Genomic DNA, 230,686 nt, shown 5'->3' on the forward strand with positions numbered 1-230,686 from the left:
TCCCCGGCATGAACGTCTACGGCGTCGACCTGTCGCTCCTGATGCAGAAGGTCCAGCAGGATCTGGCGAAGATCAACATCAAGCTCGACCTGCAGCCGATCCCCTTCGCCAACTGGCGCGAACGCGTCAATGGCGATGGCATTCCGATGACGGCGGTGTTCTACGCGCCGGACTATTACGGCACCTCGCAATACATCGACTATTTCGCCATGACCAAGGGCAGCCCGTGGGCGCGCCGCGCCGGCGCGGAGCGCGACCCGTCGGTGCTCAATCCGAAGGAAGCGGATATCTACAAGGCAGCCCTTGCGGCAAGCGGCGACGAGGCCGCCAAGCTGTGGCACCAGGCCGGCGAGGAAATGATCAAGGACAGGATCATCCTGCCGCTGATCAGTCCGAACCTGATCCTGGCCTACAAGTCGGACGTCAAGGGCGTGCGCTACAGCGCCTGCTGCAATCTGCCGCTGGCAGAACTCAGCCACTGAGCGAAACATGCGGGAGGCGTCTGCCGCCTCCCGCATCTCATCCTGGACGACCAGTAATCTTGTTCTTCCAGCACCAGATTCAATATATGATATATCAACGAGCGGAGACCTCGCTATGCTTTCCCTGATCAACTCCAAGGACCAGTTGCTGCGCGAGCGTGCGGCGTCGGTCATTCCGGGCGGCATGTGGGGACACATGGCGACGCGCTATCTCGGCTCCGCCTATCCGCAGTTCTTCGAGCGTGCCGACGGTTGCCGGGTCTGGGACGTCGATGGGCGCGAATACATCGACCTGATGTGCAGTTGGGGGCCCAACATCCTCGGCCACCATCACCAGGCGGTCGAGGCAGCAGCCGAGCGGCAGCGTCGCCTCGGCGATGCGATGAACGGCCCCGGCGAAGTGCTGGTCGAACTGGCGGAGTTGCTGGTCAAGACGGTCGCGCATGCCGACTGGGCGATGCTGCAGAAGAACGGCACCGACGCTACCACCGCTTGCGTGACGATCGCGCGCGCCGGCACTGGCCGGCGCAAGGTGCTGGTCGCGCGCGGCTCCTATCACGGCGCCGTGCCGTGGTGCACGCCTTCGCTGGCCGGTGTCACCGCCGAGGACCGCGCCCATCTGATCCATTTCGACTACAATGACATTGCCAGCCTGGAGACTGCGGTCGAGCAGGCCGGGGATGATCTTGCAGCGGTCGTCGTCACCGCCTTCCGGCACGACATCGCCCGCGACCAGGAGCTGCCGACCGCCGCGTTTGCCCGACGGGCGCGCGAACTCACCACCGCCGCCGACGCAGCACTGATCGTCGACGATGTCAGGGCCGGTTTCCGCATCGATCTCGCCGGCAGCTGGGAGCCGCTCGGCGTACGGCCGGATCTGTCCGCCTTCTCGAAGGCAATCGCCAATGGCTACCCGCTCGCCGCGATCACCGGCACAGACCGTTTTCGCGAAGCCGCGACCAAGGTCTATGTGACGGGATCGTTCTGGTACGGCGCTGTCGCCATGGCCGCCGCGATCGCCACCATCAACACGCTGCGCGATACCGATGCGATTGCCCGCATGACGCAGGCCGGCGACAGGTTGCGCTCAGGCCTCGACGCGGCGGCGAAGAAGCATGGCCTGTCGCTGCGCCAGACCGGCCCGGTGTCGATGCCGATGGTGCTGTTCGACGGTGATACCGAATTCAAAAAGGCCGATGCCTTCTGCTCGGCCGCCTTGCGCGAAGGCGCCTATTTCCATCCCCGGCACAACATGTTCCTGAGCGCGGCGCACACCGCAAAAGACATTGATCTCGCGCTGCAGGCTGCCGATGCCGGCATGGCCGCGGCGGCGCAGGTGGCGTGATCGGCGCCGATGCGGTGGCAAGGAACAAATTATTCAGCCAGCAGCCGACACCAGGCGGCCGTTCTGTGCGGCGCGGCGCAGTTCCTCGGGCGTGACCGAACCGTCGTTCAGCCGTTCGAGAACCTTGACCAACAGGCGGCCGCCTTCGATCATGTCCTGCTGAATGCCCTTGCGCACGCCGTTCTCGTCACGCGCCCGCAGCGCGTCGAGGATGTCGAGATGCCGATGGCGGCCGTCATAGGTCGGCCGGGCGTGCGGGTATTGATAGTTCACCAGCGGCCCGTTGCGCAGCCAGATGCCCTCGATGATGGCCAGCAGCTCCGGCATTTGCGCCGCCTGGTAGATCGAATGATGGAATTCCCAATTGTCGCGGACGGCTTCGAACCAGCGGCCATTGTCCTCGTCGGCGATCAGCCTGTCATGCACCGCCGCCAGGCGGTCGATCTCGCGCGGCTCGATGCGTGTCGTCGCCGCGGCACCCGCCATGCCTTCGAGATGCAGACGGATGCTGCGCAGTTCCAGATACTGGGCCAGCGACAGCTGGGCGACGGTGATCGAGCGGCCGGCCTCCATCTCCAGGCCTTTTTCGCGCACCAGTTGCATCAGCGCCTCGCGCACAGGCGTTTCGGAAACCTGAAGGCTGGCGGCGAGGTCGCGGATCTTGAAGCGATGGCCCGGCCAGAAACGGCCTTCCATCATGGCGCGGCGAAGCTCCTCGTAGACACGCGTCGTCAGATTGTCGCGCGCGATCGGCGCGATAGAAGCAGTCACATCCGCTCTCCATTCTTGCGGTCGCACAGGCGTCGCCTGCGTCGCGTGGGCTGTGTATATGATACCACGAATGGCCTGACCACCGACATGAGACAAGCAGTCAAGAGACGGGCCGCCCTGAAACAGGCAGACATGAGACGGGCCGCATGACCGCCATGCCTTCCCTGCTGTTCGGCGCCATTGCCGACGATCTGACCGGCGGCACCGAGCTGGCGTCGATGCTGGTCGCGCGCGGCATCCCAACGGGATGCACGGTCGGGTTGGACGCGCCGATCCCATCAGGCAATCTTGCTCATGTGGTCCTGCTGAAGACCCGCGTCATCGCGGCCGGCGATGCGGTACGCCAGGTGCTGGAGGCCGCAGACCGGCTGGTGGAAGCGGGCGCGCGGCAAATCTTCTTCAAATACTGCGCCACCTTCGATTCGACGCCCGCCGGCAATATCGGCCCTTGCGCCGAAGCCCTGCTCGAGCGGCTTGGCGGCGGTGTGACGCTGTTCACCCCGGCTCTATGTGAGACCGGCCGCACGGTCTATCAGGGGCATATGTTCGGCGGCGTTCAGTTGCTGGCCGAGTCGCCCAAGCGCTTCGATCCGCTGACGCCGATGATCGATTCCAACCTGGTTCGCGTGCTGCAGGCGCAGAGCAAGGGCAAGGTCGGACTGGTGCCCTATCTCGTCGTCGATGCCGGCGCCCAGGCTATTCGCAGCGCCATAAGAGAGCACAGCGCGCGCGGCGAGACGCTGCTGGTCACCGACACGATCCGCGAGCGCGACCTGGCGGCGATCGCGGAAGCCGCCTTCGACTTGCCGCTGATGACCGGCAATTCCTCGGTCGCGGCGCATCTGCCGCCGGCTTGGCTCACGCATGGGCTGATGAATTCAGGGGACCTCGTTGCCGCCAGCCTACCGGCCGTCGAAGGGCCGGCAGCGGTGCTGGCCGGCAGCGTCGCCGATCGCACCATCGAACAACTCGAACGTTTTGCGCAGAACAATCCACTGCTGACGATCGATCTGGCCCGCGCCTTTGCCGGCGCCGATGTCGTGGCCGAAGCGCGTGCCTTCGCCCGGCGGCATTTGCCCGGCGCGACGATCGCGATTGCCACGACCGCTCCACAGGTGACGGTCGAAACGCTGCAGCAGGCACACGGCCGCGATGTGGTGGCGGCGAAAGCAGAAGAGATCCTGGCCGGGATTGCAGAGATCCTGGTGCGCGAACTCGGCGTACGCCGGCTCGTCGTCGCCGGCGGCGAGACCGCCGGTTCGGTGGTCAAGGCGCTCGGCATCGACCGCATCGCCATGGGCGCCTATGAAGGCCCCGGACTGTCGCGCGCCATTGCCCAACTTCCCGGCCTGCCGTCCGATCCGCTGGCGCTGATGCTGAAATCGGGAAAGCTCGGCGGCTCGGACATCTTCACCGACGTTCTGCAAGACATGACACGGCCGAGCACTATTGCGCCGGCAATCGACACATGGCCCCCGGCAAAGGCCGCGACAGGGAGAGCATCGTGATGGACACCGAGACCGCTCGCGCCCGGCTGATCGCCGCGACTGAGACGCTGGACGCCAGTGGGATGAATGTCGGCACCACCGGCAACATCAGCGTGCGCACGACAAGCGGCATGCTGATCACGCCGACGGGAATAGCCACAAGCGCCCTGCGGCCGGAGCAGATGGTGGCGATGCAGCTCGATGGATCCTGGGACGGTGCATTCCGTCCGTCGAGCGAATGGGAGATGCATGCCGAGATCTACAAGGCGTTTCCCGAGGCGGGCGCCATCGTGCATGCCCATCCCGATCATTGCGTGGCGCTATCGTGCCTGCGCGAACCGCTGCCGCTGTTCCACTACATGGTCGCCGGTTTCGGCGGCGACGACGTGCGGTGTTCGGACTATGCGTTGTTCGCATCAAGCGAACTGGCCAAGGTTGCCGTCGTCGCGCTCAAGGACCGCACGGCCTGCCTGCTCGCCAATCACGGCATGATCGCCTTCGGCGCGGATCTCGACACGGCGCTCGTCCGCACCATCAAGCTCGAAACCCTGGCGCGGCAATATCTGCTGGCGCGCAGTGCCGGCGCGCCAGTGCTGATCGAGGGCAGCGAGCTTGCCGCCATTCGCGGGCGCTACAAGAATTACGGCCAGCAGAAATAACCGGCCGAGCAATTCCAGAAAAAGTGTGAAGCGGTTTTCCCGGGAAAAGCGCATAGCGCTTTCCCTTGGGAATTGCGCCAAAACAAGGAAGGTTCTTCGCCCCCTTGAAGCGAAGAACCACTCAATCAACCTGCAAATGCGAGATGAGGGGCTTCGTGGAAAATCAGGCAGGTACGGGCTCGGTGGCCTGCGTATAGACGCCGATGGCGCCGGTGCCGATCAGCTGGGCGATGGTCTCGGCGCTGTAGCCGAGCACGCCGGTCAGCACGGCAGCCGTGTCCTGGCCCAGCATCGGCGGCGCGGTGAAGTCGGCGGTCAATTGCGCGGCAAGTCCCTGCGCCGGGCGCACCATGGCGACGGACCCAAGATGCGGATGCGGCAAGGTCTGGACGAGGCAGCGCTCGCGCACATTGGGACTGTCGAAAACTTCCGGTATCGATTTTACCGTGCCGGCCGGCACGCTGGCGGCGGCGCAGGCCGTCATCCAGTGATCACGCGTCCTGGTCTTGAAGACGGCGGCAAGCTGCGGGATCAGCGCCTCGCGGTTGGTGGCACGCGCGCCTGCCTTGATGAAGCGCGCATCCCTAGCCAGATGTGGCAAGTCCACGACCTGCTCGCATAGCGCTGCGAACTGACGATCATTGCCGACCGCCAGCGCGAAGCCGCCATCGAAAGCTTCGAAGATCTGGTAGGGAACCACCGTCGGATGCGCATTGCCGTAGCGGGCGACCTCGCGGCCGGTGTTGAGATAACCGCTGCCGACATTGATCAGCAGGCTGAGTGCGCAGTCGATCAGCGACAGGTCGAGTAACTGGCCCTTGCCGGTCGTCGACCGCTCGAAAAGCGCCGCCAGGATCGACTGTGTCGCAACCATGCCGCAGACGATGTCGGTGATGGCGACGCCGACACGCATCGGCTCGCCATCGCTCTCGCCGGTGATGGCCATCAGGCCGCTCTCGGCCTGCATGACGAAGTCATAGCCAGGCCGCCCGGCATCGGGGCCGGTCTGGCCGTAGCCGGAGATCGAGCAGTAGATCAGGCGTGGATTCGAGGCGCTGAGCTCCTTGAAACCGACGCCAAGCCGATCGGCGGTGCCGGAGCGGAAATTCTCGACAACGATGTCGGCCTTGGCCGCCAGTTCGCGCACGATGGCCAGCCCCTCAGGGGTCTTCATGTCGAGTGCGATGCTCTGCTTGCCGCGATTGGCGCAGAGATAGTAGGTCGAGACGCCCTTGTAACTCGGCACCGACCACGCCCTGGTGTCGTCGCCACCATCGATGTTCTCGATCTTCCAGACCTCGGCGCCGAGATCGGCCAAGCTCATCGTCGCCCACGGTCCGGCCAGCACGCGCGAGAGATCGAGAACCTTGATGCCTTCGAGCGGCAAACGCGCGGGTCCTGCCGTACCGGCATTTTCGGAATGGTCCTCAGTCACGATCAAAATTCCTTCGGGTGAATTCGGCAGGCCAATCAGACAGCCTTGAAAGTGTTGACCGGTTCCGGAAAATGGCAGGCGACGCGATGCGAACCGCCAGCCGGATCGAGCGGCGGTTCGACGGCAGCGCAGATCGCCTGCGCCTTGAAGCAGCGCGTGCGGAAGCGGCAGCCGGATGGCGGGTTGAGCGGGCTCGGCACATCGCCGGCGAGCACGATGCGCTCGCGCTTGCGCTCCTTCTCGGGATTGGCGAGCGGCACCGCCGACAGCAGCGCCTGGGTATAGGGATGCAGCGCCCTCGAATAGAGCTCGGCCGCGGGCGCGATCTCGACGATCTTGCCGAGATACATCACCGCGACCTGGTGCGAGATGTGGCGCACGACCGAGAGGTCATGGGCGATGAAAAGATAGGAGGTGCCGAAGGACTGCTGGATGTCCTTGAGCAGGTTCAGCACGCCGGCCTGCACCGAAACATCGAGCGCCGAAACCGGCTCGTCGAGAATCACCACTTGCGGGTTCAACGCGAGCGCGCGCGCGATGACGACACGCTGGCGCTGGCCGCCGGACAGTTCGTGCGGATAACGCCTGCCATGCTCGGGATTGAGCCGCACCAGCTCGAGCAGTTCGGTAACCCGCGCGCGGCGGTCGGCCGCCGACATGTCGCTCATGCGCAGCGGCTCGGCGATGTTGTCGGCAATGCGCATGCGCGGATGGAGCGAGCCGTAGGGGTCCTGGAAGACCAGCTGGATGTAGCGCCGCATCAGGCGCATGTCTTCGTGGTTGAGCGCGAGCACGTTCTGGCCACGGAACCAGCTTTCGCCGCTGGTCGGCTCGATCAGCCGCATCAGGCAACGCCCGAGGGTCGACTTGCCGCAACCGGATTCACCGACCAGCCCCAGCGTTTCGCCTGACGCTACGTCGAACGAGACATCGGCGACCGCACGGACATGGGCAATGGCGCGGTCGAAGACGAGGCCGCCGCGAACCGGAAAGTCCTTGACGAGATGGCGAACCGACAATGCCGGCGCCGGTTCGGTTTCCGCCTGGAGTTGCTCTGCTGCGCTCATGGGGCCACGCTTCCATTGTTCAGGCTTACCGCAGCCAGCGCGGCGCTGTGGAAGGGCGGCAAGGTCGTCGCGAAATGGCAGGCCGAGAACCGGCCGCCGATATCGTGCAAAGGCGGATCCTCGGTCCGGCAGCGTGCCTCGGCATAGATGCAGCGCGGATGGAAGGCGCAGCCGCCCGGCAAGCGGCCAAGTGCGGGCGGCGAGCCGTCGATCGAGAACAGCCGCTCGCGGCTTTCCTCGAGGTTGGGGATCGAGGCGATGAGGCCGCGTGTGTAAGGATGGCGCGGGTCGGCGAACAGCTCGGACACACCAGCCTGTTCGACGACGCGCCCGGAATAGACGACCGCGACACGGTCGGCATGACCGGCAACGACGCCGAGATCATGGGTGATCAGCACCAGGCCGAGACCGAGCCTTTCCTGCAGCGAGCGCAGCACCGACAGGATCTGCGCCTGCACGGTGACATCGAGCGCCGTGGTCGGCTCGTCGGCGATCAACAGGTCTGGATCGTTGGCGACGGCCATGGCGATGACCGCGCGCTGGCGCATGCCGCCGGAGAATTCGTGCGGATACTGGTTGACCCGGCGCTCCGGCTGCGGGATCGCCACCAGATGGAGCAGCTCCACGGCACGCGCCACGGCCTGCTTGCGCGTCACGCGCTGATGCAGCCTGACCGCTTCGGCGATCTGGGCGCCGACGGTCATCACCGGGTTCAGCGAGGACAGCGGGTCCTGGAAAATCATGGCGATGCGCGCGCCCCTGATCTTGCGCATCTCGCGCGCCGGTTTGCCGACCAGTTCGTCGCCGTTGAAGCGCACCGAGCCGGTGACCACCGCGTTCTTGGAGGTCAGGCCGAGCGCCGCAAGCATGCCGACGGACTTGCCCGAGCCGGATTCGCCGACAATGCCGATCACCTCGCCCTTGGCGACGTCGAGATCGATGCCGCGCACCGCTTCGAACTGATCGCCCGCCCGCCGGAACCCGACCCGCAGGCCGCGTATGGACAGCAGCGGCTCGCGCTCGCCTGCCTTGTCGACTGCGCCCGGTGGCGCTGAAGATATCTGTGCGCTCATCGCCTAGTCCGACCTTGGATCGAGAATGTCGCGCAAGCCGTCGCCGATGAAGTTGAAGCCGAGCACGATGGTGAGGATGGCGACGCCGGGACCGAAGGCGATCCACCATTGATAGAAATGGACCGCACCGTCAGAGATCATCGACCCCCATTCGGGCGTCGGCGGCGTGGCGCCGAGACCGATGAAGCTGAGCGACGCGGCAAGCAGCACGACCTGGCCCAAATCCATGGTCGCGCTGATCAGCACCGGGGTCCAGCAAAGCGGCAATATGTGCGTGAACAGCACGCGCCGCGGCCTGGCGCCGGCAGCGATTGCCGCCTCGACATGTTCGCGCTCCTTCACCTCCAGCACCTGCGCCCGCATCAGGCGGGCGTAGACCGGCCACCAGACCAGCACCATGGCGATGGCAGCATTGCCGAGGCCCGGCCCGAGCGACGCCGCGACGGCCATGGCGAGCAGCATCGGCGGGAACGACAAGGTCACGTCGACAAGCCGCATGATCGCCGCACCGGTCAGGCCGCCGACGAAGCCGGAGATGGCGCCAAGCAGCGAACCTATGACGACGGCCGAGACGACGACCAGAACCGCGATCGGCAGCGAATGCGCCGCTCCGTGCAAGGTGCGGCTCAGAACATCGCGGCCGAGCGCATCGGTGCCCAGCCAGTGCGCCCAGCTCGGCGGCTGCAGCCGGCGCGCCACCATCTCGAGCGGATCGAACTGCACGACCAGATTGGCGAAGACCGTCATGAACAGCCAGAATAGGATGACGACCGTGCCGATGACCAATGGCGCGGTCAGCCATTCGGGAACAGCGGCGGAACGGGATTTGGTGGCGACCGCCGACATCAGCTCAATCTCACGCGCGGATTGGCCACGACATAGAGTATGTCGGTGATGAGGTTGGTGACCAGGAAGGCGAGGCCGCCGACGATGGTGACGCCGATGATCGCCGGGAAGTCGAGCGCGCGTGCCGCCTCGACGGCATAGGAGCCCATGCCGGGCCAGGAAAAGATGGTTTCGGTCAGCACCGCGCCGGTTATCAGATAGGCAAAGGAATAGCCGATGACGGTCAAGGTCGGCACCATGGTGTTGCGCAGCGCATGCACGATGACAACGCGGACTTCGCTCGCCCCCTTGGCGCGCGCGGTGAGCACGAACTCGCGGCTCATCACATCCAGCATGTTGGCGCGCACCAGCCGCGATATGGTGCCAGAAACCGTCCAGCCGAGGACGAAGGCCGGCAGAAGCAGGTGCCAGAGCGCATCCTTGAAGACGGTCCAGTCGCCAGCCAGCAGCGAATCGATGGTGAGGAAGCCGGTGATGCCGGGCGGCAATGCCAGGCGGGCATCAACCCTGCCCGGCCCCGGTAGCCAATTCAGCATGACCGAGAAGATGAAAAGAAGGCCGAGTCCCGACCAGAACACCGGCAGTGACGAGCCGAACAGGGCAAAGAGCCGAGCGCCATGGTCGATCAGGCTATTGCGGAAATAAGCGGCCAGCACGCCGAGCACGATGCCGAGCGTGGTGCCGAAGATCATCGCGGCGAAAACCAGTTCGAGCGTTGCCGGCAAGCGGTAGAGAATGTCGGTGCCGACATTGCGCTTGGTGATGAAGGAGGTGCCAAGATCGCCGCTCAGCAGATTACGAAGATATATCATATAGCGTTCCGGCAACGGACGATCGAGACCCCAGCGCGCCTTGGCAGCGGCCACCACCTCCGGGTTGCTCATCTGCTGTTCGGCGACAATGGCGGTCAGCGGATCGCCTTTGGTCACCGTGGTGATCAGGAAGGCGATGGTGACGATGCCGAGCACCAGAAACGGCATTGCGATAAGCCGGCGCAAAATATAGCGAGACACGTGGCTACCTTCACAAGGACGGGCTTCGTAAGATGGCACAAGGCGCGGGGACACGCCATCGATGGGAGCATATTGACAGCCCGCGAAAGCCCCTGTCAATATAAATGGAATTTAATTTCATTTTCGACCGACAACGCCGGCTCCCCGGCGCGACAGGCGGACGACGACGCCAGAAAGACCCGCAGCGTGCGCAAGCGAGCGACCAAGGACGAGACGGAGCTTGAAGGCGAAGGCGCGCAGCTTTCGTCGTCGCTGATGCGCGGGCTCGGCATCCTGCGCGCCTTCCGGCCGGGCGACGCCTCGCTCGGCAACCAGGACATCATTGTCCGCACCGGTCTGCCCAAGGCCACGGTTTCGCGCATCACCTATACGCTGAGCGCGCTCGGCTACCTCCTGTACGACAAGGATCTCGGCCGCTACAGCCTGGGACCGGCCACCGTGGCGCTCGGCTATTCGGCGCTCAGTTCCAGCGCCGTCGTCCACGTCGCCCGACCGCTGATGCAGCCGCTGGCCGACCTGACTGGAGCGGCGGTGGCGCTCGGCACGCGCGACAGCCTCAACATGGTCTATCTCGCCAACTGCCGGTCGGAGAGCCTTGTCACGCTGCGGCTCAATCCAGGCTCCTACCTGCCGATCTGGAAGACGTCGATGGGGCTGGCCTATGCGGCGGCCCTTTCATCCGAGGAGCGCACCAGCCTTGTGCGGGCTTTGCAGGAGGCGGAGCCGGACAGGGCTGCGATGATCGCGGCGGCGATCGACGATGCGATCGCCCAGTATGCACGCCAAGGCTACGTGACGTCGTTCGGCGCCTGGCACAGCTACATCCATGCGGTCGGCGTGCCGTTCCGCCCACGTGACGGCTCGCCGCTGGTTGCCATCACCTGCGGCGGCATCGGCGAGATCATCACCGAGGACCGCGCGCATGCCGAGATCGGACCGGCGCTGGTGGCAATGGTGAAAGCGCTGGGCAATCAACTCGAGGGAACTCCCGTGTGATCACGGCACGGGATTGGCCCAGACGATCGGCCTGCATGCCGGCTTGAACTTGCCTGATGGTGACCGCACAGTCACCCCTGATGGTATGGCGGTCGCGCGTCGTCAGTGTCCATAGCGTTCAGTGATGGGGGAAATCAGATGCCGACGAATTTTGCAGGACGATTCAGCGATCGGGCAGCGGTCATCACCGGCGGCGCATCGGGCATCGGCTTGGCAGTGGCGCAGAGAATCGTCGAAGAGGGCGGACGGGTTTGCGTCTGGGATCGCGATCCCGCCCAGATCGAACAGGCCAAGGCCGTCATCCCCAGTCTTCACGGCATTGCTATCGACGTCGCCGATGCCGCCGGCGTGGAACGCGCTGCACGGTCGACGCTCGAAGCGCTTGGCGGTGTCGACATCCTGGTCACCAGTGCGGCGATCACCGGGCCGAACATGACGACCTGGAACTATACGGTCGAGGATTGGCAGAAGGTCATCGACATCAACATCAACGGCGTCTTCTACTGCAACAAGGCCCTCGTGCCGCACATGCTCGAGCGCAACTATGGCCGCATCGTCAACATCGCCTCGATTGCCGGCAAGGAAGGCAATCCCAACGCCTCTGCCTACAGCACCTCGAAGGCCGCGGTGATCGGCCTGACCAAGTCGCTCGGCAAGGAACTGGCCAAGACCAGGGTGACGGTCAATTGCGTCACACCGGCAGCCGTGCGCACCGCGATCTTCAAGCAGATGAGCCAGGAGCACATCGACTTCATGCTGTCCAAGATACCGATGGCGCGCTTCGGTGAGGTCGACGAGGTGGCGGCGCTGATCTGCTGGATCGCCTCGGAAGAGTGTTCGTTCACGACGGCCGCCGTGTTCGATGTTTCCGGAGGCCGCGCCACCTATTGAGGCAGAGCGAAACTCAATTCCGCGTGACGGTGCAACGAACGGGGACGTATGGGCGTATAGTTGCAGGCTTCGAATCGACGAGTCGCGACAAGGTAGCGGGAAACCATGACACGGGATGCAGCCATCAGGCGGGAGCTTGCTTCCTTTGCTTAGAGCCGAGCCTGCCGCACTGTCCGATGACGAGCTTCTGGACCGCTATCAGCGCGCAGCCTTCGACTATTTCAGCGAGAACGTGAACCCCGAAAATGGGCTGGTCGCCGATACGTCGCGGCCGGATTCGCCGGCCAGCATCGCTGTCGTCGGCTTCGCGCTGTCCATCTATCCGATCGGCGTCGAGCGCGGCTGGATGACGCGCGATGCGGCCGTGAAGCTGACGCTTGCCGCGCTGCGTTTCTTCTCGGCCAGCCGGCAAGGCAATGGCGAGGAGGTCACCGGCCACAAGGGTTTCTACTACCATTTCCTCGATATGCGGACCGGCCTGCGCGTCTGGCGCTGCGAACTGTCGATGGTGGACACGGCATTGCTGATATCGGGCATGCTGGTGGCGGGCGCCTATTTCTCTGGCGAGGATGAGGAGGAAGCCGAAATCCGCCAACTGGCCGAGGCGCTCTACCGGCGCGTCGACTGGCGATGGGCGCAAGGCTCAAGCCCGACGCTCCGTCAGGGCTGGAAGCCGAAGAGCGGCTTTCTCCACTATGGCTGGGAAGGCTACAACGAAGCGACGATCCTCTACGTGCTGTCGATGGCCTCGCCCGACAGCCCGACCTCGGACAGCAGCTACGAGGGCTGGACGGCGACCTACCAGTGGGAAAACATCTACGGCTACGACGTGCTCTATGGCGGGCCGCTGTTCATGCACCAATTCTCGCATGCCTGGATTGACTTTGCCGGCATCCGCGACGCCTTCATGCGCGAGAAGAACTCCGACTATTTCGAAAACAGCCGCCGCGCGACCTACCTGCATCGCGACTATGCGCGCCACAACCCTTACGGCTACGGCGGCTACGACGAGAACCTTTGGGGTCTTTCGGCGGGCGACGGCCCAGGCGGCTTTCGCACCAGCGTGGAGCGACAGCGCCGCCGGTTTTCCGGCTATGCCGCGCGCGGCGCGCCTTTCGGACCCGACGACGGGACGATCGCGCCGTGGTCCTATCCCGCGTCACTGCCTTTCGCGCCGGACATCTGCCTGGCAGCGCTGCGCCATCTCGGTGATCGCTACCCCGAGGTGATCGATAATTTCCGGCTGCCGAGCGGCTTCAATCCGACATTGGCGAACCGGCGTAAATTCGGGAGGCACGGCTGGGTGTCGGATGGCCACTATGGGCTGGATCAAGGCATCGTGGCGATGATGATCGAGAACCATCGGTCCGGGTTGATCTGGAGACTGATGCGGTCAAATCAGCACATCCGCAACGGCCTGCGCAAGGCAGGATTCAATGGCGGCTGGCTGTCTCAGCCGGCAAGTCCGGCGTCAGGTGGCGGCGATGTCGCGTGACCGGACCAGGACCATTGCCTTTCCTGTCGATTACAACGACATCAGTCTGATCGCGAGCGCCCATCCGCCGCACTGGAAGAACCCGCAGCCGGACGGGCCCTACAACCTCGTTGTCATCGGTGCCGGGCCGGCTGGGCTGACTGCCGCCTATGAAGCGGCCGGCCTTGGCGCAAAGGTCGCGCTTATCGAGCGCAATCTGATCGGCGGGACCTGTATCAATGTCGGCTGCATCCCGTCGAAATCGATCATCCGCACGGCCAGACTCTATGCCGACATGCGCGATGCCGAGAATTTCGGCGGCGATCCGCCGGACCGTCTTCACGTCGACTTTCAGCGCGCCATGACACGGATGCGGCAGATCCGGCAGCGGATCAGCCGCGCCGATGCCGCCGATAGCCTGGTTTCCGAAGGCATCGACCTTTATTTCGGCGAAGCGCGGTTTTCCGGAAGGGACGCTGTCACGGTCGCCGGACAAACCTTGCGTTTCAGGAAGGTGCTGATCGCGACAGGCGCACGCCCGAGACTGCCGACCATCCCAGGGCTTGCCGAAGCCGGCTATCTCAGCAACGAGAGCATGTTCGATCTCACGGAGTGCCCGAAGCGGCTTCTGGTCATCGGCGGCGGCCCGCTCGGTTGCGAGGCGGCGCAGGCCTTCTGCCTGCTGGGCGCGAAGGTCATCCAGGCGCAGCGCGAACCGATGTTCCTGCCCGGCGAGGAACGCGATGCCGCCCAGATCCTTTCGGACGCGCTGGCGCGCGAAGGTGTCGAGGTTCGCCTCAACACCGAGGTGGTGGCGGTACGAATGGAAGGCGGCAAGAAGCTCGCCGACCTGGTGTGCGACGACATCACGACAACGATTTCCGTCGACGAGATCATCACCGGCATCGGCCGGTCGCCCAATGTCGACGGTCTCGACCTGGAGAACGCCGGGGTGGCATATGATGCCGACGGCATCAAGGTGGACGACTATCTCCGCACCAAAAATCCGCGCATCTATGCGGCGGGCGATGTCTGCCTCGCCTACAAATTCACCCACACCGCCGAGGCGACAGCCCGCATGGTCGTGCGCAATGCCCTGTTTCTCGGACGCAGGAAACTGAGCGAGCTGGTCATTCCGTGGTGCACCTATACCGATCCGGAGATCGCCCATGTCGGCCTCTATCCGGCGGAGGCGCGTCAGAACGGCATCCCGGTCAAGACCTATACGGTGCTGATGCACGATGTCGCCCGGGCGGTCATGGATGGCGAGGAAGAGGGTTTTGTCAAAATCCACGTCAGGGAGGGATCCGACCGCATCCTGGGTGCCACGGTCGTCGCCAGCCACGCCGGCGAGATGATCAATGCGGTGTCGCTGGCGATCAAATCGGGCATGGGATTGCGTGCGCTGGCCGACGTCATCCATCCCTTTCCAACGCAGGCGCAAGGCATCCAGATGGCCGGCGACGCCTATCGGCGGACAAGGCTCACCTCATCATGGAAGCATCTGGCAGGCCGCTGGTTGGCGTGGTCCAGGAGATGGTGACATTCCGGCAGCCTGCCGCAGCTGGTGCAACTGACATTCAGGGACGATGCGACGCTTGACGAAACCGGCGTTCGCTGAACAAATCGAAGCCGATTGTTATGGTTTTGGGGCCGTCGCGCATGCCGTTAGGAATGAAGCCTCCGGCGCAAAGCCCAGAGCGTCCGCTTTGAAGCCCTCGAGCGCACAACCGCTCGATGCCCTCTCCGCCGCGAAAGCCGGGCGACGTGTGCTGGTTGTGTCCCACGATCCAGCCCTTCCGCCGATCTCCGGCGCAGATCTGCGGAACTATCGCAATGCTGAGTCTGCTGCGCAATTCGGTCCGGTCTGCCTGGTATCTGTGCTGCCGCAGGCGACGGAAACGACCGATCCGTCGATCCGCACCGAAGCCTTGTCGATCAAGGGAGAGGCCCGCTCCGGCTCGATCGGGTGGTGGCGAATAAGCGCGGAGCGTCGCATCTCGCGCGTCGCCTTGACGCGGCTGGAGACATTGGTTCGGGACTTCCGCCCGGACACGGTGCTGATCGAGGGCATCAGCCTGTTCAAGCTGCTGCGGCCTTTGCGGGCGCGGACGAAGCAACTCATCCTCGACATGCACAATGTGGAGTCCGACCTAGCGGGACAGTTGCGGCACGTCGATGCGAAGTGGCCTGCGGTGGCGTCGATCAGCGCGGGCCTTGGCATCAGGCATATCGAGAGAAAGGCGCTTGCCCTTGTCGACAGGGTCTGGGTCTGCTCGGGCCAGGATCGAGAGCGGCTGATGGCGCTTTCCCGGCACAAGTTGCCGATCGATGTCGTTCCAAACGGAATTCCGCACGCCGGGCACAGCCCCGAAACGCTGCCCGCCGAACCCGGATCCGGTAAAAGCTTTCCGGTCATTCTGTTCATCGGCCATCTCGGCTATCCGCCAAACGTCGATGCCGTCCAGAGATTAGCCGGCTCCATACTTCCGCGGATCCGACGGGCCTTGCCGACCGCGACACTGATTCTCGCTGGGCGTAATCCGAAAACGGTCGTGCAAGCGCTGGCAGGATTGCCTGGCGTGGAGCTCGTCGAAGACCCCGAAGACACGGCGCCGCTTCTGTCGAGGGCGCATCTCACCATCATCCCGCTTGCGGCAGGCGGCGGCACCCGCATCAAGATTCTGGAGGCGATGGCGTGGGGCGTGCCGGTGATCGCCACGCCTTTGGCGGCCGAGGGTCTGGATCTGGTCGACGGGCAGGAGCTGCTGCTGTCGGAGAACGACGAAGGGCTTGCCGAGTTGGCCGCCGGACTTTGCCTGGACGCGGACCGCAGAGCCCGGCAGCGCATTCGCGCGCATCAAGCGGTTTGGGCAAGGTTCGGCCCACAAGCCATCCGCGATGCCGTCCGCGGCGGGCTGGGGCTGGACGAGGCTGGCGCATGATCCCTGCCTCCACCAGACATGGAGGAGCGGCATCGCTCGACATCGCTCGCAGGAGCCCCGCTTCGCACAGCGTCCAACCGGAATTTCGCGGCCTGCCCTGTCAGGATGCGTGCTGAAGTTCTTGCCGAATAGGCTCGAGATAGGTTTGCGGATGCAAGCGTCCCCAAACATGATCCCGCTCGGTCAGATGCGCGACCTGCTCTATCCAGCGCCTCGGCGCATCGGGGTCCCTGACCTCATGCCAGTCGTCGACGATAATGACCGGCAGGCCCTGATAGAGCGAATCGAGCGGCGAGGTCTTGGTGACGACGATGCAGCCGAGATAAAACAACTCCCATGTCCTATGGCAGTCCAGGCCATTGCCTTCGGTGGACAGCACAAGCGGGTATTGTGAGTACAGTTGCCAGATCGAGCGCTGCGAGACGCGTTTCGTCAGGAAATCGACATGCGGACATCCGCTCAGGGCATCAAGCAGTTCCCGGCGCTGCCTGGAACCATTGCTGATGCTGAAATCAGAGAACAGCCTCGGCGGGCGGCGATCCACATGATCCTGCCGGGCGCGTATGATTTCCAGTTGCTTCACAAGCCCCGCCGGCGTGGCGAGGGACCGAGGCGTGTGAAGATCGAGCCCGATCGGGAAAGGTTTGACCTTGGGGTGAGTGCCATCACAATTCTGGCTGTACCAGGCGACCAGGAAGGGGTTGGCGAGAAGCTGGTCGACGGTGTCCTTCGCCAGATCCGACGGCACCGAAGCATCGCCATCGGTCGTCAGCAGCGTGAACGGTGCCGTGATCGTCGGCAGCACGATCTTGACGAACGTGTCGAGGTCGCAGGTTTGCGCATCCCTGGACAAGGTGCTCAGACGCAGCCAGACGATGCCATTCGCGCCGCTGTAATGTTGGCGGAAAAATGCCTCGCTCTGCGTCGATGCAGTTGGCGCGTTGCGATACCAGCGCGGCCCGGCGAAATCGCAGAAATGCCCGATGCCCTGCGACCACAGCACGGGCGGAACGCCAAGAAATCTCAGCGCCCTGGAATAGACGGCTCTTTTGACTGCCCTTCGCAACCTGCCCATCGGCAACTCCTATCGCGGATGCCAATACCGTTGCAACGTCCTGCCTGGCATATTCGCCTTGAGCGGAACAAAGGCCAAAAGTTTCAAACCGTGTTTCCTCAACAGGTGCGGGGGTCCCGGCGATATCCTTCCGGCTCCGGAGAACCCAACTCACGACAGGCGCAGCCGCCGGCGAGGCACGCGGCGTCTACAGACTTGATTATGACAAAGGTCGAAGGGCTTGCGGTTCAGCGCAAGGCCGCACGTCTCAATCGTGCAATTTCCGCGATATCGGTGGACCGACGGAGAAATCGGAGAACGTGACCTGAAAGCCTTCGCGCTGCGGCGAACAGCACATCATGCCGATATCGACCGTCTTCGACGTCGGAAAATAGGCAAGCCTCACAGGCTTCCAGTGGCCGTCAGAAGCATCGAGATACTGGACGCGGATCGCCTCGGCGTGACGGGTCAACCGGATCCTGACGCCGTTCGGACCGGCATGGATGGCCACCAGCGACCAGTCTGACGTGTCGTTGGTGACGACGACGGAGAAATAGGCAAGGCCGTCGGTATATTCGATGCCGGCCTTGATCCAGTGGGTTTCGCTGAGCCGGACCATCAGCCCCGCCTGATCATAAAGCACCTTGTAGTCGCCTTTGACGGTGACCTCGGCGGTGAAATCGCCTTCGACCGGCCGGGACAGGAAATGGCCATTGTCGCGCCAGAAACCGTAAAAGGTCTCGCGCCAGAAATCGGTCTCCTTGCCAGTGCGCACACGAACACTGTCGCCATCGATGGAATGGTGCGGCGGCGGGTTAAGCCAGGTCAGGTTCTGCACTGTCATCCCTTTTCGCCGCTCCAGTCCAGATCTGCATGGCGGGGTTGCCCGGCATGATCGGCCGTGGCCGATCAGCCCGGCATGGTCGGCAGCGGCCGATCAGCCGGCGAATGTATAGGCCGTCTTCACCGTGGTGTAGAACTCCGCCGCATAGTGGCCCTGCTCGCGCGGCCCATAGCTCGAACCCTTGCGGCCGCCGAAGGGAACATGGAAATCGACGCCCGCCGTCGGCAGGTTGACCATCACCATGCCGGCCTCCGAATTGCGCTTGAAGTGCGTGGCATGCTTGAGGCTCGAGGTGCAAATGCCGGAGGTCAAGCCGAAGGGCGTGTCGTTGGCGACGGAAAGCGCCTCGTCATAGTCCTTGACGCGAATGACGCTGGCGACAGGTCCGAAAATCTCCTCGCGTGAACTGCGCATGGCGTTGGTAGCCTCGGTCAGCAGTGCCGGCTGCAGGTAGAAGCCCGGCGTCTTGCGGTCGAGCCGCTCGCCGCCGAAGGCAAGCGTGGCACCTTCCCTGACGCCGATGGCGATATAATCCTCGTCCTGCTTCAGCTGCGTCGCGTCGACGACAGGACCGATCTGGGTCTGCGCGTCCAGCGCATCGCCGATCACAAGCTTGCTCATGCGGTCCTTGAGGGCGTCGACGAAACGGTCATGAATGCCGTCAGCCACAATCAGCCTGGACGAGGCGGTGCAACGCTGGCCGGTCGAGAAGAAGGCACCGTTGAGCGCGCAATCGACGGCGATCGCGAGGTCGGCATCGTCGAGCACGACCAGCGGGTTCTTGCCGCCCATTTCAAGCTGGAACTTGCGCATGTGTTCGATGCTTGCCGCGGCGACGCGCTTGCCGGTGCCGACCGAGCCGGTGAAGCTGATGGCATTGACATCGGGACTGTCGAGCATCGCCTGACCGACGACCGAGCCCTTGCCCATGACGAGATTGAGCACGCCCTTCGGCAGGCCGGCGCGATGCAGGATGTCGACGATGGTCCAAGCGCTCTCGGGAACCAGCTCAGCCGGCTTGAAGACGACGGTGTTGCCGTGTGTCAGCGCCGGAGCGATCTTCCAGGCCGGAATGGCGATCGGAAAATTCCACGGCGTGATGATGCCGACGACGCCGACCGCCTCGCGCGTCATCTCGACGCCGACGCCCGGCCGCACGCTCGGCACGACCTCTCCGGTCAAACGCAACGTTTCGCCGGCAAAGAAGTCGAATATCTGGGCGGCGCGAATGGTCTCGCCGATGCCTTCCGCCAGCGTCTTGCCTTCCTCACGCGCCAGGTTGCGGCCGATCTCGTCCTTGCGCGCCAGAATCTCGTCGGAGGCCTTTTTCAACACCGCGTGACGCGCCAGCGGACCGGAGCGGGACCAAGCCGGGAACGCCGCCTTGGCCGCGGCGATCGCCTGCCCCGCCTGCTCGGCTCCCGCGGATGCATAGTCGCCGACGACGTCGCCGGTATCCGAGGGGTTGATGTTGCGCGAACCGGCGTCGCCGACCCATTCGCCATCGATGAGGTTTTGTCGAAACAGCGTCATATCGTGTGTTCCTGCTTGTTGGCCGCGCGGGCATCTGTCTGAACTGGTATTTGCCAGACAATTGCCTCGCGGGAAAGCAAACAGTGAACCAGCAGCCGCGACAAAAATTCCCCCGCTTGCGCCGCGCGGATGGCGACTGAGGACAATGCCTCATCGAGCCTCGATGCGGCCAACATCCAAGATGCATCGTTCGGCTTGGGTCGATTTAACGCTGTACACTTCTGTCTATAGCCTTGATTTGCCTGAGGCAGCATGTCATGCGTCGTGTCGATGGCAGCTCTCGAAACGACGATCCAGCGCGCCGGCGCCACCGGCAACATCAAGGCCACTCGCGAAGACTGGCTGAAGCTTGCGCTTGAAACGTTGATCTCTGACGGCGTCGAACGCGTCCGCGTGCTGACGCTGGGCCAGAAGCTCGATGTGTCGCGCTCCAGCTTCTACTGGTATTTCAAGAGCCGGCAGGACCTGCTCGACCAGTTGCTCGACTACTGGCGGCAGACCAACACCAAATTCATCGTCGAACGCGCCAGGCGGCCTTCCGCGACCGTCATCCGCGGGGTGATGAGCATTTTCGAATGCTGGGTGGACGAAAGGCTGTTCGATCCGCAGCTGGATTTCGCGATCAGGGCCTGGGCCCGCCGCTCGCCCGCCATCCGGCGCGCGCTCGACGAGGCCGACGAGGAGCGCGTCAACGCCATTCGCGACATGTTCATGCACCATGGCTATGACGAGGTGGATGCGTTCGTGCGGGCCCGTGTTCTCTATTTCATGCAGATCGGCTATTACTCGCTCGAACTCAACGAGCCGATGAGCAGCCGCATTACATACGTCGCGTCCTATCTGCGCAGCTTCACCGGCCAGGAGCCTTCGGCCGAGGATATCGAGGACTTCTCGCGCTATGTCGAGAAGACGCTCGCCGGCAACCGGTAGGCACAGCCAGCGCCCATAAATCGCCACGGCTCCCAAACAACCAGCACGCTTGTTTCGCTGACAGGCGAAGGGGGCTTCCTCTCGCTCTGGCGATTGGGTTAGGGCTCGCAACTACTAGACACATATGTACAATACCGATAGGGTACGCCACACTGACTGAGTGGAGTGCGACAGGATGAAACCCCAATATAGGGCGATCGTCATCGGCGGCGGCGTGGTTGGAGCCTCGGTGCTCTATCACCTGGCGAAGTTCGGCTGGAGCGACGTCGCGCTGATCGAACGCGAGGTACTGACAGCGGGATCGAGCTGGCATGCGGCCGGCGGCTTCCATGCACTCAACGCCGATCCCAACATCGCCGCCTTGCAGGCCTACACGATCGACCTGCTCTCCGAAGTCGAGAAGGAATCGGGCCAGAGCATCGGCATGCATATGACCGGCGGCATCTCGGTCGCCTCGGCGCCGGAGCGCTGGGAATGGTTGAAGGCCTCCTACCGTATCTTCCAGACCATGGGCATCGACGATGTCCACCTGGTCGGTGTCGATGAGATCAAGCAGCGCTGCCCGATCCTCAACACCGACGGCATGCTTGGTGGGCTTTATGCCGCGCGCGAAGGCCATATCGACCCCTCGGGCGTGGTGCACGCCTATGCCAAGGCAGCCAGGCTGCGTGGCGCCGACATCATCGAGCACAACCGGGTGCTGGCACTGAACCGCCGCGCGGACGGCTCCTGGGACGTGGTCACCGAGAAGGGCACGGTGATTGCCGAGCACGTCGTCAATGCCGGCGGGCTGTGGGCCAAGCAGGTCGGGCGGATGGCCGGTATCGACCTGCCGGTGTCGCCGATGGAGCACCATTATCTCGTCACCGAGGCGCTGCCCGAAATCCAGGCGCTTGACAAGGAATTGCCGCTGATCGTCGATCTCGAAGGCTTCACCTACATGCGCCAGGAGCAGAAGGGCCTGCTGCTCGGCATCTACGAGATCAACCACAAGCACTGGAACATGGACGGCGCGCCGTGGGACTACGGCATCGAGCTGATCCAGGAAGACACAGACCGCATCGCCGACGAGCTGGCGCTCGGCTTCAGCCGCTACCCCTGCCTGGAGAATGCCGGCATCAAGCGTTGGGTGAACGGCGCCTTCACCTTCTCGCCGGACGGCAATCCGCTGGTTGGCCCGGTGCGCGGCGTGCCCAATTACTGGGTGGCGTGCGGCGTCATGGCCGGCTTCCTGCAAGGCGGCGGCGTCGGCAAGTCGCTAGCCGAATGGATGATCCATGGCGAGCCGGAAGCCGACGTCTACGGTATGGACATCGCCCGCTATGGCGACTTCGCCTCCAACCGCGAATACATCAGGCAGACCACCGGGCAATTCTATTCGCGCCGTTTCGTCATGAGCTATCCCAACGAGCAGCTGCCGGCGGGACGGCCCTTGAAGACGGCCGGCGCGCATGACGCCATGGACGCCGCCGGCGCGCGCTGGGGCAGTTCCTGGGGCATGGAAGTGCCGCTCTATTTCGCGCCGCAAGACTTCGTCGAAACCCCGACGCTGAAGCGCTCCAACGCCTTCGACATCGTCGCGCAGGAATGCCGCAAGGTGCGCGAAGGTGTCGGCCTGCTCGATATATCAGCCTTCTCGCGCTACGAGATCACCGGGCCGCGGGCGGAAGCTTGGCTCGACCGGCTTCTGGCCTGTGCGCTGCCCAAGCCGGGTCGCGCAAAACTCGCGCCGATGCTGGGCGAAAACGGCAAGCTCAAGGGCGACCTCACTGTCTTCAACTGGGGCGATGGCTCCTGGTGGATCATGGGGTCCTACTACCTGCGCCAGTGGCACATGCGCTGGTTCGAACAGCATCTTAGCGACGGCGTCACCGTCCGCGACATTTCGGACGCGGTCGTCGGTTTCTCGCTCGCCGGTCCCAATGCGCGAATGCTGCTGGAGCGCCTCACACATCAGGACGTTTCGCACGAGGCCTTCGGCTTTCTTGCCTGCAAGACATTGGATGTCGGACTGGTGCGGGCCAAGGTGGGGCGGCTCTCGGTCATCGGCGAACTCGGCTACGAGATCCACTGCCAGGCCAATGAGCACGCCGGCCTGCGCCGCGCGCTGCTGACGGCAGGCAGCGACCTCGGCGTGACCGAATATGGCTTCGGCGCGGTCAATTCGCTGCGACTCGAAAAGAGTTTTGGCATCTGGTCGCGCGAGTTCACGCAGGACTACACACCGGCCGAGACCGGCATGGACCGCTGGGTCGCCTTCGACAAGGGCGATTTCATCGGGCGTGAGGCGGCCCTGCAAGAGCAGAAGGCCGGCGCCAGGCGCACGCTGGTGACGCTCGAAATCGAGGCAGCGGACGCCGATGCCAGCGGCTATGAGCCGATCTGGAACAAGGGTAGGCTTGCCGGCTTCGTCACCTCCGGCGGCTATGGCCACACGGTCGGTAGGAGCCTCGCCATGGCGCTGGTCGAGCGCGAAGCGGCCGATATCGATACGCAGTTGACAACCCACGTCGTCGGCGTCGAAAGAGAGGCGCGCGTCATCGCTTCCTCGCCATACGATCCACTGGGCAAGGCGATGCGGGCATGACCGATCGAACCGGCGCCATCCCTGCAAAAGACCATGCGATGATCCACGCTCCTTTCCGAAAATCAGGCCTGTCCGGCACGCCATGACCCGACGCTATTCCGCTCTGTCGCTGTTCAAGGAGGGTCTGGCCGGCCAGACCGGCTGGCAGCCGGCCTGGCGCTCGCCCGAGCCGAAACCGTCTTACGACGCCATCGTCATCGGCGGCGGCGGCCATGGGCTGGCGACAGCCTATTACCTGGCAAAGAACCATGGGATCGCCCGAGTTGCCGTGCTGGAGAAAGGCTGGATCGGCGGCGGCAACACGGGCCGCAACACCACCGTGGTGCGCTCCAACTACTATTATCCGGAAAGCGTCGAGCTCTACGGGCTGGCGCACCGGCTCTACGAGGGATTGTCGAAAGACCTCAACTACAACATCATGCTGTCGCAGCGCGGCATGGTCAATCTCTGCCACTCGACCGCCGAGATGGAGATCGGCGCGCGCACCGTCAACGCCATGCAGATCAACGGCATCGATGCCGAGCTGTTTTCCCCCGAGGACGTGCGCCGCGTGGCGCCGATCTATAATTTCTCGGCCAATGCGCGCTTCCCGGTGTTCGGCGGCATCTGGCAAGGCCGGGCCGGCACGGCGCGCCATGACGCCGTCGCCTGGGGTTACGCGCGGGCGGCGAGCCGGCTCGGCGTCGACATTATCCAGAACTGCGAGATCACTGATTTCATCATCGAGGGGGGCCGCTGCCGCGGCGTCCAGACTTCGCGTGGCGCGATCCGTGCCGAGCGCATCGGCATGGCGGTAGCCGGGCATTCTTCGGTGCTGGCGGCCAAGGCCGGGTTCCGGCTGCCGATCAATTCCTACGCGCTGCAGGCCTGCGTTTCCGAGCCGGTCAAGCCGATCCTCGACACGGTGGTGTTGTCGCCCGGCTGCGGCGTCTATGTCAGTCAGTCGGACAAGGGCGAGATCGTCATCGGCGGCGGGCTCGACCGCATCCCCTCCTATGCGCAACGTGGCAATCTGCCGACGCTGGAGGCGGTGATTGCCGGCCTTTTGGAAATGTTCCCGATCTTCGGCCAGCTCAAGCTGATGCGGCAATGGGCCGGCATCGTCGACGTCGTGCCGGACTCCTCGCCGATCATCGGCGAATCGCCCCTACCGGGACTGTTCCTCAATTGCGGCTGGGGCACGGGCGGCTTTAAGGCCATTCCAGCCGGCGGCACGCTGCTGGCGCACTTGCTGGCGACAGGCAAGCACCACGACATCAGCCGCCCCTTCGACCTCGATCGCTTCGCCAGCGGGCGGCTGATCGACGAAGCGGCCGGCTCCGGCATCGCGCATTAGAGGTTTGCCATGCAGCTCTTTCCTTGCCCATTCTGCGGCCCGCGTGACGAGACCGAATTCCACTATGGCGGCGATGCCGGAAACATCAGGCCGGATGGCGCCGAGATGCCGATCGATCGCTGGGCCGGTTACCTCTATCTGCGCACCAACCCGAAAGGCACGGCGCGCGAGATCTGGGTCCACATGACTTGCGGCGAGTTCTTCGTCATGGAGCGCGACACCGTCACCCACAATGTGCTGTCCTCGGCCGCTCTCGGCGGGGAGCACGCGGCGTGACCGCCTCGCGTCTTGCCATCGGCGGCAGCGCCATCGACCGCTCGCGCCCCATCCGTTTCAGCTTCGACGGCGCCACCGTGCACGGCTTTGCCGGTGACACCATCGCCTCGGCGCTGCTGGCCGGCGATGTCGCGGTCGTCGGCCGCAGCTTCAAGTATCACCGGCCGCGCGGCATATGGGGCGCCGGCGTCGAGGAGCCGAACGCGCTGATCGATCTCGGCGGCCCGCGGGTGACGCCCAACACCCGCGCCACGACCGAGCCGGCGCGCGACGGGCTGGTGGCAAAAAGCGTCAACGCCACGCCCAGCGCGCTGGCCGACCGCAACGCCTTCCTCGACCGTTTTGCGCGCTTCATTCCGGCGGCGTTCTACTACAAGACCTTCATGTGGCCGGACTGGCACAGGTTCGAGCTGCGCATCCGCGCCATGGCGGGGCTGGGCAAGGTCGATGCGGACTGGACCTCGCCGGGCACAGCAGACCAGATCAACCATCATTGCGACCTTCTGGTGGTGGGCGCGGGACCGGCAGGGCTGGCGGCGGCAAGGCTGGCGTCTGGTGCTGGCCTGACCGTCACACTGGTCGACGACCAGCAGAGCCCCGGCGGATCGCTCGGCCATCGTGCCGGTGAGATCGATGGCAAGCCGGCGACCGCCTGGATCGCGGAGACGGTTGCAGCACTTGCCTCGGCCGGTCAGCTGATCCTGCCTTCGACAACCGCCTTCGGTATCTACGATCACAATCTGGTCGGGCTGAACCAGCGTCATTTCGAGGGCCCGCCGGATACGCTGTGGCGCGTCAGGCCGCGCCAGATCGTACTGGCGACCGGCGCCATCGAGCGGCCGCTGCCTTTTGCCAACAATGACCTGCCGGGCATCATGTCGGCGGATGCGGCGCTCGTCTATCTCAGGCGCCACGCGGTGCTGGTCGGCCGCCGCATCGTCGTCGCCACCAATAATGACAGCGCCTATGAGGTGGCCGTGGCGCTCGCCGAGGCCGGGGCCGAAGTCACGCTTGTCGACATCAGGCGCGACGGCACGCCCGCCACGCCCGCCAATGTCCGGCTGGCCACAGGACGTGCCCTCGCCTCTGCCAGCGGCAGACTGCGCGTCGACGGCGTGACGCTCGACGACGACACGAGATTGGATGCCGATTGCGTGCTGGTCTCCGGCGGCTGGACGCCGACCATTCATCTTTTCGGCCAAGCCAAGGGCAAGCTCGCCTGGAGCGATGCGCGCGCGGCCTTCCTGCCGGGCGATCCGGTCGACGGTATCGCCGTGGCGGGTGCAGCAGCCGGCGCGGTTTCCTTGTCGGAGGTGTTTGCCGGCGCGGGAAAGGCATTCACCGGCAAAGATAACGCGGCAACACCACGCAGTACCGGGCCGGAGGCGACGGACGGCATAGTAGCAGCATGGCCAATGCCGGGCTCGAAAGGACGCATCTGGATCGACTACCAGAACGACGTGACGGTGAAGGACGTCGAACTGGCGGCGCGCGAAAACTTCGTCTCGGTCGAACATCTGAAGCGCTACACCACGCTCGGCATGGCGACCGATCAGGGCAAGACCTCCAACCTGCCCGGCCTGGCGCTGATGGCCGGGATTACCGGCCGCACGGTGCCGGAGGTTGGCACCACCACCTATCGGCCGCCGTTCACGCCAGTGCCGTTGGCAAGCTTTGCCGGCGCGCGCGTCGGCGAATTGATGGCGCCAGTGCGCCGGCTGCCGCTGGAGACTGTCCACCGCGCCAATGGCGCTGTCTTCCAGGAATATGGCGGCTGGCTGCGCCCGGCCCACTATGGCGGCGGCGCTGACGCGGAACGCTCAACCCAGGAAGAGGCGCTGCGCGCCCGTCAGTCGGTCGCGCTGTTCGATGGTTCGACGCTCGGCAAGATCGAGGTGATCGGGCCGCAGGCGGCCGCGTTCGTCGACTTCCTCTACTACAACACCATGTCGACGCTGAAACCGGGCCGCTGCCGCTACGGCTTCATGCTGTCGGAGAATGGCGTGGTCTTCGATGACGGCGTTCTGGTGCGACTGGACGAGCATCGTTTTGTCGTGTCGTGCTCGTCCTCGCATGTCACTGCCGTCCACGCACGACTGGAGGAATGGCGCCAGGACCGTTTTGGGCGCGACGCCGTCTACATCCACAATGCCACATCAGACATGGCGACGCTGACCGTTTCGGGGCCGAACGCCCGAAAACTGCTCGAAACGCTGGATCTCGGACTTTCGCTCGACGACGCCGACCTGCCGCATATGGCGGTCGGTCATGGCACCTATGCCGGCGACGAGATCCGCATCGCCCGCGTCAGCTTTACCGGCGACAGGAGCTACGAAATCTCCATCCGGGCGGATCACGCCGAGCCGCTATGGGCGCAACTGCGCCAGGCCGGACAGGCCTTCGACGCCGTTGTCATCGGTCTCGAGGCGCTCATGATCCTGCGCGCCGAGAAAGGCTTCATCGTCATCGGCAAGGACACTGACGGCACCACGCTGCCGCACGATCTCGGCGTCGACGGGCCGCGCGCCAAGCGCCAGAGCGAGTTCGTCGGCCGCCGCTCGCTGTTCACCGAAGAGGCCTCGCGTGACAACCGCATGCAACTTGTCGGCCTTACGGTGCCGCAAGGCGAAGCGCCGCTGCCAACCGGCGCGCATGGCATCAAACGGATCGACGGCAGATTGCGCAGCCAGGGCTTTGTCACCTCGAGCTACCAGAGCCCGACGCTTGGCCGCCCGGTTGCGCTTGGCCTGATCGAGCGCGGTGCGGCCCGCCACGGCGAGGCGATCGACATCCAGAATCTCGGCAAGATCAGCAAGGCGACGATTACAGCCCCTTGCGCCTTCGACCCGGCAGGAGACCGGCTGCATGCGTGATCTCGCAGAAAAATGGTCTGTTGGACCTAACTGGCAATCGGCGGTGATCACGGCGCCCGGCCTCGCGGTACGAGCAGTCCTCGACCTCAACCAGTTGATGGTCAGCGGCGATCTCGACGCGTGGGCACGGGCTTCCGGCGTCGACGGACCTGGCGTGCGTGCTTTTGGTGCGGCGCAGGGCGACCGCTATGCGGCGCGGCTGGCACGCGACCGGCTGCTTGTCGTGTCGAACAGCCCGCTAGCCATCGCGACGGGCTGGCACGCAGACGGGTTCGCAGTGACGGCGATCAGCGCCGGGTTGCAAATATTTGAGGCCGAGGGCACGGCGCTCGACGGTTTCATCGCGCGCGGGACAACGCTCGATCCCGGCCAAGCGAGTGCCAGTGCAGCACTTTCCTTCGCCGGCATCAGCGCCATCGTCTATCGCCATGAAGACAAATTGCGCATCCATGTCGACCGTGGTCTTGCGGCCTATCTCTGGACATGGATGGAAACGGCGGCCGGCAACATCGCCACCGGATCAGCCGCCTAGCCGGCGACACGTCAAAGCGTGAACGACCAGAACAGGCAGGCCAGCGTCGCAGCGGCAAACACCACGAAGAACAGGCTGCGCAGCAGCACGTTGCGGCGCAGCTCGTTCATGACGAAGTGACAACCGACGGTCGCCGCCGCAAACAGGAACCGCCAGTTCAGCAGCGCCCACACGGCGCTGCCCTGGCCGAACGCCCATCTGGCGACCAGACAGCCGACGATGGTCGCAAACAGCGCGATCACGGTCCAGAAGAGGGCATCGGCGGCGTGGGTCAGGACAATGCCGGCCGCCCTGATCGGCAGGATCATCATCAGCATCGCGCTGAAGAAATAAACAGCGGCAATCGGGATGAACACGCCGGCATCGGCAATGCCGTCAAGGCGCCTGACGCCGATCGCGCCATAGGGATAACCGTGCCTGGCCACAGCCAGGCTCAATGCCATGAGCAAGGCGGTCAGCACGGCAACGAGTGCGAAGGATGTAAGGGCTTTGCTCATGACGTTCCTGTACCAGACGAATCAGACAGGAACGTTTTTAGCGGGCGGTCGTAAACTGCGCGTAAGCGAAGGGCGCTGCCCTCGCTTATTTCGATCGCGGCGCAATCTGGCGACGGCGATTTATTCGGCGGCGATCCTGCCGGCCAAGCGGTTGGCCAGCACGAAGCCGACCTCGTCAACCGCCTGCGCCGCACGCTTCAGGATCGCCTCGGAGCGCAGCACGCCGTCGGTGAAATCCTTGTCGGTGGCGTAGACGGCGGTTGGCAGGGCGAAGGCCTCGAAGAAGCCGAACAGCGGCCGCAGCTGATGTTCGACGATCAGGGCATGGCGCTCGCCACCGCCAGTCGCCGTCAACACGATGGGCTTTCCTCGCAATGCTGCCGGATCGATCAGGTCGAAGAAATGCTTGAACAGCCCGGTATAGCTGCCCTTGTAGGTCGGTGAGCCCACGACGAGCACGTCGGTGGCGAGGATTTGTTCCAGGATCGCGCGTGCCTGGCCGTCGAGATCGCGGGCCCATTTCGCCGTTCCCAGCGATGGACCGAGATCTTCGATATCATAGGTGCTCGCCGACAGGCCGTGGCTGGCGGCGATGTCCCTGGTGACCAGATCGACGAAGGCGCGCGTCTTTGACGGCCTGGTGATGTTGCCGGAAAAGCCGACGACTGTTGGATTTGACATGGCAGTGGCCTCTTGGATGGTCGAAGGTTTGACGTGGCGGGCCGCCCGCCCGCCGGTGGGAAATCAGCTCCAGGCGTGCAGCGGCGGATTTTCGCCGTTGAGGAAATATTTGCCGAGGATGGAATATTTCCAGCGCACCGGATCGTGCAGCGTGTGCGTGCGCGCATTGCGCCAATGCCGGTCGAGATTGTGTTCGGCCAGCGTCGAGCGGGTACCCGCAAGTTCGAACAGCTTGTTGGTGGCGGCAATGGCGATCTCGGTGGACAGTATCTTCGCCTCGGCGGTGACGATCTGCGCATGCGCCACAGTCTCGGCGGTCGGGTCGATCACTGCCCGGTCGATCGCATGACCGGCTTTTTCGAGCAGCGCCTGCGCCGCGTGCAGGCGCAGCGTCAGGTCGCCGATGGCCTGGATGGTGTAGGGATCGTCCCAGGCGTTGTCGACGCCGCTGTCGATCCAGGCGCGGCTCTTCGTCCTGACGAAGTGCACCGTCTCGTCGATCGCCGCCTGGGCGATGCCGGTGTCGACCGCCACCTGGATGATCTGGAAGATGGCGCCGTCGGCGGTCGGTCTGTCGTAGCCCTTGTAGCCGGGCACCAGAAAAGTCTTCGGCACCTTGACGTTGTCGATGATGACGGTGCCGGACAATGTGGTGCGCTGGCCGAAGCTCGACCAGTCGTCGATGACCGTCAGGCCGGGCGCGCCGCGGTCGGCGATGGCGTACCAGGCGCGGCCCTCGTCATCGAGCGCCACGATCGGCACCAGATGGGCCAGCAGCGCGCCGGACGAATAGAATTTCCGGCCGTTGACGACGACATGATCGCCGGCATCGGTGAAGCGGGTCTCGAAATCAGCAGCGCGCTTGGAGCCGAACTCAGAAAAGGCGTTGCCGAACCGGGTGCCCTTCAACGCTTCGGCGAACAGCAGCTTCTGCTGGTCCGGATCGGACACGGTGCGGACGGCGGCGACGACGCCGAGATGGTTCTGCGCAACCTGGCCGATCGAGGAATCGGCGGCCGAGATGATCTCGATCACCTTTGCCAGCGTCGCATAGGACACCTCCGGCCCGCCGAATGCCTTGGGCACATTGATCGACCACAGGCCGCTTTGCGAGAACGCATCGAGTTCGGCGACCGGCCAGATCCGCTCACGGTCGCGCCGGGAGGAGTCCTTGACGAATTCGGCGGCGAGCGCATGGGCAACCGCAATCGCCTCGGCGTCGTCCTTGATGATGTGCGCAGGCACGGTTGGCCGCGCGACTGGCGGCACGGCGGCGGAAGCGTGGTCGGTCTTGACGATCGAAACGGTCATTTCACTGCTCCTTCGGATTCGGTTCATGCAACGGCATGGAGATGGGCGGGCTTGGTGGCGGGTGACGCCTGCTGCCCGGTGGTCGATTGACCGAGATAGAAGGCCCTGATGTCCTCGCGCTGGCGCAGCTCGGCAGCGGTGCCAGAGAGAGCGGAGACGCCGTTTTCGAGGACGGTGGCATGGTCGGCATATCGCAGCGCGACCGCCGAATTCTGCTCGGCGACCAGGATCGACAGGCCGGTCTCGCGGTTGAGTTTTCTCAGGCTCTGGAAGATGTCCTGGACGATGAGCGGGGCGAGCCCCATCGACGGTTCGTCGAGGACCAGCAGACGCGGCCGCGACATCAGCGCCCGGCCGATCGCGGTCATCTGCTGTTCGCCGCCCGAAGTCAGGCCGGACAATGTCCGGCGCTTTTCCCGAAGCCTCGGGAAATAGCCATAGATCCGCTCGAGGTCTTGATTGATCTCGGCGCGGCTGCCGCTGCGGCCGATGCCGCCGGCAACCAGATTTTCCTCGACAGTGAGGCTCTTGAAACAGTGGCGGCCTTCCAGCACCTGGACCAGCCCGGCGCGCACCAGATCGCCCGGCTTGCGGCGCGAGACATCGGAGCCTTCATAGCGGATGGTGCCGGCATTGACCTGGCCGCGTTCGGCGGGCAGCAGGTTGGAGACGGCCTTCAGCGTCGTGGTCTTGCCGGCGCCGTTGGCTCCGAGCAGGGCCAGGATCTGGCCGCGCCTGAGTTCGAAGCTGACGCCATGCAGCGCCGTGATGGCGTGGTTGTAGGTGGCATGGACCGCGTCCACGGCAAGAATGACATCATCGTCCGGCATAGGGCTCTCATTGCGTGGTTCGATGAACAGCCGGGCGCTGCGGAAAGTTGTCCGCAGCGCCCGGCGCTGACTGATCAGTTGGTGGTCACGGCGTTGGCATCGTCGGCGGTGCGCAGCTTGATGCCCTTTTCGGCGGCATAGGCCTCGGCGGACTTCTCGATGATCGGCCGCAGCAGCGCCCAGTCCGGCGCGATCCAGTCGGAGACGACGTTCCACTTCTTGCCGTCCCACTGCTGGAAGGTCACGTAGCCTTCGCCTTCGTGGTTATCCCAGCTGACATTGATCGAGTGGAACAGGTCCTTGGCGCCGAGCGCCTCGACCTTGGCCGGATCGAGCTTGAGATGCTCGAAGCCCCAGCGGACCTCGTCGCCGGTCAGCGTGCGGGGGCCGAACTTCTCCTGCGCGACGCGGATCGCCTCTACATTGAGGATGCCGTTGACGATGCCGAGATTGTGGTAGACCGAGCCGATGCGCGCCTTGTCTTCCAGATTGCCCTTGCCGGCGCCGTAGACCGTCTTCACGATCTCCTGAACCACCGGGTAGGAGTTGCCCGAAGCCTGCGTGGTTATGGCGGTGTAACCCTTGGCGGCGTCGCCGGCCGGGATGACGTCCTCTTCAGAATTCGACCAGACGTTGCCGACGATGTGATCGACGGGGTAGCCGACCTTGACCGCCGTCTTCAGCGCCACCGGGTTCATCACGCCCCAGCCGCGCAGGACGACGAAGTCCGGCTTGGCGCGGCGGATGGTCAGCCACTGCGACTGCTGCTCGTTGCCGGGATGCGGCACCTCGATCTGCTGCACGGTGAAGCCGTATTTCTGCGCCAGCAAATCATAGATCGGGATAGTCTCCTTGCCGTAGGGCGAGCCGTGATAGAGCACGACGATCTTCTTGCCCTTCAGCTTGTCGATGCCGCCTTCCGTGGAGGCGATGTAGTTCACGATGCCTGATGTCTCGCTGTAGGGATTGAGCAGCAGCGGGAAGACGTAGGGAAACACCCGCCCGTCGGTGGAGTCGGTGCGGCCGTGGTTGACGGTGATCAGCGGCACCTTGTCGGCGGTGATGCGATCGATCATGGCATAGGCGATGCCGACCGAAAGCGGGTTCCAGGCGGCGGCACCAGCATGGCTCTTCTGCCGCTCGTAGCATTCGACGCCACGCTCGACCTCGTACTGGGTCTCGCATTCGTCCCAGGTCAGTTTGACGCCATTGACGCCGCCGTCGCGGATGTTGATGAGGTTGAGATAGTCGATGAAACCGCCGAAGAAGCCGGTGCCGCCGGCCGCGTACGGTCCGACGCGATAGCTCTGCAGCGGGAAATATTGTTCGTCGGCGTGTGCGGCGGGCAAGGCCACCGACACGATCATCGCCGCGGACAGCGCCGCCGTCTTGATTGTGCTGAGGAAAGTCATGGTCGAGGTACTCCCGGTATGGGCCGTCTTGGGTTCGGCCTCTGGTTCATTTTCAAATGTCGGTTCGAAGTGGGTGCATCGGGCTCAGGTCGACTGCCAGGCGAACAGGAGCCGTCTTCGGATCCTGTCCCACAGCGCCACCAACCCGTCGGGTTCAAGGATCAGAAACAGGATGATGAGCGCGCCCAGCACGATGCGCTGGCTCATGTCGAGCACGCCCGAGTCGAAGAGATCGCCGAGCAGGAAGCCGCCGAGGCGCGATAAGCCAAGCGGAAAGACCACGATGAGGGCCGCGCCGAAAAACGCGCCGCGGATCGAAGCCAGGCCGCCGATGATGATGATGAACAGGATCTGGAACGAGCGGTCGAGATCGAAGCCATCCGGCTCGACGGTCCGCAGATAGGCAAAGGCCCAGATGACGCCGGCAACGCCGATGATGAAGGATGAGATGGCAAAGGCCAGGAGCTTGGTCTTCAGCACCGGGATGCCGATGATGCGGGCCGCGGTTTCATTGTCGCGGATGGCGATGAAATTGCGCCCGGTCTGCGACGAGACCAGCCGATAGGCAAGGAAGGTCAGCGCTGTGACGATGGTCAGTGCGAAGAGATAGCGGCCGATGGCGCCGTCCAGCGCAAAGCCTGAAATCGACAGTCTCGGCGCGTCGATGACGCCGGACGCCGAGTTGTTGGAGAACCAGCTGAACTTGGTCAGCGCCCATTGCACGAAGAACTGCGCGGCAAGCGTCGAGACCGCGAGATAAAAGCCCTTCAGACGCAGGCTCGGCAGGCCAAAGACGATGCCTATCCCGGCGGCGACGATGCCGGCCAGGAAGATGCTGCCGATCAGCGGCAGGCCCTCGATCCTCAGGTTGAAATTATAGGCGGCGAAGGCGCCAGCCGCCATGAAGGCAGCACTGCCTAGCGACACCTGGCCGGCATAGCCGGTGAGGATGTTCAAGCCCACGCCGGCGAGGCTGAGCGCCAGGAACGGCAGCAGGATGGCCTCGAACAGATAGCTCGAGCCGATCAGCGGGACGACGCCATAGGCGAAGGCGAGCAGCAGCACGGTCACGACCCATTTCGGCAGCACCGGCGCGGCGGCGAAATCGCTTGTTATCGCGGTCATCGTTCAGATCCTCTCGACGAGCTTCTGGCCGAACAGGCCGGAAGGGCGGATCAGCAGGAAGACGAGCGCGACGACATAGGCGAACCAGCTCTCGATGCCGCCACCGAAATAGTCGCCGATATAGACCTCGGCGAGCTTCTCGCTGGCGCCGATCAAGAGCCCGCCGACGATGGCGCCGAGGATGGAATCGAAGCCGCCGAGCACCAGCACCGGCAGTGCCTTCAGCACCACCAGCGACAGCGAGAACTGCACGCCGAGGCGCGCACCCCAGAGCAGTCCCGCCACCAGTGCGACAAGACCGGCAGCAGCCCAGACGGTGGCCCAGATCAGCGGCAGCCTGAGACCGACCGCGAGGGCCGCGAACTGGTCGTCGGCAACGGCGCGAAAGGAGAGACCGATGCGGGTGTAGCGGAAGAACAGCGACAGCAGGAGGACCATGCCGGCGGCAACCACCGCGGCAAAAATGTCGAACTGGCTGATCAGCACGCCGCCGATTTCCAGCGGCACGTCCTCGATGCCGAGGTCGAGGCCGTGGACCTGCGTGCCCCAGATCAGCTGCGCGGCGCCCTCGATGATGTAGGACAGGCCGAGCGTCGCCATGAACAGTGTGATCGGTGGCTTGTTGGTCAGCGGCCGCAGCACCGTGCGCTCGATGGCGACACCCATCGCCACCATGATGGCGAAGGTGACCGCCAGCGCCAGCGCGAACGGAATGCCGCGCTCGACAAGGCTGACGAAGGTGAGGGCCGCGAACAAGAGCATCGCGCCTTGCGCGAAATTGAGCACGCCCGAGGTCTTGTAGATCAGCACGAAGCCGATCGCGACCAGCGAATACATGACGCCGGAGAGCAGGCCGCCGACGAGCACTTCGATGAAGAACTGGTAGTCGAAATCGGCGATCATATGCCTGCCCCCTCTTCATTGCTGGAGGTGCCCTCATTGTCGGAGGCGACGCCGAGATAGGCATCAATGACGCGCTGGTCGTTCCTGACTTCATCGGGCGTGGCGTCGGCGATCTTGCGACCGTAATCGAGAACGGCGACGCGATCGGACAGGCCCATGACGACGCCGACATCGTGCTCGATCAGCACCACGGTGGTGGCGAAACGATCGCGCGCAGCACGGACGAAAGCCGCCATCTCGCTCTTTTCGCTTAATGTCATGCCGGCCATCGGCTCGTCGAGCAGAAGCAGGCGCGGCTCGGCGACCAGCGCGCGAGCCAGTTCGACCCGCTTCTGCAGCCCGTAAGGCAGCGTGCCGGCAAGACGGTCGCGGACAGCGGTGAGGTCAAGGAATTCGAGGATCTGTTCGGCACGGCTGAGAGAGACGCGCTGCTCGCCGCGCGAGCGGCCGATGCCGAGCACCTGGCCGGCGAAGTTGGAGCGGACCTTGTAAGCGAGACCGGAAGCGACATTGTCGAGGACGCTGAGGCCCTTGAACAGTGCGAGGTTCTGGAATGTCCTGGCGACGCCGAGATGCGCCAGCCGCTGCGTCGGCACCTGGGCATAGACGGCGCCGTCGAGCTGGACATGGCCGCGATCCGGCCGGTAGACGCCGCTGATGACGTTGATCAGCGAGCTTTTGCCGGCCCCGTTCGGACCGATGATGGCGCGGATCTCGCCGGGGCGAACCGACAGATCGATATCGGCCAGTGCGACGACACCGCCGAACGACAGGCCGATGCCCTGAAGCGACAGCAGCGGAGCGGCGGCGGCAACGGAGCCCGCCGGCTCGCCGCTGCCTTTGGGCTGCTGCTCCTGGCGCAAGGTTGACGGCAGGCCGCGCGCAAAAACCTCCGGCGCGTAGACCGAGGCGTCCATCACTCCTAGGGCATGGCTGGGCAACGGCATTCCAGTCGTCCTCGATTAGGCGCGCAAACCCTCGATGCCGCTCGATCGATCGAGCGCGCCGGGTACTTTCATTGGTGTGCCGGCCGGTGCTTGTCCGGCCAGCCTATGGGGTGACTATTCCGCCGCCAGCGAGGCTGCCGCCTCGGCATTTTCCAGTTCGCGGACGAGCGGGATGACGTGCTTGCCGAAATACTCGACTTCTTCCTGGAAATGCAGGAAGCCGAGCAGGATGAGATCAGCCCCGGCGCGCTTCAGGTCGGCGATGCGCTGGGCGACCTGCCTTGGCGTGCCGATCAGGTTCGAGCGGAAGCCGTCATTGTACTGGACCAGGTCGTCGAAGGAGGATTTCGCCCAATTGCCCTCGCCCTCCGGCGAGGCCTTGCCGGCATTCTTCACCTCGTGGCCAAAGGCGTTGACCGCCTCGGGATTGGCCTTGGCGATGATTTCGGCGAGCACCGCCCTGGCCTCGTCCTCGGTCTCGCGGACGACCGCGAAGGCGTTGACGCCGACCCTGACGGAATGGTTGTTGGCCTTCGCCTTGGCCCTGAGGTCGTCGACCTGCTTGGCGATTTCGGCCGGCGTGTTGCCGTTGGTGAAGTACCAGTCCGAAACCCGCGATGCCATGTCGCGTGCGGCCCGCGACGAACCGCCCTGGAAGATTTCGGGCAGCGGCGGCTTCGGCTTCAGCGAATACTCGTTGAAGCGGTAGAAATCGCCACGGAAGGTGAAGCTGTCTTCAGTCCATATTCCGCGCAGCGCACGGATGAATTCCTCCGAGCGGCGATAGCGCTCGTCATGATCGAGCCAATGCTCGCCGATGGCATGGAACTCACCACGGAACCAGCCGGAGACGAGGTTGATCGCGACACGGCCATTGGTGAGATAGCTGATGGTGGCGATCTGCTTGGCCGCCAGCGCCGGGTTCCATGGTCCGGGCAGGATCGCCGCGATGACCTTGAGCGTGGTGGTCGCCGCCAGCAGATCATGGCTGAACGCCACCGATTCATGCTGTTCGTCGGCGCCGTAGCCGGCGGTGAACCGGATTTGGCTGAGCGCGTAATCGAAGCCGGCCCTCTCGGCGATCTGCGCCAGCTTGCGATTGTACTCGGCCGAATGATTGGTGCGCTGCTCGATGTTGGAAATCACCAGGCCGCCCGAAACATTCGGCACCCAGTAGGCGAATTTGATCGGATCGGCTTCTGTGTGTGCCATGAACTGTCTCCCATTCAGGCCGTGTCGTTGATCGCTCCGGCCGCGCCGGCTCGCGATATTTATTATGTTTATAGAATATATATACAAAGAAGGATTTTCCGTTTTTAAGACCCTCTTGGGACGGAAATACCAATTTTCGCCGCCGACCCCCGGCCCGCAGGTGTCAGCTCGCGGGTGAGCGGTGCGCGGCATTGGCACCGATGGTCTGCGCTGACGGCAGCGTTGCCAGCAGCTTGGCAATTTCAACCGCGACCGCCTGGGCATGACGGGCGACTTCGGGCAGACCCATGAGCTCGCCGAAAGTCCCTCGCGCCAGCGGGCCGGCGACCAGGAGTGTCGCGACCGCCTCGCCGTCCCGGCCGATCGCGCGGCTGTCGAAACCTGTCTCGATGCCCAGTCCGTATTGGTCCGTCCTGATCAAGCCGGCTTCCGCCAGCGAGCTTAGCGCCGGGTTCAGCTGCAGTGCCTGCCCATGGGCCGGACCGGTGGTGTTGATGACGGCAGCGAAGCGTGCCGTCTCGATCCGGGTCTGCCCGCGCCGTTGAAAGCTGACAGCCAGGCTGCCGTTCTCGTCGTTCGACGCGACAAGCCTGGCGGCAATGGTGGCAAACGTGCCGGTCGCATGACGCCGGTCGAGCACGGCGGCGACCTGCGGCGCGATCCTGAAGCGATGCACGTCCCAGAACACGCGCAACTGGCGGACCAGCCTTGCCCGCTCCGGCGGGGCAAGTGCGGCCCACAGCACCGGCCCCTGCAGGCGCAGCTGATCGAAGACCGACTGCCAGTTGACATTGGCCGCCCTTGCCGCTGCCAGCATCGCGCGAATTGTCCTGAGCAGGCCGAGCGCCGTCGTGGCCGGCGCGGATGCAAAATCGCCAAAAGGCTCGCCCCTGACATCGGGGTGTCCGCGCGAGCGTAAGCCGTGGCGCGACAGCGTGAGGATGCGGCCACGATGGCCGCGACGGTCAAGTTCGGCGACCGTGTCGGCAGAGGTCAGCCCGGAGCCGACGATCAGCACCGAGGCGTCCGGCCCGATCCCTGAAAGCGCTGCGGATGCGTATGGGTCGGCGATAAAACCCGGCGCTTCCGTCAGCGAGGCCAGCGCGTTGGGAACTCCGGGCCGCGGATGCGTTGCTGCGAGGACGACGATATCGGCGGCGACCGGCCCACTGGACGTGTGCACCGTCCAACCCGCGCCATCCGTCTCGCGCGTCACGCGAATGGCGGGACCTTCGAGATGACGGACAAGGCCGGAACTGAGATACGGCGCCAGATGCTCGGCGACGTAGCGGCCGAACACGCGCCGGCGCGGAAAAGCGTCGCCGTTCTTCCAGATGGCATCCGGGTCGTGTTCGAGTTCTCCGCTGCCAGTCAACCAGCGTGCAAAATGTTGCGGGTCGTCGGGAGCCATGCTCATCCTGACCGCGGGGACATTGACCCGATGCGACGGTTCCTCGCTGGAATAGGCAAGGCCACCGCCAAGCAAGGGTCGCGGCTCAATCACGGAAATGGAAATGCGCTCCGGCCGATGCAGTTGCGCCAGGTGCCACGCCACCGCCGCACCGGAAAAGCCCCCGCCAATGATGGCGACGCGCAACCGCAAGGACGGAGGAAGCAAGTTCACGAGGCGCTGGCGAGTGACTTCGGCCGGTGGTCGCCGGCGATGGTCTCGCCGAACGGGCCGGTGTTGACGGACGAGCCGGCTGCCTTGACCGGATGGTCGGTCGGCAGTTTCGGCAGCACCAGCTCGCCGAAGCGATAGGCTTCTTCGAGATGCGGATAGCCGGAAAGGATGAAGGTATCGATGCCGAGGCGCCGGTATTCGTCGATGCGCTCGGCGATCGTGTCGGGGTCGCCCACAAGGGCGGTACCGGCACCGCCGCGCACCAGGCCGACACCGGCCCAGAGGTTGGGGGCGATCTCGAGCTTGGCGCGATTGCCGCCATGCAGTGCGCTCATCCGCGCCTGGCCGACCGAATCCATGCGGGCAAAGACCTTCTGCGCCGAGGCGATCGTCGCATCGTCGAGCCGGCTGATCAGCCTGTCGGCGGCGGCCCAGGCCTCCCCGGTGGTTTCGCGGGCGATGACATGCAGCCTAATGCCGAAGGAGAGCTTGCGGCCGGCCTTCTGCGCCAGTTCACGCATGCCGTCCAGCTTGCGCTCGACATCGGCTGGCGGCTCGCCCCAGGTCAGATATTTGTCGATCTCCTGCGCCGCCACCACGGAGCCGGCGTCGGACGAGCCGCCGAAATAGAGCGGCGGATAGGGCGTCTGCACCGGCGGAAACAGCAGCCTTCCATCCTCGACGCGGAAATGCTTGCCCTCGTGCTCGACCGTCTCGCCGCTCAGCACCCGCTTGTAGATCCGCAGGAACTCCTGCGTCACCTCATAGCGCTCGGCATGCGACAGGAAGATGCCGTCGCCCTTGTTCTCCAGCGGATCGCCGCCGGTGACCACGTTGATCAGCAGGCGGCCGTTGGAGATGCGATCCAGCGTCGCAGTCATTCGTGCGGCGAGCGTCGGCGACTGCAGGCCAGGCCGCACGGCGACGAGGAAGCGCAAGCGCTCGGTCAGCGGCACGAGCGCCGATGCGATCACCCAGGAATCCTCGCACGAGCGGCCGGTCGGCAACAGCACGCCATAGTAGCCGAGCGTGTCGGCCGCCTTTGCCACTTGCGTCAGATACGGCAGATCGACCGATCTGCCGCCCTCGGCCGTGCCGAGATAGCGGCTGTCGCCATGCGTCGGCAGAAACCAGAGCACCTTGATGCGGTCTGGCACGGCCCGGCTCATGGCCTTTCTCCCGCTGCCTGGCGAAGGCGGCCGGATTTGCCTCCGTTGGCGGGTGGCTGATGCGAAAAAGTGGGCATGGCGTGGTCCTGTCCGGGTGGAAACCAGATCGCCAGTGTAGATTGCTTATTCTACAAACTCTGTAGAGTTAGTTTATTCCAATTCTATTGCCGCTATTAGAATTTCTCTCTCTGGCATGGGAAGGGGGGCCGGCCCGAATACACCGGACCGGCCCCTTCGTATCAGAACGCTGGTTCGACCGCGTTGACGTTGTCCTTGGTGACGACGGTCAGCGGGATGGGCAGCCGGTCCTTGACCTCCTTGCCGTCGATGATCTCGGCCATCGTGTTGATCGCCAGGCGGCCATCCTCGACGGGAGACTGGACGATGGTCGAGTACATCTCATTGGTGCGGATCGATTCGAACGCATCCTTCTGGCCATTGATGCCGACGATCGGCGGTGCGGCCTTGGAGGGGTTCGCCTCCTTCCATGCGTCGATGAAGCCGCGGGCCATCGTGTCGTCATTGGCGTAGACACCGCTGATCTGGTCGCCGAAGCGTGTGATCAGATCGCGGCTCACCACCAGCGCCTTTTGCTGGTCGAAGTCGGCGTTGACCGTGTCGAGCACCTTGATGTCGGCATTGGTTTCCTTGAGACGGTCGGTGAACCCGCTGACGCGTCCGATCGTGGTGCCGTTGCCGGCCTGGCCGGCGATGATGACGACGGAGCCCTTGCCGCCCAGCGCCTTGCTCAGCGAGTCCGCCGCCAGCTTGCCTTCCTCGTAGACGTCAGGCCCGGTGAACGACTTGATGAACGGCTTGGCATCGTCGCTCATCGGCGAATTGATGAGGATCGCCGGAATGTTCGCCTGCTGCGCGCGCGCCAGCCCCGGTATGTAAGCCTGCGGGTCGAGCGGCCACAGGATGATGCCATCGACTTTGCGCGCAACGCAGGTGTTGAGCTGCTCGGTGCCTTTCTGGACGTCAAAATCCTGGCTGAGGCTCAGGATCTCGATGCCGAGTTCCGCGGCGCGCGCCTGAAGCGCCTTGTTGGCCGGCGTCGCGTAGGCATGTGAATCCGCTGCCGTCACGTAGCAGACCGTCTTGGCGCTGGCCCAGCCCGTCGATGCCAACACAGCCGCCATGGCGGCGACGTGAAGCATGCTTTTTTTGCCAATCATGTGTTTCCTCCCAATCATGTGGTTCCTCCTTGAGTGATTGGATTGTCGCGAACGAGCGCCGGGCGCGTGCCCGAAGCCCTCCCCTTGGTGGTAACGGCCCGATCGAGCACGACGAGCAGGATCAGGATAAGCCCGGACACGACCTGCTGGACGTATGCGGGAACGGATTGGAACTCCATCGCGATGGTCAGCGAGCCGATCGTCAGCACGCCGCCGAGCGTGCCCAGCGCGGATCCCTTGCCGCCTTCGAGACGAGTCCCGCCGACAACGACCGCGGCAATGACGGCGACCGTCAGTTCCGAGCCGAAGACAGGCGAGCCGGTGTTGGTGACGAGGCTCTGGAGAACCCCCGCCAGACCGGCAAGCGTGCCGGCAAAGACAAAGCCGAGAAAGACGATGCGGTCCGAGGCGATGCCGCTTTCCTTGGCTGCCGCCGGATTGGACCCCACCGCAAAGACGTTGCGGCCCGGTATGGTACGCGTCAGCCAAAAATGCAGCAGCACGATCAGAACGATGAACAGCGCGCTGCGGATGGTGAAGACATCGAGATAGATCTTGGCCATCGCCAGCGAGAGCATGATGTCGGCGCCGGTCACCGGCTGGCTGTTGGTGATCCAGTGCGCGAGCGAGCGGAAGATCAGCATCGTCGCAAGCGTCAGCACGAGGGAGTTCACCTTCAGGCCGACGACCAGCATGCCATTGATGGCGCCTGCCAGCGTGCCGACCAGGATGCCGACGATCGCGGCAGGCAGGATGCCGATCTCTCGCTGCAGGATGACCGATACGATGCCGGCCAGAGCAAACACCGCGCCACCGGAGAGGTCGATCTGGCCCGATATCAAAAGCACCGTCAGGCCGATGGCGATCAGGCCGATCGTTGCCGCCCGGTCGAGGCCGAGACCGAGGGTCGACGCCGAGAGGTAGCCGGGGACCACGAGCGCGGAAATGACGAGCGTCAGGCCGAGAATGATGACGACGCGATGCTGCGAGGCGAGCGAAAGAAACCGCATCATGCCACGCCTCGCTTGCGCAGTGCCGCATCCATGCCGACGGCGCCGACGATGAGGATGCCGAGCACGAAACCCTGGATCGGCGTGCGCACGCCATCGAGCACCATGACGTTGGTCAGCAGTTGCACGAAGATGAGGCCGGCGATGGCCCGCGGAACGGAGCCGAAGCCGCCGACGATCGACACGCCGCCGACCACCACCGCGGTGATGGCACTGAATTCGTAACCAGCGCCGATGAGCGGCCGCGCGCTTTGCAGTGTCAGTCCGAGCAGGCCGCCGCTGATGCCGGAAGCCAGCGCCGTGATCACGAAGGCTCCAGCCTTCACGGCCTGCACCGGAACCGCACTTGCCTCGGCGGCGCTGTAATTTCCGCCGGTAGCGAGCGTCCATCTGCCCCAGAAGGAGCGGGACAGGACCAAATGGCCGACAAGAGCAATTACCAGGAAGATCAGCACCACGACTGGAATGCCGAACAGCCGGCCCTTGGCGAATTCGGCGGAGGCGGGATTGCTGCCATAGACGATGACCCCGCCGACAGCCGCCTGGACGATGCCCAGTCCGATCGTGCCAACGCCGAGCGTGGCAATGATGGGATTGATGCCAACGTAGCCGACCAGGACCCCGTTGAGCAGGCCTATGAGGCCCGCGAGACCCACCGCCAGCAGGATCGCCGGCAGCGGCCCGATCATCGGCTGCAGCCCGAGCGACAGGATGGCGCCGCAGGCGATGGTGGCCGGCACCGACAGGTCGGCCAGGCCGCCGACCACGAGCACGAACGTCATGCCGACGACGACGATGCCAACGATGGACATCGAGGTCAGGACGTTGAGCAAATTGCCTGACGTGAAGAAGGCGGAGCTGACGAGGGAGCCGTAGAGCATCACGGCGAGGATGGCGAAGGCCAGCCCCGCCTTCGACAGGACATCGACAAGCCTGCTGCCACGCGTAAAGCGGTCGTTGCGGTTCACGCCACCGATCTCCATGGCCGCTCCGGTCAACCCATCTCCTCCCCGGTGGCCAGCGCCATGATGCGCTCCTCGCTTAATTCGCTGCGCAAGAGAGGCTCGGACGCATAGCCATCGCGCATCACCACCACCCGGTCGCAGACGCCGAGGATTTCGGGCAGCTCCGACGAGATCATCACGACCGCCATGCCGCCGGCGACGAGCTGGCCGATGATGTGGTGGATCTCGGCCTTGGCGCCGACGTCGACGCCCCGCGTCGGCTCGTCGAGGATCAAGGCCGAAGGTCTGGCGGCAAGCCATTTGGCAATGACCGCCTTCTGCTGGTTGCCGCCCGACAGAAGGCTGATGCGCCGTTCGCCGTCGGGCGGTGAAATCGAAAACTGCTTCACTGAATCCCCGGCAAGCGCGCGATCGGCGCTGCGGCTGATGCGCCCGAAACGGCTCAGGCGGCGCAGGATGGGCAGGCTGATGTTTTCCCGGATCGACATTCCAGGCACCACGCCATCGCCCTTGCGATCTTCCGGAACATAGGCAATGCCTGCCCTGACCGCCTGGGATGGCGAGTTGATCGAGACCTCGCGTCCGTTGACGCTGACCGTGCCCTCGACAAGCCGCGACAGGCCGAAGATTGCGCGGGCAACCTCGGTGCGGCCAGCGCCCACCAGCCCGGTCAAGCCCAGTATCTCGCCGGCGCGTACATCGAAGCTGACGTCGCGGAAGCGCTTTCCGTCGCTGATATGCTCCACGCGCAACACGGACTTGCCAATCGCGGCCGGACTTTTCGGGAAGACATTGCTGACCTCGCGACCGACCATCAGTCTGATCATATGGGCAGCATTTATGCCCTCGATCGGACGCGTCTCGATCATTGAGCCATCGCGCAGCACCGTCACCTCGTCGGCGATTTCGAGCACCTCCTTCAGCCGGTGGCTGATGTAGACGATGGCGATGCCGTCATCGCGCATCTTGCGCAGGATCCGGAACAGCGCCGCCGTCTCATGCTCGCTGAGGCTGGATGTCGGCTCGTCCAGCACGATGATCCTCGGCTGCGCCGCATAAGCCTTGGCGATCTCGACGAGCTGCTGCTGGCTGATAGAAAGGTTGCCGAGCCGTTCACGCGGGTTGATGGCCGCCCCCAACTCATCAAGTACGGCAGCCGCCTTCCGGACCATCTCGCCCTTGCGCAGAAAGGTCCACTTACCCGGCATGCGGCCGAGATAGACATTTTCGGCGACAGTCAGGTCGGGGACAAGATTGATTTCCTGATGCACCATGCGAATGCCGAGCGCCTGGGCGTCGGCAGGCCGGCGCATGCGCACCTCGGCACCGCCGACCTTGATCGTGCCGCTGGTGGGCGCGTAGGATCCGTTGAGGACCTTCATGAGCGTCGATTTGCCGGCGCCGTTCTCACCCACGACCGCATGAACGGTGCCGAATTTCACGGCAAAATTGACGTTGGACAGAGCCTTCACACCTGGAAAATTCTTGCTGATGCCTCGCATATCCAAGGCGCAATCGGCGGCGACGGTCATATCTGGCTAGGTTCCTCCTGGCAGCCGGCCAATGCGCTACATCGGCCTTCGATATGTTAGTATAATAGCGATGCAAACGCAGTTCAGGCTTCTTCGAACAAGCTCGAATGGCCTGTACTGTCGAAGACCCGGGCCTCGGTCCCGGATTGAATCTCCCATCGTCCATACTCACTATTGCACTAATATAACAGTTCTGGCAAGCTGGATTCCGGCGGTCGTTATGGACATCGTGGGTCACTGACCCCCGTCGCCTGCAGTGGATGCGCTCCAATTGACATTCTAGTATTATCAGGCCATTTCTGGTGAACGAAGACACGGATTTGCAATGGACCTGGACCCTTCGACGCTCAATCGGGCTCTTCCGCTCCGCGATCAGATCTACCACAAGATCCGCAACCTGATCGTCGTCGGGCAGCTGAAGCCGGGAGAGGTCATCAACGAGGTCGCCATCGCGGAGGCCCTGGGGGTCTCTCGCACCCCCGTTCGCGAAGCGGTCAAGCGCATCAGCGACGAGGGCCTGGTCAAGATCCTGGCACAGACCGGCACCTATGTTGCTCCGATCAGCCGGGCCGACCTGGAAGAAGCCTACGTCATCCGGCGGGCACTGGAGATGGAAAGCGCCCGACGCGCGGCCGCCAAGTTCACAGCGGCAGCCAGCGAGTTGCTGGAAGACAACATGGCGGCGCACCGGCTGGCCATATCCCGCGGCAGATATGCCACCGCGATACAGCTCGACGACGTCTTCCACCGCACCATAGCCGAGATCTGCGGCCTGCCGATGATCTGGAGAGCCGTCGACATCTCGAAGGCACAGATGGATCGGGGGCGCTATCTCGCTATCCCAAGACCGGGTTATGGCGAACAGACGATCGAGCAGCACGAGGCCATTTTCGACGCGCTGAAGCGCCACGACGCCGAGGGTGCGGCGCAAGCGATGGAACATCATCTCGAGACGTCGTTCCGCAACACGCTCGAAGTCGCCGCCGACCTTCTCGGCTGAAGCCTCGCGAACAACCGGACAGCACATGCAAAGAATGGGGCTTTGTATCGGCATCAAGGCCGAGGCGATCGCGGACTACAAGCGCGTCCACGCTGCGGTCTGGCCCGAAGTGCTCGACGTCATCAGCCGCGCCAACATCCGCAACTATTCGACCTTCCTGCGCGAACCGGAGAACCTTCTGTTCGCCTGCTGGGAGTATCACGGCAGCGACTTCGCCAGGGATGCGGCGCTGATGGGTGAATCCCCTGCCATGCGCAAATGGTGGGCGTTGTGCGATCCCATGCAGATGCCGCTGCCGACGCGCGCCGACGGGGAATGGTGGGCCGCCATGGAACAGGTCTTCCATCTCGACTGACCCGGAGCTGTTGTCCGGCAGTCGCTTTCTCTCCCGGATATGCCCCACACGAGGTGGACGACCCGCCTGTCCTTCACGACGACCTCATCCAGCCTCCGGCCTTGACCTCTGACATTCTATTATATTAGTATTCTTTACCTCTCGACTTCCTGTCGCGGAGAACTTTTTCAGAGTTTGGGGTCATGGCACGGTTCATCACACTTTCGGAGGCCGACAACATTCTTCTGGCGGTCGATCCGTTGAAGATCGGCGACAAGGCCGGGGACGTGGCGGCCAGGGCACGCATACCGCGCGGGCACAAGATGGCCTTGCGCGACATCGGCTCGGACGAGCCGATCGTGAAATACGGCCAGACCATCGGCTTTGCGCGGGAACCCATTGTCGCCGGCGACTGGGTTCACGAGCACAATGTGTATCTGCGAAATTTCGAACGCGACTACGTCTTCGGCACGAATACCAGGCAAACCGAGATCGTTGCCGAGGCCGACCGCGCTACTTTCATGGGTTACCGCCGGCCGAGCCGCAAGGTGGGCACGCGCAACTTCATTGCCGTCCTGACCTCGGTGAACTGCTCTGCCAGCGTCGCCCGGTTCATCGTCGACGAGGTCAACCGGTCTGGCATCCTGCGCGACTATCCCAATGTCGACGGCATCATCGCACTCGTCCACGGCACCGGCTGCGGCATCGACACCAAGGGTCCCGCTTACGACCTGTTGAAACGGACGCAATGGGGCTTTGCCACCAACCCCAATGTCGGCGGCGTGCTGATGGTCGGACTCGGCTGCGAGGCGTTCCAGATCCCGCGCTGGATGCAATCGTACAACATCGAGGAAAGCACGATTTTCCGCACGATGACCATCCAGGAAACCGGCGGCACGCGAAAGACGGTCGAGGCTGGCGTGAAGGCGATCGTCGACATGCTGCCTACGGTGAACGCCGCCGAAAGGACGCCGCAACCAGCCTCCGAACTGTTGCTTGCACTGCAATGCGGCGGATCGGACGGCTATTCCGGCATCAGCGCCAATCCGGCGCTTGGCGCGGCGGTGGACCTGCTTGTCGCGCAAGGCGGTACGGCGGTGCTCTCGGAGACGCCCGAGATCTATGGCGCCGAACACCTCCTCGCCTTGCGCGCCGAGAGCCGCACGGTGGGCGAAAAGCTGATCGAGCGCATCCGCTGGTGGGAAGATTATACCGCCAGGCACGATATGGAGATGAACAACAACCCTTCGCCCGGCAACAAGCTGGGTGGGCTGACGACCATCCTGGAGAAATCGCTCGGCGCCTCCGCCAAAGGCGGCACCACCAATCTGCGCGCGGTGCTGGAATATGCCGAGCCGATCACCGAGCGAGGCCTCGTTTTCATGGACACGCCCGGCTACGACCCGGTCTCGGCGACCGGACAGGTTGCCGGCGGCGCCAACATATTGTGCTTCACCACCGGTCGCGGTTCGGCCTTCGGCTGCAAGCCGACGCCCTCGATCAAGCTTGCCTCCAACAGCTTCATCTTCGAGCAGATGCGCGAGGACATGGACATCAATTGTGGAGACATCCTGGACGGCGTCTCGCTGGCCGAGAAGGGCGAGGAGATCTTCGCCGAGATCCTGCGCGTCGCTTCCGGCGGGCGCACCAGGTCGGAAGCGCTCGGCTATGGCGACAACGAGTTCGTGCCATGGGCCCTTGGCGCGACCATGTAGCGATATCGCCCGCCTACACAGGCTGGCCCTTATCCCGGAAATAGCTCAAACGGAAAGAACCGCTCGACATGAACAGGATTGATCTTGACGGCCAGCACGCTGTGGTCACCGGCGGCGCCCAAGGCCTCGGCTTTGCCATGGCCAGACGTTTCGTCGCCTCCGGCGCGACGGTGACCTTGTGGGATCTCGATGAGGCCCGCCTCGAAACCGCCCAGAAGGAACTGGGCAGCGCCGCCTCGACAGAGATCGTGGATGTCGCCGAGTGGGCGTCGGTGGACGCGGCGCGCGCCAGGACCGAAGAGCTGGCCGGCAAGATTTCCATTCTGGTCAATTCCGCCGGAATTGCCGGCCCGGCCGCCCCGCTCGACGTCTACGACATCGAGACGTGGAAGAAGGTCATCGACGTCAACGTAAACGGCACGTTCTACGTAAATCGCGCCGTGGTTCCCGGAATGAAGGAGCGCAATTACGGTCGGATCGTCAACATCGCTTCGGTCGCCGGCAAGGAGGGCAACCCCAACGCCTCCGCCTATTCAGCCTCGAAGGCGGCGGTCATCGGCTTGACCAAGTCGCTCGGCAAGGAACTGGCGCAGTACGACATCGCCGTGAACTGCATCTCGCCGGCCACGGCACAGACGCGCATCCTCGAACAGCTGACGCCGGAGCACATCGAATATATGCGCTCGCGCATTCCGCGGGGCCGCCTGCTGGAGGTCGACGAAGCCGCGGCAATGGTCGCCTGGCTCGTCTCCAAGGAGAACAGTTTTACAACCGCCTCCACGTTCGACCTGTCGGGTGGGCGGACGACCTATTGAAAGGCAGTTGCCGTTCAGCCAGGCAACCAACCGAGGCCAGCCGCAAAGCGCGCCACCATCGCAAGGCCAGGCTCGTTGGGCCGCATCGCCGGAGCCCGGTCGTGTATCGGGATGCCTGCGCGGGCGCCGAACAGCCGCTTGCCGTAGCAGATCATGGTTTTCGATGCCTTGCATGACGAAGACGGCTGCCGGCAACATTCTTGCATATTCAGCCTCGGCCGTGACTTCGCCTCCGGCGCGGAACGCATGATAGGCGCGCACGGCATAGTCGACGCAATCCGGCGCCAGGATCATGCCGCGGCAACCGATGCGCAAATTGTCGACCAGCTCCAGGCCGCCGCGTCCGTTGAAAACCGGAATGCGGCCTTCGGTGCGTTCGATCAATCCGGCAATATCGGTGACCGGACCCTCGCCCTTGATCAGCCTTATGTTGGGATGCAGCGTGATGAGTTCGCGGATTTCGTCCGATGACAGGCCGCGCCCGAAAAAGGCCGGCGCATTCTGGATCGCCACCGGCAGGTCGGTCGCCTCGGCGACGCGGCCGAAGAACCTGATGTATTCCGGCGCACCATAGACCCCGACCGGCGGCGGCTGCAGGATCACCCAATCCGCTCCCACGCTTCGGCGTGCCGAACGTGTGCGATCTGCTCGGCCACCGAAGCGCCGAATATGGTGAAGGCGAGCGGCACTTTTCCGGCGGTGTCCTCCGCCGTCCAGTCCATGATCGTCCGGCGCTCGGCCTCGGTCAGCTTGGCGACTTCCGTCGCCAGGCCGAGTGCGGCCATGCCGTGCACGCCGCCGCCAGGCAGATCTCGACCTGCCTGCGCATCGCCGCGCGGTCCAGCTGTTCGTTCACGTCAAAGAGCGCGTAGAGAATGGCGTGAATGCCGTGGAAATCGTCAGGCCGGAAATTGGGCATGCTGGTCGACCTCAATGGCTTTCGCGTGGAATGGCGTGACCACGGCATCCGACGAGAAAGTCGAGATCGGCGCCGCGGTCCGCCTGCAGAACACGGTCGACGTAGAGGCCCTGATAGCCGCCGCGCATCGCCGGGATGGGCGGTAGCCAGGATTCACGACGCCGCGCCAACTCCTGTTCCGACACGTCGAGATGCAGCTTTCTTGCTTCGACGTCGAGCTCGATGAAGTCGCCGCTCCGGACCAGCGCCAGCGGGCCGCCGATAGCGGCTTCGGGCGCGGCATGCAGAATGACGGTGCCAAAGGCGGTGCCCGACATGCGGGCATCGGAAATGCGGATCATATCGCGGACGCCTTGCTTCAGCAGCTTCCGAGGCAGCGCCATGTTGCCGACTTCGGCCATGCCGGGATAGCCCTTCGGCCCGCAATTCTTCAACACCATGATCGACGCTTCGTCGATGTCCAGCAAGGGATCGTCGACGCGCGCCTTGTAGTCGTCAATGTCCTCGAAGACGACAGCGCGGCCACGATGCTTCATCAGGGCTGGCGACGCGGCGGACGGCTTGATGATGGCACCATCGGGCGCCAGATTGCCGCGCAGCACCGCAATGCCGCCCTGCGGCGTGAGCGCTTTGTCGCGCGGGCGGATCACCTCCGGATTGTAGTTTTGGGCATCACTGATGTTGTCGCGCACGCTCTTGCCGGCGACGGTCAGCGCGTCGAGATCGAGCAGATCGGCGATCTCCTTCATGACAGCCGGAATGCCGCCGGCGTAGCAGAAATCCTCCATCAGGAAGCGGCCGGACGGCATCAGGTCGAGGATGGTCGGCACATCGCGGCCATATCGATCCCAATCGTCCAGCGTCAGCTCGGTGCCGACGCGGCCGGCAATCGCCAGCAGATGCACGACCGCATTGGTCGAGCCGCCGATGGCACCATTGACGCGGATGGCGTTGGCGAAGGCTGCCCTCGTGAGGATGGCCGACAGGCGCAAATCCTCATTGACCATCTCGACGATGCGCCGCCCGGTCATGCGGGCGATGCGGCTGCGGCGCGCGTCGACGGCGGGATAGGCGGCGTTGCCGGGCAGTGCCAGGCCGAGCGCCTCAACCATCGAGGCCATGGTCGAGGCCGTGCCCATGGTCATGCAGTGACCCGGCGAGCGTGACATCGCGCTCTCGGCATTGGCGAAATCCTGCTCGCTCATCACCCCGGCGCGAACGTCTTCCGAAAACTTCCACACATCGGTGCCGGAGCCGATCTCGTGGCCCTGGAAGCGGCCATTAAGCATCGGCCCGCCGGAGATGACGATCGACGGCAGGTCGCAGGAGGCCGCGCCCATGACCAGCGACGGCGTGGTCTTGTCACAGCCGGCCATCAGCACGACGCCATCCATTGGATTGCCGCGGATTGCTTCTTCGACATCCATCGAAGCGAGGTTGCGAAACAGCATCGCCGTCGGGCGCAGGTTGGACTCACCGCAGGAGAAGACCGGGAATTCCAGCGGCAGACCGCCGGCCTCCAGCACGCCCGCCTTGATGTGTTCGATCAGGCCACGGAAATGCACATGGCACGGCGTGAATTCGGAAAATGTGTTGCAGATGCCGATCACCGGGCGGCCGTCGAAGGCATCGTCGGGCAGGCCGTTGTTCTTCATCCAGCTGCGGTGGATGAAGGCATCCTTGCCTTGGCCCCCGAACCAGTGCTGCGATCGTCTCTTGGTCATGGTTTTCCCGGAATTCAGGCAGGATGCTGGAGCTGGCTCAGCCCGCCATCGACGACGAGTGTCGCCGCGTTCATGAACCGGCACTCGTCGGAAATCATGAACACCGCGGCCAGCGCGATCTCGTGCGCCGTGGCGATGCGGCCGCCGGGATGCAGCGCCATGGTGTTGGTGCGTGCTGCGGCCGGATCGGGAAAGCTGTTCCAGTAGTCGATGGCCTTCTGCGTCTCGACATAGCCCGGCGCCAGCGCGTTCACGCGCACGCCTTGCGCTGCATATTCGAGTGCCAGCGATTTGGTCAGGCCAAGCAGCGCGTGCTTGGCGACCGGATAGGGGAAGGTGTGCGGGATGATGGTGAAGCTGTGCGTCGAGGCGATGTTGAGGATGGCGCCGCCGCCGCTCGCGATCATGCCTGGCAGCACCGCCTTGCTGCAGTTCCAGGCTCCCTTGACGTTGACGTCGAAGTTGCGGTTCCACTCTTCCTCGGTCGCCTCGAGCGGAGTCGAGAACACATTGACCCCGGCATTGTTGATCAGCGCGTTGACCGGGCCGATCTCGGCGTTCGCTTGGCTGACGGCAGCAGCAATCGCGGCACTGTCGCTTATGTCGGCTACAACACGCCCGACACGGCCTTGCGGTGCGGCGAGACCGGCGACGGCCTTGTCCAGCAGTGCGCCGTCGCGGTCGACCAGGAACAGTTTTGCGCCTTCGGCTAGGCAGGCCTCGGCGATGGCGAGCCCGATGCCTTGCGCGGCACCGGTCAGGAAGATGCGTTTGCCGGAAAGGCGCTCAGCCATTTTTGTTCCTCCAGCCTAACGCCGGCCCAGTGCCGACGAGCGCAGATTGTCGAGCAGCACGGCCAGCAGCAGGATCACGCCCCGCACGATGTACTGGTAGAAGGCCGGGATGTTGAGCAGGTTCATGGCGTTCTCGGCGATGCCCATGATCAGCACGCCGACGATGACGCCCGACATGGTGGCGCGGCCGCCGGCAAGCGAGACGCCGCCGAGCACGCAGGCCGAGATGACCGAAAGCTCGAGCCCGACCGCAGCGTTGGGCTGCCCGGAAGTGATGCGCGACGCGAGCAGGATGCCGGCGATGCCGCAGACGACGCCCTGCAGCGCGAATATCCAGATGCGCGTCCGGTCGACATTGACGCCGGCAAGGCGCGAGGCCTCGGGATTGCCGCCGATGGCCAGCGTGTTCTTGCCGAAGACGGTGCGGTTGAGGACGAAGCCGAAGATGCAAAACAGGATGGCGAGCACCCAGACAGGCGTCGGTATGCCGAGCAGTTTCGACAGCGCGAGCTGATAGAAATCCGGGCTGTTGATACCGACGGCACGGCCGTCGGACGCAATCAGCGCAAACCCGCGCACGATCTGCATGGTGGCCAGTGTCGTGATCAGCGCGTTGATGCGGAATTTGGCGATGACGACACCGTTGATGAAGCCGACGAAGGCGCCGCACGCAATTGCCGCCAGCAGGCCGAGCAGGATCGAGCCGGTGTAATTCGACGCCATCACCGCGACCATGCCGGCAAAGGCGACGATGGAGCCGACTGACAGGTCGAAGTCACGCGCGGCAAGGCAGAACATCATGGTGCAGGCGACGATGCCGACGGTGACCACCGACTGCAGCAGGCCGAGCATGTTGCGGTCGGTGAGGAAGTTCGGCACCAAGAGCGACACCAGCGCGAAGGCGACGACGAAGATGACGACGAGGCCCTGTTCGCCGAGCAGGATTTTTTTCAACTGGTCGGTCATGCCAAAAGTCCTCAGGATGCGATCGCGTCGGGGGTTTTCTGATCGGGTAGAGCGGCGGCCAGGATCGCCCTTTCGGCGAACTGGTCGCGGGTGAGTTCGGCGCTGACGCGGCCGCCGCACATCACCAGAATGCGATCGCAGATGCCCATCACCTCCGGCAGTTCGGACGAGACGACGACGATCGCCATACCGTCCTGGGCAAGCTGGTAGAGCAGTTCGTAGATTTCCGATTTGGCACCGACATCGATGCCGCGCGTCGGCTCGTCGATGATGAGCACCCGCACGCCTTGCTCCGACAGCCAGCGGCCGAGGATGACCTTCTGCTGGTTGCCGCCGGAGAGGTTGATGATGTCCTGCTTGCGCGACGGCGTGCGCACCTTGAGCTTCTTGATGAAGGTCTCGGCCGTGGCGATCTCGCTGGCGCGGTTGAGCACGCCGAAGCGCGTGTGATGGCGCCGCGACGAGATGTTGATGTTCTCCTCGACCGAGCGGCCCTGGATGATGCCGTCATGCTTGCGATCCTCCGAGCACAGCACGATGCCGGCCCGGATCATGCCACGCGGATCGGTGGCACGGGCCAGCTTGCCGTCGACGGTGATGGTGCCGCCCGTACGCGGATCGGCGCCATAGACCAGCCGCATCAGTTCCGAGCGCCCTGCGCCGATCAGGCCGAAGAAGCCGACAATCTCGCCTGCCCTCGCCTCGAAACTGGCCGGCGTCTTCAGTTTGGGGCCGCTGAGAGCGTCGACTTTCAGGCGGACATCGCCCGTTTTTCGTGCGCGAAAACCCCAGATATCCGAAATCTCGCGGCCGACCATCTCGGCGACGACCTGATCGCGGGTGACGCCTTTCAGCGAAGCGTGGTGCGCCGCGAGCTTGCCGTCGCGCAGCACGGTCAGGCTGTCGCAGAGCCGGAACACTTCGTCGAGCCTGTGCGAGACGTAGATGATGACCTTACCCTCGCCGCGCAGGCGGTCGATCAGGGCAAACAGGATTTCGCTTTCGCGCGAGGACAGCGACGAGGTCGGCTCGTCCAGCGCGATGACGCGTGCGTCGAGCATGACCGCCTTGGCGATCTCGACCATCTGGCGTTCGCCGATGGACAGCGTCTTGACCTTGCGGCGCATGTCGATGTCGATGCCGGCCGATCTCAGCTTGGCACCGACGTCGTCCAGCATCCGGCGGCCGGCGATGATGCCGGCGTTGGCGGGGAAACGACCGAGGCTGAGATTTTCGGCAACGGTGAGTTCAGGAACCAGCTGCAGTTCCTGATGAATGACGATGACGCCATTGTCGAAGGCATCCCTGGTCGAGGCATAGGCCTGAACCTTGCCGTCGATGCTTATCTCGCCCTCGTCGGCATGCTGGTCGCCGGACAGGATCTTGATCAGGGTGGATTTGCCGGCGCCGTTCTCGCCCATCAGGCCGTGCACGGCGCCCTTGTCGACGCCGAACGACACGTCCGACAGCGCCTTGACGCCCGGATAGGTCTTGGTGATGTGCGAAAAGTTGAGAAAGGACACGGGCCGATCCTTCTTATGCCTGTACAACAGGCGGCGGGTTGAGCCGCCGCCTGTTGTACAGGGAGGATTATTCGATACCGAGGCCCTGGCGGACCTTCTGGTAGTCGTCGCGCTTTGCGAGCGCACCCGAGGTCAGGATCAGCTTCTCCGGTTCCTTGTTGTTGGCAACCCAGTCATACATGTTGAGCGCCGTCTCGTAGCCATGGCGCTTCGGCGAGATGATCACGGTGCCGACGAAGCCGGTGGCCGTCGGCTTCTTAAACTCGTTGATCGCCGAATCCGCGCCGCCAATGCCAACGCCGATCATGGCGTCCGCCGGAATGCCAACGCTTTCGGCTGCACGCACGGCGCCGAGCACCGCCTCGTCGTTGAGACCGAAGGAGACCCACTTCTTGATGTCGGCATGGGCGTTGAGCACGACCGTCGCTGCGTTGAGGGCAGCTTCCGTGTCGGTCTTGGCCTGCGGGGCGTCAAAAATGTTCTCGGCCTTGAAGCCGTTTGCCTTCAGCACCGAGATGGCACCTTCGACGCGATCGACCGCGGTCGGCAGTTGGTCGTAGGAGACGCGGATGGCGCCAACCTCGTCGGCCTTCCAGCCGCGCGCTTTCATTTCGTCGACGATCGCCTGGCCGACGGCCTCGCCGATCTTGGTTGCCGAGATTCCCATATGCGGCACGTCTTCCAGCGCCTTGCCGTCGGCGCCGACCAGGCGGTCGTCGACGGTCATCAGCTTGAGATTGTTGGCGGCGGCCTTGGCGACGATGCCGGGGCCGAGCTTCACGTCGGGCGTGCAGACGATAAAGCCCTGGGCGCCCTGGGCGCCGAGATTGTCGATCGCCGACATCAGCTTCTCGCCGTCCTCGGCGCCGATCTTGACCAGGGTAAAGCCTTTTTCCTTAGCGGCCTGGTCGGCGAACTTCCATTCGTCCTGGAACCACGGTTCCTCGGGCTGTTTGACGATGAAACCGATCTTGGTGTCCTGAGCATATGCAGCGATGGTCGTGACGGACAGCACGGCAAGCGCGCCCGCGACGAGCGCGGTCTTCAAAAGTCGCATGATTACCTCCCAGCGATAGGCCGGGCGCTCAGCCCGGGTGCCGGAGTCTCTAATCGCTTTTATCATACTCGTCAATTGATCTGGTATGATAATTAATGTACATGCTCTGACCAGCGATCGCTGGCGCAATTGATCCGCATCCGTTAAGGCCGGGCCGGTTGTGCGAAACCAGCGGTTCGCCGCCTTGGAGGAGGGCTGAGGTGACCGGGACTTTGAAGAAACCGCAAGGCGACACAGCAACTCGCCGCCCGCGCGTCATGCCCGACGTGACCAAGGCGATCGCCTCGGACATCTTTTCCGGGCGCTATCCGGCCGGTTCCTCACTGCCGACCGAAAACGAACTCGGCGTCGAATACGGCGTCAGCCGCACCGTCATCCGTGAGGCCCTGAAAGTGTTGGCGGCAAAGGGGCTGGTGCTGTCGCGGCCACGCGTCGGCACGATCGTCTGCAACGAGGACGACTGGAACATCATCGACCCACAGGTGCTGGCCTGGCACGCGCCGCATGCACTGGACGACAAGCTCTTCGATGCCATCCTCGAAACGCGCCGCGCCATCGAACCGCTGGTTGCCGAACTGGCTGCCACGCGCGCGACGCTGCAGGAGATCGCCGATCTCGAAGCCGCATGGCGCGGCATGGCCGGCGCGGGCGAGGATCTCGCCGCCTTCTCGCGCAGCGACATCGCCTTCCATCAGATCGTCTACGCCGCGAGCCACAACCCGATCTTTCGCCAGATCGGCAATCTGATCGACACAGGGCTGAAATTCTCGCTGGAGGCGACGGCTGTGATTTCGCTCGACCGGCGCATGGAGGCCGTTGCGGCACACCGCGAGGTGGTCGAAGCGCTGCGCATGCGCGACGCCGAGGCGGCGCGTGGGGCCGCAAACAAGATCCTCGACCTCGCGGCGCGCGACCTCGTCAGCGCCAAGAAACTCAAGAGCAACTGAGACTGCGCATGAAAATCATCTCGCTCACCACCTACATCGTTCCGCCCCGCTGGCTGTTCCTGAAGATCGAAACCGATGCCGGCGTCACCGGCTGGGGCGAGCCGGTCGTCGAAGGCCGGGCGTTGACCGTCGAGGCAGCGGTCAAGGAGCTTGGCGATTACCTGATCGGCAAGGATCCCCGCCTGATCGAGGATCACTGGACGGTGATGCACCGCGGCGGCTTCTATCGTGGCGGGCCGATCCTGATGAGCGCCATTGCCGGCATCGACCAGGCGCTGTGGGACATCAAGGGCAAGGCGCTCGGCGTGCCCGTGCACGAGTTGCTCGGTGGCAAGCTGCGCGACACGATCAAGGTCTATTCCTGGATCGGCGGCGACCGGCCGGCCGAAGTGGCCGCTGGTGCGAAGGAAATGGTTGCGCGCGGTTTCCTGGCGTTGAAGATGAACGGCACCGAGGAACTGCAGATCGTCGACAGCCACGACAAGATCGACGCCGCTGTCGAGCGCGTCGCCATGGTGCGCGAGGCCGTCGGGCCCAACATCGGCATCGCCGTCGATTTTCATGGCCGCGTGCACCGGCCGATGGCGCGTGCGCTGGTCAAGGAACTCGAACCCTATAGGCTGATGTTCATCGAGGAGCCGGTGCTCAGCGAAAACCGAGAAGCGCTGAAGGAGATCGCCGCTCTCGGCTCGACGCCGATCGCGCTTGGCGAGCGCCTCTACAGCCGCTGGGATTTCAAGTCGGTGTTCGAGGAGGGCGTCGTCGACATCATCCAGCCCGACCTCTCGCATGCCGGCGGCATCACCGAATGCCGTAAGATCGCGGCGATGGCGGAAGCCTATGACGTCGCCGTGGCGCCGCATTGCCCGCTCGGGCCGATCGCGCTTGCCGCCTGCCTGCAGCTCGACGCGGTCAGCTACAACTGCTTCATCCAGGAACAGAGCCTCGGCATCCACTACAATGCCGCCAACGATCTGCTCGACTATGCCGCCAACAAGGATGTCTTCCGCTACGAGGATGGCTATGTCGCCATTCCCGACGGCCCGGGCCTGGGTGTCGAGATCGACGAGGAGTATGTGCAGGAGCGGGCCAAGGAAGGTCACCGCTGGCGCAACCCGATCTGGCGCCACAAGGACGGTTCTTTCGCCGAGTGGTGATCGGGCTGGCTTTCAGTCTCTAAGCGCTCCATGAACAGAAGACTTTGTCCGGCGAGCAGTTGCTCTCGAGAAATGGCTGGTTCGTTCCGTTTGATGGAGGCGCTTTCAGCGGCGTTGCCTGGACTGACCATCAAACGCAGATGACCGCAGTGCGGCACGTTCATCGGCAGCGAATTGCAGAGGGACTGTTTTGGTGGAGCCAATCGGGATCGAACCGACGACCTCTTGAATGCCATTCAAGCGCTCTCCCAACTGAGCTATGGCCCCACTTCCGGCAGTCAACCGGCGCCGTTTCCGGCGAAGAGATCCGGCGCGGGTTGGAGACCGCGCCGTTAGTGCAGGCGGCTTCTAACCCCGCCCTTCTCAGATATCAAGCCTTCGAGAGCCGCTTTTTCTTTGCAGGCCGCGAAAGCCTGCAAATGCCCGCTTTCAAGGCCCGATCAAACCTCGTCGTCGTCGTCGCCGACGCCGATCATGTCGGCAACGTCGTCATCTTCTTCCTCTTCGTCGGCGAGGAAGGTGTCGTCCTCGTCGTCGCCGAGATCGACGTCGTCCTCATCATCGCCGAGATCCGGCAGGTCGTCGCCCTTGACGTCCTCATCGGCCTCTTCGAGCGACACGACCTCAACGCCCTCTTCTTCCTCGGCGTCCACTTCCTTCTCGGCCACTTCCTCTTCCTCCTCGAGGGCGGCAATCTTGCCTTCCTCGAAATAGGAACGCGGATAGGTCTTGCCGGTGTAGGGCGAGACGATCGGGTCCTTGTTCAGGTCGTAGAATTTTCGGCCCGTCTCCGGGTCGATACGTTTTGTGCCAAGTTCGGTTTTTGCCACGGCAAGCCTCGTCAATAAAAGAGTGGTCCCCTTAACCACAGTTTGCAGCGCTGTCAAAGCGAAAAGCCGGCGTCACAAAACCATGCATTGGAAGGCCTCGCGTCAAGTGACGACCATGGGGATGACCATTTCGGTCCGCCGTGATACGAGACCGCCGCAACAAATGAAAAGCGCCGGCCCGCCGGCATTCCGTCCAGGGAAATTACATGTCTCACGCCGCCGCCCCCAAGCCGGCCACCGCCCGCCGATCCCCAGCCCTTTCCGGCACCGCTCGCGTGCCGGGCGACAAGTCGATCTCGCACCGTTCCTTCATGTTCGGCGGTCTCGCCTCCGGCGAGACCCGCATCACCGGCCTGCTGGAAGGCGAGGACGTGATGCGCACGGGTGCGGCCATGAAGGCAATGGGCGCACATATCGAGAAGCATGGCGACGAGTGGGTGATCCGCGGCACCGGCAACGGCGCACTGCTGCAGCCGGAAGGCCCGCTCGATTTCGGCAATGCCGGCACCGGTTCGCGGCTGACCATGGGCCTTGTCGGCACCTATGACATGGAGACGACCTTCATCGGCGATGCCTCGCTGTCGGGCCGGCCGATGGGCCGCGTGCTGGAACCGTTGCGCCAGATGGGCGTGCAGGTGCTGAAGGCGACGCCGGGCGACCGCATGCCGATCACGCTGCATGGACCCAAGCATGCGGCGCCGATCACCTATCGCGTGCCGATGGCCTCGGCGCAGGTGAAGTCCGCAGTGCTGCTCGCCGGCCTCAACACGCCCGGCATCACCACCGTGATCGAGCCGGTGATGACACGCGACCACACCGAAAAGATGCTGAAGGGGTTTGGCGCCAATCTGTCGGTCGAAACCGACGAACGCGGCGTCCGCCACATCTTCATCGAGGGCCAGGGAAAGCTGATCGGCCAGACCATCGCGGTGCCGGGTGACCCGTCCTCGGCCGGCTTCCCGCTGGTGGCCGCACTGATCGTGCCGGGATCCGACATTGTCATCGAAAACGTGCTGATGAACCCGACCCGCACCGGGCTTCTGCTGACGCTGCAGGAAATGGGCGGCAAGATCGACATTTTGAACCCGCGCAACGCCGGCGGCGAGGATGTCGCCGATCTGCGCGTGCGTTACTCCGAACTCAAAGGCGTTGCCGTGCCGCCCGAGCGGGCGCCGACGATGATCGACGAATATCCGGTGCTTGCGGTCGCCGCCAGCTTCGCCGAGGGCGAAACGCTGATGCAGGGGCTGGAGGAACTGCGGGTGAAGGAATCCGATCGGCTGTCGGCCGTCGCCAACGGGCTGAAACTCAACGGCGTCGACTGCACCGAGGGCGAGGCCTCGCTTGCCGTGCGCGGCAAACCGGGCGGCAAGGGCCTTGGCGGCCATCCCAACGGCCAGGACACCACCGTGCAGACCCATCTCGATCACCGCATCGCCATGAGCTTTCTGGTCATGGGGCTGGCGACGGAAAAGCCTGTTACCATCGACGATCAGGCGATGATCGCGACGAGTTTTCCGGAATTCATGGGGCTGATGACGGGATTGGGCGCGGAGATCGGGTGATGGCGACCGCTAGCCTTGGAGAGTCGGTGGGACAGCACCCCCCTCTGTCCTGCCGGACATCTCCCCCGCAAGGGGGGAGATTGGCGGCTTTGGTGCATCGCTCAATCCTGCAACGTAGACAATTGGCGAAAGCCGCGATGACGGCCGATCTCCCCCCTTGCGGGGGAGATGTCCGGCAGGACAGAGGGGGGTGCAAAGGATCTCGGCGCTTGCCCGGGTCCCTTTTGGTGGCGTCCCCATGACCTTCACCATCGCCATCGACGGCCCGGCAGGCGCCGGCAAGGGCACACTCGCCCGCCGGCTGGCCGACCACTACCGGCTGAACCTGCTGGACACCGGCCTCACCTATCGCGCCGTGGCCTATGCGCTAATCCAGCACGCGCTGCCGCTCGACAATGTCTCGGCGGCGGAAACCGCCGCGCGACAGGTCGATCTGGCCAAGCTCGATCGGGCGGTGCTGTCGGCGCATGCGGTGGGCGAAGCGGCCTCGAAGGTCGCGGTATTCCCGACGGTGCGACGGATTCTCGTCGAAAAGCAGCGCGACTTCGCCAAGACGCCGCCGGGTGCGGTGCTCGACGGGCGCGACATCGGCACCGTCGTCTGCCCAGATGCCGACATAAAACTCTATGTAACGGCGAGCGCCGAGGTACGCGCACAACGCCGGCTGGCGGAGATCGAGAGCATCGGCGGCACCGCTGATTTCGCCGGGATCCTCGCCGATATCGTGCGCCGCGACGAGCGCGACATGGGCCGTGCGGACTCACCTTTGAAGCCCGCCCCTGACGCGCACTTGCTTGATACCAGCGAAATGGCTATAGAAGCCGCGTTTCTTGCAGCCATGGCGATCATCGACGACGTCTTGGCCAAGAGAGACAAGGCCTGATCCGGGTTTCCCTCGTGTTTCCGTTGTCGGAGGCGAAGAAAATACCCATATCGGGCACGAACCAGCCTGCCAGCATTCTTCATGCGCCGGAATTGCCGCTTAAAGAGCGGCCCAGGGCTTTTGTAGCCCGGAACGCCGGCAGGCCAACGCAACGCTAACCCACGGCGCCCGTCCCGCTTCTAGATGCGGGGCACTCCAGGAGAAACAATGTCAGCTGCAAATCCCACTCGCGATGATTTCGCGAGCCTGCTCGAAGAATCTTTTACCGCCGGCCATTCCGGCGAAGGCCAGGTCGTCAAGGGCACGATCACCGCGATCGAAAAGGACATGGCCATCATCGACGTCGGCCTCAAGGTCGAAGGCCGCGTGCCGCTGAAGGAATTCGGCGTCAAGGGCAAGGACACCACCCTCAAGGTTGGTGACACCGTCGAAGTCTATGTCGAGCGCATCGAAAACGCGCTTGGCGAAGCAATGCTTTCCCGTGAGAAGGCCCGCCGCGAAGAGAGCTGGGTTCGTCTCGAAGAGAAGTTCACCAAGGGTGAGCGCGTCGAAGGCGTCATCTTCAACCAGGTCAAGGGCGGCTTCACGGTCGACCTCGACGGCGCCGTGGCCTTCCTGCCGCGCAGCCAGGTCGATATCCGCCCGATCCGCGACGTCTCCCCGCTGATGCACAACCCGCAGCCCTTCGAGATTCTCAAGATGGATCGCCGCCGCGGCAACATCGTGGTGTCGCGCCGTACCGTGCTCGAAGAGAGCCGCGCCGAACAGCGTTCGGAAATCGTGCAGAACCTCGAAGAAGGCCAGGTTGTCGAAGGCGTCGTCAAGAACATCACCGATTACGGTGCGTTCGTCGACCTCGGCGGCATCGACGGCCTGCTGCATGTCACCGACATGGCATGGCGCCGCGTCAACCATCCGACCGAAATCCTCAACATCGGTCAGACGGTCAAGGTGCAGATCATCCGCATCAACCAGGAAACCCACCGCATCTCGCTCGGCATGAAGCAGCTCGAGAGCGATCCGTGGTCCGAGATCGGCACCAAGTTCCCGATCGGCAAGAAGATCAAAGGTACCGTCACCAACATCACCGACTACGGCGCGTTCGTCGAACTGGAGCCGGGCATCGAGGGTCTCATCCACGTTTCGGAAATGTCGTGGACCAAGAAGAATGTGCATCCCGGCAAGATCCTGTCGACGACCCAGGAAGTCGACGTGGTGGTACTCGAGGTCGATCCGGCCAAGCGCCGCATCTCGCTCGGCCTCAAGCAGACGCTTGAGAATCCGTGGCAGGCTTTCGCCTCGAGCCATCCGGTCGGCAGCCAGGTCGAGGGCGAGGTCAAGAACAAGACCGAGTTCGGCCTGTTCATCGGCCTCGAAGGCGACGTGGACGGCATGGTCCACCTTTCCGACCTCGACTGGACCCGTCCGGGCGAGCAGGTCATCGAAGAGTACAACCGCGGCGACATGGTCAAGGCGCAGGTTCTCGACGTCGACATCGACAAGGAGCGCATCTCGCTCGGCATCAAGCAGCTGGCCAAGGATACGGTCGGCGAAGCGGCGACTTCAGGCGAACTGCGCAAGAACGCGGTCGTCACCTGCGAAGTCACCGGCATCAAGGATGGCGGTCTGGAAGTGCGGCTGGTCGACAGCGGCATCGAGACCTTCATCAAGCGCAACGACCTCAGCCGTGACCGTGACGAGCAGCGCCCCGAGCGCTTCTCGGTCGGCCAGAAGCTCGATGCCCGCGTCATCGCCTTCGACAAGAAGACCCGCAAGCTGCAGGTCTCGATCAAGGCGCTGGAAATCGCCGAAGAGAAGGAAGCGGTCGCTCAGTACGGCTCGACCGACTCCGGCGCTTCGCTGGGCGATATCCTGGGTGCCGCGCTGAAGAAGCAGGGCAGCTAAGCCCTTCGCACCGCGAAGCCCTTCGCATAGGCTCGAAAACAAAACCCCGCCGGAGCGATCCGGCGGGGTTTTTCTTTGACCGAGCTAAAGGTTGGAAGGTTACGCCCTGCCGTAAAGCGGCACCAGCGTACCACTCATCGCCTGATTGGCCGGCGATGCCAAATAGGCGATGGCTTCGGCGGCGGCTTCGAGGCTGACCCATCTGGTGACATCGGCATCCGGCATATCGGCGCGGTTTGCCGGCGTATCGAGCGTCGACGGCGCCACGGCATTGACCAGAATGCCCTTGTGCTTCAGCTCTTCGGCCATCGCCACCGTCATGGCTGCCACCGCCGCCTTGCTGGCGGCGTAAGCGACCATGCCAGCGCCGCGCCGGGGATCGAGCCCGGCGCGCGCGGTGACGTTGACGATACGGCCTGCGGTATCCGACGACAGCATCGAGCGGATCGCGGCGCGGCAGCACAGGAAGGCGGTGCGCGCATTGGTGTCCATCATCTCGGCAAAGGACGCCGACTCGATCTTTTCAACAGGTGCCGAGGTGAAGCCGCCGGCCAGATGGATCGAGCCCCAAAGGCCCGGAACCTGGCTGTAGAACGCTTCGACCTTGGCGGGGTCGGAGAGATCGACGTTGTGCACCAGTTGGACACGGTCATGCGTGGTAAAGGGGAAATGCGTGGGGGCGGCAGCATGGGCGTTGGGCACATGGCAGATCGCGCCGTCACTCAGCAGTTTGCCGACAACCGCACCGCCGAGCGCACCGGTCCCACCGGTCACGACGATATGCTTGCCTTCAAGTGTTTCCGTCATCTTGGACGCTCCTGTCATTTTTTTATCGTTAGGTCGTTTCTGTGCCGCCGACGCAAAGCGTCGCGCCTTTTGCGCCGTCACTCAATTGACATCTCGACATGGCAGTTGTCGCGTCTTTGCATGCGTCCCCCACCGGCCAGCCATGGTTCAGGGCCGGCGAGACGGGAACCACGCGCTGATATTCAGTCAACCGTGATTTCGATGACGCGCGGCAGTCCGGTTGCCCGTGCGCGTTTCAGCGCGTCCGCCAGAGCGTCGATATCGGCAAGCCGTTCGGCGCCGATGCCATAGGCCTCGGCCAGCTTGCAGAAATCCGGCGGCGCCGGCGACACGCCAACCGGTTCGACACCGACATCGAGCATCGAGGTTTCGATCTCGCGATAGCCTCTGTTATTCCAGACGACGAAGATGACCGGTGCCCGCGCGTCGAGTGCGGCGCCCAGTTCCGGCAGAGTGAACTGGAAGCCGCCATCGCCGGTGAGGCAGACAACCGGCGCATCCGGCACCGCAAGGGCGGCACCGATCGCCGCCGGCGGGCCGTAGCCGAGGGCGCCGAAGCCGGTGGCGGCATTGAACCAGCCGCCCGGCCGGTCATGGTCGTAATAGAGGTTGGCGGCGTAGATCGGCTGCGTCGAATCGCCTACGATGAGCGCACCCGGCAAGGCGTCGCGGATCATCTCGACCGCACGCACCTGCGCCTGCAGGGTCGGATTGAGTTCGGCAAAGGCTGCTTTTCGTGCAGCGGCGGCGCGCGACGACCCGCCCTCGCTCGCCGGGACATGGCCCGTTTCCAGAAGCAGCGCTTCGAGCGCCTCGGGGCAATCGGCCTGGATCGAAACCGTCGCCGGGCGGCGGGCAAGCTGGTCGGCGCCGATATCGATCCGGATCAGGTTGACGGGGAGGACGAAGCCGCCATCGCTGTAGCCGTCATAGTCGGTCGGGCCGAATTCGGTGCCGGCGGCAATGACCAGATCGGCGTCGGCCATCAGCGCCCGCACCGCCTTCAGGCTGGGACTGGCCGGCACGCAAAGCGGATGACCATGCAGCAGGCCGCGCGCATTGGCGGTCTGGACAACCGGCGCTCCCAGCCGTTCGGCCAGACGCCGCAATGGCGCTTCGGCGCGTTTGGCGCCGCCGCCGACCAGGATCAACGGGCGGCGCGAGGCCGTAATGAGTTTGGCTGCGCTCGCAATTGCAGCACCTTCCGACGCGGGTGGCGTGACATTGCTCAGCATGGCAGTGATGCCATCCGCCGGCTTGACCATGACATCGGTCGGGATCTCGATATGCACCGGGCCGGGCCGGGCCGATGAAAACAGGGCGAAGGCCTGCGCCAGGGCACCGGGCAATTCGCTGGCCTCGGTGACGCGCTGCGAAAACAGCGCCACTTTCTCCATCATGCCGCGCTGGTCGGGCAGTTCATGCAGATGGCCCAGCCCCTTGCCCAGCGTCGGCGTGGCGTTGACGCCTGATATGACCAGCATCGGCACCGAATCGGCGCGTGCCTGCCCCATGGCGGTGATGGTGTTGGTCAGCCCCGGTCCGGTGATGACGAAAGCGACGCCCGGCCTGCCGCCGGCGCGCGCATAGCCGTCGGCCATGAAGCCGGCGCCCTGTTCGTGGCGCGGCGTAACGTGGCGGATCTTCGAACGCGCCAGCCCGCGGTAAAGTTCGACCGTGTGGACGCCCGGAATCCCGAACACCGTGTCGACGCCATGCGCTTCGAGCAGTGAAATCAGCGCCTCCCCGAGCGTCGTCATTGGTTTTCCTCCCCTTCCGGCGCGAGGCCTAGTTCGGCCTCGACAGTCTTGATGCCGATCGCCGCCAATTCGCCGGGCGAGAACATCTCGCCAGCCAGGCAGCCTTCGATCCAGAGTCCGTCGATGATCGCATTAATCGCGATGGCATGGTGGCGCAATTGGCTTGTGTCCGGATTGCGCCGTTCGGCGGCGAGCACCTCAGCCACAACCGCTTCCACCTCATTGCGAAAACCAAGGTAGCCTTCGCGGTGGGCGTGGGCCAAGGTCGGATCCGCTCTGGCGCGGCCGATGAAGGTTGCCCAGACCGAAAACACCCGCGCATCGATGATCGGCGCATTGAGGTTGGCGGTGACGAAAGCCGCAAGGCGCTGACGAGGCGAGGTATCCTCCCTGACCAACGCCGCTTTCGCCTGCTCGGTCATGCGGCCCATCAGCGCTGCATAGGCTTCCTGCAGCAATTCTTCCTTGCCGGGAAAATAGTGCCGGATCAGCCCAGCGGTGACGCCGGCACGCAATGCGATGGTGCGCAAGGTGGCGCCCTGCAGGCCATGTTCCGCCACGCTGTCCAGAGTGGCCTCGATTAGATCCTGCCGCCGCCGCTCCTCGCCCTCGCGACGGAACCTGCGGCGGGACGGCGTATTCATTGGCGCAGGATCGGTCGCGTCAGGCATGTCGGCCCGCCCTCGCAGGCGATGCAGAGCGCATCCGCCTCGAAGATTTCGACCGTGCAGCCGGCGGCTTCCATCGCGGCTTTGGTCTTTGGAAAGCCTGCAACGGCAATGACCTTGTGTGGGCTGGTCGGCAGCACGTTCAGGCTAAGGCCGTTGGAAGCCGCGAACTCTTCGGCGTCGCCTTCGACCAGCCGGATGTTGTGCGCCTTCAGCATTTGATAGAACGGGGCCGGCAAAAGCGGTGAATAGACCAGTGCGAGGTCGTCGGCCAGCGGGCTGATCACCGACATCAGATGCAGGCACGCCTCTTCGCCTTGCCACAGCGGCAGATCAAAGCCGTAGACGGTAACGCCCAGCGGCGTCAGCAGGTTGGAAACCTGCTGGATGCCTTCCTGGTTGGAGCGGACACCGCGCCCGATCACCAGCGTGCGGGCATCGAGCCATACACAATCACCGCCTTCGACCTGGCCAGGAACCTCGACCCGGCCCAGGATTGGAATGCCCAGCCTTCGGTAGGTTTCCTCATGCAGCGTGGGCTCTGTGGCGCGCAACGGCTTGCCCATGGACAGAATCAGCGCGCCGCGATCGGTCATCAGCGACGGGTCGTGCGTGAACACCGAATCCGAAAGTCCATCCGCCGTGTCCTCGATCCATTCGATTTCGGCACCGGAAGCCGCCACCAGTTCAGCAAGGAGCGCGTGCTGCGATGCTGCTTTCGCCGGATTGAATCCCGGGCCATAGTGCCAGGCAGCCCTGTCGGCATTGCGCATGGCGTTGGCCGCCGACCGCATCAGCACGCGGCGCAGCGGCGCCGCCATGGACTGTGATCCGAAAGCGCTCATCGAAGCCCTTTTCGCTGAAAAAAATCGAGGAAATTTCATGGACGGCTATTTATACACTTGCACAACAAGCTCGCAAGTGCCGTAATGAGCAGGATTGACGGGCTCGCGCCGTTGGGTCCATGCTGAAGTCTGGAGCGGGGCAGTACAGCGTATATGTTGATTAGCCGGATGGACGTTCGACGAACTGCCGCCTACCCTATAGAGGCCACACGGTGAGCGCGGCGGAAGCTGCCGCAGTCCAATCTGGCACGGCGCAGGACGGCGCCGCCGAAGCCATCCATGTCGAACACCTGCACAAGCGATTCGGTGAGTTGCATGTGCTGAAGGGCGTCTCGCTGTCGGCGCGCGACGGCGAGGTCATCGCCATCATCGGCGGCTCGGGCTCCGGCAAATCGACCCTGCTGCGCTGCATCAACTGTCTGGAAAACCCGACCAGCGGCATCATTCGCGTCAATGGCGAGGAGATCAAGCTCAAGGCCGACAGCCACGGTCACACCATACCGGCCGACCGCAAGCAGATCGAGCGCATCCGCTCCAAGCTCGGCATGGTGTTCCAGAACTTCAACCTGTGGAGCCACATGACGCTGCTCGAAAACGTCATCGAGGTTCCCGTGCATGTGCTCGGCATCAAGCGCGATGTGGCGATCGGCGAGGCCGAGAAGCTGCTCGCCCGTGTCGGTCTGGCTGAAAAGCGCGACGTCTATCCCGCCTATCTGTCGGGCGGCCAGCAGCAGCGCGCTGCGATCGCCCGGGCGCTGGCCATCAATCCGCGCGTCATGCTGTTCGACGAGCCCACCTCCGCACTCGATCCCGAGTTGGTCGGCGAGGTGCTGAAGGTGATCGGCGACCTGGCGCGCGAAGGCCGCACCATGGTGCTGGTCACCCACGAGATGAAGTTCGCCCGCGAGGTCGCGACGCATGTCGTCTATCTCTACAATGGATTGGTCGAGGAAGAAGGCCCGCCGGAGCAGATTTTCGGCGCGCCCAAATCCGAAAGGCTGAAGCAGTTCATCCGCAACATCGGCTAGGGACAGGCCGGGACGGAAGAAAACCGGGAACCAACAACAAACTGGGAGTCGTGACATGAAGACTGTTCTGAAGACATTCGCCGCAGCGCTGCTGCTGGGCGTCGCCGCGATGGGCGTGGCCAAGGCCGATCCGGTCAAGATCGGCGTGGCCGCCGAGCCCTATCCGCCCTTCACCTCGCCCGATGCTTCGGGCAAGTGGGTCGGCTGGGAGATCGACTTCATCGACGCCGTCTGCGCCGAGGAGAAGCTCGATTGCGTCATCACCCCGGTTGCCTGGGACGGTATCATTCCGGCACTGACGACCAAGAAGATCGACCTCATCGTCTCCTCGATGTCGATCACCGCCGAACGCGAGAAGACGATCGATTTTTCGGACAAATACTATAACACGCCGACCGCGATCATCGGGCCGAAGGACCAGAAATTCGGCTCCGCTCCGGACGACCTCAAGGGCAAGATCGTCGGCGTGCAAGTGTCGACGGTGCACGCTGTCTACGCCAAGAAGCACTTTGGCAGCACAGCCTCCGAGATCAAGGAATACCAAACCCAGGACGAGGCCAACAACGATCTGGCCGCCGGCCGTCTCGACGCGGTGCAGGCCGATTCCATCGCGCTTGGCGAATTCCTCAAATCCGACCAAGGCAAAGCCTGCTGCGACCTGAAGGGCATGGTCGCTCCGGACGACGAGGTGCTCGGACCGGGCGTCGGGGCCGGCGTGCGCAAGGAAGACACCGAACTGAAGGGCAAAATCAACGCCGGCATCAAGGCGATCCGCGCCAACGGCAAATATGACGAGATCTCGAAGAAATACTTCGATTTCGACATTTATGGCGGCGGCGGCGCGCAGTCGAACTGACGATCCTCGTATGAGCTGTGGGGCATGGCGTCAGCGCCATGCCCCACCTGCTCGATCTTTCCCAGGCATGTTTGCCGCCGACGCAGCCGTCGGCGGTTAGCCAGCACTTCGGGGGCGACGCTGATCGACGCACTTCTTTCGGCCTCCGCGGCCGGCATCACCGAGCTTCTCTCGCCCTACCCGCCAGGCTGGGGCGGGGCGCTTCTGGTTGGGCTGCTACATTCGATCGAGATCGCGCTGGGCGCCACGTGCCTCGGCCTTCTGATCGGCACCGGCGGGGCCTATGGCAAGCTCTATGGCGGGCCGGTGGTGCGCGATCTCCTGGCGGTCTACACCACCATCGTGCGCGCCGTGCCCGAACTGGTGCTGATCCTGCTGCTCTATTACGCCGGAACCGACCTGATCAATCAGGCGCTAACGGCCATGGGCTATCAGCGCGTCGACGTGAGCGGCCTTGCCGCCGGCATCGCCGTGCTCGGCTTCGTCCAGGGCGCCTATTCGACAGAGGTGATACGCGGCGCGATCCTGGCCATTCCGCAGGGCCAGATCGAAGCCGCCCGCGCCTATGGAATGTCTCCGGGCCTGCTGTTGCGGCGCATCACCTTGCCGTCAATGCTGCCCTTCGCCATTCCGGGCCTCGCCAATCTCTGGCTGATCGCCACCAAGGACACCGCGCTGCTGGCGGTCGTAGGCTTCTACGAGCTGGCGCTGGCAACGCGGCAGGCAGCGGGCGTCACCAAGGCCTATTTCACCTTCTTTTTCGCGGCGGGCGTGCTCTATCTGCTTTTGTCGTTGTTCTCCAACCTCATCATCGGCCGGGTCGAGACCTGGTCGCGGCGCGGCATGCCTTCGCTCAAGGAGACGCGCTGATGGCCAACGAGGCGGCCATCATCAACGTCGTCGCGCGAACGTCGCTGTGGCTGCAGCCGCACCGCATCGTGCTGATCCTGATCGCACTGGGCCTGGTTCTGTCGGCGGCCTTTTTCATGCGCTGGGACTGGCTGCCGCAATATTATGAAATGGGCTTGATCGGCATCTGGCGCTCGCTGTGGATCCTGGCGGTCACCTGCGTTCTGGGCTTCCTGCTGGCCGTGCCGCTTGGCCTGGCGCAGGCCGCCGGCTCGTTCTGGTTCGCCGCCCCCGCCAAGGTGTTTTGCACGGTGATCCGGGGCACGCCGCTGCTGATCCAGCTCTGGCTGCTCTATTACGGCCTGGGTTCGCTGTTCCCGCAAAATCCGTGGATCCGCGAATCCTGGATGTGGCCATATCTGCGGCAAGCCTGGCCCTATGGCGTGCTGGCGTTGACCTTGTCGTTCGCCGGCTATGAGGGCGAGGTGATGCGCGGCGCCTTTGCCGGCGTGCCCAAGGGACAACTGGAGGCCGCCCGCGCCTTCGGCATGAGCCGCTGGAAGGCGTTCCGGCGCATCTGGCTGCCGCAAGCCATCTACCGGGCGCTGCCGACGCTGACCGGCGAGACCGTGCTGCAGTTGAAATCGACGCCGCTGGTGGCGACGATCAGCGTCATCGACATCTTCGCCGTCTCGTCCAAGGTGCGGCAGGACACCTACCTCACCTATGAACCCTTGTTGCTGCTGGCGCTGATCTACATGACGATCACCGGTATTCTGGTCTTCGCCTTCAGCAGGATCGAGGCGCGGATTCCCAACAAGATCGGCTAGTGAGGAGTAGGGGAGTAGGGGAGTAGGGGAGTAGGGGAGTAGGGGAGTATCAGGCCACTATCCACATTCACATTTCCATCCCCATTCGCTATTCACTGCCCACTGTCCCTACTCCCGTACTCCCCTATTCCCTTACTCCCCTAGGACGGCCATCATGCAACTCAGTCTCGACCAGGCAAAAGGACTGTGCCGGATGGCGGCACTTGGCGCCGGCGCCAATGAGGAAGCGGCACAATCGCTCACTGCTTCGATCATATCAGCCGAGGCCGAAGGGCTCTCGTCCGTCGGACTGTCGCATTTCATCGATTACCTCGAGGCACTGGAAGCCGGACGCATCGACGGCAATGCCGACCCGGTGATCACCCGACCGGCGCTGGCGGTCTATCTCTCCGATGCACGCGGCGGGCTGGCGCATACCGGCTTCGACCGCACCATCGACGACCTCGCCAAGGCTGCAAAGCTGTTCGGTGTCGCCATCTTCTCGCAGAAGAACGCCTATACGTGCGGCGCGCTCGGCTATTTCACCGGAAGGCTGGCAGCACTTGGGCTGGTCTCGTTCGCCGCCACCAACGGCCCGGCCGTGCTTGCCGGCTCGGGGTCGGTCAAGCCGGTCTACTGCACCAATCCGATGTCGTTTGCCGCGCCTGCCGCCGACGGGGCGCCGCTGGTCATCGACCAGTCGTCGAGCGCCACCGCTTTCGTCAACATCCGCAAAGCGGCCGAGGACGGCAAGGCAATCCCGGAAGGCTGGGCGCTGGACGCCAGCGGCAACCCGACCACCGATCCGGCTGCCGCCATGAAAGGCGCCATGCTTGCCTTCGGCGGCCAGCGCGGCGCCAACATCGCGCTGATGGTCGAGGTGCTGGCGGCGGGCCTATCGGGCGCCAACTGGTCGCTCGACGCGCCATGGTTCAGCGGCGGACCGGACAGCCCCGGCACCGGGCTGTTCGTGCTTGCCGTCGAGCCTAAGCTGCTCGACCCGGATTTCGAGCAACGAATGAAGGACCAGCTCGACCGGTTGCGGCGGCGCTTCGGCGTGCATGTGCCGGGCCGTGCCCGCGCAGAGGCCGCCGAGAAGGCGCAAGCGCGCGGCATCACCGCATCCAAGGCGGTGGTGCAGCGCATTTCCGAATTCGCCGCACGCTACTCTTCCTGAATAAATCGTTACGTATCAGATAGTTACCTATATCTGCCTGCTTGCGGCGCGGCGCGGTGCGATTTTCTTTGCGCGCTGCTGAACCTTTCCGCGCATCGCAGCGACACAGCTTTGTCCAGGGCAAGGCGAGCTTGCCCGATCCACACCGAGGGAAGCAGCAAACCGAAATCGAAAAACTGCATCACGCGAAGGCCGGTCCTTCGCGCCTCGGAAAACTCAACCCAAATCAAAGGAAATTGTCATGACCAACACCAAGATCACCATGCTCACCGCCGTCCTTCTTCTCGGCTCGTTCATGGGCGCCACACAGGCAGCCAGTCTGAAGGCCGCGCCGGTCAAGCCGTCCAGCCCGGGCGTCATCACCGCCCCGAGCGGCGGCGCCACCGAGGATCATTACTGCAAGAACGGCCATGCAAAATTCGCCAACTGCAGCGCCGATTTCGTCGCGGCCTGCAAGAAGGTTGGTGGCACCATGTCGGATGTTCAGGGCTGGGGTGGGCGTACTTGCTTCACGCCCTCCTGATACCGTCTCAGGTCAGGCCGCTCCGTCGGCCCCTGACTTCGCACGGATGTCACCCGGAAACCCCGCTTCGGCGGGGTTTTCTGCGTTTCGATCGCACAATGGTAAAACATTCCAATTCAGGTCAACTTTTTTTATTTGACTTCGACCAACCCGATCGGCCGTTTGCGCTGATTGAGCAAAACAGAGGAGCTATAATGTCGGCAAGCACGGACAATCCCCGCAACGCCCTTGTCATCCCGGTCCTTGGCAGGTTTTACGCGGCTCTGCACGATGGTGCCGAAACCGCTCTTCGCATCGTCGCCGGTGGGTTTCTCGCCATCCATGGTTCGCAGAAGATCACCAATCCTTTCGGCGCAGCCGAGATGGTCGAGGGTCTCGGCTTCTATCCGGGCGCGTTGTGGTCGTTGCTTCTGGCCTGCACTGAATTCTTCGGCGGCATCTTCATCGCCATCGGGTTTTTGACGCGGCCGGCCGCCTTTGCCGGCCTGTTCGTGCTGCTGGTCACGGTCTGGTTCCACTGGGTCACGATGGACCAAGGTTATTCGGGCGCGGAAAAGTCGCTTCTATGGGCGGCGATCCTGCTCTTCTTCGTCATTCGCGGCGGCAACCGCCATTCGGTCGACGCCCGTATCGGCAAAGCGTTCTGACAGGCTGATAGCGACGACGCGTCGCCCTTTGCCTTTGGCACGAAACGGATTATGAAGCGGCTTCAGCCAAGCTTGCGAGCGCCGGAGCCAGCCATGACCGAAATCCTGCAGACCCCAAAGCTCGTCGTCGTCTTTGGCGGGTCAGGCTTTGTCGGCCGCCATGTCGTGCGCGCGTTGGCCAAGCGCGGCTATCGCATCCGGGTCGCCTGCCGGCGGCCCGATCTTGCCGGCCATTTGCAGCCGCTTGGCAACGTCGGCCAGATCCAGCCGGTGCAGGCCAATGTGCGCGTGCGCTGGTCGGTTGACCGCGCCGTGCAAGGGGCCGACCATGTCGTCAATCTGGTCGCCATCCTGCATGAGAGCGGGCGCCAAAAATTCTCCGCCGTGCACGAATTCGGCGCCCGCGCAGTGGCCGAAGCCGCGCGCGCCGTCGGCGCCGGCCTCACCCATTTCTCGGCGCTAGGCGCGGATGCGAACTCCGAATCGGACTACGCGCGCACCAAGGCGCTTGGCGAAAAGGCCGTCCTCGAGACGATCAAGGATGCCGTGATCTTCCGGCCGTCGATCAATTTCGGACCCGAGGACAGCTTCTTCAATCGCTTCGCCAACATGGCGCGCTATTCGCCGGTGCTGCCGCTGATCGGCGGCGGCCAGACCAAGTTCCAGCCGGTTTATGTCGGCGACGTTGCCGAAGCGGTGGCGCGCTCGGTCGACGGCAAGATCGATGGCGGCCATATCTATGAACTTGGTGGACCGAAGGTGCTCACCTTCAAGGAGTGCATGGAAGAGCTGCTTGAAGTGATCGAGCGCAAGCGCCTGCTGGTGCCGGTACCGTGGTGGGTGGCCAACATCCAGGCATCGATCCTCGGCCTGTTGCCCAATCCGCTGCTGACCAAGGACCAGGTGATGCAGTTGCGCGAGCACAACATCGTCTCGGATGAGGCTGCCCAGACCAACAGGACGCTTGCGGGGCTCGGCATCCAGCCGCAATCGATCGCGACGATCCTGCCCAGCTATCTCTGGCGCTACCGCGCCGCCGGCCAGTTCCAGCAACGCAAGCCTGCTGCTTAATTCAGCGCAACCGCCTGAAGGTGCGCACGCCTATCTCGGCGTGACCCGCATCGGCAAGCCGCCTTGCGGCTGCGTGGTGAGTTTCTGTACCGGCCAGGGTTTCGTTTCGGCTGTCGTGTCGAAGCGGAAGCGCGACAGCATGATCGCCAGCGCGATGATCGCCTCCTGCATGGCGAAGCTGGCGCCGATGCAGACGCGCGGGCCGGCGCCAAACGGCAGATACTGGAAGCGGTCGATCTTTTCGCGATTTCCCGGGTGGAAGCGCTCCGGCAGGAAGGCATCCGGCCGGTCCCAAAGCTTCCTGTGGCGATGCACGACCCATGGCATCACCAGCACCGCGGCGTGCTTGGGGATATGAAGATCCTGCCACATTTCCGGCTCGATCGGCTCGCGGTTGATCGACGGTGCCGGCGGATAGAGCCTGAGCGCTTCGTCGAAAGCCGCACGCGTGAATGGCATGGCATCGAGCCATTTCGTCGGATCGGGCTCGCGCGCCAGCACCTGGTCGATCTCCTGTTCGATCCTGTCGCGCTCCCACGGCGATTCCGCCAGGCAATAGAGCGTCCAGCCCAGAGCCCGCGCGGTCGTCTCATGGCCGGCGCCGATGAAGGTGATGATGTTGTCCTCGACCTCGGCCCGCGTCAGTCCGTCGGGTCCCTCGGCCTTGAGCAGCAGCGTCAGGAAATCCTGCGGCACGGCATCTGGATCGCGCTTGAATTTCGCTTCGCGCATCTTGACCGTGTCGGTGACGATCCTGCGGAAATAGGCCATGGTCTTGCGGCCACGGATGCGGGTCAGCCTCGGCAGCCAGTCGGGCGCGCGCAACAGATCGAGCGGATCGACGCGGCCCATGGTCTCGAACAGGCGGTCGATCTCGTTGGCGAAACTGCCGGGCTCGCCTGATATCTCGCCGGAAAACAGCGTCTCGGCGAGGATGTCGTAGGTGAGCAGCGTCATGTCATGGGCGATGTCAGACGTGCCGCCGTCTTCGTAACGGGTGACGAAGTCCTGCGTGCGCCTCAGCATCGGCTGGGCGAAGCCGAAGATGTGGCGCGGCGTGAACACCGGCGCCATCGCCTTGCGCGACCGCTTCCAGACCTCGCCCTCGGCTGTCAGCAGGCCGTCGCGCAGGATCGGCCGCAGGATCTTCTGGCGCACCGTCGCCATCTTGTAGTTCCTGGCGTTGTCGACAAGCACGTGGCGGATCAGGCCGGGATCGTTGGCGACGATCAGATGTCCGCCAACGCCATTCGCCGAAATCCAGGGCTCGTTGTAGGTGTGTTCACCCCACAGTTCGAGCGGGTTGCGGTAGACGATGCGGATCATCTCCAGCGTCGAGGGCGGCGTGGTGCGCGGCTTCGGCGCCGGGGGAATGAAGGGGGCGGGCTGGATGTCCATGCTGTGCTCCGCTGATACCCCAATGTAGTGGCTGCCGATGCGGGCGTCCATGTGACCGAACGGCAGGCGCATGTGTGCGGCCCGAGTGGTCACGGCAGACGATCCGTTCAGCCGATTGTGACCGCCTCCATGGCGGCACCGCCTTGCCCGCGGCCGTGCTCTGCCATAGGTCACGGTCACCAACAGATACCGCCAACGAAAGGGTCCGCCTTGAAGCACCAGTTGAACATCATCATCGGCAGCACGCGGCCAGGCCGCGCCGGGCCGGTTTTTGCCGAGTGGCTGGAGGGGTTCGCGCGTGAGCATGGAAAATTCGAGCCGGTACTGACCGACATCGACACGTTCAAGCTTCCGGTGCTGGACGAACCGCATCATCCAAGGCTCGGCAACTACCAGAACGACCATACCAAAGCCTGGTCGAAAGCGATCGATGCCGCCGATGCCTTCGTCTTCGTGGCGCCGGAATACAATTATTTCGTGGCGCCGGCGATCGTCAACGCGATCGACTATCTCTCGCGCGAATGGAAGTACAAGCCAGCCGCCATTTTCAGCTATGGCGGCGTCTCCGGCGGCCTGCGCGCGGCGCAAGCGCTGAAGCCGCTGCTGACCTCGGTGGGCGTCATGCCGATCTCGGAAGGCGTCGCCCTGCCTATGTATCAGAAACTGCTCGACGAGAACGGCGCTTTCAACGCCAGCGAACAGGTGCAGGGCGGCGCCAAAACCATGCTCGACGAGCTGCTGCGCTGGAGCGAGGCTTTGAAGCCGATGCGGGCTGGCTGAAAGCCTGGGCTTCCCCCAAAAGCCCGGCTTGCCCACGCCATAAAGAGGTGGAATGTTCGCGCAAAGGGACAAGCCGGGGGGCGGTTCGACTTGCGTTTGCTTCTTGCCTTGCTGCTGATGCTCATGACCGCCGCCGCCGCGGTGGCTGAGCGGCGCGTGGCACTGGTCCTCGCCGACGACGACTACCGCCTGATCCGCCCGCTTGCCAATCCGGTCCATGACGGCGAGGCGATGGCAGCGATGCTGAAGAAGCTCGGCTTCGAGGTCGCCCTCGAAACCAATCGCGACCTGCGGCGCATGCGCCGCGCGCTCGACGATTTTCGCCAGGATGCCAAAGGCGCCGACGTGGCGCTGGTCTATTTCTCCGGCCATGGTGTCGAAATCTCGGGCGACAACCGGCTGCTCCCAGTCGATGCCGACGCCTCCTCGCTCGATGCGCTGGAGAAGACCAGCCTGCCGCTGGAGGAGGTGCGCGACAGCGTGGCCGCCACGGCCAAGGTCGGCCTGATCATGCTCGATGCCTGCCGCAGCGATCCCTTCTCGGGAAGCAGTGGTGAAGGGCGCGGCGCGACGTCGCTGGCAAAGGATGTCGTGGAAAAAGTCCGGCCGGGTCTCGGCCGAACTGGCCGCGCCGAAAACATCCTGTTTGCCTTTTCCGCCGCACCGGGTGAGACGGCCGCCGACGGAACCGGCCAGAACTCGCCGTTCACGACAGCGCTGACCAAATATCTCGGCACCGACGGGCTCGAGATCCGCTCGGTGCTGACGCTGGTGCAGCAGGAAGTCTATGACCTGTCGCGGGGCAGGCAGTTGCCCTATGTCGAGAGCGGCCTGCCGAAGCTGTTCTTTGCCGCGGCGGCCAAGAAACAGCTGCCGGAGCGCGAGCGCCTGTTGCTTGCCATGGCCGACGTGACGCCGGAAATGCGCGGTGAGGTAGAGCAGGTTGCCAGCGATGCCGACATGCCGCTGGCGCCGCTCTATGGCGCGCTGATCAGTTCCGACGCCAGCCACCTTTCGGCGGACAGCCTGAGTGCCAGGCTGCGAGAGGCGGCCGACGCCTTCGTCAAGGTGCGTGGCGAAATGAGGACGCTGGCCTCCGATGACCCACAGGTGACGGAATTGCGCCGGCAGGCCGAGGAGCAGCTCGCACTCGGCGCATTCGATGGGGCTCGCGCCATCCTTGCAAAGGCGGCCGACATCGACAATGTTTCGCGCAACGCCTTGAAGGCCAACTTCGTCAACCGCACACTGTCCGAGGCGGCGACGCGTTTCTTGTCCGGCGGTGCGGCGCGCGCCGACCTCGACTACGCCACGGCCATCAAGGATTATGAATCGGTTCTGGCCCTTTACGGCGGACAGACCGATCTGACCCTGGACCAGGCCGACCGCCAGATCCGCACGCTGGACGAGCTCGGCAAGCTCTACACCCTTGTCGGCAACACCGATGCGGCAGGTCGCGCCTTTGCAGCGCTGGTATCCAATATCGAGCTGCGTTCGGCCCGGGAAACCGACCCGAGCGTCAAGCGCGATTTTGCCGTCAGCCACATCAAGCTCGGCAACATCAAGCTGGCGCAAGGAGACCTGCCGGAAGCGCTTGAAAACTATCAGACCGCCAGAACCATGCTCAGGGATTTGACCGTTGCCGAACCCGATCGGCTGCCATGGTTCGGTGACTTCGCCATGGCCGACGACAAGATCGGCAATGTGCTTGTGACGCAAGGCGATCTGGCTGGGGCCTCGCAAATCTACCAAGAAGGCCTGTCGGTCAAGAAGCAGCTTGCCGACAACGAGCCGGAGCGCGCCGAACTGCAGCGCGACCTGACCATCAGCTATGACGAGATCGGTGCACTGGCGCGTACCGCCGGGCAGTTGGACAACGCCCAGGTGGCCTACGAGGAGAGCCTGAAGATCCGATTGGCATTGGCCGAAAAGAAGCCGCAGGATGCCGAACGACAGCGCGATGTGTCGGTCAGCCATGATACGATCGGCGATCTCAAGCGCGAGCGCGGCGATGCGGCGGGCGCACTCGCTTCGTATAAAGCGGGCCATGCGATCGTCGAGCGGCTGGTGGGCCGCGACCCCGACGACAGCGAGCTGAAGCGCGACTTGTCGGTCGGCAACGCAAAAATCGGCAATGCGCTGAGCGACCAGGAGGACTGGCCGGCCGCCCTCGCCGCCTACAGGCAAGCCCTCTCGATAGCCCGCGTGCTGGCGGCCAGTGACCCCGCCAACACCGACTGGCAACGCGACCTTTCGGTCGGCCTGGAGAAGGTCGCCGGCATTCTGGCGATACAGGGCGACCGCGCCGGAGCGCTCAACGCCTATACAGACAGTTTCGCTATCGCCGACCGACTGGCCAAGCTCGATCCTGCCAATGCCGACTGGCAACGCGACCTGTCGATCACGCTGTCCGAGATCGGCATGCTCAAGGCCAAGCAGCGCGACGTCAAAGGCGCGCGGCAGGCTTTCCACGACAGCCTCGACATCCGCCAGCGGCTTGCCGAGGCAGATCCGAACAACGCTACCTGGCAGCGCGACCTGGTGGTGGCCATGATCGACTACGCTCAGGTCGCCAAAGAACCCAAGGACGGTGCTTTTGCAGGCGCTCGACATGACGCTGGAGCTCGACCGCAGCGGGCGGCTGGCGCCGCGATACAAGTTCATGATCAAGTTTCTCAAGGACCGGCTGGCCAAAGTGAAATAGGACTTGGCGAGAGCCTGCCATGGACAGCCGGCTCATTCCCCGTGAAATGCCTGCAAACCTTGGAAAAACCGCCTTTTGCGCCTATATCTAATCGATATCAGAGGCGCGATTCGGCGCGGATTTTTTGCGCTGTGCAAGCGGCATCCAGACAACAGGTTTTCATGAGCGATCAGATCGACAACAACAACGGCGCTGAAGCCGAATACGGCGCCGATTCCATCAAGGTTTTGAAGGGGTTGGATGCTGTCCGCAAACGCCCCGGAATGTATATCGGCGATACCGACGACGGCTCGGGCCTGCATCATATGGTCTATGAAGTGGTCGACAACGCCATCGACGAGGCGCTGGCCGGTCACGCCGACCTCGTCACCGTGACGCTCAACCCCGATGGTTCGGTCACTGTGATCGACAATGGCCGCGGAATTCCGACCGATATCCACACCGGAGAAGGCATTTCGGCGGCCGAAGTGATCATGACGCAGCTGCATGCCGGCGGCAAGTTCGACCAGAATTCCTACAAGGTCTCGGGCGGCCTGCATGGCGTCGGCGTCTCGGTGGTCAACGCGCTGTCGGCATGGCTAAAGCTGAAAATCCGCCGCAACGGCCAGATCTTCGAGATGAGTTTCACGCATGGCAATGCCGACGCACCGCTGAAGGCGACCGGCAGCTATGAGCAGGACAAGCAGCCGGGCACCTATGAGGGCCGCAGCGGCAGCCAGATCACCTTCTCCCCGTCGTCCGAGACCTTCACCATGGTCGAGTTCGACTTCGGTACGCTGGAACACCGGCTGCGCGAGCTTGCCTTCCTCAATTCCGGCGTGCGCATCATTTTGACCGATGCCCGCCATGCCGACGTCGTGCGCCATGAGCTGCACTATGATGGAGGCCTCGAAGAGTTCGTCAAATATCTCGACCGGGTCAAGAAACCGCTGATCGACAAGCCGATCGCCATCAAGGCCGAGCGCGACGGCATCACCGTCGAAGTGGCTATGTGGTGGAACGACAGCTACCACGAGAACGTGCTGGCTTTCACCAACAACATCCCGCAGCGCGATGGCGGCACGCATCTGGCCGGCTTTCGCGGCGCGCTGACGCGTCAGATCACCGGCTATGGCGAATCCTCTGGGCTGACCAAGAAGGAAAAGGTCTCGCTGATCGGCGACGATTGCCGCGAAGGTCTGACGGCGGTGCTTTCGGTCAAGGTTCCAGATCCGAAATTCTCCTCGCAGACCAAAGACAAGCTGGTCTCGTCGGAAGTCCGTCCTGTCGTCGAAGGCCTGGTCAACGAAGCGCTCGGCACCTGGCTGGAAGAACATCCTAGCGAAGGCAAGGTGGTCGTCGACAAGGTGATCCAGGCCGCGGCGGCGCGTGAAGCGGCGCGCAAGGCGCGCGATATCACCCGCAAGAGCTCGCTCGGCGTCACTTCCCTGCCCGGCAAACTGGCCGACTGCCAGGAACGCGACCCGGCGAAATCCGAAATCTTCATCGTCGAGGGTGATTCCGCCGGCGGCTCCGCCAAAGGTGGGCGTTCGCGCCAGAACCAGGCGATCCTGCCGTTGCGCGGCAAGATCCTCAATGTCGAGCGGGCGCGCTTCGACCGCATGCTCGGCTCCGACATGATCGGCACGTTGATCACGGCGCTCGGCACCTCGATCGGCAAGGACGAGTTCAACGCCGACAAGCTGCGCTACCACAAGATCATCCTGATGACCGACGCCGACGTGGACGGCGCCCATATCAGAACCTTGCTGCTGACCTTCTTCTTCCGGCAGATGCCGGAGCTGATCGAGCGCGGCCATCTCTACATCGCCCAGCCGCCGCTCTACAAGGTGACGCGCGGCAAGAGTTCGCAATACATCAAGGACGAGAGCGCGTTCGAGGAGTTCCTGATCGGCTCGGGACTGGAGGAAGCATCGCTGACGCTCGGCTCGGGCGAGGTTCGCATCGGACAGGACCTGCGCGGAGCCATCGACGACGCGCTGGCGGTGCGCCAGCTAATCAACGGCTTGCACACGCGCTACAACAGAGGCGTCGTCGAGCAGGCGGCGATCGCCGGCGGGCTCAACCCGGACGTGTTCACCGATCTCGGCCGCGCCAACGACATGGCGGAGCGGATTGCAAAACGCCTCGACATCATCGCCGAGGACACCGAGCGCGGCTGGACCGGCCGCATGTCGACTTCGAATGAAGGCGTTGGCGGCTATGTGTTCGAGCGCACGGTGCGCAGCGTCAAGGAATACGCTCATCTCGACCTGGCGCTGATCAATTCGGCCGACGCACGCCAGATCGACCGCTACGCACAGCGCCTCAGCGAGGTCTACGGGGCGCCGCCGGTGCTGCGCCGCAAGGATGTCTCCGAAACCATCTCGGGGCCGCTGGCGATGCTCAATGCGGTCTTTGCGACCGGCCGCAAGGGCCTGACAATGCAGCGCTACAAGGGTCTCGGCGAGATGAACGCCGAACAGCTGTGGGAAACTACGCTGGATCCGAATGTGCGCTCGCTGTTGCAGGTCAAGGTCAATGACGCGACCGACGCGGACAGCCTGTTCTCGCGGCTGATGGGCGACGAGGTCGAACCCAGGCGCGAGTTCATCCAGGACAACGCGCTGTCGGTCGCCAATCTGGATATCTGATCTGGACATTAAATGTGAATTGGCGCGCTGCGGCGCGCCAATTGTTCCACCGGGCGCAACAAAATCATTTTACAACGGGCCGGAACGGAAGTCCCTGCGGAACATTGTGACAACATCGATCACAATTCTCACAGGAGGCCTTCATGGGACGCGGCATTTTGCTCTGGTTGCTCGGCATACCGATCCCGATCATCATTCTGATCATGCTGTTCGTACGATAGGGGGCACTTATGCAGTCCACCCTGTCGGCTGTCGACGTTTCCACTTCAACAGAATCCTCCTCTACCGCCGTCAGTTGGGGCCCGATCATCGCCGGTGCCTTCGCGGCTTCGACGTTGACCTTCATCCTCATGCTGCTCGGTTCGGGGCTGGGGTTGACCATGGTGTCGCCATGGTCGGGATCCGGCGCATCTGTCACCACTTTCGCGGCGTCCACCGCGATCTGGCTTGTCATCGTGCAATGGCTGTCCTCGGGTGTCGGAGGCTATCTTGCCGGGCGCCTGCGTACCAAATGGGTCGGCATCCACACCGATGAAGTCTATTTCCGGGACACCGCACACGGCTTTCTTGCCTGGGCGCTGGCCACCTTGCTCGTCGTCGGCGTGCTTGGTTCTGCCCTTTCCGCAGCGATCGGTTCAGGCGTGCAGGCGGTGTCCACTGTCGCGTCTGGCGCTGCCATGGGCGCATCGGCAGGGGCTTCGGCCAATGCCGGCACCGCATCGGTCGACAATGCGACATCCTACCTGGTGGATTCACTGTTCCGCCCGGCTGACCCGGGCAAGCTTGCGGCCGCCAATCCGGACAGCGATGCGGCTGCGACCGGGCAGGCCTCTCGCATCCTGATCGCCGGTGCAGCGGCAGGCGAAGTTTCGGCCGACGACAAGACCTATCTGTCGCAACTCGTTGCCGCCCGCACCGGCCTTTCGGAAGCAGATGCCAAGGCGCGGGTGGATGCGATCATCGCCAGGGCCCAGGACGCGAAGGTCAAGGCGCAGGAGGCCGCCGACACCGCCAGAAAGGCTGGCGCGACGTTTGCCCTGCTTGGTGCCCTCTCGCTGGCCATCGGCGCCTTCATCGCCAGTGCGGCAGCCGCTCTCGGGGGCAGGCAGCGCGATGACGAAGAAGCGGTGTTCCTGACCAGCCGCTGATCTGGACCTGAAGCAGATCGATCCACTCCGGGCGAAAACCCGGGGTGGATTTTCTGTTTGAATTGCCAGGCGGCGCGTGGAGTCTCGCTCCCGTTCGCCGTTCTCATTTCTCGGGAGGTATCGCCCGTGCTTCCGCCTGGCTCGGCTCCAGCTTTCGGCCGAGGTCGACAGCGTAGCGCAGCACGGCAAGATGCGAGCGCGGCTGATCGCCGGCCTCGATACCGGTCGCCGTCAACGACCAGTACAGCGTGTGGGTGAAGATACGGCCAAGGGAACCGCGTAGCTCAACCTGGATGTTCTCCACGCCCGGGCCGAAATTCTCGGCCATCGGCCCGGAGATCGGATCGCCCGTCAGCCAACCGTTGCCGCGGTCGAAGATATTGGTCCAGCGCGTCGCAGCAAACACCGCGCCATGATGCACCGCGCGCTGCGGTTTGCCCGAAGAACGGTTGCGCCCTTCCTGATAAAGCACGGTGCCACCGGCCGCCGCTCCCTCGGCGACAGGCGGACATGCCGAGAACAGACGCTCGGCGATGCCGTGTCTGAATTCGGCGAGATTGTGTGTCACCAGAAATTCGCTGTGGGTCAGCGGGCTGCCAAGCGTGACGAAATCGCTGATCTTCCAAGGCCGATGGTTGTCGTCCTTGGTGCGCAGTTGGCGATAGAGCTCCCACTGATCGCGCCGGAACCCGGCAAGATCGTCCAGGCTACTGGGCCATGCCGAGCCGTCGGCAACAAGCGTCGCCTTGTCGATGGCGTGGATCGCCTTCAGTTTCGCCTTGTCGCGGATGGCCTCCAGTTTTCGGGGCCTGAAATCGGCCCACAAGATCTGCAACAGGTCATAGGCAATCATAGAGCCGAGGCTGTGCGACACCAGCACGATGCGATCGTAGGTATCGTCCATCATCAGACGTTTCAGCAGCCTCAGACCGCGGCTGCGGATCAGAGCCCGCTTCTCGACGGTTGCAGCTTCAGCGCGCACATAGGCCGCGACATCGCCGAAATAGGGAAGGCCAAAACGGTCCACCGACCAGATGACGAACGAGGCCAGGATGGTGACAAGCGCGCCGATGGTCCACGAAATTTGCTGCTGCCAAACCGACGTCGCGAGCGCGAGCACCGCGGCCAGGACGATGATGACGGCGACCAGCGTGACCAGATAGAGCTTTCGGGCGTCGGGCGGTATGTCGGCGGGCTTGCGCCACAGCAGGTTTGTCACCCAGGCTGCAAGCCGGCCCCGCGTCGTGCCCTGCGTGATGTCGGCCCAGTAAAGCTCGTAAAAATCGGTGCGGCGGCCATCGACATCGTAGGGCGTGGTGATGCGGCGAAGTTCGTACGAATTGGTCCGGCTGTCGGGCGTGATCCAGCTCTGGTTGATCTTCGCGCCGGCGGGGTTGGCCGGATCGGCGACACGGGCATAAAACGGCGCGCGGCTGGGGTCATGGCTCCAGACGGCCTGGACAAAGCGGCGCAACGTATCCATCGGCCGCTGTTCGCCCATGCCATGAACGATCACCACCGCCTGGCCAGGCTTGCGCGGCGCTTTTCCGGCGAGCGGCGATGCGATCGGGTCGGGCACCAACGTCTCCGTCGACGACAGTCCCGCCGTCGAGACGGGATTCGTCATCGTAGCGCCGAAATCGCCGTCAAGCCAAGAAAGCACGGCCAAGAAAAAGCCCGGCGCGAAGCCGGGCGGTTCTTGGCGTGTCCCGGCGCTGATCCCGGATCAGTGATCCATGGCCTTGACGATCTCTTCGGTCATCTTCTTGGCGTCGCCGAGCAGCATCATGGTGCCGTCCTTGTAGAACAGCGTGTTGTCGATGCCGGCATAGCCGGAACCGAGCGAGCGCTTGACGAACAGGCAGGTGCGCGCCTTGTCTACGTCGAGGATCGGCATGCCGTAGATGGGTGAGGACTTGTCGTCGCGCGCGGACGGGTTGGTGACGTCGTTGGCGCCAATGACATAGGCGACATCGGCCTGCGCGAATTCGGAGTTGATGTCCTCCAGTTCGAACACTTCGTCGTAGGGCACATTGGCTTCGGCGAGCAGCACGTTCATGTGGCCGGGCATGCGGCCGGCGACCGGATGAATGGCGTATTTGACGTCGACGCCGTTGGCCTTGAGCTTGTCTGCCATTTCGCGCAGCGCGTGCTGGGCCTGGGCGACGGCCATGCCGTAGCCTGGCACGATGATAACCTTCTGTGCGTTCATCATCAGGTAGGCGGCGTCGTCGGCCGAGCCCTGCTTGACCGTGCGTTCGATGCCATCGTCCGCCGCTGCCGCCGTCTCGCCGCCGAAGCCGCCGAGGATGACGGAGATGAACGATCGGTTCATGCCCTTGCACATGATGTAGGACAGGATCGCACCGGACGAGCCGACCAGCGCGCCGGTGATGATCAGCGCCAGATTGCCGAGCGTAAAGCCGAGGGCCGCCGCCGCCCAGCCCGAATAGGAGTTGAGCATAGAGACGACGACCGGCATGTCGGCGCCGCCGATCGGGATGATCAGCAGGATACCGAGCACCAGCGAGGCGGCAACGATCAGCCAGAAGACCAGCTTGGACTCGGTGGTGACCAGCAGCACGATCAGCACGACGAGCGCGATGGCAAGTGCGGCGTTGATGAAGTGGCGGCCGCCGATCATGATCGGCTTGCCCGACATGCGGCTGTCGAGCTTGAGGAAGGCGATGACCGAGCCGGTGAAGGTGATGGCGCCGATGGCGACGCCAAGGCTCATTTCGATCAGGGCCTGGGCATGGATGTCGCCATCCGTGCCGATGCCAAAACTTTCCGGCGCATAGATGGCGGCGGCCGCCACCATGACGGCGGCAAGGCCGACCAGCGAGTGGAAGGCCGCAACCAGCTGCGGCATCGAGGTCATGGCGATGCGGCGCGCTGTGACGGCGCCGACACCACCACCAATGGCGAGGCCGAGCACGATCAGGCCGAAGCGGCCGGCCGACGGGGTTGCCAGCGCCAGCGTGGTGGCGATGGCGATGGCCATGCCGATCATGCCGTAGAGATTGCCCTGGCGACTGGTGGTCGGATGCGACAGGCCGCGCAGCGCCATGATGAACAGGACACCGGAGACGAGGTAGAGGAAGGACGCGAAGTTGGCGTTCATGGCGCTCTACTTGTCCTTCTTCTTGTACATGGCCAGCATGCGCTGGGTGACGAGGAAGCCGCCGAAAATGTTGACCGAGACCAGCATCAGGGCGACGAAGCCGAAGCCGGCGGCAATGCCGGAGGCGGCGATCCCCACGGCAAGCAGGGCGCCGACGACGATAACCGAGGAGATGGCGTTGGTGACGGCCATCAGCGGCGTATGCAGTGCGGGGGTCACCGACCAGACGACGTAGTAGCCGACGAAGATCGCCAGGACGAAGATGGCGAAGCGGAAAACGAAGGGATCGATGACGCCGCCGGAGAGCGCATGCGCGGCATCACCGGCCGCGTCAGTGCCACCCGGCGCGGTCGCCAGATTGTGCACTGCCAGTCGAACGGCGGCGGACGCCTGATCTAGCTGGTCGAGGGCTTTCTGCAGGGTCTGGTCCATCACGCGATCCCTTTCGGCTTCGACGAGGGCGACTTGGGTGCGGCCGCCTTCTTGGGCGCGGCTTTCTTGGGCAAAGCGTCGGCGACCATGGTCTTGGCCGGGATCGCGGCCGGCTCGACATGGGGCTGCTGGTCGGCTTTTACGAAAGCCGGATGAACCACCTTGCCGCCATCGGTCAGCATCGTCGCCTTGACCAAGTCGTCGTCGCGGTTGATGGCAAGCGTCTTGGTCGTCTTGTCGATCAGCGTCTCGAGAAAGGCGAACAGGTTCCTGGCATAAAGCAGCGAGGCCGACGCCGCGATGCGGCCTGGCACATTGAGATGGCCGACAATCTTGACGTTGTTGGCGGTGGTGACGACCTTTCCGGCTTCGGCGCCCTCGACATTGCCGCCGCGCTCGACCGCCAGATCGACGAGAACCGAACCCGGCTTCATCGAAGCGACCATGTCAGCCGAGACCAGCTTCGGCGCCGGACGGCCTGGGATCAGCGCCGTGGTGATGACGATGTCCTGCTTGGCGATGTGCTCTGATGTGAGTGCCGCCTGCTTGGCCTGGTATTCCTTCGACATTTCCTTGGCGTAGCCGCCGGCCGTTTCCGCAGCCTTGAATTCCTCGTCCTCTACGGCGAGGAACTTGGCGCCGAGCGAGGCGACCTGTTCCTTGGCGGCGGGGCGAACGTCGGTGGCGGTGACGACCGCACCAAGCCGGCGCGCCGTGGCGATCGCCTGCAGGCCGGCGACGCCGACGCCCATGATGAAGACCTTCGCCGCCGGCACCGTGCCGGCCGCTGTCATCATCATCGGCAAGGCGCGGTCATATTCCGAAGCGCCGTCGATCACCGCCTGGTAGCCGGCAAGGTTTGCCTGCGAGGACAACACGTCCATCGACTGCGCCCGGGTGATGCGCGGCATGAATTCCATCGAGAAGGCGGTGACACCGGCCTTGGCCAGAGCCGCCACGGCGGCATCGTTGCCGTAGGGGTCCATGATGGCGATCACAGCCGCGCCGGGCTTGTAGCTCTTCAGCTCGGCATCACTCGGCCGGCGCACCTTCAGCACCACATCGGCCTTGGCGACATCGGAAGCCTTGCCGATGGCGGCGCCGGCGCTGGCATATTCGGCATCGATGATGCGCGACTTCAGACCGGCACCGGCCTCGATGACGACGTCGAAGCCCAGCGCCGCCAGCCGTTTCACCGTATCGGGCGAGGCCGCGACGCGCGGCTCGTTGGCATCGAGCTCACGAGGGATGAAAACCGTCTGTCCCACCGCATGATCCTTTCGGCCGGAAGCTATTTCCCGCAAGACGCCGGCCGGCCTCGCGGCGGCGCCGTGGACAAGGTGTCGGAAAATCTATCGGAGGATAAAGGCGCCGACGGCCAGAATCAGCACGAACAGAATGGTCGCCGAGAAAAAGCCGCCCGCGAAGAAGCCGAAGGCCATCGCCAGGAGCAGGGCGCCGCAAAACAGCGAGCCGTACTTGGCCAGCGCGAGGAAGCCCGCATAGGTGCGGTCATGCTCGGCATAGTCCATCTTCGCACCCAGTTCGACAGGACCGGTCGGCGAGTGATCAGCCATAGGAATACCCCTTCGAAGACATCTTTCAGGCACATAGCGAAAAGCCGGGCCGAGAGCAATGGCGCTATTGCCGCACAACAACCGACAACTGCCTCAAAGAAAGGTTGAAGCCGGCTGCCGACGCGCGACGGAGTCGACCGCTGGATTCTGATGCTTGATGCGGAAAGATGCTCCGAAGGCGGACGCTTGCGTGCCTAAGCCGGCGCCCTCAGCCGGCTAAATGCGGAAATAGCCCGAGCAACCCGACGACGATCAGATAGAGCGCGACGATGTAGTTCAACAGCCTTGGCATGACCAGGATCAGCACGCCGGCGATCAGCGAGATGAGCGGGGTTAGCGCAAGTGTGGAAATGGTCATGGCGGGTTCCCTCAAAAACTTAAGACCCGGAGCGCTGCTCGTGGCCTCACCCAGAACGCCGAAGTCGCCAAAAGGCTCCCTGTCGGCCCTGCAAAATCGTGTGAATCCTGCCGTATCAGGCGGCTTCGTGATAGTACTTTGCCGTGGGCAGGATGGTCAGCGGCGGGAGTTCTCCGACATGCGGCGTATCGAACAGCATGCGCTGTTCCATTGGCGTCGAGCGGAAGAACGGGAACCGTGAGAAGGACCTCTCGCGGATGGCGTTGACGTCGGCGCGGTAGAGCACGACCTTGTTGAAAACGCCCGGATAGGCGCGCGACTCGCTGATCTTCTCCGAGTAGTAGATACGCTTGTAGAAGCCGGCGTGATCCTCGCGAATGGTCGACAGGCAGTAGGGCGCGTTGAAATGGAAACACGCCATGCCGGCCAGCCGCAGCGTCAGGTAAGGGATCTGCGGGTAGACGCGCGACCATTCGGGATCGGACGCAAACCGGCTGGGGCAGATGAAGCTCAGCCCGTCACGAAGCATCGGCATGACGATGTCGGCAAAGGCCTTGGTGGAAGGCGACATCGGCGTCGCCAAGGTGACGTGATGGATACGCAGCGTGCTGACGAGTTCCTGGTCGATATAGACCCCGAAGCGGTACACATTCGGTGCCTCGTCGAGCTCATCGTGAATGGTGTGGTTTTCGTTGTCGGGCACCATATCGTTCGAGCGATATGACTTGTAGCGCAGGCGGTAGATGTCCTCGAGATCTTCGCCCTTGTCGCAACGGCGGTACTCTGTCCGCTCAAGCATCGCCGAGACGTTGCGGGCGAAGCTGGACATGGTGTCGGCGGCGTCCTTGCCGTCCTTGCCGTCCTCGCCCGTCACCGGACGAAGCGAACTCAACTGCACAATCATCAACTCAATCCCCGTACATTGCCGCCGCGATCCGACACTACGACAGGGCCCTGGGATGTAAAAGATGAAAATGGGAAGCAGCCCGTTTACCAGTCGTTAAGGTTAACGATTGCTAAAATAAAACTAAAATTGGTGCTTTTCTTGATTTTCTGCGTCGCGACAGGGAAAGAGCGTATCTCCAACATGAGGGGAAGCGGCGGAAATTTTGGCATGGCCCGCGACGTGCAAGGAAACCTCGGAGCCTGTTCAATCCTGATGGAACCAGGGATGGGCTCTCAGTGCCTGGGCACCATGCGCCATGCGCCGCAAATCAGCGACGTACCGCCTTTTTGGCGGTCCTGATATCCTTGGCGAAGGGCCATACCGTGTTCGACATCGTCTCGATGCCGGAAGCGCTGAGCGCCGAACCGAACAGGAACCCCTGGACAAGATCAGGCTTGACCTGCAACGCCAGGATCTTGAGCTGCTCGAAGGTCTCGACCCCTTCGACTGTCACCGAAAGCCCCAGCGGGCGCGACAGGTTGACGATGCCCTTGAGCAGATCGAGCGAACGGGGATTCTGGGTGACGTCCATCAGGAAAGAGCGGTCGATCTTGATCTTGTCGAGCGGCAGCTTGTGCAGGTAGCTCAGGCTCGAATAGCCGGTGCCGAAATCGTCGAGCGCAATGCGCACCCCGATCTGCTTCAGCTCCTCGATGTACTGGCGCGTCAGCGACTTGTCGTCGAGCAGCGCCGTTTCGGTGACCTCGATCTCGAGCCGGCTGGCGGCGAGGCCGGAGCTCGCCAGCGCATCGCGAACCTTCTGGATGACATCGCGGTTGCGGAAATCCTTGGCGGAGAGATTGACCGAGACGCTGGTCTGGTCCGGCCATTTGGCGCATTCGGCGCAGGCTGCCTGCAGCACAAAAGTGCTGATCTCGGAAATGATACCCATTTCCTCGGCCAGTGGAATGAAGATGCTGGGCGAGATCGGCCCGAGATCTGGATGATCCCACCGGCACAGCGCCTCGCAGCTGGCGATGCGCATGGTGCTCATCGCCACGATCGGCTGATAGACCACCCGCAGGCTTTTGCTTTCCACGGCTGTGCGCAGATCCGCCTTCATCAGCTGACGGTTGCGGAAAGCGGCATCCATCGAGGCTTCGAACAGCCGCCAGCTGTTCTTGCCGAGCTCTTTGGCCTTGTAGAGCGCCAGGTCCGCCTTGACGATCATGGCGTCGACATCGGTATCCTTGACCCGTGAAAGCACGGCGCCGCCGCTGGCCTGGATGCGCAGCCCGTGACCGGCGACGTCGACTTCCCCTTGCAAGCCGGCGAAAATCTCGTCGAGCTGGCTGGTCAGATGGCTCTCATCCTCGACGCGGTCGAAGAAGACCATGAACTCGTCGCCACCAAAACGGCTGACCGTGATATCTTGCCTGGCAATGGCGGCAAGCCGCTCGGCAACGGCGTAGATCAAGCCGTCGCCGATTGGATGGCCAAGCGTGTCGTTGACGCTCTTGAAATCGTCGAGGTCGAGCACCGCCAGGCCGCAGAGACGATCGCGATCGCCTGATACCATGGCCTCGCCGATCAGTTCGTGGAAATAGGCGCGGTTGGGCAGGCCGGTGAGGTTGTCGTAACGTGCCATGAAGCGGATCTTGTCTTCCGCCTCGACACGGGCGGTGACGTCCTCGAAGGTGATGACGCCCAGTTCCTGGCTGCCTTCGCGAGCCGAGAACTCGTAATGCTGGCCGTTGGCGAGGGAAACCAGCACCTTGCGGTCGCGGCCCTCACGCAGGGCACGCGTCAGTTGAGCCTCGATATAGCGGCAATCCTTGGGCGCCAGCATGCCACCGGCGACACCGCGCATCAACAGACCATGGATCGACCGGCCGAGCAGCGCATCGGGCGACTTGAGCGACATCAGATGCGCGGCCTCGGCATTGGCGACCGCGACGCGGCCGTCCGGGCCGAGCATGACAAGGCCGTGCGACATGGTGTTGAGCGCACGATTGAAGCGTTGCGCAATGCGGTTGGCCTTCTTCTCTTCCGAGACGGCCGCAAAAAGCACATCGCGTACGGTGTTGGCGAATTTCCGGATGGCGAACAGGAACGGCGCCGACAGGAGCCCGAGAAGGACATGATAGATGTCGCCACGCAGCAGGAAACCAAGTGAGATCGGCCAGGTCAGGGCAAGGGTCAGGATTGTGACCATGCGCGGCGAGCCATAGTTTCGGCCGGCGATGGAGGACGCCGTCGCCAGCGTCAGGCAAACGGAGGCGATTTCGGCGAAACCGTCGCGCGCGAAATAGATGCCGAGCAGGCAGAAGGCGCCAAGTGTCAAACCATGCAGGGAGCCATAGAGAATGTAGTCATTCTCACGTTTGTGCGCTTCTTCCCAGGTCGTCGGCGACGGCATGCTGTTGTATTTTCGAAAGTTCCTCATGCGGAAAATGCCGACGAGGACCATCGAAATGGCGACCAGCAAATACAGCGGATCGCCGTTCTTCCACCAGACGAGGGCAATCAGGAAAGTCTGCGCAAGAATGCCGATCGAAAGCGTCAGCCCGTCGCGAAACAAGGTTTCCACGAACGGAATGTAGACGTCGACCGGGATCTCGTTCTTCTTTATCAGATTCAACGCCTGAATCCCAACCCTGGGGAGCCAAGCAGTGCCACATCCGCCTTAAGAAAGATTTAGAGAGCCGCTCGCGCTCCTGCCGTCAAGCCGAGTGACGTTACGGAAAGCTAGGAAACTGTCGTTCAGGTAAACAAGGCGTATCGATCATTCGGCGGCCTGAAGTTCGGGCCGCGCCGGCGTACCCGACAGGCGTTCGAGCAGCCTTTGGCGTTCGCTCGAAGCCTTGTCGGCGCTGGCTCGACGGACGTGGCCGTAGCCGCGAATGAGGGCAGGCACCGAAGCCAATGCAGCCGCCGCATCGACCCTGGCCGGGGCCAACGATCCGGCGATGAGTTCCAGATCCGCCTCGTACCGCGCCAGCAGCTGTCGCTCCATGCGCCGTTCGGCGGTGTAGCCGAACAGGTCGAAGGCGGTGCCGCGCAGGCCCTTCATCGCCGCCAGAATCCGAAAACCCTTCATCATCCACGGGCCGAAGCTCGATTTCCTAGGGCTGCCGTCATTGCCACGACGGCCCATGATCGGCGGAGCGAGGTGGAATTCAAGTTTGTCATAGCTCTGGAACTGTTTTCCAAGTTCGGCGACGAAAGAGCCGTCCGTGTAAAGACGCGCCACCTCGTATTCGTCCTTGATCGCCATCAGCTTGAACAAGTTCCTGGCGGCTGCCTGCGACACCGCGGTCGAACCAGGCACGGCTTTCGCTTCGGCGGCGCGCAAAACGGCCAGTTTTTCGGCATAACGCCTGCCATAAGCGGCGTTCTGATAGGCGGTCAGGAAGGCGACGCGGCGGGCGATGATTTCGTCCAGTGTCTCGGCGATATCCGTGGCCTGGCCGGTCTTTCCAGCCACGGCTCGACCCGGCTGGGCAACGAGCCCGCGCACGAAATCCGGCTGATGGGCAGCGCGACGTCCCCAGCGGAAAGCGGCGATGTTCATCGCCACGGCTTCGCCATTGAGTTCGATCGCCTTCTCGACGGCCTCAGCCGACAATGGCAGGCCGCCGTGCTGGAAGGCAAAGCCGAGCATGAACATGTTGGCGCCGAGCGAATTGCCGAAAAGTGCCGTGGCGGTGCGGGTGGCGTCGAAGAAATGCGCCTTGTCGTCGCCCGCTGCCGCGCGGATCGCCTTTTTCAGCCGCTCTATCGGCAACGAAAAATCAGCCGAGCGGGCGAATTCGCCGGGCATGATCTCGGCGGTGTTGGCGACGAAGATGGTGTGGCCCTCGCGCACCGCGGTCAGCACCTTCTTCGCGCCCGACACGACGAGGTCGCAGCCAAGCACCAGATCGGCCTTGCCGGCCGAAACGCGGATGGCATGGATGTCGTCCGGGGTGCGGGCGATGCGGACATGCGTGAACACCGAGCCACCCTTCTGGGCGAGGCCGGCCATGTCGATCATGCCGCAGCCCTTGTCCTCAAGATGCGCAGCCATGCCAAGCACCGCACCGACGGTGACGACGCCGGTGCCGCCGACGCCGTCGATGATCGCCGCCCAGCCCTGCTGGCCAAGTGGGAATTGCACCGGCACGGGCACGCCTTCCAGCGGATCGGCTTTGCCGGCCAGGCCCTCGGCCTTGCGGATCTTGGCACCGTGCACGGTGACGAAGGACGGGCAGAAGCCGTTGACGCAGGAGAAATCCTTGTTGCAGCTCGACTGGTCGATCTTGCGCTTGCGGCCGAATTCGGTCTCGACCGGCTGGATCGAGACGCAGTTCGACTGCACGCCGCAATCGCCGCAGCCTTCGCAGACCAGCTCGTTGATGAAGACCCGCTTGTCGGGATCGGGGAAGGTGCCGCGCTTGCGGCGGCGGCGCTTTTCGGCGGCGCAGGTCTGGTCGTAGAGCAGCACCGAAACGCCCTTGACGTCGCGCAGCTCGCGCTGGACGAGATCGAGGTCGTCGCGGTGATGGATGGTGGCGCCGGCCGGGAATTCGGCCTTCCCGGCATATTTGCTGGGCTCATCGGTGACGATGACGATGCGGTCGACGCCTTCGGCGCGCACCTGCCTGGCGATCATGTCGACGGTCAGGCCGCCTTCGTGCGGCTGGCCGCCGGTCATGGCGACGGCGTCGTTGTAGAGGATCTTGTAGGTGATGTTGGCATCGCTCGACAGCGCGAAGCGGATCGCCAGCGTGCCGGAATGGTTGTAGGTGCCGTCGCCAAGATTCTGGAAGATGTGCTCTCGCTTGGAGAACGGCGCCTGGCCGACCCACTGTGCGCCCTCGCCGCCCATGGCCGTGAAGCCGACGGTATTGCGGTCCATCCACAGCGCCATGAAGTGACAACCGATGCCGGCCGCGGCGATAGAGCCGTCCGGCACCTTGGTGGACGAATTGTGCGGGCAACCGGAACAGAAGAACGGCGTGCGCGAGCCGATGTCGGTGGCCTCGGTGAGCATTGCCTGGAACTGGCGCAGTTTTGCCACCCGCGCCGAAATCTCTTCGGACGGGCCGATGGTCCTGACGATCCTCTCGCCAAGCGCGATGGCGATCTCGTTGGGATCGAGCGCGCCCTTGGCCGGAAACAGCCAGTCGCCGCGCTCGTCCTTCTTGCCGATAATGACGGGTTGGGTGGCAGTGCCATAAAGGCTTTCGCGCAACTGCACCTCGATCAGCGAGCGCTTCTCCTCGACGACGACAATGGTGTCGAGGCCGCGGGCGAAATCGGCGATGTGATGCAGGTCGAGCGGCCAGGGGCAGCCGACCTTGAACAGCCGCACCCCGATGCGGTTGGCGGCCGCCTCGTCGACGCCGATATCCTCCAGCGCCTGGCGGACATCGAGGTAGCTCTTGCCCAGCGTGATGATGCCTATCTTCGGGTTGCGGCCGCCCGAATAGACAATGCGGTTCAGCCCGTTGGCAAGGATGAAGGCGGAGGCCGCGGCGCGCTTGTATTCATGCAGCCGCTCCTCCTGGCCGAGCATGTCGATCTCATGGCGGATGTTGAGACCGCCTGGCGGCATGTCGAACTCCGGCACGACGATGTTCAGCCGCTCGAGCGCGGCATCGACCGAGGCGGTCGATTCGATGTTGTCCTTGACGCATTTGATCGCCGCCCACGTGCCGGCAAAACGCGACATGGCGAAGCCGTAGAGCCCATAGTCGATGATCTCCTGGACGCCGGCCGGGTTGAGGATCGGCACCATCGTGTCGACGAACAGGAATTCGGTGGCGTGCGCATTGGTCGAGGATTCGGCCATATGGTCGTCGCCCATCAGCGCAAGCACGCCGCCATGCTTCGACGATCCGGCCAGGTTGGCATGCCGGAACACGTCGCCGGAACGATCGACGCCCGGTCCCTTGCCGTACCAGACCGAAAAGACGCCGTCATGAGTGCCCTCATCAAGCAGTTCCGTCTGCTGTGCCCCCCAGCAAGCGGTGGCGGCAAGCTCCTCGTTGAGACCCGGCTGGAAGATGATGTCAGCCTGGGCGAGCTGTTTCTTCGCCTTCCACAGCTGCATGTCGAGGCCGCCGAGCGGCGAACCGCGATAGCCGGAGACGAAGCCGGCCGTGTTCAAGCCGGCCCGGCGGTCGCGCTCGCGCTGCATCAGCAGCATGCGAATGACCGCCTGCGCGCCAGACAGGAAGATGCGCTCCTTTGCGAGATCGAACTTGTCGTCGAGCGCGACGTCGTGCAGCGTCATCAGGCATTTCCTCTGCGGAGGCCACGAGGGGGCAGGCAGCCAACGTCGGGGTCGGATGACGCATCCTTTCCCCCCTTGCAAGGCAGGTCAAACAAAATCGCAGATGCCAGGCAACGCGCAACGAACAGTCCGCGGCCATCCTGAATCGGGTATGAAACCGATCCGCGGACATTGCCCGGCGCACGAAAATTTCAGCTGCGGCCCGAGCGGCCGCGACGCGTCAGCTGCCCTTCGAGCAATCCGGCTTCGGCTCGCCCGGCAGCTTGCCGTCGGGATGGCCGACCAGATCGGGATTGGCGGTGTAGAGCTGGTCGATGACCAGCGGCCGGTCGGGCAGGATCGACTGGTCTTCCGTCGACATCAGCGTGGTGTCGATCTTCTGCAGGACCGCGCCGTCGGCGCCCTTGATGCTGATGGCAATCGCATAGGGCTTGTTCTTGACGACGCAGGTCAGTGCCGGGCTCTCCAGCGTCACCTTGTCGAGCTTCGGCCAGACCTTCTGCTCGACCACCAGAGGTGCGCCGCCGGCGGGATCCTGGAAGCTGGCCACCGCCACCTGGCCCTCTCCCATCGGCTTCAGCGGCCGCAGGGTCACCACATAAGTCGCCCTGGCGAGGCGGTAGTTGAAGACGAATATCTTGCCGGAAATCTCGAACAGCTTGCCTTCGTCATTACCGGCATCGCGGCAGGCACCGAGCGCAACGGCCACGATGAGCGCCGCGCCAACAAGGATCGAACGGGAAAGGCCGCTACGCATTCCTAACCTCATTTTCCGCCATGCGACGGCGGCGATAGTGACGGCTTGCCTTCTGACGGTTGCCGCACACCGCCATGTCGCACCAAAGGCGGCTGGAATTGCGGCTTCTGTCGACGAATAGCCAAGTGCAGTTGGGGCAGATCCTCAGCCTTGCGACAGTGTCGTCACGCAGAAGCGATAGCGCCGAAACCGCCAGCGCCGCCTCGAAGGCGATCGGCGTCAGAGGATCGCCGAACGGCCTTCCCGGCGCACCGATCTCGGTCCGGCTGCCGGCAAGGCCATCGGCACAAGCTCTCAGGAATCCGGCCAGATCGGTGGTGGCGACCGCGCCTTTCGACGCCGCTCCACGAAACAGCCGGTCCGTCGCCTCGCGGATCGACAGCACGACGGGCGCGATCGCCGCCGCCGAGGATACCGCCAGCGGCCTGTCGCCAAGTTCGGCGGCGCGAAAGCGGCTCGCCGCGTCGGCGAAGCGGGCAATCTCGGCCGGATCGTCGAAGCGGTCGAAGGTCCGCTCCGGATCGCCGCGCAGCACGACGGTGTTCGCCGTGTCGAGCGCAAGCAGGCCGCCGGTGAAGCGGTGCGGGGTCCAGGATACCGTCATGCCGAAAATCTAACCTATAAATCGCGTTTGACAAGTTAGATTCGGCGATGCAACCTCACTCCGGGATGCGGCGGTCTCCGCAGCCTTTTGAGCATGTCGTTGGCCAGGACCGCTTCGCACTTTTGGCGGCATGCTTCGAGGTTTTGCATGCTCTATTTCTTCCAGCAGGTGTTGAACGGGCTGCATTCGGGCGCGCTCTATGCGCTGCTCGCCTTTGGCTATGTGCTGACCAACGGCATCCTGCACCGCACCAATCTCGCCTATGGCGCGTTGTTCGCCTTTTGCGGCCAGACGATGATCCTGACCGCGGCCTTCGGCTACCAGGTGCTGTGGCTGACGCTGCTGGCGGCGGTGGCGCTGGGCGTCGTCGCTGCGTTCTTCTATGCCGCGCTGATCAGCCACGTGCTGTCGCGCAGTGTCTTCGAACCTTTGGCCGATCGCACGCCCAATGCAATCGTGGTGACGACGCTCGGCATCTTGCTGCTGCTGTCCGAAGCGAGCCGCATCGCCGCCGACACGCATGATCTGTGGCTGCCGCCGATGCTGGCGCAGCCCATCGTTTTTGCGCAGGGCGCGACCTTCAAGGCAACGCTGACGCTCATCCAGCTCATCGACTGCGCCGTGGCGGTGGCGGCAATCGCGCTGGCCAGCCGGGCTTTTGCCCGGTCGAGCTTCGGACGGCGCTGGCGCGCCGTCTCCGACGACCCCAAGGCAGCCGCGATGTGCGGCGTCGACGTGCGTGCGGTGTTCCGGCACGCGGTGCTGTTCGGTGGTTTCTGCGCCGCGCTGGCCGGTGTCATGGCCGGCCTCTATTACGGTAATGTCAGCTTTGGGTCGGGCCTCGTCTACGGACTGAAAATCCTGTTCGTGACGGCAGTCGGCGGCTATCTCTCGCCGCCGCGCGCGGCACTCGGCGCGGCCGCCTTCGGCATGGCCGAATCGCTGTGGGCCGGCTATTTCCCGGTCGAGTGGCGCGACGCGTGGATGTATCTGTTCCTGGTCACGACGCTGATCCTGATCGGCGCCGGCCGCGACACCGGCAAAATTGCCTGAAAACGTCAGACTTTGGTTGCATGACGCGAGGGCAGATCGCCGGTATCGGGCACTGTCTGCCATGCGGTGATATTTGCTGCCTCTATCCTTGTTGACCCGTCAGTCCACGCGCGGCATACCGTTGGACCACGCGGCGTGACGGACAAAAGGGGGAAGCCGGCACGCCTCCGGTACAAGGGAGGAATGCATGGCAGGGCTTCTTGCTCTATCCAGGACTATTGATCGCGCCAACGAATTCATCGGCAAATGGATATCGTGGCTGATCCTGCTGGCGATCCTGGTGAGCGCCGCCAACGCCATTATCCGCAAGGTGTTCGACATATCCTCGAACGCCTGGCTCGAGCTGCAATGGTATCTGTTCGGCGCCGCCTTCATGCTGGCCGCCGCCTATACGCTGAAGCAGAACGAACATATCCGCATCGACATCGTCTACGGCCTGTTTTCACGCCGCGTACAGCACTGGATCGACCTGCTCGGGCATCTCTTCTTCCTGATGCCGTTCGTGACGCTGATGGTGATTTATTTCGTGCCCTATGTGTCGCTGTCGTTTCGCAGCGGCGAGATGTCCAACAATTCCGGCGGTCTGATCATCTGGCCGGCCAAGGCCATCCTGCTCATCGGTTTTTTCCTGCTCGCTCTGCAGGGCATCTCCGAGATCATCAAGAAGATCGCCATCATGCGCGGAGACATGGACGACCCCAATCCGTTCATATCGGTGCATGAGCAGGCCGAACTCGAAGCCAAGGCGCTGGCCGACGAGGTGCGCTCGTGATGGAGTTCATCGCGCAGAACATGGCGCCGATCATGTTCGCCTCGCTGATCATCTTCCTGCTGATCGGCTACCCCGTCGCTTTTTCCTTGGCCGCCAACGGCTTGATGTTCTTCTTCATCGGCGTGCTGCTATCCCCCTATTCCGGAGGATCGATCAACCTCGCCTGGCCGCTCCTGCATGCATTGCCGGATAATTTCTACGGCAGCCGGGTGATGTCGAACGACACGCTGCTGGCCATCCCGTTCTTCACCTTCATGGGCATCGTGCTCGAGCGATCGGGTATGGCCGAAGACCTGCTCGACACGATCGGCCAGTTGTTCGGGCCCATCCGTGGCGGCCTTGCCTATGCGGTGATCTTCGTCGGCGCGCTTTTGGCGGCGACCACCGGCGTGGTGGCGGCTTCCGTCATCGCCATGGGCCTGATCTCGCTGCCGATCATGCTGCGCTATGGTTATGACCGCCGGCTCGCATCCGGTGTCATTGCCGCCTCCGGCACACTTGCCCAGATCATCCCGCCGTCGCTGGTGCTGATCGTGCTTGCCGACCAGCTCGGCCGCTCGGTCGGCGATATGTACGCGGGCGCGTTGATCCCGGGCCTCGTGCTCACCGGCCTCTACATGTCCTACATCCTGATCATGTCGATCATCCGGCCGAACTCGATGCCGGCGCTGCCGCTCGAGGCCCGTACACTCGGCCATGGCGTGATGTCGCTGCTGGTGGCTTTGCTTGTCACATCAGCGGTTTCCTACGCGGCGTATCGTTATCTGGCGCCGGCACATGGCGACAATGCCGACATTCTCGGTGCGACTGCCGGAGTGCTGTTCATCTACATCGTCGCCATTGCCGACAAGCGCCTGAACTTCAACATGATGTCCAGGCTCGCGCAGCAGGTGATCATCGTGCTGATCCCGCCACTGGCGCTGATCTTCCTGGTGCTGGGCACCATCTTCCTGGGCATCGCCACGCCGACCGAAGGCGGCGCAATGGGCTCCGTCGGCGCCTTGTTCATGGCGGCGGCCAAGGGGCGCTTGTCGCTTGACGTCGTCAAGCAGGCACTGGCCTCGACGACAAGGCTGTCGTCATTCGTGCTGTTCATCCTGATCGGCGCACGGGTGTTCTCACTGACCTTCTACGGCGTCAACGGCCACATCTGGGTCGAGCACCTTTTGACGTCGCTGCCGGGCGGCGAGGTCGGCTTCCTGATCGGCGTCAACATGCTCGTCTTCTTCCTCGCCTTCTTCCTCGACTTCTTCGAATTGGCGTTCATCATCGTACCGTTGCTGGCGCCCGCCGCCGACAAGCTCGGCATCGACCTGATCTGGTTCGGCGTGCTCCTGGGCATCAACATGCAGACCAGCTTCATGCACCCGCCCTTCGGCTTCGCGCTGTTCTACCTGCGTTCGGTGGCCGCGCGCGTACCCCATCTCGATCGTCTCACCGGCAAACAAATCGCGCCGGTGACCACCGGACAGATCTATTGGGGCGCGGTGCCCTTTGTCTGCATCCAGGTGATCATGATCGGGTTGACCATCGCCTTCCCGCAAATGGTGATGCACTACAAGGGAACGGCCGTCGATCCGGGCACCATCGACTACAAGGTACCGGAGGTGCCCGGCCTGTCGCCGCTCGGCACGCCGCCGGCGGATGGAGCGGCGCCAGTTGGTGGCGGCACGGCGCCGGCAGCTCCTGACCTTTCGCAACCGCCCAGTTTCGGCGATCCGACACCGGCAAAGCCGGCAGCGCCACAGCCCGACTTGTCGCAACCGCCAAGCTTCAACTGAACCGGCATGGTCAAAACCATGAAAGCGGTGCGGCTGGAAGCAGTGGGCGGCATCACGCTGCGCGAAGTCGACATGCCTGACATCGGTGCGGATGAGCTACTGGTGCGCATCGAAGCCTGCGGCGTCTGCGGCACGGATCGGCATCTGTTTCACGGCGAATTTCCGTGCACGCCGCCGGTGACGCCCGGCCATGAGTTCTCCGGTACCGTCGAGGCGATCGGAAAATCGGTCTCGGGTTTTGCCATCGGCGATCGTGTCACCGGCGACCCCAACATCGCCTGCGGGCGCTGCGCGCGTTGTCACGCGGGACAAGTCAATCTCTGCAGCAATCTGCGCGCCATCGGCATTCATCGCGACGGCGGCTTTGCCGAATATCTTGCGTTGCCGCAGAAGCAGGCTTTCGTCCTGCCTGCCGGCTTGAATCCCATGCACGGTGCCTTCTGCGAGCCGCTCGGCTGTTGCCTGCACGGCGTCGACCTTGCCGGTATCAAACCGGGCAGTTCGGTGGTCGTGCTTGGTGGCGGCGTGATCGGCCTGCTCACCGTGCAGCTGGCACATTGGCGGGAGCCACGACCATCATCCTGTCGACCAGGCAAGCCTCGCGGCGCGCGCTCGCCGAGGACCTCGGCGCGACAGTGACGATCGATCCAACCGCCAATGTCATCGATGCCATCGCCGGACCGGCGGGGCTGGTGCCAGGCGGTGTCGACGTCGTCTTCGAATGCGCGGGCGTGCAAGAGACCGTCGAGCAGTCGATGCGGCTGGCCCGCGCCGGTGGCACGATCGTCATCGTCGGCGTAACGCCGCAAGGCATGAAAGTGGAATTCGAGCCGTTCGACCTGTTGTTCCGGGAACTGAAGGTGCTCGGTTCCTTCCTCAATCCCTACACCCATCGCCGCGCCGCCGAACTCATCGCTTCCGGTGCGATCGAGATCGACAGGCTGATCTCCAGGCAGGTATCGCTTGAAGAAGCGCCAGCGGTGATCGCCAATCCGCCGGCGCCCGGCGAGGTCAAGGTTCTCGTGGTGCCGGGGCGAGGCTGAACCGCTGGCTTCGCCCTCCCGGGATATACAGAAAAGCTCCCTGAGCGGGTTCCGCCCAGAGAGCTTTTGAGCAGAAGTCCGGCCGACTACAGCTTGCCGTTGCGCTGCTGGACCATCATGAAGGTGTCGTAATTGTATTCGGCCACCTGCGCCCAGAGATAATGCTCCTTGCGGAAGCCCTTGATCGATTCCCAGATCTTCTTGAACGGGGCGTTGGAGGCTTCCATTTCGGTATAGACCTCGTTGGCCTTTTCGAAGCAGGCAGCCATGATCTCCTGGCTGAACGGGCGCAGTTTCGCGCCGCCGGCTACCAGCCGCTTCACCGCCGCAGGGTTCAGATAATCGTATTTCTGCAGCATGTTGGCGTCGGCCGCCTGCGCGGCGGTGTGCAGCAGCGACTTGTACGTCGGCGAAAGTTCTTCGTACTTCGCCTTGTTGAACATCAGGTGGACGGTCGGGCCGCCCTCCCACCAGCCGGGATAGTAATAATAGGGCGCGACCTTGTAGAAGCCGAGCTTCTCGTCGTCATAGGGACCAACCCATTCGGCCGCGTCGATGGTGCCTTTCTCCAGCGCGGGATAGATATCACCGCCGGCGATCTGCTGCGGCACGACGCCGAGCTTCTGCACCACCTTGCCGGCAAAACCGCCGATTCGCATCTTGAGGCCGGAAAGGTCGGCCACCGTGTTGATTTCCTTGCGGAACCAGCCGCCCATCTGCACGCCGGTGTTGCCGCCCGGCAGGCCGAAAAGGCCCTGCGTGGCGAGAAACTCGTTGAACAGGTCGATGCCGCCGCCATGGTAATGCCAGGCATTCATGCCGCGTGCGTTGAGCGAAAAGGGAACCGCCGCACCGAGCGCCCATGTCGGGTCCTTGCCCCAGTAATAATATGCCACCGTATGGCAGGCCTCGACCGTGCCGGCCGTGGCGGCGTCGGCGGCCTGCAGACCAGGCACCAGCTCCCCGGCAGCAAAAACCTGGATCTGGAAATTGCCATCGGTGGCTTCCGACAGCATCTTGGAAAACACCTCGGCGCCGCCGTAGATGGTGTCGAGCGACTTCGGGAAGGACGACGCCAGCCGCCACGTCACCTTGGGATTGGACTGGGCGATTGCAGGCGCCGCCAGCGCGGCCGCCGCCGCCGCGGCACCGACGCCGGTGACACCGGTCTTGCGAATGAATGAACGACGATCCATGAACTTCCTCCCTTTTGGATCAACAGGCCGACGTCAGGAAATCCTCGGTTTCCCTGTCGGTTCGTTGGAGACAATACACAGGCAAGAAGTCGAGTCCAGCAGGCCGGCCCGATTTGACGGCGAAGCCCGGCTGCCCTGCAACTATAGTCTAACAGGCCGTTTGGTGGCCCATGCGAGACGTTGAAACTTGGCATGGAAAAATGCCCGGCGATGGCCTATTTTGCAGGCAGGACATCCTTGCCCAGATGGAACACAGAGCCAAATGCACCAGCCGCTCGTCGCCATATCGACCGACGTCCGTCAGTTCGACAACTACACCTGGCATGCCGCCCCACAACAATATCTGGAAGCGGCGATCACCGGCGCCGGCGTGTTTCCGGTGCTGGTGCCATCGTTCGGCGACCGGCTCGATTTCGACGAACTTCTGTCGTCGGTCAACGGCGTCATGGTCACCGGCTCGAAATCCAATGTGCATCCCTCGCTCTATGGCGGCGACGCCAGCGAAGCCAATGGCCCCTATGATCCGGCGCGCGACGCCACGACGCTGCCGCTGATCCGGCGGGCGATCGAACGCGGCGTGCCGCTGCTCGCCATCTGCCGCGGCATCCAGGAATTGAACGTGGCGTTGGGCGGCACGCTCGGCACCGAGATCCAGGAGCGCGAAGGCTCGCTCGACCACCGCGCGCCGGTGAGCGACAAGCAGGACGAACGCTTCGCCATCCACCAGACCATTTCGATCAAACCTGACAGTTGCCTGGCCGGCGTGTTCGGTGCCGGCGACATCAAGGTCAATTCGTTGCACCGCCAGGCGATCGACCGGCTGGGCTCGAAGCTGCAGGTCGAGGCCGTCGCCACCGACGGGACGGTCGAGGCGGTTTCGGTGCGCGACGCCCGCGCTTTCGCCGTCGGCGTGCAATGGCACCCGGAATACTGGGTCAAGTCGGACAGCAACTCGGTGAAGATATTCCGTGCCTTCGGCGATGCGGTTCGGCTGCACGCCGCAGCGAAGGCTGGCGCGCGGGCCGCAGCGGAATAATCAGTCGCCAGATTTCTTGTTACCGGTGGCCGCCAGCGACAGCAGCGGCAGCGCCGGGGCATAGGATTCGTAGCCGTCGCCATCGGCAGCCGCGAAGGTGACGATTGGATCGGTGCCATTGACGCTGAAGGCGACCGTGCCGTCGTTTTGTTCGCGCCAGAACTTCGCCCGCTCGATGCCGGGCAGCAGCCGGCGGCAGTTCGCTGCCACCGTCAACAGTGACAGGCCATCCGAGATCGAAGCGCCACGCCTCACCGCGCAATCCCCCTCATCGCCATTGGCAACCAGCCTGTACGTGTTGGACGGCGCGGCTTCATTGGCGACGCTTTCCCCATTGCCGTCATGAAACAGTTGAACGCCGCCAACCAAGGCTGCGGCTGCGATTAATGGGGAAAGCACTTTCATCATTCTCATCCATGCACGAGGACAGGATGAAGAATGATTTCAAAGGGTTAAGCCGGCGTTAATAAATGTGGCAAACTGCCGTCGGCACCGCGAACAAGGCGTACATTCCGTAGTCAGGGACCGCGACTAGTTTATATCAAAACTTGTAGCTGAAGCCGACGCGGACAGCCTGGGTCTTTACATCGGTCGGATAATTGAAGCCGCTATCGGTCGCCGGATTGTCGGTGAAGGTGCCGAAATCACTGTAGCGATACTCGACGCGCGTCGTCCAGTTTTGCGTGAAGGCATACTCGAGACCGGCGCCCAAGGTCCACCCGGCTTTGGTATTGGACGAGTCGTCGGTCGTTCCACCATCGTCGTACTTAGTATCGAAGTGAGCAACCGCAAGACCGCCAGTCGCGTACAACAGGGCCGGTCCCATCGCGTAGCCAAGGCGTGCTCGTAAAGAACCCTGGACGTCGATTTTGGTTTTGATGGTGCCAGCAAACTCGGAATCTACTGAGCCGCTCGCTCCCGAGCCCTCGATATCGCCTTCGACGCCGAGAACATATGAACCGAATGCCTGATTGTAGCCGAGGTGAATGCCGCCGAGCACGCCGTTGGATTTCCACGAATCGGACCAATCGGAAACGCCAGTTCCTATCCCTGAATCATGGCTGTCGACATCTCCCCAGCCATACCCGATCTGAGCGCCGACATAGGCGCCGGTCCAGTCGTAGGCGACGGGAGCAGAGACGAGCGCATCGGCAGCGAAAGCGCTGCCTGAAACGACGACAAGCATTGTCGATGCAAGAAGAAGAGTTTTCACGTAGCGCCCCGCTCGTTGGTTGTCGGCAAAATACCTTGCTTCAGCCGCGTATCAAGCGCGGATCAGGGTGCCGAGGTGTCAGAAGCGCCGATTTCCGACCTATGGTTGCAGATCAGCCACGTTTCGCCGCCTATTGCGGCCTACCTTGCTAGGTCCTGGCCTTCACATTCACCGTCTCTGGCACCGGGGTCAGCGGACGGCGCTCGGTGAACCAGGACACCAGATTGTCGACGCACAGATCCGCCATGGCGCGGCGAGTGTGGTCCGAGGCCGAGCCGACATGCGGCAGCAGCGAGGTGTTGGGCGCATCGAGCAGCGCCTTGGGCACGTTCGGTTCGTCGGCAAAGACGTCGAGGCCGGCAGCGGCGATGATGCCGGTGGCGAGGGCTGCCGCAAGCGCTGCCTCGTCGACCGTGCTGCCGCGACCGATGTTGACGAAGACGCCATTGGCGCCAAGCGCCGACAGGATTTCGGCATTGACCGCCTTCTCCGTCGAGGCGCCCCCCGGCGCGACCGAAATCAGCGTATCGACGGCTTCGGCAAGCCCTTTCAGGGTCGCATGGTACTGGTAGGAAAGACCATCGACACGGCGCCGGTTGTGGTAGGCGACCGGCAAGCCAAAAGCTGCCAGACGCCGGGCGACGGCCTGCCCGATGCGGCCCATGCCAAAAATACCCACACTGCGCCCGCGCAAGGTCAGCCGGCTCAGCGGATAGTTGCCCTTGCGCACCCAGCTGCCGTCGCGCAGCCAGGTTTCGGCGCGCGGCAGATCGCGGATGGTGTTGATCAACAGCCCGATCGTGGTGTCGGCGACCTCCTCGGTCAACACGTCCGGCGTGTTGGTGACCATGATGTTCTTCGCTCGGGCATGGCCGACATCGACCGAATCATAGCCGACGCCGAACGAGGCGATGAGCTCGAGGTTGGGCAATGCATCCATCATCGCCGCGTTGATGCCGGCGAACGAAGCGATGCCGCGCACATCACTGCGCATCTCGTCGGTGACGAGCGCCGGATCGGCGCGTTCGATTCTGACACGCCTGAACGTGCGGTTGATGCGGTCGACCGCATGGTCGTTGAAATCGCCCGGCACCAGGATGGCCACGGATTGCAGCTGTTCGGCCTTGGTCATGCACGCTCCACCGGCTTGCCGGTCGACTGACGCACATGCAGTTCCGGCTTGATCAGTTCCTGAGAGGGCCGCACCGTCTGGCCGTTGAGCTTGTCGAGCAGCGCGCTGGCGGCGCGGCGGCCAACCTCGCGCTGGCCGTTCCAGACGGTGGTCAGCGCCGGCGTCGCGATCGCCGCCTCTTCGAGGTCGTCATAGCCGGTGACGGAGATGTCGACGCCGGGCACAAGGCCGGCACGGGCAATGCCGTTCATCAGGCCGATGGCGACGAGGTCGTTCCAGCAGCAGGCAGCCGTCGGTCTGTCCTTCAGCGCCAGGAACTGTCCGGCGGCCTCGAAGCCGGCCTGCTTGGTGCGCGGGCCGGCGATGCGCCATGACGGCCTGACTTCCAGCCCGGCCGCCTCCATCGCGTTGACATAGCCCTGGTAGCGGTCACGGCCGGTCGAGGTCTGGTCGGTGCCGCCAATCATGGCGATGCGCTTGTGGCCGAGCGAGATCAGGTGGTTGGTGGCGAGGCCTGTTCCATAAGAGTCGTCGCCGCGAAACACCGGCACATCGGCACCCTCGACGGTGCGAGCGATCAGCACCGCAGGGAGGCCGTTCTCCTCGGCCATCACGATGTCGGAAGCCGGCGTGCCGATGGCCGGCGACATGATCACGCCGTCGGCGCCGAGCTGCAAAAGCGTATCGATGAAGGTGCGCTGCTTTTCGAGCTGATCATAATGATTGGACAGGATGAAGGTCTGCCGGCTGCGGTCGAGCTCGCTTTCGATCGAGCGCAGTATCTCGGCGAAGAACGGATTCATGATGTCGTGGACGACGACGCCGACAATACCGGAACGCGAGGTGCGCAGGCTGGCGGCGCGACGGTTATAGATATAGCCGATGGCGCGGGCATGTTCCTTGATGCGGTCGCGGGTGGTGCCGGCAACCAGAGGGCTGTCGCGCAGAGCCAGCGAGACCGTGGCCGTGGACACGCCGAGCGCATCCGCGATCGTCGAAAGCTTGATTTTTTGTGCCAGCGACGTGTGCTCCCCGGATCTGAATTTCCAGACCTAAACCGTTTAAAGGCGGCGTTATGCCATCGATCGGGGGCAAATCAAAGTTTTTTTGCCAGCGCTTCGGCCTCGACATCCGAGGCAGCGCGGCTCCGCAGCCGAAGCCGATGCTCGCGATGGACGATGTAGAGGCCGCTGGCGACGATGATGGCGGCGCCGACCAATGTCCAGCGATCGGGAAACTGCTTGAAGACGATCCATCCCGAAATGATCATCCACACCATCTGCGAATAGGGATAAGGCGCCAATGCCGTGGTTGTCGCCAGCCGGTAGGCCTGGACCAGCAGCCAGTGACCGACGCCGCCGAACACGCCGAGCATAAGCAGCACGAACCAGTGCCAGGCGTCATGCGGCAGGGAAAACGAAAACGGCAGCAAGGGCAACAGCAGCAGCGCCGGCGCCAGGGCCGAAAACAGGATAAGGCTTTCCGACGTCTCGGTCGCCGACATGCGGCGCGTCATGATGACGTAGAAGCAGTTGGACAGCATCGAGCCGAGCGCAAAGAGGTGTCCAACGCCGAAAACGCCGACGCCCGGCCGGGTGATAATGAGGACGCCGGCAAAGGCCGTCAGAATGGCCAGCCAGCGCCGCCAGCCTGCCCACTCGCCAAGCAGCGGACCGGCCAGCGCCGTGATCACCATCGGCCCGAAGAAATAGATCGAGGTGGTCTCGGCCAGTTGCAAGGATTTGAGCGCCAGGACATTGAATATCGTCGATCCGAACAGGAATGCCCCACGCAAGATATGCGCCGGCAGGTTGACCGGACGAAACCGCACCGGTTCGCGCCAGCCGCGCAGCAGCGTGCCGACCAGCACGACATGCACGGCAAAGCGCACCCAAGCAACGATCAGCACGGAGACGCCGGCGAGGACGAGGTATTTGCTTGATGTGTCGAGGAAGGTGAAGCAGACATAGGTGGAAAGCATGCACAGGATCGCCACCGGCGGTGTCGCGCTTTCTACATGTCTTTGGGGAGCACTCACTTGCAGACCGGGTGGGAAGCTGGGCTGGAGCCCACCTTTGCGGGAATTGCCGGCTCCCGGCAAGCCAATTGTCGGCTATCGCCACGCCAAAGCCGGCTGGCATAACAAAGTGTCGGCGGCAGGCTTAGTCGATACCTTTGAAAGCTACGGGTGCATACGGGCGCCCTTGGTGATCTTGTCGACCAGCTTCTTCTCGGCGCGAAGCGCAATACCGACCACCTTGGCGTCTTCAGGCGCGAATTCGGCGAAGACGGCGCGGTTGGCCGCGTCAAAGCCGGTGGCGAACATTTCCTCGACATAGAGCGAGGTGGTCACGCCGCGCTCCAGCGTGCGCCGGTGGATGGTGCCCAGCGTCGCCTGGTCGGCCGACAAAACGATGACCGGCTGGATCGACAGCGGGTTGTAGAGATTGCCGGCCCGGTCGCGATAGGGTTCGCCGATGATGTCGGGAAACTGGGCGACGATGCCGCTGGTCAGGAAGGCGGTGACGTTGAGTTTCTGCCAGACAGGCAGATCCTCCCGGAGCACGATTGCAAATTTCGTATTGAACATGAGAAAATAGGCCATTCGAGGTTGCGCCCCGGTTTCGGGACTGAAGGAGACGATGTCGCACGATCTAGACAGCCAGGCCTTCAGGGGTCTTGGACGTTTGTGCGTTGATGCCGCGGAAAACTGCATCATCTCCGCCCCCGATCCCGCCGGCATGGAGCGGATCGAGGCGCGTTTCCATGGCAGCGCGTTCGACCTGCATCGCCACGACACCTACTCGATCGGGGTGACGCTGCACGGGGTGCAGACGTTTCGCTATCTCGGCGCTGCGCGCCACAGCCTGCCCGGCCAGATCATCGTGCTGCATCCAGACGAGTTGCACGATGGCGGTGCCGGCACCGAGGACGGCCTGCGCTACCGGATGCTCTATTTGGAGCCGTCGCTGATGCTCGATTGCCTTGGCGGCGCTTCGCTGCCGTTTGTCAGGGATGGCGTGGTGACGGACGCGGCCTTTTGCGCAACGCTGCTTTCGGCGCTGGGGCCGCTGGGGCAGGAGCTCGATGCGTTGTTCGTCGACGACTTCCTGGTGCAACTGATGCAAAGCCTGACACGCCATGGCGGCCAGCCGGCAAAGCCGATGACCAGGACGGCGTGGCGGGCGGCGGCACTGGCACGCGACTATCTCACGGAAAACCTGACCCGGCCGGTGCGTTCCGGCGAACTGGAAGCGATAACCGGGCTCGACCGCTATGCCTTGTCACGGCATTTCCGCGCCGCTTTCTCGACCAGTCCGCATCGCTTCCTGGTGATGCGCCGGCTTCAACGCGCGCGGCGGATGATCGCCGCCGGCGAACCATTGGCACAGATCGCGGTCGAAGCCGGCTTCAGCGACCAGAGCCATTTCATCAGGCAATTCAAGAAGGCGTTCGGCATGACACCGGGACGCTGGTCGTCGCTGATCCAGGGCTCTGCCGCGGCGGCTTGATCGCCTGCCGCGACAATCTGCCGGGTCAGTCGTCCGACTCGGCGTCGTCGTCGATGAGCACCAGTTCCTCGTTCGAGAGGTTGGCCTCGATGCGGGCAAGCAGTTTGAACAGCGACTTCTGGTCCTTCTTGTCGAGGCCCTTCAGCGCCTGCTTTTCGGTCTTCTTCACCGATTTCTCGATGGCGTGGATGATGTCGCGGCCTGTATCGGTGAGGAAGATATGGGCCTGGCGGGCGTCGGCCTCCGAGGCGCGCTTCTCTAGGAAACCCTGGGCCTGCAGCCGGTTGATGGTCTTGGTGATCGTCGGCGGGCGCACGCCGAGACGTCCGGCAAGATTGCCCGGCGTCTGGCCGTCCTCACGGTCGAGCGCCAGCATGATCTGGTCCTGGCCGGCATAGAAGCCGTGCGCCAGAAGCCGGGCCGCCAGCGCCGTTCTTGCCAGCCTTGCCGCGGAATGCAGCCGGCTCATTGTCGCAGTCTTGTCCGCCTTGGCCATGGTCTTCCCTCTTCGGCCGTACCGGTGCGGGGCAGCATAGAGGCAGCCGGCCGGTTGGCAATCGACGATCAAAAAGATTCCGGTGCTTCAAACAGCTTTGCCGGCAAGCATTGTGGTGTCCGCCGTGGCTAATGCCAGATGTTTATTTCAGTTAGATGACAAACGAATTCCGAGCCTGAGTTTTCGTCGCGAGCAGGATGGTGGAGTGACCGCCGCTCAGCCGGGCTTCACCGCCGCGATCATCAGCGCTGATAGGCATCCTGCAGTTCGCGCAGCGCAGCCATAAAGCGAGGCCTAGGTAGCCGAAGATTGGGCGGCCATTGCCGAGGCCGGCAGGAAGGCACCACCTCCGGCGGTGACCGCGATCAACCCGAGCGCCTGGCGCCGGCTCAATGAGAAGGCGTATGGCTTGCGGACATATCTCGCTTCTCGAATTGGCCTTCCGCATCCTGACCTTGGCAATCACAGCGGCTCTCGCCAGTCAAAATCCGGTAATGCAGCAAGCCGGTTTGGCCCATCGGTTTGCCCCGTGCAAAAGCCCGGCGCACATCCTATATGGAACCAACAATCCCTTTTTTGAGGGCCGGACTTTCGCGGCCCAGCACTTTCGAGGCAGCCATGAGCGACGTACAGACGCAGATCCCCGTAACCGTTCTCACCGGCTATCTCGGCGCCGGCAAGACGACACTGCTCAACCGCATCCTGTCGGAAAACCACGGCAAGCGCTACGCTGTCATCGTCAACGAGTTCGGCGAAATCGGCATCGACAACGACCTGATCGTGGAATCCGACGAGGAAATCTACGAGATGAACAATGGCTGCGTCTGCTGCACGGTGCGCGGCGACCTAATCCGTGTCGTCGAGGGTCTGATGCGCCGCCCCGGCCGCTTCGACGCCATCGTCGTCGAGACCACCGGGCTCGCCGATCCGGTGCCGGTGGCGCAGACCTTCTTCATGGACGACGACGTGCGCTCCAAGACCAGGCTTGACGCGGTGGTGGCGCTGGTCGACGCCAAGCACCTGCCGCTGCGGCTCAAGGATTCCAGGGAGGCCGAGGACCAGATCGCCTTTGCCGACGTCGTCGTGCTCAACAAGACCGACCTCGTCACACCAGAAGAGCTCGCCAAGGTCGAGGCGACGATCCGCGCCATCAATCCGGCGGCAAAGATCCACCGCACGACGCGAGCCGGCGTCGACCTGACCGAAGTGCTCGACCGCGGCGCCTTCGACCTGTCCAGGGCACTGGAAAACGATCCGCACTTCCTCGAGGCGCATGAGGATCACCACCATCACGACCACGATCATGACGGCCACGATCATCATGATCATGATCATGACGGGCACCACCATCACGACCATGCGTCCGACATCCATGACGTGACGGTACAGTCGGTGTCGCTGCGCGGCGGCGAGATGGACCCGAAGAAGTTCTTCCCGTGGATCGAGAAGATCACCCAGATGGAAGGCCCCAACATCCTGCGGCTGAAGGGCATCATCGCGCTCAAGGGCGATGATGAGCGCTATGTCATACAAGGCGTGCACATGATCATCGAGGGCGACCACCAGCGCGCCTGGAAAGACGGCGAAAAGCACGAGAGCCGGCTGGTGTTCATCGGCAGGGAACTCGACGCCGAGCGGCTGAAGAAGAGTTTTGATGCCTGCCAGGCCTAGGCAATCCCTCGTACCGCTGTTCAATGCGGGTTGAATATCTCTTCATGTACACATATCATGTGTACATGAAGCCAGTGGCGAGGAGTGATTTATGCCTAGATCATCCGACAACAAGACCGAGCGCTACCAAATCCGCATTCCGCCTGAGCAGAAGGCGATGATCTCCCGCGCCGCAGCGCTGTCACATAAGGACATGGCCGACTTTATCCTCGACAAGGTCGTGCCCGAGGCGCAGGCCGTGATCGAAGCAGCCGAGGTGACGAAGGTGTCGAGTCGCGATTTCTCGCGCATCCTCGATCTGCTGGAACATCCGCCAAAACCCAACGCCAGACTCAAGGCCGCGATCGCCGCTTTGCCGAACACTCTGTGACACTCCCGTCCTGGCACGAAGAACCAATTGCGAAACGTCACGATCGGGCGTCCTTCGATTGCGGCGACGCGCAGATGAACGATTTTCTACGGCGGTTCGCGCGACAGAGCCACGAGCAGAATGCGGCCAAGACCTTCTGTGCGATCGATGACGCCGCTTCGGAACGTATCCTTGGGTTCTACACGATCGCGCCGTCTGCAGTCTTCCATGAAACCGTGCCCGAAGCCATGACGAGAGGCTTGGCGCGACACGAGGTTTCCGGTTTCAAGCTTGCCCGGCTCGCGACCGATGGCACCGTCGCAGGGCAAGGACTCGGAGGTCAGTTGCTTGCTGCCGCAGCATTGCGTTGCCTGCGGCTCGCTGGCGAGGGCGGCGGCATCCTGCTCATCATCGATGCTAAGAGCAAGCGGGCGGCAAGTTGGTACGCCAGCTATGGCGCCGAGCACCTCCAGGGATCGGAGTTGACCTTGGTAATGCCCCTGGCAACATTTGCGACTGATCTGCGGGACAAGGGACTGCTTTGACGATCGTCTCTTGCGACTTGCCAACCCTTTTGGTTGCCGGAACCGCAAACGTCGAGTAAGCCGCCCGGGCTGTCTCTGCATCTCATCTAGGTGAACAAGATAACCATGCCCACAGTCGCCCCGCTTGATCTCGAAGGCCATTGCATTGCCGCCGTCTTCCTTGGCGACGTGCCGCATTTCGCGCTGGCTGACGGCGCCATCCATCGGCTCGACCATGGCCACAAAACGGTTCAGGCCAATGACGGGCTGCTAGCCGCCTTCCACGATGTCGCCAATGACCGGCTGATCACCGGCGGCGAGGACGGCAAGGTGTTTGCCGTGAAAGCGGGCGGCGAGGCCACCGAACTGACCAGTGCCGGAAAAAAGTGGATCACCAGCGTTGCCGCCGGGCCACAGGGCGCCATCGCCTATGCCTCAGGCAAGACCGCCTTCGTGCTCTTTGCCGACGGCAAGACCAGGGAATTCATCCATCCGCGTTCGGTGGAGGGGCTGGCCTTCTCGCCCAAGGGCATGCGCTTCGGCGTTGCCCGCTACAATGGCGCGACGCTGCATTTCCCGGCCGCCGAGGGCAAGCCGGTGGAACTCGAATGGGCCGGCGCCCACACCGGCATCACCTTCTCGCCGGATGGCGCCTTCCTCGTCACCACCATGCAGGAAAACGCGCTGCACGGTTGGAAGCTCGCCGACGGCAAGCACATGCGCATGACCGGCTATCCCGGCAAGGTCAAAAGCCTGTCGTGGAGCGTGAAGGGCAAGTGGCTGGCGAGCTCCGGCGCACCGGCGGCGATCGTCTGGCCGTTTTCAGGCAAGGATGGCCCGATGGGCAAGGCGCCGCTGGAACTCGGCACGCGCGGCAACGCCATGGTGACGGCTGTCGCCTGCCATCCGAGCCAGGATGTCGTCGCCGTCGGCTATGATGACGGCATGGTGATGGCGGTGCGTTTTGCCGACGCCAAGGAAGTGCTGTTGCGGCGGCCGGGCAAGGGCGCCATCACCGCGATGATGTGGGACAAGGAAGAACGCCGTGTCGCCTTCGGCAGTGCCGCCGGCGATTGCGGCGTCATCGACATCACGGCCTGACCCCGCTCACTCCGCTCCGCACGACACTTTGCCGCTGATTTCAACCGGTTCGCCGTCCTGGTCCGTATCCGCCGCGGCGTCGTAGATGGAGAGCGTATAGCTCCCGTCGTAGACGCCTTCGTCGCTGGTCTTGGTCAGGATCGTCAGTTCGACCGAGTTGATCTTTTGCGCGGCCTCGTGCTCACGATAGATGTTCAGCCGCAATTCCTTGCCGTCGAGCCAGTACTGCGTCAGGTTGGAATCCTCGAACACGGTCTTGCGCAGGCTGTCGCCGGCAGGCCGGCTCAGAATTTCGAGGTTGCCGCGAAAGTTGAAGGTCGGCCCACCCATGCCTCTGGTGACGCCGGCTTCGACCTCGAATGTCGCCGCCGCGTCCTCGGTGGAGCACCAGATGCCACCCGACGCGAAGGAGGCGCCAGCCGACGACAGCAGCACTGCCACACAGATGATCGTTCGCATTTCGCCCCTCCACCTCAACTCCCGCTCATATTGGCGCTGACTTCGGCAGCACGGTCAAGCGCCGCTGCCAAAGGCTGAGCCAACGCAGGACAGATGCGCGGCCAATTGCGGATGCAGACACGGATTGGCTAAGAGGGATCGACCAGAGGGGTCTTCATGCACAGCGATATGTCCAAAACGTCCATCGGCGGCATCGGCCGCGACCGCATTGCCGATTTGGGCGAGACCGAGGGGGCAGCCTTCCGCAAGGCGCGGCCGCAATCGCACGCAAAGGTCGGCAACGGCCTGCCCGGCTTCTTCGGCGGCGTCCCTATGCACTGGATGAACGACTGGCCGACGCCGTTCCCGATCCTGGTCGACAGCGCCAGGGGTGCGACGATCACCGATATCGACGGGAACAAGCTCGACGATTTCTGCCTTGGAGACACCGGCTCGATGTTCGGTCATTCGCCGCCGCCGGTGGCACGCGCCATCCGCCGCCAGGCCGGGCGCGGCCTTACCTATATGCTGCCTTCGGAAGATGCGCTCGCCATCGGGCCGCTGCTGCAACAGCGTTTCAGCCTGCCGTTCTGGCAGATCGCGACGACGGCGACCGACGCCAACCGCTTTGCATTGCGCGTCGCCCGCGCCGTCACCGGCCGGGAGAAGATACTGGTGTTCAACGGCTGCTATCACGGCTCGGTCGACGAAACGATGGTGCGGCTGATCGACGGCAAGCCTGTCAACCGGCCGGGATTGGCCGGAGAGTTCCGCGACCTGACTCGTACGGCCAAGGTCATCGAGTTCAACGATATCTCAGCACTCGAAGCCGCGCTTGGGGATAAGGACGTCGCCTGCGTCATCGCCGAGCCGGTGCTGACCAATTCCTGCATGGTGCTTGCCGATCCGGGCTACCATGACGCGCTGCGCAAACTGACGCGCCAGGCAGGCACTCTGCTTCTGATCGACGAGACGCACACGATCTCGACCGGCCCCGGCGGCTATACGAGGAAGTATGGTCTCGACCCGGACTTCTTCGTGCTGGGCAAGCCGATCGCCGGCGGCGTGCCGGCCAGTGTGTGGGGCATGAGCGACGACGTTGCCTCACGCTACGCAGATTACAACAGGATCAAGGAGCCGGGCTATTCCGGCATGGGCACGACGCTCTCGGCCAACCCGCTGCAGTTCGCGGCGATGCGCGCCACACTCGAAGAGGTGATGACGCAGGAAAATTATGACCGGATGGATCATCTGGCGCGGCGGCTCGATGCCGGGCTGACCGGCGTGATCGATCGCTACCGCTTGCCCTGGCATGTTTCGCGCGTCGGCGCCCGTGTCGAGTTTATCTGCGCGCCCGGCCCGTTGAGGAATGGCGCCGAGGCGGAAACAGCGCATGCACCGGAACTGGAGGCCGCCATCCATGTCGCGCTGGTCAATCGCGGCGTGCTGATCGCACCCTTCCACAACATGATGCTGATCTCGCCGGCAACGTCAGGTCCCCAGGTCAACCGGCTGATCACCGCTTTCGGCGCGGTTGCGGCAAAGCTTGCGGCATGAGACAAGCGGCGATGGACCATCCCAATGCTATTATGACCTCACCTTCGGGCTCGACACCCGCCGAGGCGCAAGCCTTTCTCGACGCCCATCCCGAGATCGAAGCCTTCGATATCGTGCTGACCGATGCCAATGGCGTCGGCCGTGGCAAGATCGTGCGCCGGCATGAACTGAAGAGCATCTTCGAGGGCGGCCGCCACATGCCGATCTCGATCCTCGGCCTCGACATCACCGGCGAGGATGTGCACGAGACCGGGCTGATCTGGACGACCGGGGACGGCGACCTCAGGGCCTGGCCGATCCCCGGCACGCTAGTGCCGCTCTATGGCACGAGCCCGCCGCGCGGCCAGTTGCTGATGGCGATGTACATGCTCGACGGCCGGCCGATGTCGTCGGATCCGCGGCTTGCGCTTGCGCGGCAAGTCGACATCCTGGCGGCCAAGGGTCTGTACCCGGCCGGCGCCTTCGAACTCGAATTTTTTCTGCTGGCCAACGAACGCGACGCCGACGGCAAGGTGCAGCCGGCGCGCGCCGTGCTCGATGGCCGCGTCTCGGGCAAGACCGAGGTTTATTCCGTCGACCATCTGCACGGCATGGAGCCGCTGTTCTCCGACATCTATGCCGCTGCCAAGGCGCAAGGCATTCCGGCCGAGACGGTGATTTCCGAATATGCGCCCGGCCAGTACGAATTGACGCTGAACTACCGCAAGGACGTGATGCGGGCGGCCGACGATCTGGTCATGCTGAAGCGCCTGGTACGGGCGCAGGCGCGCCGCCACGGCGTCACCGCCTGTTTCATGGCCAAGCCGATCGAGAAATATGCCGGCTCGGGCATGCATTTCCACGTTTCGCTGCAGGACAAGGCCGGCCGAAACGTCTTTGCAGAAGCCGGCGGCGAGAGCTGGTCGCTGCCGCTGCTGCAAGGGCTCGGCGGCTTGATCCAGACGATGGCGGAATCGATGCTGGTGTTTGCACCGCACGCCAATTCGTGGCGGCGCTTCGTTTCGCAATCCTATGCGCCGGTGGCGCCGACCTGGGGCGTCAACAATCGCTCGGTGGCGCTGCGCGTGCCGGCAGGCGACGCCAAAAACCGGCGCATCGAGCACCGGCCGTCCGGCGTCGACGCCAACCCCTATCTGATCGCCGCGACCGTGCTCGCCGGTATCATCAAGGGCATGGATGAAGGCCTCGATCCGGGACCCGAAACGACCGGCAACGGCTATGAGGCCGCGGTCACGCGCACCACCATGCCTGTCGACTGGCGCGCCGCGATCGAAGCGGCGCGGACGTCCAGCTTCCTGAAGAACGCGCTCGGCGAAGACCTGCACCGCACCTTCGTGGCGATTAAGCAGTCCGAGTACCTGCGTGTGGCACGCACGGTCAGCGAACTGGATTACCACCTCTATCTGCACGAGGTTTGATGGATTCATGATAGGCGGCGATCACTTTTTCGCCGCGTCCATCAAATGAGGTAGCGCAACTCCTCACAAGAACATATCATGAACTAATGAGCGCACTCACCGTCCGTGAAAAACTGGCGATCCTCTCCGATGCCGCCAAATACGATGCGTCCTGCGCCTCATCGGGTGCGGCGAAAAAGGATTCGCTGAAGTCCGGCGGCATCGGATCCACCGAGGGCATGGGCATCTGCCATTCCTATGCGCCGGACGGCCGCTGCATTTCGCTGCTCAAAATCCTTCTCACCAATTTCTGCATCTACGATTGCAGCTATTGCATCAACCGATCGTCGTCCAATGTGCGGCGCGCACGCTTCAGCATCGACGAGGTGGTGAAGCTGACCATGGATTTCTACAGGCGCAACTATATCGAAGGCCTGTTCCTGTCCTCGGGAGTCATCCGCTCGCCGGACGAGACCATGGGCGAGATGGTCGAGGTGGCGCGCCGACTGCGCTTGGAGGAGAAATTCTCCGGCTATATCCATCTGAAGACGATACCTGAAAGCTCGGCAGAGCTGGTCGAGAAGGCCGGTCTCTATGCCGATCGGCTGTCGATCAACGTCGAACTGCCGACCGACGAAGGTGTGAGGCGGCTGGCGCCCGAAAAGAAGCCGGAGACAATCCGGCTTTCCATGGCCAGGCTGCGCCAGAAGATGGAGGAGAAGGCCGAGCCGACTTGGAAGACCAAAAAACGCGAACGCTTTGCGCCGGGTGGGCAGTCGACGCAGATGATCATCGGCGCCGACAAAACATCTGATGACGGCATATTGCACACGAGCGCCCGGCTCTATGGCAGCTATCATCTGCGGCGGGTCTATTACTCGGCCTTCAGCCCGATTCCGGATTCGTCATCGTCGCTGCCCCTGCAGAAGCCGCCGCTGATGCGCGAGCACCGGCTCTATCAGGCCGACTGGCTGATGCGGTTCTATGGGTTTTCACAGCCGGAAATCCTTGCCGGGAGCAGCGACGGCATGCTCGATCTAGCCATCGACCCGAAGCTCGCCTGGGCGTTGCGCAACCGGGGGCAGTTTCCCGTCGACATCAATCGCGCCGACCGCGAGGCGCTGCTGCGGGTGCCGGGTCTCGGCACCAAGGTGGTGGCAAAAATTTTGGAGACACGCCGGCACCGGCGCATGCGGCTCGAGGACGTCGGACGGATCTGCCTGTCGGTCGCCAAGCTCAGGCCCTTCGTCATCGCCGAAGGCTGGTCACCCGGTGCGCTGACCGACAAGGCCGGCCTGCGCGACAAGATCGCCCACTCCTGCGAACAATTGTCGTTGTTCTGATCATGCGGCCGGCGCAACTCGATCTCGCCAGATACAGAGTTCGGCTCGACAGCGAGACGGATTTTGCCGGCTGGCGTGACGCGGCACGGCGGCTCGCCCTGAATGAGGTCAGGCCCGAGGACGTCGACTGGCATGTCGCGCCGGGCTCTGATCAGGCAGAATTGCCTGAAGTGCCCGCGGGCGCGCAACTCGTCGTGCCGCGCGACTTCATCGGGCATGCCGAAACGGCGTTCTGCCATTCCGATCCCGGCCGGTTTGCCTTTCTCTACCGAATGCTTTGGCGATTGCGCCACGAGCCTAAACTGCTGGAAATCGCGTCGGATCCCGACACCAGGCGGCTTGAGGCCATGGAAAAGGCGGTGCGGCGCGACAGCCACAAGATGCACGCCTTCGTACGCTTCCGGAAAATCGGCGACGGTGCCGATGAGCGCTATGTCGCCTGGTTCGAGCCGGATCATTTCATCGTCGAGCGCAACGCCGATTTCTTCGTCAGACGTTTCACCGGCATGCGCTGGACGATCCTGACGCCCTATGCCTCTGCCGATTGGGATGGCGAAAGGCTGGCTATCGGGCCGGGCGCGGCCAAGGGCGATGCGCCTGATCAGGACGACACCGAGGCGCTGTGGCAAACCTATTTCGAGAACATCTTCAATCCGGCGCGATTGAAGGTGAAGGCCATGCAGAAGGAGATGCCAAAGAAATATTGGCGGAACCTTCCCGAGGCCTCGCTCATTCCAGACATGATCGCAGGAGCGGACAAGGCCGCCAAGGACATGATTGCGAAGATGCCGACAACACCCGCGCCGCACCACGCAAAGGTGCAGGCACGGCATTGGCCGAAGCAGCCCGCCGTAGCACCAGAAGATGATGCAAACACGATTCCCGAATTGCGCGAGGCAGCGAAAGGCTGCCGCCGCTGCCCGCTGTGGCGCGACGCGACGCAGACCGTCTTCGGTGAAGGCCCTGACAATGCCAAGGTGATCTTCGTCGGCGAACAGCCGGGGGATCAGGAGGATCTCGCCGGCAAACCTTTCGTCGGTCCGGCCGGCAAGGTGTTCGATGCGATCCTGGACGATGCCGGTGTCGATCGGCAAAAGGTCTATGTCACCAACGCGGTCAAGCACTTCAAGTTCGAGCCGCGCGGCAAGCGCCGCATCCACTCCAAGCCGAATTCCGGTGAGATTCAGGCCTGCCGCTGGTGGATCGACCAAGAATTCGAGCTGATCAAGCCGAACCTCGCCGTGGCACTCGGCGCGACAGCTGCGATGTCGCTGCTCGGCAAGGCGATCCCGGTGACAAAGATGCGCGGACAAGTGATCGAGCGCGAGGACGGATTGCGCGTGTTCATCACCATCCATCCCTCCTTCATCCTGCGCATCCGCGAACCCGCGGACAAGGAGGCTGAACGCGAACGGTTCCTGCAGGATATGAAGCTGGTGAAGCGGCTGATGGCCGCGTGATCAGTCTGTTTTGCGCAATTCCGGACGGAAAACCGCTTCACACTTTTCTTGGAATTGCTTCAGCTACCTGATCAGAATCGCCCTGAGATCGTTGACATTCGTACCGGTCGGGCCGGGTACGAAGAGATCGCCAACCGCGTTGAAGGCCGTCCAGGCATTGTTGCCGGCAAGCATAGCCTTGGCGTCAACCCCGGCTGTGCGCATGCGCGATACCGTCGAAGCATCGGCGAAAGCGCCGGCATTGTCTTCCGAACCGTCGATGCCGTCGGTGTCGGCGGCCAGTGCGTGGATGCCGTCGACGCCATTGATGCCGATGGCGAAGGCGAGCAGGAATTCCGAATTGCGGCCGCCCTTGCCTTTTGCGCGCAGCGTCACGGTTGTCTCGCCGCCCGACAGGATCAGCACCGGCTTTTGAAATGGCCGGTTGCGGATCGCCACTTCGCGCGCGATCGCGGCATGGACGCCGCCAACCTCGCGCGCCTCGCCTTCGATGGCATCGGAGAGGATGATGGCTTCGACGCCTAGCCGTTTCGCTTCCGCAGCAGCCGCTTGGAGCGACACGCCGGCAGAGGCGATCAGATGCACTTCGTTGCGCGAAAAGCGCTCGTCATCCGGGCTTGGCGCATCGGCGGCCGGCGAATTGATATGCGCCATCACCGAGGCCGGCAGTTTCATGCCATAGGCCGATATCGAGGCCAGCGCGTCGGCGCGGCTGCCTGTATCCGGTACGGTTGGGCCGGAGGCGACCATTGCCGGATTGTCGCCGGGAATATCAGAGACGATCAGCGACACCACCCTGGCCGGCCATGCGGCCGCTGCCAGCCTGCCGCCCTTGATGGTGGAAAGGTGCTTGCGGATGGTGTTCATCGCCGCGATCGGCGCGCCGGAGGCAAGCAGCGCCTCATTGACGGTGATCTCGTCGGCCAGCGTCAGGCTGCCGGCCGGCGATGGCAACAGCGCCGAGCCGCCACCCGAAATCAGCGCCACGACCAGATCGTCCGCCGTCAACCCTTGGACCTTGGCGAGCAGACGCCGCGAGGCTTCGAGCCCGGCAGCGTCCGGCACCGGATGCGCCGCCTCGATGATCTCGATGCGCTCGCATGTCGCGCCATAGCCATAGCGGGTGACAACCAGCCCTTCGATGGGGCCGTCCCACACCTTCTCGAACGCCGCCGCCATCTGCGCAGAGCCTTTTCCCGCGCCGATGACTATGGTGCGGCCCTTGGGCTTGGCCGGCAGATGATCCCTGATGGTTCTTTCCGGATCGGCGGCGGCGACGGCCGCGTTGAAGATGGAGGTGAGGAACGATTTGGGATCGCGCACGGTCATTCGGCTTCCCGAGGCAATGCCAGCCCGCGCTTGTCGACGCCCAAATGATCGCACAACGCATCGACCACGACGCCGTGATCCTCGCGCTCCGGCAGTCCGGAGACGGCGATCACACCAATGACGCCGGCGCCCTTGACCGTCACCGGAAAGCCGCCGCCAGCCAGCACATAGTCCGAGATGTCGAGGCCTTCGCCGATCTTGAAGGTGCGGTCCGGGCGCTGCTGCTCCAGCACTAACCCGTAGGTGCTCCTGAGATAACGCCTGACCACATTGATCTTGCGCCGCGCCCAGTCGGGATTGGAAGCATTCGAGCCCGGCAGCGCGGCATAGAACAGCGGCCGGTCCCACAGCCTGATGTCGACTATGATGGGTAGATCTTCGGCGATTGCACGATCGCGAATGGCCGAACCGATCTTGAAAGCAACGGCCTCGTCGAAAGCGTCCAAGACAAGGGTCTCTTCCTGTCTCTTGATCAGAGCGATGTCGTCAGCAACGGCCATGTCGTTCACCCTGTCAACTTCGCCGCACGCTTTGACCGATGGCTGCCGCCGGGTCAAGCAAGGAACACGTCCGAGCGTCTAAACTGCCATGTCAGCCTTGGCTGGCCGCCCCGCCACATAAACCTCGCGGACAGTGCGGTCGTCACCCAGCGTTTGCAGGAGAAACAGTTCCTGCGCCAGCGTCTCGACCGTTTCCATCCTGAGCCGCATCGCCGGCGTTGCCCTGGCGTCCAGCACGACGATGTCGGCATCGCTGCCTTCATCCAGCGTGCCGATCTTTTCCGCCACCGACAGCGCCTCGGCATTGCCACGCGTCATCTGCCAGAAGGACTGGAACGGGTTGAGCTTCTCGCCGTTCAGCGCGATCACCTTGTAGCCCTCGTCCATGGTGCGCAGCATGGAGTAGTTGGTGCCGCCGCCGACATCGGTGGCGGCGGCGATGCGGAGCGGCTTTTCGCGGCGACGAAAGCGCTGATAGTCGAACAGGCCGGAACCGAGGAACAGGTTCGAGGTCGGGCAGAACACCGCCACCGAGCCACTGTCGGAAAGCGCATCCGCTTCGCGCTCCGACAAATGGATGCAGTGCCCGAACAGGCTCTTTTCCCCCAACAGCCCGTAGCGCTCGTAAACGTCGGTATAGTCGCGCGACCACGGATAGAGTTGCTGCGTGAAGGCGATCTCGGCGTGGTTTTCCGACAGATGCGTCTGCATGTGCAGGTCGGGATGTTCGCGGCACAGCGTCCCGGCCAGCTCCATCTGCTCCGGCGACGAGGTGATGGCGAAGCGCGGCGTGACTGCATAAAGCTGCCGTCCCTTGCCGTGCCATTCCTTGATCAGCGCCTTTGTGTCGTCATAACCGGATTGCGGTGTGTCGAGCACGCCGTCGGGCGCATTGCGATCCATCATCACCTTGCCGGCGATGTTGAGCATGTTGCGGTCATGCGACTCGGCGAAAAACGCCTCTGCCGAAGCCTTGTGCACCGAGCAGTAGGCGGCAACCGTCGTGGTGCCATGGCGCACCATTTCGTCGAGGAACAGCCGCGCGATGCGGCGGCCGTGCTGGGCGTTGGCGAACTTCGTTTCTTCCGGAAAAGTGTAGGTGTTGAGCCAGTCGAGCAGTTCAGCGCCATAGGAGGCGATGATCTGCATCTGCGGAAAATGCACATGCGCATCGATGAAACCGGGCAGCAGCAGATGCGGCCGATGGTCGATTCTCTTCGCCGCTTCGCCGGCCTGCTTTTCAACCTCGGCATAGAGGCCCGCAGCGACGATCCGGCCGTCGCGGATCAGCAGGCCGCCATCCTCCTCGTAGCGCCAGGCGGAGTGGTCATCGATGGTTTGCGGCCAGCGCACGAAGGACAGCGTGCGGCCGCGCAGGAGTATCGAGGTCATGCTATTCCCCTGCGCCTTCGAACCAGGCCACCAGCAGCGCCCGCTCCTTGTCGGTAATCTGGGAGACGTTGGCCGGCGGCATGGCGTGGCTGCGGCCGGCCTGCAGATAGATTTCGCGGGCGTGCTTGGCGATATCGGCATCGGTGTCGAGCATCACGCCCTTGGGCGCATGATAGATGCCCTCATAGACCGGCTCCGCCGCATGGCACATCGAGCAGCGGCCGAGTACGGTGTCGCGCACCGCCGGGAAATGTGCCGAGGCGACATAGACCTGCGCCGCGGCCGACTCCTTGGGCTCGCCGGTCAGCACTTTCGGCGCGGTCGACAGCCAGATGATGATGATGAACAGGACAAGCGCCGCCATCCACGTCCAGGTCGGGTTGCCCTTGCGGGCATGGATGGAGTTGAAATAATGCCGGATCAGCACGCCGATGATGAACACCAGCGAGGCGATGACCCAGTTGAACTCAGTGCCGAACGCCAGGGGATAGTGGTTCGACAGCATCAGGAACAGCACCGGCAGCGTCAGATAATTGTTGTGGAGCGAACGCTGCTTGGCGATCTTGCCGTATTTCGGATCAGGCTTGCGGCCAGCGATGAGGTCGGCGACGACGATCTTCTGGTTTGGGATGATGACCATGAAGACGTTGGCCGACATGATCGTGGCGGTGATGGCGCCCAGATGCAGGAAGGCGGCACGCCCGGTGAACAGATGGGTCAGCCCCCAGGCGATGAACACCAGCACGCAGTAGAGCACCAGCATCAGCCCGGTGTCGCTCTTGCCCAGCGGCGAGCGGCACAGCAGATCATAGACCACCCAGCCGACGCCTATCGTCGCCAACGACAGCAGGATGCCTGTAGGCACCGACATCGGCAGCACATTGGGATCGATCAGGAACAGATCGGCTCCGGCATAATAGACGACGCACAGCATGGCGAAACCGGACAGCCAGGTGGCGTAGGATTCCCATTTGAACCAGGTCAGGTGTTCGGGCATCTCGGCCGGCGCCACCAGATATTTCTGGATGTGGTAGAAACCGCCGCCATGCACCTGCCATTCCTCGCCGAAGGCGCCGACCGGCATGCCCGGGCGCTGGCGCAGGCCGAGATCGAGTGCGACGAAATAGAACGACGAGCCGATCCAGGCGATGCCGGTGACGACGTGCAGCCAGCGCACCGCGAAGCTCAGCCAGTCCCAGAAAATCGCGAAATCCATCATTGAAGTCGTCCCTGCCGATTGGGTGACTTTACGGCGTGGCGCGCAAACGGAAAGAGGCGAGGTGCACGATGACTTTCAAAAAAAAATGGAAAATACTAGGGTAGTCACACGCAGCAGGATAGGAGCCGCCCGAAGGCGGCCTCAGGAAAGCCACAGAACCGCATGGCCTATCTCGACAACATTGCCGTCTTCGTTCGCGTCGTCGAACTCGGCAATCTGTCGGCGGCCGGGCGCGACATGCGCATTTCGCCGGCTGTCGCTTCCAATCGCATCAAGGAACTGGAGAAGCACCTTGGCGTGCGGCTGTTCAACCGCACCACACGGCAGCTGATGCCGACCGAGCATGGCACGGTTTTTTACGGCGGCGCCAAGCAGGTGCTGGAGGCGATCACCGAGGCGGAAGCCGCGGTCTCGGCGCTTTCCGGCCAGCCGCGCGGCACCATCCGCGTCACCGCCCCCTTGGGCCTCGGGCGACGGCTGGTGGCTTCGGGCATTCCGGATTTCCACGACAAATATCCTGACATCGAGGTGCGGCTGAGGCTCTCGGACCACAATGTCGACATCATGAAAGAAGGCATCGATGTCGCCTTCCGGCTCGGCATCATCGAGGATTCCAGCCTCAGGATGCGCGGCATCATGGAATGCGAGCGCGTGCTGGTGGCGGCGCCGAAATATCTGGAGGCACGCGGCGAACCGATTGAGCCGCAGGAGCTGATTGGCAAGAAACACGACTGCCTGATGCTGCGTTATTCCGGCGCGCGCGAATATGTGTGGACGCTGCAGACCCCCACAGGCCCGCAGAAATTCGAGGTGCACGGGCCTTACGACACCGACGATGGCGACGTGCTGACCGGCTGGGCGCTTTCAGGCCGCGGCATCATCAACAAGCCGCGCTTCGAGGTCGAGCCGTTCATCCGCGACCGGCGGCTGAAGGTGATCCTGAGCAGCACGCCGCCGACACCGGTGCAGTTCGCCGCCGTCTATCCGCACAAGAAGCTGCAGGATCCAAAAGTACGGCTGCTGCTCGACTTCATGGCCGAACGCTGCCAGCGGCTGATCAACGATCTGCTTGCTGGCAAATAGGGCTGACCCCCAATAAAGGCTGGCCGGCAAGTGACCGGCGTTTGGCACAGCGCCAACGGTTGCCATCCCTGGATGTGACGAACATAGTTCCAGTGGTATTTCGTCTCGCAGGGACCATCGATGGACGGCGCCACAATGCATCTTGCCGTTTCGCTGTTTCCGGGGATCGCCGATCCATCACCGGGACCGGAATTCAGCCGCCTGGCCGGTTCAGTGCAAAAGGCCGAAGCAGCCGGGCTGGACATGGTGCTGCTTGCCGATTCAGCGCCAGCTTCCGGCGGCGGTGCCGCGAACAGCCCGATGCCCTTCGAAGCGACCACTTTGCTGGCCGCATTGGCAACCGTCACAAGCAGGATCGGCCTGGTTGCCGCTGCCTCGACAATTGCCCACCAACCTTACAATCTGGCGCGCCGTTTCGCTTCGCTCGACATCATCAGCGATGGCCGCGCCGGCTGGCACGCGACCATGGCGCAGGCGCCACGGGAAGCAGCCAATTTCAGCCGGCCCGAAGGATTTTCGCCTGAGGATTTCCGCCGTCGCAGCGAGGAATATATCGGCATCGTGCAAGGTCTGTGGCAGGGTTGGGATGCGGACGCGCTGCTGTTCGATCAGAGCGGCGGCCGCTTCCACGATCCCGAAAAAATGCATCTGCTCGAGCACAAGGGCGCGTTCTTTTCGGTGCGCGGACCGCTGAACGTCGCCCGGTCGCCGCAGGATACGCCAGTGCTCGTCTTGTCGGGCCTGAGCGAAGCCGACCTGGATATTGCCGCCCGCACCGCCGATGTCATCGTGCTGGACGGCGAACCGGTGGAGGGCGCGACAGCACGCTATGACGATATCAGGCGTCGTGTCACGGCGTGCGGACGCGATCCGGATGCTGTGAAAGTGCTGACGAACGTCGCGCCTATCGCCGATAACAAGCCGGCTGCTGCCGTCGCCGACAGCATGGAAAAAGGCTTCCGGGCGAAAAGCTGCGACGGGTTCACCATCCATATGCCGGCACAGTTTTCAGCGCTAGACGATTTCGTCGGCTTGATTCTGCCGGAACTGCGGCGGCGTGGCTTGGTTCGAGAAAGCTATCGCGGAAAAACGTTGCGCTCGCACCTAGGGCTTGCCGGCGGAGGTGACCAATGACCGCTCGCCAGATGAAGCTCGGCGCCTTTCTATGGGCGACAGGCCACCACATCGCCGCCTGGCGCCATCCCAAGGCGCACGTGACCGCCGGCATAGACATCGACCATTACATCCAGCTGGCGCTCACGGCGGAGGCGGCGAAGTTCGATATGATCTTCTGCGAGGACGCTGCCGGCCTGCGCGAAGCCAATATCGGCATTGCCAGCCAGACGTCGCGCTCGATCGGTTTCGAGCCGATCAGCCTGCTTTCGGCGCTTGCCGTCCAGACCAGCCGCATCGGCCTCGTCTCCACGGCGTCGACTAGCTACAACGAGCCCTATGGGCTGGCACGAACCTTCCTGTCGCTCGACCATCTGAGTGGCGGCAGGGCCGGCTGGAATCTGGTCACCTCGGCCAGCCCCATCGAGGCTGCCAATTTCGGCTCGACGGGCCTCAAGCCCCATGCCGACCGCTATGAGCGGGCGCGCGAATTCGCCGAGGCCGTCACGGGGCTTTGGCAGGACAAGCAGGCTTCCGGCCACGACGGCCAGAGCTTTTCGGTTCGCGACCCGCTCGACCTGCCACGCTCGCCGCAAGGCGCCCCGGTCATGGTTCAGGCCGGCGCCTCGGATGTCGGCCGCGACCTCGCCGCTCGCACCGCCGATGTGGTGTTCACGGCGGCGCAGACTTTCGAGGAGGCCAAGGCCTTCTACGACGATCTCAAGGGACGTCTGGGGGCCTACGGGCGTGAGCCCGACGACATCAAGATCATGCCGGGCGTCGCCCCGGTGGTGGCGGAAACCGAGGCTGAGGCCCGCGAGAAATACGAGGAGTTGCAGGAGCTGATCCCCGACGATGTCGGCGTGGCGCTGCTGTCCAGCTATCTCAGCATCTCCGATCTGTGGCGCCATCCGATCGACGGCCCGCTGCCTGAACTGCCGGAGAGCGAGGGGATGAAGAGCCGGCAGGCGCTGGTGGTCGAGCAATCGCGCCGCGACGGCCTCTCGATTCGCCAGCTTGCTCGGCATTTCGCCGGCGCGCGCGGCCATTGGCGCATCGTCGGCACAGCGGCCCAGGTGGCCGACGAGTTGCAGGCGCGGTTCGAGGGCGGTGCGGCCGACGGCTTTAACGTCATGCCCTCTTATTTCCCCGGCGAACTCCATGCTTTTGCGACGCTCGTCGTGCCGGAACTGCAGCGGCGTGGCCTGTTTCGCACGGAATACGAGGGTCGCACACTGCGCGACCATCTGGGTCTGAAACAGCCGGTTTAGCTGCGGCGCAGCTTAGCCTGCCAGCACCTTGTCATGCAGGGCATGATGATCGGCATTTGACGCGGCGGCGTGGGCGACCAGCGCTGTCATGATCTCCGCCGCGGCCAGCGCCGCAATGACTTGCGGGCGCTTGTCCTTGACGGTGTCGCCGCCAATTGGCGAGACGAGGCGGGCAAACTCTGCTTGGCGGCCGTCCGCCGATTTCAGGAACCAGCTCCTGAACGTCGCTTTCTTGGTCTTCGAACCAATCATGCCGACATAGGCGGTGTCGCCGCGTTTCAGCGCCTCGGCGACGATCAGGAAATCCAGCGCATGGTCGTGGGTGAGGATGGCGAAGGCGGTGCCGGCAGGGGCATTTCGCACTTCGGCCTCGGGCATCGGCGTCAGCCGCGTCTCCACGGTTTCCGGCATGCCTTCCAGTGCTTCGGCGCGCGTCTCGATGACGATGCCGTGCACGGGAAGAAGTGCGATCGTCGACGCCAGCGCCTGGCCGACATGGCCGCCGCCGAAGATGTAGACATGCGGCAGGTGCGCCTCCTCGGCTTCCGCAGCCGCAACCAGCTCAGCGGCGAGCGTGGCATCCACGAGCCGGATCAGCACTTCGACGCGCCCGCCGCAGCATTGGCCGATTTCCGGCCCGAGCGGGACGTCGAGGGTTGCGCGGCTATCCCTCCCCCTTGAGGGGAGGGTGGCGGCGAAGCCGCCGGGTGGGGTCGGATCGACCGGGCTCAACGCCCTGGCGGTGCCTTCTGATAGGACCCCCTCTGGCCGCTTCGCGGCCATCTCCCCCTCAAGGGGGGAGAAAAGCATCTGCCTGGCCTTGTCGATCGCCATGTATTCGAGCTGACCGCCGCCAATCGTGCCAAAGATCGCCGCCTGCGAGACGAGCATGAAGGCGCCCTTCTCGCGTGGCGTCGAGCCTTTGGTGCCAGCCACTTCGACCAGGGCAACCCGGCCGGCGCTGGCGAGAAAGGCTTTCAGGCTTTGCACATTTGAGTTCATATCTTGCATTCCCGTACGGGAAACATAGCGTTTTTCGGCCTGAATTGCACCCCTTGCAAGATTCAGGCTTTGGCCTCTTTCTTCAGCCACTCGATCGCCATCAGAACCCGCTCCGGGGTCGCCGGAGCATCGAGGCGCGGACAGATCTTGTGATCAGCCACGCTCGCCACCGCATCCGACAGCGCGTGCAGCACCGACATGCCGAGCGGGAATGGCGGCTCGCCGACCGCCTTGGAGCGGTGGATGGTCGGCTCGCCGGCTTCCGGCCAGTCGGCCAAGGTGACGTTGAAGATTTTTGGGCGGTCGGAGGCGAGCGGGATCTTGTAGGTCGACGGCGCATGCGTGCGCAGCCGGCCCTTGGCATCCCACCACAGTTCTTCCGTCGTCAGCCAGCCCATACCCTGGATGAAGCCGCCCTCGATCTGGCCGATGTCGATGGCGCGGTTCAGAGATCGGCCGCAGTCATGGAGAATATCGGTGCGCTCGACCATGTATTCGCCGGTCAGCGTGTCGATCGAGACTTCCGAACACGAGGCGCCATAGGCGAAATAATAGAAGGGGCGGCCCTCGCCCTTGTCGCGGTTCCAGTGGATTTTCGGGGTCTTGTAGAAACCCGCCGCCGACAGCTGGATGCGGGCCATATAGGCCTGCTTGACGAGGTCGGCGAAGGCGATTTCCTGGTTGCCGATGCGCACCCGGTTGGGCAGGAACAGCACCTGATCGCGCGGCACCTGGTATTTTTCGGCGGCGAAATCGATCAGCCGATCCTTGATCTGCCGAGCGCCATTCTGCGCCGCCATGCCGTTGAGGTCGGAACCGGAGGACGCTGCCGTGGCCGAGGTGTTCGGTACCTTGCCGGTGGTGGTCGCGGTGATCTTCACCTGGTCGAGGTCGATCTGGAACTCTTCCGCCACCACCTGCGCCACTTTGACGTAGAGGCCCTGCCCCATCTCGGTGCCGCCATGGTTCAGATGCACCGAACCGTCGGTATAGACATGCACCAGCGCACCGGCCTGATTGTAATGCGAGGCGGTGAACGAGATGCCGAACTTGACCGGCGTCAGCGCCAGGCCGCGCTTGATGAAGCGGCTGTTGGCATTGAAGGCCGATATTTCGCGCCGCCGCCGCGCATAGCTGGCGCTTTGCTCCAGCTCGGCGACGATGCGCTGGATGATGTTGTCCTCGACCGTCTGGTGGTAGGGCGTGATATTGCGATCTGATGTGCCGTAGAAATTCTTCTTGCGGATTTCGAGCGGATCCTTGCCGACGGCAAAGGCCACCTCGTCGATGACGCGTTCGGCTCCGACCATGCCTTGCGGGCCGCCGAAACCACGAAAGGCGGTGTTCGACACGGTGTTGGTGTAGAGCGGCGCCGACTGGGCGTGCACCGCCGGCCAGAAATAAGTGTTGTCGCAGTGGAACAGCGCGCGATCGGTCACCGGGCCGGAAAGGTCCGACGAAAAACCGCAGCGCGCCGCGAACATGAAGTCGACGCCGAGGATATTGCCCTCGTCATCGAAGCCGACCTCATAGTCGACGAGGAAATCATGACGCTTGCCGGTGGCGATCATGTCGTCATCGCGGTCCGGCCGGATTTTCACGGCGCGATGGTGTTTCTTCGCGGCGATCGCGGCCAATGCGGCAAACTGGTTGCCTTGCGTTTCCTTGCCGCCGAAGCCACCGCCCATGCGGCGGATTTCCACCGTGATGGCATTGCTCGGCACGCCGAGTGCATGGCTGACCATGTGCTGGACTTCGCTCGGATGCTGGGTCGAGGAATAGATGGTGACGTCCTGGTCCTCGCCCGGAATGGCCATGGCGATATGGCCTTCGAGGTAGAAGTGTTCCTGGCCGCCGATGCGCATTTTTCCCTTCAGCCGGCGCGGCGCCTGACGGATCGCTGTGGCGGCATCACCGCGCTTCAGCGTGAGAGGCGGCGTGACGAGCTTGTCCCTCTTCGGATCGAGCGCACCAATGTCGGTGACGAAAGGCAATTCCTTGTATTCGACCTTGGCCAGCCGCGTGGCGCGGCGCGCCTGCTCGCGCGTCTCGGCGATGACGCAGAAGATCGGCTGGCCGTAGAACTGCACCTTGCCGTCAGCAAGCACCGGCTCGTCGTGGCGGCCGGTTGGCGAAATGTCGTTCTCGCCGGGCACGTCATTGGCCGTCAGCACGTCGACAACGCCTGGCGCTGTACGCACCGCCGAGAGATCGATGCTGGTGATCGTGGCATGCGTGGCGGCAGAAAGCCCGAGGCAGCCATGCAGCGTGCCGGCCGGTTCTGGCATGTCGTCGATATAGACGGCCGTGCCGCCGACATGCTTGTGGGCGGAGTCATGGCGCTGATCGGTGGCAACGCCGCCGGCGATCTTTTCGGCTTTGAGGTTGGGGGCAGCGTGCTTGTTCATCATGCCGCCTCGTGCCTTGAAACCTGAAGCGGCTCTCTGGTGCCGCTGGTCTCGGCAAAGAAGCGCAGCAGCAGGTTCTTCGCCGCCAGCGCCCGATATTCGGCCGAAGCCCGCATGTCGGTGAGCGGAGTGAAATCCCTGGCATATTCGGCCATCGCCGCTGCAACCGTCTGTTCGGTCCACGGCTTGCCGAGCAACGCTTTTTCGACGGAAGACGCCCGTTTCGGCGTCGCCGCCATGCCGCCATAGGCGATGCGCACCTCCGCCACCGCGCCATCCCCGGCCAGCGTCAGGAAGAAGGCGCCAAGGGCCGCGGTAATGTCCTCGTCTCGGCGCTTGGTGATCTTGTGGACGGCGAATTTCGTGCCCTTGGCCGGCACGGGCACGTGCACAGCCTCGACGAACTCGCCCGGCCGCCGATCCTGTCTGCCGTAGGCGATGAAGAAGGTTTCCAGCGGGATCGTCCGCCGCTTCTTGCCCTTGCGCAGGGTGAGACTTGCGCCAAGCGCGATCAAGGGCGGCGGCGTGTCGCCGATCGGCGAGCCGTTGGCGATGTTGCCGCCGATGGTGCCCATGTTGCGTACCTGTTCGCCGCCGATGCGATCGAACAACGGCCCCAGCGCCGGGATGCGCTTCGCCAATGTCGCGAAGGCGTCAGTGTAGGTGACGCCGGCGCCGATCGAAATGACGCCCTTGTCTTCCGAGATGGTGCAAAGGCCGTCGAGATTGCCGATGAAAATGGCCGGCGAAATATCGCGCATATGCTTGGTCACCCATAGGCCGACATCGGTCGAGCCGGCAACGATGGTGGCACCGGGTTCCTTGTCCAGCACGGCGGCGAAATCGTCGACATCGGCCGGCACAACCAGCCGCGCCTTGCCGGTTCCGATCTCGACCCGGGCGCCGTCATGCATGGCCTCGAGCCTCGCAATGATCGCCTTGCGTTCCGTGGCCAGCGGGTCCTTTGCCGCCTTGCCGTAGCTCGAGATGGCCTTGGCCGCGCGCATGATCGCCTCGTAGCCGGTGCAGCGGCAGAGATTGCCTTGCAAAGCCTTTTCGATATCCGCGTTCGAAGGGTCAGGCGACTTCATCCATAGGCCATAGAGCGACATGACGAAGCCCGGCGTGCAGAAGCCGCATTGCGAGCCGTGGAAATCGACCATCGCCTGCTGCACCGGGTGCAATTGGCCTGACCCGCCACGCAGATGCTCGACCGTCACGACGTGTGTGCCGTCGAGCGAGCCGAGGAAGCGGATGCAGGCATTGACGCTTTCATAGACCAGACCGCCAGCGAAGAGCTTGCCGACCAGCACCGTGCAGGCGCCGCAGTCGCCTTCGGCGCAGCCTTCCTTGGTGCCACGCAGCGACCGGTCGAGCCGCAGCCAGTCGAGCAGGGTCGCATCGGGCGCCACCGACGAAAGCGCCACATCCCTGCCATTGAGGATGAAGCAGATCTCGTTGCGGATGCTAATTTTGGCCATGTCTCAGCTCCCCCTGTAGGTCGAATAGCCGTAAGGCGAGACCAGCAGTGGCACATGATAGTGCACCGGTTCGGCCATGCCGAAGCGGAGCGGTATCACATCGAGAAAGGCCGGTTTCGGCAGGCTCAACCCCTGCTGGCGCAAATAGTCGCCCGCGGCGAAGACCAGTTCGTATTCGCCGGTGCGGAATTCCGCGCCGGCAAGCAGCGGCTTGTCGCAACGGCCGTCGGCATTCGTGACAACGGTCTTCAGATGTGTCCGCGCCTTGCCCTGAAGGTGATAAAGCGTGATCGACAGTCCTGCTGCCGGCTTGCCGGTCGCCGTGTCGAGGACATGGGTCGTTAGACGCCCGCCATCGGCTTTCGACGTTTCTGCCATTGGCCGCCTCCCATTTCCGGTACGAGCGAATTGGCCCGGTACGATCAAGTATCAACAGTGAATTGTGCGCCAATTAAAGGCGATGCATAAGTCCCGGTCGAGCGGAGTGCGACAAAAACACTTTCAAAAATTTTCGGGGGAATGCCTAGGCAGCCCTTTCGATATCCTGATCATACTTCGGGCCATGCCCGGCGGGAGGGACGATGCGTTACAGCAGAGACATGCGCGGCTACGGAGCCAATCCGCCGGACCCGAAATGGCCTGGCGGTGCGCATGTCGCCGTGCAGTTCGTCGTCAATTACGAGGAAGGCGGCGAAAACTGCGTGCTGCATGGCGACAAGGCCTCTGAAGCCTTCCTGTCGGAAATCGTCGGCGCGGCACCCTGGGTGGGCCAGCGCCACTGGAACATGGAATCGATCTACGAATACGGGGCGCGGGCCGGCTTCTGGCGTCTGCTCCGGCTGTTCAGCGAGTCGCAAGTGCCGATCACCTGCTATGGCGTCGCCACCGCGCTCGCCCGTTCGCCCGATCAGGTGACGGCCATGCAGGAAGCCGGCTGGGAAATCGCTTCGCACGGGCTGAGATGGATCGACTACCGCGACCACAGCGCCGAGGACGAACGCCGCGACCTCGAAGCCGCGATCAAATTGCATTACGAGGTGACGGGGACACGCCCCACCGGCTGGTACACGGGCCGCACTTCGGTCAACACGGTGCGGATCGTGGCAGAAGAAGGCGGTTTCGATTATGTGTCGGACACCTATGACGACGAACTGCCCTATTGGTTCGAGCATGAGGGCGGCACGCAGCTCATCATCCCCTATACGCTCGACGCCAACGACATGCGCTTCGCCACGCCGCAAGGCTTCAACTCAGGCGACCAGTTCTTTGCCTATCTGAAGGACAGCTTCGACACGCTCTATGCCGAGGGCCAGGCCGGCCGGCCGCGCATGATGAACATCGGCCTGCATTGCCGCCTCGTCGGGCGACCGGGCCGGGTGGCGGCGCTGAAGCGCTTCGTCGACTATGTGAAATCGCACGACAAGGTCTGGCTGGCGCGGCGCATCGACATCGCCAAGCACTGGCAAGAGAATCATCCTTACAAGCCGGCGGCACTGCGTCCATCCAAGATGGAGTTCGAGACCTTCGTCCACACCTTCGGTGGCGTCTTCGAGCATTCGCCCTGGATCGCGGAACGCGCCTACGAGCTGGAACTGGGGCCGGCGCATGACACGGCCGGCGGCTTGCACAATGCGCTCTGCCGTATCTTCCGTTCCGCCAGCGAGGCCGAGCGGCTTTCGGTGCTCAACGCTCATCCCGACCTTGCCGGCAAACTGGCCAAGGCCAAACGGCTGACGGCGGAATCGACCAGGGAACAGGCCTCGGCCGGCCTCGACGCGCTGACCGATAAGGAGCGCGAACTGTTTTCCAAGCTCAATGCCGCCTACGTCACCACCTTCGGTTTCCCCTTTATCATCGCGGTGAAGGGCAAGACGAAGGAGGAGATCCTGGCGGAATTCGAGGCGCGCATCGGCAACAGCCGCGGCGTCGAATTCGAGACCGCCTGCAAACAGGTCGAGCGCATCGCGCTGCTCCGCCTCAAGGACATGCTTCCGCAATAGGTTTGAACCCATGGATACGATCAGGATGCCCGAGCGAACCTATTACGCACCACATGGCGGCCACCCCGGCCAGAGCGAGCTTCTGACCGGCCGCGCCGTCTTCACCGAGGCCTATGCCGTCATTCCCCGGGGTGTGATGCAGGACATCGTGACCAGTGCGTTGCCGTTCTGGGACAAGACCCGCGTCTGGATCTTGTCGCGACCGTTGTCCGGCTTTGCCGAAACATTCTCGCAATACATTGTCGAGGTCGCGCCCGGCGGCGGCAGCGACCGGCCGGAACCCGATGCCGGCGCCGAGGGCGCGCTGTTCGTGGTCGAGGGCGAGTTGACGGTTCTGCTGGCCGGCAAGGAGCATGTCTTGCGGCCCGGCGGCTTTGCCTTCCTGCCGCCGGCCAGCGGCTGGACAGTTCGCAACGAAAGCAAGGCCGACGTGCGCTTCCACTGGATTCGCAAGGCTTACGAGGCGGTCGACGGTCTCGATGTGCCGGAAGCCTTCTTCACAAACGAACATGAGATCGCGCCGACGCCGATGCTCGGCACCGAAGGTCGCTGGGCGACGACGCGGTTCGTCGATCCGGCCGATTTGCGCCACGACATGCACATGACCATTGTCACGCTGGAACCCGGCGCGGTCATTCCCTTCGCCGAGACCCATGTCATGGAACACGGTCTCTATGTGCTGGAAGGCAAGGCGGTCTATCGCCTCAACCAGGACTGGGTGGAGGTCGAGGCCGGCGACTATATGTGGCTGCGCGCCTTCTGCCCGCAGGCCTGCTATGCCGGCGGCCCAGGAAAATTCCGCTATCTGCTCTACAAGGACGTCAACCGGCACGCCAAGCTCGGCGGCGCCGGCATAGCAAAGCGCGCCCCATGACCCGCATCGTCGCGCGGCCGCTGACCCGCGAGAGCTTTGCCCCCTTCGGCGACGTCATCGACATGGGCGGCGACAACCACTACCCGATCAATGGCGGCAGGGCCGAGCGCTATCACGATCTCGCCACCGCCGAAGCAACCGGACCGAATGCCCGTGTGCTGATCTCGATGGTGCGCGGCACACCCTACGAACTGCCGCTGAAGCTGAGCATGGTCGAGCGCCACCCCTTCGGCAGCCAGGCCTTCATTCCTCTGTCGCCGCGCCCTTTCCTGGTCGTTGTCTGCCATGACGGCGATCAGGGACCGGGCGAGCCGCATGCCTTCATCACCGCGCCCGGCCAAGGCATCAACTACCGGCGCAATCTATGGCATGGCGTGCTGACGCCACTCGGCGAGGCCCAGGATTTCCTGATCGTCGACCGTGGCGGCGACGGCTCCAACCTCGAGGAATTCCATTTCTCGCACGCCTACGAGATCCATCTCCCTTAACTTTTGTGCATGTCGTTACCCCAAAACCGGGGGCACTTTTGGGCGACATGCAGCAGGAGACGCTGTTATGACCGACATTTCGCTGATCGACCGGCTGCTCGACGTCATCGAGCACGATATCGTGCCGAAGACGGCCGAAGGCGTCGCCCATGGCAACAAGCTTTTCGGCGCGGCGATCCTGCGCAAGGAGGACCGTTCGCTGGTGCTGGCCGAGACCAACAACGAGATCGAAAACCCGCTCTGGCATGGCGAAGTACACTGCCTGAAGCGTTTCTACGAAATGCCGAAGGCCGAGCGTGTTGAGACGAAAGACGCCATCTTCATCGCCACGCATGAGCCATGCTCGCTGTGCCTGTCGGCGATCACCTGGACCGGCTTCGACAATTTCTACTATCTGTTCAGCCACGAGGATTCGCGCGACAGTTTTGCTATCCCGCACGACCTGAAAATCCTGAAAGAGGTCTTCACTCTCGACCCCGGCGGCTACAATGCCGAGAACGCGTATTGGAAGAGCTTTTCGATCCGCAGGCTGGTGCGAGCGTTGCCCGAGGCAGAGCGGCAACGGCTGGAAACACGCATAGGCGCGATTTCGGCGCGTTACGACGACTTGTCCGGCATCTATCAGGCGAACAAGGTCGAGAATGACATTCCGCTAAACTGACGCGGATTGACCAACCGAATTCGTTGGCTGGCCCACGACGCGGCACGGCAGGCTCCATCATCTGGCGATGCTGGAGCATGCCATGAAAACCGTCACCGAATTTCCCCGCAAAATCGTCGAATTTCCGGACATGGGCATCGTCATGCCGGATGGCTGCCGGCTGTCGGCGCGGGTGTGGATGCCGGAGGACGCCGGCGACGATCCGGTGCCTGTCATCCTCGAGCATCTTCCCTATCGCAAGCGTGACGGCACCATCTTTCGCGATCAGCTGACGCATCCCTATTTCGCCGGCCACGGCTATGCCTCGATCCGCGTCGACATGCGCGGCAATGGCGATTCCGAAGGGCTGATGGACGACGAATATTCCGAGCAGGAATTGCAGGACGCCTCCGACGTCATCGCCTGGGCCGCAAGCCAGCCCTGGTGCAACGGCAATGTCGGCATGATGGGCATTTCCTGGGGCGGCTTCAATTGCCTGCAGGTGGCGGCCAAGCAGCCGCCGGCGCTGAAGGCGGTGATCAGCCTGTGCTCGACGGTCGACCGCTATGCCGACGACATCCACTACAAGGGCGGCTGCCTGCTGATCGAGAATTTCGGCTGGGCCTCGACGATGCTGTCCTACTCGTCGCGGCCGCCGGACCCGCTGCTGGCCGGCGACAACAGATGGCGCGATCTGTGGCTGACCCGGCTGGAGAACCAGTACTTCCTGGCGCCGTTATGGCTGAAGCACCAGCACCGCGATGCCTACTGGAAGCGCGGCTCGATCTGCGAGGATTTTTCCGCCGTCAAAGCGGCAGTGCTGTCGATCGGCGGCTGGCATGACGGCTACCGTAACACGGTCTCGCATCTGGCCAGCAATATCGAAGCCCCGGTCAAGGGCATTATCGGGCCATGGATCCACAAATACCCGCATTACGCAGGACCAAAACCCGCCATCGGCTTCCTGCAGGAGGCTTTGCGCTGGTGGGACCGCTGGCTGAAGGGTGTCGACACCGGTGTCGAGTCCGACCCGGCCTACCGCGCCTATGTCATGGACAGCGTGCGTCCGGCGCGCTGGCACCCCGAGCGTCCCGGCCGTTGGGTGGCGGAGCAGGAATGGCCCTCGCCAACCATCAAGACGCAAACGGTCGATCTGATCCGCGCAGGCGAAAAACCTGCCATCATCGCCTCGCCGCAAAGCTGCGGCCTGGCCGGCGGCGAGTATTTTCCCTTCACCTTCGGCCCCGAACTGCCCGGCGACCAACGCCCCGATGATGCCCTGTCGGTGTGTTTCGACCAGCCGGAACTCGGCGAGCCGATCGACATCGTCGGAGCGCCGGGGGTCGAGCTGCAGCTGTCCTCTGATCGTCCGCAGGCCAACATCGCGGTCCGGCTTTGCGATGTGCATCCCGACGGCGCCTCGGAGTTGATCTCCTATGGCGTACTCAATCTGACGCACCGCAATTCGCACGAATTTCCCGAGGCGCTGGTGCCGGGCGAAACCGTCCCGGTGCGCGTCGTGCTCGATCAATGCGCCTATCGCGTGCCGGCCGGCCACCGGCTGCGTGTTGCCGTTTCGAATGCCTATTGGCCTGCTATCTGGCCGTCGCCGGAGCGGGTACAGCTCACCTTGTCTGCGGCGACGCTCAGTTTGCCGCTGCGGCCGCTGGCGACAGGCGACGAAGTAACGTTCGCCGAGCCGGAAGGGGCCACCCCCTGGGCAACGGAGACGATCCGCGCCACCAGTTCCGAACGTCATGTCGATCGTGATGAAAAGACCGGAATAGTGACGCTTTCCATCGTTGATGACTTCGGCGAGGTGCGCGATCTCGCCCATGGCCTCGCCAATGGCAGCATCGCTCGCGAGACCTGGACGATCCATCCCGACGATCCGCTGTCGGCCTCCGGGAAGACGCACTGGACGCAGACCTTGTCGCGAAACGGATGGTCGGTACGCACCGATACATCCGCCGAAATGCGGTCGGACGGGCAAAACTTCATCGTCAGCGCCAGAATCGAGGCCTATGAGGACGAAACCCTCGTCTTCGAGCGCAATTTCGAAGAGAAGGTGCCGCGCGCACTTCTTTGAGAGCCGATTTCATTGGTCCAATTGCGACGTACGATTTACGCCACGGCATGTCGCATTCGGTCTTGCTTACCGCTTTCCCTTGCGGTCATTATTCTCCTCACAAGAAACAAGAAAAACGACCGCAGAGTCGAACCAACAGAGTGAGGAACTCAAAATGTCAAACGAACTGGAATTTCTTAGCCGGCGTGTCGCGTCGGGCAAACTGAGCCGTCGTGATTTTCTCGGCCGGGCGGCGGCGCTCGGCGTCACCGCGCCCTTCGCCAACGCGCTGCTTTCAAGTGCGGCGCGCGCGGCAGGTCCGGTCAAGGGCGGCACACTAAAGGCCGGACTTGTCGGCGGCGAGTCCACCAACAGCCTTGATCCGGCACTGTTCATGACTCAGGTGCCGTTCGCCTTCGGCAAGATGTGGGGCGAATTGATTGTCGAGCTTTCGCCGGAAGGCAAGCTCGAGAACCGCATCGCCGAGGAGATCGGCTCGTCGGACGACGCCAAGGTGTGGACGCTGAAGATCCGCGACGGCGTCGAATTCCACAACGGCAAGACCGTGACCGCCGAGGACGTGGCCGCCACACTTGAACGCCATTCCGACGAGAAGTCGAAATCCGGCGCGCTCGGCTACATGAAGGGCATCGAGACCATCAAGGCCAGCGGCAAGGAAGTCGTGCTGACCCTGAAGGAAGCCAATGCCGATCTGCCCTATCTGCTCAGCGACTATCACCTGATCGTCCAACCGAATGGCGGCAAGGACAAGGCCGACGCAGGCATCTCGGCCGGTCCTTACAAGGTCACGACCAATGAGGCCGGCGTGCGCCATGGCGGCGAGCGTTTCGCCAATTACTGGCAGGGCGACAAGATGGGCCATGCCGACCAGATCGAGATCATCGTCATCAACGATGCGACGGCGCGCACGGCCGCCCTGCAGGGCGGCCAGGTCAACATGATCAACCGCGTCGAGCCGAAGATCGTCGACCTGATCAAGCGCCTGCCGGGCGTCACCATCCGCAACCACGCGGGTCCCGGCCACTACGTGTTCATCATGCATTGCAACACGGCGCCGTTTGACAACGCCGATCTGCGCATGGCACTGAAGCTGGCCATAGACCGCGAGGAAATGCTGGACAAGATCCTGCGCGGCTACGGCTCGCTCGGCAACGACTTCCCGATCAACGCGTCCTATCCGCTGTTTACCGAGATCGAGCAGCGCAAATACGATCCCGACAAGGCCAAGTTCCACTTCAAGAAGTCGGGCCATGATGGCGCCGTTCTGCTGCGGACCTCGGACGTCGCTTTCCCGGGCGCTGTCGATGCATCGCAGTTGTTCCAGCAGAGCGCGGCCAAGGCCGGCATCCAGATCGAGCTGAAGCGTGAGCCCGGCGACGGCTATTGGAACGAGGTCTGGAACAAGCAGCCCTTCTGCGCTTCCTACTGGGGCGGCCGCTCGACCCAGGACCAGATGTACTCCACCGCTTATCTGTCGACCGCCGACTGGAACGACACGCGTTTCAAGCGCCCGGACTTCGACAAAATGGTGCTGGCCGCGCGCGCCGAGCTCGACGAGACCAAGCGCAAGCAGATGTACCATGACATGGCTGTCCTGGTACGAGACGATGGCGGCCTGATCCTGCCGATGTTCAACCAGTTCATCGACGCTACCGGCGCCAAGGTCGGCGGCTGGGTCGACGATCCGCATCAGGAGCTGATGAACGGCTACGCGCTGGCGAAGTGCTGGCTCGAAGCCTGAGCTTGGCCTTGCGGATATGTCCTCACCCATCTTGAAACTGGTGGCCCAGCGCGTTGCGCTGGGCATTCTCCTCTTATTGGCCGTTTCGGTCCTGATCTTCGCCGGCACCCAAATCTTGCCCGGCGACGTCGCGCAAGCCATTCTCGGACAGTCGGCGACGCCGGAGTCGCTTGCCAATCTGCGCGAGCAGCTCGGGCTCAACCAGCCAGCCTATCTCAGGTATTTTCATTGGCTGGGCGGCGTGCTGACCGGCGATCTCGGCACGGCCATGTCGAGCGGCCAGGATATCGCCACGTCGATCAAGGGACGACTGTGGAACACGCTGTTCCTCGCCTTCTGGGCGGCGATCGTCGCCGTGCCGCTGGCGATCATCCTCGGCCTGATCGCGGTGCGCTACCGCAATGGCTGGGTCGACAAGCTGATCTCCGGGCTAGCGCTGGCCTCGACCTCGTTTCCCGAGTTCTTCATCGGCTATGTGCTGGTCTATTTCTTCGCCGTGAAATGGCAAATCTTCCCGGGCATCTCGACCGTCTATGACGGCATGCCTTTTGGCGAGCGCATGCAGGCAATCGCTCTGCCGGCGGCCGCGCTGACGCTGGTCGTGCTCGCCCACATGATGCGCATGACACGCGCGGCGATCCTCAATGTCATGCAGTCGGCCTATGTCGAGACGGCGGAACTGAAGGGCCTGTCGGCCTTCAACGTCATCCGCAAGCACGCCTTCCCCAATGCCATCGCGCCGATCATCAACGTCGTCATGCTCAACCTCGCTTATCTCATCGTCGGCGTCGTCGTGGTCGAGGTGATCTTCGTCTATCCGGGCATGGGACAGTATCTGGTCGACCACGTCACCAAGCGAGACGTGCCGGTGGTGCAGGCGGTCGGCCTGATCTTCGCCGCCGTCTATATCAGCCTGAACATCATTGCGGACATAGCGGCGATCGTCGCCAATCCGCGTCTCAGACATCCGAAATAGGGGGCGGATATGCTCGATATCAAACGCATCCCCATCCCCGCGCTGATCGGCATCGTGCTGACGGCACTGTTCGTGCTGGCGGCGGTCTTCGCCCCCTGGATCGCGCCGCACGGCAACGGCGAAATCGTCGGCGATGTCTGGGAACCGATGTCGGCCGCCCATTTGCTGGGCACCGACAATCTCGGCCGCGACCTGCTTTCGCGCATGATCTACGGCGCCCGTATCACTTTGTTCATCGCAGTGCTGGCCACCGCGCTGTCATTCTCGCTCGGCGCCATCCTCGGCTTCTCGGCGGCCGTCTTCGGCGGCTGGTTCGATACGCTGCTGTCGCGCCTCGTCGATCTGTTGATGTCGATCCCGACCCTGATCATGGGTCTCGTCGTGCTGTCCGTGCTGCCGACCAATCTGGTGACGCTGATCCTGGTGATGGGCATTCTGGATTCGACCCGCGTCTATCGCCTGTCGCGCGCGGTCGCCGTCGACATCAACGTCATGGACTATGTCGAGGCGGCGAAACTGCGTGGTGAGGGCAGCGGTTGGATCATCTTCCGCGAAATACTGCCCAACGCATTGTCGCCGCTGGTTTCCGAACTCGGCCTGCGCTTCATCTACGCGGTGCTATTCCTGTCGACGCTGTCGTTCCTCGGCCTTGGCGTGCAGCCACCGGACGCCGACTGGGGCGGAATGGTCAAGGAAAACAAGGACGGCATCGTCTTCGGCATCGCGGCCGCACTCATCCCGGCGGCGGCGATCGCCCTGCTGGCGATTTCCGTCAACCTGGTTGCCGACTGGGTGCTCAACCGGACGACAAGCCTCAAGGGAGGACGCGGGTGATGGCCGACAGCAAAGCGAAACCTGGCCTGCTGCTCGACATCCGCAATCTGCGCATCGAGGCCACCGTCTTCCCGCCCGGGGAGCCGCCGAAGAACATCGTGCTGGTGCACGATGTCTCGCTGACGCTCGAGAAGGGCAAGGTGCTCGGCCTGATCGGCGAATCCGGGGCCGGCAAGTCGACCATCGGCCTGTCGTCGATGGGCTATGGCCGCGGTGGCGTGCGCATCACCGGCGGCGAGGTCATCCTGAACGGCCGCGACATACTCAAGGGCGGCAAGGACGGCTTCCGCAAATTACGCGGCCGCGAGGTCTGCTATGTCGCGCAGTCGGCGGCAGCGGCCTTCAACCCGGCGCACCGGCTGATGGACCAGGTGGTGGAAGCCACGCTGCTGCACGGCACGGCGACGCGTGCCGAGGCCGAGAAGCGCGCGATTGCGCTGTTCAAGAAGCTCAGCCTGCCCAACCCCGAAACCATCGGCGAGCGCTTCCCGCATCAGGTCTCCGGCGGCCAGCTGCAGCGGGTAATGACGGCGATGGCGCTGTGCTCGGAACCCGACCTGATCGTCTTCGACGAGCCGACAACGGCGCTCGACGTGACGACGCAGATCGACGTGCTGGCGGCGATCAAGGACGCCATTCGCGACACCCATGTCGCGGCGCTCTACATCACCCACGACCTTGCCGTCGTCGCCCAGGTGTCGGACGAGATCATGGTGCTGCGCCATGGCCGGCTGGTCGAATGGGGTGGCACCCGCCAGATCATCAAGGAGCCGCGCCAGGAATACACCAACGCGCTGGTCTCGGTGCATGAGATCGAACACCAGGAGCAGAAGCCCGGTACGACGCCGTTCCTGTCGGTGAAGAACGTCACCGCCGCCTATGGCCGCAGCGACATCAAGGTGCTGAAGAACGTCTCGGTCGACATCTATCCGGGTCAGACACTGGCCGTCGTCGGCGAGTCAGGCTCCGGCAAATCGACGCTGGCACGCGCCATCACCGGGCTTTTGCCACCCGAAGCGGGCACGGTGACGTTCGACGGACGTCCGCTGGCCAACCGGCTGGCCGACCGGCCGAAGGAGGATTTGCGCCAGTTGCAGATGATCTACCAGATGGCCGACGTGGCGATGAACCCCCGCCAGACCGTCGCCACCATCATCGGGCGGCCGCTGGAGTTCTATTTCGGCATGCGCGGCCGCGAACGCGACAGACGCGTCGCCGAACTGCTCGACAAGATCGAGATGGGCAAGGGCTTTTCCGATCGCTACCCGGCCGAACTTTCCGGCGGCCAGAAACAGCGTGTCTGCATTGCCCGATCGCTTGCCGCCAAGCCGAAGCTGATCATCTGCGACGAGGTGACCTCGGCGCTCGATCCGCTGGTCGCCAACGGCATCCTCAAGCTGCTGCTGGAGCTGCAGAAGGAGGAGAACGTCGCCTATCTGTTCATCACGCATGACCTCGCCACTGTGAAGTCGATCGCCGATTCGATCGCGGTTATGTATCGCGGCGAGGTGGTGCGCTACGGCCCCAAGAGCAAGGTGCTGAGCCCGCCCTTCGACGCCTACACCGACCTGCTGCTCTCCTCGGTTCCAGAGATGGAAATCGGCTGGCTGGAAAAGGCAATCAGGGGGCGGCGCATGGCCAGCGCGGGGAACTAAAGCAATTCCGGGAAAACTGGGAACCAGTACTCCGGAAGAAATGCATGGCGCTTCCCCCCGGAAATTGCGTCAGACCAGGCCGCCACATGGGGCGCCGGCGACCGTCATCGGGATGCAACACTAGAACGCCACACGTCTTTCGGGGCGAGCGCCGTTCGCACGACTTTTAAACAGGGGTAGGACATGAAGACTGAACTCGATTATCTCGCCGAACTCGCCGGTCAAGGCCGGATATCGCGCCGCGCCTTTCTCGGGCGCGCCGCCGCGCTTGGCGTGTCAGCAGCCCTGATACCGGCGCTGGCCGGCAAGGCTTTCGCCCAGACGGCGGTTAAGGGCGGTATCATCAAGGCCGGCCTGCAGGGCGGTGAATCCACCAACAGCCTCGATCCGGCGCTGAACCTCAGCCAGGTTACCTTCAGCTTCGGCAAACTTTGGGGCGAGTATCTCGTGCGCCTCACCCCCGACAACAAGCTGGTCAACCTGATCGCCGAAGAGATCGGCGCTTCGGCCGACGCCAAGACGTGGACGATCAAGATCCGCGACGGCATCGAGTTCCACAATGGCAAGACGGTCGGCGCGGGGGATGTTGCCGCCACCATCGAGCGCCATGCCGACGAGAAGTCCAAGTCCGGAGCCCTCGGCATCCTCAAGAACATCAAGGGCGTCAAGGCGAGCGGCAAGGAAGTCATCGTCACGCTCGGCGACGCCGATGCCGACTTCCCCTATTTGATGGCCGACTACCATCTCGTCATCCAGCCGAATGGCGGCAAGGACAACCCGAATGCCGGCATCAGCGCCGGGCCTTACAAGGTCAGCGTCAACCAGCCGGGCGTGCGCCATGGCGGCGAACGCTTCGCCAATTACTGGCAGGGCGACAAGGCCGGCCATGCCGACCAGGTCGAGATCATCGTCATCAATGATGCGACCGCGCGGCTTGCAGCCTTGCAGGGCGGCCAGGTGCACATGATCAACCGCGTCGAGCCGAAGGTGGTCGATCTCGTCAAGCGCATTCCCGGCGTCTCCATCGAGAACGCTTCGGGCAAGGGCTATTACCCGTTCAACATGTTCTGCGACACCGCGCCCTTCGACAGCAACGACCTGCGGATGGCGCTGAAACTCGCCATGGACCGTGACGAGATGCTGGAAAAGATCCTGCGCGGCTATGGCTCGGTGGGTAACGACTTCCCGATCAACGAGGCCTATCCACTGTTTTCCGCCGACATCGAACAGCGCAAGTTCGATCCGGACAAGGCGGCCGCAGCCTACAAGAAATCAGGCCACAGCGGCTCGATCGTGCTGCGCACCTCGGACGTCGCCTTCCCGGGCGCCGTCGATGCCGCACAGCTCTATCAGCAGTCCTGCGCCAAAGCCGGCATCAAGATCGAGATCAAGCGCGAACCCGGCGACGGCTACTGGTCTGAAGTCTGGAACAAGCAGCCTTTCTCGCTCTCCTACTGGGGCGGACGCGCCACGCAGGACCAGATGTATTCCACCGGCTATGTCTCGACCGCCGACTGGAACGACACGCGCTTCAAGCGGCCGGAATTCGACAAGATGCTGTTTACCGCGCGCGGCGAGCTCGATCAGGCCAAGCGCCAGGCGATCTACCACGATATGGCAGTGATGATGCGTGACGAAGGCGGGCTGATCGTGCCCTTTTTCAACCAGTTCATCGACGCGGCCGCCACCAACAAGATCGGTGGCTATGCCAAGAGCCCTATCGGCGAAATGATGGACGGCTACGCGCTTGCCGAGTGCTGGCTCAACGCTTGAGCGGACTCTGATCGTCCGATTTCATCTCTCAAGAACGCCGTGTGCCCGGGACGGCACACGGCGTTCCCGTTTCAACCGCCAACCGCATGGAGCAGCCCATGGCGCTCAAGTCCAAGCTTCTGCTGATCATCCTTGATGGCGTGCCTTACCGGAACTGGCGCCGGCTGATGGGCAATCTCGAAGGTTGGGTGCAATCGGGCGAGGCGCGCGTCTGGAAGATGCGCTCGGTGCTGCCGTCGACCTCGGCCTGCTGCTATGCGTCGATCCACACCGGGGTTTCACCGCAGGTGCACGGCATCCTGTCCAACGAGAACCGGTTCCGCGTCGAGCAGCCCGATATCTTCTCCGAGGTCAGCAAGGCAGGCGGCAAGACGGGGGCGGTGACCCATTCCTACTGGTCGGAATTCTTCCGCGCCTATCCGTTCGACCTGGTCGAGGACATGGAATTCGACGAGCCAAGCGGACCGATCACGCATGGCCGCTTCCACACCATGACCGGTTACAATCTCCGCAACCAGATGACGCCGAGCGATGTCGACCTGTTCGCCACGCTGACGATGCTGACGAAACGCCATGGCATCGACTACGGCATCCTGCACACCTGCACGCTGGACTCGATGGGACACCGCTTCGGCCACGACTGCCACGAAATGGACCATGCCGTCTATGCGATGGATGGCATGCTGGCCGCCTTCCTGCCGCGCTGGATCGAAGCCGGCTATGAGGTCATGGTTACCGCCGACCACGGCCAGACCGACCGTGGCCATCATGGCGGCCATGACGACGAGATGCAGGATTTCGCGCTGTATTATTTCGGGCCTGGCAAAGGGCCGGATGCCGACACGCTGCTCGACCAGTTGCAGCTGGCGCCGACGGTGCTGAGCCGGCTGGGTGTTCCGGTGCCAGAGACGATGAAGGCCAAGCCGTTTTTGGGGTGAGAAGCGGTCCGCGTAGCGGACGAAAAGCCAATTGCCTGGCTTTTCGAGCTTCGAACGCCCTTAGCCTGCGAAGGGCCGGGCGGTGATAGCCCATCCACCTGTCGGCCCTGCGCCATGGCTTCGGGCGTTCGTCACTTCAATCGACAAATCGTTGTCGATTGACCCGCCTCCGGCGGGACGCTCCTCACCCTCTGGCAACCGCCCCGCTCTTCGGTTAGCCTCCCGAAAATTCCTTGGCGGAGGATGAACCTTTTTGGGCCGATCAGCGACAGAGCAGACAGGAGCCAGGCGGCTCGACCGGCCATGACGGCAGCGACGGAGACCGATCGCGTGCTTGTCGACCGGGTCGCGAAGGGCGACCGTGCCGCCGTGCGGCTCCTGTTCATGCGTCACCACGCGCGGGTCTACCGCTTCGTGGCGCGCCAGACGGGATCGGAAATGATGGCCGACGATATCGCCAATGAAGTGTTTCTCGAGCTGTGGCGCCAGGCGCCCGGTTTCGAAGGACGCTCCGAAGTCTCGACATGGCTGCTCGGCATAGCCCGTTTCAAGGCACTGTCCTTGCTGCGCAAGAAGAAGGAAGACTGGATCGACGACGAGGCCGCCGCAGCGGTGCCGGACAGCGCCGACACCCCGGAAGTCGTCACCATGAAGGAAGACAAGGCGGCCGCCTTGCGGCGCTTCGTCGACGCCTTGCCCGAAGAGCACCGCGTGGTGATCGATCTTGCCTATTATCACGGACAGTCGGTGAGCGAAATCGGCGAGGTGCTCGACATTCCGGTCGCCACCGTCAAGACCCGGATGTTCTACGCCCGCAAGAAACTCGGCGAGGCCCTCAAGGCCGCCGGTTACGACAGGGGGTGGCCATGAGCGCCGCTGAAAAGATGTCGCGCCGCGACGAAATGGAAACGCTCCTGCCGTTCTACCTGAACGGCTCGCTGGAAGGTTCCGACCTGGAAGCAGTCGAGGAATGGCTGGCCAGCGATCCGGCCGCACTTGTCGCCCTTGGCGAGGCTGAAGCCGAATTCTCCGGCGCCACCGCCGCCAACGAAGCAATCCGGCCGCCGGCCGATGCGCTCAGCCGCTTCGCCAAGGCACTCGACGCCGAGGCCGGGCCTGCGCGCAAGCCGGCGGGATCGTCCTGGCTGGCGCAGGCCTGGGGCCGCTTCATGGCGGTGCCGGTCGGTGTCGCCTGGGCAGCAGCCGCGGTTCTGCTGGCCCTGGTCATGGTGCAGTCGTTTGTCGAGCCTGGCGGCAAGGGCAATGATTTCGAGATTGCCGGCGCGCAAGACGATCTGGCGAAAATGCCGTTCGCCTTGGTCAAGTTCAAGCCGGATGCGAAGATGTCGGACATTTCCGCCTTCCTCGGCAGCAACGGGCTGAAGATCATCGGTGGACCGACCGCCGACGGCGTGTTCCGGCTTGGCATCCCGGCTGCCAACACAGCCGACTACACCAAGCAAATCAGCCTTATTGCCGCCCAGCCCTTCACGGAGACTGTGATCGAGGGAAGGAAACCGGTTGATGGCGGCTGAGGCAGTCATTCGATTTGCGGCAATGCTTGCGGCGGCGATGACAATCGCCGCCGTGCCCGCGTCGGCGCAGACCAACGACCCCAATCCAGACCAGACGAAAATCGACTGCCGCGACGGGACCGACGCGGCGGGCGCCAACTGCGCCAAGGATGGCAATGACACAAAGAGCGGATCGGACGCAGGCCAATCCGGCGCTGTCTTCCTGCCAGCGCTGATCGTCGACCTGTTTCCCAACCCGGCGGCGCCTCCAACCCCTGTGCCGACGCCACGGCCGGCACCTGCGACGCCGCCTGCCGATACTCAAGCCGGCCCCCCGCCTGGCGGCCCGATTGTCTCGCCGACCGATCTCATCGCCGTTCAGCCGCCGCGCGCGGTGGTTGGCGATTTCGTGCCCGACGAGGTGCTGGTGACCGTCGACGGCGATGCCGGCGCTGTCCAGCAGATCGCCGCCTCCTTCGGCCTGCAGGTGCGCTCGCAGCGCCAGTCACGGCTGCTTGGCACCACCCTGGTGCGCTTCGGCATTCCCGACGGCCGGCCCGTCGGCGTCGTTTTGGCGCAATTGGCCGCCGACGGCCGCACCCAGCGGCGCGAGCCCAACCATGTCTATTCGCTGCAGCAGGCCGCCGGCATCGTCAACTATGCGTTCGATCGTATCGCGCTCGATGCCAAGCAGGCCAGCGGCGAAAACGTCCGCATCGCGGTGATCGACACCGGCATCGACGACACCAACCCGGCGCTGTCGGGCGTCATTGCCGGGCAGTTCGACGCCATGCCCGACGTGCCTATCGAAAAGCGCGATCACGGCACGTCGATCGACGGCCTGATCGCCGGCGTCGGCACGCTGGAGGGCATGGCGCCGGGCGCAAAAATCTATCACGCCCGTGCCTTCGAGGGCGGCAAATCGACCATGGACGTCATCCTGTCGGCGCTCGACTGGGCGGCGGAACAGGACGTGCGAATCATCAACATGAGCTTCGTCGGGCCGAAGAACGATTTGCTCGGCGTCGCTTGCCGCAATGCCCGCGCGCTCGGCATGGTGCTGGTCGCCGCAGCCGGCAACAACGGGCCGAAGGCGCCCTATGGCTATCCGGCCGCCTTCGACGGCGTCATCGCGGTGACTGCCACCGACGCCAAGGACGGGCTGATGCCGCAGGCCAATCGCGGCGCCTATGTCTTCATCTCGGCGCCCGGCGTCGAGATGGTGGCGCCGAGCGGCGCCGGTTCGGACGTGGTCACAGGCACCTCGTTCGCGGCGGCGATCGTGAGCGGCGCCATCGCCAATCTCATCCATGCCGCGCCCGACCGAACCGCGGACGACATCGAGAAGGCGCTGGCGGCGACGGCCAGGGATCTCGGCCCAAAGGGACGCGACAATGATTTCGGCTACGGCCTGCTGGACATCAAAGCGGCGGCGGTGGTGAAGGAGTGAGGTCGGCGCTTGCAGCGCTTCGGGAGATCGTTCTAAACAGGCGCCCCCGCCACCGATCCCCTGACCACAAGGTCAACCGGCCAGACCTCGCCGCGGGCGCCCTCCTCCAGTCCCGAGATCCGTGCCGCCAGCCGCTCGGCGACGCGGGCGCCGGCAAGACGGATCGATGAACGCGTCGTCGACAGCGGCACCGAGAAATTCTCCGGCCTCAGCCAGGGGAAGACGTCATCATGGGCGATCAGCGACACGTCGCCCGGAATGCTCAGGCCGAGGTCGCGCACGGCGCGCACGACGCCCAGCGCCATGATCAGGCTGGAGCAGGCGATCGCCGTCGGCGCGTCGCCTTCTTCCAGCAAACGCCTGGTGGCGCGATAGCCGTTCTCCTCGGTCATATCAACCGAGCAGACATGGCGTTCGCTCAATGTCAGTCCGCTCGAGGCGAGCGCCCGGCGCACGCCGCGTTCGCGATGAATGGCGAAGGTCTCACGGTCGTCGCCATTGATCAGCGCCAGCCGTCGATGACCGAGCTGGATCAGCAGCCTGGCCGCCTCGTGGAAGGCGCCCTCATTGTCGATGTCGGTAAAGGCATAGTCGAAATCAAAGCCTTCGCTACGGCCATGGACGATGAAGGGAATGCCGAGCGTGTTGACCAGCGCCACGCGCCGGTCAACCGGCCTCGGCGAGGAGATATAAACAGCGTCGACCTGCCGGTTGGCGACGATGCGCCGGTAAGTGGTTTCCTGGTCGTCGGCGTCGGCCGGCGACAGCACAAGGTCGAGCTCGTGCGAGCGGGCATAGTCGCCAAGGCCGGACAGGAACTCGACGAAATGCGGATCGATGTCGACGGACGCACCGGTCGGCAGGACATAGCCGATCATGCCGGTCTTGCCGGTCGCCAGCCGGCGCGCGCTCGGGTTGGGGCGATAGCCATGGCGCTTGGCGGCATCCATGACACGCCTGCGCGTCTCCTCGTTGACCTCGGGATAGCCGTTCAGCGCACGGCTTACCGTGGTTTGCGAAAGTGCCAACATGTGGGCGAGCTGCTTGAGGTTCACGAAAGGTCTCCATTCCCTCAAAGCGCTTTTAAATTGAATCGACTCAAGTGCCGCCGGGGCCGAGCCATACGAAGCCGAACCATAGACGCGGTTTGCGCGTGTTTGAAACAAAATTGCTGCTGCATCGCCATAATAGTATGTTGCAGCGCACTTTTAGGAGCGCAAATGCACGAACCTAAATCGATTAATTAGCCAGCCTCTTGACTTCCTAGCTATTCGATGGCGTGATCGAAAAAGCCAAAGCGCTTTGGAAGACTCTTCGAAAGGTTGCGGTTCCTTTCCGACTGAGTCACAGTCCTGCGGCGTCGGCGGGCGGAATGGAGGTTCCGTCCGGTGTGTGAGACCCACTGGGAGGGAATACCGATGAAGAAAATGCTTTTGCTGGGTGCTGCGTTTGCCACGTTCGCCCTGAACGCGCCCGCGCAGGCCGAACTGAAGTTCAAGCCCGGCGAAGACAAGCGCTTCAACTGGGCGAACTACGAAGAGCTCAAGAAAGTCGACCTCAAGGGTGAGACGCTGTCGATCTTCGGACCGTGGCGCGGCGAGGACGAAGGCCTGGTGCGCGGCGTTCTCGACTATTTCTCGGAAGCCACCGGCGTCGAGATCAAATACTCCTCCTCGGAGAATTACGAGCAGCAGATCGTCATCGACACGCAGGCCGGCAGCCCGCCGAACATCGCCGTGCTGCCGCAGCCGGGCCTCATCCAGGACCTGGCATCGAAGGGCCTTTTGACGCCGCTCGGTGATGACACCGCCAAATGGGTCAAGGATAATTACGGTGCCGGCCAGTCATGGGTCGATCTCGGCACCTTCAAGGACAAGGAGGGCAAGCCGGGCTTCTTCGCCTTCCCATACAAGGCCGACGTGAAGTCGCTGGTCTGGTACTCGCCGGATAATTTCGAGGAAGCCGGCTACAAGGTGCCGAAGACCCAGGAAGAACTCGCCGATCTCGAAAAGAAGATCATCGCCGATGGCGGCAAGCCGTGGTGCATCGGCCTCGGCTCCGGCGGCGCCACCGGCTGGCCGGCGACCGACTGGGTCGAAGACCTGATGCTGCGCACCCAGCCTCCGGAAGTCTACGACAAATGGGTGAAGAACGAGATCCCGTTCAACGACCCCGCAGTGGTCAACGCCATCGACATTTTCGGCAAGATCGCGACCGACGACAAGATGGTCGATGGCGGCGCCAAGGCGGTTGCGGCGACCGATTTCCGCGACAGCCCGAAGGGTCTCTTTTCGGTGCCGCCGAAATGCTACCTGCACCACCAGGCATCTTTTATCCCGACCTTCTTCCCGGAAGGCACCAAGGTCGGCCAGGACGCGGACTTCTTCTACTTCCCACCCTATGCCTCCAAGTCTGAACTCGGCACGCCGGTGCTCGGCGCCGGTACGCTGGCGATGATCACCAAGGACAGCAAGAGTGCGCGCGCATTCATCGAATTCCTGAAGATGCCGCTCGCCCACGAGATCTGGATGGCCGAAGGCGGCTTCGTGACGCCGCTCAAGTCGGTCAACAAGGATGCCTATGCCAGCGACGCGCTGAAAAAGCAGGGCGAAATCCTCGCCAATGCCTCGACCTTCCGCTTCGACGGTTCCGACCTGATGCCGGGCAAGATCGGCGCCGGCGCCTTCTGGACCGGCATGATCGACCTGGTCGGCGGCAAGTCCGCACAGGACGTCGCCACCGACATCCAGAAGAGCTGGGACGCCATCAAGTAGGCGGCTGGCACTTAGACGACCAACCATTCTCGCGCTGGATCCGGGCCGTACTGGCCCGGATCCAGCGGCGGCCCGTGCCGCAGCCTTTCGTCATGAGCGCACTGAGATGAAGCGCGATCGGCAATGTGCGCAAGCCGCCGATGACGCGCTCCAAACAACTGAATCGGCGCCTGGTCCCCGTCACCAAGGTCATTCCTTGTCGGGTCATGCGCAGGGGGAGAGGGACCCATGGCGGCTCAGATTTTCTCGGCCATTTTCGTCATCATCGTCGGCGTCGGCGGTTGCGTCGCCTATTTCTGGGGCGCCAACAGGCTGGTCGACCTGATATTCCCGTCACGCGGCGTCGCGGGTGCCGCGGCCATCGACAATCTGCGCCGGCAAGGGCTGGTCCGGCCATGGCTGTTCGTCGGTCCGGCGATGATCATCCTGACCATCTACCTGATCTATCCGGTGGTCGAGACGCTGCGGCTGTCGTTCCTCGATCGCAGCGGGATCAATTTCGTAGGCCTGGCGAACTATGAATGGGCGTTCGGCGATCGCGAATTCCGCAACTCGATCCTCAACAACATCATCTGGCTGGCGGTGGTGCCGGCCGCCTGCACCTTCCTTGGGCTGATCATCGCCGTGCTTACGGACAAGATCTGGTGGGGCACGATCGCCAAGAGCCTGATCTTCCTGCCGCTGGCGATCTCCTTCGTCGGCGCCAGCGTGATCTGGAAATTCATCTACGAGTATCGGGGCGAGGGCCAGACGCAGATCGGCATCCTCAACGCCATCATCCAGCATTTCGGCGGCCAGCCGCAGGTCTGGATATCGCTGCCGTTCTGGAACAATTTCTTCCTGATGATCATCCTGATCTGGATTCAGACCGGCTTTGCCATGGTCATCCTGTCTTCCGCCCTGCGCGGCATTCCCGAGGAAACCCTGGAAGCCGCCGTCATCGACGGCGCCAATCCGTTCCAGATATTCTGGAAGATCATGGTGCCGCAGATCTGGAGCACCATCGCCGTGGTCTGGACCACGATCACCATTCTGGTGCTCAAAGTGTTCGACATCGTGCTGACCATGACCAACGGCCAGTGGAACAGCCAGGTGCTGGCCAATCTGATGTTCGACTGGATGTTCCGCGGCGGCGGCGATTTCGGCCGCGGCGCCACCATCGCCATCATCATCATGATCGCGGTCATTCCGATCATGGTCTGGAACATCCGCCAGGCGAACAAAGAGACGGGAGGACATTGAGATGGCCGTCGCGACCGGAAATTCCTTCGCCAGCCGCTTTGGCGTCCACATCGCCGTGCTCGTCTTCGTCGCGATCTGGACCATACCGACGCTCGGCATCCTGGTTTCATCGCTTCGGGACAAGAACCAGATCATCGCCTCGGGCTGGTGGAACTCGTTCGCCAGTTCCACGCAGACGGAAGCCGGCCGGCTCCCGCCCGCCTCGACGCAGGTCGAGAAGGATGGCAAGTTCGTCCTCGAGGGCAATATCTTCGGCGATGGCGCCAAGCGCGACATCAGCGCCTTCGGCGTCAAATCGGCGGCACCGACGCAATATCCCGCCGGCACCTCAGCCGATCTCGGCGACGGCGTGACCTTGCAGCTCAATGCCGACGGCAGCTTCGTCATGCAGTCCCCGAAAGCGTTCGAAGGCGATCGCGGCCAGCGCGTCTATTATGCTTCGTCGGCGCCGCCGAAATTCACCACCGACAACTACAGAACCGTGCTGTTCTCCGAAGGCATCGGACGGTCATTCATGAATTCTCTGACCGTCACCATTCCGGCTACCGTCATCCCGATCCTGATCGCCGCCTTTGCCGCCTATGCACTGGCCTGGATGCGGTTTCCCGGCCGGGCGCTGCTGATCGCGGTTATCATCGGCCTGCTGGTGGTGCCATTGCAGATGTCGCTGATCCCGCTGTTGAAACTCTACAATGGCGTTGGCGCTTTTTTCGGCATGCCGTCGAAGACCTACCTCGGCATCTGGCTGGCGCATACCGGCTTCGGGTTGCCCTTCGCCATCTACCTGCTGCGCAGCTACATTGCCGGCCTGCCGCGCGAAATCATGGAATCGGCGCGCATCGACGGCGCCAGCGATTTCGAGATATTCGTCAAGATCGTCTTGCCGCTGTCGTTCCCGGTGCTGGCTTCGTTTGCCATCTTCCAGTTCCTGTGGGTATGGAACGATCTTCTGGTGGCGATGGTTTTCCTCGGTACAGAGGCAGACCAGATCGTGCTGACCGCCAAGCTCAACGCGCTGTTGGGCTCACGCGGCGGCGACTGGGAGATCCTGACGACATCGGCTTTCGTGACCATCATTGTGCCGCTGATCGTGTTTTTCTCGCTGCAGCGCTATTTTGTCCGCGGGCTGCTTGCCGGCTCGGTGAAAGGAGGCTGAGACGATGCAATCCGCTTTGAAGGCCAGCTCGAAGCCTGACCTCGCCGTCGATCGCGACTGGTGGCGGGGCGCGGTGATCTACCAGATCTATCCGCGCAGCTACCAGGACTCGAACGGCGACGGCATCGGTGATCTCAAGGGCATCATAGGGCGCCTCCCCTACATCGCCGCACTCGGCGCGGATGCCATCTGGATCTCGCCGTTCTTCAAGTCGCCGATGAAGGATTTCGGCTATGACGTATCGGATTACTGCGATGTCGATCCGATGTTCGGCACGCTGGCCGATTTCGACGCACTGACCGCCGAGGCACACAGGCTGGGCTTGAAGGTGATGATCGACGAGGTGCTGTCGCACACCGCCGACAACCACCCATGGTTCAAGGAAAGCCGGTCGAGCCGCAGCAACCCGAAAGCCGACTGGTACGTCTGGGCAGACGCTAGGCCGGACGGTACGCCGCCCAACAACTGGCTGTCGATCTTCGGCGGCTCGGCGTGGCAATGGGACACCAGCCGCCAGCAATATTACATGCACAATTTCCTGGCCGAACAGCCCGACCTCAACTTCCACAACCACGAAGTCCAAGACGCATTGCTCGACGTCACCCGCTTCTGGCTGGAGCGCGGCGTTGATGGTTTCCGGCTCGACACCATCAATTTCTACTTCCACAGCCAGGGCCTGGAAAACAATCCGCCGCTGCCGCCGGAAGAGCGCAACGACCAGACCGCGCCGGCGGTCAACCCCTACAACTACCAGGACCATCTCTATGACAAGAGCCGCCCCGAGAACCTCGGCTTCCTCGAACGGTTCCGCGCCCTGCTCGATGAATATCCGGCAACCGCAGCGGTCGGCGAGGTCGGCGATTCGCAGCGCGGGCTTGAAGTGGTTGCCGCCTACACCGCCGGCGGCAAGCGCGTGCACATGTGCTACTCCTTCGATTTCCTGGCGCCGGAAAAGATCAGCGCGGGCAAGGTCCGCTCGGTGCTGGAATCCTTCGGCAAGGTCGCCAGCGACGGCTGGTCGTGCTGGGCCTTTTCCAATCATGACGTGATGCGCCCGGCCTCGCGCTGGGCCGCCAATGAGGCCGACCCGACCGCCTACCTCAAGGTCATCTCGGCGCTGCTGATGTCGTTGCGTGGTTCGGTCTGCATCTATCAGGGAGAGGAACTTGGGCTCGGTGAAGCGGAGTTGCGGTTCGAGGATCTGCAGGATCCCTACGGCATCCGCTTCTGGCCGGAATTCAAGGGCCGAGACGGCTGCCGCACACCGATGGTATGGGACGGCGGCGCCAAGAATGGCGGCTTCTCCCAGGCAAAACCCTGGCTGCCGGTGCCGGCCAAGCATCTGGCGCAAGCGGTCAATGTCCAGCAGGGCGACGAGGCTTCGCTGCTCGAGCATTACCGGCGCTTCCTCACCTTCCGGCGCGCCCATCCGGCGCTGGCCAAGGGCGACATCACCTTCATCGAAAGTGAGGGAAATACCGTCGCTTTCACGCGCCGCGCAGGCAACGAGCAGATCGTCTGCGTCTTCAATCTGGGAGCCGGTCCGGCCAAGGTTGACCTTGGCGGCCGATCGCTGCAACCTCTGCCCGGGCATGGATTTGCGGGGCTGGCGAGCAGCGGTTCCATCGAGCTTGGCGGCTACGGCGCCTGGTTCGGGCGTCTCGACTGAATTTCCAATCACTGGAGGAAACCAATGGCCGATGTCACGCTAAGACAAGTGAAGAAGTCCTACGGCAATCTGAACATTCTCCACGGCATCGATCTCGATATCAAGTCGGGCGAGTTCATCGTCTTCGTCGGCCCGTCGGGCTGCGGCAAGTCGACATTGCTGAGGTCGATCGCCGGGCTCGAGGAAATCACCTCCGGCGAACTCAGAATAGCCGGCGAGGTGGTGAACGACGTGCCGCCGTCAAAGCGGGGCATCGCCATGGTGTTCCAGTCCTACGCGCTCTACCCGCACATGACCGTCTACGACAATATGGCGTTCTCGATGAAGATCGGCAAAGAGAACAAGGCCGAGATCGACCGCCGCGTGCGTCAGGCCGCCGAGATCCTGCAGCTGACCAAATATCTCGACCGCCTGCCCAAGGCGATGTCGGGCGGCCAGCGCCAACGCGTCGCCATCGGCCGCGCCATCGTGCGCAATCCGAAGGTGTTCCTGTTCGACGAGCCGCTTTCGAACCTTGATGCGGCGCTGCGCGTCGCGACCCGCATAGAGATCGCCAAGCTCAAGGAATCGATGCCCAACACAACCATGATCTACGTCACCCACGATCAGGTCGAGGCGATGACGCTGGCCGACCGCATCGTGGTGCTCAAGGACGGCCATATCGAACAGGTCGGCACGCCGATGGATCTCTACAAAAAACCCGGCAATCTGTTCGTTGCCCAGTTCATCGGCTCGCCGGCCATGAACATCCTGCCGGCGACCATCGACAAGACCGGAAATCCGACCGTCGTCAGCCATGTCGGCGGGCGCAAGGCAACCGTGCCGATCACGACGCCGGCTTCGGCGAAGGGTACCGCGGTGAGTTTCGGCGTGCGGCCGGAAGACCTGATCATCTCCAGCGGCGCTGACTATCTGTTCGAGGGGACGGTCGACTATGTCGAGCAACTCGGCGAGGTGCAGCTTGTCTATGTCGACATCGGCCGCGCCGACCTGCCGCTGGTGACCAAGCTGCCCGGCAATGTCGAGGTCAAGCGCGGCTCGACATTGCGGCTGAGCGCCAATGGCGAGGACCTGCATATCTTCGACGCGGATGGACGTTCTTTCGCGTTGCATGAAGTGGAAGCAAAGGCGGCTTAACCGCAACTACCGTCAGGCACAAGAAGAGGGGCGGGCCAGGCCCGCCGCTCTTTGACTTGGAGATCGACTTCGGTTGTTAGTTGTTGCCGAAGAGGTTGCGGTCGGCACCTTGCGGAGCAGACTTCTGGGTGGTGTCACCCGACGAGTTCAGCAGCTTCTCGACGAGGCCACCGCTGTTGCGGACCGAGCTCGTATGCGCGCTGTCAATCGAAGTAACCGCAGGCTGATTGGCGCCGTTGGAGCCAAAGTTGTCGCTGCCGGCGAAGGCACTGCCGGTGATGGCCAGAACGGCGGCGGCAGCAATAAGGATCTTGTTCATTTTAGTCTCCTGAATTCTGGATTTCGCCAGGACGGCAGACACAGCTGCCGTCGGTTGCGAAATTGGTTATTAGCGACCGAAGAGGTTACGGTCGCTGCCCTGAGTGGGCGTCTGGGCAGCCGGTTCCGAGGTCCTGGTGGAAGCCGTGTACGACTGGTCCACAGCGGCGGCAGGCTGATTGGAGCCGTTCGAACCGTAGTTGTCGCTGCCCGCGAAAGCGCTGCCGGTGATGGCCAGAACGGCGGCGGCAGCAATGAGGATCTTGTTCATCTTAAGTACTCCTGAATGTCTGAATTTCGCCAGGGCGGCGGGTGAGCCCGCCGTCGACTGGGAATCGGCTGTTAGTTGTTGCCGAAGAGGTTGTGGTCAGCACCCTGGGCAGGCGCCTGAGCAGCCGGTTCCGACTTCTTGGTCGAAGCGGTGTACGAGCTGTCGACAGCAGTGGCTGCCGCGGCGTCCGAACCGTAGTGGTCGCTACCAGCGAAGGCGCTGCCGGAAATGGCCAGAAGGGCTGCGGCAGTGAGAATGATCTTTTTCATTTTTGGTACTCCAGTATCGTCTTTTTTCCGTCCGTCTAGCGGCGTGTCTTGGAAATGAAATCGCGTCGTTCGGACAGCCCCGATGTGGGAGGCCAGCCCCGTCTTTTCCAATCACGAAGTTGTTCCGTGTGGACCATGAATCCACACCTTGAAATTGTGCCAAGGGATCTAGGGATAGATTTTTCTTCTTTATATCAGCGTGTTAGGTTTAACCACCCGATGGATCACTGACTGTTTCAAAGGCCCACCGTTCACACCGTCCTGCACGCACCGTCAACAGAAACGAACCGTTCGGTTCGATTTTAGGACAAGCTAATAGTCACTTTTCGAAACCGTTAGCCTTATTTGACCTCTGCCAAGGGTCGGATTCGGGAAGATCGCAGCCGGCAATGGGCCGCCCGGAGGCGGGCTTGCTGGTCCGCGACGATCTGCGGTAACGTTTCGCATGCCGTGTCGCGCCGCATGGATACGATGTCGTTTTCATGCCGACGGCGCGCCTGCGATCGTGGTTAGATCATATCATCTCAGGTGCCGCTTCGTGACGACGAGGCGGAGAATTGGGAAGCCGGTCAGAATCCGGCGCTGCCCCCGCAACGGTGGTGGAGTTCAAGTCGCAACGGGAGACCACTGGGCAATTGCCTGGGAAGGTGTCGCGATGGTCCGCAAGGACAACTCCAGAGCCCGGAAACCAGCCCGAGATTTTAGACTCGACTGATCGCGGTGGGCGGTCAAGAGGTGGATAACGCATGTCCTGCACACAGCCGGCCTGCGCTTCAATCCTTCCTCCATCACCACCAGTTCAGTCCTTAGAAACGAGGACAGGACATGGATATCCGCAACGACATGCTGAGGCTCCTGAAGGGGCGCCGGCAAGGCTTTTCGCTGGAGCAGCCCTTCTACACCGATCCAGACTACTTCAAGCTCGACATGGAGCTGATCTGGTATCGCGACTGGCTGTTCATCGGCCATGATTGCGAACTGCCGAAGCCAGGCAGCTACATCACCGTGCAGATCGGCGACTATCCGGTCGTCCTTGTCCGCGACCAGCACGGCAAGATCAACGCCTTCCACAATTCCTGCCGCCATCGCGGCAGCCGCGTGTGCAACACGGAGAAGGGCACAGCGGCAAAGCTCGTCTGCCCGTATCACCAGTGGACCTATGAGCTGGACGGCCGCCTGCTGTTTGCCCGCCAGATGGCCGACGGTTTCGACAAGAGTGATTTCGGCCTGAAGCCGGTCGCCTGCGAGAGCGCCGGCGGCTACATCTTCATCTGCCTGGCCAAGGAACCGGCGGATTTCGCGCCAATGCGGGCGATGATCGAACCCTATCTTTTGCCACACCGGTTGCGTGAAGCAAAGATCGCCTTCGAGAGCACGATCGTCGAGAAGGGCAACTGGAAGCTGGTCTGGGAAAACAACCGCGAGTGCTATCACTGCGCCGCCAATCACCCCGAGCTGTGCAAGACTTTCCCCGAGGCTCCGACCGTGACCGGCGTCCATGGCGCCGACAGCGACCCTGAAATGGTCGCGCACTGGGCCAAATGCGAGGCATCAGGCTTGCCGAGCAAATTCCGCATAGATCCGGCAGGGCAGTACCGCGCCACCCGCGCGCCGCTGCTGCGCGATGCCGTCAGCTACACCATGACGGGAAAACGGGCGGTCCAGAAGAACCTGTCCGACAGCGTTTCAACCGACCGCATCGGTTCCTTGCTGCTCTATCACTATCCGACGACCTGGAACCATATCCTCGGCGACCACGCCGTCACCTTCCGCGTGCTGCCGATCAGTGCCACGGAAACCGCGGTGACGACGAAATGGCTCGTCCACAAGGATGCGGTCGAAGGCGTCGACTACGACCTCGCTGAGCTCACCCATGTATGGACCGAGACCAACGACCAGGACCGCCGCATCGTCGAGGAAAACGCCTTCGGCATCCTGTCGCCGGCCTATGAACCAGGCCCCTATTCGGAGCTGCATGAGGGCGGCGTGATCCAGTTCGTCGAGTGGTACGCGTCGTTCATCGGGCCGCGCCTTGTCGAAGGTGGCCGGCCGGCCTTGCGCAGCGTCGCCTAGCCCAGGGACAAGAGGATGAATGCGATGACGGACCTTGGCCTCTATCGCCATCTGGACCAGATGACGCCCTGGAACGACAGGCTGCAGGTGCTGGAAGTGATCGGCGTCAGCGACGAAGCGCCTGACGTGAAGACCTTCACCTTCCGCTCCGACAACCAGACCTGGTTCCGCTACAAACCGGGCCAGTTCGTGACGCTGGAACTGCCGACATCGGACGGGCCGCTGATGCGCACCTACACGCTGTCGTCCTCGCCATCGCGGCCGTTCTCGATCGCGGTGACGGTGAAGGCGCAGGCGGGCAGCACCGGTACGCGCTGGATGTTCGATCATCTGACACCCGGTTCGCACCTCAAGGCCTACGGGCCGACCGGCGATTTTTCGCTGCACAGCCACCCGGCGGCCAAGTATCTGTTCATTTCGGCAGGATCCGGCGTGACTCCGATGATGTCGATGCTGCGCTGGCTGAACGACTGCGCGCCATGGACCGATGTCGGCTTCGTCAACTGCGCGCGCCGCCCGGAAGAGATCATTTTCCGCAAGGAGCTCGAGCTGCTCGGCAGCCGCATGCCTGGCCTGTCGCTCGGCTTCATGATCGAGGAGCGGTCGAGCCGCGAGGGCTGGTTCGGCCATATGGGCCGCATCGACGCGATCCGGCTGCCATTGCTGGCGCCCGATTTCCGCGAGCGCGAGATCTTCTGCTGCGGCCCCGATCCCTTCATGCGCGCCGTGCGCGGCATGCTGGACGCCGCCGGCTTCGACATGGCGAAATACCATCAGGAAAGCTTTGCTGCGCCTGCCGTGGAGGAGATCCCGGCGCCGTTCTCGCCGCCGGCGGAAGACGGCGCCGCTGCTGCCGTCGAGGCCGTGACACCGATCCGGTTCTCGCTTTCCGATGTCGATGCCGAATGCGTGGCCGGCCAGACCGTGCTGCAGACGGCACGCGCCTCGGGGGTGCGGATTCCCGCCGCCTGCGAGTTCGGCCTGTGCGGCACCTGCAAGGTGAGGAAGGTCGCGGGCGATGTCGAGATGAGCCACAATGGCGGTATCCTCGATCATGAAATCGAGGACGGTTTTATCCTCGCCTGTTGCTCGAAGCCGCTTTCGGCGCTTGAAATCGAGGCCTGACCTCCAGGCACGGTCAGGGACTGTCCATGCCCGCGCAGCCTGCAGCTGCGCTCGCCTGGGCCTGCGCCATCTTGCCAAGAACCCTGCAAATGGTTAGACGCCTGCAACGGTGGGGTTGACCGTAAGGCCCGAAGATCATCTCCGCGGCCTGCTTCGGCGGGGAGCAAACATGCGACAATCCGGCATCTATGCCATTGCCAGCAAGGATATCGTCTTTGAATCCTTCGATGGCGAAGCCGTCGTTCTTGACCTGACCACCGGTAAATATTTCGGCTTCTCTGATTCAGGCAGCAGACTTTGGGATGCACTGTCGTCCGGCGTGCCTGCCTCCGAACTGGTCGGCGCCGCGACCGGAACTGGCGCCCTCGATGCCGCCGCGATTGACGGCTTTGTTTCACAATTGGTCGAATTCGGCTTGCTGGCGGCCGTAACCGATGGCGTGGCAAGACCGGTTTCCAGCGAATTTCTGGCTCAACTCGCCGCTACAAGAGAGCCCCTCAAGGTCGATATCCATGACGATCTCGCCGATCTCATCGTCGTCGATCCCATTCACGAGGTCGAGGAGCCCCTCGGCTGGCCCGCGGTGAAGCAAGCCAACTGAGGCGCCCATCAGGTTCTCGTTGCCGGACAGCTCCGGAACAGGCAGACCCATGCCGAACGTCACTCTCGAAAACCTGACTGACTACGCCCGTCATGTCCTGGCGCAAGCAGAGAGCAGCGCCGCGCATTATCCACTGACCCGCAAGGTGGGCTTGCCGCATCTGGGGCTGATCGCACATGTGAGCGCCGGCGCGTTGGCGGATGCCGTCGCTCATGGCTTTGTCACTGCTCCGGGCAACCGAACGCCTGCCGACATCTGCCGCATCTTCGTCGCGCATCCCGGCATTGACGGCATCGCGGCCCCGGCCAGTTGGGGTCAGGGACCCTTCACGCAGCATGCCTTCGCCAGCCTGGCGGAAGCCGGATTGCGCGGCAACTATTTTCACGATCTCGACTTCTGGCAGTTCTACGATCCGCAACGTCGCGTTGGCGTGCAATTGATGGCCTCGTCCGACGCCTTTCCACCGTGGGAGCCGGGAGCGCCGCTGCGGGCTTTCCTGCATTGGGAATATGCGGCGCGCGGCATGCGCCTTGCCCATGCCGGCACGCTCGGCGCCAATGGCAAGGGCGTGCTGCTGGCCGGCGCGGGCGGCGCGGGGAAATCCGGGACCGTCGCCGCAGGCCTCCTCCACGGGCTGGACAGCGTCGGCGACGACTATGTGCTGGTCGACCTCTCCAGCGGCGTGACTGCCCGCCCGTTGTTTTCAACACTCAAGCAGGATCCCCAAGGGTTCGCGCGGCTTGGGCTGGAGCGCCGCCTGCCGGCCCATAGTCCGCTCAACTGGCAAGGCAAGCATACGTTTCACATTGATGACATTGCGCCTCGGCCGGTGCCTGAAACTCTGGACATCGTTGCGCTGGTGGTGCCACATATCGGCGGTGGTGGGACAAGTTCGATCGTGCCGGTGTCGCGCAGGAATGCCATGATCGCCTTGGCGCCGTCCGGTATAGCGCAGATGCCGGGCGAGCGGGAAAGCGGCTTTCGCTTTTTCAGCGACCTGACCCGCCTGCTGCCGTGCTATCGTCTGTCGCTGGGGACGCAGCCACAGGAGATCGCCGGCACGATTGCGGACTTTCTCGCGGGGGGCGCTTCGTGAAACTGAGCGTGATCATGCCGGTTTACAATCGCGAACAACTCGTTGGCCTCGCGCTGCGCTCGCTGCTCAGGCAACGCGAAAACGTCGACCTCGACATCATCGTCATCGACGATGGGTCGACCGATGGCTCGGCGGCGGTCGTGCGGTCGTTGATCGACGAGGCTCCGTGCATTCGTCTTTTCCAGCAGACCAATGGCGGGGTCACCAGAGCACGCAATGCCGGGCTGAAACAGTTGCTGCCGCAGACTCGGCTGGTGTCATTTCTCGATTCGGATGACATCTCCCCGACAGGGCGCTTCAAGGCGGATCTCGCCTGCTTCGAAGAGGATCCGGGCCTCGACCTGACCTATTCGCTCATGACCCTCGTGGACAAGATAGATGGCGAGACGTTGGAACCGGCCGCCGACAGCCACTCCATCACCGTGCGAGGGATCCACCTGTCCGCCGGGATCTTTGCGCGAGACCTCATCGAGCGCACCGGCGGCTTCGACGAGGATTTCAAACAGGCCGAGGACACCGACTATCTGCTGCGTATCTTTGAGAGCCAGGCAAAATACGTTATGCCCGATACGGTGGCTCTCTACTACAGGCGTCATCCCGGCAACATGACCAAGGAAGCCGATGTGCCCTTTCGCGAGTTCATCCGCGCCATTCACAAATCGATGAAGCGTCGCAAGGCCGACCCCAGCTTGCGCCGGGTGGAGGGGATCTTCGACTTCAAGGATCTCGCGCAGTGGCGATTCCTGTAATGGCAGGCTACGGCGTCGTCATTCCGGCTTTCAACGCAGCCGACACCATCGGGGCCGCCCTGAACTCCGTTCTGGCCCAGACGGCAAAGGCGGAGGCCATCATCGTGATCGATGACGGTTCCACCGACGATACGGCTGCGGTGATCGATGCGATGGACCTGCCGGTGACGGTGCTGCGACAGGATAATGCCGGACCTGGCAGCGCAACGACCCGGGGCATTGCGGCACTCTCGACGCCGCTCATCGCGACGCTTGATGCCGACGATTTGTGGCTGCCGGACAAGATCGAACAGCAGCTGGCCTATCTCGGCCGTCATCCTGGGACAGCGGGCGTCTTTACGCACTGGCGGACGTTTCGCGGCGACAGGCCCGATTTGCCCGAAGCGACCAGTGGAGCGGGCTGGTCGCGCACGACGATGATGATCCGCCAGCACGTGGTGCCGAGCATCGGTCCCATCATCGACCCACCAGGCGGTCGCGGCGAGATGATCGACTGGATCGCCCGGGTTCGTGAGGCAGGCCTTGCCCTTGCCATGCTCGATGACGTGCTTGCGTTGCGCCGCATCCACCCAGGCAGCCTTTCCTACGGCCGCGATCCGGCACGCGACAGGGGCTATCTCCAGGTCGCAAGGCTCGCCATGCAGCGGCGAGCACAGAACAAGGCGGGCTCCAGTTGAACGCCAGGCCCGTTCGCCGCATCGGCCGCCGCTTCCCGGACTATGGCTGGTCGTGGCCCACCGGCCAGCTGGACCTGTTGCTAAAGGCGGCGCTGCTCTCCGACGAGGACGCAGCCGCTGCCTGCGCCGCGCGCTGGCTGGACGAGAACGACATCGATCTCGTCTCGTTTCGAGAACATCGCCTGCTCGCCGCCATCTCCGACCGGTTCGGCAGGAAGCTGGCCGGGCATACCGCGCACCCGCGCCTCGTCGGCCTGCAGAAGATGCTGTGGACGAAGTCGCGCATGGCGATGCGCGAGGCCGAGCCGGCGCTGAAGGCAATGGCCGACGGCGGCGCCGACATCATGCTGATCAAGGGCGCCAGCCGCATTGCCTTGAACGCGTCGGCGCAGCGTGGCCGGGTGGCGCATGATATCGACATACTGGTGCGCCCGCGTGACATGGCTGCCGTCTTCGACATCTTGCGTGATCGCGACTGGCAGATCGCCTCGGGCGTCAGCGCGCAATATCTGCGAACCCGGTTGGCGTCGCTGCGGTCGATGAACTTCTTCAAAGGCCGTTTCGGTGACATCGACCTGCACCAGCTCGGCTATGACGGGTCGCAGACGAGCGCGGAAGACGATCTGGCGATCTGGCAACGGGCAATCCCGGCCGAATTCAGCGGCGTCGCGGTCTTCGTGCCGTCGCCGGCCGATCGCATGGCCCTGGCCATCGCCCATGGCGGCCTCGACGCCCACACCCATAGCGACTGGCTTGTCGATTGCGCGATCGCCATCCATGGCGGAGACGTCGACTGGCATGTGTTCCTGGACATCGTCGACAGACGCGGCCTGGCCGTTCCAGCGGCGGTGGCGTTATCCTATCTGGCGTTCGAGATCGGCATTCCGGTGCCGGAACCGACAATGGCCAGAATCTTCGAGATGGCCGACCGGGCTGGCCTGTCGCGTTGGTCGTCGGTTCTGCAAGCCAAGCCGCGCACGGATTTTGGCGGCCTGGTCTGGCTGTCGCGCGGGCTTGCCAAGCAGTTGCGCCTGAAGCGGAAGAAGGGCCGGTTGCTGCAGGAGCCGCCCGCCAGACCTTGGCGCGGCAGACCGGCCGCGCGCAAGCCGCAAGCCGCATCGGCGCCTCTGGTGTTTTCGCAGGCCATCGCCTGTCCGCAAACGACCGGCGACATGATGCTCGATATCACCGTCAGGATCGGGGTTCCGCCGGTACGGCGCCGCATCGAAATGGAGATCAATGACGGTGGCGAGCATATTGCTCGCCTGCGCGCCATCGCCATCAGCCGATCCGGCAGGGAACGCGTGCTGCATTTTCGCGGCAAGGTGACGCTCGACGGCGCGCGAGTTGCCTTGACGCTCGAGGCGCGACCATCGCGACAGTTTCGCGAGTGGAACGACGCGGCCACGGTGGCAGCCTATGGCGCCTTGCCTTTCCAGTTGCTGTCGGCGGATTTCTCACCGGTCGGCTGAAGGCGAATCCGACGAACCTTTCTCGAGAGGCGGCGTCGGTTCAAACTCCGTAGCGTTCGGTGCGAATGATTCCGGCTGCAACGCCGGCATCGATCAGCGCCTGGGCGGCCGCGGAAACGAAGGCGTTGGAGCCGCAGACGAAGGCGATGCCAGGCGGCTCCGGCAGCCGCGTCATGGCTTGAACCATCATCGCGACGTCCACCCGCCGCGCATAGTCGGCTGGACGGCGTGCAGCTTCGCGGGTCAGTGTCAGCACCAGGTCGAAGCCGTCCTGGCGCTCATCGAGAACGATCAGCTCGTCACGAAAGATCACTTCGTCCCAGACCCGGACCGAAAAGACCAGGACGACGGGCACCGCTGAATTACGTGCGGCGCGATGGCGGAGCATCGACATCAAGGGCACGACGCCCGAACCGCCGCCGACCAGAACAAGCGGCCCACTCACATCCTCAGGCCAGATGAAATGCCCGCCAAGCGGCCCGCGCAGTTCGATTTCATCGCCCACTGCCGCGACCTCGTGGAAGAAGGGCGAGACCTCGCCATCGTCGAGTTTTTCGATCGCCAGTTCGATTACGCGGCTCGTTTCCGGCGCCGAGGCGATGGAATAGGAGCGGCGCGCCTGATAGCCGTCCGGCGCCGTCAGCCTGACATCGACATGCTGCCCGGCGCGATAGGCGAAGGGCCGAGACGGCTGCAAAAAGAAGCTGGTGACACGCGGCGTGCGCTTTTCGATGCGGACGATGCTGGCTGTTTGCCAGGGCGACTGCACTGACGCCGCATCGCTCATGGATCGTCCGTGTAGCGCTGCTCGCGCCATGGGTCGCCATAGATGTGGTAGCCGCGCAATTCCCAGAAACCGGGCTCGTCGCGCGTGGTGAATTGCAGGCCGTTCAACCATTTGGCCGACTTCCAGAAATAAAGATGCGGCACCAGCAGCCTTGCCGGGCCGCCATGGTCCGGTGTGATCGGCTTACCTTCGTAGAGCAGCGCCACCATGGCCTTGCCGGCGGTGAGATCCGTGACCGGTACGTTGGTGGTGTAACCGTCGAACGCGTGCGCCAGTGTGAAACCGGTCGGTGGCTCCACACCCGCATCGGCAAGGATATCGTCGACCAGCACGCCCTGCCACGGCGTGTCGAACTTGGTCCATGCTGTCACGCAATGGATATCGCGCGTCATCTTGGTCAACGGCAGCGCGTTGAACTCGGCCCAGTTCCATTTCTTGATCGGGCGTGGCCCGTGTTTCAGCGTGAAAGACCAATCCTCGGTACGCACGCGCGGCGTCGGACCGGCCGACAGCACCGGAAAACCCTGTTCCAGATATTGGCCCGGCGGGATGCGGGCATCGCCATCGGTTGGCGGGCGCCGTCCTGAAGAGAAACCTCGGGTGACCATAGCGGCAATCCCCATGCAATCAGGCCACTATCGGCCTGACGCAATGTTCTCGAAGATGTCGTGACGGGCAACCGAAATCTTGACGGGCGGGGACCGGCGGGATCGTCACCGATGGACCTGCCGGTCCACGTTCACGTCAACGCCCATTTTCTCAGCCATTGGCAAAAGGCACCGCGATATAGATTTGAGCGTCGCCACGCTCGACCAGCAACAGCACCGATTTCCTGCCGGACTTGCCCGCTACGGCGATCGCCTGGGTTACCTGCCTGGCGTTCTTCACCGGCACCTGATTGACGGCAACGATGATGTCGCCGGCCTGTATTCCGGAAGCGGCGGCAGCTTTGTCGGGATTGACGCTGGCAACCACCGCGCCGTGCTGCTTGTCGGCAAGGTTCATCTGCTGGCGAATGTCGGGCGTTATGTCCATCAAGCCGAGCCCTATCGCCGGAGCCCGCCCGGCGCTGGGCGCGTCGGTGCCGCCGTCCAGCGACGCGGTCTTCATATCCTCGCTGTTGTGGCCGACATCGACGGAAATCCGCATCGGCTTGCCCTTGCGCCAGACATCGACCGTTTCCCGGGCGCCCGGCGCGACATCGGCGACCGCCCGCGACAGGTCCTTGGGGTCCTTCACGTCCTGCCCGGCAAAGCTGGTGATGACGTCACCCGTCTCGATGCCGGCCTTGGCCGCCGGCGAACCGTCGTTGACCTCTGAAACCAGCGCACCGCCGGAATGGTCGAGCCCAATGGCGCTCGCGACATCCGGTGTCACCTCCTGGATCTGAACGCCGAGATAGCCGTACTGGATGGAGCCGCCCTTCATCAGCTTGGCGACCACCTTCTGGGCCTGATCCGACGGAATGGCAAAGCCGACGCCGACGCTGCCGCCATTGGGTGAATAGATCGCCGTGTTGATGCCGACGACATTGCCGGCGACATCCACCAGCGGGCCGCCGGAATTGCCGTGGTTGATCGGCGCGTCGATCTGGATGAAATCGTCGAACGGGCCACTATGCAGGTCACGGCCGCGCGCCGAGACGATACCTGCCGTGACGGTGGTGCCGATGCCGAACGGGTTGCCGAAGGCCAGTACCTGGTCGCCTGGCATGAGCTTGTCGGAATCACCCCATTTGACGGTCGGCAGGGGTTTGTCCGATTTGATCTTGAGTACGGCGAGATCGTTCTTGGCATCGCGGCCGACGAGCTTGGCCGGAAGTTCGGTGCCGTCGTCGAGCGTCACCTTGATCGAAGAGGCCCCATCGATGACGTGATTGTTGGTGACCACGGTGCCATCCGCGCCGACGATGAAGCCGGAACCCAGCGCCTCGGCGCGCTGCGGTTGCTGTTGTGGCGGCGTCTTGGGCGCCGGCATGCCCTGGTCACCGAAGAACTGGCGGAAATAGTCATCGAAAGGCGAGCCGCCGTCGAAAGGAGAGGCATCGCTCATCGTTTCAGGCTGTGCCTTCATGACGGTGGTGACCGTCACCACAGCCGGCTTGTCGGCGGCAACGATGGGTGCGAACGAGCCATTGGGCGCGGTGATGCCGGCGACAGGGGTCTGGGTCGTCGGAATGGTGTTGCCCTCGCCTTGGGCGAAAGACATGACGAAGGGGGATATGATCAGCGCAGCGCCCAGCAAGGCCGCGACGCGATGCCTACGAAGGATATCTGACATGGTCGTTTGTCCGGGCGAGAGTTGATCCAGCGCCGTGGCCTCTCCCGTGCGGGAAATCGGTCATCGGCGTGTCGAGGTTGCAATTGCCCGTCTCGCCTACATGGCAGCCAACCGGATCGACGGCCTTGCATCTAGGGCGCGGATTGGCCCGATTTAGGGTTTTCGGGCGACCTTACGAAGATTTAATATCCGCACGGCGGCAGGGTCACAAAGTCGTCGGGCCGCGCTTTGCTGCCTCGCTGGAGCCTCATCCACCGGCGGTTCGTCCGAGATAGGCCGTGGCAATCTCGCGCATGCGCTTGCCGTCGAAGCTCGGTCCGTGTCCACCATGACCGATGCGGATCGGCAGGTCGAGCAGACGCCGCATCGTGCTGATATAGGCGGTTCGGTCGGAATCCGGCAGGTCGTCGATCAGCATGGCGTCGTAGATGGCATCGCCGCTGAAGAACAGTCCGTCGGCCTCGTCGAACAGCGCGATCGAATCCGGTGAATGGCCCGGCAGATGCAGCACCCGGAACTGCCGGTCGCCAAGGTCGACGATATCGCCTTCGTCCAAGGTTCGCGTCAACGGCGCGGGCGGGATCCTGTAGTCGGCCGACTTCCATCCGAGCGCCGGCAGTTTCGAGACGGCACCCTCGAGGTCATGAAACATGTAGGCGTAGGTCGCGGCCTCATCCATGCTCTCGAACTGCGCCGCGCTCATCCTTGGTCCTGCGCGCAACGGGAATTCATGCAGCGAGCCGACATGGTCGAGATGGATGTGGGTGGCAACCACCAGCAGCGGCTTGCCCTCCGTCGTCTCGATCTGCGGCGCCAGCGGACAGATGCCCATACCAGTGTCGACGAGCAGGTCGGCATCGCGACCGCGCAGATGCCAGATATTGGCCCGCACATAGGCATGCACGAAGGGCTCGGTCAGCATCGTCGTCTTGTCGTCGACAACGCTCCTGCTGAACCAGCCGGGCATCACCTGTGAGCCGGGCATCAGACGAAGGGCTTCCCGACCTTGTATTTTTCCGGCACCAGCCGCTTGAGATAGGCCATGCCGGCATCCGATAGCTGATTGACATCGGGCTTCATGAAATCGTTCGGCATGTGGCGTGTCTTGCCGGCGACGTTCTTGAGCGGCACTTTCTTCAGCACCGTTCTGGTGCCGTCATATTGCAGCGCCACCGAGCCGCCGCCCTGTTCGGCGACGGTGACGGCGAAAGCGCCGGCATCGAAAGCCTCCTGCGCGTCGACCGCGCTGATGGCGCCGATATAACCGCGCGGCATGTAGCCGAGGGCATCGACGCGCGCACGCTTGCCTGGCAGGCCTTCCGCCAACGCGCGCTCGAGGGCGGCCGGCAGGTCGCTGCCCGACAACTTGACGTTGCCGTGCGCGTCGCGCTCAAGCTTATCCGGCGGCACCAGGCTTTCAACCAGTGCCTTGCCGTCAGCGGTGCTGACGCCTTCCGAAACGGCGACGATGCAGCGCTTGTGACGATCGAGCGTGGCACGGACGTCGTCGATGAAGCCGGCGGCGGAGAATGGGCGCTCGGGCACGTAGACGAGGTGCGGACCGCTGTCGGGGTCGAGCTGCCAGGCGGCGGCGGCCGCGGTCAGGAAGCCGGCATGCCGGCCCATGACGATGCCGACATAGATGCCGGGCAGCGCACGGAAATCGAGATCGACGGACAGGAAGGCGCCGGCGACGAACTCGGCCGCCGAAATGAAGCCCGGCGTGTGGTCGTTTTCCTCGAGATCATTGTCGATGGTTTTTGGCGCATGGACAAAGGCAATTGAGCCGCCGGCGGCGTCGGTCAGGATCTGCTGCGTACCCGACGTGTCGTTGCCGCCGATATAGATGAAGGCGTCGGCGCCGGCCTTCTTCAGCCCGTTGAGGATGACATCGCAATAGGCGGCGTCGGGCTTGTCGCGGGTCGAGCCGAGGGCGGCGCTCGGCGTGCCGGCAATCAGCCGCAGCCGGTCCTCGGGGATGGCGGAAAGGTCGACATAATTGCCGTCACGGATGCCGCGCACGCCATGGATCGAGCCCAGCACCTTGGCTCCGGGATGCCGCTTGTGGATCTCCAGCGTCGCCCCGACAACCGTCTGGTTGATGACGGCGGTTGGGCCGCCGCCCTGCGCGATGACAAACGTTCCAGCCATGCTTGATTTCTCCCGGCGCGATGGTTTTCATGGCACCTTGGCCTGTCTTGTCGCATCGCGCAACGGGAGTTTCGAGCGGCGCCAGCACGCCGCACAAGCGTCAGACGACGACGACCGGATTTTTCTTGGAGACGCGGCTGTAGAGGTCGATGATGTCCTGGTTGATCAGGCGTACGCAGCCCGACGACATCGCTTGCCCGATGCTCCACCATTCGGGCGAGCCGTGGATGCGGTAGCCGGTGTCCTTGCCGTCCTGGTAGATGTAGAGGGCACGCGCGCCGAGCGGATTGGTGAGGCCGCCGGGCTGTCCGGCCTGCCATTTCACCAGTTCAGGCTTGCGGGCGATCATCTCGGGCGGCGGCGTCCAGGTCGGCCATTCCCTGCCGTACTGGATGTTGGCGCGGCCGGACCAGCGGAAACCATCCTTGCCGATGCCGACGCCGTAGCGAATGGCGTCGCCACCCGGCTGGACGAGATAGAGCATGCGCTCCTTGAGATGGACAACGATGGTGCCCGGTGCCTCGCCTGTCGTGTCGACGACGATCTGGCGGCGGAATTCCGGCTTGACCTTCAGATATGGCACTTCCGGCACGTTGAAGCCGCCATCGGTCAGCCCGGCATACATGACGCCGGGGCTGGTGATGTTCTTGTCGACGCTGATGCTTGGCCGGATCGGCCGCACGGAACCCGTGGTGACGTCGTCGAGCTCGAGCGCCGGCAGACCCCCGCCCGAGGTCGAGCAACCGGCGGCGCTCAGCAGCGCGAGCGCCCCTGCCCCGGACAGGATGGCGCGGCGGGAAAGATGATGATCGGTTTCGATTGCGTCGCCGTCTCGCGGCGGCGTCAGTCCTTGCGGCAACTCACGCATATACCCAGACCCTACACTGTCGGCGGGAAGCACGGTCCGGCCGGATAGCAGGCATTTTCATCATTCATGGTTGATAAAGCGTGAAGACCTTGCACAGCCTGCATTTGCGCATGGCCCTGTCGACGTTTGAGCTTCTTGCCTGAGCTTGAACGAAGGCTGCCGCACAAAAAGACCTCGGTCGGGTCATATTCCCGGCGCCGGCGTTTCCTACTCCTCGAACCATCAGCGAGGGGCCTCCATGTGCAAGACCTTAAAAACCGACATCAAGCTTTTTGCCGCTGCCATTGTCGCGGCGGCAACCGTTCTCGGTGCCAATGTCAGCTTGGCCGATATCGTGAGCACGCTGAGCGGCGCGAACTGACACCGATCTGCCGCTGGCGCAGTCGGGGAAATCGCCTCTTTACATTATCCCGGGCCTAAGGATTTATCCTCTTCTTTAAGCTCAAAGGAGACGAGCATGTCCTTCGAAAACTGGGCCGCCTTCGCTGCCGCATCGACGATCCTTCTCATCATTCCGGGACCGACCATCCTTCTCGTCGTGTCCTATGCGCTGGGCCAGGGCTGGCGTACCGCTGTGCCGATGGCCGTCGGCGTGGCGCTGGGGGATTTCACCGCGATGACATTGTCGATGCTGGGCATCGGCGCGCTGCTGGCCGCGTCGGCGACCGTCTTCACCATCCTGAAGTTGATCGGCGCCGGCTATCTGATCTATCTCGGCGTGAAACTGTTTCGGGCCGGCGGCGCGCTGAAGGCCGAACCGCGCACCGACGCGGTCTCCTCGGCCAAGATGACGGCGCACGCCTGGCTGGTCACCGCGCTCAACCCGAAAAGCATCACCTTCTTCGTCGCCTTCCTGCCGCAGTTCCTCGACCGGCACGCCGATTTCTGGACGCAGATGCTGATCTTCGAGACGACCTTCCTGGTGCTCGCCTTCGCCAATGCGTTCGGCTATGCGCTGATCGCGGCACGCGCACGCAACGTGGTGCGCAATCCCAAGGCGATCCGCATCTTCAACCGTACCGGCGGCACGCTGCTGGTCGGCGCCGGCATCGCCACGGTGGCGATGCGTTCCAGCAATTAAGCTGTTTTTTTATCCCGAAATAGTTTTCGGGGTCATGACCGGCCTTACCATTTGACGCTGAAGCCCAGATTGCCTTCGAGGATTCGACGCTCGTCGCCACCGAGATTGGTGGTGTAGTCGCCGGTGGCGAAGATGCTGACCTTGTCCGTAACCTTGGCAATCACGCCGCCGCCGAACTCGAACGAGGTCGATCTGCCCCCGGTCGAGATGTCGGTGGTGTCGAAATTGACATGGCTGGTGCCGCCGAAATCGTGCCAGATGTTGGCCTTGAGGTACGGCTGCAGCGCCATGCCATTGATCGTTGTTTCGCCTTGCAGCCGTGCGCCGAGCCGGCCGGTCACGCTGCCGTCCGTATCGAAGGAAACCGAAGCAAAGCGGTCCGACGCATCGTCGAGCGACAGTTGCTGCCAGACCAGTTGCGCCTGCGGTTCAAGCGTCCAGCCTTGCGCCAGCGCGATGGGATAGCCGCCTTCCAGCGAAGCGGTGACGCCGGTCCCGCCGACATCGATGCCGATGTCGCGCGACGATGTCGCGTTGCCGCCGAAGAAGGTGGCCATGAGCACGCCGTCCAGGTACCAGCCACCCTGACCGATCCGGGTCCAGTAGCCGCCGACGCTGGTGCCGTTGATATCCATGCTGCCTACGGACAGATCGTTCCAGCCCAGCGCCTGGCCGCGCACGTCGCCACTCATGCTGGCATAGGCGACGAACAGGCCGGCGCGATCGGTCTGGCCCGACGCGGTTTCGCGGCCGAACAGATCGAAACCCGCCTGGAGGCCGAACAGGGTGCCGTCGAAGGACGGCGATACCGTTCCTGAATACGCCATTTTGCTGTCCTGGCCGAAGATGCGGCCCCAGACCGGCGACAGCTCGGTGTTCGACAACAGGCTCTGCTCGCCGCGCCGTTCCTGGAAGGTGCCGAGCGTGGTCATCGCCAGGTGTTCGGCGACCGGCGGCAAGGCCGAATAGACCGGAACCTCGATGCGATAGAGCGTGATCTCGGCTGCCTCCACCGCCGTCGCTCCGGGCGTCGGCGGCGTCGGCTGGACCGGTGGCGGGCCAGGCAGTGTCGGCACCGGAAGCGCTGGCCCCTCCGTCGGCACCACCGGCGGTGGCGGCGGTGGATCCGCGGGCGGTGCCGGCGGTGGTGCCGGCGGCGGCTCGGGCTCCGGATCGGCTGCCTGCACCGGCGGTGTCGGGTCGACCGGCGGGTTGTTGATGTCGCCCTCGGTCGGCGGCGGCGTCGGCGGCAGCTCGGAAGGCGGCGGCGGCGGCGGTTCGGCCGCCGGCGGCTCAGGTTCCGGCGGCGGAGTAGGTTCCAGCGCCGGTGGGGCTGCGGCCGGCGGGGCCGGCGTGTTCAGCGTCGAGCGCAGGTACCAGTTCTCCTCGCTGCCGGCGCTGACGCCGCCCTTGAACAGATAATATTCAAAGGCACCGGCGGCGACCGGGGCGTCGAGCGCGAATGTCGTGGCGCCCGAAGTGGCGCCGTTGACCGCCTGGACAACCATGATGCCGTCCGCCGTGGTCGCGGCACCCGCGCCACCGACATTGACCACTCCGATGCCGGTCGAACCAGACGCCGTGCCGCCCGACAGGACCAACTTGTCGGATGCGGAGGAATCGTCGCCGAGCTCGGTCTGGATCAGCAGCAGGCCACCCAGGCCGACATAATTGCCCGAAATCGTCAGGCTGTCGGTGGCACCGGTGCTGCCGTTGGTCAGGTCGATGCGTCCGGCATTGGTGACCTGCGCCAGCTGGCCCGCCGTAAAGGCCTGGATCGCCGCGTTGAAACCGCCGCCATAGAGCGTGCTCGCGGCGTCGACGCTGAGCGAACCCGTGCCGGTGCCGCTGTCGCCGAGCACAAGATTGCCGTCGAGCGTCAGCTCGGTATCGTTGGTGGCGTCGATGCTTTCCCAGCTCTGGAGCCGGGCGATCCCATCCAGCTTGACGTTGTCGAAAGTCAGCGCATCAGTGCCGAGGCCACCAGTGATTGCATCCGTGGCACCGAGATTGGCGTTGGTGAGGTTGCTGAGTTTGGCGGTGTCGTTATCGCCGCCGAGATCGACGGCGCCATAGATGATGCCGCCGCCATTCCAGACGAAGTTGTCAGCGCCGAAGCTCATCAGGATATCGCCACCGACCGTGCCGCCGGTGACCGTCACGCTGTCATTGCCACCGCTGACGCTGATGTTGCCGCCGATGGTGCCGCCCGACAGGATGATCGTGTCCTTGTCGAAACCGGTGACGAGGTTGCGGTCGATGGTGCCGCCGGACATGTTGAAGTAATTCTGGTCGAGCTTCATGTTGACGCGGCCGATGCGGCCACCGGTCATCACGGCGCGGTCGCCATCGTCGAAGAAATCGACGATGCGGCCGTCGGTCATGGTGAAGGTGTCGAGGCCATCGCCCTGGTTGAGCGAGCCGATCTGGCCGCCGCTGATGTTGAAGTCGTCGATGCCGACGCCCTGCTGGACATTGCCGGCGACGGTGCCCGCGCCAATTGTGAAGAAATCCGTGCCGCCACCCTGATCGACGGTGCCGGTGATGGTGCCTGACTGCATATCGATGCGGTCCGTGCCGACGCCAAAGGTGACGTTGCCTGATATCTGCCCGGTGCCGCCGGCGGGAAAATTGAGCGTGTTGGCGCCGTCGAGATCGGTGAGGCTGCCGCCTGAGTCACCGCTATCACAGGTGTATACGGTGTTTCCGGCGGATGGACCCAGCACGCATGCGGCAAACGCGGCGGAGTTGGGCAGCAACGCAAAGGCTGTAGTTGAGAAGATGCTAATAAGCCACGGGTGTAGCGGCTGCGGCGTTCGCCGTAGCGAAGCAACTGCCGTCTGGGCATCCTCCGAACGACTTTTCGGAAGCGAGTTTTTCATATGCCGCATCGCGTCCCTCTCGATTCGCGATTTCAAGCTCCCCGCCCGGCGCCGCAATGAAGACACAATTGGTTCGATTTTACAAAGCCTAATCTGCCCCGCATGGTTGCTAAACTGCAAAGACTACTGAAACGGTCTGGCGCAGCGCGTGGTTGGCGTGTTCGTGGCCCATGCCTTATGATCGCCTTGGGTCGAAGGATCGAGGGCCTGTCACGGGTCGATAAAAGGACATCGCATGGCAACCAGGGACGCATTCGGCCTGGCACTTTCGGGCGCGACGGAGGCGGGATTCACCCCCTACAGCCAGGCAGTGCGTGAACTGCAGTGCTTCATCGGCGATCCCGTAGCCTCCGTTGACCGCGCCATTGCGGAAGATCCCGGCTTCGTCATGGCGCATGTCTTCAAGGGCTATCTCTTCGGCCTCGCCACCGAGCTGGAGGCGACGGCGGTGGCCAAGGCTTGCCATGAGGTGTCACTGCCGCTTGCCGCGACCACGCGCGAGCAGGCGCATGTCGCAGCCCTCGGTCATCTCGCCAACGGGCGTTGGCATGAGGCCAGCCGCATTCTTGAAGATGTCACCATCGAAACCCCGCGCGACGGGCTGGCACTGCAGGTCGGCCACCAGATCGATTTCTTCACCGGCAATACCCGCATGCTGCGCGACCGCATTGCACGCGCCCTGCCGTCCTGGCAAAGCAGCATGCCCGGCTACCACGCCATGCTCGGCATGCAGGCGTTCGGGCTGGAGGAAATGGGCGACTATGTCAGGGCCGAACAGCTTGGGCGCTCGGCAGTTGACATGGAGCCGCGCGATGGCTGGGCGCAGCATGCCGTCGCCCATGTCATGGAAATGCAAAGCCGGCAAAGGGATGGCATTGCCTGGATGCGCGCCAACCCGGAAGCGTGGACAAGGGAGAGCTTCCTGCAGGTGCATAATTGGTGGCACTTGGCGCTTTTCCACTATGATCTCGGCGAAATCGATCAAGTGCTGGGGCTCTATGACGGCCCCATCTACAGCGTGCAATCGACGATGGCGCTCAACATGGTCGATGCCTCGGCGATCCTGTGGCGGCTCCACCTCGGTGGCTTGGATGTCGGCGCCCGCTGGGCAGCGCTCGCCGACAACTGGCGCAAGGCCGGCGCCGGCAATTATGCCTTCAACGATGCCCACGCGATGATGGCCTTTGTCGGTGCAGGGTTAGATGCGCCGGCCCTTGCTTTGCTCGAGGCTCAGCGCGATGCCATGCGTGGCAATGACGACAATGCGGCTTTCACGCGGGATGTCGGCCATCCATTGACGCTCGCCATCAAGGCCTTCGGTGAGGGCAGCTACGCCGAGACCGTGCGCCTGATCCGGCCGATCCGATCGATCTCCCATCGCTTCGGCGGCAGCCACGCCCAGCGGGACGTCATCGACCTGACGCTGATCGAGGCAGCGTTGCGCGCCGGTGACGGCGCGCTGGCCAGGGCGCTCACGGCGGAGCGTTCGATGGCGCGGCCCGACAGTCCGATGTCAGCGCTGTTTGTGCGACGCGCCGCCGATTTGTCGGAGAATTGACCCGAAGCGGATCTTGTTTTAAAAACTGGCCAAGCCAGATTTTTTCGAGACCCGAAAAAATTAACTGGCGTGGGAGGAAGACATGTATCTGGGCCTCGATCTCGGAACGTCGGGCGTCAAGGCGCTGCTGATCGATGCCGGGCAAACCCTCATCGGTTCCGGCCACGGTTCGCTTGACGTTTCACGGCCGCATCCCGGCTGGTCGGAACAGAATCCCGAGCACTGGATCCGGGCGTGCGAAGACGCAATCGCCGAGCTCAAATCCTCCCATCCGGATGAACTCGCGGCAGTCAAGGGCATTGGCCTGTCCGGGCAGATGCATGGCGCCACGCTGCTCGACGCCGCCGACAAGGTGCTGCGTCCCTGCATCCTTTGGAACGACACGCGCAGCCATGCCGAGGCGGTCGTCCTCGATGCCGATCCGCGCTTCCGAGCCCTGACTGGCAACATCGTCTTTCCCGGGTTCACCGCGCCGAAGCTGGCCTGGGTGAAGAACAACGAACCCGCTGTCTTCGCCAAGGTGGCAAAAGTGCTGCTGCCCAAGGATTTCCTGCGGCTCTGGCTTTCGGGCGAGCACATTTCGGAAATGTCGGATTCTGCCGGCACTTCCTGGCTCGATGTCGACAAGCGCCGCTGGAGTGCGGACCTGCTCGCGGCGACATCGCTCGATGAAAAGCAGATGCCGTCCCTGGTCGAGGGTACGCACAAGGCAGGCGCGCTGCGCAGCGAATTGGCCTCGGAATGGGGCGTCCAGGCCGGCATTCCGATCGCCGGCGGCGCCGGCGACAACGCGGCCTCGGCCTGCGGCATGGGCACGGTCGGCGCCGGCCAAGCTTTTGTTTCGCTCGGCACGTCGGGCGTGCTGTTTGCCGCCAATGCTTCCTACCTGCCCAACCCGGCTAGCGCGGTTCACACCTTCTGCCACGCCCTGCCGAACACCTGGCATCAGATGGGGGTCATCCTGTCGGCGACGGATTCGCTCAACTGGCTGTCCGAAATCACTGGGAAGAGCGCCGGCGAATTGACCACCGAACTCGGCGACACATTGAAGGCGCCCAGCGGCGTGTCCTTCCTGCCTTATCTCTCGGGTGAGCGCACACCCTACAATGATGCCGCCGTTCGCGGCGCGTTCGCCGGGCTGGCGCATGAATCGAGCCGTGCCGTGCTGACCCAGGCCGTACTGGAGGGTGTAGCCTTTGCCTTCCGCGACAGCCTCGAAGCCCTGGCCACGGCCGGCACGACCTTGACGCGGGTGACGGCGATCGGCGGCGGCTCGCGCTCGCGTTACTGGCTGAAGGCGATTGCCACCGCGCTTCAACTGCCTGTCGACATTCCCGCCGACGGCGATTTCGGCGCCGCCTTTGGTGCCGCACGGCTCGGCCTGATTGCGGCGACGGGTGCCGATCCGCTTGAAATCTGTACGGCACCGACGACCGATGCCACGATCGAACCGGACGCCGCGCTCGGCGGCGCCTATGCCGATGCCTATCAGCGCTACCGGGCGCTGTACCCGGCAATCAAGGCCGCCACGGCGTGAGCGATCTTTCGCCCACGCCACGGCTGTCCGGCTCACTGCGCCGGCACCTTGTCGAGAAAACCAGTGACGCTCTTCAGGCGGCCGTTCTCGATGATTCCGATGTCGGTGCCTTCGATGACGGAAGGCGTTCCCTCAGGTCCAAGATTCCACGAGAAGCGTATCTTGTCGGCAAAACCGTCCGGCGTGCCCTTCAGCGAGAATCGGAAGCCGGCAAAGCGCTGCTGGACGCCGTCGATGAGTGCTGCGACACCCGCATGGCCATCGCCCTGCATGAGCGGATCACGGTAGCTGACGTCTTCCGTGAAGGTCGCCTTGAGCAATTCGGCCCGGCGGCCGGCATCGCTTTCGTTCCAGGCGGTGATGTAGTTCTGGGCGATCCTGTTGAGGTCGGTCACGGTCTGTCTCCTTTACTGAGTGGCTTTGACACCAGCCTTTTCGACCAGCGGAAGAACGAAACCAATTACGCCTGAGGTAATCGGGCGAACTATTCGAGAGGAAAAAACATGAGCAGCGGATTTTTCGGCGATATCAAGAAGATCAAATATGAAGGGCCGGATTCGACCAATCCCCTGGCCTATAGGTTCTACAATCCCGATGAGGTTGTCGCCGGCAAGCGGTTGGAAGATCATCTGCGCTTCGCCGTCGCCTACTGGCACTCCTTTGCCTGGCCGGGTGGCGATCCGTTCGGCGGCCAGACCTTCGACCGGCCCTGGTTCCCCAAGGCCGGCGGCACCGACACGATGGAGTTGGCAAAACTGAAAGCAGACGTTGCCTTCGAGATGTTCTCGCTGCTCGGTGCGCCTTACTTCTGCTTCCACGACGCCGATGTGCGACCGGAAGGCAAGGATTTTTCCGAGAGTGCGGCGCGCCTCGATGAGATCGCCGATTACTTTGCGGGCAAGATGAAGCAGACCGGCGTCAAGCTGCTTTGGGGCACCGCCAATCTGTTCTCCAACCGCCGCTTCATGTCGGGCGCGGCCACCAATCCCGATCCGGATGTCTTTGCGTACGCGGCAGCGACGGTAAAAAGCTGTATCGACGTCACCAAGCGGCTGAAGGGCGAAAACTACGTGCTGTGGGGCGGGCGCGAAGGCTATGAGACCCTGCTCAACACCGACCTTGCGCGCGAGCAGGAACAGGCCGGCCGGTTCCTCAGCATGGTCGTCGACTACAAGCACAAGATCGGCTTCAAGGGCACGATCCTGATCGAGCCGAAGCCGCAGGAGCCGACCAAGCATCAGTACGATTACGATGTCGCCACCGTCTACGGTTTCCTCAAGCGCTTCGGGCTGGAGAAGGAGGTCAAGGTCAATATCGAGCAGGGCCACGCCATCCTGGCCGGCCATTCCTTTGAGCACGAACTGGCGCTGGCCAATGCGCTCGGCATTTTCGGTTCGATCGACATGAATCGCAACGACTACCAGTCCGGCTGGGACACCGATCAGTTCCCCAACAACGTGCCGGAAATGGCGCTGGCCTACTACCAGGTCCTGCAGGCCGGCGGGTTCAAGACCGGCGGCACCAATTTCGACGCCAAGCTGCGCCGCCAATCGCTCGATCCGCAGGACCTGCTGATCGGCCATATAGGCGGCATGGACTCTTGCGCTCGCGGCCTGAAAGCCGCGGCGCGCATGGTCGAGGACAAGGCGCTGTCGGCGCCGCTGGCCGAACGCTATGCCGGTTGGAACACGGTCGAGGGCAAGGCGATGCTTGCCGGCAAGCGCACGCTTGAGGATATCGCCGAGCGTGTCGTCAAGAAGAAGATCGAGCCGCAGCCCAGGTCCGGACGCCAGGAACTGCTGGAAAATATCGTCAACCGGTACGTGTAAGGCGAGCGCCGCTCCATCTCTGGACCGACATCCGGCACCACTGGCTGAAAGCCGCCGCCATCGCCATCTGCTAGTCAGCCCACTTCGCGCAAGGCTGCCGAGGATCGCACAGATCTTCGGCAGCAGCGTGAGATCAAGATGCCACGCGTGTCGCCGAAAGAGAGCCCGTGCGGCAGCCATTGTTTTTACGCATGTCGTCATCTCAAAACCGCTGTGCACTTTTGGGCGACATGCATTGGCGGGAGACGGAAAATGGCAGAGGATCGAATCATCGTGCGCCCGGCGCTGGCGAGCGATATTCCGGCGCTGAAGCAGGTGCTGCATCAAACATTCGAAGGCACCTGGCTGCCGAACATCACCGAAGCAGCGGCGCAGCGCTATGTCGAGACGGATATTGGCGGGCGCTATGTCGACCAGAGCTGGTCTGAATTCGCCGTTGCCGAGATCGATGGCGAGGTCGCCGGCCTGATCCATTGGCGCGCGGATTTCATCGAGGCCCTGCACGTGATGGCATCCCGTCAAGGCCAAGGTGTCGGCCGCAAGCTGCTTTCCCATGCCGAACAGGCGATCGGCGCCGCCGGATTGGCGCAGGCGCGGCTGGAAACCGACACGTTCAACCTGCCCGCACAAGCACTCTACAAGGCGGTCGGCTATGTCGAGAAAAGTCGCTATCCCGATGACGAATGGGACAGTGGCTTCACCACGGTGCTGTTCGAAAAGCGGCTGTAGATTTCTCCTTGACCTGACCTGCCGGGGCGCAGGAACAGCTTTGCGCATGGCCCGGTCCGCGACATGGTTTTGCCCTTCGACGCCCTTCAATGACCTCGCTCTTGCCTTCAAACTGCCGTCACGAATCTCGTATAAGCATGGCTCGTGGCGGGAGATGAAGAAGGAGGCGAACCGATATGCAGAACGAACGTGAAATCGACGCCCTGCTCTCACCTGGCGAGGCTGGATCGATCATCGACCGGCTGATGGCGATGCCAAGGAAAACGGACGACGCCAAGATTTCGAATGAATGGGATCGCGCCGTTGCCAGCCGCTTCGAGACCCGTCTGGCCACACAGATGCGCTCGCAGATCGACGGCGACCGCCAGAACGCGGCCTGATCGCCCGTTGAAACCTACCCCCTCCGCAGCCTGACCGGCGCTTCGCCGAAAGCCCTTGAAAACGCTCTCGAAAATGCCGCGGCTGACGAAAATCCGGTCCGCCCGGCAATATCGGCCATGGCAACCCTTGTATCGACCACCAGCCGTCGTGCGGCGCCGAGGCGCAGCCTGAGGTAATAGGCGCCCGGCGTCTCACCGATCGATTTGCGAAAGATGCTTTCCAGCGTCCGTGCCGTCACCCCGGCGCGCTTGGCCACCGCTTCGATGGTCAGCGGCTGGTCGACATGCGCTTCCATCAGCCGGATGGCTTGCGCAAGGCGCGGGTCGTAGCCGTCCAGGCGGCCGAGCGAGACCAGCGGCTGTGCATCGGTCGCGGCGCGCGCCTGGTCGTAGATAAAGACGCTGGCGACATCAAGCGCGACGGCCATGCCGAGCCGCGTGCGGATGAGATGCAGCATCAGGTCGAAGGTCGGCGACGCGCCGCCCGACGTGAACACAGGCCCGTCGATGACATAGCGGTCCGGACGCACGTCGATGCCGGGAAAGGCCGAGGAAAAATCCTCCATGTCCTCCCAGTGGGTGGTGGCGCTGCGCCCTTCGAGCAGGCCGGCACGCGCCACTAGCCAGGTGCCCGCCTCGACACCGCCGCAAGCACGCGCCGTGCGTGCGGCTCGGCGCAGTCCGGACAACAGAGCCGAGGTTGCATAGTTCTGGGTGCCGAAGCCGGCGACGACCACAAGAACGTCGGTCGGCTCGGCCGCGTCGAAACGGCCGCTGACCGCCACCGGCAGGCCGCAGGTGGTGACCGGAGCCTCCCCGGTCACCGAGACCAGCCGAAAATCGAACAGGGTCTCGCCGGAGATGCGGTTGGCGGCGCGCAGCGGATCGACGGCCGAGGCCACGCACATGATGGACGAGCCGGAAAACACCAGCAGCGTCACCTTGAGCGGCGAGCGCTCGACGCGAAAGATCGTCGGTTTTTCGCTTTTGATCATGAGAGCTTCGTAAAACGCAAAACAGTTTCCGGCAAGTCAGTCATTGTTGAGATCTGTTTCTATGGGAGGAGAATTCCATGCCGCTTGCGATGAACCGTGAGGTCTTCATTACCTGTGCCGTCACCGGATCCGGCGGCTCGCAGGATCGCAGCCCGCATGTGCCGCGCTCGCCAAAGCAGATCGCGGATTCCGCCATCGATGCGGCCAAGGCGGGTGCGGCCATCGTGCATTGCCACGTGCGCGACCCCGAAACCGGCAAGCCCAGGCGCGACGTGCATCTCTACCGCGAAGTGACCGAGCGGATCCGCGCGGCAGAAGTCGACGTCATCCTGAACCTGACCGCCGGCATGGGCGGCGACATGGTGTTCGGCTCGCCGGAAGCGCCGCTGCCGCTCAACGAAAAAGGCACCGATATGGGCGGCGCCACCAACCGCATGGAACATGTGCGCCAGTGCCTGCCGGAAATCTGCACGCTCGACTGCGGCACCATGAATTTCGCCGAGGCCGACTATGTCATGACCAACACGCCCGGCATGCTGCGCGCCATGGGCGGCATGATGACGGCTCTCGGGGTCAAGCCGGAGATCGAGGCCTTCGACACCGGTCATCTGTGGTTCGCCAAGCAGTTGGTCGAGGAAAAGGTGCTCAATCCCGACGCACTAGTGCAGCTCTGCATGGGCGTGCCATGGGGGGCGCCTGACGACCTCAACACCTTCATGGCGATGGTCAACAATGTGCCGTCGACCTGGAACTGGTCGGCCTTCGCCATCGGCCGCAACCAGATGGCCTATGCCGCGGCCGCGGTGCTGGCCGGCGGCAATGTCCGCGTCGGGCTGGAAGACAATCTGTGGCTCGACAAGGGCGTCTTGGCGACCAATGCGCAACTGGTCGAGCGTGCCGCCAGCATCGTCACCAATCTCGGCGCCAGGATCATTGGTCCGGAGGAAGTGCGCAAGAAGCTGAACCTGACCAAGCGGGCGCCGATCGCGGCATAAATTATTCGCTGGGAGAGTCGATATGACTACCGTCAAATTCACAGCAATGAAGGATGGCGACCGGGACGACTACGAGTTCCTGACCGCGCATGAAATCGACTATGCGGCCAGGACCGGTGAGCGGCTGCTCGATGCGCTGGTGCAGCTCGACGAGGGCCTGTCGGGCTACAAGATCACAAGGCTTGGCCATTCGCTGCAGGCGGCGACGCGCGCCTGGCGTGACGGCGCCGACACCGACTGGATCGCCTGCGCGCTGCTGCACGACATCGGCGACATCTATGCGCCCTACAATCACGACGAATATGCCGCTTCGATCCTGAAACCCTTCGTGCGCGAGCAATGCACCTGGGTGGTGGAAAAGCACGGCGACTTCCAGCGGCTCTATTACGCCCATCACCTCGGCGGCAACCGCCACGCCCGCGACCGCTTCGCCGGCCACGCCTATTTCGACGATTGCGACCAGTTTTGCGAACGCTGGGACCAGTCGAGCTTCGACCCCGACTATGAGACGCTGCCGATCGAATTCTTTCGGCCCTTCGTGCTCGAGGTCTTTGCCCGCAAAGCCTACGACGCGTCCGTGATCCGCGCCGGCGAGCGCGTGCCCCTTATCGATCCCGAAACCGCCAGGACAAGAACCGGAGCTTCCGCATGAGCATCATCAACAAGGCGGCCGCCATCGGTGGCGGTGTCATCGGCGCCGGCTGGGTGGCGCGGCTGCTGCTCAACGGTATCGACGTGTCGATCTTCGACCCCGATCCCGAGGCATCGCGCAAGGTCGGCGAAGTGATGAAGGGCGCGCGCCGCGCCTACAAGCAGATGGTGCCCGGCGGTCTACCGAAAGAGGGCAAGCTGACCTTCGCCAAGACCATCGCCGAGGCGGTTGCCGACGCCGATTTCATCCAGGAAAGCGTGCCGGAACGGCTCGACCTGAAACACCGCGTGCTCGCCGAGATCGACGCCCATGCGCCGGCCAATGCGATTGTCGGCTCCTCGACCTCCGGCATCAAGCCGACCGATATGCAGGTGGCGATGAAGAAGCATCCGGAGCGGCTGGTCGTCGGCCACCCGTTCAACCCGGTCTATCTCCTGCCGCTGGTCGAGATCGTCGGCGGCGAGCAGACCTTCCCCGAGGCGATCGAGGTCGCCAAGGAGATGTATGCCTCGATCGGCATGAAGCCTGTTGTCATCCGCAAGGAGATCGAGGCCTTCGTCGGCGACCGCCTGCTCGAAGCGGCATGGCGCGAGGCGCTGTGGTTGATCAAGGACGGCATCTGCACGGTCGAGGAACTCGACGACATCATGCGCTACGGCTTCGGCTTGCGCTGGGCGCAGATGGGCATGTTCCAGGTCTATCGCGTCGCCGGCGGCGAGGCCGGCATGCGCCACTTCATGGCGCAGTTCGGGCCGTGCCTGAAATGGCCATGGACCAAGCTGATGGACGTGCCGGAGTTCAACGACGAGTTGGTCGACCTGATCGCCACGCAGTCGGACGACCAAGCGCATGGCCTGTCCATTCGCGAACTGGAAAAGATCCGCGACGACAATCTGGTCGCCATCATGGATGCGCTGTCGAAGCAGAACAAAGGCAAGGGCTGGGGCGCCGGCGCCCTGCACAAGGACTACACCAGGCAGTTGGCCAAGCTGGCGGCGAAGAAGCCGACGGCCTCCAAGGCTGCCGAGAAAGCCAAAGCGTTGAAGCCGGTGAAGAAAGCCGAAAAGCCGAAGAAAAAGACCGGTAAGAAGAAGGGCTGAGGGCATGGATTTCGGGCTGTCGGAGGAACAGAAGCTCATCGTCGAGACGACGCGTGCGTTCGTCGAGAACGAGCTTTACCCGCATGAGCGCGAGGTCGAGCGCACCGGCGTGCTGCGCCGCGACCTGATCGAGGAGATCAAGATCAAGGCGATCGAGGCCGGGCTCTATGCCGCCAACATGCCGGCGGATGTCGGCGGCGCCGGCCTCGATACGGTGACCTGGCTGCTCTATGAGAAGGAACTCGGCCGCGCCAACTATGCGCTGCATTGGACCTGCGTGGCGCGCCCCTCCAACATCCTCCTGGCCGGCACGCCGGAGCAGCGCGAGAAATATCTGTTCCCCTGCATCCGCGGCGAGAAGTGGGACTGCCTGGCGATGACCGAGCCGGGCGCCGGCTCCGACCTGCGCGGCATGAAGGCGACCGCCGTGCAGGATGGCGACGACTGGGTGCTGAACGGCACCAAGCATTTTATCTCCCACGCCGACCTCGCCGACTTTGCCATCGTCTTCATGGCTTCCGGCGAAGAGAATTCGCCGCGCGGCAAGCGCAAGAAGATCACCGCCTTTTTTGTCGACAAGGGCACCAAAGGCTTCACCGTCCGCGATGGCTACCGCAATGTCTCGCATCGCGGCTACACCAACGCCATCCTCGAATTCGACGACTGCCGGCTGCCAGGAGCCCAAGTGCTCGGCGAAGTGCATAAGGGGTTCGACGTCGCCAACTCATGGCTCGGCGCCACCCGGCTGCAGGTCGGCGCCACCTGCCTCGGCCGTGCCGAGCGGGCGCTTGGCCATGCCGTCGAATATGCCGCGCAGCGCCAGCAGTTCGGCCAGCAGATCGGCAAGTTCCAGGGCGTATCGTTCAAGCTTGCCGACATGGCGACCGAATTGAAGGCCGCCGACCTGATGGTGTTCGAAGCCGGCTGGAAGTACGATCAGGGCACCGTCACCGACCAGGACATGGCCATGGCCAAGCTGAAGGCCACCGAAATGCTCGCCTTTGTTGCCGACGAGGCGATCCAGATCCATGGCGGCATGGGGCTGATGGACGATCTGCCGCTGGAACGCATCTGGCGCGACGCTCGCGTCGAGCGCATCTGGGAAGGCACGTCCGAGATCCAGCGCCACATTATTTCAAGGGCGCTGCTGCGTCCGTTCGGGGCATGAAGAAAGATATGTTTGCGTTCCTTGGCGCCCCCCTCTGTCCTGCCGGATATCTCCCCCTCAAGGGGGGAGATCGGATGGCATTTTCGATTTCGCCAGATATCACCGTTGTAGGTCTTGAACCGACGACGAAGCTGCCAATCTCCCCCCTTGAGGGGGAGATGCCCGGCAGGGCAGAGGGGGGTGCTCGTGCACAAGCTTGAACGTCTTCTGCGCCCCAAATCGATCGCCGTCTTCGGCGGGGCGCAGGCCGCGGCCGTCGTCGCGCAATCTATCAAGATGGGTTTTGCCGGCGAAATCTGGCCGGTGCATCCAAGCAAGGACGAGGTCGCCGGCCGCAAGGCCTATCGTTCGGTCGCCGATTTGCCTGGCGCGCCGGACGCTGCCTTTGTCGGCGTCAACCGGCATTTGACCATCGAGGTGATCAAGGCGCTGGCGGAACGCGGCGCCGGGGGCGCCGTCTGCTTTGCCGCCGGCTTCCTCGAAACCGAAGCCTATGACGATGATGGCGAGCGGCTGCAGGCCGAGCTGGTCGCGGCAGCCGGCTCGATGCCGATCATCGGGCCGAATTGCTACGGCCTGATCAATTATGCCGACGGCGCGCTTCTGTGGCCCGACCAGCATGGCGGCATAAGACTGGCCGAGGGCGGCAAGGGCGTCGCCATCATCACCCAGTCGTCCAACATCGCCATCAACATGACGATGCAGAGGCGCGGCCTGCCGATCGCCTTCCTGATGACCGCCGGCAACCAGGCGCAGACCGGCCTGTCCGAAATGGCGCTCGGCCTGATCGAGGACGAGCGGGTCACGTCGCTCGGCCTGCACATCGAGGCCTTCGATTCGGTAGCCGGCTTCGAGCGGCTGGCGGCACGGGCGCGCGAGCTGAAAAAACCGATCATCGCCATGAAGGTCGGCCGTTCCGAACAGGCCAGGCAGGCGACCGTCTCGCATACCGCCTCGCTGGCCGGCTCCGACGCCGCCTCGGGTGCGTTCCTGCGGCGGCTCGGCATTGCGCGTGTCGATTCCATCCCTGCCTTCATCGAGGCGCTGAAGCTGCTGCACATCACCGGACCTTTGCCAGGCTATAGGCTGTCGTCGATGAGCTGCTCCGGCGGCGAGGCCTCCGTCATGGCCGACAGTGCCGAAGGGCGCTGGGTCAACTTCCCTATGCTGACCGACAGCCACCGCGCCCATGTCAAATCGACGCTCGGGCCGCTGGTTGCGGTGGCCAATCCCTTGGACTATCACACCTTCATCTGGAACAACGAGCCGGCGATGACCGCCACCTTCACCGCCATGGTGTCGGGCGGTTTCGACCTCAACATGCTGGTGCTCGACTTTCCGCGCCCCGACCGCTGCTCGGTCACCGACTGGTGGGCGACGCTGCGCGCCTTCGAATCGGCGCTGAAGACCAACAAGGCGCATGGCGCGATCGTCTCTTCGCTGCCGGAGAACCTGCCGGAGGAATACACGGCCGAGTTGATGGCGCGCGGCATGGTGCCGTTGTTCGGCATTTCGGAAGCCATGGATGCAGCCGGGGCGGCGGCCTTCATCGGCTGGGCTTGGGCTGAACCGCAGGCGCAGCCGATCGATACGTCCGCATCCGGTGCCCCTGGTGGCGACCACGTCACCCCTGACGAGGCAGAAGCAAAATCGCGGCTGATCAAGGCTGGCCTGCCGGTGCCGAAGGGCGAGCGCGCCGCCAATGCGGTCGAGGCGGTGATTTCGTCGATGGCGCTCGGCTTTCCCGTCGCTCTGAAGGCGCTCGGCGTGACCCACAAATCCGAGGTTGGCGCTGTCAGGCTCAATCTCAGGGATGCCGAATCCGTCAGCACCGCGGCGCATGACCTGTTGCCGCTCGGCACCGGGCTTTATGTCGAGCGCATGGTGCGCGACGGTGTTGCCGAACTCATCGTCGGCTTCACCCGCGACCCGATGTTCGGCGCGGTGATGACGCTCGGCACCGGCGGCGTACTGGTCGAGCTGTTGCGCGACAGCGTCACCCTGATGCTGCCGGCGACCCGCGACGATATCGAGGCGGCGCTGCGCGGCCTCAAACTGTTCCCGCTGCTCGAAGGTTATCGCGGCCGGCCGAAAGCCGATGTCGCCGCTGCCATCGATGCCATCTCTGGCATTGCCGCCTTCGTGCAGCAGAATGCCGGTGAGATCGAGGAACTCGACATCAACCCGCTGATCGTCTGTGCAGAGGGCAAGGGCGCCTGGATCGCCGACGCGCTGCTGGTGCTGGGAGAGAACAAGAATGTCTGACGTCATTTCCACCCGCCGCGAGGGCACGATCCTCGAAGTCACCCTCGACCGGCCCAAGGCCAATGCCATCGACCTGAAGACCTCGCGGCTGATGGGCGAGACCTTCAAGGCATTCCGAGACGATCCCCGCTTGCGCGTCGCCATCGTCAAGACCGCCGGCGACAAGTTCTTCTGCGCCGGCTGGGACCTCAAGGCCGCTGCCGGCGGCGATGCGGTCGATGGCGACTATGGCGTCGGCGGCTTTGCCGGGCTGCAGGAACTGCGCGACCTCAACAAGCCGGTGATCGCTTGCGTCAACGGCATGGCGGTCGGCGGCGGCTTCGAACTGGCACTGTCCTGCGACCTCATCTACGCCTCCGACCATTCCTCCTTCGCGCTGCCCGAAATCCGCGCCGGCACGCTGGCCGACGCCGCGACGATCAAACTGCCGAAGCGCATCCCCTACCATGTCGCCATGGACCTTTTGCTGACCGGCCGCTGGATGGATGTCGCCGAGGCGCATCGCTGGGGCCTGGTCAACGAAGTGCTGCCCAAGGAAAAGCTGGAAGATCGCGTCTGGGAGATCGCCCGGCTGCTCGCAGGCGGCCCGCCGCTGGTTTTTGCCGCGATCAAGGAGACGGCGCGCGTCGCCGAGGCGCTGACCTTCCAGGACGCCATGAACAAGGTGACGCGGCGCCAGTTGGCAACGGTCGATGCGCTATACGGCTCCGATGACGGCATGGAGGGTTTTCGGGCTTTTGCGGAAAAGCGCGAGCCGGTTTGGAAGGGGAAATGACCCTGCGGGTCAGCATGACCGACTACAAAACCCTCATCGACGCCGAGACATGGGCCTTCATCGAGCGGACCAATTCCTACTATCCGCCGGATACGATCGACTACACGATCGCGCAGCAGCGCGAGATCTACGACCGCATGTGCCGCGAATTCTTTGCCGGCTATCCCGACGACGTCGCGGTTGAAACATCCGACATTGCGACGCCCACGCACGATATCCCGATCCGTATCTACCGAAGCCCATTAAAGGCAGCCGTGACGGTGCTCTATGTCCATGGCGGCGGCTTCATCCTTGGTGGGCTGGACAGCCACGACGATGTTTGCGCCGAGCTGTGCGCCCGCACTGGCTATGAGGTGGTGTCGGTCGATTATCGGCTGGCGCCGGAACATCTGCATCCGGCCGCCTTCGACGATGCGATGAGCGCCTTCGAATGGGCCGCCGCCAATCGCGATCATCCTGTCGTGCTCTGCGGCGACAGCGCCGGCGGCAATCTCTGCGCCGCCGTCAGTCACGCCACGCGTGACCATCCGAAAAGGCCGAGTGGCCTGGTGCTGATCTATCCCGGCCTCGGCGGAGACCGCTCGAGAGGCTCCTATGTCAAGCACGCTGAAGCGCCGATGCTGACCGTTCGCGATCTCGAATTCTACAAGCACATCCGCACCGGGGGCGTGGATAGGACCGGGGACATCACGCTGTCGCCGCTCGCCGACACCGACTTCTCCAACCTGCCGCCGACAGTGCTGATCACTGCCGAGTGCGACCCCCTGTCATCGGATGGCGAGACCTATCGCGACCTGATCGTGGCGGCGGGCGGACGCGCGACCTGGTTCGAGGAAACGGGGCTGGTGCATGGTTATCTCCGAGGCCGGCACACGGTCGCCCGCGCCCGCGCCAGCTTCACGCGGATCGTCGATACGGTGACCGCGCTTGGACAGGGCGACTGGCGCTGGTGATCGCGGCTGGACTCTGAGGACCGACGGGCCTAGGCTCACCCTACTGAAGCGGCCGCTGCCCGGCCGGCGCTGCGGCCGGAAAAGATGCAGCCGCCGAGGAACGTGCCTTCGAGCGCCGCATAACCATGCACGCCGCCGCCACCGAAGCCGGCCGCCTCACCGACGGCGTAAAGGCCCGGGACCGGCTGGCCATCGGCACCCAGCACGCGGCTGTCGAGATCGGTCTGCAGGCCGCCCAGTGTCTTGCGGGTCAGGATGTTGAGACGCACCGCGATCAGCGGGCCATTTGCCGGGTCGAGCATCTTGTGCGGCTTGGCCGTGCGGATCAGGCGGTCGCCGAGATAGGCGCGCGCTCCACGCAGGGCGGTGATCTGCATGTCCTTGGAGAACGGGTTGTCGAGCTGCCGGTCGCGGGCGCGGATCTCGCGCTCGACCTGGGCTAACTCAAGCAGCGGTTCGCCGCCGGCCAGCGCGTTCATGCGGGCGACCAGCGTCGGCAAGTCGGCCTCGACGATGAAATCCTCGCCCTTCTCCATGAACGCCTTGACCGGACCCGGAATGCCCGATGTGGCGCGGCCGAGCACCTGGCGCCAGCTCTTGCCGGTCAAATCGGGGTTCTGCTCGGAGCCCGACAGCGCGAACTCCTTCTGGATGATTTTTTTGGTCAGGATGAACCAGGAATAGTCGAAGCCGGTGCTCATGATGTGGGAGAGCGTGCCCAGCGTGTCGAAACCGGGATAGAGCGGCACCGGCAGGCGCTTGCCGCGTGCGTCCAACCACAGCGATGACGGGCCGGGCAGGATGCGTATCGCATGGTCGGTCCAGATCGGCGCCCAGTTCTTGATGCCCTCGACATAGTGCCACATGCGGTCGCGGTTGATGATCGAACCGCCGGCCTGTTCCGTGATCGCCAGCATGCGGCCGTCGACGTGATCGGGCACGCCGGTGATCATGCGCTTCGGTGCGGCGCCCAACCGTTTGGGCCAATTCTCCCGCACCAGTTGATGGTTGGCGCCGATGCCGCCGGAGGCGACGATCACCGCTTGCGCGTGAAGCTCGAAATCGCCTGATATGTCGCGCGAACTCTTCTGGCCGCGCCCGACAGTGCTTGGCTGCAGAATGTCTCCCCTCACACCGGTCACAACAGCACCCGTGCGCGTCAGTTCATTGACCCGATGCCGGAACTTGAAGCTTATCAATCCGCGTTTTTGCGCCTCGCGCACGCGCAGGACAAAAGGCTCGAGGACGCCGGGGCCGGTGCCCCAGGTGATGTGGAAGCGCGGCACCGAATTGCCGTGGCCAATGGCGTTGCTGCCGCCGCGCTCGGCCCAGCCGACGACGGGAAAGAATTTCAGGCCGCGCTGTATCAGCCATGAGCGTTTTTCGCCGGCGGCAAAGTCGACATAGGCTTCCGCCCATTTGCGCGGCCAGAAATCCTCGGGCCGATCGAAAGCCGCAGTGCCCAGCCAGTCTTCCAGCGCCAGATCATGCGAATCGCGGATGCGCATGCGCCGCTGCTCGGGCGAATCGACGAGGAAAAGGCCGCCGAACGACCAGAACGCCTGGCCGCCGAGCGACTGCTCCGGCTCCTGGTCGATGACGACGGTTTTCTTGCCCGCCTCGGCAAGCTCGGCGGCGGCAACAAGCCCTGCAAGGCCAGCGCCGACAATGATCACGTCCGCATCGTCAGCCATCTTTCCTCCCAGAATTAGCCGGCTACTTCAATGCAAGGGTCAGACGGTCTCCCAGCCGTCCGTGCCGCCGGCGCGGAAGATGGCGTCGATGACTTTCTGGTTGAGCACGGATTCCTCCAGCGTGAAGACGCGCTCCTTGCCGCCCTGTGCCGCCCGCGCGAAGGTCTCGACCTCCAGCCGGTACTGCTGCGTGCCGGGAAAGCGGAACACCTGCGCCTCGGTGTGGTTCTGGTTGTGCAGTTCGACGCGATGGTGGTCGTAAAGCCCGGCGTTGAACGGCGAGAACAGTTCGATGAAACCCTTCTCACCGTGAAACACCATCACTTGGCGTGCCGCCATCTGCGTCGACAGATAGAACGAGAGCTCGAAGTCACCGAAATCGGCGCGGATCGAGGAATAAATGTCGGTGCCGAATGTCTTGTCGCGCTCGATCGTCGCCTGCACGCGCAGCGGCTCCTTGCCGGTCGAAAAGCGCGTCGACACGGTCGGGTAGACGCCGATGTCGGGCAGCGCACCGCCGCCGAGATCGAGCTGGTTGCGCATGTTGCTGGGGTCGACGTTGTAGTAGGAGAACGCGCCCTGCACATGGCGCAGCCGGCCGATGGCGCCGCTGGCGATGAGGTCGCGTACCTTGACCCATTGCGGGTGGTAGATGACCATGAAGGCTTCGCAGACCAGCACCTTTTTCTGGTCGCGCAGCTTGATCAGCGGAAGGATGTCCTTGGCGTCGAGCGCCAGCGGCTTTTCGACCAGCACATGCTTGCCGGCTTCGATGGCCTTGGCCGCCCACTCGACATGCTGCGAGGTCGGCAGCGGGATGTAGACGCCGTCTACTTCTTTCGAGGCGAGCAGTTCCTCATAGGAGCCGAAGGCATGCCGCGCGCCGAAGCGGTCGGCGAGCGCCTTGGCCTTCGACAGGTCGCGGCTGGCGATCGCCGACAGCACGCCATTCTCCGCCTCGACCATGGCCGGCAACAAATGCTCGCGGCCGATCTTGGCCGTCGACAACACACCCCATCGGAACATCAAGCTTCTCCTCTCGATTACAGGCGACGAGGTTTGCCCGAAATCGCCGGAAAAGCCAATGACAAGGTCAGCCCCTTTTGCCGGTCAGCGTCATGTCGAAGTCGACGATGTTGGAATAGATCGGCGTGCCGACATCCATGCCGTAGCGCGACCTCAGCACCTTGCCGGTGACATGGAATTTGATCGTGCCGGCCTTGAGACCGCCAAGCTCGGCCGAGAACTTTTCCGGAAATGTCTTGCCGCGCGCCGTCAGCCGGCCGCTGACGAGGGCAGTGGTGTCGCTGGTTCGGGTCACGCTGGTAGAGCGGAACTGGATTTCCGGGCTGTTGGCGGCATCGAACACCGCGTCGGAGCGCAGGAAGGCATCGATGCGACCCTGGCCGGTGCCGACGCTTTCGGGAAAGATGGTGAAATTGACCTGCGAGCGCCCAACATCGCTGTTGTCGATGCGGATCGAGCCCTTGAAGCGGGCGAAGGCGCCGCTGAGGCCGCCGCCGCCGACCTTGCCGATGGAAAAGCGGATGCTGGAGCTGGCCGGGCTGATCGAATAGCTGCCAGCGGCGTCACCAAGCGCGATGGCCGCTGAAACCGGCATGGCAAGGCAAGCGGCGACCGCCGCAAATCCGAGGATGCGCGTGTACATGGGGGTGTTCCTTGTTGGAGACAGCGCATTTTCTGCGCCCTCTCCCCATGAACGAATGAACCGCCCGCTCTATTCCTGATCTGACGAAGGCGTGATCATGCGCGTGAGCACGCCATCCCTGAGCTGGAAATGATGACGCAGTGCCGCAGCTATATGGAGCGCGACCAGCGCCATGCCGGCATAGGCGAGATACCAGTGCGTTGCCGCCCAGAAGCTTTCGGCACCATCCGATTCGGCCATCGGCAGGTTCGGCATGACGAACAGGTTGAACGGCAGGCTGGGGATCTCCAGCATCGAGACCGACACCAGCGCCCAGCCGGACAAGGGCAAGGCAAGCTGAAACGCGTAGAGCGCAAGATGGGCCAACGGTGCTGCCCGACGCTCCAGAGTCCCGACCGAACGCGGCAGCGCCGGCGTTGCATTGCAAAGGCGCCAGGCGATGCGCAGCATGATCAGGCCGAGCAGCATAAAACCGAAAGATTTGTGCAGCTGGATCAGTTCGAAGGCGGTGCGCTGGCTGGTCAGCCGCACCATGACGAAACCGAGCCCGAACTGGCCGATGAAGATCAGCGCAATCAGCCAGTGGAGAATGATCGCGCCCCAGCCATAGCGGGTCGTGCTGTTGGTGATCGATGCTTGCATCGTTGGTGAACGACCACGATGCCGGTTTTCTTCCACAAGAGGGAAGGTGAGCGCACCTATCCACCCACCTTGAAGAAATCTACAAAGGCCCTGAGCGCCGGGCGCATCTGGCGGCGGCTGGGGTAGTAGACGAAGAAGCCGTCGAAGGACGGACACCAGTCCTCCAGCACGCGGATCAGCCTGCCGTCGGCGAGCGGCGCGCGGACATAGTCCTCAAAGACGAAGGCGAGCCCGGCGCCGTCGACTGCCGCCTGGGCGATCAGATGGTCCTCGTCGAGGATCAGCGGCCCCTCCACTGCCATCTCGATCGCCTCGCGGCCTTTCTCGAACTCCCAGCGGTAGAGGATGCCGCTGGAGAAGCGGAAGCGGATGCAGCGGTGATCGGTCAGGTCGCGCGGGTGGCGCGGCTTGGGGCTCGCCTCGAAATAGACCGGAGCGCCGACCACAGCGCCGCGAAGGTCCGGCCCGATGCGCACCGCGATCATGTCGCGCTGCAGGCTCTCGCCCAGCCTGACGCCAGCATCGAAGCCGCCTTCCACCACGTCAGTGAAGCGGTCCTCGATGACGATCTCCAGCACGATGTCGGGATAGGCCGCAGCAAAGGCGCCGAGCCGTGGCGTCAGCGCCAAATGGGCTGCGGTGCGCGGCACGGTCAGGCGCAGATTGCCGGCCGGCCGATCGCGCGTCTCGATTGCCGTCTCCAGCGCCAGATCGATCTCGGACAGCGCCGGCCGCAGCCGCTCCAGCAACTGCGCGCCTTCTTCGGTCGGCGCGACGCTGCGTGTGCTGCGCGCCAGCAGGCGCACGCCAAGCCGCGCTTCGAGGCTGGACACCGCGTGGCTGACCGCCGAAGGCGCGATGGCCAATTCCCGGGCGGCGCCGCGAAAGCTGCCGCATTGGGCAACGGTTGCCAGCACGGCCAATTGGGAAAGATGCGCGCGATTCATTGATCTATCTTTTAGAACGACCCGTACAAATGAGATCCGATTATCGAACACAAAACAAGGCGCTATTTCTCCCGCATCGCAACAAGGAGACGCGTTATGCAAACCCGCAAGCTAGGAACTGAATTGAACGTCTATCCCGTCGGCCTCGGCTGCATGGGCATGAGCTTCGCCTATGGCGGCCAGGCGGAAGCCGATGCGATCGCCACGCTGCACCGCGCCGTCGATATCGGCGTCAACTTCTTCGACACGGCGGAAGTCTATGGCCCCTTCGAGAACGAGATCCTGCTCGGCAAGGCGCTGAAATCCGTTCGTGACAAGGTGACGATCGCGACAAAATTCGGCTTCAAGATTTTGGAGGAAGGTACAGGCCTCGACCGCATGGCGGGCGTCGACAGCCGCCCCGAGCATGTCAAGGCGGTGGCCGAGGCCTCGCTGAAGCGGCTGGGCACCGATGTGATCGACCTCTACTACCAGCACCGCGTCGACCCCAACGTGCCGATCGAGGACACGGTCGGCGCCATGGCCGAGCTGGTGCGCGAGGGCAAGGTGCGCGCGCTTGGCCTGTCGGAAGCGAGTGCCGCGACCATCCGCCGGGCCCAGGCCGTGCATCCAATTGCAGCCGTGCAGAGCGAATATTCGCTGTGGAGCCGCGACCCGGAGGACGAGGTGTTCGCCGTCTGCCGCGAACTCGGCATTGGCTTCGTTCCCTACAGCCCGCTCGGCCGTGGCCTGCTGACCGGCACGATCGCCAAGCCCGAGGCGCTGAGCGACGACGACTGGCGCCGGACCTTGCCGCGTTTCCAGACCGACGCCATGGCCGCCAATGCCGCCATTATCGCCACTCTGGAAAAGATGGCAGCCGAGAAAGGCGTGACCTCGGCGCAGCTGGCGCTGGCCTGGGTGCTGCACCAGGGCGATTTCATCGTGCCGATCCCCGGCGCGCGCAAAATCCGCCATCTGGAGCAGAACACGGCGGCGGCCGCGATCGAGTTGAGCGCGGCCGAGGTGCAGGCGATTGGTGACGCGCTCTTGCCGAACAAGGTTGTTGGCAAGCGGTACACCGAGGAGTTGCTGGCGCTGGTGAACGGGTGAAAACTGGTGAGTAATCGAAAGGGCGCTTCGGCGTCCCTTTTTCGTACGCCGCGATTTAGATCTGGGAGACGTTGGCGTGAAGCGCCCCCCTCTGTCCTGCCGGACATCTCCCCCGCAAGGGGGGAGATCGGATGTCATCCCTTGCTTTCGCCAATTACCAACGTTGCAAGAAGAGTGCCGCCGATGAAGCTGCCAATCTCCCTCCTTGCGGGGGAGATGGCCGGCAGGCCAGAGGGGGGTGCCTCGCGCCAACATTTTGGCAACTCCTACCAAGGCACCACGCTGATCTCCGGCCAATTTTCCCTCGCCCGCGCGCCCTTGGTCTCATGGGTTTGCCGGTTATCCATCACCCGGTTCGGCGTGATGCAAAACGAGAAGACATCGTCGAGGCCGAACGGCGCAACCAGATCAAGCTGCCCATCCGTATCGTATCGCACACCGACCGCGTGGGTCTTCGACGCGAAATGGCTGATGGGTTCGCTGGAGTTCGTGTAGCGCGGGCACGACTGTCCGAATTTCCGCGGATACCACAGATGCACACGCGCCTGGTTGCGTACCTCGACCGGCAGCGGCAGTCCTTCGAAATGCACCGCCGCCCGGCGGATCACCGCGTCCTCCGCCTCGTAGGACAGGTCGGCGTCATCGAAATAGAACAGGTCGACATCCCTAATGCCGTAACCTGACGGCTTTCCCGTCAGATGGTTCCAGACAGTATTGTAAAGCGCGCCTGAAACCACCAGCCAGTCCGGAAGGTCGAGCGTGTGGGCACGCGCCAGCGCTTCGCGGACGAGCGCATCCGCCAACACGATGTCGAGAAACACCACACGCTGTGCTTCGAACGGCAGCCCAGAATAGCGAAGATGGTCCATCGCCCCTTTTGAGGGCGATTCGCCATAACTCCGCAATCTCTAGCCGCGCAGGACGCCGCCCGTCTGCTTGCCGACATTCTCGACGATGCGCTTGGCCAGTGCCTCGAAATCCTCGTCGGTCAGCGTCTTTTCGACCGGCTGGATCGACACTTCGATGGCAATAGACTTCTTGGCCTCGCCGAGCGATGCACCCTCGAAAATGTCGAAGACCGAGACAGCGGTGATGAGCTTCTTGTCGGCGGCGAGCGCTGCGCGGACCAGCGTGCCGGCTTCGACCGACTTGTCGACGACGAAGGCGAAATCGCGCTTGACCGCCTGGAAGGGGGATAGCTCCAGTTTCGGCTTGGTTTTCGTCGGCTTGGCCTTCGGTTCGGGCACCGCATCGACGAACACCTCGAAGCCGCAGAGCGGCCCGGAAACATCGAGGCCCTCAAGCGTCTTCGGGTGGAATTCGCCGAAGGTGCCGAGCACGGTTTTGGGACCGAGCTTGATCGTGCCGGAACGGCCGGGATGATACCAGGCCGGGCCGCCCGCCTCGATCTGCAGCCGCTCGACAGGCGCACCGCAGGCTTCCAGTGCGGCGATCGCATCGGCCTTGGCGTCGAACACGCCGACGGGACCTGAATTGCCGGCCCAGTTGCGGCCGGAACCATCGAGCCTGGCGGTGCCGCGGCGCACGCCGGCGGCCACGCGCCGCTGCTGGTCGGCGCCGTCGCCCTCATAGGTGCCCGACACTTCGAACAGCGCCACGTCGCCAATGCCCTTGTCGGCATTGCGCTGGGCAGCCGCGATCAGCCCCGGCAACAGCGAGGGCCGCATGTCGGACATGTCGGCGGCGATCGGGTTGGCGAGCTTCAGAGCGGTCTGGCCGCCGCCGAACAGTTCGGCATGTTTGGCCGGAATGAACGACCAGGTGACGGCTTCCATCATGCCGCGCACGGCAAGCGCACGCTTGGCGGTGCGGGTGCGGACCTGCAGCGTGGTCAGGATCTTTGCGTTGACCGCGTCATGCGCGCCGAGCGGCTGCGGTACGATGTTGTCGACACCGTGGATGCGCATGACCTCCTCGACCAGGTCTGCCTTGCCATCGACGTCGGGGCGCCAGGACGGCACGGCGACATCGACGACATCGCCCGAGCCCTTCGGCTTGAAGCCGAGGCGCGACAGGATGTCGAGGCTTTCCGCCCTGGAAACCTCGATGCCGGTCAGCCGCTTCACTTCCGAAAGCGGGAAGGAAACGATCTTCGGCTTGTGTTCGGTATAGCCGGCCACTTCGATCTCCGTCGGCGTGCCGCCGCAGAAATCGAGCACCAGTTTCGTTGCCAGCTCGACGCCGGGCACCATGAATTCGGGGTCCACGCCGCGCTCGAAGCGGTAGCGCGCATCGGTGATGATGCCGAGCGTGCGGCCGGTGCGGGCTGTGGTGATCGGGTCCCAGAGGGCCGATTCGATCAGCACATCGGTGGTGTTCTCGTCACAGCCGGAATGCTCGCCGCCCATGATGCCGGCTATCGATTCGATGCCATTGTCGTCTGCTATGACACACATTTCCGGCGTCAGCGTGTATTCACGGCCATCGAGCGCCTGCACCTTTTCACCATCGCGCGCGCGGCGCACGACGAGATTGCCGGCAACCTTGCTGGCGTCGAACACATGCAGCGGGCGGCCGCGGTCGAAGGTGACGTAGTTGGTGATGTCGACCAGCGCGCTGATGGGTCTCAGCCCAATGGCGATCAGCCGCTGCTGCAGCCATTTCGGCGACGGGCCGTTCTTGACGCCCTTGACCAAGTTGAGCGCGAAGCCGGGGCAAAGCTCCGGCGCTTCGATCGTCACCTTGACCGGACACATGCCATTGCCGACATGGGGCATGATGGCGCCGCCGACGAGGCGGCCAAGCCCGCTCGCCGCCAGATCCCTGGCGATGCCGTAGACGCTGGTGGCGTCCGGCCGGTTCGGCGTCAGATTGATCTCGATGACCGGGTCGTCGATATGCGCATAGGCGGCGAAGCTGGTGCCGACCGGCGCATCCTCGGGCAAGTCGATGATGCCGTTGTGTTCGTCGGACAGTTCCAGTTCGCGCTCGGAACACATCATGCCGTGGCTTTCGACGCCCCTGATCTTGCCGACCGTCAGTGTCACGTCGATGCCCGGAACATAGGTGCCGGGTGCGGCAAAGGCGCCGATCAGGCCCGCGCGGGCGTTTGGCGCGCCGCAGACGACCTGCACGGGTGGCTTGCCGTCGCCGGTGTCGACGGTCAGCACGCGCAGCCGGTCGGCATCTGGGTGCTGAACCGCCGTCAGCACCCTGGCGATGACGAAGGGCTTCAGGCTCGACTTGTCGTCGACATGCTCGACTTCGAGCCCGATCGAGGTCAGCCGCTCGACGATCTCGTCGAGCGTGGCGTTGGTCTCTAGGTGGTCCTTGAGCCAGGAGAGGGTGAATTTCATGGGACTGTTCCGTCTGGTCTTTTGACGCTTGATTTCAGATGTCTCGGCAGGTCGTCGGACATATGCAAATAGGGGAGCTGCTCGCCGACATAGGCATGCAGCGTGGGCTCAAAATCGGCCGGCATGTCCATGGCGCCGAGCATGAAATAGATGTCGTCCTCCAGCCGCTCGTCGACATAGGCGATGGGCGAGCCGCAGACACCGCAGAAAGAGCGCGTCACCGGGCCGTTCTCATACATCTTCAGCGCCTTGCCGGTGAACGCGACCTGATCGACCAGGAAGCCGACAAAGGCCGACACCGGCGCGCCGCTGGCCCGCCGGCAATCGCCGCAATGGCAATAGCTGACGTGGTGCGGTTCGGCCAACGCCTCGAACCGCACGGCGCCGCAGCGGCAGCCGCCGGCATAGGGCGCTGTCATGCGCTCAGGCCTCCGAACAGCGTCGGCATGTCGAGCGGCCGGAACCCGTAATGCGACAGCCAGCGCACGTCCGCATCGAAGAAGGCGCGCAGGTCCGGCATGCCGTATTTCAGCATGGCGATGCGGTCGATGCCCATGCCCCAGGCAAAGCCCTGATATTCGTCCGGATCGAGCCCGCCATGGCGCAGCACATTGGGATGCACCATGCCGCAGCCGAGGATTTCCATCCAGTCAGAGCCTTCGCCGAAGCGCACTTCGCCGGGCCTTGAGCGGTCGCACTGGATGTCGACCTCGAGGCTCGGCTCGGTGAACGGGAAGAAGGACGGCCGGAAGCGCATCCTGACCTGCGGCACCTCGAAGAAGGCCTTGCAGAACTCTTCCAACACCCACTTCATGTTGGCGACGTTGGCCTTCTTGTCGATCACCAGCCCTTCGACCTGATGGAACATCGGCGAATGGGTGGCGTCCGAATCCTGCCGGTACGTCTTGCCCGGAATGACGATGCGGATGGGCGGCTTCTTCGTCTCCATGGTGCGGATCTGCACCGGCGAGGTGTGCGTGCGCAGAAGCTTGCGCTCGCCCTTCTCGTCCGGCTGGAAGAAGAAGGTGTCGTGCATCTCGCGCGCCGGATGGCCTTCGGGGAAATTCAGCGCGGTGAAATTGTAGTAGTCGGTCTCGATATCGGGACCTTCCGCGATGGAGAAACCGAGGTCGCCGAAGATCGCAGCAATCTCGTCGATGACCTGGCTGATCGGATGGATACGACCGCGCTCGGCCGGCGACTGCCGCACCGGCAGCGTCACGTCGACCTTTTCGGCGGCCAGGCGGGCGGTGATCGCCACATCCTTGAGCTCGGTCTTGCGGGCAGTCAGCGCCTCGGTGACGCGGTTCTTGAGGCCGTTGATGGCCGGGCCTTTGATCTGGCGCTCCTCGGCGGTCATGGCGCCAAGTGTCTTCAGCATCTCGGACACGCTGCCCTTCTTACCGAAAGCAGCGATGCGCACGGCCTCGATGGCCGGCTCATCGGCGGCCGAGGCGATCTCAGCCAGAAGTGAGTTTTCAAGCGTATCCAGGCCAGTGGTTGCGTCGTTCACGGTCAAACTCGCTACGTTGGAAATCAGCTTCAAAGTGAAAGTCACTTTTAAGTTGAAAGTTCAGGCATAAAAAAGAACCCGCGCCAGCCGTGCCAGCGCGGGTTCCCCAAATCAGAATTGCGAATGCTTGGGAAGCGCTGGGCTCGGAGCTCGATCCCGAAAAGTTGCGGACTTTTCGGAAAGATCGCGCTCCTCGCTAATTCCCCTGGCGCATGATGTTGTCCAAAAAGTCAGCAACTTTTTGGCATCATGCTCTAGGCGACAGCGCTTTCAAAAGCGTTCGGCGTGGTGTTCTTCAGATATTCGAGCGCCACCTTGGCCTTGGCGACCAGGGCTGCGAAAGCCTGCGGCTCGTGGATGGCCATGTCCGACAGGATCTTGCGATCGATCTCGATGCCCGACTTGTTGAGGCCGTCGATGAAGCGGCCATAGGTCAGGCCGTGCTCGTGCGTCGCGGCGTTGATGCGCTGGATCCACAAAGCGCGGAACGAGCGCTTGCGATTCTTGCGGTCGCGATACGCGTACTGCATCGACTTTTCCACCGCCTGCTTGGCGATGCGGATGGTGTTCTTGCGGCGGCCGTAGAAGCCTTTGGCGGCTTTCAGGACCTTCTTGTGCTTGGCGTGCGAGGTGACGCCTCTCTTTACGCGTGCCATGTCATGATCTCCTTAAAAGCAATTCCAGGAAAAGTGCTTAGCGGTTTTCCGTTCGGAATTGCGTCAAACTAATGCGTGTCCGGACCGAATGCCTTAGAGGCCGTTCGGCAGAAAATTCTTGATGACCTTCTTGCCATCCGGTTCAGCCAGAACCATCGTGCCGCGGGCATTTCGAATGAACTTGTTGGAACGCTTGATCATGCCGTGACGCTTGCCGGCAGCAGCCGACAGGACTTTACCCGTACCTGTAATCTTGAACCGCTTTTTGGCGGCGGACTTGGTCTTCATCTTGGGCATTTTGCTACTCCGTATTGTGGGCGCACTATCGCGCTTCTTGTTCGCTTCGGGCCGACCAAAGCCCGAAAAGCAAATGAAACCGCCACGGCATGCCCTGCCGGGCGGTTTTCTTGAACGGCGGTGCTATACGTCAAAGACGGCCCGCGCGCAACACCTGTCGAGATGCGGCGCCGTGTCTCGTCAGGGCAGCGTGAACCAGACCGGCAATATGCCTGACTGCTGGGCGCCGTCAATCAATTCAAAGGCCGGCAACGCGACGAGGAAGACCAGGCCGTCGAGCAGCGTGGTCAACAGCAGGCGCGGCTTGAAGTTTCCGGTATCGCCCTCCTGGTAGAGCGACAGTTTCGGGAAGAAGCGCGGCACCCGCGCCAGATAGGCCTGATACGGCGCGCCGAGCGCTTCCTTGAGGAACTTCTCCTCGCGCAGGATGACGATATGAAACGCCCCCGCGCACAAAAGCCCGAAGAGAATGATGCCGGAGAACGAACCGATCTGCGCGCCGACGCCGGCCGCGGCCACGGTCGAGAACACATAGAGCGGGTTGCGGGTGATCGAGTAAGGTCCTCCAGTCACCACTTCGGACGATTTGCGCCCGCCTATGTAGAGCGTCGACCAAAGGCGGCCGACGATGCCGAGGAAAATCAGCAGCACGCCGAACATTTCGATCGTCTCGTGCACGGCTGTGTCGGGCGGAAACGTCGATTGGCCAAATAGCAATGCTGCGAACAGCACGACCACGAGCCCGGCAAGCACTATCCGGCGCGTATGCTGGTAGTTGCCCAGCCCTTGTTTGAAGTCCTTGACGTCCGAAACCTTGATTTCATCGACCATAGTAAATCCGATCGTCAGGAATTTTGCCGGCGATCGCAGCGTCTGAACAAGAAGAAGGCGTCCCGCCGATCGCCGGGACGCCTTGCGATGTGATTCAGGCGGATTTAAGCGCGATGGCCAAGCCTGACGTCATCGTGATCCTAGATACGCGCCGATGCCGATCTTAGCGCGGCGACAGCACCATCATCATCTGGCGGCCTTCGAGCTTCGGTTCCGCTTCGACCTTGGCAATGGTCGCCACTTCCTCGCGAACCTTGTTTAGAAGCTGCATGCCAAGTTCCATATGCGCCATCTCGCGGCCACGGAACCGCAGCGTCAGCTTGACCTTGTCGCCTTCCTCGAAGAAGCGGCGAACCGCCTTCATCTTGGTCTCGTAGTCATGGCTGTCGATGTTCGGGCGCATCTTGATCTCCTTGATCTCGATGACCTTCTGGTTCTTGCGCGCCTCGGCCGCCTTCTTCTGGTTGGCGTATTTCAACTTGCCGAGATCGAGGATCTTGACGACGGGAGGCACGGCGTTGGGCGATATCTCGACGAGATCGAGCCCAGCCTCTTCGGCGAGCAGCAACGCATCGTTGATGGAAATATCGCCGCGGTTCTGGCCATCGGCGTCGATAAGCTGGACCCGGGGAACCCGGATGTCACGGTTGGAGCGCGGGCCATCCTTGGTCGGCGCCGCTGCTTTGAAAGGTCTGCGAATGGTCGTGGTCTCCTTGGCCGTTTCGTTCAGGTTCGTCAGTCTTGATGCGTGGACGCGCAATGTGGTGAGCGCGCGGGCGGAGTCAATAGCACAGCATTGACAGAAAATCACCCTGATCGCTGCCCTGCACCAAACAAAGAAACATCGCGAGCGCTTTTCGCCACGCCACCGGCTGTGCCACAAGAGCGACGTTGAGGAAAAAGCCATGACTGTCACGCCCCCACTCTTTCTGGATGTCGACGGATTGCGCATTGCGGTGCGCCACGCTGCTGGCTCCGCGCCCGGCATCGTTTGGCTCGGCGGCTACAAGTCCGACATGTTGGGCACGAAGGCGCAGACGCTGTCGGACTGGGCGGCAAGAGAAGGCCGCGCCTTCCTGCGCCATGATTATTCCGGCCATGGCGAATCCGGTGGCGCTTTTGCCGATGGCACGATTTCGACATGGCTTGCGCAGAGCCTTGCCGTGTTCCGGCATTTCACCAAGGGCAGGCAGATCCTTGTCGGCTCCTCGATGGGCGCCTGGATCGCGCTGCGCATGGTGCAGGAATTGCGCAAGGCAGGCGATAGCAACGTCGCCGGCCTGGTGCTGCTGGCGCCGGCGCCGGATTTTACCGCCGAACTGGTCGAACCGGTGCTGACGCAGGCGCAGAAGCACGACCTCGCCGAAAAAGGTTTCTTCGAAGAGCCGTCGGACTATTCCACGGAATCCTACATCTACACCCGCGCGCTGATCGAAGATGGGCGCGACAACCGGGTTATGACAGGTCCGATCGACACCCATTGCCCGGTGCATATCCTGCAGGGCCTGGCCGATGCGGACGTGCCGGCAAGCCATGCGCTGAAGCTGGTCAGCCTGCTGCCGGCGGACGACGTGACACTGTCGCTGATCCCTGACGGCGACCATCGCCTGTCGCGACCGCAGGATCTCGACATGCTGGTGCGGGCCGTCGATGCGATGGCGCAGAGGGGAGACTGATGCGCCTTTCCATTCCGATATCCGCCTTCGTCGCGGCGATCGTCGGCTTCGGCGGCACGCTAGCCATCGTCATCGCAGCCGCCAACGCAGTCGGCGCGACGCAGATCGAGACGGCGAGCTGGGTGACGACGATCTGCCTGGCCATGGCGATCGAGAGCCTGTGGCTGTCATGGCGCACGAAAATGCCTGTCATCACCGCCTGGTCGACGCCGGGCCTGGCGCTGATCGCGGCATCGAGCGGCTTTTCGATGGGTGAGGCCGTCGCCGCCTTCATCGTCACCGGCGTCCTTCTGATCGCCACCGGGCTGTTTCGGCCCCTGACGAAGCTGATCTCGAGGATACCGCCTTCCGTCGCCTCGGGCATGCTGGCCGGCATCGTCGTCACCTTCGCGCTCAATGCGGTGAAGACCATCCCTGTCGACCCGTGGCTGATCCTGCCGCTGATTGCCGTCTTCTTCGTCATCAGGCTGTTCAACCCAGCGCTGTCAGTTCTGGCGGTTTTGATCGGCGGTGGCCTCGCCGCTTTCCTCACCGGCCGTGTCGGTGGCCTGCCGACACCGGAACTGTCGACGCTGACGCTGATTGCGCCTGAATTCACCGCCAAGGCCATGATTGGCCTGGCACTGCCGCTCTATCTCGTCACCATGGCCTCACAGAACCTGTCCGGGCTCGCCGTGCTGCGCGCCGCCGGCTACCATCCGGAGCCCGGCCCGCTGATCGGCGTCACCGGCCTGTTTTCGCTGCTGTCGGCGCCGTTCGGCGGCTCGACCACCAATCTGGCCGCGATCTCGGCGGCGATCTGCACTGGGCCGGACGTCCACCCCGATCCCGCCGAGCGCTGGAAGACCGGGCCGTTCTATGCGCTCGCCTATCTCATCTTTGCGATTTTCGGCGCTTCGCTGGTGGCGATCTTCGCCGTCCTGCCGCAGAGCCTGATCGTGCTGGTGGCAGGCTTGGCGCTGATGGCGTCGCTCGCCAACGCGCTGTCCATCGCGCTGAAGGAAGAGGCGGATCGCATGGCCGCCACCGTCACCTTTGTCGTCACCGCGTCGGGTCTGACGCTGTTCGGCGTTGGCGCTGCATTCTGGGGCCTGATTGCCGGGCTGGTTGTGCTTTTCCTCGATATGATCAAAAAGCGATAATCATTTCAGATGCTTGTCCGGATTTGGCGGACATTGTCTTGAATCGCCGTTTTTCTCTTCCCATTTCGATTCCACGCAGCCCGGTTTGGCTGTCTCCAACCGAAGGAATGGGAGAAAATGAACACATCCGCATTGATCCGTCCGGCCTGGACGCCGGCAACCATCGCGTTGATGGTTGTGGGTTTCATGGTGTTCTGGCCACTCGGCTTCGCCATGCTCGCCTACATCATCTGGGGCGACCGCCTCGATGGCTTCAAGCGCGACGTCAACCGCGCGACTGACGGCATCTTCGCCGGCTGCCGCCGCGGCTCCGACAAGGCCGCGCGCTGGGGCAATGGTTCGGCCCGCACCGGCAACGTCGCTTTCGACGATTGGCGCGAAAAGGAACTTGAGCGGCTGAACGAAGAGCGCCGTAAGCTCGACGAGATGCTGACCCAGTTCGACGAGTATGCCCGCGAATTGCGGCGTGCCAAGGACCAGGACGAGTTCGACCGCTTCATGGCAAACCGCAACAAGTCGACGGCGCCGACGAAGACCGATCCGGGCGCCGGAACGACGACCACCAAGCGTGGCAAGGGTTCGAACCTGCTTGACGACTGAGGCCTTGCGACAGGCCAAGGTATGACGACGGCGTCGCGCGAGCGGCGCCGTTTCTTTTTTGTTCTAGTCGTTTTTCTCGAATCGCGTATCGTCCCGCCATGACTCTCGGCTTCTTCCGCAATCTGACAAAGCCCAAGCCCACGCCTGTCGTGGAGCGCGAATATTGCGTCGCCGGCCGCACGCTGCCGCTCAAGATCGTCGAGAGCGCCAGGGCGCGCCGGATGACGCTGCGCATCGATTCAGGCGGCCAGGGTCTGCGCATCACCGTGCCGCCAGGCCTGCGCCGCGGCGAGGTGGACAGGTTCCTCGAGCGGCACCAGGACTGGCTGGAGCAGCGACTGGCCAAAGTGCCGACCCGGCCACAGGTGCGGCCCGGCATCAAGATCCCGGTGCGCGGCGTGCCGCATCGCATCGTCCATGAACCGTCAAAGCGCGGCACCGTCACCGTGTCGCGCGACGAACGTGGCCCGCTCTTGATCGTGCATGGCGACCGCATACATCTGCCGCGCCGCATCGCCGATTTCCTCAAGCGTGAGGCCAAGAAGGACATCGAAAAGCTGGTGGCCAAACACACCGAGGCGCTTGGCAAGCGCGCCAAGGCTATCCGCTACAAGGACACTTCGAGCCGCTGGGGTTCATGCACCTCCGAAGGCAATCTGTCCTTTTCCTGGCGCATCATGATGGCGCCGTCGCCGGTCATCAATTACCTCGTCGCGCATGAAGTGGCGCATCTCAAGGAGATGAACCACGGTCCGAAATTCTGGAAACTGTGCGAAAAGCTCTGCCCCGACACCGATCGCTGCAAGGACTGGCTGAAGCGCAATGGCGGTGCGCTGCAGGCGATCATGTTCGAGTAGATCGCTCAGTCGTCGTTGGCCGCGTTCAAATCCTCAGGCCGCAGTCCCTCATCGCCGTGATGCGGCCACGGCAAAAAATTGCCGTCGAATTGATCGCCGCCGAAATAGTCCAGCGCCCGGTGCGCTTCGGCGCCGTTGAAGGCGGCCTTGTCGATCAGGTGCGCGATCACCTCGCGCGCCTGCGCGATCTTCTGCCTGAGTTCGGCAATTGTCCTGTCGGCCATGATCGTGCTCCCGCCGTGTATCCTGATCATCCATAGGTAGCGCCTTTGGCCGTGCGGGCAAACAGCATGCTTTTTCTCGACTCTTATCGCTTTTCATGGCAATTCCGCGCCATGGCACTCGACATCAAGATCTGCGGCTTGAAGACCGACGGGGCAATGGCCGCGGCGCTGGCGGGCGGCGCCAGCCATGTCGGGTTTATCTTCTTCGCCAAAAGCCCGCGCTATGTCGAACCTGCCGAGGCTGGCCGTCTGCGCGAGGCGGCGCGCGGCAAGGCGATGGCGGTTGCCGTCACCGTCGACGCCAGCGACGCCTTCCTTGATGAAATCGTTGCCAAAATGCAGCCCGACATGCTGCAGCTTCATGGCGCGGAAACGCCCGACCGGGTGGCCGAGATCAGGGCCCGCTACGGCCTGCCGGTGATGAAGGCGCTGCCGCTCAGCGAGGCTGCCGATCTCGAGCGGATAAAGCCATTCATCGGCATAGCAGACCGGTTCCTGTTCGACGCCAAGCCGCCGAAAGGCTCCGAACTGCCGGGCGGCAACGGCGTGGCCTTCGACTGGCACATCCTCGCCGGCCTTGACGGCAGCGTCGATTACATGCTTTCCGGTGGGCTCAACGCCGCCAATATCGGCGATGCCCTTCGGCTTGCCGACCCGCCCGGAATCGACATTTCCTCAGGCGTGGAAAGCGCACCGGGCGTCAAGGATCCGGCGCTGATCGAACAGTTTTTCCGGGCCGTCAGGGCCGCGCGGAACACCCGCGCAGCCTGAGCGTGCTGTAAACGACAAGCCAGGAGATCGGCGATGAACAAGCCGGCGACACCCAATTCCTTCCGCACCGGACCCGACGAACAGGGCATGTTCGGCATTTTCGGCGGTCGTTTCGTTGCCGAAACGCTGATGCCGCTGATCCTCGATCTGGAGCGGCACTGGAACGAGGTCAAGAACGATGCGGATTTCAGGGCCGAGCTGACTGACCTTTCGACCCACTATGCCGGACGGCCATCGAAGCTTTATTTCGCCGAGGGGCTGACCAGGCATCTTCGTGAGGTTTCCTCGGCGAAGGGCCTCGGGGGCGGCGCAAAGGTCTATTTCAAGCGCGAGGATTTGAACCACACCGGTTCGCACAAGATCAACAACTGCCTGGGCCAGATCCTGCTGGCCAAGCGCATGGGCAAGAAGCGCATCATCGCCGAGACCGGCGCCGGCCAGCACGGCGTCGCCTCGGCCACGGTCGCGGCGCGCTTCGGCTTTCCCTGCGTCGTCTATATGGGTGCGACCGACGTCGCCCGGCAAAGCCCCAACGTCTTCCGCATGAAGCTGCTGGGCGCCGAAGTGCGGCCGGTGACATCAGGCCACGGCACGCTGAAGGACGCCATGAACGAGGCGTTGCGCGACTGGGTGACCAATGTCGAGGACACTTATTACCTGATCGGCACCGCCGCCGGCCCGCATCCCTATCCGGAGCTGGTGCGCGACTTCCAGTCGGTGATCGGCATCGAGGCGCGGGCGCAGATCCTCGAGCAGGAAGGTCGGCTGCCCGACACGATCATCGCCGCTGTCGGCGGCGGTTCGAACGCCATCGGCCTGTTCCATCCCTTCCTCGACGACAAAGAGGTCCGCATCATCGGCATCGAGGCCGGCGGACGCGGCCTCGACGGCATCGAGCATTGCGCCTCGATGAATGCCGGCGCGCCGGGCGTGCTGCATGGCAACCGCACCTATCTCCTGCAGAACGCCGACGGCCAGATCATGGACGGGCATTCGATTTCGGCCGGCCTCGATTATCCCGGCGTCGGGCCGGAGCATTCCTGGCTGCGCGATTCAGGCCGCGTCGAATACGTGCCGATCCTCGATGACGAGGCGCTGGAGGCCTTCAAGCTGACGACGCGGGTCGAAGGCATCATCCCGGCGCTGGAATCGGCGCATGCTATCGCGCATGCGGTGAAGATCGTGCCTGCCATGGACAAGGACCAGATCGTCATCGTCAACCTGTCCGGCCGCGGCGACAAGGACGTGCATACGGTGGCTTCGATGCTCGGCATGGAGATCTAGTGTCTTTGGACAGTTTCGATTTGGGAGTTGATTATGAGCAAAATTCGTCCAAAGGGCCAGACATGACCACCCGCATCGATCGCCGCATGGCGAAGCTTAAGGCCGAAGGCCGCCCGGCGCTCGTCACCTATTTCATGGGCGGCGACCCCGACTACGACACCTCTTTGTCGATCATGAAGGCACTGCCCAAGGCTGGCGCCGACATCATCGAGCTCGGCATGCCGTTTTCCGATCCGATGGCCGACGGCCCGGCGATCCAGGCAGCGGGCCTGCGGGCGCTGAAGGGCGGCCAGACGCTGGTCAAGACGCTGAAGATGGCGTCCGACTTCCGCGCCGGCGACAATGAGACGCCGATCGTGCTGATGGGCTATTACAATCCGATCTACATCTATGGCGTCGACCGCTTCCTCAAGGACGCGATTGCCAGCGGCATCGACGGGCTGATCGTCGTCGACCTGCCGCCGGAGATGGACGAGGAACTGTGCATTCCGGCGCTGAAAGCCGGCATCAACTTCATTCGGCTGGCGACGCCGACGACCGACGACAAGCGCTTGCCCAAGGTGCTGCAGAACACCTCGGGCTTCGTCTATTACGTGTCGATGACCGGCATCACCGGCTCGGCACTTGCCGACACCGGCAAGGTGGCGGCGGCGGTCAAGCGCATCAAGGGCCACACCGACCTGCCGGTCTGCGTCGGCTTCGGCGTCAAGACCGCCGAGCAGGCCCGGGTGATCGGTGCCAATGCCGACGGCGTCGTCGTCGGCACCGCGATCGTCAATGCGGTGGCCAATGTGCTGGGACCGAAGGGCGAGAAGACCGCCGACCCGGCCGAGGCCGTCGCCACGCTGGTCAGCGGCCTTGCGCAAGGCGTGCGCTCGGCCCGCCTTGCTGCTGCCGAATAGTTTCCCTACGTCTTTAGCCAATCTTCGTCAGGACAGGAGCCGAAGCGATGAACTGGATCACCAATTACGTTCGCCCGAAGATCAATTCGATGCTCGGCCGGCGCACCGACATGCCCGAGAATCTCTGGATCAAGGACCCGGAGACCGGCGAGATGGTGTTCCACAAGGACCTGGAATCCAACCAGTTCGTCATTCCTTCTTCCGGCCATCACATGAAGATCTCGGCCAAGGAGCGGCTGAGATTCTTCTTCGACGACGGCAAATACGAGACCCTGGACAACCCCAAGGTGATGCAGGATCCGCTGAAATTCCGCGACGAGAAGCGCTATGTCGACCGGCTGAAGGACGCCAAGGCCAAGACCGGCCTGGAAGACGCGATCATCAACGCGCTGGGCACCGTCGAAGGCTTGCCGGTTGTGGTCACGGTGCAGGATTTCGCCTTCATGGGCGGCTCGCTCGGCATGGCCGCCGGCGACGCTATCGTGCACGGCTTTGAGGCTGCTCTGCAGCGCAAGCGGCCGCTGATCCTGTTTGCCGCCTCCGGCGGCGCCCGCATGCAGGAAGGTATTTTGTCCCTCATGCAATTGCCGAGGACCACGGTCGGCGTCGACCGGCTGAAGGAAGCCGGCCTTCCCTACATCGTCGTTTTGACCAACCCGACCACCGGCGGCGTCACTGCCTCCTACGCCATGCTGGGCGACGTGCACATAGCCGAGCCCGGCGCGCTGATCGGCTTTGCCGGACCGCGCGTCATCGAACAAACCATCCGGGAAAAGCTGCCCGACGGCTTCCAACGCTCCGAATATCTGATGGAGCACGGCATGGTCGACATGGTGGTGTCGCGGCTGGACCTGCGCGAAACCATCGCGCGGCTGCTGAAGATGCTGCTCAAGCTGCCGGAGGAGCAAAAGCCGCTCGAGCCGGAAATCCTGCCGCCGGCAACAATACCGGCCGAGGCACGTCCGCAGGCCTGACGCGACAAGAAGCGCCGCGAACAGCGATTGCGCCCTGTCCCCGGCGCGCTGTAGCTTTTTGAATTGGCATGGCCCTTTGTGAAACCGATTCTGGTTTTTCCGGGTCATGCGCAAGGATTGCGCCATGACAACGCTTGCCGCCGACCGCGAAATCGAAGCCCTGATGGCGCTTCATCCGAAAGGCTTCGACCTTTCGCTCGACCGCATTTCGCGGCTGCTGGAGCGGCTCGACAATCCGCAGGACCGGCTGCCCCCGGTCATCCACATCGCCGGCACCAACGGCAAGGGCTCATGCGCCGCCTTTTCGCGCGCCCTCCTCGAGGCCGCGGACTACCGCGTCCATGTCCACACCTCGCCGCATCTGGTCAACTGGCACGAGCGCTACCGGCTGGCCGCCGATGGCGGCGGCAGGCTGGTCGAGGACAGGGTTTTCGCCGATGCCATCGCGCGCGTCGCCAGGGCCAATGAAGGCGAGACGATCACCGTCTTCGAGATCCTCACCGCCGTCACCTTCCTCTTGTTTTCCGAACACCAGGCCGACGCCGCGATCATCGAGGTCGGGCTCGGCGGCCGCTTCGACGCGACCAATGTCATCAAGGAGCCAGCCGTATCGGTGATCATGCCGGTGTCGCTCGACCACGAGGCCTATCTCGGCGACCGTGTCGAACTGATCGCGGCCGAAAAGGCCGGCATCATCAAGGCTGGCTGCCCGGTGGTCATCGGCGCGCAGGAGAGCGAAACGGCGCTGCAGGTGCTGATCGAAACCGCCGAGCGGCTTGAATGCCCCACCTTCGTCTACGGCCAGGATTTCCTGGCCTTCGAGGAAAACGGCCGCATGGTCTACCAGGACGAGGACGGCTTGATGGACCTGCCGCCGCCCAGGCTGCCCGGCCGCCACCAGTTCGCCAATGCGGCGGCGGCGATCGCCGCGGTCAAAGCGGCCGGTTTCGAGATCAGCCATCGCGCCGCCGAAAAGGCGATGATCAATGTCGCCTGGCCCGGCCGCATGCAGAAGCTAATGCAGGGCCGGCTGGCCGAACTGGCACCCAAGGGCGCCGATATCTGGCTCGACGGTGGCCACAATCCGGGCGCCGGCGTGGTGGTCGCCGAAGCGTTGGCCGAGCAGGAAGAGAAGAACCCGCGTCCGTTGTTCCTCATTTCGGGCATGATCAACACCAAGGACCAGAGCGGCTATTTCCGTGCCTTCAAGGGCCTCGCCCGGCATGTCTACACGGTGCCGGTGAGCCTCAGCGAGGCCGGCGTGCCTAACGACGAACTGGCGATCCGCGCGACGGAAGCCGGGCTGACCGCCGAGCCGGTGAGTTCCGTCGCCAGCGCGCTGATGCTGCTGCGCGACACCTGGGACGGCCCGGCGCCACGCATCCTGATCAGCGGTTCGTTGTATCTGACCGGCGCGGTGCTGGCCGAGAACGGCACGCCGCCGACCTGAGGTCGGATTTGCGAGGAACCCGTCATGATCAAGGTCAAGCAGCTCGGTCACGTCTGCATCTTCGCGCATGACTTGGAAGCAACGCGAAGCTTCTATCGCGACGTGCTCGGCCTCGACACGCAGTTCAATTTTCTGCGCGACGGCAAGATTTTCGGGTTCTACCTCAATTGCGGCGGGCGCAGCCATGTCGAGGTGTTCCAGAAGGACGGAGCTCGCTACGGCGACCTGAACCAGATCAACCATTTCTGCCTCGAAGTGGAAAACATCGATGCGGCGATCGCCCACATCCGCTCGAAAGGCGTCGACGTCACGGCCAAGAAGCACGCCTGCGACGACACCTTTCAGGCCTGGATTCGCGACCCCAATGGCGTGAAGATCGAGCTGTTCGAATATACCGAAAAAAGCGCGCAATTCGTCGGAGGAGATCGTATCGCCGACTGGTGACTGTGCAACGACACAGCTGGATTATTTCAGCTCGATCTCGATAAAAGCGTCGCTCAGAAATCCCAAGGCGAGATCAGTTCCAGGTTGGTGGTGCGAAAGTCGTCGAGATTGCGCGTCGCGAGCCGACCGCCGTTCACGCGTGCGATCGCTGCAATCATGCCGTCGGGAGCTGACATGCCCCGGCCTTGGCGTCTGGCGGTTCCCATGATGTCGCCGTAAGCCAAGGCAGCCTCCTCCGTCAGTCCAAAAATCCGGTTGGCGAAGCGATGGCGCCATTGAGAAAACCCCTGCTCCAGGCGGTCCGCTCGCTCATCAGGTCGAATTTTTTGAATACCAAAGGCAATTTCAGCAATCGTCACTGTCGGGAGCGCCAATTCAGCATCATGCCGGACAAGCCACGCCAGAACGGCTTCGTCGGGTGCCTTCTTCAGGGTTTCTGAAATTACGTTGGTATCGACGAAAATCAAAGCTCAGGCCCTTTGTGGACCTGCCGGCCTTCGCGGATGATGGTCTCCAGATCGATGTCAGCTCCGTAACTTGCCGCCAGGCGAGAATAGAAGGTCGAAGCAGGTTCGCGGCCAGCTTCGCGGATCTCGTAGGATTCCAGCGCGCGTTCGACGACATCTGCTATCGAACGATTCTCGCGGCGAGCCAGTCGATGGGCTAGGTCGCGAGCCTTTGCACTGCGGACTGAAAGCTGAGGTTCGGCCATTTCAAACTCCGGTTTGGAATGAAATATAGGCCGAGTGTCACTTGCCATCAAGATGGCAGATGATGGCTTGCCATCAATGAAAGCAAGAGCCTGGCTTACTTCAACTCGATCTCGATAAAGGCGTATTCGCCTTCATTAGCGTTGATGACGTCATGCTCGACGCCCTCCTTGCGGAAATAAGGCGCACCCTTCTTCATCTCGGCAAAGGATTCGCCGTCCTTGGTCAACAGCTTCACCTTGCCGTCCATCAGCGGCACGACGACATAGTCGTGGCCATGGCGATGCCAGCCGGTGTTCTCGCCCGGTGCGAAGCGGTACTCTGTGACGATGACACGCTCATTGTCGATGAAGACGGTGGCCTTGGCGGATCCGGTCATGGGGTTCTCCTGTCTCGCTCAAGCAGATGACATGGAGTGCCCGGACGCGAGAGCCAGAGCCACGCACCGATGACGCCAACAAAAAGCCCGGCGCGAGGCCGGGCTTGATATCAGGAATTTCAGATCGATCAGGCGAGGTTGCCGTTGATCCAGTGCGACAGCGCGGTCTTGGGCGCGGCACCGATCTTGATGTCGGCCATTTCGCCGCCTTTGAAGATCATCAGCGTCGGGATCGAGCGTACCCCAAACTGAGCGGCAAGCTCCGGATTCTCGTCGATGTTGAGCTTGGCGATCTTGACCTTGGCGCCGAGTTCGGTGGCGATGTCTTCGAGCGCCGGCGCGATCTGCTTGCAGGGACCGCACCATTCCGCCCAGAAGTCGACGACGACCGGTACGTTGGCGTCAAGCACATCGGTCTGGAAGTTGCTCTTGTCGACCTTCACGGTTGCCATATGGAAAAATCCTTCTGAAAGTTTTTGTCCCACCAAATGTGGTGGTGATCGCGCCCTTCTTCAAGCAGGTGTTGTGTCACGCTCCCGTGAGTCGAGCAAGGGCGTCGTCCATGGCACTGGCGGGCAGTTCGATCAGCCGCGGCGCTTCGGTGAAGAGCAGGGCCGCCTTGACCGTGCGGCCGGGATAGAGCGGTTGCAGCAAGGCCCGATAGAGAGCGAGTTGGAGCAGGTAGGCCGGCGGCACCTCGGCCAGGGAGGCGGGCGCCGGCCGGTTGGTCTTGTAGTCGACGATCGACACCGTATCCGATGTCACCGCCAACCGGTCGATCTTGCCGGAAATCGAGCGCTTCTTGCCCTTGACTTCCACGCTGCCCATGATCGCGACTTCGGCACGCGACGATGGCGCAAACAGCTGACTGAAGCCGGGATCCGCAAGGATTGATGTGACCGACGCCAGGGCGTTCTCACGCTCCGACGCTGGCCAGTCCACGCTCGTCCGCGCGAGGTAGCGTTCTGCCGCGCCCGCGCGTCCGGGCTCCGCAATACCGGGCAGCATCTGCAGCAGTTTGTGCAGGGCAAGCCCGCGCAGCACCGCAAAGCCCGGCTCGGCATCGGCGTCGAGCACCGGCGACGCCTTGTCGACCACGGCTTCCTTGCCCTCGTCGATCAGCGCCGAGGCGCCGGATGGCGACAGCGGACGCGGCAGGTCCTCGAAAGGCGGCAAGGGGCGAAACAAGGTTGCCGGCAATGGCCCGAAACCCTCGACCTGCCGTATCTGCTCAGCGGAACTTGGCGCGACGGGGGGCAGCTTCGTCACATGGAAACGATGCACAGGCTCACCGCCGGCGGGATGCGGACGTTGTTCGCTCTCCGGCGCCCCGATCAGCGCGCGGCTGACGATCGAGTGCCAGGTGCCGGCGTTCGGCGCCCGCTTGCCGTGATAGCCACAGACGATCAGCCGGTCCTCGGCACGGGTCATGCCGACATAAAGCAGCCGGCGATATTCGTCGTCGGCGAGTTCCCGTGCCCGCGCCGCGGCTGCTTTCGAAAAACCATTGGCGACATCGCTGGCCGAGCGCCAGAGATAGCCCTTGCCGTGCCAGTTTGCGCCGGAGCCGTCGAAGGGCATCAGGCGTGGCAGATGCTGGTCACTGAACGGCGCGGAACCGCCATCGACCAGGAACACGACCGGCGCTTCCAGGCCCTTGGCGGCGTGCACGGTCATGACCCGGACTTCGTCACGGGTCTGGTCCATCTCGCGCTTGATCTCGGGACCGGCATTTTCCAGCGTCGACAGGAAGGCTTCCAGCCCCGGCAGGCCGGTTCGCTCCTCGGCAAGGCAGAAACTCAGGAACTCGTCGAGGATGTCGCCGGCTTCAGGCCCGAGCCGCGCGATCATCTTGCGGCGCACGCCATCACGCGCCAGCAGGCCAGCGTAAAACTCGAACACCGGTTTGAAGGCGGCCTCGTTCGTCCATATGTCGAGTTGCGCGAGGATCTTCGCCAGTCTCTCGCTTTCGCCAGCGTGCTGGCGCAGCGATGCGATCAACGACAGGCCAGCCGGCCTCTCCGCCGCGAGCGTGAAAAGCGTCTCTTCCGGCAGATCGAAGATCGGGCTGCGCAGCACGGCGGCGAGCGACAAGTCATCCTGCGGCTGGATGAGGAGGTGACCGAGCGCAATCAGGTCCTTGACCGCGATGTGTCCAGGCAGGCTCAGCCGGTCGGCGCCAGCAACCGGAATGTCGCGGCGTTTGAGCGCCCGGGTCAGCGCATGGACGAAGCGATCGCGCTTGCGCACCAGCACCAGCACATCGCCCGGCCGCAGCCGCTTGCCGCGGCCTTCGATGATTTCGCCACTGTCGATCCAGCCGGCGATGGTGGCGGCGACGTTCTCAGCCACGCGCACCGCCGGCGCGTGCGCATGGTCGATGGCTTGCGTCCAGTCGTCGGGCTCATCGACGACATCGGCGCCGACTGACGGCCACACCTCGACATAGCCCGGTGCGTCGGTGCGGATCGCCTGGTGGCGCAGCGGATCGGGATCATGGCTGATGCCGCGCCTCACGCTTGCGTCAGCGAAGACGCGGTCGACCGCGGTCAGAACGTCGTCGGTCGACCGAAACGACCAGGTCAGCTTGAGGTCGGCAAAAGACGCCTCGGCGTCACGCACTCGTCCAGCGAACAACAGCCGGCTGTCGGCAAAGGAGTCCGGGGCAGCCCCCTGGAACGAATAGATCGACTGCTTCTCGTCGCCGACAGCGAAGACCGTGCGATGGACCCTATCGCGCGCGCCAAGGCCGGCAAAGAATTCTTCTGCCAGCCGTTTCACCACTTCCCATTGGGCCGGACTGGTGTCCTGCGCTTCATCGAGCAGGATATGGTCGATGCCCTGGTCGAGCTTGTACTGCACCCAGGGGCCGGCGTCTGGCCGCGCCAGCAGGTTGACGGTGCGGGTGATCAGGTCGTTGAAATCGAGAAAGCCGCGGCTGCGCTTCAGCATTTCGTAGCGGGCGATCAGCCAGTCGGCGATGGTCAGCGCGGCAGCCGTGCCTTCCAGCATCCGGAACAGGGCCAGCCGATCCGTGGTTTCGACGATGGCGCTGGCGGCCGAGAGATAGCGCTCCGCCAGATCCGGCAACCGGTCGACCAGGGCCTTCTTGAAGGCCTTTGCCGGGTCGTAGGCATCGCCATCGGTCTTGAGGAAGGCTCGCGCGAGCAGTTGCAGGCGGCGAATGGGATCGCCCTCGGCAAAAGCCCGCCGCGCATAGGGCAGGATGTTGTTCAGCACAGATCTGGCGTCGGCGGCCTCGGCGGCGTGGGCAAAGCCGGCAAAATAATCGGGCAGGAAGCCCGGCAACGGCCATACCGAAGCGGCTATGCCTTCGGCCGTCTGGCCTGGATGGAAATGGAATTCGTCGAACAGGGCCTGGAAGCGCGCGCCATCACGCCCGACGGCGTCGACGAAATTGCGCAAGCCGTCGCGCTTGCGCACGATCTCACCCAGCAAGGCGTCGAGCCCGGCTTCGCCGCCCCGATCGAGAATGGCGGCAAAAGCCTCGGCCAGATCCCTGTCACCGGCGGATGTGCCGGAAATCATGTCGCGGCGCGCCGCGGCAAACAGCGACGCTTCCATCTGGCCGTCGAGCATTTCGAAATGGGCCGGGATGTTGGCCTCCAGCGGAAACTGGTGCAGCACCGATTCGCAGAAGGCATGGATGGTCTGGATCTTCAGCCCACCGGGCGTTTCCAGCGCCTCGGCGAACAGGCGCCGCGCCCGGCGCATGGTCTCGAGATCGGGCCGGCGCCCCTCCAGAGCCTCGACCTTTGCCGCAAGGTCGGCGTCACCGAGCGTCGTCCATTCCGACAGCGTCGAGAACACACGGTTCGACATGTTGGCGGCAGCGGCGCGCGTATAGGTCAGGCACAGGATCTTCGACGGATCGGTGCCGCGCAGCAGCAGCCGGATGACGCGCTGGGCCAGCACATGGGTCTTGCCGGAGCCGGCATTCGCCGACACCCAGGCGGAATTGCCGGGATCGGCGGCGCGGGCCTGACTAGAGGCGGTGTCGCTGGGGATGGGATAAGCCTTCTTCATGCCTCCCCTCCCTCGTCGCTGGCATCGCCGCCTGCCGACCATTCGAGCACGCGGGCAAGATGATCGTAGTCGCCGTCGGTCTCGCCCTCGCGGAACGGCAGCGCGCGCGACAAATAACCGGTCGCCGGGTCGGCATAGTGGATCAAAAGCTTTTCCAGCCGCGCCCAGGCCTCTTCGGCAAGATCGGTCGCGGTCCGCGGCTGGCGGTTGTGTTCGAGGATGGATTCCTCGAACACCTCGCCATTCGGCTTCAGCCTGATGAAGGCCAGTTGCGAAGGCTCGCGTGAGCCCAAATCCTTGAAGGCGCCGCGTCTGAGCAGCGCCCCCTCCAGCGCCAGCTGCGGCGCCAGCAGTGTGTGCGCCTGTGCCTTGGACGGCGAGGAACCGGTCTTGTAATCCAGTATGTCGGCCATGCCGCCGGCCAGCAAGTCGACCCGGTCGGCGTAGCCGGACAGCGTCACGCCGGACTGGCCGACCACGGTCTTGCCGGCGCGCTCCTCGGCATGTCGCCGGATCACCGCGTCGGCGCGCGTGCGCTCCCACTCGATGATGTTGGCGGCGAGTTTTTCGAAACGTGGCCACCACACGGCCTCGACATCGGCCGGAAGTGCGGCTTCGGCGAAACAGGCGCGGCCGGCGGTGATGAGGCCGGTGAGCGCATCGGGCGCGCGCGGATCGGCGACACGCGCCGAGAACAGGTGCAGGATGGCGTGAAACAGCGTGCCGCGCTCGGCAGCTCCGGGGTCGCGAATAACCGGATCGAGCGGCATCAGGCCGAGGATCCGTCTTGCATAGACGGCATAGGGGTCGCGACGCAGGGTCTCGATTTCAGTGACCGAGAAATGCGTCGGGCGCACCGACAGGGGCGGCTTCGGCTGCGGCCGTGGCGCGAAATCCTGTTTTGGACCCGTATCGAGGGCGCGCGCCCAGGCGAGCAGTTCGTCGCCACGCCGGCACAATTCCGCTGCCTGGTCGCTGCCGATGAAGGTCAGCAGCCGCTGCAGCCAGCGCGACGGCACGGCGGGTGCGTCGCCGGCCCGCGCCGAGCGGGAAAGCACCACCTTCCTGGCGCCCATGGCCATCTGGAAATCATGCGCGGCAAGGCCGATACGCCGCTCGGGCGGTTCGAGGTCGATGCCGGTCTTCATCAGCCGCGACATGAAGCGGTCGCTCTCGGGCTTGCGCGGCCATACGCCCTCATTGAGCCCGCCGATGACCAGGGTATCGACCGTCTGCAAGCGCGCTTCCAGCGCGCCCCAGATGGCGATGTTCCGGTCGGTGCCTTGTGCCGGCTTGACCGTTTCAGGCGCGATCAGCGCCGCCATGATATCGGGCCATTCGGTCGCCGCGAAGGACAGCGAAGCCGAAGCCGCGACCAGCCCGCGCAGCAGTTCGGCAAGCTTCTCGCCGGCGTCACCGGCATAGAGTTCGCCAAGGCCGCCGTCGGCGGTTCGGCCGAGATTTTCGAGTGTGACGACACTGGCCCTGACCAGCGCGGCAAGGTCGGCGTCATCCTGGCCGCGAAACGCCGCGAGCGGCGCCAGCGCCTGCTTGAGACGTCCGAGCAAATTCCGCGCAAATTCGATAGAGCGCTCGGTCAGCCGGGAAAACCAGAAGGGCTGCCGGCTGCCGCCACCCAGGCCGGTGAGGCGGGCTTCGAACAGTTCCGGCAGCGAAACGATGTCTGGGCGACCAGTTCCGCCGCGCAGCGCCACCAATTCGATCAGCTCCGCCGCGTGGCGCACATCGGCCCGTTCGAGGCCGAGGCCAAGCAGCGGATGCTTGAGCAGCGACAACAGGCCAACCGGATCGCCTGGCCTGAACAATGCCTCGAGCGCCAGCCTGAGCAGACTGGCCGCCGGGGTGTTGGCGAGCGGCGTGCCACCGGAATCGTCGGCGACGACGCCGAAGCGCTGGAGCTCGATCGAGACGCGCCGCGCCAGCGCGCGGTCGCCGGTGACGAGAGCCGCCCTTTGGCCGGGCTGTTCGACCGCGCGCTTGAGCGCGACGGCGATGGCGACAGCTTCATCACGTTCGCTGGCAGCTTCGAGCAAGGTCACCTCGGCGAAGGCGCCGGCAATGTCGGACGCCGGGAAACCGGCACGTGTCTCGGCCCAGAGTTCGGTGGTCTCGGCCGGCCGCAGCGCCTCGCCAACGAGGGCGGCGCGTAGCGCAAGCCGCGGCTCGGCCACGCCAATCTCCTCGACGTCGCCGCGCAATACGCCGATCTTGCCGATCAGCCTGGCCAGGCCATATTGCGGGTGGCCGAGTACGGCTGGACGCGCGCCAGGCGCGGCAATCGCCTGGAACGACGCTTCGTCCAGCGTCCGGTCGAGGCCGGGCAGCACGATGGCGCCGCCGGGCAAGCGCGCGATCGCGGCAAGCAGTTCGGCCGTCGCGGGTATGGAGCCGGTCGATCCCGCGGCGATGACGGGGCCAGCAGGCGGATTGCGCTGCAGCCGCGCCGCCTCGGCGCGGATCAGCGCGCTGCGATGCGCGGCCGGATTGGAGCGGTCGCTTTCCGCGAGGAATTTCGGCCAGGCTTCGGTGACGATGCCGAGGAATTCGAGCGTCACCTGCCACCATCCGGCGAGGTTGCCGGTCACCAGATCGGTGAGCTTGGCCCAGTCGGTGCCTTCCGTCTCGATCTCGTCCATCAGCCGGGCGAGATCGCGCGCCAGCCAGATCGCGTCGGCGGTGGAAGCCGGAATGACGATCTCCTCGGCGAAAAGCGCGGCGACATGCGCCGGCAGCCGGCGTTTCCAGGCCCGAACCAGCGGCGTCAGCAGCAACAGGCGTTCGCTCGCCGCGATCGGCGGCGCGAGATCGATGGCTGCCGATACCTCGGTCTCGAACGCGGCCTCATCCTCGTCGAACTCGCCGAGCGGACGGATGACCGGCAGGATTGCCGAGCCGCCGCCGCCGCGTGCCGCCAGGCTGTCGACGAAGACACCGCGCAAGGCACGCGCGGCACGGCGTGTCGGCACATAGATGGTGACATCGGCCAAAGCGAGCGGGTCGCCGTCAAATCGAAACCCCGGAACAAGACGGCCGGCAAGCAGCGCCCCGGCAAGCGTCGGCAGAAACGGCGCTCCGGGCGGGATCGAGAAAACGCGGCTGGAGCCGCTCATTGCGACCCGATTAGCGCACCGGCGACCGCCGCTTCCGCGAGCGGTACGGCATCGGGCGTGCCGACGGTGATCCAGTGGCCCTGCATGGGCATGCCGAACAGGCGCCCTGCGGCGATGGCGGAATCGAAATAGGCGTTGAGCGAGTGCGGCCCGGCCGGTGCGCCCTTGAACAGGCGCGGATGGACGATCGCCGCCCCGGCATAGATCAGCCCCGCCGGGTCCCCCTTCGAACGCCGCAAGCCGCCGTCCGGCGCCACCAGGAAATCGGTGCTGCCGCAGTGTCCGGTCGCCTGTTGGAGATCCGCCAGCATCAGCAGAATATCCATTTTCGCCGCGTCCCATGCAAGGGCGAGGCGCTGGAGATTGAGAGGACCGTCATCGATCCAGAAGGTGTCGGCGTTGAGGATGTAGAAGGGCTGATCGCCCAGTTCCGGCAACGCCTTGACGATGCCGCCAGCGGAATCGAGCAGTTGTTCGCTCTCATCGGAAATGACAATTTTTGGCGCGGCGCGCGCGGCGACATGGGCGACGATCTGTTCGGGAAAGTAGTGGACGTTGACGACCGCCTTGCCGACGCCGGCGGCTGCCAGGCTGTCGAGGCTCCAGTCGAGCAACGTCTTGCTGGCAATCCTGACCAGCGGCTTGGGAATGGTGTCGGTGATCGGCCGCATGCGTTTGCCAAGGCCGGCGGCAAGTACGATGGCGGTGTCCGGTCCTGCTGTCACAGCGCTCGCTCCTCCAGCAAACCGTGAGCGTCGTAGAATTCGCGCAGGCTTGCCAACGCCGGATGAGACAGGGCCCGGCGCAGATAATCGCGGATGCGCGGCAGGTGCTTCAGATAATACGGTTTGCCGTCGCGTTTTTCGAGGCGAACGAAGATGCCGAGGATCTTGGAATTTCGCTGCGCCGCCATGATGGCGTAGGATTCCAGGAAGCTTGCCTCGTCGAAAGCGCCGGCTGCGTGGCGCGCCGCGACGTAGGCATCCAGCGTCTTTTTCTCGATCTCGGGCGACATCGTAACACGCGCGTCCATGGCGAGCGAGGCGACGTCATAGGCGGACGGGCCGATCAGCGCATCCTGGAAATCGACGATGCCCAATCGATCATGCCCTGAACGGTCGCCGCGCCAGATGATGTTGGGCGAATGGAAGTCACGCAGCATCAGCGTGACCTCGCGGCCATGCAGCCGGTCGAGCAGCATGTCCCATTGCTTGTGGTAACCGGCGCGCAAACTGTCGCTTGCCGGAGCGCCAGCGATTGCCGGCACGTACCAATCGACCAGCAGATCGGCTTCGATCATCATGGCATCGCGGTCGAAAGGCGGCACCTCGTGGAAGCCGCCCAACCCTGTTTCCAGGTGCCGGGGCCAGGTCCTGCGATGCATCATGGCCAGCAGCTCGGCCGCCGCCGCGCAGCGCGCGGGCAGCGGCTGGCCATCACTGCCGAGAAACCCTTCCGAACCAAGATGTTCGAGCAAAAGGAAGCCTTGCTCCTGGTCCTCGGCATGGATTTGCGGAACGCTGACGCCGCCTGCCTTCAAGGCGCGGTCGATGGCGACGAAAGCGGAGACCGACTGGGCGGTGTGCGCGATCTCGGCATAGGGCTTGCCGTCGCGCACAGGGGGACCGAGAACCAGCCGTGGCGAGTTCATCAAGACCCGCGGCTTCTGGTCCGGCAGCGAAACGATCTCGTAGGAGCGGGCCGAAGCATCGCCAATGAAATGGCGGCGCTGCGCTTCCGCCCAGCCGGCGTTCACGAGAAAGTCGCGCATGGCCAGCGAACGTGCGGCCCGATCGAAGGCAGGTCCCTGCCCCGACAATCGCGCCAACCGACCGTCGCCATGCTGGACGAGTTCGATCAGGACCGTGGATTTCGGCAGATGGGCTTCCGCGCGTTCCGGCCATTCGACCAAGGCAGCACCCTGCGCCAGGGCTTCATCGAACCCAAGCTCATCGATCTCGTCCGCCGAAGACAGGCGGTATAGATCGAAATGATGGACCGGAATGCGGGTGTCGTAGCTCTGCACCAGCGTGAAGGTCGGACTCGGAACGTCGAGGCCGGCATCGTCGGCCAAGGTCCTGATCAAGGCCCGCGCCAGCGTCGACTTGCCGGCGCCCAGATCGCCCTTGAGGGCAAGCACGTCGCCTGGGCGCAGCGACAGCGCCAGATCTTCGCCCAGCCGCGCTGTGTGGGTCTCGTCGGCGAGTAATCGCTCCAGCATCGAACGCGCTACTCGGCCGCGGCGCGGATGCCCGGCATGTCTGGAAAGGTGCAGATGACGGTCGTGCCCTTGTCCTTGCCGGTTTCGATGCGAACGCTGCCGCCATGCAGCTCGACGAAGCTCTTGACGATCGACAGGCCGAGGCCAGCGCCGCGCCGGCGGCCGCCATTGGCGCGCGGCTCGAAACGGCGGAACACCGAATCGAGCACATCGGGCGGCATGCCGGGACCGTCGTCATGAACCGAGAATTCCACCCCGTCCGCCAGATGGCGGCAGGTGAGCCGGATGACGCTGGCTTCCGGGGCGTAATTGGCGGCGTTGCTGAGCAGATTGTAGAGGATCTGGCGGACGCGGACTTCATCGCCATGAAACGTCTTCGGCGCTGCAATGGCGTCGACCTGGAGACTGATCGAATGCTCTTCCAGCCGGTCGGCCACCAGTTCGGCCGCAGCGGCGATGGTGCGATCGACCTGCACCTCGGAAATGTCGAGCTGCATGATGCCGGCATCCACCGTCGCCAGGTCGAGAATGTCATTGACGATGGTGAGCAGGACCGAGGAGGACGAGCTGACATGCTCGACATATTCGCGCTGCTTCTGCGTCAGCGGACCGGTCGTGGGCAGCGACAGCAACTCGGTGAAGCCGATAATGTTGGTCAGCGGCGAGCGCAGTTCATAGGAAACGTGCTGGACGAATTCGTTCTTGAGCTGGTCGGATTTTTGCAGCGCCTCGTTCTTGTCCTTCAGCGCCCGTTCGACGTTGACGCTGTCGGTGATGTCGACGAAGGTCATCATCACTTGCCCGTTGGGCAGCGGGATCATGGCGTAACTCAAGACATTGCCGTTGTTGAGCTCGGTCTGACCGTGACGGTCGCGGCGCTCGTCGTCGAAGCCGGTGATGGCGGCAACGAAGCCGGGCCAGGGGCTGTCCGCGGCCTGCCGGTCGCAAAGGTCGCGTATCGTGGACACGTGGACACTGGGCTTGGCCGCTTCGCCGCTCAAACCCCAAAGCGTGGCAAAGGCAGGATTCGACAGCCGGAGCCTGCCGTCGGGTCCGAACACCGCCACGCCTTCGGCAAGATTGTCGAGCGTCTCGCCCTGGACCCGCACCGCTGTCTGGTAGCGGCTCTCGAGGTCCATCTTCTCGGTCAGGTTCTCGAACACCCAGGTCACGCCGCCCTTGGGCTGCGGGTTGGCGACGACGCGGATGGTCTTGCCGTCCGGCAGATGCCACCAATGTTCCTGGGATTCGACGGCGCGATAGGCGCCGAGCAGCCCTTCCTTCCAGCGGCGCCATTCAGGCTGTTCGGCGATCTTGCCTTCGCTGCGCAGCCGGTCGAGCAGCAAGGCGTTGTCGGGAGCGCTGTGCAGGAAGCCTGCGTCGAGGCCCCAAAGCTTCTGGAAGGCCTGGTTGAAGAACCGCAGCTTCTCGTCGGTGTCGAAAATGGCGACCGCCGTGTTGAGCTGGTCGAGCGTGTCGGCGTGGCTTCGCACCGTCCGTTCGTATTCGCCGCGAACCGCCTCGATGGCACTGGTGTCGCAGGCAAGGCCGGCCGAGCCATCGCTGCCGGCGAAATCGGTGACCGCGAACACACGGCGGTCACCTTCGATCACGGTGGACAGCGACTGCTCGAAAACCGGATGCGTCTTGTGCTGGGCGGCAATCGCATCGCGCGCCTGGCCGCCGAGGAACTCTTTTTTCTCCCGAACCGCGGCTTCGGCATTTTCGGCTTCGACGGCATCGGCATAGGCGCGGTTGACCCACTTCAGCCCGCCATCCTCGCCGCGGAGCCATGCCGGCATGTTCAGCGCGTCGAGCAGGCCGATCATCGTGTCGTGGTCGGCGGCCAGCCGCTGGTTCTCGATCTTCAGCCTAGCCTGGCTGCGCTGCGTCTCCGAGAGCGAGACAAAACGCACGAGTACATGCGCGGCACTCTTGCGGCCATGCACTTCGAGCGGCGCGCCGGCCTGCGATTCGATGACGAGGTCGAAGGGTTTGGCCTTCTCGCGCAATCCCGCGACGGCATGTTCGAGTGCCGCCGCCGAACGCGGCATCAGCCAGCGGCCGAAAGCAAGAAAAGCGGCCCTATCCTCGGGAGCGCCGCTTTCGACGGGCAATGTGCCGATGAGCTCGGGCTTCTTGTTTTCCGCGGCCCAGACGACGACGCGCTGGTCGCGCAGATTGAGCAGCGCCTCGGAGCGGCGGAGCGCCGCGTTGATGTCGGCGAGGCGGCTCCTGAGTTCGACATTCTCCGCCGAGGTGCGGGCTCTTTCGCGGATGAGAACGATGGCCGATATCAGTGCGGCACCCGTCACGCCGACGAACACGGCAAGCTGCATGACCTCGATGGCGCTCAGCGACAGTCCAGCGACGCTGGCAGCAGCGGTTTCGGCATGCGCGACGGCGCCAGCCAAGGGGCCCGCGAGCGCGGAGGTGGCAAGGAATGTCGACGCGCGGGCGCGCCAGGACAGGCTCCCGCCTTCCAGGGCGGAACCAGCAATCCCCGAATCCTCATGGCCGCCGGAAACGGCCCGTCCCGCTCTGTGCGGGTGTTGCCCCGGCATGTCTTGGTCCTCTCCGCCGCCTGAATGCAAGACCGCCTTGATGCGTGCCCCTCTTGACCCTCTCGGGCTGGAAGCATCGCCGAATCACCCGACAATAACCCCTCGCCGAATCGCCGTGAAGGCTGATGGCGCGCAAAAATATGGCCGGGCGAAAAGTCAATCGCCCGGCCTCAATATCTGGTAGTAATTTTAGCTTTGGTTAATAGCGGTAGTGTTCCGGCTTGAACGGACCCTGCGGCGTGACGCCGATATAGGCGGCTTGTTCACCCGACAGTTCGGTCAGGCGGGCGCCGAGCTTGTCGAGGTGCAGGCGCGCGACCTTTTCGTCGAGATGCTTGGGCAGGACATAGACCTGGTTCTCGTACTGGCCGGGCTTGGTGTAGAGCTCGATCTGGGCCAGCACCTGATTGGTGAAGGATGCCGACATGACGAAGCTCGGGTGGCCGGTGGCATTGCCGAGATTGAGCAGCCGCCCTTCCGACAAAAGGATCATCCGCTTGCCGTCCGCGAAGGTGATCATGTCGACCTGCGGCTTGACGTTGGTCCATTTCAAATTGCGCAACGCTGCGACCTGGATCTCATTGTCGAAGTGGCCGATGTTGCCGACGATGACCATGTCCTTCATCGAGCGCATATGGTCGAGGGTGACGACATCCTTGTTGCCGGTGGTGGTGATGACGATGTCGGCGGTGGGGGCCGCATCTTCCAGCGTGACGACTTCAAAACCGTCCATCGCCGCCTGCAGGGCGCAGATCGGATCGACCTCGGTGACCTTGACGCGGGCGCCGGCGCCCTTGAGCGAGGCCGACGAGCCCTTGCCGACGTCGCCATAGCCGCACACGACAGCGACCTTGCCGGCCATCATGGTGTCGGTGCCGCGGCGGATACCATCGACCAGCGATTCCTTGCAGCCATATTTGTTGTCGAACTTCGACTTGGTGACAGAGTCGTTGACGTTGATGGCGGGGAAGGGCAGCAGGCCCTTCTTCTGCAACTGGTAGAGCCGGTTGACGCCGGTGGTCGTCTCTTCGGTGACGCCGCGGATCGCCGCCTTCTGCTTGGTGAAGAAGCCGGGCGAAGCCTTCAGGCGCCTCTTGACCTGGGCGTAAAAGTATTCCTCTTCCTCGCTCTGCGGGTTGGACAGGACATCCTCGCCCGCCTCGGCGCGGGCGCCGATCAGGATGTACATGGTGGCGTCGCCGCCATCATCGAGGATCATGTTGGAGAGGCCGCCGTCGGCCCACTGGAAGATCTTGTCGGTGTAGTCCCAATACTCCTCGAGCGACTCGCCCTTGACGGCAAACACCGGGATGCCGGCTTCGGCGATGGCCGCGGCCGCGTGATCCTGGGTCGAAAAGATGTTGCAGGAGGCCCAGCGGATATCGGCGCCCAGCACCTTCAGCGTCTCGATCAGCACCGCCGTCTGGATCGTCATGTGCAGCGAGCCGGTGATGCGCGCGCCCTTGAGCGGCTGCTTGGGACCGAATTCCTCACGGCAGGCCATCAGGCCCGGCATTTCGGTTTCGGCGATCTCGAGTTCCTTGCGGCCCCAGCCGGCAAGCGAGATGTCGGCGACCACATAGTCCTTGCTACCCGTCATGGCAGTACTCCGATGCGAATGTTGTGCTTGCGAATTTGTTGCGGATGCGCCCGCGCCGGTCGGCGCGTCGAAGGGCGCGAATTGCCGGCCTGACTAGCAGATCGGAGCAAGGACGACAATGGGATATAAAGAAATCTTTATTCGTGCATGTCTCTCGGACACGCATCGGCGCTCTACCAGATCAGCATTCCTCGCCGAAGCGGGACGCCACCAGTTGCTCCAGGGCGTCGATGACCTGGCGGGCCTCCGGCCCGCTGGCGGTGACGCGGATCGAATAGCCGGGGCTTGCCGCCAGCATCATCAGGCCCATGATCGAGGTGCCGCCGACCTTGACGCCATCCTTCTCGACATGCACCGAGGCATCGAAGCCGCTGGCCAGCTGGACGAACTTCGCCGAAGCGCGGGCATGAAGGCCACGCTGGTTGATGATGGGAAAATCCCGGACAATCTGATCTTTTTCCGGGGACAGGGCGTTCATTTGCTGCTCAGGAGCTGGCTGGCGACGTTGATGTATTTGCGGCCGGCGGCCTGGGCCTCGTCGAGCGCGGCGGCCATATTGTCGCCCTTGCGGATCGAGGAGAGCTTGATCAGCATCGGCAGGTTCATGCCGGCGATTACCTCGGTGCGGCCGGATTCCATCACCGAGATGGCAAGGTTGGAGGGCGTGCCGCCGAACATGTCGGTCAGCACGATGACGCCCGCCCCGGTGTCGACACGGGCAACCGCATCGACGATGTCGCGGCGACGCTGCTCCATATCGTCGTCGGCACCGATCGCCACGGTTTCGAAATTGTCTTGTGGCCCGACGACATGTTCGACGGCATGTCGGAACTCGGTGGCCAGTTGACCGTGCGTTACAAGCACGAGTCCGATCATTCTTTGGTGGCTCCCGTCATCGCCGCTTCACAGGCGCATTTTATGCTCGCCAGCCAATCCAGGTGGCGGGAGCGCTATCTTGTCGACGCGCGGCCCGTTGACAAGCCCAAAATTGCGCAGGCGCATGCCATTTTGACGCATTGCAGCAAAAAACCCGGAGCGGATCATAGAAAAGGCGCGATCGACAGCCGCGCCATCACGACCGGCATGACCGCTGGGACATTGCGTTCGACCACGTCGACCCGCGGCACCAGACAACCGGCGATGCTGGTCGTGGCATCCTCCTGGAAGCGCACCGCTTCGCCGGCCGGCACCAGGCGGACATGCAGGTCGACGAGGCCTGCCGGCTCGAATGGCAGCGGTCGGGGGCCGAGCCCCGGCACCTCGACGAGGCCTTCTATGGCGGCGGGAGCGCGGCACAGCAGCCGGTCGGCATGCGCCTCGACAAAGAGCTGATCGTCACCGACGAGCCGCGAGAACAGGCCGCGCTGGCGACAATGATCGATGAGCGCCAGCGCCAGCGTCGTCTTGCCCGAACCGGAGGCTCCGGTGACGAGAATGCCGCGCTCGCCGATCAAAACCATTGTCGCGTGAATGTTGTCAGGCTGCACGGCTGGACCAGGCGTGGTTGCGATTCATGCTCTCAGCCTTCGGCCGGCAACGTCACCACAAAACGCGCGCCCTTGATCTCGCCGGGCTTGGTGCCGGGGATGTTCTCGGCGGTAAGCGTGCCGCCATGGGCCTCGACGATTTGCCTGGATATCGACAGGCCAAGGCCCGAATTCTGGCCGAATGCCTCTCCGGCCGGCCGATCCGTGTAGAAGCGCTCGAAGATGCGGTCGATGTTGTCGGCGCGGATGCCGGGGCCATTGTCGTCGACGGTGACGATGTTGAACTTGCCGGCACGCGCCAGCGACAGGCTGATGTGGCCATGATCTTCGGGAACGAAGGAACGGGCGTTCTCGATCAAATTGGTGATGACCTGGCCGATGCGCAGATCGTGGCCGACGACGACATA

General features: G+C 63.5%; 206 protein-coding genes, 1 tRNA gene, 4 pseudogenes and 1 riboswitch (2 of these 212 running past the window's edge). Of the genes and pseudogenes, 104 read left to right on the forward strand and 107 right to left on the reverse strand.

The features are described 5' to 3' along the window. Positions 1 to 482: the final stretch of an ABC transporter substrate-binding protein gene (locus tag LB558_RS14250; RefSeq protein WP_224698376.1), read on the forward strand. It extends 1,081 nt beyond the left edge of the window; the window shows 482 of its 1,563 coding nt (coding positions 1,082-1,563); the start codon falls outside the window, past its left edge; the stop codon is at positions 480 to 482. Between the two features lie 115 nt (positions 483 to 597). After that, positions 598 to 1,827, forward strand: coding sequence for an aminotransferase class III-fold pyridoxal phosphate-dependent enzyme (locus tag LB558_RS14255; protein ID WP_224698129.1), 1,230 nt, complete (start codon positions 598 to 600; stop codon positions 1,825 to 1,827). 33 nt (positions 1,828 to 1,860) lie between these two features. Here LB558_RS14255 and LB558_RS14260 read toward each other — a convergent pair whose 3' ends face one another. Beyond that, on the reverse strand, positions 1,861 to 2,598 hold the full coding sequence (locus LB558_RS14260; protein WP_127256300.1) for a GntR family transcriptional regulator: 738 nt from the start codon (positions 2,596 to 2,598) through the stop codon (positions 1,861 to 1,863). A 146-nt stretch (positions 2,599 to 2,744) separates the two neighbouring features. Here LB558_RS14260 and otnK point away from each other — a divergent pair, with 146 nt between their 5' ends. Beyond that, entirely contained in the window at positions 2,745 to 4,106 is a 1,362-nt protein-coding gene (gene otnK, locus LB558_RS14265; protein ID WP_224698130.1) for a 3-oxo-tetronate kinase, read from the forward strand. Next, complete coding sequence (locus LB558_RS14270) at positions 4,106 to 4,744, forward strand: class II aldolase/adducin family protein (RefSeq protein WP_224698377.1); 639 nt, start codon at positions 4,106 to 4,108, stop codon at positions 4,742 to 4,744. The genes otnK and LB558_RS14270 overlap by 1 nt, the downstream gene beginning before the upstream one ends. Before the next feature lie 163 nt (positions 4,745 to 4,907). Here LB558_RS14270 and LB558_RS14275 read toward each other — a convergent pair whose 3' ends face one another. The 5 genes from LB558_RS14275 to LB558_RS14295 are packed head-to-tail and all read right to left on the reverse strand — an operon-like array spanning position 4,908 to position 10,178. Further along, positions 4,908 to 6,179 carry a CaiB/BaiF CoA transferase family protein gene (locus tag LB558_RS14275; RefSeq protein WP_224698131.1) on the reverse strand — a complete coding sequence of 424 codons (1,272 nt, stop codon included), beginning with the start codon at positions 6,177 to 6,179 and terminating at the stop codon, positions 4,908 to 4,910. A 35-nt stretch (positions 6,180 to 6,214) separates the two neighbouring features. After that, on the reverse strand, positions 6,215 to 7,246 hold the full coding sequence (locus LB558_RS14280; RefSeq protein WP_224698132.1) for an ABC transporter ATP-binding protein: 1,032 nt from the start codon (positions 7,244 to 7,246) through the stop codon (positions 6,215 to 6,217). After that, entirely contained in the window at positions 7,243 to 8,319 is a 1,077-nt protein-coding gene (locus LB558_RS14285) for an ABC transporter ATP-binding protein (protein ID WP_224698133.1), read from the reverse strand. The genes LB558_RS14280 and LB558_RS14285 overlap by 4 nt, the downstream gene beginning before the upstream one ends. 3 nt (positions 8,320 to 8,322) lie before the next feature. Beyond that, positions 8,323 to 9,165: an ABC transporter permease gene (locus LB558_RS14290; protein ID WP_224698134.1), complete on the reverse strand. Its 843-nt coding sequence runs from the start codon at positions 9,163 to 9,165 to the stop codon at positions 8,323 to 8,325. Further along, a complete protein-coding gene (locus LB558_RS14295) occupies positions 9,165 to 10,178 on the reverse strand; it encodes an ABC transporter permease (protein WP_224698135.1) in 1,014 nt (337 codons plus the stop codon). Before LB558_RS14295 ends, LB558_RS14290 begins: the two co-directional genes overlap by 1 nt. Before the next feature lie 255 nt (positions 10,179 to 10,433). On the opposite strand from LB558_RS14295, the pseudogene LB558_RS14300 reads away from it, so the two are divergent. The 5 genes and pseudogenes from LB558_RS14300 to LB558_RS14320 form a co-directional block, all read left to right on the forward strand. Then, positions 10,434 to 11,060: pseudogene (locus LB558_RS14300) on the forward strand (IclR family transcriptional regulator); the annotation flags it as partial. Positions 11,061 to 11,312: 252 nt separating this feature from the next. Then, positions 11,313 to 12,065 carry an SDR family NAD(P)-dependent oxidoreductase gene (locus LB558_RS14305; protein ID WP_224698137.1) on the forward strand — a complete coding sequence of 251 codons (753 nt, stop codon included), beginning with the start codon at positions 11,313 to 11,315 and terminating at the stop codon, positions 12,063 to 12,065. Positions 12,066 to 12,210: 145 nt separating this feature from the next. Next, complete coding sequence (locus LB558_RS14310; protein ID WP_224698378.1) at positions 12,211 to 13,560, forward strand: glucoamylase family protein; 1,350 nt, start codon at positions 12,211 to 12,213, stop codon at positions 13,558 to 13,560. Further along, positions 13,550 to 15,082: a mercuric reductase gene (locus tag LB558_RS14315; protein ID WP_224698138.1), complete on the forward strand. Its 1,533-nt coding sequence runs from the start codon at positions 13,550 to 13,552 to the stop codon at positions 15,080 to 15,082. Before LB558_RS14310 ends, LB558_RS14315 begins: the two co-directional genes overlap by 11 nt. 55 nt (positions 15,083 to 15,137) lie before the next feature. After that, entirely contained in the window at positions 15,138 to 16,484 is a 1,347-nt protein-coding gene (locus tag LB558_RS14320) for a glycosyltransferase family 4 protein (RefSeq protein ID WP_224698139.1), read from the forward strand. Between the two features lie 100 nt (positions 16,485 to 16,584). Here the strand turns inward: LB558_RS14320 and LB558_RS14325 are convergent, their stop codons facing one another. The 3 genes from LB558_RS14325 to LB558_RS14335 all read right to left on the reverse strand — a co-directional run bounded on the left by LB558_RS14325 (position 16,585) and on the right by LB558_RS14335 (position 19,915). Further along, on the reverse strand, positions 16,585 to 17,559 hold the full coding sequence (locus LB558_RS14325) for a hypothetical protein (protein WP_224698140.1): 975 nt from the start codon (positions 17,557 to 17,559) through the stop codon (positions 16,585 to 16,587). Positions 17,560 to 17,806: 247 nt separating this feature from the next. After that, the gene (locus LB558_RS14330; protein ID WP_224698141.1) at positions 17,807 to 18,382 is read right to left on the reverse strand and encodes a DUF1349 domain-containing protein; all 576 of its coding nucleotides are present in this window, start codon (positions 18,380 to 18,382) and stop codon (positions 17,807 to 17,809) included. Between the two features lie 93 nt (positions 18,383 to 18,475). Continuing rightward, positions 18,476 to 19,915 carry an aldehyde dehydrogenase family protein gene (locus LB558_RS14335; protein WP_224698142.1) on the reverse strand — a complete coding sequence of 480 codons (1,440 nt, stop codon included), beginning with the start codon at positions 19,913 to 19,915 and terminating at the stop codon, positions 18,476 to 18,478. Between the two features lie 270 nt (positions 19,916 to 20,185). Here LB558_RS14335 and LB558_RS14340 point away from each other — a divergent pair, with 270 nt between their 5' ends. The 6 genes from LB558_RS14340 (at position 20,186) to LB558_RS14365 (ending at position 28,449) form a co-directional block, all read left to right on the forward strand. Continuing rightward, positions 20,186 to 20,845 (forward strand): TetR/AcrR family transcriptional regulator, encoded by a 660-nt coding sequence (locus tag LB558_RS14340; protein ID WP_224698143.1) that lies wholly within the window; start codon positions 20,186 to 20,188, stop codon positions 20,843 to 20,845. A 175-nt stretch (positions 20,846 to 21,020) separates the two neighbouring features. Continuing rightward, the gene (locus LB558_RS14345; protein ID WP_224698144.1) at positions 21,021 to 23,432 is read left to right on the forward strand and encodes a GcvT family protein; all 2,412 of its coding nucleotides are present in this window, start codon (positions 21,021 to 21,023) and stop codon (positions 23,430 to 23,432) included. Between the two features lie 82 nt (positions 23,433 to 23,514). Then, on the forward strand, positions 23,515 to 24,768 hold the full coding sequence (locus tag LB558_RS14350; RefSeq protein ID WP_224698145.1) for a sarcosine oxidase subunit beta: 1,254 nt from the start codon (positions 23,515 to 23,517) through the stop codon (positions 24,766 to 24,768). 9 nt (positions 24,769 to 24,777) lie between these two features. After that, positions 24,778 to 25,044 (forward strand): sarcosine oxidase subunit delta, encoded by a 267-nt coding sequence (locus LB558_RS14355; RefSeq protein ID WP_224698146.1) that lies wholly within the window; start codon positions 24,778 to 24,780, stop codon positions 25,042 to 25,044. Continuing rightward, the gene (locus LB558_RS14360) at positions 25,041 to 27,917 is read left to right on the forward strand and encodes a sarcosine oxidase subunit alpha family protein (protein ID WP_224698147.1); all 2,877 of its coding nucleotides are present in this window, start codon (positions 25,041 to 25,043) and stop codon (positions 27,915 to 27,917) included. Before LB558_RS14355 ends, LB558_RS14360 begins: the two co-directional genes overlap by 4 nt. Next, entirely contained in the window at positions 27,910 to 28,449 is a 540-nt protein-coding gene (locus tag LB558_RS14365; RefSeq protein ID WP_224698148.1) for a hypothetical protein, read from the forward strand. The genes LB558_RS14360 and LB558_RS14365 overlap by 8 nt, the downstream gene beginning before the upstream one ends. A gap of 11 nt (positions 28,450 to 28,460) precedes the next feature. On the opposite strand, the gene LB558_RS14370 is transcribed toward LB558_RS14365, so the two are convergent. The 15 genes from LB558_RS14370 to LB558_RS14440 all read right to left on the reverse strand — a co-directional run bounded on the left by LB558_RS14370 (position 28,461) and on the right by LB558_RS14440 (position 44,845). Further along, a complete protein-coding gene (locus LB558_RS14370; RefSeq protein WP_224698149.1) occupies positions 28,461 to 28,946 on the reverse strand; it encodes a hypothetical protein in 486 nt (161 codons plus the stop codon). 120 nt (positions 28,947 to 29,066) lie between these two features. Further along, a complete protein-coding gene (gene msuE / locus LB558_RS14375) occupies positions 29,067 to 29,627 on the reverse strand; it encodes an FMN reductase (protein ID WP_224698150.1) in 561 nt (186 codons plus the stop codon). A gap of 63 nt (positions 29,628 to 29,690) precedes the next feature. Continuing rightward, a complete protein-coding gene (locus tag LB558_RS14380) occupies positions 29,691 to 30,938 on the reverse strand; it encodes an SfnB family sulfur acquisition oxidoreductase (RefSeq protein ID WP_224698151.1) in 1,248 nt (415 codons plus the stop codon). A 23-nt stretch (positions 30,939 to 30,961) separates the two neighbouring features. Further along, positions 30,962 to 31,768: an ABC transporter ATP-binding protein gene (locus tag LB558_RS14385; protein ID WP_224698152.1), complete on the reverse strand. Its 807-nt coding sequence runs from the start codon at positions 31,766 to 31,768 to the stop codon at positions 30,962 to 30,964. A 74-nt stretch (positions 31,769 to 31,842) separates the two neighbouring features. Next, a complete protein-coding gene (locus LB558_RS14390; protein WP_224698153.1) occupies positions 31,843 to 33,180 on the reverse strand; it encodes an ABC transporter substrate-binding protein in 1,338 nt (445 codons plus the stop codon). A gap of 84 nt (positions 33,181 to 33,264) precedes the next feature. Further along, entirely contained in the window at positions 33,265 to 34,305 is a 1,041-nt protein-coding gene (locus LB558_RS14395) for a branched-chain amino acid ABC transporter permease (RefSeq protein ID WP_224698154.1), read from the reverse strand. A gap of 3 nt (positions 34,306 to 34,308) precedes the next feature. Then, positions 34,309 to 35,208 carry a branched-chain amino acid ABC transporter permease gene (locus tag LB558_RS14400; RefSeq protein ID WP_032898718.1) on the reverse strand — a complete coding sequence of 300 codons (900 nt, stop codon included), beginning with the start codon at positions 35,206 to 35,208 and terminating at the stop codon, positions 34,309 to 34,311. Further along, complete coding sequence (locus tag LB558_RS14405; RefSeq protein WP_224698155.1) at positions 35,205 to 36,155, reverse strand: ABC transporter ATP-binding protein; 951 nt, start codon at positions 36,153 to 36,155, stop codon at positions 35,205 to 35,207. Before LB558_RS14405 ends, LB558_RS14400 begins: the two co-directional genes overlap by 4 nt. Before the next feature lie 114 nt (positions 36,156 to 36,269). Beyond that, positions 36,270 to 37,367 carry a dimethylsulfone monooxygenase SfnG gene (gene sfnG / locus LB558_RS14410; protein WP_224698156.1) on the reverse strand — a complete coding sequence of 366 codons (1,098 nt, stop codon included), beginning with the start codon at positions 37,365 to 37,367 and terminating at the stop codon, positions 36,270 to 36,272. Positions 37,368 to 37,530: 163 nt separating this feature from the next. Beyond that, complete coding sequence (locus LB558_RS14415) at positions 37,531 to 38,991, reverse strand: FAD/NAD(P)-binding protein (protein WP_224698157.1); 1,461 nt, start codon at positions 38,989 to 38,991, stop codon at positions 37,531 to 37,533. After that, positions 38,988 to 40,160 (reverse strand): FMNH2-dependent alkanesulfonate monooxygenase, encoded by a 1,173-nt coding sequence (ssuD, locus tag LB558_RS14420; protein ID WP_224698158.1) that lies wholly within the window; start codon positions 40,158 to 40,160, stop codon positions 38,988 to 38,990. Before ssuD ends, LB558_RS14415 begins: the two co-directional genes overlap by 4 nt. A 239-nt stretch (positions 40,161 to 40,399) precedes the next feature. Beyond that, a complete protein-coding gene (locus LB558_RS14425) occupies positions 40,400 to 41,338 on the reverse strand; it encodes a sugar ABC transporter substrate-binding protein (protein ID WP_023811535.1) in 939 nt (312 codons plus the stop codon). Positions 41,339 to 41,352: 14 nt separating this feature from the next. After that, complete coding sequence (locus tag LB558_RS14430; RefSeq protein ID WP_224698159.1) at positions 41,353 to 42,351, reverse strand: ABC transporter permease; 999 nt, start codon at positions 42,349 to 42,351, stop codon at positions 41,353 to 41,355. Beyond that, the gene (locus LB558_RS14435; RefSeq protein ID WP_224698160.1) at positions 42,348 to 43,346 is read right to left on the reverse strand and encodes an ABC transporter permease; all 999 of its coding nucleotides are present in this window, start codon (positions 43,344 to 43,346) and stop codon (positions 42,348 to 42,350) included. Before LB558_RS14435 ends, LB558_RS14430 begins: the two co-directional genes overlap by 4 nt. Continuing rightward, positions 43,343 to 44,845, reverse strand: a complete 1,503-nt coding sequence (locus LB558_RS14440; protein WP_224698161.1) for a sugar ABC transporter ATP-binding protein — start codon at positions 44,843 to 44,845, stop codon at positions 43,343 to 43,345. The genes LB558_RS14435 and LB558_RS14440 overlap by 4 nt, the downstream gene beginning before the upstream one ends. A gap of 325 nt (positions 44,846 to 45,170) precedes the next feature. Here LB558_RS14440 and LB558_RS14445 point away from each other — a divergent pair, with 325 nt between their 5' ends. From LB558_RS14445 to LB558_RS14460, 4 genes are all read left to right on the forward strand, one after another. Then, positions 45,171 to 45,845, forward strand: a complete 675-nt coding sequence (locus LB558_RS14445; RefSeq protein ID WP_127322224.1) for a GntR family transcriptional regulator — start codon at positions 45,171 to 45,173, stop codon at positions 45,843 to 45,845. A gap of 25 nt (positions 45,846 to 45,870) precedes the next feature. Next, complete coding sequence (locus tag LB558_RS14450) at positions 45,871 to 46,200, forward strand: L-rhamnose mutarotase (RefSeq protein WP_224698162.1); 330 nt, start codon at positions 45,871 to 45,873, stop codon at positions 46,198 to 46,200. 182 nt (positions 46,201 to 46,382) lie between these two features. After that, positions 46,383 to 47,894: a UxaA family hydrolase gene (locus tag LB558_RS14455; RefSeq protein WP_224698163.1), complete on the forward strand. Its 1,512-nt coding sequence runs from the start codon at positions 46,383 to 46,385 to the stop codon at positions 47,892 to 47,894. Positions 47,895 to 47,962: 68 nt separating this feature from the next. Further along, positions 47,963 to 48,709: an SDR family NAD(P)-dependent oxidoreductase gene (locus LB558_RS14460; RefSeq protein WP_224698164.1), complete on the forward strand. Its 747-nt coding sequence runs from the start codon at positions 47,963 to 47,965 to the stop codon at positions 48,707 to 48,709. 342 nt (positions 48,710 to 49,051) lie between these two features. Here the strand turns inward: LB558_RS14460 and LB558_RS14465 are convergent. The 7 genes and pseudogenes from LB558_RS14465 to LB558_RS14495 all read right to left on the reverse strand — a co-directional run. Then, positions 49,052 to 49,327: pseudogene (locus LB558_RS14465) on the reverse strand (dihydrodipicolinate synthase family protein); the annotation flags it as partial. Next, positions 49,309 to 49,494 carry a hypothetical protein gene (locus LB558_RS14470; RefSeq protein WP_224698165.1) on the reverse strand — a complete coding sequence of 62 codons (186 nt, stop codon included), beginning with the start codon at positions 49,492 to 49,494 and terminating at the stop codon, positions 49,309 to 49,311. The pseudogene LB558_RS14465 and the gene LB558_RS14470, both read right to left, overlap by 19 nt. A 145-nt stretch (positions 49,495 to 49,639) precedes the next feature. Further along, positions 49,640 to 51,352, reverse strand: coding sequence for an IlvD/Edd family dehydratase (locus LB558_RS14475; RefSeq protein ID WP_224698166.1), 1,713 nt, complete (start codon positions 51,350 to 51,352; stop codon positions 49,640 to 49,642). Between the two features lie 14 nt (positions 51,353 to 51,366). Beyond that, complete coding sequence (locus LB558_RS14480) at positions 51,367 to 52,146, reverse strand: SDR family oxidoreductase (protein WP_224698167.1); 780 nt, start codon at positions 52,144 to 52,146, stop codon at positions 51,367 to 51,369. A 15-nt stretch (positions 52,147 to 52,161) separates the two neighbouring features. Continuing rightward, on the reverse strand, positions 52,162 to 53,112 hold the full coding sequence (gene araH, locus LB558_RS14485) for an L-arabinose ABC transporter permease AraH (RefSeq protein ID WP_127256242.1): 951 nt from the start codon (positions 53,110 to 53,112) through the stop codon (positions 52,162 to 52,164). Between the two features lie 11 nt (positions 53,113 to 53,123). After that, positions 53,124 to 54,635 (reverse strand): L-arabinose ABC transporter ATP-binding protein AraG, encoded by a 1,512-nt coding sequence (gene araG, locus LB558_RS14490; protein ID WP_224698168.1) that lies wholly within the window; start codon positions 54,633 to 54,635, stop codon positions 53,124 to 53,126. 67 nt (positions 54,636 to 54,702) lie between these two features. Beyond that, the gene (locus LB558_RS14495) at positions 54,703 to 55,692 is read right to left on the reverse strand and encodes an arabinose ABC transporter substrate-binding protein (RefSeq protein WP_224698169.1); all 990 of its coding nucleotides are present in this window, start codon (positions 55,690 to 55,692) and stop codon (positions 54,703 to 54,705) included. A 200-nt stretch (positions 55,693 to 55,892) separates the two neighbouring features. Here LB558_RS14495 and LB558_RS14500 point away from each other — a divergent pair, with 200 nt between their 5' ends. Then, a complete protein-coding gene (locus tag LB558_RS14500) occupies positions 55,893 to 56,639 on the forward strand; it encodes a FadR/GntR family transcriptional regulator (protein ID WP_224698170.1) in 747 nt (248 codons plus the stop codon). 8 nt (positions 56,640 to 56,647) lie between these two features. Beyond that, a complete protein-coding gene (dgoD, locus tag LB558_RS14505; RefSeq protein WP_224698171.1) occupies positions 56,648 to 57,796 on the forward strand; it encodes a galactonate dehydratase in 1,149 nt (382 codons plus the stop codon). Between the two features lie 191 nt (positions 57,797 to 57,987). Here dgoD and LB558_RS14510 read toward each other — a convergent pair. Beyond that, positions 57,988 to 58,063: transfer RNA gene (locus LB558_RS14510), tRNA-Ala, on the reverse strand. A 173-nt stretch (positions 58,064 to 58,236) separates the two neighbouring features. Beyond that, positions 58,237 to 58,626, reverse strand: coding sequence for a TIGR02300 family protein (locus tag LB558_RS14515; protein ID WP_013528180.1), 390 nt, complete (start codon positions 58,624 to 58,626; stop codon positions 58,237 to 58,239). Positions 58,627 to 58,832: 206 nt separating this feature from the next. Between LB558_RS14515 and aroA the strand changes: the two genes are divergently transcribed. The 3 genes from aroA (at position 58,833) to rpsA (ending at position 62,979) form a co-directional block, all read left to right on the forward strand. Then, the gene (gene aroA / locus LB558_RS14520) at positions 58,833 to 60,191 is read left to right on the forward strand and encodes a 3-phosphoshikimate 1-carboxyvinyltransferase (protein WP_224698172.1); all 1,359 of its coding nucleotides are present in this window, start codon (positions 58,833 to 58,835) and stop codon (positions 60,189 to 60,191) included. 238 nt (positions 60,192 to 60,429) lie between these two features. Next, on the forward strand, positions 60,430 to 61,074 hold the full coding sequence (gene cmk / locus LB558_RS14525; protein ID WP_224698173.1) for a (d)CMP kinase: 645 nt from the start codon (positions 60,430 to 60,432) through the stop codon (positions 61,072 to 61,074). A 207-nt stretch (positions 61,075 to 61,281) separates the two neighbouring features. Beyond that, complete coding sequence (gene rpsA / locus LB558_RS14530; protein ID WP_224698174.1) at positions 61,282 to 62,979, forward strand: 30S ribosomal protein S1; 1,698 nt, start codon at positions 61,282 to 61,284, stop codon at positions 62,977 to 62,979. Between the two features lie 99 nt (positions 62,980 to 63,078). Here rpsA and LB558_RS14535 read toward each other — a convergent pair whose 3' ends face one another. The 4 genes from LB558_RS14535 to LB558_RS14550 all read right to left on the reverse strand — a co-directional run bounded on the left by LB558_RS14535 (position 63,079) and on the right by LB558_RS14550 (position 67,059). Then, positions 63,079 to 63,786, reverse strand: coding sequence for an SDR family NAD(P)-dependent oxidoreductase (locus tag LB558_RS14535; protein WP_224698175.1), 708 nt, complete (start codon positions 63,784 to 63,786; stop codon positions 63,079 to 63,081). A gap of 182 nt (positions 63,787 to 63,968) precedes the next feature. Beyond that, positions 63,969 to 65,546, reverse strand: coding sequence for a 5-guanidino-2-oxopentanoate decarboxylase (locus tag LB558_RS14540; protein WP_224698176.1), 1,578 nt, complete (start codon positions 65,544 to 65,546; stop codon positions 63,969 to 63,971). Further along, on the reverse strand, positions 65,543 to 66,190 hold the full coding sequence (locus LB558_RS14545; protein WP_224698177.1) for a TetR family transcriptional regulator C-terminal domain-containing protein: 648 nt from the start codon (positions 66,188 to 66,190) through the stop codon (positions 65,543 to 65,545). Before LB558_RS14545 ends, LB558_RS14540 begins: the two co-directional genes overlap by 4 nt. Beyond that, positions 66,187 to 67,059 (reverse strand): dimethylarginine dimethylaminohydrolase family protein, encoded by an 873-nt coding sequence (locus LB558_RS14550; protein ID WP_224698178.1) that lies wholly within the window; start codon positions 67,057 to 67,059, stop codon positions 66,187 to 66,189. Before LB558_RS14550 ends, LB558_RS14545 begins: the two co-directional genes overlap by 4 nt. Before the next feature lie 212 nt (positions 67,060 to 67,271). Here LB558_RS14550 and LB558_RS14555 point away from each other — a divergent pair, with 212 nt between their 5' ends. The 8 genes from LB558_RS14555 (at position 67,272) to LB558_RS14590 (ending at position 74,019) form a co-directional block, all read left to right on the forward strand. After that, positions 67,272 to 68,087, forward strand: a complete 816-nt coding sequence (locus LB558_RS14555; RefSeq protein ID WP_318011643.1) for an ABC transporter ATP-binding protein — start codon at positions 67,272 to 67,274, stop codon at positions 68,085 to 68,087. A 55-nt stretch (positions 68,088 to 68,142) separates the two neighbouring features. Beyond that, the gene (locus LB558_RS14560; RefSeq protein WP_056589677.1) at positions 68,143 to 68,943 is read left to right on the forward strand and encodes a transporter substrate-binding domain-containing protein; all 801 of its coding nucleotides are present in this window, start codon (positions 68,143 to 68,145) and stop codon (positions 68,941 to 68,943) included. Between the two features lie 204 nt (positions 68,944 to 69,147). Then, a complete protein-coding gene (locus LB558_RS14565; protein ID WP_263495279.1) occupies positions 69,148 to 69,813 on the forward strand; it encodes an ABC transporter permease subunit in 666 nt (221 codons plus the stop codon). Next, positions 69,813 to 70,622 carry an ABC transporter permease gene (locus tag LB558_RS14570; protein WP_224698179.1) on the forward strand — a complete coding sequence of 270 codons (810 nt, stop codon included), beginning with the start codon at positions 69,813 to 69,815 and terminating at the stop codon, positions 70,620 to 70,622. The genes LB558_RS14565 and LB558_RS14570 overlap by 1 nt, the downstream gene beginning before the upstream one ends. A gap of 154 nt (positions 70,623 to 70,776) precedes the next feature. Beyond that, complete coding sequence (locus tag LB558_RS14575) at positions 70,777 to 71,778, forward strand: Ldh family oxidoreductase (RefSeq protein WP_224698180.1); 1,002 nt, start codon at positions 70,777 to 70,779, stop codon at positions 71,776 to 71,778. Positions 71,779 to 72,019: 241 nt separating this feature from the next. Further along, a complete protein-coding gene (locus LB558_RS14580) occupies positions 72,020 to 72,301 on the forward strand; it encodes a hypothetical protein (protein ID WP_127259574.1) in 282 nt (93 codons plus the stop codon). A gap of 194 nt (positions 72,302 to 72,495) precedes the next feature. Next, positions 72,496 to 72,948, forward strand: coding sequence for a DoxX family protein (locus tag LB558_RS14585; protein WP_224698181.1), 453 nt, complete (start codon positions 72,496 to 72,498; stop codon positions 72,946 to 72,948). A gap of 93 nt (positions 72,949 to 73,041) precedes the next feature. Further along, on the forward strand, positions 73,042 to 74,019 hold the full coding sequence (locus LB558_RS14590; protein WP_224698182.1) for a complex I NDUFA9 subunit family protein: 978 nt from the start codon (positions 73,042 to 73,044) through the stop codon (positions 74,017 to 74,019). A 30-nt stretch (positions 74,020 to 74,049) separates the two neighbouring features. On the opposite strand, the gene LB558_RS14595 is transcribed toward LB558_RS14590, so the two are convergent. Beyond that, positions 74,050 to 75,417, reverse strand: coding sequence for a cytochrome P450 (locus LB558_RS14595; RefSeq protein WP_224698381.1), 1,368 nt, complete (start codon positions 75,415 to 75,417; stop codon positions 74,050 to 74,052). A gap of 210 nt (positions 75,418 to 75,627) precedes the next feature. On the opposite strand from LB558_RS14595, the gene LB558_RS14600 reads away from it, so the two are divergent. The 4 genes and pseudogenes from LB558_RS14600 (at position 75,628) to LB558_RS14615 (ending at position 82,682) form a co-directional block, all read left to right on the forward strand. Further along, on the forward strand, positions 75,628 to 76,197 hold the full coding sequence (locus LB558_RS14600) for an NADPH-dependent FMN reductase (RefSeq protein ID WP_224698183.1): 570 nt from the start codon (positions 75,628 to 75,630) through the stop codon (positions 76,195 to 76,197). A 123-nt stretch (positions 76,198 to 76,320) separates the two neighbouring features. After that, positions 76,321 to 76,986: pseudogene (locus tag LB558_RS14605) on the forward strand (caspase family protein); the annotation flags it as partial. A gap of 2,076 nt (positions 76,987 to 79,062) precedes the next feature. Next, positions 79,063 to 81,534, forward strand: a complete 2,472-nt coding sequence (gene gyrB, locus LB558_RS14610) for a DNA topoisomerase (ATP-hydrolyzing) subunit B (protein WP_224698382.1) — start codon at positions 79,063 to 79,065, stop codon at positions 81,532 to 81,534. 230 nt (positions 81,535 to 81,764) lie between these two features. After that, positions 81,765 to 82,682 carry a hypothetical protein gene (locus LB558_RS14615; RefSeq protein WP_224698184.1) on the forward strand — a complete coding sequence of 306 codons (918 nt, stop codon included), beginning with the start codon at positions 81,765 to 81,767 and terminating at the stop codon, positions 82,680 to 82,682. A gap of 103 nt (positions 82,683 to 82,785) precedes the next feature. Here the strand turns inward: LB558_RS14615 and LB558_RS14620 are convergent, their stop codons facing one another. The 11 genes from LB558_RS14620 to LB558_RS14670 form a co-directional block, all read right to left on the reverse strand. Beyond that, entirely contained in the window at positions 82,786 to 84,309 is a 1,524-nt protein-coding gene (locus LB558_RS14620) for a hypothetical protein (RefSeq protein WP_224698185.1), read from the reverse strand. A 99-nt stretch (positions 84,310 to 84,408) separates the two neighbouring features. Then, a complete protein-coding gene (locus tag LB558_RS14625; protein ID WP_224698186.1) occupies positions 84,409 to 85,806 on the reverse strand; it encodes an NAD(P)(+) transhydrogenase (Re/Si-specific) subunit beta in 1,398 nt (465 codons plus the stop codon). Between the two features lie 6 nt (positions 85,807 to 85,812). Next, complete coding sequence (locus LB558_RS14630; RefSeq protein ID WP_263495264.1) at positions 85,813 to 86,238, reverse strand: NAD(P) transhydrogenase subunit alpha; 426 nt, start codon at positions 86,236 to 86,238, stop codon at positions 85,813 to 85,815. Then, positions 86,238 to 87,506, reverse strand: a complete 1,269-nt coding sequence (locus LB558_RS14635) for a Re/Si-specific NAD(P)(+) transhydrogenase subunit alpha (protein ID WP_224698188.1) — start codon at positions 87,504 to 87,506, stop codon at positions 86,238 to 86,240. Before LB558_RS14635 ends, LB558_RS14630 begins: the two co-directional genes overlap by 1 nt. 84 nt (positions 87,507 to 87,590) lie before the next feature. Next, positions 87,591 to 87,815, reverse strand: coding sequence for an aa3-type cytochrome c oxidase subunit IV (locus LB558_RS14640; RefSeq protein WP_013528204.1), 225 nt, complete (start codon positions 87,813 to 87,815; stop codon positions 87,591 to 87,593). Positions 87,816 to 88,023: 208 nt separating this feature from the next. Next, the gene (locus tag LB558_RS14645) at positions 88,024 to 88,173 is read right to left on the reverse strand and encodes a DUF3096 domain-containing protein (protein WP_013528205.1); all 150 of its coding nucleotides are present in this window, start codon (positions 88,171 to 88,173) and stop codon (positions 88,024 to 88,026) included. 115 nt (positions 88,174 to 88,288) lie between these two features. Further along, a complete protein-coding gene (locus tag LB558_RS14650; RefSeq protein ID WP_224698189.1) occupies positions 88,289 to 89,077 on the reverse strand; it encodes an N-acyl amino acid synthase FeeM domain-containing protein in 789 nt (262 codons plus the stop codon). Positions 89,078 to 89,387: 310 nt separating this feature from the next. After that, positions 89,388 to 91,700 (reverse strand): putative bifunctional diguanylate cyclase/phosphodiesterase, encoded by a 2,313-nt coding sequence (locus LB558_RS14655; protein ID WP_224698190.1) that lies wholly within the window; start codon positions 91,698 to 91,700, stop codon positions 89,388 to 89,390. Between the two features lie 144 nt (positions 91,701 to 91,844). Beyond that, on the reverse strand, positions 91,845 to 95,339 hold the full coding sequence (locus LB558_RS14660) for an indolepyruvate ferredoxin oxidoreductase family protein (RefSeq protein WP_224698191.1): 3,495 nt from the start codon (positions 95,337 to 95,339) through the stop codon (positions 91,845 to 91,847). Between the two features lie 220 nt (positions 95,340 to 95,559). Continuing rightward, entirely contained in the window at positions 95,560 to 96,096 is a 537-nt protein-coding gene (locus LB558_RS14665) for a hypothetical protein (RefSeq protein WP_224698192.1), read from the reverse strand. Beyond that, complete coding sequence (locus LB558_RS14670; protein WP_224698193.1) at positions 96,089 to 96,700, reverse strand: CGNR zinc finger domain-containing protein; 612 nt, start codon at positions 96,698 to 96,700, stop codon at positions 96,089 to 96,091. Before LB558_RS14670 ends, LB558_RS14665 begins: the two co-directional genes overlap by 8 nt. A 147-nt stretch (positions 96,701 to 96,847) precedes the next feature. Between LB558_RS14670 and LB558_RS14675 the strand changes: the two genes are divergently transcribed. The 4 genes and pseudogenes from LB558_RS14675 (at position 96,848) to LB558_RS14690 (ending at position 101,349) form a co-directional block, all read left to right on the forward strand. Further along, on the forward strand, positions 96,848 to 97,753 hold the full coding sequence (locus LB558_RS14675; protein ID WP_224698194.1) for a branched-chain amino acid ABC transporter permease: 906 nt from the start codon (positions 96,848 to 96,850) through the stop codon (positions 97,751 to 97,753). A 187-nt stretch (positions 97,754 to 97,940) separates the two neighbouring features. Further along, positions 97,941 to 98,525 carry a TRAP transporter small permease subunit gene (locus LB558_RS14680; protein ID WP_127412900.1) on the forward strand — a complete coding sequence of 195 codons (585 nt, stop codon included), beginning with the start codon at positions 97,941 to 97,943 and terminating at the stop codon, positions 98,523 to 98,525. Then, positions 98,525 to 100,306, forward strand: a complete 1,782-nt coding sequence (locus tag LB558_RS14685) for a TRAP transporter large permease (RefSeq protein ID WP_224698383.1) — start codon at positions 98,525 to 98,527, stop codon at positions 100,304 to 100,306. The genes LB558_RS14680 and LB558_RS14685 overlap by 1 nt, the downstream gene beginning before the upstream one ends. Positions 100,307 to 100,324: 18 nt before the next feature. After that, positions 100,325 to 101,349, forward strand: a pseudogene (locus LB558_RS14690) (zinc-dependent alcohol dehydrogenase family protein). An 86-nt stretch (positions 101,350 to 101,435) separates the two neighbouring features. Here LB558_RS14690 and LB558_RS14695 read toward each other — a convergent pair. Then, positions 101,436 to 102,545 carry a TRAP transporter substrate-binding protein gene (locus LB558_RS14695; RefSeq protein ID WP_224698195.1) on the reverse strand — a complete coding sequence of 370 codons (1,110 nt, stop codon included), beginning with the start codon at positions 102,543 to 102,545 and terminating at the stop codon, positions 101,436 to 101,438. A gap of 262 nt (positions 102,546 to 102,807) precedes the next feature. Between LB558_RS14695 and LB558_RS14700 the strand changes: the two genes are divergently transcribed. Continuing rightward, positions 102,808 to 103,581, forward strand: coding sequence for a gamma-glutamyl-gamma-aminobutyrate hydrolase family protein (locus tag LB558_RS14700; RefSeq protein WP_224698196.1), 774 nt, complete (start codon positions 102,808 to 102,810; stop codon positions 103,579 to 103,581). Here LB558_RS14700 and LB558_RS14705 read toward each other — a convergent pair whose 3' ends face one another. The 6 genes from LB558_RS14705 to LB558_RS14730 form a co-directional block, all read right to left on the reverse strand. Beyond that, a complete protein-coding gene (locus tag LB558_RS14705; protein ID WP_224698197.1) occupies positions 103,582 to 103,986 on the reverse strand; it encodes a hypothetical protein in 405 nt (134 codons plus the stop codon). A gap of 136 nt (positions 103,987 to 104,122) precedes the next feature. Continuing rightward, positions 104,123 to 104,794 (reverse strand): outer membrane protein, encoded by a 672-nt coding sequence (locus tag LB558_RS14710; RefSeq protein ID WP_224698198.1) that lies wholly within the window; start codon positions 104,792 to 104,794, stop codon positions 104,123 to 104,125. A 148-nt stretch (positions 104,795 to 104,942) separates the two neighbouring features. After that, positions 104,943 to 105,926 (reverse strand): 2-hydroxyacid dehydrogenase, encoded by a 984-nt coding sequence (locus LB558_RS14715; RefSeq protein WP_224698199.1) that lies wholly within the window; start codon positions 105,924 to 105,926, stop codon positions 104,943 to 104,945. Next, positions 105,923 to 106,945 (reverse strand): LacI family DNA-binding transcriptional regulator, encoded by a 1,023-nt coding sequence (locus LB558_RS14720; protein ID WP_127259551.1) that lies wholly within the window; start codon positions 106,943 to 106,945, stop codon positions 105,923 to 105,925. The genes LB558_RS14715 and LB558_RS14720 overlap by 4 nt, the downstream gene beginning before the upstream one ends. A gap of 77 nt (positions 106,946 to 107,022) precedes the next feature. Next, on the reverse strand, positions 107,023 to 107,907 hold the full coding sequence (locus LB558_RS14725; protein WP_224698200.1) for a DMT family transporter: 885 nt from the start codon (positions 107,905 to 107,907) through the stop codon (positions 107,023 to 107,025). A gap of 201 nt (positions 107,908 to 108,108) precedes the next feature. Continuing rightward, on the reverse strand, positions 108,109 to 108,516 hold the full coding sequence (locus LB558_RS14730; RefSeq protein ID WP_224698384.1) for a DUF2000 family protein: 408 nt from the start codon (positions 108,514 to 108,516) through the stop codon (positions 108,109 to 108,111). A 52-nt stretch (positions 108,517 to 108,568) separates the two neighbouring features. Here LB558_RS14730 and LB558_RS14735 point away from each other — a divergent pair, with 52 nt between their 5' ends. Next, on the forward strand, positions 108,569 to 109,438 hold the full coding sequence (locus LB558_RS14735) for an AraC family transcriptional regulator (RefSeq protein ID WP_224698201.1): 870 nt from the start codon (positions 108,569 to 108,571) through the stop codon (positions 109,436 to 109,438). 25 nt (positions 109,439 to 109,463) lie between these two features. On the opposite strand, the gene LB558_RS14740 is transcribed toward LB558_RS14735, so the two are convergent. After that, on the reverse strand, positions 109,464 to 109,934 hold the full coding sequence (locus LB558_RS14740) for a MarR family winged helix-turn-helix transcriptional regulator (protein ID WP_013528223.1): 471 nt from the start codon (positions 109,932 to 109,934) through the stop codon (positions 109,464 to 109,466). A gap of 618 nt (positions 109,935 to 110,552) precedes the next feature. On the opposite strand from LB558_RS14740, the gene LB558_RS14745 reads away from it, so the two are divergent. The 4 genes from LB558_RS14745 to LB558_RS14760 all read left to right on the forward strand — a co-directional run bounded on the left by LB558_RS14745 (position 110,553) and on the right by LB558_RS14760 (position 113,579). Then, positions 110,553 to 111,605 carry a CobW family GTP-binding protein gene (locus tag LB558_RS14745; RefSeq protein WP_224698202.1) on the forward strand — a complete coding sequence of 351 codons (1,053 nt, stop codon included), beginning with the start codon at positions 110,553 to 110,555 and terminating at the stop codon, positions 111,603 to 111,605. Positions 111,606 to 111,696: 91 nt separating this feature from the next. Continuing rightward, positions 111,697 to 111,975 carry a DUF1778 domain-containing protein gene (locus tag LB558_RS14750; protein ID WP_224698203.1) on the forward strand — a complete coding sequence of 93 codons (279 nt, stop codon included), beginning with the start codon at positions 111,697 to 111,699 and terminating at the stop codon, positions 111,973 to 111,975. Beyond that, positions 111,972 to 112,499, forward strand: coding sequence for a GNAT family N-acetyltransferase (locus LB558_RS14755; RefSeq protein ID WP_224698204.1), 528 nt, complete (start codon positions 111,972 to 111,974; stop codon positions 112,497 to 112,499). The genes LB558_RS14750 and LB558_RS14755 overlap by 4 nt, the downstream gene beginning before the upstream one ends. 105 nt (positions 112,500 to 112,604) lie before the next feature. Continuing rightward, positions 112,605 to 113,579, forward strand: coding sequence for a WD40 repeat domain-containing protein (locus LB558_RS14760; RefSeq protein ID WP_224698205.1), 975 nt, complete (start codon positions 112,605 to 112,607; stop codon positions 113,577 to 113,579). Between the two features lie 6 nt (positions 113,580 to 113,585). On the opposite strand, the gene LB558_RS14765 is transcribed toward LB558_RS14760, so the two are convergent. After that, positions 113,586 to 114,038 carry a hypothetical protein gene (locus LB558_RS14765; RefSeq protein ID WP_224698206.1) on the reverse strand — a complete coding sequence of 151 codons (453 nt, stop codon included), beginning with the start codon at positions 114,036 to 114,038 and terminating at the stop codon, positions 113,586 to 113,588. Positions 114,039 to 114,194: 156 nt separating this feature from the next. Here LB558_RS14765 and LB558_RS14770 point away from each other — a divergent pair, with 156 nt between their 5' ends. The 4 genes from LB558_RS14770 to LB558_RS14785 all read left to right on the forward strand — a co-directional run bounded on the left by LB558_RS14770 (position 114,195) and on the right by LB558_RS14785 (position 119,774). Then, complete coding sequence (locus LB558_RS14770) at positions 114,195 to 115,574, forward strand: aspartate aminotransferase family protein (RefSeq protein ID WP_224698207.1); 1,380 nt, start codon at positions 114,195 to 114,197, stop codon at positions 115,572 to 115,574. A gap of 32 nt (positions 115,575 to 115,606) precedes the next feature. Continuing rightward, entirely contained in the window at positions 115,607 to 116,992 is a 1,386-nt protein-coding gene (locus LB558_RS14775) for a glutamine synthetase family protein (protein ID WP_412033467.1), read from the forward strand. Between the two features lie 86 nt (positions 116,993 to 117,078). After that, complete coding sequence (locus LB558_RS14780; RefSeq protein WP_224698209.1) at positions 117,079 to 118,314, forward strand: putative DNA modification/repair radical SAM protein; 1,236 nt, start codon at positions 117,079 to 117,081, stop codon at positions 118,312 to 118,314. Between the two features lie 2 nt (positions 118,315 to 118,316). After that, complete coding sequence (locus tag LB558_RS14785; RefSeq protein ID WP_224698210.1) at positions 118,317 to 119,774, forward strand: UdgX family uracil-DNA binding protein; 1,458 nt, start codon at positions 118,317 to 118,319, stop codon at positions 119,772 to 119,774. A gap of 63 nt (positions 119,775 to 119,837) precedes the next feature. On the opposite strand, the gene LB558_RS14790 is transcribed toward LB558_RS14785, so the two are convergent. The 4 genes from LB558_RS14790 to LB558_RS14805 form a co-directional block, all read right to left on the reverse strand. Continuing rightward, positions 119,838 to 121,103: a glycerate kinase gene (locus tag LB558_RS14790; protein WP_224698211.1), complete on the reverse strand. Its 1,266-nt coding sequence runs from the start codon at positions 121,101 to 121,103 to the stop codon at positions 119,838 to 119,840. Beyond that, on the reverse strand, positions 121,100 to 121,603 hold the full coding sequence (locus tag LB558_RS14795; RefSeq protein ID WP_224698212.1) for a heme-degrading domain-containing protein: 504 nt from the start codon (positions 121,601 to 121,603) through the stop codon (positions 121,100 to 121,102). Before LB558_RS14795 ends, LB558_RS14790 begins: the two co-directional genes overlap by 4 nt. A gap of 78 nt (positions 121,604 to 121,681) precedes the next feature. Next, on the reverse strand, positions 121,682 to 122,995 hold the full coding sequence (guaD, locus tag LB558_RS14800; RefSeq protein WP_224698213.1) for a guanine deaminase: 1,314 nt from the start codon (positions 122,993 to 122,995) through the stop codon (positions 121,682 to 121,684). Position 122,996: 1 nt separating this feature from the next. Then, positions 122,997 to 124,214, reverse strand: coding sequence for a urate hydroxylase PuuD (locus tag LB558_RS14805; RefSeq protein WP_224698214.1), 1,218 nt, complete (start codon positions 124,212 to 124,214; stop codon positions 122,997 to 122,999). A 162-nt stretch (positions 124,215 to 124,376) separates the two neighbouring features. Here LB558_RS14805 and LB558_RS14810 point away from each other — a divergent pair, with 162 nt between their 5' ends. The 3 genes from LB558_RS14810 (at position 124,377) to LB558_RS14820 (ending at position 127,681) form a co-directional block, all read left to right on the forward strand. Then, on the forward strand, positions 124,377 to 125,297 hold the full coding sequence (locus LB558_RS14810) for a LysR family transcriptional regulator (RefSeq protein ID WP_027039874.1): 921 nt from the start codon (positions 124,377 to 124,379) through the stop codon (positions 125,295 to 125,297). Between the two features lie 120 nt (positions 125,298 to 125,417). After that, positions 125,418 to 126,431: an LLM class flavin-dependent oxidoreductase gene (locus LB558_RS14815; RefSeq protein ID WP_224698215.1), complete on the forward strand. Its 1,014-nt coding sequence runs from the start codon at positions 125,418 to 125,420 to the stop codon at positions 126,429 to 126,431. Continuing rightward, positions 126,428 to 127,681 (forward strand): LLM class flavin-dependent oxidoreductase, encoded by a 1,254-nt coding sequence (locus LB558_RS14820; RefSeq protein ID WP_224698216.1) that lies wholly within the window; start codon positions 126,428 to 126,430, stop codon positions 127,679 to 127,681. Before LB558_RS14815 ends, LB558_RS14820 begins: the two co-directional genes overlap by 4 nt. Before the next feature lie 12 nt (positions 127,682 to 127,693). Here LB558_RS14820 and xdhC read toward each other — a convergent pair whose 3' ends face one another. The 4 genes from xdhC to uraH all read right to left on the reverse strand — a co-directional run bounded on the left by xdhC (position 127,694) and on the right by uraH (position 132,950). Next, entirely contained in the window at positions 127,694 to 128,683 is a 990-nt protein-coding gene (gene xdhC, locus LB558_RS14825) for a xanthine dehydrogenase accessory protein XdhC (protein WP_224698217.1), read from the reverse strand. 62 nt (positions 128,684 to 128,745) lie between these two features. Further along, positions 128,746 to 131,091: a xanthine dehydrogenase molybdopterin binding subunit gene (gene xdhB, locus LB558_RS14830; RefSeq protein ID WP_224698385.1), complete on the reverse strand. Its 2,346-nt coding sequence runs from the start codon at positions 131,089 to 131,091 to the stop codon at positions 128,746 to 128,748. Continuing rightward, positions 131,091 to 132,572, reverse strand: a complete 1,482-nt coding sequence (xdhA, locus tag LB558_RS14835) for a xanthine dehydrogenase small subunit (RefSeq protein WP_224698219.1) — start codon at positions 132,570 to 132,572, stop codon at positions 131,091 to 131,093. The genes xdhB and xdhA overlap by 1 nt, the downstream gene beginning before the upstream one ends. 3 nt (positions 132,573 to 132,575) lie before the next feature. Beyond that, the gene (gene uraH, locus LB558_RS14840; protein ID WP_224698220.1) at positions 132,576 to 132,950 is read right to left on the reverse strand and encodes a hydroxyisourate hydrolase; all 375 of its coding nucleotides are present in this window, start codon (positions 132,948 to 132,950) and stop codon (positions 132,576 to 132,578) included. A 203-nt stretch (positions 132,951 to 133,153) separates the two neighbouring features. On the opposite strand from uraH, the gene puuE reads away from it, so the two are divergent. The 14 genes from puuE to LB558_RS14910 all read left to right on the forward strand — a co-directional run bounded on the left by puuE (position 133,154) and on the right by LB558_RS14910 (position 149,544). Continuing rightward, positions 133,154 to 134,572 (forward strand): allantoinase PuuE, encoded by a 1,419-nt coding sequence (gene puuE, locus LB558_RS14845; protein ID WP_224698221.1) that lies wholly within the window; start codon positions 133,154 to 133,156, stop codon positions 134,570 to 134,572. A gap of 10 nt (positions 134,573 to 134,582) precedes the next feature. After that, entirely contained in the window at positions 134,583 to 135,446 is an 864-nt protein-coding gene (locus LB558_RS14850; protein ID WP_224698222.1) for a bifunctional allantoicase/(S)-ureidoglycine aminohydrolase, read from the forward strand. Next, positions 135,443 to 135,934 (forward strand): ureidoglycolate lyase, encoded by a 492-nt coding sequence (locus tag LB558_RS14855; protein ID WP_224698223.1) that lies wholly within the window; start codon positions 135,443 to 135,445, stop codon positions 135,932 to 135,934. Before LB558_RS14850 ends, LB558_RS14855 begins: the two co-directional genes overlap by 4 nt. 67 nt (positions 135,935 to 136,001) lie before the next feature. After that, complete coding sequence (locus LB558_RS14860; RefSeq protein ID WP_224698224.1) at positions 136,002 to 136,595, forward strand: nucleoside deaminase; 594 nt, start codon at positions 136,002 to 136,004, stop codon at positions 136,593 to 136,595. Between the two features lie 82 nt (positions 136,596 to 136,677). Beyond that, positions 136,678 to 138,663, forward strand: a complete 1,986-nt coding sequence (locus LB558_RS14865; protein ID WP_224698225.1) for a CocE/NonD family hydrolase — start codon at positions 136,678 to 136,680, stop codon at positions 138,661 to 138,663. A 154-nt stretch (positions 138,664 to 138,817) separates the two neighbouring features. Further along, positions 138,818 to 140,404 (forward strand): ABC transporter substrate-binding protein, encoded by a 1,587-nt coding sequence (locus tag LB558_RS14870; protein WP_224698226.1) that lies wholly within the window; start codon positions 138,818 to 138,820, stop codon positions 140,402 to 140,404. A 16-nt stretch (positions 140,405 to 140,420) separates the two neighbouring features. After that, a complete protein-coding gene (locus LB558_RS14875) occupies positions 140,421 to 141,380 on the forward strand; it encodes an ABC transporter permease (protein ID WP_023813639.1) in 960 nt (319 codons plus the stop codon). A 9-nt stretch (positions 141,381 to 141,389) separates the two neighbouring features. Further along, on the forward strand, positions 141,390 to 142,214 hold the full coding sequence (locus LB558_RS14880) for an ABC transporter permease (RefSeq protein WP_023813640.1): 825 nt from the start codon (positions 141,390 to 141,392) through the stop codon (positions 142,212 to 142,214). Beyond that, complete coding sequence (locus LB558_RS14885; protein ID WP_224698227.1) at positions 142,214 to 143,869, forward strand: ABC transporter ATP-binding protein; 1,656 nt, start codon at positions 142,214 to 142,216, stop codon at positions 143,867 to 143,869. The genes LB558_RS14880 and LB558_RS14885 overlap by 1 nt, the downstream gene beginning before the upstream one ends. Positions 143,870 to 144,052: 183 nt before the next feature. Next, a complete protein-coding gene (locus LB558_RS14890; protein ID WP_224698228.1) occupies positions 144,053 to 145,642 on the forward strand; it encodes an ABC transporter substrate-binding protein in 1,590 nt (529 codons plus the stop codon). Positions 145,643 to 145,740: 98 nt separating this feature from the next. After that, entirely contained in the window at positions 145,741 to 146,580 is an 840-nt protein-coding gene (locus LB558_RS14895) for an alkaline phosphatase family protein (protein ID WP_224698229.1), read from the forward strand. Positions 146,581 to 146,883: 303 nt separating this feature from the next. Further along, positions 146,884 to 147,450: a sigma-70 family RNA polymerase sigma factor gene (locus LB558_RS14900; RefSeq protein ID WP_224698230.1), complete on the forward strand. Its 567-nt coding sequence runs from the start codon at positions 146,884 to 146,886 to the stop codon at positions 147,448 to 147,450. Then, positions 147,447 to 148,115 (forward strand): anti-sigma factor, encoded by a 669-nt coding sequence (locus LB558_RS14905; RefSeq protein WP_224698231.1) that lies wholly within the window; start codon positions 147,447 to 147,449, stop codon positions 148,113 to 148,115. The genes LB558_RS14900 and LB558_RS14905 overlap by 4 nt, the downstream gene beginning before the upstream one ends. Continuing rightward, on the forward strand, positions 148,105 to 149,544 hold the full coding sequence (locus LB558_RS14910; protein ID WP_224698232.1) for a S8 family serine peptidase: 1,440 nt from the start codon (positions 148,105 to 148,107) through the stop codon (positions 149,542 to 149,544). Before LB558_RS14905 ends, LB558_RS14910 begins: the two co-directional genes overlap by 11 nt. Positions 149,545 to 149,576: 32 nt before the next feature. Here the strand turns inward: LB558_RS14910 and LB558_RS14915 are convergent, their stop codons facing one another. After that, a complete protein-coding gene (locus tag LB558_RS14915) occupies positions 149,577 to 150,599 on the reverse strand; it encodes a LacI family DNA-binding transcriptional regulator (RefSeq protein ID WP_224698233.1) in 1,023 nt (340 codons plus the stop codon). 363 nt (positions 150,600 to 150,962) lie between these two features. Here LB558_RS14915 and LB558_RS14920 point away from each other — a divergent pair, with 363 nt between their 5' ends. The 5 genes from LB558_RS14920 to LB558_RS14940 all read left to right on the forward strand — a co-directional run bounded on the left by LB558_RS14920 (position 150,963) and on the right by LB558_RS14940 (position 157,522). After that, positions 150,963 to 152,318, forward strand: a complete 1,356-nt coding sequence (locus LB558_RS14920) for an ABC transporter substrate-binding protein (protein ID WP_224698234.1) — start codon at positions 150,963 to 150,965, stop codon at positions 152,316 to 152,318. A gap of 228 nt (positions 152,319 to 152,546) precedes the next feature. After that, positions 152,547 to 153,560, forward strand: a complete 1,014-nt coding sequence (locus tag LB558_RS14925; protein WP_224698235.1) for a carbohydrate ABC transporter permease — start codon at positions 152,547 to 152,549, stop codon at positions 153,558 to 153,560. Position 153,561: 1 nt separating this feature from the next. Then, a complete protein-coding gene (locus LB558_RS14930) occupies positions 153,562 to 154,716 on the forward strand; it encodes a carbohydrate ABC transporter permease (protein ID WP_224698236.1) in 1,155 nt (384 codons plus the stop codon). Positions 154,717 to 154,720: 4 nt separating this feature from the next. Beyond that, positions 154,721 to 156,385 carry an alpha-glucosidase family protein gene (locus LB558_RS14935; RefSeq protein WP_224698237.1) on the forward strand — a complete coding sequence of 555 codons (1,665 nt, stop codon included), beginning with the start codon at positions 154,721 to 154,723 and terminating at the stop codon, positions 156,383 to 156,385. Between the two features lie 24 nt (positions 156,386 to 156,409). Then, complete coding sequence (locus LB558_RS14940; RefSeq protein WP_224698238.1) at positions 156,410 to 157,522, forward strand: ABC transporter ATP-binding protein; 1,113 nt, start codon at positions 156,410 to 156,412, stop codon at positions 157,520 to 157,522. A gap of 76 nt (positions 157,523 to 157,598) precedes the next feature. On the opposite strand, the gene LB558_RS14945 is transcribed toward LB558_RS14940, so the two are convergent. From LB558_RS14945 to LB558_RS14955, 3 genes are all read right to left on the reverse strand, one after another. Next, entirely contained in the window at positions 157,599 to 157,841 is a 243-nt protein-coding gene (locus LB558_RS14945) for a DUF680 domain-containing protein (RefSeq protein WP_224698239.1), read from the reverse strand. A 69-nt stretch (positions 157,842 to 157,910) separates the two neighbouring features. After that, positions 157,911 to 158,111 (reverse strand): DUF680 domain-containing protein, encoded by a 201-nt coding sequence (locus tag LB558_RS14950; RefSeq protein ID WP_224698240.1) that lies wholly within the window; start codon positions 158,109 to 158,111, stop codon positions 157,911 to 157,913. Positions 158,112 to 158,182: 71 nt separating this feature from the next. Continuing rightward, entirely contained in the window at positions 158,183 to 158,380 is a 198-nt protein-coding gene (locus LB558_RS14955; protein WP_224698241.1) for a DUF680 domain-containing protein, read from the reverse strand. A gap of 509 nt (positions 158,381 to 158,889) precedes the next feature. Further along, a riboswitch (cobalamin riboswitch) is annotated at positions 158,890 to 159,092 on the forward strand. Positions 159,093 to 159,205: 113 nt separating this feature from the next. On the opposite strand from LB558_RS14955, the gene LB558_RS14960 reads away from it, so the two are divergent. The 7 genes from LB558_RS14960 to LB558_RS14990 all read left to right on the forward strand — a co-directional run bounded on the left by LB558_RS14960 (position 159,206) and on the right by LB558_RS14990 (position 166,173). Next, a complete protein-coding gene (locus LB558_RS14960; protein WP_224698242.1) occupies positions 159,206 to 160,453 on the forward strand; it encodes an aromatic ring-hydroxylating oxygenase subunit alpha in 1,248 nt (415 codons plus the stop codon). A gap of 24 nt (positions 160,454 to 160,477) precedes the next feature. Further along, positions 160,478 to 161,578, forward strand: a complete 1,101-nt coding sequence (locus LB558_RS14965) for a hybrid-cluster NAD(P)-dependent oxidoreductase (protein ID WP_224698243.1) — start codon at positions 160,478 to 160,480, stop codon at positions 161,576 to 161,578. A gap of 169 nt (positions 161,579 to 161,747) precedes the next feature. Then, positions 161,748 to 162,179, forward strand: coding sequence for a PqqD family protein (locus LB558_RS14970; protein WP_224698245.1), 432 nt, complete (start codon positions 161,748 to 161,750; stop codon positions 162,177 to 162,179). Between the two features lie 49 nt (positions 162,180 to 162,228). Then, a complete protein-coding gene (locus LB558_RS14975; RefSeq protein WP_224698246.1) occupies positions 162,229 to 163,275 on the forward strand; it encodes a serine kinase in 1,047 nt (348 codons plus the stop codon). Continuing rightward, the gene (locus tag LB558_RS14980) at positions 163,272 to 164,024 is read left to right on the forward strand and encodes a glycosyltransferase family 2 protein (protein ID WP_224698247.1); all 753 of its coding nucleotides are present in this window, start codon (positions 163,272 to 163,274) and stop codon (positions 164,022 to 164,024) included. Before LB558_RS14975 ends, LB558_RS14980 begins: the two co-directional genes overlap by 4 nt. Then, entirely contained in the window at positions 164,009 to 164,701 is a 693-nt protein-coding gene (locus tag LB558_RS14985; RefSeq protein ID WP_224698248.1) for a glycosyltransferase family 2 protein, read from the forward strand. Before LB558_RS14980 ends, LB558_RS14985 begins: the two co-directional genes overlap by 16 nt. Beyond that, positions 164,698 to 166,173 (forward strand): nucleotidyltransferase family protein, encoded by a 1,476-nt coding sequence (locus LB558_RS14990; protein ID WP_224698249.1) that lies wholly within the window; start codon positions 164,698 to 164,700, stop codon positions 166,171 to 166,173. The genes LB558_RS14985 and LB558_RS14990 overlap by 4 nt, the downstream gene beginning before the upstream one ends. A gap of 40 nt (positions 166,174 to 166,213) precedes the next feature. On the opposite strand, the gene LB558_RS14995 is transcribed toward LB558_RS14990, so the two are convergent. From LB558_RS14995 to LB558_RS15020, 6 genes are all read right to left on the reverse strand, one after another. Next, complete coding sequence (locus LB558_RS14995) at positions 166,214 to 166,960, reverse strand: FAD-binding oxidoreductase (RefSeq protein WP_224698250.1); 747 nt, start codon at positions 166,958 to 166,960, stop codon at positions 166,214 to 166,216. Then, positions 166,957 to 167,568 carry a sulfite oxidase-like oxidoreductase gene (locus LB558_RS15000; protein ID WP_224698251.1) on the reverse strand — a complete coding sequence of 204 codons (612 nt, stop codon included), beginning with the start codon at positions 167,566 to 167,568 and terminating at the stop codon, positions 166,957 to 166,959. The genes LB558_RS14995 and LB558_RS15000 overlap by 4 nt, the downstream gene beginning before the upstream one ends. 151 nt (positions 167,569 to 167,719) lie before the next feature. Then, complete coding sequence (locus LB558_RS15005; RefSeq protein WP_224698252.1) at positions 167,720 to 169,240, reverse strand: DegQ family serine endoprotease; 1,521 nt, start codon at positions 169,238 to 169,240, stop codon at positions 167,720 to 167,722. 247 nt (positions 169,241 to 169,487) lie between these two features. Then, complete coding sequence (locus LB558_RS15010) at positions 169,488 to 170,207, reverse strand: MBL fold metallo-hydrolase (protein WP_224698386.1); 720 nt, start codon at positions 170,205 to 170,207, stop codon at positions 169,488 to 169,490. A gap of 17 nt (positions 170,208 to 170,224) precedes the next feature. Then, entirely contained in the window at positions 170,225 to 171,391 is a 1,167-nt protein-coding gene (locus LB558_RS15015) for a diphosphate--fructose-6-phosphate 1-phosphotransferase (protein ID WP_224698253.1), read from the reverse strand. Positions 171,392 to 171,491: 100 nt separating this feature from the next. Beyond that, positions 171,492 to 172,259 carry a L,D-transpeptidase gene (locus tag LB558_RS15020; RefSeq protein WP_224698254.1) on the reverse strand — a complete coding sequence of 256 codons (768 nt, stop codon included), beginning with the start codon at positions 172,257 to 172,259 and terminating at the stop codon, positions 171,492 to 171,494. Positions 172,260 to 172,497: 238 nt separating this feature from the next. On the opposite strand from LB558_RS15020, the gene LB558_RS32915 reads away from it, so the two are divergent. Together LB558_RS32915 and LB558_RS15025 are read left to right on the forward strand one after the other, a co-directional pair. Then, positions 172,498 to 172,620 carry a hypothetical protein gene (locus LB558_RS32915; RefSeq protein ID WP_013528283.1) on the forward strand — a complete coding sequence of 41 codons (123 nt, stop codon included), beginning with the start codon at positions 172,498 to 172,500 and terminating at the stop codon, positions 172,618 to 172,620. A 96-nt stretch (positions 172,621 to 172,716) separates the two neighbouring features. Next, the gene (locus LB558_RS15025) at positions 172,717 to 173,340 is read left to right on the forward strand and encodes a LysE family translocator (RefSeq protein ID WP_224698255.1); all 624 of its coding nucleotides are present in this window, start codon (positions 172,717 to 172,719) and stop codon (positions 173,338 to 173,340) included. A gap of 44 nt (positions 173,341 to 173,384) precedes the next feature. Here the strand turns inward: LB558_RS15025 and LB558_RS15030 are convergent, their stop codons facing one another. Continuing rightward, complete coding sequence (locus LB558_RS15030; protein WP_224698256.1) at positions 173,385 to 176,231, reverse strand: autotransporter outer membrane beta-barrel domain-containing protein; 2,847 nt, start codon at positions 176,229 to 176,231, stop codon at positions 173,385 to 173,387. Positions 176,232 to 176,457: 226 nt separating this feature from the next. Between LB558_RS15030 and LB558_RS15035 the strand changes: the two genes are divergently transcribed. Both LB558_RS15035 and xylB read left to right on the forward strand, forming a co-directional pair. Then, a complete protein-coding gene (locus LB558_RS15035; RefSeq protein WP_224698257.1) occupies positions 176,458 to 177,780 on the forward strand; it encodes a tetratricopeptide repeat protein in 1,323 nt (440 codons plus the stop codon). A gap of 82 nt (positions 177,781 to 177,862) precedes the next feature. Beyond that, positions 177,863 to 179,317, forward strand: coding sequence for a xylulokinase (gene xylB / locus LB558_RS15040; RefSeq protein WP_224698258.1), 1,455 nt, complete (start codon positions 177,863 to 177,865; stop codon positions 179,315 to 179,317). A gap of 32 nt (positions 179,318 to 179,349) precedes the next feature. Here xylB and LB558_RS15045 read toward each other — a convergent pair whose 3' ends face one another. Further along, positions 179,350 to 179,712 carry a nuclear transport factor 2 family protein gene (locus tag LB558_RS15045; RefSeq protein ID WP_224698259.1) on the reverse strand — a complete coding sequence of 121 codons (363 nt, stop codon included), beginning with the start codon at positions 179,710 to 179,712 and terminating at the stop codon, positions 179,350 to 179,352. Between the two features lie 108 nt (positions 179,713 to 179,820). Here LB558_RS15045 and xylA point away from each other — a divergent pair, with 108 nt between their 5' ends. The 3 genes from xylA to LB558_RS15060 all read left to right on the forward strand — a co-directional run bounded on the left by xylA (position 179,821) and on the right by LB558_RS15060 (position 182,255). Then, positions 179,821 to 181,146, forward strand: coding sequence for a xylose isomerase (xylA, locus tag LB558_RS15050; protein ID WP_224698260.1), 1,326 nt, complete (start codon positions 179,821 to 179,823; stop codon positions 181,144 to 181,146). Between the two features lie 252 nt (positions 181,147 to 181,398). Beyond that, positions 181,399 to 181,875 (forward strand): GNAT family N-acetyltransferase, encoded by a 477-nt coding sequence (locus LB558_RS15055; RefSeq protein ID WP_224698261.1) that lies wholly within the window; start codon positions 181,399 to 181,401, stop codon positions 181,873 to 181,875. 176 nt (positions 181,876 to 182,051) lie between these two features. Continuing rightward, a complete protein-coding gene (locus tag LB558_RS15060) occupies positions 182,052 to 182,255 on the forward strand; it encodes a hypothetical protein (protein WP_224698262.1) in 204 nt (67 codons plus the stop codon). Between the two features lie 14 nt (positions 182,256 to 182,269). On the opposite strand, the gene LB558_RS15065 is transcribed toward LB558_RS15060, so the two are convergent. Continuing rightward, positions 182,270 to 183,250: a GlxA family transcriptional regulator gene (locus tag LB558_RS15065; RefSeq protein ID WP_224698263.1), complete on the reverse strand. Its 981-nt coding sequence runs from the start codon at positions 183,248 to 183,250 to the stop codon at positions 182,270 to 182,272. 77 nt (positions 183,251 to 183,327) lie between these two features. On the opposite strand from LB558_RS15065, the gene LB558_RS15070 reads away from it, so the two are divergent. The 7 genes from LB558_RS15070 (at position 183,328) to LB558_RS15100 (ending at position 191,158) form a co-directional block, all read left to right on the forward strand. Beyond that, on the forward strand, positions 183,328 to 184,245 hold the full coding sequence (locus tag LB558_RS15070) for a 3-keto-5-aminohexanoate cleavage protein (RefSeq protein WP_127415848.1): 918 nt from the start codon (positions 183,328 to 183,330) through the stop codon (positions 184,243 to 184,245). Positions 184,246 to 184,267: 22 nt separating this feature from the next. Further along, positions 184,268 to 184,897, forward strand: coding sequence for an HD domain-containing protein (locus LB558_RS15075; RefSeq protein WP_224698264.1), 630 nt, complete (start codon positions 184,268 to 184,270; stop codon positions 184,895 to 184,897). Next, entirely contained in the window at positions 184,894 to 185,997 is a 1,104-nt protein-coding gene (locus tag LB558_RS15080) for a carnitine 3-dehydrogenase (protein WP_224698265.1), read from the forward strand. The genes LB558_RS15075 and LB558_RS15080 overlap by 4 nt, the downstream gene beginning before the upstream one ends. Before the next feature lie 4 nt (positions 185,998 to 186,001). Then, a complete protein-coding gene (locus LB558_RS15085) occupies positions 186,002 to 187,165 on the forward strand; it encodes an acyl-CoA dehydrogenase family protein (protein ID WP_224698266.1) in 1,164 nt (387 codons plus the stop codon). 186 nt (positions 187,166 to 187,351) lie between these two features. After that, positions 187,352 to 189,430: an acetate--CoA ligase family protein gene (locus LB558_RS15090; RefSeq protein ID WP_224698267.1), complete on the forward strand. Its 2,079-nt coding sequence runs from the start codon at positions 187,352 to 187,354 to the stop codon at positions 189,428 to 189,430. Beyond that, the gene (locus LB558_RS15095) at positions 189,423 to 190,205 is read left to right on the forward strand and encodes a carnitinyl-CoA dehydratase (protein WP_224698268.1); all 783 of its coding nucleotides are present in this window, start codon (positions 189,423 to 189,425) and stop codon (positions 190,203 to 190,205) included. Before LB558_RS15090 ends, LB558_RS15095 begins: the two co-directional genes overlap by 8 nt. Positions 190,206 to 190,219: 14 nt before the next feature. Beyond that, positions 190,220 to 191,158: an alpha/beta hydrolase gene (locus LB558_RS15100; RefSeq protein ID WP_224698387.1), complete on the forward strand. Its 939-nt coding sequence runs from the start codon at positions 190,220 to 190,222 to the stop codon at positions 191,156 to 191,158. Positions 191,159 to 191,193: 35 nt separating this feature from the next. On the opposite strand, the gene LB558_RS15105 is transcribed toward LB558_RS15100, so the two are convergent. From LB558_RS15105 to LB558_RS15125, 5 genes are all read right to left on the reverse strand, one after another. Next, complete coding sequence (locus tag LB558_RS15105; protein ID WP_224698269.1) at positions 191,194 to 192,852, reverse strand: FAD-binding dehydrogenase; 1,659 nt, start codon at positions 192,850 to 192,852, stop codon at positions 191,194 to 191,196. 39 nt (positions 192,853 to 192,891) lie between these two features. Further along, positions 192,892 to 193,878, reverse strand: coding sequence for a Gfo/Idh/MocA family protein (locus LB558_RS15110; RefSeq protein ID WP_224698270.1), 987 nt, complete (start codon positions 193,876 to 193,878; stop codon positions 192,892 to 192,894). A gap of 67 nt (positions 193,879 to 193,945) precedes the next feature. Next, positions 193,946 to 194,521, reverse strand: coding sequence for a YceI family protein (locus tag LB558_RS15115; protein ID WP_224698271.1), 576 nt, complete (start codon positions 194,519 to 194,521; stop codon positions 193,946 to 193,948). A gap of 69 nt (positions 194,522 to 194,590) precedes the next feature. Beyond that, positions 194,591 to 195,163 (reverse strand): cytochrome b, encoded by a 573-nt coding sequence (locus LB558_RS15120; RefSeq protein ID WP_224698272.1) that lies wholly within the window; start codon positions 195,161 to 195,163, stop codon positions 194,591 to 194,593. A 56-nt stretch (positions 195,164 to 195,219) separates the two neighbouring features. Continuing rightward, on the reverse strand, positions 195,220 to 196,110 hold the full coding sequence (locus LB558_RS15125) for a LysR family transcriptional regulator (protein ID WP_224698273.1): 891 nt from the start codon (positions 196,108 to 196,110) through the stop codon (positions 195,220 to 195,222). A gap of 96 nt (positions 196,111 to 196,206) precedes the next feature. Here LB558_RS15125 and LB558_RS15130 point away from each other — a divergent pair, with 96 nt between their 5' ends. Then, the gene (locus LB558_RS15130; protein ID WP_224698274.1) at positions 196,207 to 197,202 is read left to right on the forward strand and encodes an aldo/keto reductase; all 996 of its coding nucleotides are present in this window, start codon (positions 196,207 to 196,209) and stop codon (positions 197,200 to 197,202) included. Between the two features lie 266 nt (positions 197,203 to 197,468). Here LB558_RS15130 and LB558_RS15135 read toward each other — a convergent pair whose 3' ends face one another. The 8 genes from LB558_RS15135 to infC form a co-directional block, all read right to left on the reverse strand. Continuing rightward, positions 197,469 to 198,071 (reverse strand): nucleotidyltransferase family protein, encoded by a 603-nt coding sequence (locus LB558_RS15135; RefSeq protein ID WP_224698275.1) that lies wholly within the window; start codon positions 198,069 to 198,071, stop codon positions 197,469 to 197,471. Between the two features lie 39 nt (positions 198,072 to 198,110). Beyond that, positions 198,111 to 200,519: a phenylalanine--tRNA ligase subunit beta gene (gene pheT, locus LB558_RS15140; protein ID WP_224698276.1), complete on the reverse strand. Its 2,409-nt coding sequence runs from the start codon at positions 200,517 to 200,519 to the stop codon at positions 198,111 to 198,113. Beyond that, entirely contained in the window at positions 200,516 to 200,938 is a 423-nt protein-coding gene (locus tag LB558_RS15145; protein WP_224698277.1) for a GFA family protein, read from the reverse strand. The genes pheT and LB558_RS15145 overlap by 4 nt, the downstream gene beginning before the upstream one ends. Further along, positions 200,935 to 202,032, reverse strand: a complete 1,098-nt coding sequence (gene pheS / locus LB558_RS15150) for a phenylalanine--tRNA ligase subunit alpha (RefSeq protein WP_224698278.1) — start codon at positions 202,030 to 202,032, stop codon at positions 200,935 to 200,937. Before pheS ends, LB558_RS15145 begins: the two co-directional genes overlap by 4 nt. Before the next feature lie 254 nt (positions 202,033 to 202,286). Beyond that, positions 202,287 to 202,688, reverse strand: coding sequence for a 50S ribosomal protein L20 (rplT, locus tag LB558_RS15155; RefSeq protein ID WP_023672281.1), 402 nt, complete (start codon positions 202,686 to 202,688; stop codon positions 202,287 to 202,289). Between the two features lie 93 nt (positions 202,689 to 202,781). Further along, complete coding sequence (rpmI, locus tag LB558_RS15160) at positions 202,782 to 202,985, reverse strand: 50S ribosomal protein L35 (protein WP_006201248.1); 204 nt, start codon at positions 202,983 to 202,985, stop codon at positions 202,782 to 202,784. Between the two features lie 180 nt (positions 202,986 to 203,165). Beyond that, on the reverse strand, positions 203,166 to 203,816 hold the full coding sequence (locus tag LB558_RS15165; protein WP_224698279.1) for a methyltransferase family protein: 651 nt from the start codon (positions 203,814 to 203,816) through the stop codon (positions 203,166 to 203,168). A gap of 163 nt (positions 203,817 to 203,979) precedes the next feature. Continuing rightward, on the reverse strand, positions 203,980 to 204,516 hold the full coding sequence (gene infC, locus LB558_RS15170; protein ID WP_023810608.1) for a translation initiation factor IF-3: 537 nt from the start codon (positions 204,514 to 204,516) through the stop codon (positions 203,980 to 203,982). 205 nt (positions 204,517 to 204,721) lie between these two features. On the opposite strand from infC, the gene LB558_RS15175 reads away from it, so the two are divergent. The 4 genes from LB558_RS15175 (at position 204,722) to LB558_RS15190 (ending at position 208,091) form a co-directional block, all read left to right on the forward strand. Then, on the forward strand, positions 204,722 to 205,492 hold the full coding sequence (locus tag LB558_RS15175; RefSeq protein ID WP_224698280.1) for an alpha/beta hydrolase: 771 nt from the start codon (positions 204,722 to 204,724) through the stop codon (positions 205,490 to 205,492). Then, complete coding sequence (locus tag LB558_RS15180; protein ID WP_224698281.1) at positions 205,492 to 206,634, forward strand: benzoate/H(+) symporter BenE family transporter; 1,143 nt, start codon at positions 205,492 to 205,494, stop codon at positions 206,632 to 206,634. Before LB558_RS15175 ends, LB558_RS15180 begins: the two co-directional genes overlap by 1 nt. 117 nt (positions 206,635 to 206,751) lie before the next feature. After that, positions 206,752 to 207,234, forward strand: coding sequence for a DUF2852 domain-containing protein (locus tag LB558_RS15185; protein WP_023810611.1), 483 nt, complete (start codon positions 206,752 to 206,754; stop codon positions 207,232 to 207,234). Positions 207,235 to 207,332: 98 nt separating this feature from the next. Next, entirely contained in the window at positions 207,333 to 208,091 is a 759-nt protein-coding gene (locus tag LB558_RS15190; protein WP_224698282.1) for a M48 family metallopeptidase, read from the forward strand. 5 nt (positions 208,092 to 208,096) lie between these two features. On the opposite strand, the gene LB558_RS15195 is transcribed toward LB558_RS15190, so the two are convergent. Continuing rightward, positions 208,097 to 208,315 (reverse strand): hypothetical protein, encoded by a 219-nt coding sequence (locus tag LB558_RS15195; protein WP_224698283.1) that lies wholly within the window; start codon positions 208,313 to 208,315, stop codon positions 208,097 to 208,099. Positions 208,316 to 208,426: 111 nt separating this feature from the next. Between LB558_RS15195 and LB558_RS15200 the strand changes: the two genes are divergently transcribed. The 6 genes from LB558_RS15200 to LB558_RS15225 all read left to right on the forward strand — a co-directional run bounded on the left by LB558_RS15200 (position 208,427) and on the right by LB558_RS15225 (position 214,140). Further along, positions 208,427 to 209,086, forward strand: coding sequence for a phosphoribosylanthranilate isomerase (locus LB558_RS15200; protein ID WP_224698388.1), 660 nt, complete (start codon positions 208,427 to 208,429; stop codon positions 209,084 to 209,086). 33 nt (positions 209,087 to 209,119) lie between these two features. Continuing rightward, positions 209,120 to 210,370 carry a tryptophan synthase subunit beta gene (gene trpB / locus LB558_RS15205; protein WP_224698284.1) on the forward strand — a complete coding sequence of 417 codons (1,251 nt, stop codon included), beginning with the start codon at positions 209,120 to 209,122 and terminating at the stop codon, positions 210,368 to 210,370. A 62-nt stretch (positions 210,371 to 210,432) separates the two neighbouring features. Further along, on the forward strand, positions 210,433 to 211,272 hold the full coding sequence (gene trpA, locus LB558_RS15210) for a tryptophan synthase subunit alpha (RefSeq protein ID WP_224698285.1): 840 nt from the start codon (positions 210,433 to 210,435) through the stop codon (positions 211,270 to 211,272). Positions 211,273 to 211,319: 47 nt separating this feature from the next. After that, a complete protein-coding gene (gene accD / locus LB558_RS15215; RefSeq protein ID WP_224698286.1) occupies positions 211,320 to 212,246 on the forward strand; it encodes an acetyl-CoA carboxylase, carboxyltransferase subunit beta in 927 nt (308 codons plus the stop codon). Between the two features lie 124 nt (positions 212,247 to 212,370). Next, positions 212,371 to 213,696, forward strand: coding sequence for a bifunctional folylpolyglutamate synthase/dihydrofolate synthase (locus LB558_RS15220; RefSeq protein WP_224698287.1), 1,326 nt, complete (start codon positions 212,371 to 212,373; stop codon positions 213,694 to 213,696). A 24-nt stretch (positions 213,697 to 213,720) separates the two neighbouring features. Beyond that, complete coding sequence (locus LB558_RS15225; protein ID WP_224698288.1) at positions 213,721 to 214,140, forward strand: VOC family protein; 420 nt, start codon at positions 213,721 to 213,723, stop codon at positions 214,138 to 214,140. A 53-nt stretch (positions 214,141 to 214,193) separates the two neighbouring features. Here the strand turns inward: LB558_RS15225 and LB558_RS15230 are convergent, their stop codons facing one another. From LB558_RS15230 to LB558_RS15295, 14 genes are all read right to left on the reverse strand, one after another. Then, entirely contained in the window at positions 214,194 to 214,607 is a 414-nt protein-coding gene (locus tag LB558_RS15230) for a type II toxin-antitoxin system VapC family toxin (protein ID WP_224698289.1), read from the reverse strand. Continuing rightward, on the reverse strand, positions 214,604 to 214,852 hold the full coding sequence (locus LB558_RS15235) for a type II toxin-antitoxin system VapB family antitoxin (protein ID WP_224698290.1): 249 nt from the start codon (positions 214,850 to 214,852) through the stop codon (positions 214,604 to 214,606). Before LB558_RS15235 ends, LB558_RS15230 begins: the two co-directional genes overlap by 4 nt. Before the next feature lie 95 nt (positions 214,853 to 214,947). After that, positions 214,948 to 215,229 (reverse strand): cupin domain-containing protein, encoded by a 282-nt coding sequence (locus LB558_RS15240; RefSeq protein ID WP_013528325.1) that lies wholly within the window; start codon positions 215,227 to 215,229, stop codon positions 214,948 to 214,950. Between the two features lie 128 nt (positions 215,230 to 215,357). After that, a complete protein-coding gene (gene trxA, locus LB558_RS15245) occupies positions 215,358 to 215,681 on the reverse strand; it encodes a thioredoxin (RefSeq protein ID WP_224698291.1) in 324 nt (107 codons plus the stop codon). 76 nt (positions 215,682 to 215,757) lie between these two features. Then, positions 215,758 to 219,276 carry a double-strand break repair helicase AddA gene (gene addA, locus LB558_RS15250; RefSeq protein ID WP_224698292.1) on the reverse strand — a complete coding sequence of 1,173 codons (3,519 nt, stop codon included), beginning with the start codon at positions 219,274 to 219,276 and terminating at the stop codon, positions 215,758 to 215,760. Beyond that, on the reverse strand, positions 219,273 to 222,407 hold the full coding sequence (addB, locus tag LB558_RS15255) for a double-strand break repair protein AddB (protein ID WP_224698293.1): 3,135 nt from the start codon (positions 222,405 to 222,407) through the stop codon (positions 219,273 to 219,275). The genes addA and addB overlap by 4 nt, the downstream gene beginning before the upstream one ends. After that, a complete protein-coding gene (locus tag LB558_RS15260) occupies positions 222,404 to 223,132 on the reverse strand; it encodes a nucleotidyltransferase family protein (RefSeq protein WP_224698294.1) in 729 nt (242 codons plus the stop codon). Before LB558_RS15260 ends, addB begins: the two co-directional genes overlap by 4 nt. Then, a complete protein-coding gene (gene tsaE / locus LB558_RS15265; protein ID WP_224698295.1) occupies positions 223,129 to 224,628 on the reverse strand; it encodes a tRNA (adenosine(37)-N6)-threonylcarbamoyltransferase complex ATPase subunit type 1 TsaE in 1,500 nt (499 codons plus the stop codon). Before tsaE ends, LB558_RS15260 begins: the two co-directional genes overlap by 4 nt. Positions 224,629 to 224,636: 8 nt before the next feature. Further along, complete coding sequence (locus LB558_RS15270; protein ID WP_224698296.1) at positions 224,637 to 227,192, reverse strand: sensor histidine kinase; 2,556 nt, start codon at positions 227,190 to 227,192, stop codon at positions 224,637 to 224,639. A gap of 199 nt (positions 227,193 to 227,391) precedes the next feature. Beyond that, positions 227,392 to 228,792: an adenosylhomocysteinase gene (ahcY, locus tag LB558_RS15275; protein ID WP_224698297.1), complete on the reverse strand. Its 1,401-nt coding sequence runs from the start codon at positions 228,790 to 228,792 to the stop codon at positions 227,392 to 227,394. A 181-nt stretch (positions 228,793 to 228,973) separates the two neighbouring features. Beyond that, positions 228,974 to 229,270: an HPr family phosphocarrier protein gene (locus LB558_RS15280; RefSeq protein WP_023810630.1), complete on the reverse strand. Its 297-nt coding sequence runs from the start codon at positions 229,268 to 229,270 to the stop codon at positions 228,974 to 228,976. Next, positions 229,267 to 229,668 (reverse strand): PTS sugar transporter subunit IIA, encoded by a 402-nt coding sequence (locus LB558_RS15285; protein ID WP_010912939.1) that lies wholly within the window; start codon positions 229,666 to 229,668, stop codon positions 229,267 to 229,269. Before LB558_RS15285 ends, LB558_RS15280 begins: the two co-directional genes overlap by 4 nt. Before the next feature lie 164 nt (positions 229,669 to 229,832). Continuing rightward, positions 229,833 to 230,279: an HPr kinase/phosphorylase gene (locus tag LB558_RS15290; RefSeq protein WP_224698298.1), complete on the reverse strand. Its 447-nt coding sequence runs from the start codon at positions 230,277 to 230,279 to the stop codon at positions 229,833 to 229,835. 32 nt (positions 230,280 to 230,311) lie between these two features. Continuing rightward, positions 230,312 to 230,686 carry the 3' portion of a sensor histidine kinase gene (locus LB558_RS15295; protein ID WP_318011644.1) on the reverse strand. The gene runs 1,410 nt beyond the window's last position, so the window shows 375 of its 1,785 coding nt (coding positions 1,411-1,785); the start codon falls outside the window, past its right edge; the stop codon is at positions 230,312 to 230,314.

The sequence above is a fragment of the Mesorhizobium sp. CO1-1-8 genome, from assembly GCF_020164875.1.
Taxonomy (GTDB): Bacteria; Pseudomonadota; Alphaproteobacteria; order Rhizobiales; family Rhizobiaceae; genus Mesorhizobium.

Bases quoted from the DNA above. Each gene is read 5' to 3' on its own strand.
- LB558_RS14255 (WP_224698129.1), top strand. From the start codon at position 598: ATGCTTTCCCTGATCAACTCCAAGGACCAGTTGCTGCGCGAGCGTGCG.
- otnK (WP_224698130.1), top strand. From the start codon at position 2,745: ATGACCGCCATGCCTTCCCTGCTGTTCGGCGCCATTGCCGACGATCTG.
- LB558_RS14270 (WP_224698377.1), top strand. From the start codon at position 4,106: ATGGACACCGAGACCGCTCGCGCCCGGCTGATCGCCGCGACTGAGACG.
- LB558_RS14280 (WP_224698132.1), bottom strand. From the start codon at position 7,246: ATGAGCGCAGCAGAGCAACTCCAGGCGGAAACCGAACCGGCGCCGGCA.
- LB558_RS14285 (WP_224698133.1), bottom strand. From the start codon at position 8,319: ATGAGCGCACAGATATCTTCAGCGCCACCGGGCGCAGTCGACAAGGCA.
- LB558_RS14290 (WP_224698134.1), bottom strand. From the start codon at position 9,165: ATGTCGGCGGTCGCCACCAAATCCCGTTCCGCCGCTGTTCCCGAATGG.
- LB558_RS14305 (WP_224698137.1), top strand. From the start codon at position 11,313: ATGCCGACGAATTTTGCAGGACGATTCAGCGATCGGGCAGCGGTCATC.
- LB558_RS14315 (WP_224698138.1), top strand. From the start codon at position 13,550: ATGTCGCGTGACCGGACCAGGACCATTGCCTTTCCTGTCGATTACAAC.
- LB558_RS14325 (WP_224698140.1), bottom strand. From the start codon at position 17,559: ATGGGCAGGTTGCGAAGGGCAGTCAAAAGAGCCGTCTATTCCAGGGCG.
- LB558_RS14330 (WP_224698141.1), bottom strand. From the start codon at position 18,382: ATGACAGTGCAGAACCTGACCTGGCTTAACCCGCCGCCGCACCATTCC.
- LB558_RS14335 (WP_224698142.1), bottom strand. From the start codon at position 19,915: ATGACGCTGTTTCGACAAAACCTCATCGATGGCGAATGGGTCGGCGAC.
- LB558_RS14340 (WP_224698143.1), top strand. From the start codon at position 20,186: ATGGCAGCTCTCGAAACGACGATCCAGCGCGCCGGCGCCACCGGCAAC.
- LB558_RS14345 (WP_224698144.1), top strand. From the start codon at position 21,021: ATGAAACCCCAATATAGGGCGATCGTCATCGGCGGCGGCGTGGTTGGA.
- LB558_RS14350 (WP_224698145.1), top strand. From the start codon at position 23,515: ATGACCCGACGCTATTCCGCTCTGTCGCTGTTCAAGGAGGGTCTGGCC.
- LB558_RS14355 (WP_224698146.1), top strand. From the start codon at position 24,778: ATGCAGCTCTTTCCTTGCCCATTCTGCGGCCCGCGTGACGAGACCGAA.
- LB558_RS14365 (WP_224698148.1), top strand. From the start codon at position 27,910: ATGCGTGATCTCGCAGAAAAATGGTCTGTTGGACCTAACTGGCAATCG.
- LB558_RS14370 (WP_224698149.1), bottom strand. From the start codon at position 28,946: ATGAGCAAAGCCCTTACATCCTTCGCACTCGTTGCCGTGCTGACCGCC.
- msuE (WP_224698150.1), bottom strand. From the start codon at position 29,627: ATGTCAAATCCAACAGTCGTCGGCTTTTCCGGCAACATCACCAGGCCG.
- LB558_RS14380 (WP_224698151.1), bottom strand. From the start codon at position 30,938: ATGACCGTTTCGATCGTCAAGACCGACCACGCTTCCGCCGCCGTGCCG.
- LB558_RS14385 (WP_224698152.1), bottom strand. From the start codon at position 31,768: ATGCCGGACGATGATGTCATTCTTGCCGTGGACGCGGTCCATGCCACC.
- LB558_RS14390 (WP_224698153.1), bottom strand. From the start codon at position 33,180: ATGACTTTCCTCAGCACAATCAAGACGGCGGCGCTGTCCGCGGCGATG.
- LB558_RS14395 (WP_224698154.1), bottom strand. From the start codon at position 34,305: ATGACCGCGATAACAAGCGATTTCGCCGCCGCGCCGGTGCTGCCGAAA.
- LB558_RS14400 (WP_032898718.1), bottom strand. From the start codon at position 35,208: ATGATCGCCGATTTCGACTACCAGTTCTTCATCGAAGTGCTCGTCGGC.
- LB558_RS14405 (WP_224698155.1), bottom strand. From the start codon at position 36,155: ATGCCGTTGCCCAGCCATGCCCTAGGAGTGATGGACGCCTCGGTCTAC.
- sfnG (WP_224698156.1), bottom strand. From the start codon at position 37,367: ATGGCACACACAGAAGCCGATCCGATCAAATTCGCCTACTGGGTGCCG.
- ssuD (WP_224698158.1), bottom strand. From the start codon at position 40,160: ATGAGCCGGGCCGTGCCAGACCGCATCAAGGTGCTCTGGTTTCTGCCG.
- LB558_RS14425 (WP_023811535.1), bottom strand. From the start codon at position 41,338: ATGATTGGCAAAAAAAGCATGCTTCACGTCGCCGCCATGGCGGCTGTG.
- LB558_RS14430 (WP_224698159.1), bottom strand. From the start codon at position 42,351: ATGATGCGGTTTCTTTCGCTCGCCTCGCAGCATCGCGTCGTCATCATT.
- LB558_RS14440 (WP_224698161.1), bottom strand. From the start codon at position 44,845: ATGACCGTCGCCGCCGATTGCGCCTTGGATATGCGAGGCATCAGCAAG.
- LB558_RS14445 (WP_127322224.1), top strand. From the start codon at position 45,171: ATGGACCTGGACCCTTCGACGCTCAATCGGGCTCTTCCGCTCCGCGAT.
- LB558_RS14450 (WP_224698162.1), top strand. From the start codon at position 45,871: ATGCAAAGAATGGGGCTTTGTATCGGCATCAAGGCCGAGGCGATCGCG.
- LB558_RS14455 (WP_224698163.1), top strand. From the start codon at position 46,383: ATGGCACGGTTCATCACACTTTCGGAGGCCGACAACATTCTTCTGGCG.
- LB558_RS14460 (WP_224698164.1), top strand. From the start codon at position 47,963: ATGAACAGGATTGATCTTGACGGCCAGCACGCTGTGGTCACCGGCGGC.
- LB558_RS14470 (WP_224698165.1), bottom strand. From the start codon at position 49,494: ATGGCCGCACTCGGCCTGGCGACGGAAGTCGCCAAGCTGACCGAGGCC.
- LB558_RS14475 (WP_224698166.1), bottom strand. From the start codon at position 51,352: ATGACCAAGAGACGATCGCAGCACTGGTTCGGGGGCCAAGGCAAGGAT.
- LB558_RS14480 (WP_224698167.1), bottom strand. From the start codon at position 52,146: ATGGCTGAGCGCCTTTCCGGCAAACGCATCTTCCTGACCGGTGCCGCG.
- araH (WP_127256242.1), bottom strand. From the start codon at position 53,112: ATGACCGACCAGTTGAAAAAAATCCTGCTCGGCGAACAGGGCCTCGTC.
- LB558_RS14495 (WP_224698169.1), bottom strand. From the start codon at position 55,692: ATGCGACTTTTGAAGACCGCGCTCGTCGCGGGCGCGCTTGCCGTGCTG.
- dgoD (WP_224698171.1), top strand. From the start codon at position 56,648: ATGAAAATCATCTCGCTCACCACCTACATCGTTCCGCCCCGCTGGCTG.
- aroA (WP_224698172.1), top strand. From the start codon at position 58,833: ATGTCTCACGCCGCCGCCCCCAAGCCGGCCACCGCCCGCCGATCCCCA.
- cmk (WP_224698173.1), top strand. From the start codon at position 60,430: ATGACCTTCACCATCGCCATCGACGGCCCGGCAGGCGCCGGCAAGGGC.
- rpsA (WP_224698174.1), top strand. From the start codon at position 61,282: ATGTCAGCTGCAAATCCCACTCGCGATGATTTCGCGAGCCTGCTCGAA.
- LB558_RS14535 (WP_224698175.1), bottom strand. From the start codon at position 63,786: ATGACGGAAACACTTGAAGGCAAGCATATCGTCGTGACCGGTGGGACC.
- LB558_RS14540 (WP_224698176.1), bottom strand. From the start codon at position 65,546: ATGACGACGCTCGGGGAGGCGCTGATTTCACTGCTCGAAGCGCATGGC.
- LB558_RS14545 (WP_224698177.1), bottom strand. From the start codon at position 66,190: ATGAATACGCCGTCCCGCCGCAGGTTCCGTCGCGAGGGCGAGGAGCGG.
- LB558_RS14550 (WP_224698178.1), bottom strand. From the start codon at position 67,059: ATGAGCGCTTTCGGATCACAGTCCATGGCGGCGCCGCTGCGCCGCGTG.
- LB558_RS14560 (WP_056589677.1), top strand. From the start codon at position 68,143: ATGAAGACTGTTCTGAAGACATTCGCCGCAGCGCTGCTGCTGGGCGTC.
- LB558_RS14570 (WP_224698179.1), top strand. From the start codon at position 69,813: ATGGCCAACGAGGCGGCCATCATCAACGTCGTCGCGCGAACGTCGCTG.
- LB558_RS14575 (WP_224698180.1), top strand. From the start codon at position 70,777: ATGCAACTCAGTCTCGACCAGGCAAAAGGACTGTGCCGGATGGCGGCA.
- LB558_RS14580 (WP_127259574.1), top strand. From the start codon at position 72,020: ATGACCAACACCAAGATCACCATGCTCACCGCCGTCCTTCTTCTCGGC.
- LB558_RS14585 (WP_224698181.1), top strand. From the start codon at position 72,496: ATGTCGGCAAGCACGGACAATCCCCGCAACGCCCTTGTCATCCCGGTC.
- LB558_RS14590 (WP_224698182.1), top strand. From the start codon at position 73,042: ATGACCGAAATCCTGCAGACCCCAAAGCTCGTCGTCGTCTTTGGCGGG.
- LB558_RS14595 (WP_224698381.1), bottom strand. From the start codon at position 75,417: ATGGACATCCAGCCCGCCCCCTTCATTCCCCCGGCGCCGAAGCCGCGC.
- gyrB (WP_224698382.1), top strand. From the start codon at position 79,063: ATGAGCGATCAGATCGACAACAACAACGGCGCTGAAGCCGAATACGGC.
- LB558_RS14615 (WP_224698184.1), top strand. From the start codon at position 81,765: ATGCAGTCCACCCTGTCGGCTGTCGACGTTTCCACTTCAACAGAATCC.
- LB558_RS14620 (WP_224698185.1), bottom strand. From the start codon at position 84,309: ATGACGAATCCCGTCTCGACGGCGGGACTGTCGTCGACGGAGACGTTG.
- LB558_RS14625 (WP_224698186.1), bottom strand. From the start codon at position 85,806: ATGAACGCCAACTTCGCGTCCTTCCTCTACCTCGTCTCCGGTGTCCTG.
- LB558_RS14630 (WP_263495264.1), bottom strand. From the start codon at position 86,238: ATGGACCAGACCCTGCAGAAAGCCCTCGACCAGCTAGATCAGGCGTCC.
- LB558_RS14640 (WP_013528204.1), bottom strand. From the start codon at position 87,815: ATGGCTGATCACTCGCCGACCGGTCCTGTCGAACTGGGTGCGAAGATG.
- LB558_RS14645 (WP_013528205.1), bottom strand. From the start codon at position 88,173: ATGACCATTTCCACACTTGCGCTAACCCCGCTCATCTCGCTGATCGCC.
- LB558_RS14650 (WP_224698189.1), bottom strand. From the start codon at position 89,077: ATGATTGTGCAGTTGAGTTCGCTTCGTCCGGTGACGGGCGAGGACGGC.
- LB558_RS14660 (WP_224698191.1), bottom strand. From the start codon at position 95,339: ATGACGCTGCACGACGTCGCGCTCGACGACAAGTTCGATCTCGCAAAG.
- LB558_RS14665 (WP_224698192.1), bottom strand. From the start codon at position 96,096: ATGCGTAGCGGCCTTTCCCGTTCGATCCTTGTTGGCGCGGCGCTCATC.
- LB558_RS14670 (WP_224698193.1), bottom strand. From the start codon at position 96,700: ATGACGGTATCCTGGACCCCGCACCGCTTCACCGGCGGCCTGCTTGCG.
- LB558_RS14675 (WP_224698194.1), top strand. From the start codon at position 96,848: ATGCTCTATTTCTTCCAGCAGGTGTTGAACGGGCTGCATTCGGGCGCG.
- LB558_RS14680 (WP_127412900.1), top strand. From the start codon at position 97,941: ATGGCAGGGCTTCTTGCTCTATCCAGGACTATTGATCGCGCCAACGAA.
- LB558_RS14685 (WP_224698383.1), top strand. From the start codon at position 98,525: ATGGAGTTCATCGCGCAGAACATGGCGCCGATCATGTTCGCCTCGCTG.
- LB558_RS14695 (WP_224698195.1), bottom strand. From the start codon at position 102,545: ATGGATCGTCGTTCATTCATTCGCAAGACCGGTGTCACCGGCGTCGGT.
- LB558_RS14700 (WP_224698196.1), top strand. From the start codon at position 102,808: ATGCACCAGCCGCTCGTCGCCATATCGACCGACGTCCGTCAGTTCGAC.
- LB558_RS14705 (WP_224698197.1), bottom strand. From the start codon at position 103,986: ATGAAAGTGCTTTCCCCATTAATCGCAGCCGCAGCCTTGGTTGGCGGC.
- LB558_RS14715 (WP_224698199.1), bottom strand. From the start codon at position 105,926: ATGACCAAGGCCGAACAGCTGCAATCCGTGGCCATCCTGGTGCCGGGC.
- LB558_RS14725 (WP_224698200.1), bottom strand. From the start codon at position 107,907: ATGCTTTCCACCTATGTCTGCTTCACCTTCCTCGACACATCAAGCAAA.
- LB558_RS14730 (WP_224698384.1), bottom strand. From the start codon at position 108,516: ATGTTCAATACGAAATTTGCAATCGTGCTCCGGGAGGATCTGCCTGTC.
- LB558_RS14735 (WP_224698201.1), top strand. From the start codon at position 108,569: ATGTCGCACGATCTAGACAGCCAGGCCTTCAGGGGTCTTGGACGTTTG.
- LB558_RS14740 (WP_013528223.1), bottom strand. From the start codon at position 109,934: ATGGCCAAGGCGGACAAGACTGCGACAATGAGCCGGCTGCATTCCGCG.
- LB558_RS14745 (WP_224698202.1), top strand. From the start codon at position 110,553: ATGAGCGACGTACAGACGCAGATCCCCGTAACCGTTCTCACCGGCTAT.
- LB558_RS14750 (WP_224698203.1), top strand. From the start codon at position 111,697: ATGCCTAGATCATCCGACAACAAGACCGAGCGCTACCAAATCCGCATT.
- LB558_RS14760 (WP_224698205.1), top strand. From the start codon at position 112,605: ATGCCCACAGTCGCCCCGCTTGATCTCGAAGGCCATTGCATTGCCGCC.
- LB558_RS14765 (WP_224698206.1), bottom strand. From the start codon at position 114,038: ATGCGAACGATCATCTGTGTGGCAGTGCTGCTGTCGTCGGCTGGCGCC.
- LB558_RS14770 (WP_224698207.1), top strand. From the start codon at position 114,195: ATGCACAGCGATATGTCCAAAACGTCCATCGGCGGCATCGGCCGCGAC.
- LB558_RS14775 (WP_412033467.1), top strand. From the start codon at position 115,607: ATGACCTCACCTTCGGGCTCGACACCCGCCGAGGCGCAAGCCTTTCTC.
- LB558_RS14780 (WP_224698209.1), top strand. From the start codon at position 117,079: ATGAGCGCACTCACCGTCCGTGAAAAACTGGCGATCCTCTCCGATGCC.
- LB558_RS14785 (WP_224698210.1), top strand. From the start codon at position 118,317: ATGCGGCCGGCGCAACTCGATCTCGCCAGATACAGAGTTCGGCTCGAC.
- LB558_RS14790 (WP_224698211.1), bottom strand. From the start codon at position 121,103: ATGACCGTGCGCGATCCCAAATCGTTCCTCACCTCCATCTTCAACGCG.
- LB558_RS14795 (WP_224698212.1), bottom strand. From the start codon at position 121,603: ATGGCCGTTGCTGACGACATCGCTCTGATCAAGAGACAGGAAGAGACC.
- guaD (WP_224698213.1), bottom strand. From the start codon at position 122,995: ATGACCTCGATACTCCTGCGCGGCCGCACGCTGTCCTTCGTGCGCTGG.
- LB558_RS14805 (WP_224698214.1), bottom strand. From the start codon at position 124,214: ATGATGGATTTCGCGATTTTCTGGGACTGGCTGAGCTTCGCGGTGCGC.
- LB558_RS14810 (WP_027039874.1), top strand. From the start codon at position 124,377: ATGGCCTATCTCGACAACATTGCCGTCTTCGTTCGCGTCGTCGAACTC.
- LB558_RS14815 (WP_224698215.1), top strand. From the start codon at position 125,418: ATGGACGGCGCCACAATGCATCTTGCCGTTTCGCTGTTTCCGGGGATC.
- LB558_RS14820 (WP_224698216.1), top strand. From the start codon at position 126,428: ATGACCGCTCGCCAGATGAAGCTCGGCGCCTTTCTATGGGCGACAGGC.
- xdhC (WP_224698217.1), bottom strand. From the start codon at position 128,683: ATGAACTCAAATGTGCAAAGCCTGAAAGCCTTTCTCGCCAGCGCCGGC.
- xdhB (WP_224698385.1), bottom strand. From the start codon at position 131,091: ATGAACAAGCACGCTGCCCCCAACCTCAAAGCCGAAAAGATCGCCGGC.
- xdhA (WP_224698219.1), bottom strand. From the start codon at position 132,572: ATGGCCAAAATTAGCATCCGCAACGAGATCTGCTTCATCCTCAATGGC.
- uraH (WP_224698220.1), bottom strand. From the start codon at position 132,950: ATGGCAGAAACGTCGAAAGCCGATGGCGGGCGTCTAACGACCCATGTC.
- puuE (WP_224698221.1), top strand. From the start codon at position 133,154: ATGCGTTACAGCAGAGACATGCGCGGCTACGGAGCCAATCCGCCGGAC.
- LB558_RS14850 (WP_224698222.1), top strand. From the start codon at position 134,583: ATGGATACGATCAGGATGCCCGAGCGAACCTATTACGCACCACATGGC.
- LB558_RS14855 (WP_224698223.1), top strand. From the start codon at position 135,443: ATGACCCGCATCGTCGCGCGGCCGCTGACCCGCGAGAGCTTTGCCCCC.
- LB558_RS14860 (WP_224698224.1), top strand. From the start codon at position 136,002: ATGACCGACATTTCGCTGATCGACCGGCTGCTCGACGTCATCGAGCAC.
- LB558_RS14865 (WP_224698225.1), top strand. From the start codon at position 136,678: ATGAAAACCGTCACCGAATTTCCCCGCAAAATCGTCGAATTTCCGGAC.
- LB558_RS14870 (WP_224698226.1), top strand. From the start codon at position 138,818: ATGTCAAACGAACTGGAATTTCTTAGCCGGCGTGTCGCGTCGGGCAAA.
- LB558_RS14875 (WP_023813639.1), top strand. From the start codon at position 140,421: ATGTCCTCACCCATCTTGAAACTGGTGGCCCAGCGCGTTGCGCTGGGC.
- LB558_RS14880 (WP_023813640.1), top strand. From the start codon at position 141,390: ATGCTCGATATCAAACGCATCCCCATCCCCGCGCTGATCGGCATCGTG.
- LB558_RS14885 (WP_224698227.1), top strand. From the start codon at position 142,214: ATGGCCGACAGCAAAGCGAAACCTGGCCTGCTGCTCGACATCCGCAAT.
- LB558_RS14890 (WP_224698228.1), top strand. From the start codon at position 144,053: ATGAAGACTGAACTCGATTATCTCGCCGAACTCGCCGGTCAAGGCCGG.
- LB558_RS14895 (WP_224698229.1), top strand. From the start codon at position 145,741: ATGGCGCTCAAGTCCAAGCTTCTGCTGATCATCCTTGATGGCGTGCCT.
- LB558_RS14900 (WP_224698230.1), top strand. From the start codon at position 146,884: ATGACGGCAGCGACGGAGACCGATCGCGTGCTTGTCGACCGGGTCGCG.
- LB558_RS14905 (WP_224698231.1), top strand. From the start codon at position 147,447: ATGAGCGCCGCTGAAAAGATGTCGCGCCGCGACGAAATGGAAACGCTC.
- LB558_RS14910 (WP_224698232.1), top strand. From the start codon at position 148,105: ATGGCGGCTGAGGCAGTCATTCGATTTGCGGCAATGCTTGCGGCGGCG.
- LB558_RS14920 (WP_224698234.1), top strand. From the start codon at position 150,963: ATGAAGAAAATGCTTTTGCTGGGTGCTGCGTTTGCCACGTTCGCCCTG.
- LB558_RS14925 (WP_224698235.1), top strand. From the start codon at position 152,547: ATGGCGGCTCAGATTTTCTCGGCCATTTTCGTCATCATCGTCGGCGTC.
- LB558_RS14930 (WP_224698236.1), top strand. From the start codon at position 153,562: ATGGCCGTCGCGACCGGAAATTCCTTCGCCAGCCGCTTTGGCGTCCAC.
- LB558_RS14935 (WP_224698237.1), top strand. From the start codon at position 154,721: ATGCAATCCGCTTTGAAGGCCAGCTCGAAGCCTGACCTCGCCGTCGAT.
- LB558_RS14940 (WP_224698238.1), top strand. From the start codon at position 156,410: ATGGCCGATGTCACGCTAAGACAAGTGAAGAAGTCCTACGGCAATCTG.
- LB558_RS14945 (WP_224698239.1), bottom strand. From the start codon at position 157,841: ATGAACAAGATCCTTATTGCTGCCGCCGCCGTTCTGGCCATCACCGGC.
- LB558_RS14950 (WP_224698240.1), bottom strand. From the start codon at position 158,111: ATGAACAAGATCCTCATTGCTGCCGCCGCCGTTCTGGCCATCACCGGC.
- LB558_RS14955 (WP_224698241.1), bottom strand. From the start codon at position 158,380: ATGAAAAAGATCATTCTCACTGCCGCAGCCCTTCTGGCCATTTCCGGC.
- LB558_RS14960 (WP_224698242.1), top strand. From the start codon at position 159,206: ATGGATATCCGCAACGACATGCTGAGGCTCCTGAAGGGGCGCCGGCAA.
- LB558_RS14965 (WP_224698243.1), top strand. From the start codon at position 160,478: ATGACGGACCTTGGCCTCTATCGCCATCTGGACCAGATGACGCCCTGG.
- LB558_RS14970 (WP_224698245.1), top strand. From the start codon at position 161,748: ATGCGACAATCCGGCATCTATGCCATTGCCAGCAAGGATATCGTCTTT.
- LB558_RS14975 (WP_224698246.1), top strand. From the start codon at position 162,229: ATGCCGAACGTCACTCTCGAAAACCTGACTGACTACGCCCGTCATGTC.
- LB558_RS14995 (WP_224698250.1), bottom strand. From the start codon at position 166,960: ATGAGCGATGCGGCGTCAGTGCAGTCGCCCTGGCAAACAGCCAGCATC.
- LB558_RS15000 (WP_224698251.1), bottom strand. From the start codon at position 167,568: ATGGTCACCCGAGGTTTCTCTTCAGGACGGCGCCCGCCAACCGATGGC.
- LB558_RS15005 (WP_224698252.1), bottom strand. From the start codon at position 169,240: ATGTCAGATATCCTTCGTAGGCATCGCGTCGCGGCCTTGCTGGGCGCT.
- LB558_RS15010 (WP_224698386.1), bottom strand. From the start codon at position 170,207: ATGCCCGGCTGGTTCAGCAGGAGCGTTGTCGACGACAAGACGACGATG.
- LB558_RS15015 (WP_224698253.1), bottom strand. From the start codon at position 171,391: ATGGCTGGAACGTTTGTCATCGCGCAGGGCGGCGGCCCAACCGCCGTC.
- LB558_RS15020 (WP_224698254.1), bottom strand. From the start codon at position 172,259: ATGCGTGAGTTGCCGCAAGGACTGACGCCGCCGCGAGACGGCGACGCA.
- LB558_RS32915 (WP_013528283.1), top strand. From the start codon at position 172,498: ATGTGCAAGACCTTAAAAACCGACATCAAGCTTTTTGCCGCTGCCATT.
- LB558_RS15025 (WP_224698255.1), top strand. From the start codon at position 172,717: ATGTCCTTCGAAAACTGGGCCGCCTTCGCTGCCGCATCGACGATCCTT.
- LB558_RS15030 (WP_224698256.1), bottom strand. From the start codon at position 176,231: ATGCGGCATATGAAAAACTCGCTTCCGAAAAGTCGTTCGGAGGATGCC.
- LB558_RS15035 (WP_224698257.1), top strand. From the start codon at position 176,458: ATGGCAACCAGGGACGCATTCGGCCTGGCACTTTCGGGCGCGACGGAG.
- xylB (WP_224698258.1), top strand. From the start codon at position 177,863: ATGTATCTGGGCCTCGATCTCGGAACGTCGGGCGTCAAGGCGCTGCTG.
- xylA (WP_224698260.1), top strand. From the start codon at position 179,821: ATGAGCAGCGGATTTTTCGGCGATATCAAGAAGATCAAATATGAAGGG.
- LB558_RS15055 (WP_224698261.1), top strand. From the start codon at position 181,399: ATGGCAGAGGATCGAATCATCGTGCGCCCGGCGCTGGCGAGCGATATT.
- LB558_RS15060 (WP_224698262.1), top strand. From the start codon at position 182,052: ATGCAGAACGAACGTGAAATCGACGCCCTGCTCTCACCTGGCGAGGCT.
- LB558_RS15065 (WP_224698263.1), bottom strand. From the start codon at position 183,250: ATGATCAAAAGCGAAAAACCGACGATCTTTCGCGTCGAGCGCTCGCCG.
- LB558_RS15070 (WP_127415848.1), top strand. From the start codon at position 183,328: ATGCCGCTTGCGATGAACCGTGAGGTCTTCATTACCTGTGCCGTCACC.
- LB558_RS15075 (WP_224698264.1), top strand. From the start codon at position 184,268: ATGACTACCGTCAAATTCACAGCAATGAAGGATGGCGACCGGGACGAC.
- LB558_RS15080 (WP_224698265.1), top strand. From the start codon at position 184,894: ATGAGCATCATCAACAAGGCGGCCGCCATCGGTGGCGGTGTCATCGGC.
- LB558_RS15085 (WP_224698266.1), top strand. From the start codon at position 186,002: ATGGATTTCGGGCTGTCGGAGGAACAGAAGCTCATCGTCGAGACGACG.
- LB558_RS15095 (WP_224698268.1), top strand. From the start codon at position 189,423: ATGTCTGACGTCATTTCCACCCGCCGCGAGGGCACGATCCTCGAAGTC.
- LB558_RS15100 (WP_224698387.1), top strand. From the start codon at position 190,220: ATGACCGACTACAAAACCCTCATCGACGCCGAGACATGGGCCTTCATC.
- LB558_RS15105 (WP_224698269.1), bottom strand. From the start codon at position 192,852: ATGGCTGACGATGCGGACGTGATCATTGTCGGCGCTGGCCTTGCAGGG.
- LB558_RS15110 (WP_224698270.1), bottom strand. From the start codon at position 193,878: ATGTTCCGATGGGGTGTGTTGTCGACGGCCAAGATCGGCCGCGAGCAT.
- LB558_RS15115 (WP_224698271.1), bottom strand. From the start codon at position 194,521: ATGTACACGCGCATCCTCGGATTTGCGGCGGTCGCCGCTTGCCTTGCC.
- LB558_RS15120 (WP_224698272.1), bottom strand. From the start codon at position 195,163: ATGCAAGCATCGATCACCAACAGCACGACCCGCTATGGCTGGGGCGCG.
- LB558_RS15125 (WP_224698273.1), bottom strand. From the start codon at position 196,110: ATGAATCGCGCGCATCTTTCCCAATTGGCCGTGCTGGCAACCGTTGCC.
- LB558_RS15130 (WP_224698274.1), top strand. From the start codon at position 196,207: ATGCAAACCCGCAAGCTAGGAACTGAATTGAACGTCTATCCCGTCGGC.
- LB558_RS15135 (WP_224698275.1), bottom strand. From the start codon at position 198,071: ATGGACCATCTTCGCTATTCTGGGCTGCCGTTCGAAGCACAGCGTGTG.
- pheT (WP_224698276.1), bottom strand. From the start codon at position 200,519: ATGAAATTCACCCTCTCCTGGCTCAAGGACCACCTAGAGACCAACGCC.
- LB558_RS15145 (WP_224698277.1), bottom strand. From the start codon at position 200,938: ATGACAGCGCCCTATGCCGGCGGCTGCCGCTGCGGCGCCGTGCGGTTC.
- rplT (WP_023672281.1), bottom strand. From the start codon at position 202,688: ATGGCACGCGTAAAGAGAGGCGTCACCTCGCACGCCAAGCACAAGAAG.
- rpmI (WP_006201248.1), bottom strand. From the start codon at position 202,985: ATGCCCAAGATGAAGACCAAGTCCGCCGCCAAAAAGCGGTTCAAGATT.
- LB558_RS15165 (WP_224698279.1), bottom strand. From the start codon at position 203,816: ATGGTCGATGAAATCAAGGTTTCGGACGTCAAGGACTTCAAACAAGGG.
- LB558_RS15175 (WP_224698280.1), top strand. From the start codon at position 204,722: ATGACTGTCACGCCCCCACTCTTTCTGGATGTCGACGGATTGCGCATT.
- LB558_RS15180 (WP_224698281.1), top strand. From the start codon at position 205,492: ATGCGCCTTTCCATTCCGATATCCGCCTTCGTCGCGGCGATCGTCGGC.
- LB558_RS15185 (WP_023810611.1), top strand. From the start codon at position 206,752: ATGAACACATCCGCATTGATCCGTCCGGCCTGGACGCCGGCAACCATC.
- LB558_RS15190 (WP_224698282.1), top strand. From the start codon at position 207,333: ATGACTCTCGGCTTCTTCCGCAATCTGACAAAGCCCAAGCCCACGCCT.
- LB558_RS15195 (WP_224698283.1), bottom strand. From the start codon at position 208,315: ATGGCCGACAGGACAATTGCCGAACTCAGGCAGAAGATCGCGCAGGCG.
- LB558_RS15200 (WP_224698388.1), top strand. From the start codon at position 208,427: ATGGCACTCGACATCAAGATCTGCGGCTTGAAGACCGACGGGGCAATG.
- trpB (WP_224698284.1), top strand. From the start codon at position 209,120: ATGAACAAGCCGGCGACACCCAATTCCTTCCGCACCGGACCCGACGAA.
- trpA (WP_224698285.1), top strand. From the start codon at position 210,433: ATGACCACCCGCATCGATCGCCGCATGGCGAAGCTTAAGGCCGAAGGC.
- accD (WP_224698286.1), top strand. From the start codon at position 211,320: ATGAACTGGATCACCAATTACGTTCGCCCGAAGATCAATTCGATGCTC.
- LB558_RS15220 (WP_224698287.1), top strand. From the start codon at position 212,371: ATGACAACGCTTGCCGCCGACCGCGAAATCGAAGCCCTGATGGCGCTT.
- LB558_RS15225 (WP_224698288.1), top strand. From the start codon at position 213,721: ATGATCAAGGTCAAGCAGCTCGGTCACGTCTGCATCTTCGCGCATGAC.
- LB558_RS15235 (WP_224698290.1), bottom strand. From the start codon at position 214,852: ATGGCCGAACCTCAGCTTTCAGTCCGCAGTGCAAAGGCTCGCGACCTA.
- LB558_RS15240 (WP_013528325.1), bottom strand. From the start codon at position 215,229: ATGACCGGATCCGCCAAGGCCACCGTCTTCATCGACAATGAGCGTGTC.
- trxA (WP_224698291.1), bottom strand. From the start codon at position 215,681: ATGGCAACCGTGAAGGTCGACAAGAGCAACTTCCAGACCGATGTGCTT.
- addA (WP_224698292.1), bottom strand. From the start codon at position 219,276: ATGAAGAAGGCTTATCCCATCCCCAGCGACACCGCCTCTAGTCAGGCC.
- addB (WP_224698293.1), bottom strand. From the start codon at position 222,407: ATGAGCGGCTCCAGCCGCGTTTTCTCGATCCCGCCCGGAGCGCCGTTT.
- tsaE (WP_224698295.1), bottom strand. From the start codon at position 224,628: ATGCTGGAGCGATTACTCGCCGACGAGACCCACACAGCGCGGCTGGGC.
- LB558_RS15270 (WP_224698296.1), bottom strand. From the start codon at position 227,192: ATGCCGGGGCAACACCCGCACAGAGCGGGACGGGCCGTTTCCGGCGGC.
- ahcY (WP_224698297.1), bottom strand. From the start codon at position 228,792: ATGACGGGTAGCAAGGACTATGTGGTCGCCGACATCTCGCTTGCCGGC.
- LB558_RS15280 (WP_023810630.1), bottom strand. From the start codon at position 229,270: ATGAACGCCCTGTCCCCGGAAAAAGATCAGATTGTCCGGGATTTTCCC.
- LB558_RS15285 (WP_010912939.1), bottom strand. From the start codon at position 229,668: ATGATCGGACTCGTGCTTGTAACGCACGGTCAACTGGCCACCGAGTTC.